The sequence below is a fragment of the Streptomyces sp. NPDC002076 genome, from assembly GCF_053593835.1.
The window spans coordinates 1-227594 of the sequence record NZ_JBSFDI010000005.1; the positions used below are offsets into that span (position 1 = coordinate 1).

The 227594-nt window shown below is 70.9% G+C and carries 206 protein-coding genes and 9 pseudogenes (1 of these 215 running past the window's edge); 103 read left to right on the forward strand and 112 right to left on the reverse strand.

Annotated elements, in window-relative coordinates; all coding sequences use genetic code 11:
- The first annotated feature begins 3 nt into the window (after positions 1–3).
- Positions 4–384: a tRNA (N6-threonylcarbamoyladenosine(37)-N6)-methyltransferase TrmO gene (gene tsaA / locus ACWCQS_RS12005; RefSeq protein WP_451004719.1), complete on the forward strand. Its 381-nt coding sequence runs from the start codon at positions 4–6 to the stop codon at positions 382–384.
- A gap of 53 nt (positions 385–437) precedes the next feature.
- Positions 438–758, forward strand: a complete 321-nt coding sequence (locus tag ACWCQS_RS12010) for a hypothetical protein (RefSeq protein ID WP_451004312.1) — start codon at positions 438–440, stop codon at positions 756–758.
- 12 nt (positions 759–770) lie between these two features.
- Here the strand turns inward: ACWCQS_RS12010 and ACWCQS_RS12015 are convergent, their stop codons facing one another.
- On the reverse strand, positions 771–1016 hold the full coding sequence (locus ACWCQS_RS12015; RefSeq protein ID WP_451004313.1) for a hypothetical protein: 246 nt from the start codon (positions 1014–1016) through the stop codon (positions 771–773).
- A 678-nt stretch (positions 1017–1694) separates the two neighbouring features.
- Here ACWCQS_RS12015 and ACWCQS_RS12020 point away from each other — a divergent pair.
- Entirely contained in the window at positions 1695–2246 is a 552-nt protein-coding gene (locus tag ACWCQS_RS12020; protein WP_451004314.1) for a hypothetical protein, read from the forward strand.
- Between the two features lie 80 nt (positions 2247–2326).
- Positions 2327–4231, forward strand: coding sequence for a hypothetical protein (locus tag ACWCQS_RS12025; RefSeq protein ID WP_451004315.1), 1905 nt, complete (start codon positions 2327–2329; stop codon positions 4229–4231).
- 948 nt (positions 4232–5179) lie between these two features.
- On the opposite strand, the pseudogene ACWCQS_RS12030 reads toward ACWCQS_RS12025, so the two are convergent.
- The 4 genes and pseudogenes from ACWCQS_RS12030 to ACWCQS_RS12045 form a co-directional block, all read right to left on the reverse strand.
- Positions 5180–5497 (reverse strand): annotated as a pseudogene (locus ACWCQS_RS12030) (DUF2231 domain-containing protein); the annotation flags it as partial.
- A 74-nt stretch (positions 5498–5571) separates the two neighbouring features.
- Entirely contained in the window at positions 5572–6006 is a 435-nt protein-coding gene (locus ACWCQS_RS12035) for a hypothetical protein (protein WP_451004316.1), read from the reverse strand.
- A 77-nt stretch (positions 6007–6083) separates the two neighbouring features.
- A complete protein-coding gene (locus ACWCQS_RS12040; protein WP_451004317.1) occupies positions 6084–6821 on the reverse strand; it encodes a helix-turn-helix transcriptional regulator in 738 nt (245 codons plus the stop codon).
- Positions 6822–6942: 121 nt separating this feature from the next.
- Positions 6943–7662 (reverse strand): FAD binding domain-containing protein, encoded by a 720-nt coding sequence (locus ACWCQS_RS12045; protein ID WP_451004318.1) that lies wholly within the window; start codon positions 7660–7662, stop codon positions 6943–6945.
- A 233-nt stretch (positions 7663–7895) separates the two neighbouring features.
- Here ACWCQS_RS12045 and ACWCQS_RS12050 point away from each other — a divergent pair, with 233 nt between their 5' ends.
- From ACWCQS_RS12050 to ACWCQS_RS12110, 13 genes are all read left to right on the forward strand, one after another.
- Complete coding sequence (locus ACWCQS_RS12050; RefSeq protein ID WP_451004319.1) at positions 7896–8843, forward strand: DMT family transporter; 948 nt, start codon at positions 7896–7898, stop codon at positions 8841–8843.
- A gap of 87 nt (positions 8844–8930) precedes the next feature.
- Positions 8931–9995: a glucose-1-phosphate thymidylyltransferase gene (locus ACWCQS_RS12055; RefSeq protein WP_451004320.1), complete on the forward strand. Its 1065-nt coding sequence runs from the start codon at positions 8931–8933 to the stop codon at positions 9993–9995.
- Positions 9992–10981, forward strand: a complete 990-nt coding sequence (rfbB, locus tag ACWCQS_RS12060) for a dTDP-glucose 4,6-dehydratase (protein WP_451004321.1) — start codon at positions 9992–9994, stop codon at positions 10979–10981. Before ACWCQS_RS12055 ends, rfbB begins: the two co-directional genes overlap by 4 nt.
- 40 nt (positions 10982–11021) lie before the next feature.
- On the forward strand, positions 11022–11915 hold the full coding sequence (rfbD, locus tag ACWCQS_RS12065) for a dTDP-4-dehydrorhamnose reductase (protein ID WP_451004322.1): 894 nt from the start codon (positions 11022–11024) through the stop codon (positions 11913–11915).
- Positions 11912–12511 carry an acyltransferase gene (locus tag ACWCQS_RS12070; protein ID WP_451004323.1) on the forward strand — a complete coding sequence of 200 codons (600 nt, stop codon included), beginning with the start codon at positions 11912–11914 and terminating at the stop codon, positions 12509–12511. Before rfbD ends, ACWCQS_RS12070 begins: the two co-directional genes overlap by 4 nt.
- Before the next feature lie 291 nt (positions 12512–12802).
- On the forward strand, positions 12803–13975 hold the full coding sequence (locus ACWCQS_RS12075; RefSeq protein WP_451004324.1) for a hypothetical protein: 1173 nt from the start codon (positions 12803–12805) through the stop codon (positions 13973–13975).
- Positions 13972–14742, forward strand: a complete 771-nt coding sequence (locus ACWCQS_RS12080; RefSeq protein ID WP_451004325.1) for a WecB/TagA/CpsF family glycosyltransferase — start codon at positions 13972–13974, stop codon at positions 14740–14742. Before ACWCQS_RS12075 ends, ACWCQS_RS12080 begins: the two co-directional genes overlap by 4 nt.
- Positions 14742–16001, forward strand: a complete 1260-nt coding sequence (locus ACWCQS_RS12085; protein ID WP_451004326.1) for a nucleotide sugar dehydrogenase — start codon at positions 14742–14744, stop codon at positions 15999–16001. The genes ACWCQS_RS12080 and ACWCQS_RS12085 overlap by 1 nt, the downstream gene beginning before the upstream one ends.
- A 3-nt stretch (positions 16002–16004) precedes the next feature.
- A complete protein-coding gene (gene wecB, locus ACWCQS_RS12090; protein ID WP_451004327.1) occupies positions 16005–17120 on the forward strand; it encodes a non-hydrolyzing UDP-N-acetylglucosamine 2-epimerase in 1116 nt (371 codons plus the stop codon).
- Between the two features lie 51 nt (positions 17121–17171).
- Entirely contained in the window at positions 17172–17999 is an 828-nt protein-coding gene (locus tag ACWCQS_RS12095; RefSeq protein WP_451004328.1) for a Wzz/FepE/Etk N-terminal domain-containing protein, read from the forward strand.
- Positions 17962–19452, forward strand: coding sequence for an oligosaccharide flippase family protein (locus ACWCQS_RS12100; RefSeq protein ID WP_451004329.1), 1491 nt, complete (start codon positions 17962–17964; stop codon positions 19450–19452). Before ACWCQS_RS12095 ends, ACWCQS_RS12100 begins: the two co-directional genes overlap by 38 nt.
- The gene (locus ACWCQS_RS12105; protein ID WP_451004330.1) at positions 19449–20396 is read left to right on the forward strand and encodes a hypothetical protein; all 948 of its coding nucleotides are present in this window, start codon (positions 19449–19451) and stop codon (positions 20394–20396) included. The genes ACWCQS_RS12100 and ACWCQS_RS12105 overlap by 4 nt, the downstream gene beginning before the upstream one ends.
- An 11-nt stretch (positions 20397–20407) precedes the next feature.
- Complete coding sequence (locus tag ACWCQS_RS12110; RefSeq protein WP_451004331.1) at positions 20408–21199, forward strand: glycosyltransferase family 2 protein; 792 nt, start codon at positions 20408–20410, stop codon at positions 21197–21199.
- 19 nt (positions 21200–21218) lie between these two features.
- Here the strand turns inward: ACWCQS_RS12110 and ACWCQS_RS12115 are convergent, their stop codons facing one another.
- Entirely contained in the window at positions 21219–22118 is a 900-nt protein-coding gene (locus ACWCQS_RS12115; RefSeq protein WP_451004332.1) for a glycosyltransferase family 2 protein, read from the reverse strand.
- On the reverse strand, positions 22115–24082 hold the full coding sequence (locus ACWCQS_RS12120; RefSeq protein ID WP_451004333.1) for an O-antigen ligase family protein: 1968 nt from the start codon (positions 24080–24082) through the stop codon (positions 22115–22117). The genes ACWCQS_RS12115 and ACWCQS_RS12120 overlap by 4 nt, the downstream gene beginning before the upstream one ends.
- Positions 24083–24200: 118 nt before the next feature.
- Here ACWCQS_RS12120 and ACWCQS_RS12125 point away from each other — a divergent pair, with 118 nt between their 5' ends.
- The gene (locus ACWCQS_RS12125; protein ID WP_451004334.1) at positions 24201–24857 is read left to right on the forward strand and encodes a hypothetical protein; all 657 of its coding nucleotides are present in this window, start codon (positions 24201–24203) and stop codon (positions 24855–24857) included.
- A gap of 17 nt (positions 24858–24874) precedes the next feature.
- On the opposite strand, the gene ACWCQS_RS12130 is transcribed toward ACWCQS_RS12125, so the two are convergent.
- From ACWCQS_RS12130 to ACWCQS_RS12165, 8 genes are all read right to left on the reverse strand, one after another.
- Positions 24875–25921, reverse strand: coding sequence for a glycosyltransferase family 2 protein (locus ACWCQS_RS12130; RefSeq protein ID WP_451004335.1), 1047 nt, complete (start codon positions 25919–25921; stop codon positions 24875–24877).
- A 71-nt stretch (positions 25922–25992) separates the two neighbouring features.
- The gene (locus ACWCQS_RS12135) at positions 25993–29595 is read right to left on the reverse strand and encodes a DUF4082 domain-containing protein (RefSeq protein WP_451004336.1); all 3603 of its coding nucleotides are present in this window, start codon (positions 29593–29595) and stop codon (positions 25993–25995) included.
- A gap of 71 nt (positions 29596–29666) precedes the next feature.
- Positions 29667–30785, reverse strand: coding sequence for a DegT/DnrJ/EryC1/StrS family aminotransferase (locus ACWCQS_RS12140; protein WP_451004337.1), 1119 nt, complete (start codon positions 30783–30785; stop codon positions 29667–29669).
- Entirely contained in the window at positions 30782–31471 is a 690-nt protein-coding gene (locus ACWCQS_RS12145) for an acetyltransferase (protein ID WP_451004338.1), read from the reverse strand. Before ACWCQS_RS12145 ends, ACWCQS_RS12140 begins: the two co-directional genes overlap by 4 nt.
- Positions 31468–32607, reverse strand: a complete 1140-nt coding sequence (locus ACWCQS_RS12150; RefSeq protein WP_451004339.1) for a DegT/DnrJ/EryC1/StrS family aminotransferase — start codon at positions 32605–32607, stop codon at positions 31468–31470. The genes ACWCQS_RS12145 and ACWCQS_RS12150 overlap by 4 nt, the downstream gene beginning before the upstream one ends.
- Entirely contained in the window at positions 32604–33578 is a 975-nt protein-coding gene (locus tag ACWCQS_RS12155; protein WP_451004340.1) for an SDR family NAD(P)-dependent oxidoreductase, read from the reverse strand. The genes ACWCQS_RS12150 and ACWCQS_RS12155 overlap by 4 nt, the downstream gene beginning before the upstream one ends.
- A gap of 31 nt (positions 33579–33609) precedes the next feature.
- Positions 33610–34665, reverse strand: coding sequence for a Gfo/Idh/MocA family protein (locus ACWCQS_RS12160; protein ID WP_451004341.1), 1056 nt, complete (start codon positions 34663–34665; stop codon positions 33610–33612).
- A 53-nt stretch (positions 34666–34718) separates the two neighbouring features.
- Entirely contained in the window at positions 34719–36158 is a 1440-nt protein-coding gene (locus tag ACWCQS_RS12165; protein ID WP_451004342.1) for a sugar transferase, read from the reverse strand.
- Between the two features lie 343 nt (positions 36159–36501).
- Here ACWCQS_RS12165 and ACWCQS_RS12170 point away from each other — a divergent pair, with 343 nt between their 5' ends.
- From ACWCQS_RS12170 to ACWCQS_RS12180, 3 genes are read left to right on the forward strand one after another with little or no spacing between them, the layout of a single operon-like run.
- Positions 36502–37350, forward strand: a complete 849-nt coding sequence (locus ACWCQS_RS12170) for a glycosyltransferase (RefSeq protein WP_451004343.1) — start codon at positions 36502–36504, stop codon at positions 37348–37350.
- 24 nt (positions 37351–37374) lie between these two features.
- Positions 37375–38634 carry an MFS transporter gene (locus ACWCQS_RS12175; RefSeq protein ID WP_451004344.1) on the forward strand — a complete coding sequence of 420 codons (1260 nt, stop codon included), beginning with the start codon at positions 37375–37377 and terminating at the stop codon, positions 38632–38634.
- A gap of 23 nt (positions 38635–38657) precedes the next feature.
- Positions 38658–39680, forward strand: a complete 1023-nt coding sequence (locus ACWCQS_RS12180) for a TolB-like translocation protein (protein WP_451004345.1) — start codon at positions 38658–38660, stop codon at positions 39678–39680.
- Positions 39681–39692: 12 nt separating this feature from the next.
- Here ACWCQS_RS12180 and ACWCQS_RS12185 read toward each other — a convergent pair whose 3' ends face one another.
- Positions 39693–39938, reverse strand: coding sequence for a Smr/MutS family protein (locus ACWCQS_RS12185; RefSeq protein WP_451004346.1), 246 nt, complete (start codon positions 39936–39938; stop codon positions 39693–39695).
- A 223-nt stretch (positions 39939–40161) separates the two neighbouring features.
- Between ACWCQS_RS12185 and ACWCQS_RS12190 the strand changes: the two are divergent.
- Positions 40162–41147, forward strand: a pseudogene (locus tag ACWCQS_RS12190) (urea transporter).
- 65 nt (positions 41148–41212) lie between these two features.
- On the opposite strand, the gene ACWCQS_RS12195 reads toward ACWCQS_RS12190, so the two are convergent.
- Entirely contained in the window at positions 41213–41959 is a 747-nt protein-coding gene (locus tag ACWCQS_RS12195) for a hypothetical protein (protein WP_451004347.1), read from the reverse strand.
- Between the two features lie 67 nt (positions 41960–42026).
- Here ACWCQS_RS12195 and ACWCQS_RS12200 point away from each other — a divergent pair, with 67 nt between their 5' ends.
- The 3 genes from ACWCQS_RS12200 (at position 42027) to ACWCQS_RS12210 (ending at position 44112) form a co-directional block, all read left to right on the forward strand.
- Positions 42027–43172: a baeRF2 domain-containing protein gene (locus ACWCQS_RS12200; protein WP_451004348.1), complete on the forward strand. Its 1146-nt coding sequence runs from the start codon at positions 42027–42029 to the stop codon at positions 43170–43172.
- 266 nt (positions 43173–43438) lie between these two features.
- Positions 43439–43825, forward strand: a complete 387-nt coding sequence (locus ACWCQS_RS12205; protein WP_451004349.1) for a DUF2267 domain-containing protein — start codon at positions 43439–43441, stop codon at positions 43823–43825.
- Positions 43826–43857: 32 nt separating this feature from the next.
- Positions 43858–44112, forward strand: coding sequence for a hypothetical protein (locus ACWCQS_RS12210; RefSeq protein WP_451004350.1), 255 nt, complete (start codon positions 43858–43860; stop codon positions 44110–44112).
- A gap of 23 nt (positions 44113–44135) precedes the next feature.
- Here the strand turns inward: ACWCQS_RS12210 and ACWCQS_RS12215 are convergent, their stop codons facing one another.
- Positions 44136–45467, reverse strand: coding sequence for an erythromycin esterase family protein (locus tag ACWCQS_RS12215; RefSeq protein ID WP_451004351.1), 1332 nt, complete (start codon positions 45465–45467; stop codon positions 44136–44138).
- Between the two features lie 198 nt (positions 45468–45665).
- On the opposite strand from ACWCQS_RS12215, the gene ACWCQS_RS12220 reads away from it, so the two are divergent.
- Complete coding sequence (locus ACWCQS_RS12220) at positions 45666–46685, forward strand: sigma-70 family RNA polymerase sigma factor (RefSeq protein WP_451004352.1); 1020 nt, start codon at positions 45666–45668, stop codon at positions 46683–46685.
- Positions 46686–46757: 72 nt separating this feature from the next.
- Here the strand turns inward: ACWCQS_RS12220 and ACWCQS_RS12225 are convergent, their stop codons facing one another.
- Positions 46758–47054 (reverse strand): hypothetical protein, encoded by a 297-nt coding sequence (locus ACWCQS_RS12225; RefSeq protein ID WP_451004353.1) that lies wholly within the window; start codon positions 47052–47054, stop codon positions 46758–46760.
- A gap of 112 nt (positions 47055–47166) precedes the next feature.
- Here ACWCQS_RS12225 and ACWCQS_RS12230 point away from each other — a divergent pair, with 112 nt between their 5' ends.
- On the forward strand, positions 47167–47619 hold the full coding sequence (locus ACWCQS_RS12230) for a YbhB/YbcL family Raf kinase inhibitor-like protein (protein ID WP_451004354.1): 453 nt from the start codon (positions 47167–47169) through the stop codon (positions 47617–47619).
- Positions 47620–48081: 462 nt separating this feature from the next.
- On the opposite strand, the gene ACWCQS_RS12235 is transcribed toward ACWCQS_RS12230, so the two are convergent.
- Positions 48082–48519 carry a DUF2267 domain-containing protein gene (locus ACWCQS_RS12235; RefSeq protein ID WP_451004355.1) on the reverse strand — a complete coding sequence of 146 codons (438 nt, stop codon included), beginning with the start codon at positions 48517–48519 and terminating at the stop codon, positions 48082–48084.
- Positions 48520–48865: 346 nt separating this feature from the next.
- Here ACWCQS_RS12235 and ACWCQS_RS12240 point away from each other — a divergent pair, with 346 nt between their 5' ends.
- Positions 48866–49492 carry a hypothetical protein gene (locus ACWCQS_RS12240; protein WP_451004356.1) on the forward strand — a complete coding sequence of 209 codons (627 nt, stop codon included), beginning with the start codon at positions 48866–48868 and terminating at the stop codon, positions 49490–49492.
- 449 nt (positions 49493–49941) lie between these two features.
- On the opposite strand, the gene ACWCQS_RS12245 is transcribed toward ACWCQS_RS12240, so the two are convergent.
- Both ACWCQS_RS12245 and ACWCQS_RS12250 read right to left on the reverse strand, forming a co-directional pair.
- Entirely contained in the window at positions 49942–50817 is an 876-nt protein-coding gene (locus tag ACWCQS_RS12245; protein ID WP_451004357.1) for an NmrA family NAD(P)-binding protein, read from the reverse strand.
- Positions 50818–50839: 22 nt separating this feature from the next.
- Positions 50840–52294, reverse strand: a complete 1455-nt coding sequence (locus ACWCQS_RS12250) for an MDR family MFS transporter (RefSeq protein ID WP_451004358.1) — start codon at positions 52292–52294, stop codon at positions 50840–50842.
- A 65-nt stretch (positions 52295–52359) separates the two neighbouring features.
- Between ACWCQS_RS12250 and ACWCQS_RS12255 the strand changes: the two genes are divergently transcribed.
- On the forward strand, positions 52360–53046 hold the full coding sequence (locus ACWCQS_RS12255; RefSeq protein WP_451004359.1) for a TetR/AcrR family transcriptional regulator: 687 nt from the start codon (positions 52360–52362) through the stop codon (positions 53044–53046).
- A 423-nt stretch (positions 53047–53469) separates the two neighbouring features.
- Here ACWCQS_RS12255 and ACWCQS_RS12260 read toward each other — a convergent pair whose 3' ends face one another.
- Positions 53470–54657 (reverse strand): acyl-CoA dehydrogenase family protein, encoded by a 1188-nt coding sequence (locus tag ACWCQS_RS12260; protein WP_451004360.1) that lies wholly within the window; start codon positions 54655–54657, stop codon positions 53470–53472.
- A 296-nt stretch (positions 54658–54953) separates the two neighbouring features.
- Between ACWCQS_RS12260 and ACWCQS_RS12265 the strand changes: the two genes are divergently transcribed.
- The 5 genes from ACWCQS_RS12265 to ACWCQS_RS12285 all read left to right on the forward strand — a co-directional run bounded on the left by ACWCQS_RS12265 (position 54954) and on the right by ACWCQS_RS12285 (position 59323).
- Positions 54954–56222, forward strand: coding sequence for a beta-ketoacyl-[acyl-carrier-protein] synthase family protein (locus tag ACWCQS_RS12265; RefSeq protein WP_451004361.1), 1269 nt, complete (start codon positions 54954–54956; stop codon positions 56220–56222).
- Positions 56219–57451 carry a ketosynthase chain-length factor gene (locus ACWCQS_RS12270; protein ID WP_451004362.1) on the forward strand — a complete coding sequence of 411 codons (1233 nt, stop codon included), beginning with the start codon at positions 56219–56221 and terminating at the stop codon, positions 57449–57451. Before ACWCQS_RS12265 ends, ACWCQS_RS12270 begins: the two co-directional genes overlap by 4 nt.
- Positions 57452–57534: 83 nt before the next feature.
- Positions 57535–57795, forward strand: coding sequence for an acyl carrier protein (locus ACWCQS_RS12275; protein WP_388630105.1), 261 nt, complete (start codon positions 57535–57537; stop codon positions 57793–57795).
- A 91-nt stretch (positions 57796–57886) separates the two neighbouring features.
- Positions 57887–58837, forward strand: coding sequence for an aromatase/cyclase (locus tag ACWCQS_RS12280; RefSeq protein WP_451004363.1), 951 nt, complete (start codon positions 57887–57889; stop codon positions 58835–58837).
- Between the two features lie 69 nt (positions 58838–58906).
- Positions 58907–59323: a PPOX class F420-dependent oxidoreductase gene (locus ACWCQS_RS12285; protein ID WP_451004364.1), complete on the forward strand. Its 417-nt coding sequence runs from the start codon at positions 58907–58909 to the stop codon at positions 59321–59323.
- Between the two features lie 77 nt (positions 59324–59400).
- Here ACWCQS_RS12285 and ACWCQS_RS12290 read toward each other — a convergent pair whose 3' ends face one another.
- From ACWCQS_RS12290 to ACWCQS_RS12310, 5 genes are all read right to left on the reverse strand, one after another.
- On the reverse strand, positions 59401–60438 hold the full coding sequence (locus ACWCQS_RS12290; protein ID WP_451004365.1) for an LLM class flavin-dependent oxidoreductase: 1038 nt from the start codon (positions 60436–60438) through the stop codon (positions 59401–59403).
- 100 nt (positions 60439–60538) lie between these two features.
- Positions 60539–61264, reverse strand: a complete 726-nt coding sequence (locus ACWCQS_RS12295; protein WP_451004366.1) for an SDR family NAD(P)-dependent oxidoreductase — start codon at positions 61262–61264, stop codon at positions 60539–60541.
- Positions 61265–61351: 87 nt separating this feature from the next.
- Positions 61352–62182 (reverse strand): TIGR03619 family F420-dependent LLM class oxidoreductase, encoded by an 831-nt coding sequence (locus tag ACWCQS_RS12300; protein ID WP_451004367.1) that lies wholly within the window; start codon positions 62180–62182, stop codon positions 61352–61354.
- A gap of 18 nt (positions 62183–62200) precedes the next feature.
- Positions 62201–63064, reverse strand: coding sequence for a DUF6081 family protein (locus tag ACWCQS_RS12305; protein ID WP_451004368.1), 864 nt, complete (start codon positions 63062–63064; stop codon positions 62201–62203).
- Positions 63065–63182: 118 nt separating this feature from the next.
- Entirely contained in the window at positions 63183–63968 is a 786-nt protein-coding gene (locus ACWCQS_RS12310) for a 3-oxoacyl-ACP reductase (RefSeq protein ID WP_451004369.1), read from the reverse strand.
- A gap of 208 nt (positions 63969–64176) precedes the next feature.
- Between ACWCQS_RS12310 and ACWCQS_RS12315 the strand changes: the two genes are divergently transcribed.
- Genes ACWCQS_RS12315 through ACWCQS_RS12325 form a run of 3 tightly spaced genes read left to right on the forward strand, consistent with a single transcriptional unit; the run spans position 64177 to position 66187 of the window.
- Positions 64177–64614: a nuclear transport factor 2 family protein gene (locus tag ACWCQS_RS12315; protein ID WP_451004370.1), complete on the forward strand. Its 438-nt coding sequence runs from the start codon at positions 64177–64179 to the stop codon at positions 64612–64614.
- On the forward strand, positions 64614–65453 hold the full coding sequence (locus ACWCQS_RS12320) for a hypothetical protein (RefSeq protein WP_451004371.1): 840 nt from the start codon (positions 64614–64616) through the stop codon (positions 65451–65453). The genes ACWCQS_RS12315 and ACWCQS_RS12320 overlap by 1 nt, the downstream gene beginning before the upstream one ends.
- An 11-nt stretch (positions 65454–65464) precedes the next feature.
- Entirely contained in the window at positions 65465–66187 is a 723-nt protein-coding gene (locus tag ACWCQS_RS12325) for a 4'-phosphopantetheinyl transferase family protein (protein ID WP_451004372.1), read from the forward strand.
- Between the two features lie 88 nt (positions 66188–66275).
- On the opposite strand, the gene ACWCQS_RS12330 is transcribed toward ACWCQS_RS12325, so the two are convergent.
- Both ACWCQS_RS12330 and ACWCQS_RS12335 read right to left on the reverse strand, forming a co-directional pair.
- Positions 66276–67100 carry an AfsR/SARP family transcriptional regulator gene (locus ACWCQS_RS12330; RefSeq protein ID WP_451004373.1) on the reverse strand — a complete coding sequence of 275 codons (825 nt, stop codon included), beginning with the start codon at positions 67098–67100 and terminating at the stop codon, positions 66276–66278.
- Positions 67101–67254: 154 nt separating this feature from the next.
- Positions 67255–67866, reverse strand: a complete 612-nt coding sequence (locus ACWCQS_RS12335) for a response regulator transcription factor (protein ID WP_451004720.1) — start codon at positions 67864–67866, stop codon at positions 67255–67257.
- 244 nt (positions 67867–68110) lie between these two features.
- On the opposite strand from ACWCQS_RS12335, the gene ACWCQS_RS12340 reads away from it, so the two are divergent.
- Positions 68111–69043 carry an MBL fold metallo-hydrolase gene (locus ACWCQS_RS12340; protein ID WP_451004374.1) on the forward strand — a complete coding sequence of 311 codons (933 nt, stop codon included), beginning with the start codon at positions 68111–68113 and terminating at the stop codon, positions 69041–69043.
- A 78-nt stretch (positions 69044–69121) separates the two neighbouring features.
- On the opposite strand, the gene ACWCQS_RS12345 is transcribed toward ACWCQS_RS12340, so the two are convergent.
- The 7 genes from ACWCQS_RS12345 to ACWCQS_RS12375 all read right to left on the reverse strand — a co-directional run bounded on the left by ACWCQS_RS12345 (position 69122) and on the right by ACWCQS_RS12375 (position 79730).
- Positions 69122–69634: a flavin reductase family protein gene (locus tag ACWCQS_RS12345; RefSeq protein ID WP_451004375.1), complete on the reverse strand. Its 513-nt coding sequence runs from the start codon at positions 69632–69634 to the stop codon at positions 69122–69124.
- Positions 69635–69709: 75 nt separating this feature from the next.
- Positions 69710–70852: a sensor histidine kinase gene (locus ACWCQS_RS12350; protein ID WP_451004376.1), complete on the reverse strand. Its 1143-nt coding sequence runs from the start codon at positions 70850–70852 to the stop codon at positions 69710–69712.
- Between the two features lie 597 nt (positions 70853–71449).
- Complete coding sequence (locus ACWCQS_RS12355) at positions 71450–73846, reverse strand: glycoside hydrolase family 65 protein (RefSeq protein ID WP_451004377.1); 2397 nt, start codon at positions 73844–73846, stop codon at positions 71450–71452.
- Positions 73843–74082, reverse strand: a complete 240-nt coding sequence (locus ACWCQS_RS12360; protein ID WP_451004378.1) for a hypothetical protein — start codon at positions 74080–74082, stop codon at positions 73843–73845. Before ACWCQS_RS12360 ends, ACWCQS_RS12355 begins: the two co-directional genes overlap by 4 nt.
- 207 nt (positions 74083–74289) lie before the next feature.
- The gene (locus ACWCQS_RS12365) at positions 74290–75429 is read right to left on the reverse strand and encodes an ABC transporter substrate-binding protein (RefSeq protein ID WP_451004379.1); all 1140 of its coding nucleotides are present in this window, start codon (positions 75427–75429) and stop codon (positions 74290–74292) included.
- Between the two features lie 409 nt (positions 75430–75838).
- On the reverse strand, positions 75839–78664 hold the full coding sequence (locus ACWCQS_RS12370; RefSeq protein WP_451004380.1) for a SpoIIE family protein phosphatase: 2826 nt from the start codon (positions 78662–78664) through the stop codon (positions 75839–75841).
- Positions 78665–78722: 58 nt separating this feature from the next.
- The gene (locus tag ACWCQS_RS12375; RefSeq protein WP_451004381.1) at positions 78723–79730 is read right to left on the reverse strand and encodes a LacI family DNA-binding transcriptional regulator; all 1008 of its coding nucleotides are present in this window, start codon (positions 79728–79730) and stop codon (positions 78723–78725) included.
- A gap of 110 nt (positions 79731–79840) precedes the next feature.
- Between ACWCQS_RS12375 and ACWCQS_RS12380 the strand changes: the two genes are divergently transcribed.
- From ACWCQS_RS12380 to ACWCQS_RS12390, 3 genes are all read left to right on the forward strand, one after another.
- The gene (locus ACWCQS_RS12380) at positions 79841–80995 is read left to right on the forward strand and encodes a Gfo/Idh/MocA family protein (RefSeq protein WP_451004382.1); all 1155 of its coding nucleotides are present in this window, start codon (positions 79841–79843) and stop codon (positions 80993–80995) included.
- A 186-nt stretch (positions 80996–81181) separates the two neighbouring features.
- Positions 81182–81424, forward strand: coding sequence for a hypothetical protein (locus tag ACWCQS_RS12385; protein ID WP_451004383.1), 243 nt, complete (start codon positions 81182–81184; stop codon positions 81422–81424).
- 117 nt (positions 81425–81541) lie between these two features.
- A complete protein-coding gene (locus ACWCQS_RS12390) occupies positions 81542–81757 on the forward strand; it encodes a hypothetical protein (RefSeq protein ID WP_451004384.1) in 216 nt (71 codons plus the stop codon).
- 541 nt (positions 81758–82298) lie between these two features.
- Here ACWCQS_RS12390 and ACWCQS_RS12395 read toward each other — a convergent pair.
- From ACWCQS_RS12395 to ACWCQS_RS12425, 7 genes and pseudogenes are all read right to left on the reverse strand, one after another.
- Positions 82299–83777 (reverse strand): dihydrolipoyl dehydrogenase family protein, encoded by a 1479-nt coding sequence (locus ACWCQS_RS12395; RefSeq protein ID WP_451004385.1) that lies wholly within the window; start codon positions 83775–83777, stop codon positions 82299–82301.
- Positions 83778–84020: 243 nt separating this feature from the next.
- On the reverse strand, positions 84021–84203 hold the full coding sequence (locus ACWCQS_RS12400; RefSeq protein ID WP_451004386.1) for a carboxymuconolactone decarboxylase family protein: 183 nt from the start codon (positions 84201–84203) through the stop codon (positions 84021–84023).
- A 610-nt stretch (positions 84204–84813) separates the two neighbouring features.
- Positions 84814–85292: pseudogene (locus ACWCQS_RS12405) on the reverse strand (SAM-dependent methyltransferase); the annotation flags it as partial.
- 153 nt (positions 85293–85445) lie between these two features.
- Positions 85446–85901: a MaoC family dehydratase gene (locus ACWCQS_RS12410; RefSeq protein WP_451004387.1), complete on the reverse strand. Its 456-nt coding sequence runs from the start codon at positions 85899–85901 to the stop codon at positions 85446–85448.
- Positions 85902–85917: 16 nt separating this feature from the next.
- Complete coding sequence (menE, locus tag ACWCQS_RS12415; RefSeq protein ID WP_451004388.1) at positions 85918–87426, reverse strand: o-succinylbenzoate--CoA ligase; 1509 nt, start codon at positions 87424–87426, stop codon at positions 85918–85920.
- A 10-nt stretch (positions 87427–87436) separates the two neighbouring features.
- Positions 87437–88312: an amidohydrolase family protein gene (locus tag ACWCQS_RS12420; protein WP_451004721.1), complete on the reverse strand. Its 876-nt coding sequence runs from the start codon at positions 88310–88312 to the stop codon at positions 87437–87439.
- An 11-nt stretch (positions 88313–88323) separates the two neighbouring features.
- The gene (locus tag ACWCQS_RS12425; RefSeq protein WP_451004389.1) at positions 88324–89241 is read right to left on the reverse strand and encodes an SDR family NAD(P)-dependent oxidoreductase; all 918 of its coding nucleotides are present in this window, start codon (positions 89239–89241) and stop codon (positions 88324–88326) included.
- Positions 89242–89469: 228 nt separating this feature from the next.
- Between ACWCQS_RS12425 and ACWCQS_RS12430 the strand changes: the two genes are divergently transcribed.
- From ACWCQS_RS12430 to ACWCQS_RS12460, 7 genes are all read left to right on the forward strand, one after another.
- On the forward strand, positions 89470–89895 hold the full coding sequence (locus ACWCQS_RS12430; RefSeq protein ID WP_451004390.1) for a MarR family winged helix-turn-helix transcriptional regulator: 426 nt from the start codon (positions 89470–89472) through the stop codon (positions 89893–89895).
- Between the two features lie 52 nt (positions 89896–89947).
- Positions 89948–90769: a PaaX family transcriptional regulator gene (locus tag ACWCQS_RS12435; RefSeq protein ID WP_451004391.1), complete on the forward strand. Its 822-nt coding sequence runs from the start codon at positions 89948–89950 to the stop codon at positions 90767–90769.
- A gap of 173 nt (positions 90770–90942) precedes the next feature.
- The gene (locus tag ACWCQS_RS12440; RefSeq protein WP_451004392.1) at positions 90943–92355 is read left to right on the forward strand and encodes an alpha/beta hydrolase; all 1413 of its coding nucleotides are present in this window, start codon (positions 90943–90945) and stop codon (positions 92353–92355) included.
- 15 nt (positions 92356–92370) lie between these two features.
- On the forward strand, positions 92371–93960 hold the full coding sequence (locus ACWCQS_RS12445; RefSeq protein WP_451004393.1) for an MFS transporter: 1590 nt from the start codon (positions 92371–92373) through the stop codon (positions 93958–93960).
- Between the two features lie 165 nt (positions 93961–94125).
- Positions 94126–94311, forward strand: a complete 186-nt coding sequence (locus ACWCQS_RS12450) for a hypothetical protein (protein ID WP_451004394.1) — start codon at positions 94126–94128, stop codon at positions 94309–94311.
- Positions 94304–94426: a hypothetical protein gene (locus ACWCQS_RS12455; RefSeq protein WP_451004395.1), complete on the forward strand. Its 123-nt coding sequence runs from the start codon at positions 94304–94306 to the stop codon at positions 94424–94426. Before ACWCQS_RS12450 ends, ACWCQS_RS12455 begins: the two co-directional genes overlap by 8 nt.
- Positions 94427–94874: 448 nt before the next feature.
- Positions 94875–95156, forward strand: coding sequence for a hypothetical protein (locus ACWCQS_RS12460; protein WP_451004396.1), 282 nt, complete (start codon positions 94875–94877; stop codon positions 95154–95156).
- Positions 95157–95234: 78 nt separating this feature from the next.
- Here the strand turns inward: ACWCQS_RS12460 and ACWCQS_RS12465 are convergent, their stop codons facing one another.
- Together ACWCQS_RS12465 and ACWCQS_RS12470 are read right to left on the reverse strand one after the other, a co-directional pair.
- A complete protein-coding gene (locus tag ACWCQS_RS12465; RefSeq protein WP_451004397.1) occupies positions 95235–96815 on the reverse strand; it encodes an alpha/beta hydrolase in 1581 nt (526 codons plus the stop codon).
- A 173-nt stretch (positions 96816–96988) separates the two neighbouring features.
- The gene (locus ACWCQS_RS12470; protein WP_451004398.1) at positions 96989–97627 is read right to left on the reverse strand and encodes a DUF6629 family protein; all 639 of its coding nucleotides are present in this window, start codon (positions 97625–97627) and stop codon (positions 96989–96991) included.
- A 152-nt stretch (positions 97628–97779) separates the two neighbouring features.
- Between ACWCQS_RS12470 and ACWCQS_RS12475 the strand changes: the two genes are divergently transcribed.
- The 6 genes from ACWCQS_RS12475 to ACWCQS_RS12500 all read left to right on the forward strand — a co-directional run bounded on the left by ACWCQS_RS12475 (position 97780) and on the right by ACWCQS_RS12500 (position 108427).
- Complete coding sequence (locus ACWCQS_RS12475; protein ID WP_055703870.1) at positions 97780–97995, forward strand: DUF4177 domain-containing protein; 216 nt, start codon at positions 97780–97782, stop codon at positions 97993–97995.
- A 132-nt stretch (positions 97996–98127) separates the two neighbouring features.
- Complete coding sequence (locus ACWCQS_RS12480) at positions 98128–100548, forward strand: SpoIIE family protein phosphatase (protein WP_451004399.1); 2421 nt, start codon at positions 98128–98130, stop codon at positions 100546–100548.
- Between the two features lie 628 nt (positions 100549–101176).
- On the forward strand, positions 101177–102349 hold the full coding sequence (locus ACWCQS_RS12485) for an ROK family protein (RefSeq protein WP_451004400.1): 1173 nt from the start codon (positions 101177–101179) through the stop codon (positions 102347–102349).
- 324 nt (positions 102350–102673) lie between these two features.
- On the forward strand, positions 102674–104545 hold the full coding sequence (locus ACWCQS_RS12490) for an alpha-galactosidase D (protein ID WP_451004401.1): 1872 nt from the start codon (positions 102674–102676) through the stop codon (positions 104543–104545).
- Positions 104546–104681: 136 nt separating this feature from the next.
- Positions 104682–107108, forward strand: a complete 2427-nt coding sequence (locus tag ACWCQS_RS12495) for a glycosyl hydrolase family 95 catalytic domain-containing protein (protein ID WP_451004402.1) — start codon at positions 104682–104684, stop codon at positions 107106–107108.
- 98 nt (positions 107109–107206) lie between these two features.
- Entirely contained in the window at positions 107207–108427 is a 1221-nt protein-coding gene (locus ACWCQS_RS12500; protein ID WP_451004403.1) for an SGNH/GDSL hydrolase family protein, read from the forward strand.
- Between the two features lie 31 nt (positions 108428–108458).
- Here the strand turns inward: ACWCQS_RS12500 and ACWCQS_RS12505 are convergent, their stop codons facing one another.
- The 4 genes from ACWCQS_RS12505 to denD all read right to left on the reverse strand — a co-directional run bounded on the left by ACWCQS_RS12505 (position 108459) and on the right by denD (position 111941).
- Positions 108459–109298, reverse strand: coding sequence for a class I SAM-dependent methyltransferase (locus tag ACWCQS_RS12505; RefSeq protein WP_451004404.1), 840 nt, complete (start codon positions 109296–109298; stop codon positions 108459–108461).
- A 42-nt stretch (positions 109299–109340) separates the two neighbouring features.
- Positions 109341–109808 (reverse strand): class I SAM-dependent methyltransferase, encoded by a 468-nt coding sequence (locus ACWCQS_RS12510; RefSeq protein WP_451004405.1) that lies wholly within the window; start codon positions 109806–109808, stop codon positions 109341–109343.
- A gap of 14 nt (positions 109809–109822) precedes the next feature.
- On the reverse strand, positions 109823–110815 hold the full coding sequence (locus ACWCQS_RS12515; protein WP_451004406.1) for an XdhC family protein: 993 nt from the start codon (positions 110813–110815) through the stop codon (positions 109823–109825).
- Between the two features lie 82 nt (positions 110816–110897).
- Entirely contained in the window at positions 110898–111941 is a 1044-nt protein-coding gene (denD, locus tag ACWCQS_RS12520; RefSeq protein ID WP_451004407.1) for a D-erythronate dehydrogenase, read from the reverse strand.
- A gap of 155 nt (positions 111942–112096) precedes the next feature.
- On the opposite strand from denD, the gene ACWCQS_RS12525 reads away from it, so the two are divergent.
- Together ACWCQS_RS12525 and ACWCQS_RS12530 are read left to right on the forward strand one after the other, a co-directional pair.
- Complete coding sequence (locus tag ACWCQS_RS12525; protein ID WP_451004408.1) at positions 112097–112420, forward strand: hypothetical protein; 324 nt, start codon at positions 112097–112099, stop codon at positions 112418–112420.
- 147 nt (positions 112421–112567) lie between these two features.
- Positions 112568–112831: a hypothetical protein gene (locus ACWCQS_RS12530; protein ID WP_451004409.1), complete on the forward strand. Its 264-nt coding sequence runs from the start codon at positions 112568–112570 to the stop codon at positions 112829–112831.
- A gap of 101 nt (positions 112832–112932) precedes the next feature.
- Here the strand turns inward: ACWCQS_RS12530 and ACWCQS_RS12535 are convergent, their stop codons facing one another.
- Positions 112933–113205, reverse strand: coding sequence for a hypothetical protein (locus ACWCQS_RS12535; RefSeq protein WP_451004410.1), 273 nt, complete (start codon positions 113203–113205; stop codon positions 112933–112935).
- A gap of 135 nt (positions 113206–113340) precedes the next feature.
- On the opposite strand from ACWCQS_RS12535, the gene ACWCQS_RS12540 reads away from it, so the two are divergent.
- The 8 genes from ACWCQS_RS12540 to ppk2 all read left to right on the forward strand — a co-directional run bounded on the left by ACWCQS_RS12540 (position 113341) and on the right by ppk2 (position 124749).
- Positions 113341–113622, forward strand: a complete 282-nt coding sequence (locus ACWCQS_RS12540) for a hypothetical protein (protein ID WP_451004411.1) — start codon at positions 113341–113343, stop codon at positions 113620–113622.
- A 184-nt stretch (positions 113623–113806) separates the two neighbouring features.
- The gene (gene hglS / locus ACWCQS_RS12545; protein ID WP_451004412.1) at positions 113807–115201 is read left to right on the forward strand and encodes a 2-oxoadipate dioxygenase/decarboxylase; all 1395 of its coding nucleotides are present in this window, start codon (positions 113807–113809) and stop codon (positions 115199–115201) included.
- Positions 115202–115977: 776 nt separating this feature from the next.
- Positions 115978–116946, forward strand: a complete 969-nt coding sequence (locus ACWCQS_RS12550; RefSeq protein ID WP_451004413.1) for a cyclase family protein — start codon at positions 115978–115980, stop codon at positions 116944–116946.
- A gap of 84 nt (positions 116947–117030) precedes the next feature.
- Entirely contained in the window at positions 117031–119871 is a 2841-nt protein-coding gene (locus tag ACWCQS_RS12555) for a SpoIIE family protein phosphatase (RefSeq protein WP_451004414.1), read from the forward strand.
- A gap of 126 nt (positions 119872–119997) precedes the next feature.
- A complete protein-coding gene (locus tag ACWCQS_RS12560) occupies positions 119998–121542 on the forward strand; it encodes a sugar ABC transporter ATP-binding protein (RefSeq protein WP_451004415.1) in 1545 nt (514 codons plus the stop codon).
- On the forward strand, positions 121539–122630 hold the full coding sequence (locus ACWCQS_RS12565; RefSeq protein WP_451004416.1) for an ABC transporter permease: 1092 nt from the start codon (positions 121539–121541) through the stop codon (positions 122628–122630). The genes ACWCQS_RS12560 and ACWCQS_RS12565 overlap by 4 nt, the downstream gene beginning before the upstream one ends.
- A gap of 66 nt (positions 122631–122696) precedes the next feature.
- Positions 122697–123860 carry a substrate-binding domain-containing protein gene (locus ACWCQS_RS12570; protein ID WP_451004417.1) on the forward strand — a complete coding sequence of 388 codons (1164 nt, stop codon included), beginning with the start codon at positions 122697–122699 and terminating at the stop codon, positions 123858–123860.
- A gap of 85 nt (positions 123861–123945) precedes the next feature.
- Positions 123946–124749, forward strand: coding sequence for a polyphosphate kinase 2 (ppk2, locus tag ACWCQS_RS12575; protein ID WP_388629977.1), 804 nt, complete (start codon positions 123946–123948; stop codon positions 124747–124749).
- Between the two features lie 50 nt (positions 124750–124799).
- Here ppk2 and ACWCQS_RS12580 read toward each other — a convergent pair whose 3' ends face one another.
- The 5 genes from ACWCQS_RS12580 to ACWCQS_RS12600 form a co-directional block, all read right to left on the reverse strand.
- The gene (locus ACWCQS_RS12580) at positions 124800–127184 is read right to left on the reverse strand and encodes a phosphoketolase family protein (RefSeq protein ID WP_451004418.1); all 2385 of its coding nucleotides are present in this window, start codon (positions 127182–127184) and stop codon (positions 124800–124802) included.
- Between the two features lie 293 nt (positions 127185–127477).
- Positions 127478–128425, reverse strand: coding sequence for a DNA-3-methyladenine glycosylase family protein (locus ACWCQS_RS12585; protein WP_451004419.1), 948 nt, complete (start codon positions 128423–128425; stop codon positions 127478–127480).
- Between the two features lie 106 nt (positions 128426–128531).
- Entirely contained in the window at positions 128532–128810 is a 279-nt protein-coding gene (locus ACWCQS_RS12590) for a hypothetical protein (protein WP_451004420.1), read from the reverse strand.
- 20 nt (positions 128811–128830) lie between these two features.
- Positions 128831–129178: a hypothetical protein gene (locus ACWCQS_RS12595; protein WP_451004421.1), complete on the reverse strand. Its 348-nt coding sequence runs from the start codon at positions 129176–129178 to the stop codon at positions 128831–128833.
- Positions 129175–129435, reverse strand: a complete 261-nt coding sequence (locus ACWCQS_RS12600) for an SHOCT domain-containing protein (protein ID WP_451004422.1) — start codon at positions 129433–129435, stop codon at positions 129175–129177. The genes ACWCQS_RS12595 and ACWCQS_RS12600 overlap by 4 nt, the downstream gene beginning before the upstream one ends.
- Positions 129436–129650: 215 nt before the next feature.
- Between ACWCQS_RS12600 and ACWCQS_RS12605 the strand changes: the two genes are divergently transcribed.
- The 3 genes from ACWCQS_RS12605 to ACWCQS_RS12615 are packed head-to-tail and all read left to right on the forward strand — an operon-like array spanning position 129651 to position 132203.
- Entirely contained in the window at positions 129651–131015 is a 1365-nt protein-coding gene (locus tag ACWCQS_RS12605) for a rhodanese-like domain-containing protein (RefSeq protein ID WP_451004423.1), read from the forward strand.
- Between the two features lie 52 nt (positions 131016–131067).
- Positions 131068–131457 carry a rhodanese-like domain-containing protein gene (locus ACWCQS_RS12610; protein WP_451004424.1) on the forward strand — a complete coding sequence of 130 codons (390 nt, stop codon included), beginning with the start codon at positions 131068–131070 and terminating at the stop codon, positions 131455–131457.
- Complete coding sequence (locus tag ACWCQS_RS12615; protein WP_451004425.1) at positions 131454–132203, forward strand: sulfite exporter TauE/SafE family protein; 750 nt, start codon at positions 131454–131456, stop codon at positions 132201–132203. The genes ACWCQS_RS12610 and ACWCQS_RS12615 overlap by 4 nt, the downstream gene beginning before the upstream one ends.
- An 18-nt stretch (positions 132204–132221) precedes the next feature.
- Here ACWCQS_RS12615 and ACWCQS_RS12620 read toward each other — a convergent pair whose 3' ends face one another.
- Positions 132222–132509 carry a metal-sensitive transcriptional regulator gene (locus ACWCQS_RS12620; protein ID WP_323376122.1) on the reverse strand — a complete coding sequence of 96 codons (288 nt, stop codon included), beginning with the start codon at positions 132507–132509 and terminating at the stop codon, positions 132222–132224.
- 83 nt (positions 132510–132592) lie between these two features.
- On the opposite strand from ACWCQS_RS12620, the gene ACWCQS_RS12625 reads away from it, so the two are divergent.
- Positions 132593–133174 (forward strand): rhodanese-like domain-containing protein, encoded by a 582-nt coding sequence (locus tag ACWCQS_RS12625; RefSeq protein ID WP_451004426.1) that lies wholly within the window; start codon positions 132593–132595, stop codon positions 133172–133174.
- 44 nt (positions 133175–133218) lie between these two features.
- Here the strand turns inward: ACWCQS_RS12625 and ACWCQS_RS12630 are convergent, their stop codons facing one another.
- Together ACWCQS_RS12630 and ACWCQS_RS12635 are read right to left on the reverse strand one after the other, a co-directional pair.
- A complete protein-coding gene (locus tag ACWCQS_RS12630; RefSeq protein WP_451004427.1) occupies positions 133219–133512 on the reverse strand; it encodes a hypothetical protein in 294 nt (97 codons plus the stop codon).
- 119 nt (positions 133513–133631) lie between these two features.
- Positions 133632–133820 (reverse strand): hypothetical protein, encoded by a 189-nt coding sequence (locus ACWCQS_RS12635; RefSeq protein ID WP_388629951.1) that lies wholly within the window; start codon positions 133818–133820, stop codon positions 133632–133634.
- Positions 133821–134078: 258 nt separating this feature from the next.
- On the opposite strand from ACWCQS_RS12635, the gene ACWCQS_RS12640 reads away from it, so the two are divergent.
- Positions 134079–134522 carry a universal stress protein gene (locus ACWCQS_RS12640; protein ID WP_451004428.1) on the forward strand — a complete coding sequence of 148 codons (444 nt, stop codon included), beginning with the start codon at positions 134079–134081 and terminating at the stop codon, positions 134520–134522.
- A gap of 101 nt (positions 134523–134623) precedes the next feature.
- Here the strand turns inward: ACWCQS_RS12640 and ACWCQS_RS12645 are convergent, their stop codons facing one another.
- A complete protein-coding gene (locus tag ACWCQS_RS12645; RefSeq protein ID WP_451004429.1) occupies positions 134624–135505 on the reverse strand; it encodes a universal stress protein in 882 nt (293 codons plus the stop codon).
- Between the two features lie 260 nt (positions 135506–135765).
- Here ACWCQS_RS12645 and ACWCQS_RS12650 point away from each other — a divergent pair, with 260 nt between their 5' ends.
- The gene (locus ACWCQS_RS12650; RefSeq protein ID WP_451004430.1) at positions 135766–136170 is read left to right on the forward strand and encodes an Hsp20/alpha crystallin family protein; all 405 of its coding nucleotides are present in this window, start codon (positions 135766–135768) and stop codon (positions 136168–136170) included.
- A 105-nt stretch (positions 136171–136275) separates the two neighbouring features.
- Here the strand turns inward: ACWCQS_RS12650 and ACWCQS_RS12655 are convergent, their stop codons facing one another.
- The gene (locus tag ACWCQS_RS12655) at positions 136276–136977 is read right to left on the reverse strand and encodes a response regulator (protein WP_451004431.1); all 702 of its coding nucleotides are present in this window, start codon (positions 136975–136977) and stop codon (positions 136276–136278) included.
- 79 nt (positions 136978–137056) lie between these two features.
- On the reverse strand, positions 137057–137731 hold the full coding sequence (locus ACWCQS_RS12660; protein ID WP_451004722.1) for a CBS domain-containing protein: 675 nt from the start codon (positions 137729–137731) through the stop codon (positions 137057–137059).
- A 247-nt stretch (positions 137732–137978) separates the two neighbouring features.
- Here ACWCQS_RS12660 and ACWCQS_RS12665 point away from each other — a divergent pair, with 247 nt between their 5' ends.
- Positions 137979–138884 carry a universal stress protein gene (locus ACWCQS_RS12665; RefSeq protein ID WP_451004432.1) on the forward strand — a complete coding sequence of 302 codons (906 nt, stop codon included), beginning with the start codon at positions 137979–137981 and terminating at the stop codon, positions 138882–138884.
- 24 nt (positions 138885–138908) lie between these two features.
- A complete protein-coding gene (locus ACWCQS_RS12670; protein ID WP_451004723.1) occupies positions 138909–139760 on the forward strand; it encodes a universal stress protein in 852 nt (283 codons plus the stop codon).
- Positions 139761–139875: 115 nt separating this feature from the next.
- Here ACWCQS_RS12670 and ACWCQS_RS12675 read toward each other — a convergent pair whose 3' ends face one another.
- Together ACWCQS_RS12675 and ACWCQS_RS12680 are read right to left on the reverse strand one after the other, a co-directional pair.
- Positions 139876–140448 (reverse strand): Rv1733c family protein, encoded by a 573-nt coding sequence (locus tag ACWCQS_RS12675; protein WP_451004433.1) that lies wholly within the window; start codon positions 140446–140448, stop codon positions 139876–139878.
- 8 nt (positions 140449–140456) lie between these two features.
- A complete protein-coding gene (locus ACWCQS_RS12680) occupies positions 140457–140846 on the reverse strand; it encodes an STAS domain-containing protein (RefSeq protein ID WP_451004434.1) in 390 nt (129 codons plus the stop codon).
- A 254-nt stretch (positions 140847–141100) separates the two neighbouring features.
- Between ACWCQS_RS12680 and ACWCQS_RS12685 the strand changes: the two genes are divergently transcribed.
- The 3 genes from ACWCQS_RS12685 (at position 141101) to ACWCQS_RS12695 (ending at position 144886) form a co-directional block, all read left to right on the forward strand.
- The gene (locus ACWCQS_RS12685) at positions 141101–142171 is read left to right on the forward strand and encodes a zinc-dependent alcohol dehydrogenase family protein (RefSeq protein WP_451004435.1); all 1071 of its coding nucleotides are present in this window, start codon (positions 141101–141103) and stop codon (positions 142169–142171) included.
- Between the two features lie 147 nt (positions 142172–142318).
- Entirely contained in the window at positions 142319–144037 is a 1719-nt protein-coding gene (locus ACWCQS_RS12690; protein ID WP_451004436.1) for a sensor histidine kinase, read from the forward strand.
- Between the two features lie 147 nt (positions 144038–144184).
- The gene (locus ACWCQS_RS12695; protein ID WP_451004437.1) at positions 144185–144886 is read left to right on the forward strand and encodes a CBS domain-containing protein; all 702 of its coding nucleotides are present in this window, start codon (positions 144185–144187) and stop codon (positions 144884–144886) included.
- 67 nt (positions 144887–144953) lie between these two features.
- Here the strand turns inward: ACWCQS_RS12695 and ACWCQS_RS12700 are convergent, their stop codons facing one another.
- From ACWCQS_RS12700 to ACWCQS_RS12730, 7 genes and pseudogenes are all read right to left on the reverse strand, one after another.
- Positions 144954–145607, reverse strand: a complete 654-nt coding sequence (locus ACWCQS_RS12700) for a CBS domain-containing protein (RefSeq protein ID WP_451004438.1) — start codon at positions 145605–145607, stop codon at positions 144954–144956.
- Between the two features lie 24 nt (positions 145608–145631).
- Positions 145632–146087, reverse strand: coding sequence for a Crp/Fnr family transcriptional regulator (locus ACWCQS_RS12705; protein WP_451004439.1), 456 nt, complete (start codon positions 146085–146087; stop codon positions 145632–145634).
- A gap of 133 nt (positions 146088–146220) precedes the next feature.
- Positions 146221–146736, reverse strand: coding sequence for a DUF2231 domain-containing protein (locus ACWCQS_RS12710; protein ID WP_451004440.1), 516 nt, complete (start codon positions 146734–146736; stop codon positions 146221–146223).
- Positions 146737–146831: 95 nt separating this feature from the next.
- Positions 146832–148149, reverse strand: a pseudogene (gene mshA / locus ACWCQS_RS12715) (D-inositol-3-phosphate glycosyltransferase).
- 22 nt (positions 148150–148171) lie between these two features.
- Positions 148172–149554, reverse strand: coding sequence for an L-serine ammonia-lyase (locus tag ACWCQS_RS12720; protein WP_451004441.1), 1383 nt, complete (start codon positions 149552–149554; stop codon positions 148172–148174).
- A gap of 92 nt (positions 149555–149646) precedes the next feature.
- Positions 149647–150828: an NAD(P)/FAD-dependent oxidoreductase gene (locus ACWCQS_RS12725; protein ID WP_451004442.1), complete on the reverse strand. Its 1182-nt coding sequence runs from the start codon at positions 150826–150828 to the stop codon at positions 149647–149649.
- Positions 150829–151008: 180 nt separating this feature from the next.
- A pseudogene (locus ACWCQS_RS12730) lies at positions 151009–151882 on the reverse strand (ATP-binding SpoIIE family protein phosphatase); the annotation flags it as partial.
- A 761-nt stretch (positions 151883–152643) separates the two neighbouring features.
- On the opposite strand from ACWCQS_RS12730, the gene ACWCQS_RS12735 reads away from it, so the two are divergent.
- From ACWCQS_RS12735 to ACWCQS_RS12765, 7 genes are all read left to right on the forward strand, one after another.
- Positions 152644–154248, forward strand: a complete 1605-nt coding sequence (locus ACWCQS_RS12735; RefSeq protein ID WP_451004443.1) for an amino acid permease — start codon at positions 152644–152646, stop codon at positions 154246–154248.
- Between the two features lie 62 nt (positions 154249–154310).
- On the forward strand, positions 154311–155222 hold the full coding sequence (locus ACWCQS_RS12740; protein WP_451004444.1) for an urea amidolyase associated protein UAAP1: 912 nt from the start codon (positions 154311–154313) through the stop codon (positions 155220–155222).
- 1 nt (position 155223) lies between these two features.
- The gene (locus ACWCQS_RS12745; protein ID WP_451004445.1) at positions 155224–156024 is read left to right on the forward strand and encodes an urea amidolyase associated protein UAAP2; all 801 of its coding nucleotides are present in this window, start codon (positions 155224–155226) and stop codon (positions 156022–156024) included.
- Entirely contained in the window at positions 156021–159614 is a 3594-nt protein-coding gene (uca, locus tag ACWCQS_RS12750) for an urea carboxylase (protein WP_451004446.1), read from the forward strand. The genes ACWCQS_RS12745 and uca overlap by 4 nt, the downstream gene beginning before the upstream one ends.
- Positions 159615–159619: 5 nt before the next feature.
- Positions 159620–161323 (forward strand): allophanate hydrolase, encoded by a 1704-nt coding sequence (locus tag ACWCQS_RS12755; RefSeq protein ID WP_451004724.1) that lies wholly within the window; start codon positions 159620–159622, stop codon positions 161321–161323.
- Between the two features lie 41 nt (positions 161324–161364).
- Positions 161365–162063 carry a TetR/AcrR family transcriptional regulator gene (locus ACWCQS_RS12760; protein WP_451004447.1) on the forward strand — a complete coding sequence of 233 codons (699 nt, stop codon included), beginning with the start codon at positions 161365–161367 and terminating at the stop codon, positions 162061–162063.
- 194 nt (positions 162064–162257) lie between these two features.
- Positions 162258–162419, forward strand: coding sequence for a hypothetical protein (locus ACWCQS_RS12765; protein ID WP_451004448.1), 162 nt, complete (start codon positions 162258–162260; stop codon positions 162417–162419).
- 168 nt (positions 162420–162587) lie between these two features.
- Here ACWCQS_RS12765 and ACWCQS_RS12770 read toward each other — a convergent pair whose 3' ends face one another.
- The 3 genes from ACWCQS_RS12770 to ACWCQS_RS12780 all read right to left on the reverse strand — a co-directional run bounded on the left by ACWCQS_RS12770 (position 162588) and on the right by ACWCQS_RS12780 (position 165999).
- Positions 162588–163547, reverse strand: a complete 960-nt coding sequence (locus ACWCQS_RS12770) for a 3-hydroxyacyl-CoA dehydrogenase NAD-binding domain-containing protein (protein WP_451004449.1) — start codon at positions 163545–163547, stop codon at positions 162588–162590.
- Between the two features lie 216 nt (positions 163548–163763).
- Entirely contained in the window at positions 163764–164330 is a 567-nt protein-coding gene (locus ACWCQS_RS12775) for a carboxymuconolactone decarboxylase family protein (protein WP_451004450.1), read from the reverse strand.
- A gap of 475 nt (positions 164331–164805) precedes the next feature.
- Positions 164806–165999 carry a PucR family transcriptional regulator gene (locus ACWCQS_RS12780; protein WP_451004451.1) on the reverse strand — a complete coding sequence of 398 codons (1194 nt, stop codon included), beginning with the start codon at positions 165997–165999 and terminating at the stop codon, positions 164806–164808.
- Between the two features lie 296 nt (positions 166000–166295).
- Between ACWCQS_RS12780 and ACWCQS_RS12785 the strand changes: the two genes are divergently transcribed.
- The 4 genes from ACWCQS_RS12785 (at position 166296) to ACWCQS_RS12800 (ending at position 170928) form a co-directional block, all read left to right on the forward strand.
- On the forward strand, positions 166296–167984 hold the full coding sequence (locus tag ACWCQS_RS12785) for an alpha-keto acid decarboxylase family protein (protein ID WP_451004452.1): 1689 nt from the start codon (positions 166296–166298) through the stop codon (positions 167982–167984).
- 55 nt (positions 167985–168039) lie between these two features.
- Positions 168040–169308, forward strand: a complete 1269-nt coding sequence (locus tag ACWCQS_RS12790; RefSeq protein WP_451004453.1) for an FUSC family protein — start codon at positions 168040–168042, stop codon at positions 169306–169308.
- A 130-nt stretch (positions 169309–169438) separates the two neighbouring features.
- Positions 169439–170239 carry an alpha/beta fold hydrolase gene (locus ACWCQS_RS12795; protein ID WP_451004454.1) on the forward strand — a complete coding sequence of 267 codons (801 nt, stop codon included), beginning with the start codon at positions 169439–169441 and terminating at the stop codon, positions 170237–170239.
- A 32-nt stretch (positions 170240–170271) separates the two neighbouring features.
- Positions 170272–170928, forward strand: coding sequence for a helix-turn-helix transcriptional regulator (locus tag ACWCQS_RS12800; protein WP_451004455.1), 657 nt, complete (start codon positions 170272–170274; stop codon positions 170926–170928).
- A gap of 73 nt (positions 170929–171001) precedes the next feature.
- Here ACWCQS_RS12800 and ACWCQS_RS12805 read toward each other — a convergent pair whose 3' ends face one another.
- Positions 171002–172741: a DUF3533 domain-containing protein gene (locus tag ACWCQS_RS12805; protein WP_451004456.1), complete on the reverse strand. Its 1740-nt coding sequence runs from the start codon at positions 172739–172741 to the stop codon at positions 171002–171004.
- 406 nt (positions 172742–173147) lie between these two features.
- Positions 173148–174197: an Lrp/AsnC family transcriptional regulator gene (locus ACWCQS_RS12810; RefSeq protein ID WP_451004457.1), complete on the reverse strand. Its 1050-nt coding sequence runs from the start codon at positions 174195–174197 to the stop codon at positions 173148–173150.
- Positions 174198–174292: 95 nt separating this feature from the next.
- On the opposite strand from ACWCQS_RS12810, the gene ACWCQS_RS12815 reads away from it, so the two are divergent.
- Entirely contained in the window at positions 174293–175453 is a 1161-nt protein-coding gene (locus ACWCQS_RS12815; protein WP_451004458.1) for a lactate 2-monooxygenase, read from the forward strand.
- Between the two features lie 557 nt (positions 175454–176010).
- A complete protein-coding gene (locus tag ACWCQS_RS12820; RefSeq protein WP_451004459.1) occupies positions 176011–178101 on the forward strand; it encodes a SpoIIE family protein phosphatase in 2091 nt (696 codons plus the stop codon).
- 309 nt (positions 178102–178410) lie between these two features.
- On the opposite strand, the gene ACWCQS_RS12825 is transcribed toward ACWCQS_RS12820, so the two are convergent.
- Positions 178411–178974: a thiamine pyrophosphate-dependent enzyme gene (locus ACWCQS_RS12825; protein ID WP_451004460.1), complete on the reverse strand. Its 564-nt coding sequence runs from the start codon at positions 178972–178974 to the stop codon at positions 178411–178413.
- 358 nt (positions 178975–179332) lie between these two features.
- The gene (locus ACWCQS_RS12830) at positions 179333–179779 is read right to left on the reverse strand and encodes a winged helix-turn-helix transcriptional regulator (protein WP_451004461.1); all 447 of its coding nucleotides are present in this window, start codon (positions 179777–179779) and stop codon (positions 179333–179335) included.
- 427 nt (positions 179780–180206) lie between these two features.
- Here ACWCQS_RS12830 and ACWCQS_RS12835 point away from each other — a divergent pair, with 427 nt between their 5' ends.
- The gene (locus tag ACWCQS_RS12835; RefSeq protein ID WP_451004462.1) at positions 180207–180614 is read left to right on the forward strand and encodes a hypothetical protein; all 408 of its coding nucleotides are present in this window, start codon (positions 180207–180209) and stop codon (positions 180612–180614) included.
- Positions 180615–180841: 227 nt separating this feature from the next.
- Positions 180842–181537 carry an SDR family oxidoreductase gene (locus ACWCQS_RS12840; protein WP_451004463.1) on the forward strand — a complete coding sequence of 232 codons (696 nt, stop codon included), beginning with the start codon at positions 180842–180844 and terminating at the stop codon, positions 181535–181537.
- A gap of 920 nt (positions 181538–182457) precedes the next feature.
- On the opposite strand, the pseudogene ACWCQS_RS12845 reads toward ACWCQS_RS12840, so the two are convergent.
- From ACWCQS_RS12845 to ACWCQS_RS12855, 3 genes and pseudogenes are all read right to left on the reverse strand, one after another.
- Positions 182458–182562, reverse strand: a pseudogene (locus tag ACWCQS_RS12845) (twin-arginine translocase TatA/TatE family subunit); the annotation flags it as partial.
- Positions 182563–182647: 85 nt separating this feature from the next.
- On the reverse strand, positions 182648–183742 hold the full coding sequence (locus ACWCQS_RS12850) for an alpha/beta fold hydrolase (RefSeq protein WP_451004464.1): 1095 nt from the start codon (positions 183740–183742) through the stop codon (positions 182648–182650).
- 216 nt (positions 183743–183958) lie between these two features.
- Positions 183959–184711, reverse strand: a complete 753-nt coding sequence (locus tag ACWCQS_RS12855; RefSeq protein ID WP_451004465.1) for a maleylpyruvate isomerase family mycothiol-dependent enzyme — start codon at positions 184709–184711, stop codon at positions 183959–183961.
- A gap of 451 nt (positions 184712–185162) precedes the next feature.
- On the opposite strand from ACWCQS_RS12855, the gene ACWCQS_RS12860 reads away from it, so the two are divergent.
- Positions 185163–185993 (forward strand): enoyl-CoA hydratase/isomerase family protein, encoded by an 831-nt coding sequence (locus tag ACWCQS_RS12860; RefSeq protein ID WP_451004466.1) that lies wholly within the window; start codon positions 185163–185165, stop codon positions 185991–185993.
- Between the two features lie 192 nt (positions 185994–186185).
- Here ACWCQS_RS12860 and ACWCQS_RS12865 read toward each other — a convergent pair whose 3' ends face one another.
- Positions 186186–187124, reverse strand: a complete 939-nt coding sequence (locus ACWCQS_RS12865) for a cupin domain-containing protein (protein ID WP_451004467.1) — start codon at positions 187122–187124, stop codon at positions 186186–186188.
- Positions 187125–187234: 110 nt separating this feature from the next.
- On the opposite strand from ACWCQS_RS12865, the gene ACWCQS_RS12870 reads away from it, so the two are divergent.
- The 4 genes from ACWCQS_RS12870 to ACWCQS_RS12885 all read left to right on the forward strand — a co-directional run bounded on the left by ACWCQS_RS12870 (position 187235) and on the right by ACWCQS_RS12885 (position 190120).
- Positions 187235–188083, forward strand: coding sequence for an NmrA family NAD(P)-binding protein (locus tag ACWCQS_RS12870; RefSeq protein ID WP_451004468.1), 849 nt, complete (start codon positions 187235–187237; stop codon positions 188081–188083).
- Positions 188080–188532, forward strand: a complete 453-nt coding sequence (locus ACWCQS_RS12875; protein WP_451004469.1) for a nuclear transport factor 2 family protein — start codon at positions 188080–188082, stop codon at positions 188530–188532. Before ACWCQS_RS12870 ends, ACWCQS_RS12875 begins: the two co-directional genes overlap by 4 nt.
- Before the next feature lie 720 nt (positions 188533–189252).
- Positions 189253–189378 (forward strand): hypothetical protein, encoded by a 126-nt coding sequence (locus ACWCQS_RS12880; RefSeq protein WP_451004470.1) that lies wholly within the window; start codon positions 189253–189255, stop codon positions 189376–189378.
- Between the two features lie 118 nt (positions 189379–189496).
- Positions 189497–190120 (forward strand): ABC transporter transmembrane domain-containing protein, encoded by a 624-nt coding sequence (locus ACWCQS_RS12885; RefSeq protein ID WP_451004471.1) that lies wholly within the window; start codon positions 189497–189499, stop codon positions 190118–190120.
- 88 nt (positions 190121–190208) lie between these two features.
- Here the strand turns inward: ACWCQS_RS12885 and ACWCQS_RS12890 are convergent, their stop codons facing one another.
- Complete coding sequence (locus tag ACWCQS_RS12890) at positions 190209–190679, reverse strand: hypothetical protein (RefSeq protein WP_451004472.1); 471 nt, start codon at positions 190677–190679, stop codon at positions 190209–190211.
- Positions 190680–190857: 178 nt separating this feature from the next.
- Positions 190858–191709: pseudogene (locus ACWCQS_RS12895) on the reverse strand (RHS repeat-associated core domain-containing protein); the annotation flags it as partial.
- A 12-nt stretch (positions 191710–191721) separates the two neighbouring features.
- Between ACWCQS_RS12895 and ACWCQS_RS12900 the strand changes: the two are divergent.
- The 3 genes from ACWCQS_RS12900 to ACWCQS_RS12910 all read left to right on the forward strand — a co-directional run bounded on the left by ACWCQS_RS12900 (position 191722) and on the right by ACWCQS_RS12910 (position 194013).
- Positions 191722–192084, forward strand: a complete 363-nt coding sequence (locus ACWCQS_RS12900; protein ID WP_451004473.1) for an IclR family transcriptional regulator — start codon at positions 191722–191724, stop codon at positions 192082–192084.
- 134 nt (positions 192085–192218) lie between these two features.
- Positions 192219–193091: a formyltetrahydrofolate deformylase gene (gene purU / locus ACWCQS_RS12905; RefSeq protein ID WP_450987591.1), complete on the forward strand. Its 873-nt coding sequence runs from the start codon at positions 192219–192221 to the stop codon at positions 193089–193091.
- Between the two features lie 124 nt (positions 193092–193215).
- Positions 193216–194013, forward strand: a complete 798-nt coding sequence (locus ACWCQS_RS12910) for an IclR family transcriptional regulator (protein WP_451004474.1) — start codon at positions 193216–193218, stop codon at positions 194011–194013.
- Between the two features lie 31 nt (positions 194014–194044).
- On the opposite strand, the gene folP is transcribed toward ACWCQS_RS12910, so the two are convergent.
- The 16 genes and pseudogenes from folP to betA all read right to left on the reverse strand — a co-directional run bounded on the left by folP (position 194045) and on the right by betA (position 214134).
- Positions 194045–194884 (reverse strand): dihydropteroate synthase, encoded by an 840-nt coding sequence (gene folP / locus ACWCQS_RS12915; RefSeq protein WP_451004475.1) that lies wholly within the window; start codon positions 194882–194884, stop codon positions 194045–194047.
- A 190-nt stretch (positions 194885–195074) separates the two neighbouring features.
- On the reverse strand, positions 195075–195452 hold the full coding sequence (locus ACWCQS_RS12920) for a bifunctional 3-phenylpropionate/cinnamic acid dioxygenase ferredoxin subunit (RefSeq protein ID WP_450987589.1): 378 nt from the start codon (positions 195450–195452) through the stop codon (positions 195075–195077).
- A gap of 20 nt (positions 195453–195472) precedes the next feature.
- The gene (locus ACWCQS_RS12925; RefSeq protein WP_451004725.1) at positions 195473–195766 is read right to left on the reverse strand and encodes a chorismate-binding protein; all 294 of its coding nucleotides are present in this window, start codon (positions 195764–195766) and stop codon (positions 195473–195475) included.
- Positions 195752–195863: pseudogene (locus ACWCQS_RS12930) on the reverse strand (chorismate-binding protein); the annotation flags it as partial. The pseudogene ACWCQS_RS12930 and the gene ACWCQS_RS12925, both read right to left, overlap by 15 nt.
- 153 nt (positions 195864–196016) lie before the next feature.
- Positions 196017–196619, reverse strand: a complete 603-nt coding sequence (locus tag ACWCQS_RS12935; RefSeq protein ID WP_451004476.1) for a sarcosine oxidase subunit gamma — start codon at positions 196617–196619, stop codon at positions 196017–196019.
- Positions 196612–199887, reverse strand: a complete 3276-nt coding sequence (locus ACWCQS_RS12940; protein ID WP_451004477.1) for a sarcosine oxidase subunit alpha family protein — start codon at positions 199885–199887, stop codon at positions 196612–196614. Before ACWCQS_RS12940 ends, ACWCQS_RS12935 begins: the two co-directional genes overlap by 8 nt.
- Before the next feature lie 11 nt (positions 199888–199898).
- On the reverse strand, positions 199899–201131 hold the full coding sequence (locus ACWCQS_RS12945) for a sarcosine oxidase subunit beta family protein (RefSeq protein WP_451004478.1): 1233 nt from the start codon (positions 201129–201131) through the stop codon (positions 199899–199901).
- On the reverse strand, positions 201128–202411 hold the full coding sequence (gene glyA / locus ACWCQS_RS12950) for a serine hydroxymethyltransferase (RefSeq protein WP_451004479.1): 1284 nt from the start codon (positions 202409–202411) through the stop codon (positions 201128–201130). The genes ACWCQS_RS12945 and glyA overlap by 4 nt, the downstream gene beginning before the upstream one ends.
- Positions 202408–203268 (reverse strand): bifunctional methylenetetrahydrofolate dehydrogenase/methenyltetrahydrofolate cyclohydrolase, encoded by an 861-nt coding sequence (locus tag ACWCQS_RS12955; RefSeq protein WP_451004480.1) that lies wholly within the window; start codon positions 203266–203268, stop codon positions 202408–202410. The genes glyA and ACWCQS_RS12955 overlap by 4 nt, the downstream gene beginning before the upstream one ends.
- Positions 203269–203290: 22 nt before the next feature.
- A complete protein-coding gene (locus tag ACWCQS_RS12960; RefSeq protein ID WP_451004481.1) occupies positions 203291–205729 on the reverse strand; it encodes a GcvT family protein in 2439 nt (812 codons plus the stop codon).
- A 207-nt stretch (positions 205730–205936) separates the two neighbouring features.
- Positions 205937–206902 carry an ABC transporter substrate-binding protein gene (locus tag ACWCQS_RS12965; RefSeq protein ID WP_451004482.1) on the reverse strand — a complete coding sequence of 322 codons (966 nt, stop codon included), beginning with the start codon at positions 206900–206902 and terminating at the stop codon, positions 205937–205939.
- Positions 206903–206915: 13 nt separating this feature from the next.
- Positions 206916–208892, reverse strand: a complete 1977-nt coding sequence (locus ACWCQS_RS12970) for an ABC transporter permease (protein ID WP_451004483.1) — start codon at positions 208890–208892, stop codon at positions 206916–206918.
- Positions 208892–209995 (reverse strand): quaternary amine ABC transporter ATP-binding protein, encoded by a 1104-nt coding sequence (locus ACWCQS_RS12975; protein WP_451004484.1) that lies wholly within the window; start codon positions 209993–209995, stop codon positions 208892–208894. Before ACWCQS_RS12975 ends, ACWCQS_RS12970 begins: the two co-directional genes overlap by 1 nt.
- A gap of 19 nt (positions 209996–210014) precedes the next feature.
- Entirely contained in the window at positions 210015–211484 is a 1470-nt protein-coding gene (locus tag ACWCQS_RS12980; protein WP_451004485.1) for an aldehyde dehydrogenase family protein, read from the reverse strand.
- A gap of 139 nt (positions 211485–211623) precedes the next feature.
- Positions 211624–212460, reverse strand: coding sequence for a 5,10-methylenetetrahydrofolate reductase (locus tag ACWCQS_RS12985; RefSeq protein WP_451004486.1), 837 nt, complete (start codon positions 212458–212460; stop codon positions 211624–211626).
- Positions 212461–212463: 3 nt separating this feature from the next.
- Positions 212464–214134 carry a choline dehydrogenase gene (gene betA / locus ACWCQS_RS12990; protein ID WP_451004487.1) on the reverse strand — a complete coding sequence of 557 codons (1671 nt, stop codon included), beginning with the start codon at positions 214132–214134 and terminating at the stop codon, positions 212464–212466.
- A gap of 151 nt (positions 214135–214285) precedes the next feature.
- Between betA and ACWCQS_RS12995 the strand changes: the two genes are divergently transcribed.
- Positions 214286–215083: an IclR family transcriptional regulator gene (locus ACWCQS_RS12995; RefSeq protein WP_388629864.1), complete on the forward strand. Its 798-nt coding sequence runs from the start codon at positions 214286–214288 to the stop codon at positions 215081–215083.
- A 62-nt stretch (positions 215084–215145) separates the two neighbouring features.
- On the opposite strand, the gene ACWCQS_RS13000 is transcribed toward ACWCQS_RS12995, so the two are convergent.
- The 8 genes from ACWCQS_RS13000 to ACWCQS_RS13035 all read right to left on the reverse strand — a co-directional run bounded on the left by ACWCQS_RS13000 (position 215146) and on the right by ACWCQS_RS13035 (position 222408).
- Positions 215146–216279 carry an aromatic ring-hydroxylating oxygenase subunit alpha gene (locus ACWCQS_RS13000; protein ID WP_451004488.1) on the reverse strand — a complete coding sequence of 378 codons (1134 nt, stop codon included), beginning with the start codon at positions 216277–216279 and terminating at the stop codon, positions 215146–215148.
- Positions 216280–216408: 129 nt separating this feature from the next.
- Positions 216409–217572, reverse strand: a complete 1164-nt coding sequence (locus tag ACWCQS_RS13005; protein WP_451004489.1) for an NAD(P)/FAD-dependent oxidoreductase — start codon at positions 217570–217572, stop codon at positions 216409–216411.
- Entirely contained in the window at positions 217569–217931 is a 363-nt protein-coding gene (locus tag ACWCQS_RS13010; protein ID WP_451004490.1) for a bifunctional 3-phenylpropionate/cinnamic acid dioxygenase ferredoxin subunit, read from the reverse strand. Before ACWCQS_RS13010 ends, ACWCQS_RS13005 begins: the two co-directional genes overlap by 4 nt.
- Positions 217932–218189: 258 nt before the next feature.
- A complete protein-coding gene (locus ACWCQS_RS13015; protein WP_451004491.1) occupies positions 218190–218822 on the reverse strand; it encodes an MBL fold metallo-hydrolase in 633 nt (210 codons plus the stop codon).
- Positions 218822–219907 (reverse strand): S-(hydroxymethyl)mycothiol dehydrogenase, encoded by a 1086-nt coding sequence (locus ACWCQS_RS13020; protein ID WP_451004492.1) that lies wholly within the window; start codon positions 219905–219907, stop codon positions 218822–218824. Before ACWCQS_RS13020 ends, ACWCQS_RS13015 begins: the two co-directional genes overlap by 1 nt.
- 210 nt (positions 219908–220117) lie before the next feature.
- Complete coding sequence (locus ACWCQS_RS13025; protein WP_388629849.1) at positions 220118–220543, reverse strand: CBS domain-containing protein; 426 nt, start codon at positions 220541–220543, stop codon at positions 220118–220120.
- A 35-nt stretch (positions 220544–220578) separates the two neighbouring features.
- Positions 220579–220881, reverse strand: coding sequence for a DUF5133 domain-containing protein (locus tag ACWCQS_RS13030; RefSeq protein ID WP_451004493.1), 303 nt, complete (start codon positions 220879–220881; stop codon positions 220579–220581).
- A gap of 405 nt (positions 220882–221286) precedes the next feature.
- A complete protein-coding gene (locus ACWCQS_RS13035; protein WP_451004494.1) occupies positions 221287–222408 on the reverse strand; it encodes a CapA family protein in 1122 nt (373 codons plus the stop codon).
- A gap of 256 nt (positions 222409–222664) precedes the next feature.
- Here ACWCQS_RS13035 and ACWCQS_RS13040 point away from each other — a divergent pair, with 256 nt between their 5' ends.
- The 3 genes and pseudogenes from ACWCQS_RS13040 to ACWCQS_RS13050 all read left to right on the forward strand — a co-directional run.
- Entirely contained in the window at positions 222665–223699 is a 1035-nt protein-coding gene (locus ACWCQS_RS13040; RefSeq protein WP_451004495.1) for a sphingomyelin phosphodiesterase, read from the forward strand.
- Positions 223700–223943: 244 nt separating this feature from the next.
- Positions 223944–224375 carry a hypothetical protein gene (locus ACWCQS_RS13045; RefSeq protein ID WP_451004496.1) on the forward strand — a complete coding sequence of 144 codons (432 nt, stop codon included), beginning with the start codon at positions 223944–223946 and terminating at the stop codon, positions 224373–224375.
- 129 nt (positions 224376–224504) lie between these two features.
- Positions 224505–224708, forward strand: a pseudogene (locus ACWCQS_RS13050) (SAM-dependent methyltransferase); the annotation flags it as partial.
- Here the strand turns inward: ACWCQS_RS13050 and ACWCQS_RS13055 are convergent.
- From ACWCQS_RS13055 to ACWCQS_RS13070, 4 genes are all read right to left on the reverse strand, one after another.
- Positions 224705–225568: an LLM class flavin-dependent oxidoreductase gene (locus ACWCQS_RS13055; protein WP_451004497.1), complete on the reverse strand. Its 864-nt coding sequence runs from the start codon at positions 225566–225568 to the stop codon at positions 224705–224707. The pseudogene ACWCQS_RS13050 and the gene ACWCQS_RS13055 sit on opposite strands and share 4 nt — an antisense overlap.
- A 51-nt stretch (positions 225569–225619) precedes the next feature.
- Positions 225620–225895 (reverse strand): hypothetical protein, encoded by a 276-nt coding sequence (locus tag ACWCQS_RS13060; protein ID WP_451004498.1) that lies wholly within the window; start codon positions 225893–225895, stop codon positions 225620–225622.
- Positions 225896–225941: 46 nt separating this feature from the next.
- A complete protein-coding gene (locus ACWCQS_RS13065) occupies positions 225942–226436 on the reverse strand; it encodes a CBS domain-containing protein (protein WP_451004499.1) in 495 nt (164 codons plus the stop codon).
- A 101-nt stretch (positions 226437–226537) separates the two neighbouring features.
- Positions 226538–227212 (reverse strand): hypothetical protein, encoded by a 675-nt coding sequence (locus ACWCQS_RS13070; RefSeq protein ID WP_451004500.1) that lies wholly within the window; start codon positions 227210–227212, stop codon positions 226538–226540.
- Between the two features lie 234 nt (positions 227213–227446).
- Here ACWCQS_RS13070 and ACWCQS_RS13075 point away from each other — a divergent pair, with 234 nt between their 5' ends.
- A protein-coding gene (locus ACWCQS_RS13075; RefSeq protein ID WP_451004501.1) for a DUF1876 domain-containing protein crosses the window boundary here: on the forward strand, positions 227447–227594 show its 5' portion. It continues 143 nt past the right edge of the window; only the first 148 of its 291 coding nucleotides appear in the window; its start codon is at positions 227447–227449; its stop codon lies beyond the right edge, outside the window.

Below are 227594 nucleotides of genomic sequence, written 5' to 3' on the forward strand. Positions count from 1 at the left end.
CCGTTGCCTAGTAATAGGCACGGCGGGTTCGGCGAGAGGTCCGGGGAAACGGACCGGGAGCAATCCCGGCACCGCGCCCCGGGCCTACTCAGCGATCGGTACGCCCCCGCCCTGGACGGACTGGCGCCGGGCACCGACGTGCTGCTGCTCACCTGGCTCGACCGCGCCGAGCGCGACACACTCAGCGTCCACCCGCGCGGCGACACCAAGCGCCCGCTCACCGGCGTCTTCGCGACCCGCGCCCCCGACCGCCCCAACCCGATCGGCCTGCATACGGTCCGCATCCTCGCCATCGTCGGAACGCGCGTCCACGTCCGCAACCTCGAAGCGCTCGACTCGACCCCGATCCTGGACGTCAAACCCCTCCTCACTCCGGACCGTTGACGGCCCGGCCCTGGCCTTCGTGGCACGGAGTCCCAGCGGTTAGCGTTCGTGACGTGGCAGACCACGCGGCAAGGCAGGTGTCCGTAGTCCACCGTCCCGGGGATCCGGCGGGACCGCCGCTGCAGGTGCGGGTGGGCGACGAGGTCGTCGTCACCTTGCACGGATCGGCCGCCTATGGGTGGACGCCGGTCGAGGTGGTCACCGGGCCCTTGAGAGTGATCGCGGCGGAAACGGCCGACGGTACCGTGCGGGCCACTGTCCGGGCGGTCGGGGCCGGTGCGGCGGAGTTGCAGTCGGCGTCGTCGTTCCGCGGAGACCGGTTCGGGCAGCAGACGCGGCTGTGGCGGCTGCTGGTGGATGTCGAACCGGCGTAGGTGTACGGACGGTTACGGGATCACGGACAGAGTCAGTCGCCAGACGCGCGAGCTCGGGCCGTGCGGATCGGGGGTGTAGGTGTCGGCCGAGTTGAGGGTGGCGGTGCCGGCAGTGGCGGCGCGTGCGGTGGCGGACCAGTTCCCGTCGGGTGCGGCATGGTCGTCCCGCAGCGACACCGTCCGCGGGTCCGAACTCGTGAGCGGCGCCCAGCCGTAGCGGGGCGGCGCCTTCAGGGTGATGTGGATCGTCGTACCCACGTGGACGCAGGCGGTGCGCAGGGGGTTGTCGGCGGGCGGCTAGCGGACCGTGACGGTGCCGCTGAGGCACCGGCGGGTCGAGCCGGCCGCGGACGAGCCGATGGGGGCCGGGCTCCCTGGGGACGACCGGGTCGAAACGGCGGGGGCGGAGGCGCCCGTCTTGGCAGGCAGTGCGACTCCGGCGCCACAGGCAGCGGCTGGGACCATGACGGCGACCACGGCCAGCGATCGGGCGCCCAAGTGGTGTCCCACGATGCCCCCAGGGGAAATCCCTTCAGCGGCACAGAGCAAACCCCTGTGTTTTTGCTGTGCGTTGGCTGTACTCCGTAAATTCTCGGTTGCCTCGCGCCGCCCTGGCGTCTCCCCTCTTGTGCGCTTGACATGTCCGGTGCAACCATGCCGGATTGCGAACACGCGCTCCATCGGCGTGAACGTCCTTCTTCTCCCCGCATGCCGGACGATCTCCGGCTGTTCGAAAGGATGTTCCGTGCCCCGATCCAGACGCAGACGCGGCCGCATATCCGCGCTCACCGCGAACCTGACCGCAGTTCCCGCTCTGTGGTTCTCCGCTCCGGCCGCTCAGGCCGATACCGCGCCGGACCCCCCGGCGCCGCACCGCTCGGCCGACACCGGCCCCGCCGTCCGGCGGTCACCGCGGGCGGCTCGGCCACGCTGACGGTGGCCACCTCGTCCTCGACTCCGGCAGGGACGTACAACGTCACGGTCACCGGCACGGGTGTCTCGGCCACGCATACGGCGACCTCCCCCCTGACGGTCACCTCGGGCAGCGGCGGCGGAATCGCCAACGGCGGCTTCGAGGCAGGCAGTCTGACCGGCTGGACTGTGGCCGGTACGACGGCGGTCGTGAGCTCGGGGGCGCACAGCGGCACGTACGCGGCCCGGCTCGGCAGTACGTCACCGACCAACGGTGGCTCCTCGATCGCGCAGACCTGCACGGCGCCGAGCGGAACCAGCACGCTCGGCTTCCACTACCACGTGACCTGCCCGCACACGCTCACCTACGACTGGGCCACGGCCACGCTCAAGGACAACACCACCGGCACGACCACCACCGTGCTGGCCAAGGCCTGTGTGTCGTCCTCCGGCTGGCTCCAGAAGACCGCCCCGGTCACGGCCGGGCACAGCTACACGCTCACCCTGATCAGCCATGACGACGACTGGACGGGTGACGCCACGTACACCCGCTACGACGACGTGACCCTGTCCTGATCCACCGCGTCGTCCCACGGGCCGCCGACCTCACGTCGGCGGCCCCGTCCGAACCTCCCTCCACGACAAGGGGTGTCCTCATGTCGCGCACTGCTGTCCGCAGATCCGTGGCGACCGCCACCACCGCTCTGCTCTCGTTAGGCGGTCTGCTCCTCGCCTCGCACCCGGCGCTGGCCGACGTCTCCAACGGGGGCTTCGAATCCGGCAGTCTGACCGGCTGGACCGCCGCGGGCACCACGGCCGTCGTCAACTCCGGTGCCCACAGCGGTACGTACGCCGCCCGGGTCGGCGGCACCTCGCCCACCAACGGCGACTCCTCCATCACCCAGACCTTCACCGCGCCCACGCGCGCCACCCAGCTGTCCTTCTGGTACGACGTCACCTGCCCGGACACGCTGACGTACGACTGGGCCACGGCCACCCTGACCGACACCACGACCGGCACCACGACGACCGCGCTGGCCAAGACCTGCACCAACGGTCAGGGCTGGAAGCAGGTCACGTCGTCCGTGACCGCCGGCCACAGCTACACCCTCAAGCTCCTCAGCCACGACGACAACTACGCGGGCGACGCCACCTACACCCTCTACGACGACGTCGCCTTCACCACCGCCACCCCGCCGCCCGGACTGACCCAGATCAGCACCGACCCGTTCACCAACACCTCCAGCCAGCACGCCACCGAGCTGGAACCGGACACCTTCGCTCACGGCAACACGATCGTCGCCTCCTCGCAGGTCGGCCGGTTCACCGACGGCGGCTCCTCCGACATCGGCTGGAACACCTCCACCGACGGCGGCACCACCTGGCAGCACGGCATGCTGCCCGGCATCACCACCTACCAGGGCGGCACCTGGGCCCGAGTCTCCGACCCGGCCGTGGCCTACGACGCCAAGCACGGCACCTGGATGATCGCCGGACTGGTCATCGACTCCAACGTCAACGGCGCCGGCGTCACCGTCAGCCGCTCCACGAACGGCACGAGCTGGCAGAACCCGGTGATCGCGGTCGGCAACGACGGCCAGGGCTACGACAAGGAGTGGATCGTCTGCGACAACTCCGCCTCCAGCCCCTACTACGGCACCTGCTACGTCGAGGTCGACATCACGTCCTCGGGCAACGCGGTGGTGATGAGCCGCTCCACCGACGGCGGCGCCACCTGGTCGACGCCGGTGGCCCCGTCCGGAGGCCCGAGCGGCCTGGGCGGCCAGCCCCTGGTCCAGCCCAACGGCACGGTCGTGGTCCCCTACTCGGCCAACGGCAGCGCCGTGCGTGCCTTCAACTCGACCAACGGTGGCGCCGGCTGGTCCTCCAGCACGCTGATCGCCAACGTCTCCAGCCATGGTGTGGCCGGCAATCTGCGCGACGGTGAGGGCCTGCCGTCCGCCGAGATCGACGGATCCGGCAAGATCTACGTCGCCTGGCAGGACTGCCGCTTCCGCTCCGGCTGCCCGGCCAACGACATCGTCTACGCCACCTCCACCAACGGCACCGGCTGGTCGGCCGTGACCCGGGTTCCCATCGACGCCACCACCAGCGGCGTCGACCACTTCATCCCGGGCATCGGCATCGACCCCGCCACCTCCGGCACGACGGCGAAGATCGGCCTCTACTACTACTTCTACCCGAACGCCAACTGCACTGCCTCCACCTGCCAGTTGGAGGTGGGCTACATCTCCTCCGCCAACGGCGGCAGCACCTGGAGCAGCCCGACCACGGTGGCCGGCCCCATGTCCCTGTCCCAGATAGCGAACACCACTCAGGGCAGCATGGTCGGCGACTACCTCTCCACCTCCGTCATCGCTGGCAAGGCGGTCTCCGTCTTCGCCGTCGGCAAGGCCCCGGCGGGCGGCCAGGCCTTCGACGAGGCGCTCTACACCGCCGGCCCGCTGGCCGTCACCGGCGGCAGCGCGGCCGCCACGACCCGAGGTGCCGCCCCCGTCGCCGCACCGCACACCACCCATCCCCTCCCGACCCGGCACTGACCCAGGACGGCAGGCGGGTGCGCCCCGGCAGGCAACCCAGGGGCGCACCCGTCAGCGCGCGCGAGACCGGCCATGGCGCGCACCTGGCTGGGGAGATGGTCCTCGGCCAGGTCGGCGGCGGCTGACCGGGCTCCTCGCCGCATCCGCTGCCCGTGTCAGCTGCCGCCCACTCCCAGTGCCGCCAGCAGCACCAGCACCAGGGTCGCGCGCCGAGGAGGCCATGGGCGGCGACGACGGGAACGGGCAGATGCCGTTCCGCGCGCGTCGATTCCTCGCCTGCGGCCGCCGGGGCGGAGCGGTACACGGGGATCCAGCGGGCGAACATCGTGAAACCGAGCAGCGCGACGGCGACCAGGATGCCGAAGGACGTCCAGGCCAGGGCCGACCGGTCGGCCGCGAGATGGACGATCCAGACGACCAGTCCGGCCGCCGCGAACAGGAAGTGGCCGAAGACGAGCGGGGCCGGGAAGCGGGTCGTCCCCGTCTGCTACTGGCGCAGGCCCCCGCGGGCGATCCAGCGGGCCAGCAGGACGAATCCGCCGAGGGCGGTGATCACCCAGGCGACAAGAGCGACGATGTCCATGTCGTACTCCGGTGGTTCCGAGGTGCGGACGGGGTGAGTGCCGGGCTGTCGGTCAGGGGCGGTGCCGGATGCGGTAGCCCTCGGCCTGCGCGGACTCCTCGGCGCCCCGGAGGCCGTAGCGGTAGGCGAGCTTGCCGCCGAGGTAGCCGGACACGCCGAGGACGGCGAGCGAGACGGTGGAGAGCGCCAGTTGGCCGTATCCGACGCCCTGCCCCGCCGGGTGCCCGCCGCCCTGCCGCCCTGCCGCCCTGCCGCCCTGCCGCCCTGCCGCCCTGCCGCCCTGCCGCCCTGCCGCCCTGCCGCCCTGCCGCCCTGCCGCCCTGCCGCCAGGCGAAACCGGCCGCGTACGCGGCGGTCACGGTCAGATTCAGCCCCATGTGCACCAGCCCCGTGCGGAAGGCCGGCGTGCCGGTGGGAATGGCGAACAGGTCCAGGAACCCCAGGCAGGCCGCCGCCAGCGCACCGAGCACGCCGATGGCGATCAGCCAGGTCGAGCCGTGGGCCAGAAAGGCAGGCCGGTGGACGATCCGCGAGGCGATGTCGAAGACCAGGCTGCACACCCAGGCCCCGATCGGCACGGTGACCAGGATCGGATGGAACGGATGCCCGTACGGCCCTGCCAGCGCTCCGCTGACCGGCTGCTTCGCCTGCCGCAGGCCCTTGAGATCACTGTCCACGGTCATACGGCACGCACTCGCCCTTGAGCCGGCCGTCGAGCTATTTCACCAACGATTGTTGGTCTTATTCTGGCCACGGGTCAAGACGCCGTCACTCTCCCGGTCCGCCGCGTAGGCGGTCTCGGTGCGGCACCGGTCGTCGGGCGTCCCAGCCAGGCGAGGAAGGCAAGGACGAACAGTCCTTCGACGATCAGGGACAGCAGGCCGTACGGCGGATCCCAGCTGGTTTCGTGGTAGCCCTCGGGCAGGCCGACGGTCCGCGACAGCAGAAATCCGGCGATCATGCCGAGGCTGACGAGGGCCCCGGTCAGCCAGGCGATCATGGGGCGCGCCAAGGCCACCAGTGCCGCCGCCACGAAGAGCATGACGACAGCGCCCACGGCGAACAGAACGCCGATGTAGAACTTCTCCTCGAGGTGATCGGGAATGAGGACGGTGTGCAGCACCACGTTGCCGATGGCGCAGCACGCTCCCAGTCCTCTGAGGGTGACTTCGGTCGCGGAGGTGGAGTTCATCGGTGACTCCAGCTGTTGTCATGGAGGGAGCAGCCCAGCCGGGGGCGGTGGCCGCCGGCGGTCGGTTCCGCCGGTGTTCACCGCTCGCAGGCGGTGCCCGCCTCCGGATTGCCTCCCGGCGTGCGGTCACCGCGCAGTTCCACGCAGCATGCGCCGGGTCGCGGGGCGAGCACCGCTGTGGTCCTGTCGCTTCCCAGGCCGTGCAGATAGCCGGCCAGGAACGCCTGATTGGCGGCGCACACCAGTTCCGGGGCCTTGGCCGCCAGGGGGTGGAAGGGGCAGTTGCGCAGCCGCAGCAAGGTGGGTGTGGTGCGCTCGGGCTCGAAGCCGAACTCCTCGAGCGTCTCGGCCGCCACGCCCAGTCCGCGCTCGGCACCGAGGCGTCCGGGACGCACCCGTTCGCGTTCGGTGCCGCCCAGGGCTTCCCCGCGCGCGTACGCGACGCGGAGCGCGGCATCGCGGGCGGATTCGTCGTCGGTCTCGGTGAGCACAGCCTCGGTGAGGACGTCGGCCAGCATTCCATAGCGACGCTCAGGGATGCTCACCGCGATGGCCTCGCCCGTCGGTTCATAGACCTTGGGCCTGCGTCCGACCTTGCGGATGCCCGTCGGAGGTTCGTAGCGGGCCTGGAGCAGACCGGCGGCCACCAGCTTGTCGAGATGGAAGGCCGCCAGCTTGCGGGAGATGCCGAGGCCGTCGGCCACCTCCTCACGCGTCATCGGCCGCCGCTCGTGCCGGATGAGCTCGAACATGCGGCGCCGTGTGGCGTCGCCGAAGGCGGCCAGGCTGGTCAGCGAGGCGTGGTCCAGTCCCACTCGTCCAGTGTATTCGCCCATAAGAATTGGCGAAACTCTTCAGTGGTGCTGTTGTCCGGGAGGTTTCTCTCCCATGGCGTCATACGAAAACGACCTTGGACGAGATTGCCCCGGCCGCAGGTCAGTCGATGCCGCGCCCACCCAGCAGGCCGGTGACCTGCGAACGTACGGCGTCCCACGCGGCGGTCGGCAGGTCTTCGAAGGCCGTCGCGCGCAGCGTCTGCAGCGCCTCCGCCGGGTCGGCGCCGCACGGGGCGCTGCCGCTGAGCACGTCGTAACCGTCGCGTACGGCGACCCGCAGCCTGTCGCCACCGTCGTCGACGTGCACCGCCGAGGCGACGACGACGGGCGGCGGTCCACCCGCCTCACCCGTGAGTTTCCGGTACGCACAGGCGATCGGTTCACGCCAGCGCAGGCTGAGCAGGACGGGGCGCTTGGCCACCAGCTCGGCCAGGTCCGTCTCCTGGACGCCGTCGGATTCCAGCACGGTCGCCCGGGCGTCCAGGGCGATCGCCGCGGGCAGCAGACAGCGCAGCGCACTGCCGACGAGATTGCCGCCGACCGTCGCCGTCCGCCGCACGGCCCCGGTGCCCACTGCGGCGGCCGCCAGGCGCAGCACATCCGGCACCCGGTCGTTCATCCGGTGCAGGACCACGGCGCCACCCACGGTCTCCCGCCCCAGCACGTTGGCCTCCGGCACATCGCGCAGGGACATGGCCAGCTCGGGAAAGCCGTCCCGCTGCCATGTGGCCCAAACAAGCGTGGCCCCGCCGATCGGCACGGCCCCCTCGGCCAGGCACTGCTGCGCTTCGGACACCGACGTGGGGAAACGCACCAACACAGCGACCGGCCTGCCTTCCTCAGGAGTTGACCGAAGGCGGCGAGCGATGCCTCGGCCCACCACCCTCACCGAGGCAGTCTTCTCGCCCGGGCGGGGGCGCGTACAGGGCTCACACGAGCACGCCGTGCCCTCGCCACACCGGTCCGACCGCCGCCGAGCATGGTTTTGGACCTTTGCACCGGTGACATTGTGGACCTGTCGCCGACGTCCACGGTGCGGGCAACGTGGGCGGTATGGACACGCCTTCCGCTTCGCTCGCCCAGCTCGTCCCCGGCATGGTCGGGATGGCGCTGGTCGGCAGCAGCGTCACCGTCTCGCGCACGCTCGTCGACGCGCCACTGTTCACCACCCAGGCGGTCCGCTACGCGGCCGCGACCGTGATCCTCTTGGTCATGGCACGGCTCGCCGGTGCTCGGCTGGTGTGGCCACGGGGCCGCGAGTGGCTGTGGCTGGCCGGGATCGCGGTGACCGGTCTGGTGCTGTTCAACGTGGCCGTGGTCCGGGGCGTCGATCATGCGGAGCCCGCGGTGGTCGCCGTCGCGGTCGCCTGTGTGCCGGTGGTTCTCGGGGTGGTGGGTCCGGTGCTGGAGCGGCGCAGGCCAAGCCGGCAGGTCCTGTGGGCCGCGCCGGTCGTCATGGCGGGCGCGGTGCTGGTGGAGGGAACGGGCCGCACCGATGCCGTCGGGGTGGCCTGGGCCGCGCTGGCCCTGGGCTGCGAGGCCGCGTTCACGCTGCTCGCGGTGCCGGTACTGCGGCGGCACTCGCCGTGGGGAGTGTCCGTGCACGCGATATGGCTGGCCGCCGTGCTGCTGGCCACGCTCGGCACGGCGACCGAAGGGCCGTCGGCCGTACGGGAGTTGTCCGGGTCCCAGTGGGCGGCCGCCGGATATCTGGCGTTGATGGTGACGGCGGTCGCCTTCGTGCTGTGGTACTCCACGGTCCGCGCCGCAGGGGCCGGGCGAGCGGGGCTGCTCACGGGCATCGCGCCGCTCGCCGCGGCGGTCGTCGGCGCCGTCTCGGGCAGCGGCGTGCCGAGGCCGTCGGTGTGGCTGGGCATCGCCGTACTGATCGCCGGCCTGGTCGCTGGTCTGCGGCCACGCGGCGTTCCCGGCGGAGGGGCCACGGATCCGCATCCCCCGGCCGCGGCGGACCCTTCCCCGGCCTCGGCCCGCTCCAGATAGCGGGCCACCGGGGTCGCGCCCGTTGCCGGAACCCCTCGCACGCGGAATCCCCCCGTCAGCAAGTCCGGCATAAGTAGGGTGATATGCATGAAGGCACTTTTGTTGTCTGGCGGCTCAGGTACCCGTTTGCGCCCCATAACCCATACATCGGCGAAGCAACTTGTACCGGTCGCGAACAAACCGGTGCTGTTCTACGGTCTGGAGGCGATCGCCGAGGCGGGCATCACCGAGGTCGGGATCATCGTCGGGGACACCGCCGAGGAGATCCGGGAGGCGGTCGGCGACGGTTCCGCGTTCGGCCTCGACGTCACCTACATCCCGCAGGCGGCGCCGCTGGGTCTGGCCCATGCGGTGCTGATCGCCCGTGAGTTCCTGGGTGACGACGACTTCGTGATGTACCTCGGCGACAACTTCGTCGTCGGAGGCATCACGGACCTCGTGGACGCCTTCCGCAGCGAGCGGCCGGAGGCGCAGATCCTGTTGACGAAGGTGCCGGACCCGACCGCGTTCGGGGTGGCCGAGCTGGACGCGGCGGGCCAGGTGATCGGCCTGGAGGAGAAGCCCCGGCATCCCAAGAGCGAGCTGGCTCTGGTGGGCGTCTATCTGTTCTCCCCGGCGATCCACGAGGCCGTCCGCTCCATCGAGCCGTCCTGGCGCGGCGAGTTGGAGATCACGCATGCCATCCAGTGGCTGATCGACGCCGGACGTGATGTGCGTTCCACGATCATCTCCGGGTACTGGAAGGACACCGGGAACGTCACCGACATGCTCGAGGTCAACCGCTCGGTCCTGGAGACCCTGGAGCGACGGATCGACGGGACGGTCGACGACAGCGAGATCATCGGCCGGGTGCGGATCGAGCCCGGGGCGAAGGTCACCGGCAGCCGGATCGTGGGACCGGTGGTCGTCGGTGCGAACACCGTGATCACCGACTCGTACGTCGGCCCCTTCACCTCGATAGCCGGCGACTGCCGGATCGACGACAGCGAGATCGAGTACTCGATCGTGCTGCGCGACTCCTCGGTGAGCGGGGTCCGGCGGGTGGAGGCCTCCCTCATCGGACGCAACGTCGAGGTGACTCCCGCGCCTCGCAAGCCTGCCGCCCACCGTCTCGTCCTCGGCGACCACAGCAAGGTGCAGATCTCCTCATGACCACCAGGATCTTGGTGACCGGCGGTGCCGGTTTCATCGGCTCGCACTACGTCCGCACGCTGCTCGGCCCGGCCGGCCCGGATGATGTGGCGGTCACGGTGCTGGACAGGCTCACCTACGCGGGCAACCCGGCCAATCTCGACGAGGTGCGCGATCACTCGGGATTCGCCTTCGTCCAGGGTGACATCTGTGATGCCGCGCTGGTCGACGAGTTGCTCGCCGAGCACGACCAGGTGGTCCACTTCGCCGCCGAGTCCCATGTGGACCGCTCGATCCTGGCTGCCACCGAGTTCGTCCGGACCAACGTCCTGGGCACGCAGACACTGCTGGACGCGGCGCTGCGCCACGGAGGTTCGAAGACCTTCGTGCACATCTCCACCGACGAGGTGTACGGCTCCATCGACTTCGGCTCCTGGCCGGAGACGGACCCGCTGCGCCCCAACTCCCCGTACGCCGCCTCCAAAGCGGCCGGCGACCTGATGGCCCTCGCCCACCACCGCACCCACGGCCTCGACGTGCGGGTGACCCGCTGCTCCAACAACTACGGGCACCACCACTTCCCCGAGAAACTCATCCCGCTGTTCATCACGAACCTGCTGGACGGCAGGAAGGTCCCGCTGTACGGCGACGGCGGCAACGTCCGCGACTGGCTGCACATCGACGACCACGTCCAGGGCATCGAGCTGGTGCGCACCAAGGGCCGCGCCGGTGAGGTCTACAACATCGGCGGCGGCACCGAGTTGACCAACAAGGAGCTGACCGCGCTGCTGCTGGAGGCCTGCGGCGCCGACTGGGACACCAGCGTCGAACACGTCGCCGACCGCAAGGGCCACGACCGCCGCTACTCCGTGGACTGCACGAAGATCCGCGAGGAGCTCGGCTACCGGCCCCGCAAGGACTTCGCCACCGGCCTTGCGGAGACGGTCGCTTGGTATCGCGAGAACCGCGCCTGGTGGGAGCCGCTGAAGGAGCGCGCGGCGTTGTAGTGCCGGCATCGACACCCCTTTGACCACGAACTAGGGAACCATGACCACCACTTGGCTGATCACCGGCTGCACCGGAATGCTCGGACAGGACGTCCTCGCGCGGCTGCGCCGGGACGGGGAGAACACCGTCGGCCTCGCCCGTGGCAGTCTCGACATCACGGACGCCGACGCGGTGGCCGATGTCGTCGACGCGCACCAGCCCCGCATCGTGGTCAACTGCGCCGCCTGGACGGGCGTCGATGACGCCGAGGCGCACGAGGCGGACGCCCTGCGGGTCAACGGCGACGGACCCCGGCACCTCGCCGAGGCGTGTGTGAAGACGGGCGCCCGGCTGATCCAGGTCTCGACGGACTATGTGTTCGGGGGCGACGGGACCGGCCCGTATCCCGAGGACGCCCCGACGGCACCGCGCAGCGCGTACGGACGTACCAAGCTGGCGGGGGAACAGGCGGTGCTGGCGACGCTCCCGGACGCGGGATACGTCGTGCGTACGGCGTGGCTGTACGGCGCTGGAGGCGGAAACTTCGTGGACACGATGATCGGACTGGAGTCGGTCAAGGACACCGTCGACGTGGTCGACGACCAGCGCGGACAGCCCACCTGGACGGTGGACCTCGCTGACCGGCTCGTACGGCTGGGGCGTGCCGCCCTCGCCGGTGCCGCGCCCGCCGGGGTCTACCACGGCACCAGCGGCGGAGAGACGACCTGGTTCGGCCTGGCCCAGGAGATCTTCCGGCTGCTGGGCGCGGACCCCGGACGGGTCCGGCCGACCACCGGCACGGCCTTCGCACGGCCCGCTTCCCGTCCCGCGTACAGCGTCCTGGGGCACGGCCGCTGGCGCCGGGCGGGGATCGAACCGATCCGTGACTGGCGCGAGGCGCTGCACACGGCTTTTCCGGCTCTGCTCGACGAGAAGAAGGGCTCATCCCGGTGAACTTCAGGATCCAGCCGACCGCCCAGGTCGACGAGACGGCCACGATCGGTGACGGGACGACGGTCTGGGACCTGGCCCAGATCCGGGAGGACGCCCGGCTGGGCAGCGGGTGCATCGTGGGCCGGGGAGCGTATGTCGGCCCGGGGGTGCGGATCGGCGACAACGTGAAGCTCCAGAACTACGCGCTGGTCTATGAACCCGCGGAACTCGGTGACGGGGCGTTCGTCGGTCCGGCGGCGGTGCTCACCAACGACTACTTCCCCCGATCGGTGGACCCACAGGGCCGGCTCAAGCGCGGTGGCGACTGGGAGGCCATGGCGGTGGTGGTGGGCGAGGGAGCGTCCCTGGGGGCCCGGTCGGTGTGCGTGGCGCCGGTGCGCGTCGGCCGTTGGGCGCTGGTCGCGGCGGGTGCCGTGGTGACGAAGGACGTGCCGGACTTCGCGCTCGTGGCGGGCGTTCCGGCGCGCCGCATCGGCTGGGTCGGCCGGGCCGGCGTACGACTGGTCGCGCGGGACGGCGAGCCGGGCGGATGGGAGTGCCCCGAGACAGCGGCGCTGTACGACGAGAAGGACGGCGAACTCGTCGAGCGCGCCTGACTTCTCGTCGAGCGCGGATGACTTCTGATTCTCCCAAAACACCAATACTCGAACACGTGCAGGCATAACATGTGTGCGAACTGTGCAGACCGGGCACAGTCAGCGCACAAACCAGTGCCCAGGGGGGGTTACCGGGTGGGACGCCTGTGTCCGAAACGCGGAGTGACGACCGCTCCGACGCCTGACGTCTGACGTTCCGACGTCTGCTGTCCGCCGCGTGGCCGTCCGCGACGCGGCGCTCACAAGCCTGCGCAAAAAGAGGACCCACAGGGGGGTTGGTGTGTCCAGAAGATGACCAACACACGTCTGGCGGCGCTCGGTCACGAGGAGCCGCCACTGCTCGCGCTCGCCCGGCGACTGCTGGCAGTCGCCGAGTCGGGACTTCCGTCGATGCTGCTTCCCGGTGGTGAGGCCTTCGCCTTCACCATGGCGGGGTGGAAGGCACCCGATGGTTCCTGGACCCTGGAGCGGCGTGGGACCAGTATCCGGTACGCGGCCATCACCGCGCTCGGGGCCCGGTTCCTGCCCGAGGACCGCCAGTGCGCGGTGCTCGGCGGGCGCACTGCCCAGGAGTTCACGGGTCTGCTGGTCGAGTCTCTGCCCGCGGTCACCAACCTCGGCGACGCGGCGCTCATCGCCTGGGCCGCCGCCGAGACCGCACACCCCAAACTCTCCGACGCCCTCGCACGGGTCGAAGCCCTGGACGAGGAGGGCCGCCCGCAGTACACCGTCGAGGCCGCATGGGTGCTGTCCGCCCTCGCGGCGGCTCGCGGCACGGTCGACGTGGAGAGCCGTTTCACCGCCGCCCGCGACCGCCTGCTGCGGGCCCGGATCGGGAGCAGCCCGCTGTTCCCGCACGCCACCGGGCCCGGACTGGTGCCCTGGTACCGGGCGCACGTGAGCTGCTTCGCCGACCAGACGTACCCGCTCCAGGCCCTGGCCCGCGCCCACGCCGGCGGCGACGGGGGCGGCGATTTGGAGGCGCTGGCCGCGGCCGAGGCGTGCGCGGCGCGCATCTGCGAGTTGCAGGGCGCGGGCGGGCAGTGGTGGTGGCACTACGACGCGCGCACCGGCGGTGTCGTGGAGGGCTACCCGGTCTACAGCGTCCACCAGCACGCGATGGCACCGACCGCGCTGTTCGATCTCGCCGACGCCGGCGGCACCGACTTCGGGGCGTCGGTCCGCAAGGGCCTGCGCTGGATGACGGACGTGCCCGAACTCGCCGAACGCCCGGAGCACCACGCGCCGTTGATCCTCGACGAGCTGGGCGTCACCTGGCGCAAGGTCTACCGGGGCGACCCGAAGAAGGCCGTACGCGCCGCCCGGGGACTCGGCACCCGCGTCGCTCCCGACCTCCGGCTGAAGTCCCTGGACCGGATGTACCGGCCCCTCTCCGTCGACCGCGAATGCCGGCCGTACGAATTCGGCTGGATGCTCTACGCCTGGCAGGGGGGCCGCATATGAACGAGCGTCAGTCCCTCTTCGGTGTCGAGCTGGACCCGCTGACGATGGACGAGACCGTACAGCGCTGCCTCGAAGCGGTCCAGGATGGCAGACAGCTGGAGATCGGGGTAGTCAACGCCGCGAAGCTGGTGAACATGCGGCGCGATCCGCGGCTCGCCCGGGCCGTGGCCGGCTGCGATCTCGTCCTCGCCGACGGACAGGCCGTGGTCTGGGCCGGCCGGGTGTTACGCGCCCCGCTGCCGGAACGGGTGGCCGGCATCGACCTCTTCCTGCGACTGCTGGCGGAGGCGGAAGCGGCCGGCATGTCGGTGTACTTCCTCGGCGCCAGAAAGGACGTGCTGGAGCGGATGCTGCACCGGGTGGCCGACCGCTTCCCCCGCCTGACGGTGGCCGGCAGCCGGAACGGCTACTTCGACGATTCCCAGCAGGAGGCCATAGCGGAGGAGATCGCCCGAAGCGGCGCGCAGATGCTGTTCCTCGGCATGACCTCGCCCAAGAAGGAGGTCTTCACCGCCGCCTACGGCGCCCGCACCGGCGCCCGAGTCGTCCACGGAGTCGGCGGCTCCTTCGACATCCTGGCCGGGGTCACCAAGCGGGCCCCCGAGTCCTGGCAGCGCTGGGGCCTGGAGTGGCTCTACCGCGCGCTGCAGGAGCCGCGCCGCCTGGGCCGACGCTATCTCACCACCAATGCTGCCTTCCTCCTCATGACGGCGCGAGAGTTCATCCGGCTCAACCCGTCGACCGCTCCCGCGAACAGGAGTCACTGATGCGCGTCGTCGTGGTTGGACAGGGATACGTCGGCCTGCCACTGGCCATCCGTGCCGCCGAGGTCGGACACGAGGTGATCGGCTACGACGTCGACGCCCGACGGGTCAAGAGCCTCTGCGCCGGTGAGTCCTTCGTCGAGGACGTCTCCTCCGAGCGGATCCGCGCGGCGCTGGACAACGGCACCTACCGTCCGAGCGATTCGGCCCGCGACTGCGGCGGTTTCGACGTCGCCGTGGTGACCGTCCCGACCCCGCTGCACGAGGGCACGCCCGACCTGCGCTACATCAAGGAGTCCGCGGTCACCCTCGCCCGCTATCTGCGCCCCGGATCCACCGTCGTCCTGGAGTCGACCACCTATCCCGGCACCACCGAGGAGCTGTTCGCCCCGATCCTGGAGGACGGCTCGGGCCTCACCGCCGGAAGCGACTTCCACCTCGGCTACAGCCCCGAGCGGATCGACCCGGGCAACTCCGTCTGGGGTTTCAAGGAGACCCCGAAAGTCGTCTCCGGCGTGGACGCGGCGTCGCTCAAGGCCGTTCAGGACTTCTACGCAGGGCTCGTCGACACCACCGTGCCGGTGCGCTCGCCCAAGGAGGCCGAACTCGCCAAGCTGCTGGAGAACACCTTCCGCCATGTGAACATCGCGCTGGTCAACGAGATCGCGATGTTCGCCCATCACCTGGACATCGACGTCTGGCAGGCCATCGACGCCGCCTCCAGCAAGCCCTTCGGCTTCATGAGGTTCACCCCCGGACCGGGCGTCGGCGGCCACTGCCTGCCGATCGACCCCTCGTACCTGTCCTGGCGGGTGCAGCGCGAACTCGGCCAGAGCTTCCGCTTCGTGGAGCTGGCCAACGACATCAACAACCACATGCCCGAGTACGTGGCGCGCCGCATCAGCGACCTGTTCAACGAAAGACGCCGCTCCGTGAACGGCTCGCGCATCCTGCTGCTCGGTCTGGCGTACAAGAAGAACACCGGCGACGCCCGCGAGTCGCCCGCCCTGCGCATATCCCAACTGCTGCTCGACATGGGGGCCCAGGTCAAGGCGGCGGACCCGCATGTCGTCGAGAGTCTGCCGGTGGACACCCGGCTGGTGCGGGTCGAACTGACGCAGGAGGAGCTGGCGTCCGCCGATGTGGTGGTGCTGCTCGCCGACCATGACAGCTTCGACTACGAACTCGTCGCCGAGCACGCCCCCTTCGTCCTCGACTGCCGTCGACGGCTGCCGTCCGGACCCACGATCGAGGTGCTCTGAACCATGCCGCGCATCGTCTGCGTCGCCGGGGCGCGCCCCAACTACATGAAGATCAAACCGGTGATGGACGCCTTGGAGCGCCGGGGCGCCGAGGTGGTCCTCGTCCACACCGGGCAGCACTACGACCCGGCCATGAACGACGTGTTCTTCGCCGACCTCGGCATCCGGCCGCCCGACCGTTTCCTCGGGGTCGGGTCCGGCACCCACGCCGAGCAGACCGGACGCGTGATGACCGCGTTCGAGCCGCTGCTCGGCGAGGTGTCCCCGGACATCGTCGTCGTGGTCGGCGACATCAACTCCACGCTGGCCTGTGCCCTCGTCACGGCCAAGGCCGGGCCCCTGCTGGCCCACGTCGAGGCGGGCCTGCGCAGTCGCGACTGGAGCATGCCGGAGGAGGTCAACCGTGTCGTCACCGACCGCCTCAGCGACTATCTGCTGGCGCCTTCGCCCGACGCCGGCGACAACCTGCGTGCGGAGGGGTACCGGAACGACCAGATCCACCTCGTGGGCAACGTCATGATCGACACGTTGCTGGCCAACCTGGAGCGGGCCAGGGCCTCGGACGTCCTGGGCCGCTACGGCCTGGCCAGGGGCGAGTACGGCCTGGTCACCCTGCACCGCCCCGCCAATGTGGACGACCCCGAGGTCCTCGCCGCGCTCCTGAAGGCCCTGGGCGAGATCGCCGGCCGCTGCCCGCTGCTGCTGCCCGTGCATCCCCGCGCGGCGCAGCGGCTGGCCGACGTCGGCGTCCCCGGAGGCGTCCGGCTCGTGCCGCCGGCCGGATACCTGGACTTCATCGCCCTGCAGGACGCCGCCCGGCTCGTGCTGACCGACTCGGGCGGCGTGCAGGAGGAGACCACCGCGCTGGGCGTGCCGTGCGTGACCCTGCGGGACAACACCGAGCGGCCCGTGACCGTCGAGCAGGGCACCAATGTGCTGGCCGGCCGGGATCCGGCACGCATCGTGGCCATCGTGGACCGGATGCTGGACGATCCGCCCGCGCCGCGTCGGCCCGGCCTGTGGGACGGCCGCGCGAGCGACCGCATCGCCGATGTGCTGTTGGAAGGAGGCACGGCGAGCACGCGGCCGAGGCCCACCGACCCAACGTTCTCCATATGATCCGCTTGCAACATATGCTCGTCGAACGTCGGGTCGCGAGGGGGGACCACCATGGATCTGGCTGAGATATTCCGTGTCATGCGCAGGCGCTGGTACGTCCTGCTGCCCGGACTGCTGCTGACCGCCGGCCTGACGGTCGCCGTGGCCCTGCTGGTTCCGGTCACCTACCAGTCGCAGAGCACGGTGGTTCTCCTGAACTCCCAGAAGGCCACGATGGCCTACGACGGCAACCCCTTCCTCAGTTCCCAGACCTCGCTCACCGGCATGGCCGACGGCCTGGCCCGCAACCTCAACTCCGACGGCTCGGTCCGGGAGCTGAAGTCCCGTGGTGCAACAGGGACGTTCGAGGCCAAGCTTGCCGACAACGCGCAGGGGCCGCTGATGTGGCTCACCGTCACCGGCCCCGACAAGACCGCGGTCCTGGCCTCGGACAAGATCCTCACGGCGTACGCCGAGGAGCGGCTGGACCAGTTCCAGAAACAGCAGTCGGTCGCCCCGAAGGCCATGATCCGTATGACGACCATCGTGCCCCCGCAGAACCCGGTGGCGCAGACCAAGACCCGGCTCGAGTACCTGGTCATGGGCGGGTGCCTGGGTCTGGTGCTGAGCCTGGTCGCCGTCTTCTACGTGGAGGCGCGCCGTCGGCCGCAGACGTCCGCCCGGCCGGAGGATCCCGCGCAGCCGGCGGCCGGGGAACCGGTCGCGGAACAGACCATCGCCCTCAGGCAGACGCCCAGTTGGTCGCGGTCCACCGAGAACAGGTCCGCCGCGGAGCCGAGGGCCGGGCGGCCCGTCGTGGCCGTGGTGCCCGCCGCCGAGCCGCTCGACGAGGAATCGACTCATGGACAGCGTTCGCACACCGGACAGCGAGACCGCTGAGCCGAGCGACACCCCCGCCCCCGCTCCCAACTCCCTCGGCCGTAAGGTCCGTTCGGCGGCCCGTTGGAGCCTGATCAACACCGTGGTGATGCGCCTCGGCAATTTCGCCACCGGCATCCTGCTGGCGCGCTTCGCCCTCGGACCGGCCCAGTGGGGCGTCTACGGCATCGCCCAGACCGTGCTCCTGGTCCTGCTCTCCGCGAACGAACTGGGCGTCAGCCTGGCCATCGTCCGCTGGGACGACCCCCGCCGCTTCGCGCCGACGGTACTGACCCTGGCCACCGCGTCCAGCGGCCTGCTGTACGCCGCCCTCTTCGTCTCGGCGCCGGCGGTGGCCCGGCTGCTCGACTCTCCCGACGCCTCGGGCGTACTGCGGGTCATGTGCCTGTGCCTGGTGATCGACGGGGTGGCCCAGGTCCCGGCCGGCTTCCTGACCCGGGAGTTCGCCCAGGGCAGGCGGATGCTCATCGACGCGCTCAACTTCGTCCTCAGCACCGCCGTGACGCTCGTGCTGGCCTTCGCCGGCCGGGGCGCGATGAGCTTCGCCTGGGGCGCGGTCGCGGGCAACATCGCCGCCCTCGCCGGCTGCGCCCTGGCCGCCCCCGGCACCCTGCGGTTCGGCTGGGATCCCCAACAGGCCCGGGCCCTGCTGAAGTTCGGTCTTCCGCTGGCCGGCGCGAGCCTCCTCGCCCTCGCCGTCGTCAACGTGGACACCATGGTCGTCGGCTCCACCCTCGGCGGAGTCTCCCTCGGCTTCTACGTCCTGGCGTTCAACATGTCCGGCTGGCCGGTGCGCGTCATCTCCGAGGCCGCCCGCCGTGTCTCCTTCGCCGGCTTCTCCCGTCTCGCCGCCTCCCCGCAGGCCCTCGCCCAGGGCTTCAGCCGCGCCCTGGCGGTGCTGGTCACCGGCACCGTGCCCCTGTGCGTCCTGCTCGGCGGCCTCGCCGCCCCGGTCGTCCGCCTGGTGTACGGCGGCAGGTGGGTGCCCGCCGCCGATGCGCTGCCCTGGCTGATGGCCCTGGGCCTGATCCGCATCGGCTGTGAACTCGCCTACGACTGCCTCGTCGCCACCGGGCAGCGCCGCTCCCTGATCCTCACCCAGGCTCTCTGGGTCGTCGCCCTCATCCCCGTCCTCGTCGTCGGCGCGCGCCTGGGCGGCATCGTCGGTGTCTCCCAGGGCCATGTGCTGGTCGCCACAGGACTCGTCGTCCCCGCCTTCCTGTACGCCCTCGGCCGGGCCGGGATCGGCCTCGCCCCCATCGCCAGGGCCTGCGCCTGGCCCTTCTTCGGAGGAGCCGTGATGACCCTGGTCGTCGTCGCGGCGAAGCGGCTGCTCGGCGACGGCACCCCCGCCCTGTTCGGCATCGGCGCAGCCGCGCTGGCCTGCTACGTGGTGTGCGTGCTGCCCGGCCGCCGTTTCCTGCTCGGTTCCCGGACGCCGGAGACCGTATGACGAGGCTCCGTCGTCTGCTCGCCGGCCTGGCCCTCCTGCTGTCCGCCGCCTGTTCTCCGGGCGCCTCGGGCACCGACTCCGCACCGCCCGCCCGGAGCCACTCCCCCGGCACGGCTCAGGCCACCCCCGCGGCGCCGGGCGAAGCCGGTTTCCCGGACGCCCGCACCACCGGTCCCCGCATCCCCCTGGCACCGCACTCCACGGGGAACATGAGCGTCAAGGCCGACGGGACCGTCATCAAGGGGTGGGACATCACCGGCTCACTCGACATCTATGCCGACGACGTGACCATCGTCGACAGCAGGATCACCTCCGCCAACTGGTGGGGGGTCAACCTGCGCCCCGGCCACCACGGCCTGAGGATCCTGCACACCACCATCACCGCCGTTCCCGGCAAAGGCCCCGACAACGGCGGAGTGGACTACGCCGTCTCCAACATGGGCACCAGCTCCGTCGAGGTCGGCTGGTGCGACATCGCCGTCTTCGGCAACGCCCTGTCCATGGGCCAGGGTTACCTGCACGACAACTACGTCCACGACCTCGTCCCCTTCCGCAACAACGGCGGCGAGTGGCAGCACACCGATGCGGTGATCAGCGGCGGCGGCACCAAGGGCCGGCTGATCATCCGTCACAACACACTGCTCAACCCCGTCGCCGTCGACCGGGGAGCGTCCGCCGCCCTGGGCCTGTTCGCCGACACCGGCCATGTGTCCAACACGGTCGTCGACGGCAATCTGCTGGCCGGCGGCGCGTACGCCCTCTACGGGGGTGGCCCGGGCGCCACCGGGATCAGGGTCACGAACAACGTCTTCTCGACCCGGTACCACCGCAACAGCGGCGTCTACGGGGCCGTCACCGCCTGGAACGCCGGCGGTCCCGGCAATGTCTGGCGCGACAACCGCTTCTCCGACGGCACCCCGGTCAGCCCCGAGCCGGCCGGCTGAGAAGGAGGATCATGCGACGCATCACCCGCGCCCCCTGGGAGCTCCTCAAGCGCACCTTCGGCTGGCTCGTCCTCTTCGAGCTTCGCAACAAGGTCCTGCTCCTCGCCTCCGCGCTGCGGCTGCGCCGCTTCGAGACCGCGGAGACCCGCCGCCTCGCGGCTGCCGCCGCTCCTCTGCCCACCGCCCTCGTCGCGACGGTCATCGCCACCCACCGCCGCCCGGACGAGTTGCGGGCGGCCGTCCGGTCGGCCCTCGCCCAGACCGTTCGCGATCAGGTCGTGGTCGTCGTGGACGACGGTGCCGGGCTTCCCGAACTGCCCGACGATCCACGGCTCTTCGCCGTTTCGCTGGCGCGCAACACCGGCGTGGCCGGCGTCGTGCGCAATGTCGGCATCCGCCTCACCCGCTCGCGGTACGTGGCGTTCCTGGATGACGACAACCTGTGGGAACCCGACCATCTGCAACGGGCCCTGGCGGTCCTGGAGTCCCCTGGCGGTCCGGACGGCGTCTACACGGCGCTGCGCCGTGTCCTGCCGGACGGGACCGAGCGGGACATCCTGTCCGTGCCGTTCGACCGCCGACGCGCCGCTCGGGAATCCTTTCTGGACACCAACGCGTTCGTCGCCCGACGCAACCGGGCCCTGCGCTTCAGCCGTCTGCGGCGTACCCCGGACGTGCTCCCGCGTGAGGACTGGGAGCTCGTGCACCGGTACAGCCGCAGCCACCGCGTGCGCCATGTGCCGTACGCCACCGTGCGGTATCTGGTGAACCCCGGGAGTTTCTACACGACTTGGTCCGGCTGAGCGTCCGTCGAACCGGGCCTCAGGGTCCCGGCGTGACCTGCAGCGCGCCCGGCCTGAGCAGTGCGGTCGCCGCGGCGCGGCTGGCCTTCCGGCCGAGAAGAGCCCGCGATGTCTCGCGCAGGAACACGGCACCTCTGAAGCACGCGGTCGCGACGGCTCCGTGCCGCCGCCCGTACAGCCGCACCCGGTTGAGCGTGAGGAGGGTCCACAGCCGGGGCGAGACCTGGGAGTCGCCCCCCAGATGCACGGCCTCGGCCTTCGGCTCCAGTTGCGTGACGTATCCCAGGTCGCGTGCTCGCAGGCAGTACTCGGTCTCCTCCGAATAGAGGAAGAACGACTCGTCCCACGGGCCGCAAGCGGCCAGGCAGTCGGCCGAGACGGCCATCAGCGCGCCGGTCGCCCAGTCGGCGCGCGTGGGCCGTCGATACGCGGCCGGGTCCGTGACGAGTTCGCCGAGGCGCGGGAATCGCCCGGCCCGGCGGTTGCCGATGACGGCCTCGCCCAGGGCCCTCAGCACGCTCGACTCGCGGCGCAGCGAGTAGTGGGGCGTGTCGCGGCCCTCTTCGTACAGCAGGGGCACGGCGATGCCCACTCCGTCGCCGAGGCTCTCGAGGAGCCGTTCTGCACAGCCCTGCCGCATACGGATGTCGGGGTTGCAGATGAGAGCGACCCGGTACTCACCGGCAGCACCCAGCGCGGCGTTGATCCCGGCGGCGTACCCGGCGTTGCGGCCGGTCTGGACGACGGTGGCGTCGGGGGCCAGGGCCTGCAGAACCTCGACGGTGTCGTCGGCCGAGTCGTTGTCGGCGACGACCAGCCGCCAGTCGAGGCCGGCCATGCCCTCGCCGAGCGCGGCGATGAATCCGGGGAGCACCGAGGCGCTGTTCCAGGTGACGACGATGACGGCGACGGTGCTCATCGGGACTCCACGAGTTGGGGGAGCTGGACTTCTGGGGTCTCAACGGGGCCCTGTGCGGCGGCGGCAGCTTCGCGCCGTACGAAGCCCAGACAGCTGCCCCCCGCCCCCAGGATCAGGAAGAACATGCCGGCGAACATGGGGAAGCTGAGCGAGTCGAACGTGGCGCTGATGACCAGGGCGACCAGCGACGAGGCGAAGAACGCCTGGCCCAGCTCGCGGTCGGACTCGGTCCGGGCCAGGCGCCGGATGGCACCGCCGTGATGGATTCCGGTGACGAACAGGACGAGCAGGGCGACGAGCCCGAGCACGCCCATCTCGGCCAGGCCCAGCATGTACTGGTTGTCGGTGAAGAAGTACAGGTCGGGAGTGAAGGTGCCGAAGCCTCTCCCGAACCATGGATGTTCCTTCAGATACGGCATGATCGCGCTGTACTTGACCGTGCGGGCCTGGGTGCTGCTGTCGGAGTTGGACAGGAACGAGGCGAACAGACCCGTGATCGTGCCGATCAGCCCTGGCACGAGGACCTTGAAGACGGCCACGGAGGCCGTCATCACGCCGATCGCGGCCCAGCGGCGGGCCGGTTTCCAGCGCGGCACCATCACCAGCGCCACCAGCAGCAGGCCGATGATCGAGGTCCGCGACACGGACAGGGGCAGCGCTCCGGCCATCAGCAGTACCGGACCCCAGCGGCGCAGCGCGTGGCGGTGGCGTCGTACCGGATCCAGGGCCTGCTGGATCGCGAAGGGCAGGAGGATCGCCAGCATGCCGGCGAACTCGAGCGGCTGGGCCGTGGTGGCCCGGGGCCGGGTGAAGGCGCCGCGGTCCATGACGCTCACCTGGGCCACGCTGGTCTGGAGGCCGGGGATGTGGATGGAGTCGGCGATGTTGGTTGCGGCGAAGAAGTCGTAGAACCCGATCGCGGCGACGACGGAGCCCATGACGACCATCCGGCGCATCAGCACGTCCAGCCGCCCGCGCTCCTGTACGGCCGCCGAGGTCAGGACGACGAGCGACACCCACACCAGGAATGCGATGAGCCCTCGGTCGGCCCCGAGGACCTCCTCGTGCGAGCTCTCGCGCATCGCGTCCGCGACGTAGGCCGTCAGGACCGCCAGCCCGAGCACGCACAGCGCGACCCGGGGGGTCCTGGTGCCCGGCGCGGGAAGGATACGGCCGCCGAGCCAGGTCGCGAGGTACCACAGCAGGCCCAGCAGGGCGAAGACGTTGGCCGGGGTGCCGACGCCGCCGAGCGCGGGCAGGGCCAGGTTCGACGGGATGAAGAAGGCCAGCACCAGGTAGACGGTGAGGATCGCCGTGGCGTCGACGCGTCGGCCGAGCAGTCCTCGCTCGGTGGTGCGGGCGTCCTGTGGTCGCGGGGCGGGGCCGTTCCCGGCGCGCCGCCTGCGACGGACCACCGCGACGCCCTCCAGCAGGATCGACAGCAGGAACGCGCTGACGACACCCAGGATGACGACCGCCGCGATGTCCTGGTAGCGACTCTTGGACTTCGACACCGGGGCCTGCGGCAGGACGACCGGCGCCGTCTGGACGAAGTAGGTGGGCGGGACCTTGGCGGCGGCCTGCAGGACCTTGAGTTGTTCGCCGGCGAAGGCCGTCAGGGTGTTGGTCTCCTTGAGCACCTTCGCCCGGTCGGTGCCGGTGACGCTGAGCGAGAGGAGCGGGCTCTCGCTCTCCGGCGCGAAGCCGGCCGTGTAGGGATCCGTGACGCCACGGCTGTTCAACTCCTTGGCGGCGTCTGCCGATTCAAGGGTTCTGATCAGCACGTCGGCCGTGACGATGAGCGAACCGCCCGCATTGGAGATCGGGTTGCCGAAGGTGGGGGCCAACCGGGCGACGGCCGAGGAGTCCAGCAGCGCGACCGAGCTCTGCGACTGGTAGGAGACGGGCACGGTCACGTACAGATACGCGCCGCCGAGCAGGCTGAGCAGGGTGAAGGGCACCATGAAGTACCAACGTCTGCGCAGAATGGCCCATATCTCACCAAGGCTCACGAACCAACCCCCATTCGGTGGCATCCAGCCGCGCGTCCTGCCAGTATCGGGGGTGACGGAAGGAACTCGTATGTCGCCCGGGAACGTCGCCGATGCGCTGCTCCGCCGCTGGTACGTCGTAGCGGTCGCGCTGCTGCTGACGGCCGCCGGTGCGTACCACGTGATGCGCCCGGCCCCCCAGTACGTCGGCTCCGCGGTGGTCGTCCTCAAGCCGCCGGTGACGCAGAACCAGCCCAACCAGCTCACCAATCTGCAGCCGCCGCTCGCCGTGGTCTCCTACGCGGTCGTCCAGCAGCTGCAATCCCCCGCCGGGGCGAGGGAGTTGAGCGCGGCGGGGGTCCACGGGACCTACCACCTCGTGCCCCGCAACAGCGGCACCAGCGCGACACCGCGCTATCTGATCCCTTCCCTGCAGGTGCAGTCGCAGGCGTCCGACCCCAACGCGGCCGTCACGGCGGTGCGCCGCATCATCGACGTCTACACCCGGCACGTCGAGGAGATGCAGACGGCTCAGGGAGTTCCCTCCGGGGCACGGATCACCGCCTCCGTACTGACCTCCCCGAGCGCCACCGAGGTGCAGGGCATCAAGAGCCGGGGTCTGGCCGGCACGGCCCTGCTGGGCCTCGCCGGCGGCATTCTCGGCGCATTGTGGCTCGACCGGTACGTGATGAGGCGCCGTCAGGCCGTGCCTGTCCGGCAGGCCGGTCCCGTTCCCGTGGCCGGCTGAGCCGTACTGGTCGCTCATCAGATTCCGCGGCGCTTCCACGACTCCCACCACAGCCACTCCCGGCCGCGCTCGGCCACGGCCGACCACACCAGCGGCTGCAGATACGGCATCGCCTTCGGACCGATCCGCCGCCTGAGCCGCAGTGCGCGGTACTCCGGCAGCGCCGCGTATCCCGGCAGGCACTCCTCGGCGAAGGCCACGCACTCATCGACCGGTACGACCCCCGTGCGTCCCCGGTCGTAGGCACGGTACGCGCGGCGCAGCGCGAAGCGGGCGAGCCGGGTGTGCACCTGATCGGCCAGGCGGTCGGCCTGGGGCAGTCGGTCGGCGCATTTGGCGAGCACCGAGTCGAAGGCCACGAGACGCTGGCGCAGGTCGTCGAGCTGACCACCGAAGTCCGTGGTGGACATGTTCTTGCCGTGGACGCGGTAGAAGGCCTGGTCGGCGCCGCGAATGTAGCCGACGTCGGCGTGTGCGGCGAGCCGCATCCACATCTCGATGTCGCCGGCGTGCGGAAGGGCGGGGTCGTACCCGCCGACCTTCCGCTGGAGGCTGGTGCGGACGACGACTTCCGGTGAGGTGATGCAGCCCGTGCCCTCGCGGAAGCGCCGCTCCAGCCACCACTGCCCGGGATAGACGACCGAGCCGGTGCTCTGCGTACGGGCCCGGGGCAGCGGGCCGCCGTGCTGGAAGCGCAGGGGACGCCCGTAGGCGAACCCCGCTTCGGGATGGGCGTCCAGGAGTGCGGCGGCCCGGACCAGCGCGCCCGGCACCAGTCGGTCGTCGGCGGAGAGGAGGGCGACGTAGTCCCCGTCGGCCCATTCCAGGAGGCCCTCGTTGTAGGTGGCGATGTGGCCCTTGTTGGTTTCGTGGACGCGGACCTCGATACGCGGATCGGCGGCGGCCAGTTTCTGCGCGATCTCCGCCGAATCGTCGGGCGAGGCGTCGTCGATGATGAGCACCCGGACGTCGACGCCGTTCTGCTCGTCCAGGACACTGCTGACGCAGTCGGCGAGGAAATGGCCGTAGTTGTAGCAGGGGATGACAACACTGACGGTGCTCATCGGTGGGCAAGCCAATCCCCGGTGGCGGCCTCCGCGTCGGGCGGAGACCACCACCGGTGCGTTCGGGTCGGTCAGTTCTTCTTCTTGCGGACGGTCTTGCTGGTCAGGGTCCAGCTGTGGGACTTCACCGGGTGGCCGTGTCTGTCCCGGGCCGTGACCGTGACGGTGAACCGGGTGCCGTCCGGCAGCGGGACGGACAGGTGGACGGACACCTTGTGGGTGGCCCGGTCGTAGGAGGCGACGGCCGTGACGTGGAGCTTCTTGGCGGCCTTGGATCCGCGCAGGATGGTCACGGTCGCCTGCACGGACGACACCGCGGCCTTGTCCGGCACCGACATCACGAGGGCGCTCGACGCGTCGGCGGTGTGCGCCACCGAGGACGCGGTCACCTCCGAGGCGGTGGCCGTCGTCAGGGAGGCGCTGGGGTTGTCGGCGGTGAAGACCGGCCCGACCCAGTAGTTCGCGGATCCGTAGGAGCTGGTGGGGAAGGCCGCGTCGGCGCCGTACCGGTAGAGCCCGTTGTGGTGCGCGGTGGTGTCGGCGGTGGCGGTCAGCGGATACGACAGGTGGGCTGCCGTGAAGTAGCCGCCGTCCACCGCGTAGTTGCCGTTCGGGGCGTGGTAGGACACGACGTACGGGGTGCCGGCGGTGATGGCGACCGGGGTGGCGAAAGTCAGCGTCTGCCAGCCGGAGGCCGTCTCGTTGGTGAAGGTGCCGGTGGCGAGCAGCGTGCCGGTGTCGGACCACAGGCTGCCGGTGTGCGTGCCCGTGTTGCCGGTGCCCTTGTAGAAGGTGACACCGCTGACCCAGCCGTCCGTCGAGGAGGTGAACCGGGTGCCGAGCTCGACGGAGTTGGCGTCACCGGTCATGTCGGTCGTGGCCGGCGTGGCGGAGGAACTCCACAGCGTGCAGGGGCAGGTGACCGCGGGTGGCGTGGAGCTGGTGGTGAAGGACCAGGTCACCGGGTCCGCCATGGCATTGCCCCACACGTCGGAGGCCTGGACGGACGCGGTGTACGTGGTGTGCAGCTCCAGCTCCGTCGACGGAGTGAAAGTCGCCTTGTTCGACGCGGGGTAGGTGACGGCCCCGGGCACGGTGTTGCCGTTCGGGTCCTTCACGGTGAAGGTCACGCTGTCGGGGTCGACAGCCGAGCTGAACGTGGCCGACACGGGTGCCGTGATCGACGCGTCGGTCGCCCCGGAGGTCGGGGAGGTGGAGGTGACGGTGGGCGGGGTCGTGCTGGCCGTCGAGGTGTCCAGCACCACGTCGACCCAGTAGTTGCTGCCGGAGGACTGAGAGGACGGGAAGGCGCTGGTCGAGCCGTAGTGGTAGACGCCGTTGCCGCCGTCGGTGCCGGACTTCAGTGCCGTGAGCGGGGCGAGGCCCGCGTCGCTGCCGGAGAAGTAGCCGCCGTCGTAGGAGTATCCGCCGTTGGGGGCGAAGTACGAGGCGACATAGGTGGTGTTGGCCTTGACGGTCACCGGGGTGGCGAAGTTCAGCTGCTGCCAGCCGGAGGCCGTCTCATTGGTGAAGGTGCCGGTGGCCAGGCGGGAACCGGAGGCGCTCCAGAGGCTGCCGGAGTGGGTCCCGGTGTTGGCGGGTGATTTGTAGAAGCGGACGGCGGTGACGGAACCGGCCACCGTGGTACGGAACTTGACGCCGAGCTCCACCGAGCTGCCGTCGCCCGCGTTGACGGTGCCGGGCACGGCCGAGGCCGCGAAGACGCTGCACGGACAGGTCTGGGGGCCGACGGTCACCGGGACGGTGGTGACGGCGCCGATGTTGACGCTGTCGTCGACCGCGCGGACCTCGATGGTCGCCGAACCCGGGGTGGTCGGGGTCCAGCTGTAGCTCCAGGACGCGAGGCCCTTGGCGGCCTGCCAGGTCGTTCCGCCGTCCGTGGAGACCTCCACGCGGGCCACCACGCCACCGCCGGAGTCGGCGGCGGTGCCGGTGATGGTGACCGGCTTCAGCGCCGGGACGGTGATGTTGGAGGCGGGGCTCGACACGGTGACCGTCGGGCCGGTGGTGTCGGTGGAGGTCCCGGCCGCGATGAGATTGCTCTGCCGGGTCAGCGGCTGGACGCCCATGTCGGCGAGGATGTTCACCGTCGCCTGCTGCATACGGGCGTCCTCGGTGACCACCGTGTCGGCGGGGTTGTACGTCGGCACGTTGGTCAGACCCCACGACCACTGCACGGTCCCCGACCCGAACACCAGGGCCCCGGAGTCCCGGTCGCGGAACTCGACGAGATTGTGGGTCGCCGTGCCGTTGCCGTAGACATTGCCCCAGTCCATGCGGAGCTTGCCGTCGTTGATGTCCACCGTCGTGGACGACACATCGATGGCTCCGGGAGGTCTGGTGCTGTTGTCGATGTCGCTGTCCCACTCGTAGCCGAGGGTGCCCGTCGGGAAGGTGGCGGTCTGGCCGGCGGTGAGGCTCGCGATGGAGGTGTTGCGCCAGATCCGGTTCCTGCCGTACGAGCCGGGGACCGTGATGGCGTCACTGCGGTAGCCGTTCACCTGGAACATGGAGCCGGTGAGGATGTTCGGCGGCTGGTAGCTCTGCCCGTACCGGGTGCTGGTCGGGTCCATCCAGGTGCCGGTCCAGATGCCGCTGGGGTCGGCGATGCCGTTGTTCTGCGCCATCTTGGTCATCTTGTAGCAGACCAGGGTCCGGTCCGCCGTGTACGTGCCGTCGATGCTCGGCGCGAGCCGGGTCTTCCAGAAGACCTCGTTGCCGCTGAAGAAGGCCTCCCGGACGCCGGCCTTCCGGGCCGCCAGGACGTTGGAGTACTGGCTCTGTGTCCAGTACTCGTCATGGCCGGAGGACATGTACACCTTGTGCTGCTTCAGCAAGGTGGCACCACTGGCCGACGACACGTCCACGCCGGACAGATAGCTGACGTCGTAGCCGTTGCGCTCCAGCCAGGACAGCATCATGTACTCGGAGCCGTAGATGCCGTTGTCGCCGCCGATGTCCAGCGGCCGGTTGTAGCTGACCTCGTAGGCGCGGCCGTCCGGCGCGGGCCCGGTGCCGCCGTAGAGGTCCTGGCCGCCGTAGTCGTTGTAGGCCTGCCAGGTCTGGTCGCTGGTCTGCACGACGACGTCGGAGGTGCTGGAGTCCTTGCGGACGACGAACGGGTACGGCATCAGGCCGTTGCCGTCCGTCTGCGTCAGGTTCGCGATGTACAGGCCGGACACTGCGTCGCTGGGCACCGTCCAGCTGGCGGTCACCGGCCAGTTGCCGCAGTCGACCAGGCCGGTGCTGCTCTTGGTGGTACAACTAGCCGGTTTGATGGCGTAGTTGGCAGGATAGGTCACGGCCGCCTGGGCCGCGGTGGACATCTCTCGCGCGCCGTCGCCGCCGTACCAGCCCAGGCGGTAGATCTCGATGTGGTAGGGGACCTTCGACTGGACCTTGAACTGGACGGTGTCGCCGGCCTGGACGCTCTCCTTGGTGGAGAAGCCCTGGATGTCGCCGTACGCGTTGGGCGAGAACCAGTCGGTCTTGGGGCTGCCCGGCTTGGAGTTCTCGCAGACGACCGGGTTCGAGCCCGCTCCGCACGGGTCGGCTGCCGCCTGGGCGGTCGCGGCCTGCGGGAGCACCGCCCATATCAGTGCTGCTACGACGGCGAGGCGGCCGCCCCGGAGCCGTCTGCTCCATCTGTTCATGTGTACCTCTCAGCGGTGCTGTGCAGGACCGGCCCGTACGGCCGGGGTGGAGCGGGAAAACCGGGGGTCGATCAGCTTCCGAGCGCGTCGGCGAGCGCGTCCACGACGCGCTGCTGCTGGTCGGGGGTGACCTGCGGGTAGAGCGGCAGTGACAGGATCCGGTCCGCCGCCTTCTCGGCGTTCGGGAAGTCGCCGCGGGAATGGCCGAGATGGCGGTACGCCGGCGTGAGGTGGACCGGCGCGGGGTAGTGCACCCCCGCGCCGATGCCCTCAGCGTTGAGCTTGCCGACGACGGCGTCGCGGTCCGCGCCGGTGACCTGGACGACGTACAGGTGCCATACGTGGACGTTGCCGGGCGCTGTCGTCGGCAGTACGACCCGGCCGGCGGCCGCCAGGTCGGCGAGCAGGGCGTGGTAGCGGGCCGCGGCCGCGCGCCGGGCCGCGTTGCCGTCCGCGAGCCGGGCCAGCTTGGCGCGCAGGACGACGGCCTGGAGCCCGTCCAGACGGCTGTTGAACCCTGGCACGTCGTGGCGGTACTTGGCGACGCCGCCGTGGTTGGCGATCGCGCGTACCTGGCCTGCGAGTTCCTCGTCGTCGGTCAGCACCGCGCCCGCGTCGCCGTACGCGCCGAGGTTCTTGCCCGGGTAGAAGCTGGTGGCCGCGATCCCGCCGCTGCCGGGCGTGTGGCCGTCGCGGGTGGCGCCCTGGCACTGGGCGGCGTCCTCGACCACCCGTATCCGGTCGGGCAGTCGGCCGGACAGCGCCGTCACGTCGGCCATCTGCCCGTACAGGTGCACGGGTACGACCGCGCGGGTGGCCGGGCCGACCGCGTCCAGTGCGGCCTGGGGGTCGAGCAGGTGGGTGTCGGGCAGGCAGTCCGCGAGGACCGGTCGGGCGCCGGTTCTGGCCACGGCGCCCGCGGTGGCGATGAAGGTGTTGGCGGGTATCACGACCTCGTCGCCGGGCCCCACTCCGCTTGCCCGGAGGGCGAGTTCGACGGCGTCGGTGCCGTTGGCGACGCCCACGCAGTGCGCCACATCGCCGAAGTCCGCGTATTCACGCTCGAACTGGCGGACCTCGTCGCCTCCGATGAACGCGGTGCCGTCCAGGATCCGTTCGAACCCGGCCCGTACCTCGTCGGCGACTTCCTCGTGGGCCGCCTTGAGGTCCACGAGCGGAATCCGGTTCATGTCAGCGGTCCCCCCACTGTTGGCGTCGCAAGTTCGTCCAGCGCGGGCGCTTCGGCCGCGCGCAGCCGCCGGGCCGGGCTCCCCACCCAGACCTCGCCCGGCGGAACGTCGCCGAGCACGCTGCTCCCCATCCCGATCAGCGACCAGGCGCCGACCGTCGTACCCTCCCGGACCAGCGCCCCGGAGCCCACATAGGCACCGCGCTCCAGCCGTGCGCCCCCGCCCAGGCGGACGCCGGACGCGAGCGTGGCGAAGTCCTCGACCACGTCGTCGTGGGTGAGGACGACCTGCGGCATCACCGCGACGTGTGCGCCCACCCGCACGGCTGCGGTCAGGACGCAGTGTGCGAGCAGCACCGAACCGGGGCCGATTCCGGAGGTCGCCGACACCGCCGCCGTCGGGTGGATCACGGTGGCGTAGCGGTCCGCGGGCAGGCCGAGCCTGCGGACCAGCCGGGCGCGGGCCGCGTAGTCCCGGGGGTTGCCCACGCAGATCACCACTCGGGCCTCGGGCAGGTCGTGGACCAGGTCGCAACCGCCGAGGACGGACACGCCGTCCACCTCGGTGCCGTGCAGGGCGGGGTTGTCGTCCAGGTGCCCGAGCAGCTCGAACTGGCCCGCGTCCCGCACGGCCTGCGCGGTCTCCCGGGCGAAGCCGCCCGCGCCGACGATCAGCAGCCCGCTCATCTTCGCGCCTGTTCGTGCAGCGCTGCCACGACGCGGTCCTGCTGGGCCTCGGTCATCGTGTGGAACAGCGGCAGGATCAGCGAGTCGTGGGTGATCCGCTCGGTGACCGGGAGGGGCGCGCGGGGATGGTCCGCGTAGGCGGGTTCGAGGTGGGCGGCCATGATCCCGCGCCGGGCGGAGATGCCGGCCTCGGCGAGCGCGGTGAGCAGGTCGTCCCGGCCGACGGGGAAGTCCTCGTCCAGCAGCACCCAGTAGGACTGGAAGTTGCTCTGCCCGTGGGCGGGGTCGCGTACGGGGGTGAGGCCGGGGACGTCGTGCAGCAGCGTGTCGTAGCGGGCGGCCAGTTCGCGGCGGCGGCTGATCATCGCGTCGAGTCTGCCGAGCTGGGCCAGGCCGATCGCGGCCTGGACGTCCGTCATCCGGTAGTTGTAGCCGACCTCCAGGTAGCTCTCCAGGACCGGCTTGTTGCTCGCATGGCGCTCGGCCGCCGAGGCGTTCATCCCGTGCTCGCGCAGCCGCCGCAGGCGGGCCGCCCACTCGGCGTCGTCGGTGGTGATCATGCCGCCCTCGCCGGTGGTGACGAGCTTGCGAGGGTGGAAGGACCAGGCGGCGACCAGCGCGCCGTGCCCGACGGGCTTGCCCCCGGCGGACGAGCCGATGGCGCAGGCCGCGTCCTCGACCAGGGGCAGGTCCCAGTCGGCGCAGGCGGCGCGCAGGGCGTGCACATCGGCCGGTACGCCGCCCTGGTGGACGGCGAGGACGGCCCTGGTGCGGGCGGTGCGGACCGCGTCCACGGTGGCCACGGTCAGGTTGCCGGTGGCGAGGTCGACATCGGCGAACACCGGCTCGGCGCCGACGTACCGTACGGCGTTGGCGGTGGCGATGAACGACAGCGAGGGCACCACGACCTCGTCGCCGGGGCCGAGGCCGAGCGCGACCAGCGACAGGTGCAGGGCGGTGGTGCAGGAGCTGACGGCGACGCCGTGCTCGGCCCCCACCCGCTCGGCGAAGGCCCGCTCGAAGGCGGCGACCCGGGGGCCCTGGGCGACCCACCCGGACAGCACCGCCTCGGAGGCGGCCCGGGCCTCCTCCTCGCCGAGCCAGGGGATCATCACCGGGATGCGGTCGGTGCTCACTTGGCCGCCTCCCGCTCCGCGCGCCACCACTCGACCAGGTCCCGCAGCCCGGTGCGCAGGTCGATCCGCGCCGTGAACCCGAGCCGCTCTGCGGCCTGTGAGGTGTCCGCGAGCCGCCGTACCACCGAGTTGACGCTGCGGGCGGGCCCGTGCACCGGCTCCAGCCCGGTCGCCCCCATCGCCTCCAGCAGGCCCTCGGCGAGCTCCTTCAGCGAAGTCTCCGTGCCGCTGGCGATGTTGAACACCTCGTCGGTGAGATCCGACTCGGCGGCCAGCACATTGGCCCGGGCGATGTCGCGGACGTCGACGAAGTCCATGGTCTGCGTGCCGTCGCCGAGGACCAGCGGCGGCTCGCCCGCCTCGATGCGCTCCATCCAACGGATGAGCACCTCGGTGTAGAGGCCGTGGATGTCCATCCGGGGGCCGTAGACGTTGAAGTAGCGCAGCGCCACGTAGTCCAGTCCGTACATGGCGTGGAAGCTGCGCAGCATGCCTTCGTTGAAGGCCTTCGCCGCGCCGTAGAAGGTGTCGTTGTTGTACGGGTGGTGGCGCTCGGTCGTCGGGAAGGTCTCGGCCATGCCGTAGACGGACGCCGAGGAGGAGGCGATCACCTTGGTGACCCCCGTCTCGGCCGCCGCCTCCAGGACGTTGAAGGTGCCGTCGACCAGGACCTCGTTGGCGAGCCGGGGTTCCTCCGCGCACTGGGTGATGCGGATGGCGGCGAGGTGGAACACGAGGTCGGCGCCTTCGGTGACCTTCCGCACCGTGGCGGCATCACGGACGTCGCCCTCGACGATCTCCACGACGCCGCTGGGCAGGGCCTGGGCGAGGTTGGCCCGCCGCCCGCGCACGAAGTTGTCCAACACCACGATCTCGCGGGCGCCGCCCTCGGCCAGGAGGTCGACGAGGTTGGAGCCGATGGTGCCCGCTCCCCCGGTGACCAGGATCTTCTTGCCTCGTACGCTGCTCAACTGCCATGCCCTCTCAGTGAGTTCGATCCGCTCAACGCCCGGCGCGCAGGCCGACGACCGCGCCCTTGAATTGGAGGCTCCGGGACGCGGCCTCGAGGATGTCCAGCACGCGCAGGCCCGCCCGGCCGTCGGTCAGCGGAGCCCGCTCGTTCCCGATCGCGTCGGCGAACTCGTCGACCATGCTGCGCAGCGCCTCCTTCTCCCCGATGGCGGGCGCGACCATGTCTCCGGAGCGGTACGAGACAAGCATGTCCCGGCGCTCGTCGTCGCCGATCTCCTGGGGGGAGGCCAGGTCCACGCCCCGGTCGTAGACGGCCACCCGCTGCAGGGGGTTGAGGTCGTCCCAGACCAGGGTGCGTTTGGCGCCGCCCACCATGGTGGTCCGCACCTTCGTCGGGGACAGCCAGTTGACGTGCACGTGGGCGATGGCTCCGGTGCTGAGCGTGAGCGTCAGATAGGCCACGCAGGCCTGTCCGGCGCCGATCGGGTCGGCCCCGTGGGCGGCGACGGCGACCGGCTCCACGTTGTCGGGGAGGATGAAGTCCAGGATCGACAGGTCATGGGGGGCGAGGTCCCAGAGGACGTCGATGTCCTTCTGGACGAGCCCGAGGTTGATCCGGACCGAGTCGACGAAGTGGATCTCGCCGAGTTCGCCGGAGCGGACCAGCTCCCGGATGCGGCCCACGGCCGGCGTGTAGCAGTAGGTGTGGTCGCACATCAGGGTGAGCCCGCGCTCTTCCGCCTCGGTCACCAGGCGCATCCCGTCGGCGTAGGTCGCCGCGAGCGGCTTCTCCACGAGGACGTGCTTGCCGGCGCGCAGCGCGGCCAGGGCGATGTCGAGGTGGGTGCCGGCGGGCGTGGCCACGGCGACGGCGTCCACGGAGGGGTCGGCGAGGACGGCCGCGTAGTCCGCGGTGGCCTCGACCGTCGAGTAGCCGCCGAGGACCCGTCGGGCCCGGCCCACGTCGAGGTCGCACAGCCAGCGCAGCCGGAACCGCTCGCTGGCCTGGAAGTTGCGGACGAGGTTGGGGCCCCAGTAGCCGGCCCCGACGACCGCGACCCCCAACGGCTGCGTGGTCTGCGTCACTTGGTTCCTCTCCCCTTGGTCCATCGGTAGGCGGTCCGTCCGCGGGCGGTCCATCAGTAGGCCCCCGTTCCCCGCACCACGGCGGACCCGGTGCGCAGCAGGATCGACAGGTCCAGGCTCATCGACCAGTTGTCGACGTATCCGAGATCGAGCCGGACCGCTTCCTCCCAGGGCAGGTCGGAGCGGCCGCTGACCTGCCAGAGTCCGGTGAGGCCGGGCTTGACGAGCAGCCGGCGCTTGATGTCCGGCGGGTACGCCTCCACCTCTTCGGGCAGCGGCGGGCGGGGGCCGACGAGCGACATGTGGCCCCTGACGACGTTGAGCAGCTGTGGCAGTTCATCGAGCGAACTGCGGCGCAGGAACGAGCCGACGCGGGTGATCCGCGGGTCTTCCTTGACCTTGAACAGCAGGCCGTCGCTGTTCTGGTTGAGGTGCTCCAGTTCCGCCCGCAGGGCCTCCGAGTCCGGGCGCATCGTGCGGAACTTCAGCATGGTGAAGTGGTCGCCGTACCGGCCCACCCGCTGCTGTCTGAACAGGGCGGGTCCGGAGCTGTCCAGCCGGACGATCAGGGCGATCAGCAGCATGGGCAGCGCGAGGAACAGCAGGAGCGCCGCGGCGAGCGACCGGTCCAGCAGTTCCTTGGGCAGCCGGGAGGTCCGGGAGAGGTTCGGCGGCCGGATCCGCAGCAGCGGCACTCCGTTGGTGGGCCGTACCGCCAGCCGGGAGGCGGAGACGTCGGCCAGCACGGGGGCCAGCAGGAAGTCGACGCCCTGGGCGGCCGCCGTCCAGGCCGTCCGGCGCAGGACGGAGGTGTCGGTCCCGGGTACCGGCAGTGCCACCACGGTGGTGATGCCCAGGGCCCGGACGACGTCGTTCATGTCACCTACGCCGCCGAGGACGGGGAGCCCCAACTTGCGGATCTCCGCGGCGTTCTGCGGATCGCTCAGGCACACTCCGGCGGCCTGCAGTTCCTGTACGCCGCCGCGCCGCAGCACGGCGAGCAGTTCCACGATGCCGCGTGCCGGGCCGATCAGCAGTGTCGTGCTGCGGTCCCGGCCCCGTGCCCACCGCCTGTGCAATCGGCGGCGCAGCGTGTAGCGGACCGGCAGGGCGATGGCGGCGGCCGGTGCCGCGGCCATGGTCATGTCATGAAGGAGGTCTGAATCGCGCGTGAACAACCAGTACGCGAGGGTGGCCAGCGCCGGCAGTGCGACGGCTCCGCGCAGCACCCGACGGTATTCCTCGCTCCCCAGGCCGAAGGCACTGCGATCGTAGGAGCGGTGGGCCAGCATCGCGATGATCCATGTCGGGGGCAGCGCCAGGGCCACCGCCCAGCGGCCGTACGCCCCGTGGATCACTAAGCCCGCGGCAACGGCTGCGAGGCCGTCCGCGACCAGCAGGACTGTCCGGTACTTCCGTTCCCAGCGTCTTCGGCGAGCTTCTGGACGTGTATGTTCCACGGCCAGTTGCTCATGCGTGACCTCAATGGTCATGCGCCCCCCACCACATGCGCGGCTCCCCCTGACCACACGCAACTGCACACGTGATCGCAAGTGCGCAGCCAGGGCTGAATCAGCACCGCATGTGTCTCCTCAGCACAGCGGCACTGGAAAACGAGAGAGCCTTCAGCGGTTCCCCAACCGCCTCATGCCCCCAGCATGTTGGTTACTGCCTGTGTCGTATCCGGTTCATGACGCCGTACATTGACATGCCGTCAAGGACAAGTCACCCTCCCAAACCGGTCCGGCGGAGCTCAATCTAGACCACTGGACGCAGTCACGGGAACAGTTGGACGAAACACGCGCGCAATGGCGACTTCGAGGCCATACTGCCCGGGTGACGAGCATCGTGATCCCGGCCCACAACGAGGCACGCGTCATCGGCCGGCTCCTCGATTCGCTGCTGGCCGACTCCTCCGCGGACGAGACCGACATCGTGGTCGTGTGCAATGGCTGTACGGATGACACCGCGGGGATCGCGGCCGCTCGCGGTCCGCGCGTCCGGGTGGTCGAGATCCCCGTCCCTTCCAAGCACGCGGCCCTGCGGACGGGGGACGATCACGCGCGCGGCTTCCCCCGGCTCTACGTGGACGCCGACGTCGTGATCACGGGCGCCGACGTACGGGCGCTGACCGAACCGCTGACCGATGGCACCTCGGGCATCCTCGCCACGGCCCCGGAACGGCGGATCACGCTGGCCGCGTGCGCATGGCGGGTGCGCGCCTACTACCACGTGTGGCAGCGCCTCCCAGCCGTACGCGAGGGGCTGTTCGGCCGGGGGGTCATCGCGGTGTCCAAGGCCGGGCAGGCCCGGATCGCCGCGCTGCCGCCGCTGATGGCGGACGACCTGGCCGCGTCCCTGGCGTTCGCCCCCGAGGAGCGGCTCGTGGTCGGCGCGGCCGGCGTCGTGATCCAACCGCCGCGCACCTGGCCGGACTTGATCAAACGGCGGATCCGGGCCGCGGTGTCCACCGCCCAGGTCGAACGGCATCAGGGACCGGAGCAAACCTCGGCACGCACGAGCAAGGCGGATCTGAAAGCCCTGCTGCGCGGGGAGCCGCGCCTCTTCCCGGGTGTCGTGGTCTTCGTCGCGGCGGCGGTCGTCGCCCGACGGGGTGCCCGAAAAGCCATCAGGGCGCAGGACTTCGGCACCTGGCTGCGGGACGAGAGCAGCCGGCAGAACTGATCGCCTCGCGTCTGGAGCCTTGTCTTGTATCTCACCGATCGCTCCGCGCCCGCCGGGGCGGACACCGACCGGGGCCGAAGACGCGGTCCGGGGGCCAAGGTCGCCCCGGTCGTGCTCGTGCTGGGCACGGTCAGCCTGATCACGGACATCTCCTCGGAGATGGTCACCGCCGTCCTGCCGCTCTACCTCGTCACCACGCTCGGCTTCAGCCCGCTGGGCTTCGGCACCCTCGACGGCGTCTACAACGGCGTCAGCGCGCTGGTCCAGCTCACCGGCGGCCACCTCGCCGACCGGGTGCGGGGCCACAAGCTGCTGGCCGGGCTCGGCTACGGCCTGTCCGCGCTGTGCAAGCCGCTGCTCCTGATCGCCGGCAGCCTCGGCACGCTCGGCACGGTCCTGGCTCTGGAACGGACCGGCAAGGGCCTGCGCACCGCCCCGCGTGACGCGATGATCTCCCTGGCCACTCCGGCCCAGAACCAGGGCCGGGCCTTCGGCGTGCACCGGGCGATGGACACCACCGGGGCGATGCTCGGCCCGCTGACCGCCTTCCTCATCCTGCGCGCGGCGGCCGACGGTTACGACGCCGTGTTCGGGGTGAGCGCGTGCGTCGCCGCCCTCGGGGTGGTCGTGCTGGTGCTGTTCGTACCGGGCGGGCGTCGAAGCGAGCAGGGTGCCCTCGAGGGCAAACGGCCCGTCCACGTACGCGAGGCACTGGCGCTGCTGCGCCTGCCGCGGCTGCGGGCGCTCGCCGGCTGTGCCGCGTTGCTCGGCCTGACCACCGTCAGCGACGCCTTCGTGTATCTGCTCCTCCAGCGGCGCGCGGGCGTCGGCGAGGAGTGGTTCACGCTGCTGCCGCTGGGCACGGCCGCCGTGTTCCTGCTGCTGGCCGTGCCCGTCGGGGCGCTGGCCGACCGGGCCGGGCGGCGCACGGTGTTCCTCGCCGGGCACGTGGGCCTGCTCACCGCCTACGCCCTCCTGCTGTGGGCCCCGGACACACCGGTCCTCGCCCCTGGCGTCCTCGCCCTGCACGGCATGTTCTACGCGGCCACCGACGGCGTGCTCCCGGCCGCCCTCGCCGGCCTCGTGCCCGAGCATCTGCGCGCCAGCGGTCTGGCCATCGTCGGCACCAGCCAGGCGCTGGCCCGGTTCTGCTGCTCCCTGGCCTTCGGCGCCGCCTGGACGGCGTGGGGAGACGGCCCGGCGCTGGCCGGCTCGGCGGTCGGGCTGCTGTGCTGCGCGGCCGTCGCGAGCGTGGTGCTGCGACCGACCGGCAGGACCCGATGACCACCACAGCCACAAGGATCCGGATGACATCGCTGCGCCGCCGTCTGCTGATACTCGTCGCGGCGGTCCTGCTGCTCGCGGGCCTGGGCACCGGCGTGGTCCTGCACGCCGCCGCCCGCGCGGACCGGGCGAACCAGCCGCAGTCGGGCGATCCCGCTGTCCGTGCGGGCAAGCTGACCCTCGACCAGAAGGGCCGCCTGGCCTTCCTCAACGCGGCCCCTGGTCCGCACCGCACCGCGGTCGCCTCGGTGCCGTCCACGGACCCGAAGGGCGGGCGGACCGCCTCGGGACTGAAGTGCGCGCGCTTCTACGCGGCCGCCGACACGGGCATCTGCCTCCAGTCCAATCCCGGTGTCCTCAAGCAGAGCAACCGCGCACTGCTCCTGGACGCCGACCTGGGCACCGAGCGCACCTTCCCGCTCGCGGGCACCCCCAGCCGGGCCCGGGTCTCGCCCAGCGGCCGTTTCGTCGCCTGGACCGTCTTCGTCTCCGGCGAGTCCTATTCGTCCGCGTTCTTCTCCACCCGGACCTCGATCCTGGACACCCGGACCATGCGGCTGACTCCCAGCCTGGAGACGTTCTCCGTCATCAAGGACGGCAAGCCCTACCACGCCTCGGACACCAACTTCTGGGGCGTCACCTTCGCCTCCGACGACGACACCTTCTACGCCACCCTCAACACCGCCAACAAGACCTATCTGATCAGGGGTTCGATCTCCCGGCGTACGGTCACCACCCTGGTCGAGAACGTGGAGTGCCCGTCGCTCTCCCCCGACGGGACCCGCGTCGCCTTCAAGAAGCGGGTGTTGTCCCGGACCGACCTCTGGCACGAGTACGTCCTCGACCTGCGCACCCTGCACGAGACGGCGCTGGCCGAGCGCCACAGCGTCGACGACCAGGCCACCTGGCTCGACGACCACACCGTCGTCTATGCGCTCCCCACGAACGGCGAGGTCGGCAGCAGTGACCTGTGGAGCGTGCCCGCAGACGGCTCGGGAACCCCGCACCTGCTGATCCCGGGGGCCTCTTCCCCCGCGCCGCTGTAGAGCCCCGCGCGATCACTGGAAGTAGACGAGAATGCGTCCGCTGTTGCCCGTGTCGACCTCGCGCCGGACGTACAGCCTCCTGATGTGCTTCTGGTCCAGGAACGCGAGCACGCGAGCCCTGAGTCGCCCGGAACCCTTGCCCGGAATGATCTCCGCAACGGGCTCGCCCGAATGGTTCGCCTTGAAGAGGAACTGACGCAGCGCCAGTTCGATGTCGCGGTTGTTGCGGAAGATCGGGTGGAGATCGAGCGACAGCATGGGGAACCTCCCGGTGATGCGGCACGGCTGTCCGAGCACGATCCATCATCGACTCTCTCCCACATGCCAGCTCCGACCGTACAGTATGCCGCTATGCGGAAATACAATGCCACCAAGTGGAAAAAGTGGGGTGGGATTGAGTATGCGGCGCCATACGACGATGAAGTCGCTCGGCCGGGGTCCGAGGTTCGCGATCCGCGTGCTGCGCGGCCTCGCGCAGGTCATGTTCCTGGACAGCGCTCGGGCAGGCGCTGTCTTCGCCGTCGCACTGTCGACGGCGGACTGGCGGTACGGCGCCTACGCACTGGGGGGTGCCGCCTCGGAACCAGCGCCGCACGTCTGCTGGGTGCCCCCCGTGACCGGGTGCGGGCGGGACTGGAGGGCTTCAACTCCTGCCTGACCGCGCTCTGCTTCGCCGTGTTCCTCGGCCCTGGCCGGCCGGCCACGGTGGTGCTCGCCGCCGCGGCCTGCCTCGTGGTCACCGTCGTCACGGCGGCCGTGATCCGGCTGCTGCACGTCTGGGATCTGCCGACCCTGACCGTGCCCTATTGCCTGCTGGCCGGCGCGGTCACCCTGGCCACGCCCGCCCTCCGGCGGATCCGGCCCGATGGCCGGAGCGTGGCCGCGCTGCCCCGCGCCGCCTCCGGACCCACGGTCCTGCGCCGGCACGACGTGGGAGGAGCGTTCTTCCGCAATGTGTCCCAGGTCTTCTTCCTGGAGCAGTGGTACGCGGGGGCCCTGCTGCTGGCCGGTCTCTTCCTGGCGAGCCGGGTCGGCGGGTGGGTGGCCTGCGCCGGCAGCGCGACGGGCATCCTGACGGCCTGGGCGCTGGGCGCGCCGACCGCCCGGATCGCCGACGGCTCGATGGGCTACAACGCGGTCCTCGTCGCGCTGGCACTGTGCGGGGTGTTCCTGACCGCCACCCGGACGACACTGCTGTACGCGCTGCTGGGCGCCGCGACCGCGACCATGCTCACCCCGGCCGTCGCCGCTCTCCTCGCCCCGTCCGGCGGGCACCCGTTCACATGGCCGTTCGTGCTGACGACCCTGGGCTTCCTGGCGGCCGCCTGTTCCTTCCCCGACATCACCGACCCGGCCACGTCCCGTACCGCGATCCGGCCCACCGTGTCGATGTGCGCGTGCAAGGCGCGCGCCGCCTCCTCGGCATCGCCCGCGCGGATCGCCTCGGCGACCTGCCGGTGCAGTTGATGGCCTCCATCCTGATGTACGCGGTCTTCACTGCGCCGGCCGGCATCGCCTCCTGCTTCTGGGCGCTAACGCCACTCCCCCTTGGTGAGCGGTTCCATGGGGTGCTTCTCGCGCGGCAGATGGAGGCGACGGAAGATCTCAGCCGACTCGGGGTTCTCGGCCTCCGTGTCGAGTTGGACGTCCAGCTCCTCCTCGACGTCGTCGGCGGCGCCGATCAGTACGAAATCGGTGCCCTCCTGGTCGAGCAGCTCGGGCTCGGCGCTGGTGAACCGCCGTCCCTCGAATCGTTCCTGATCCCGTCTCGGCAGGTCGGCCCGCTGCCGTGCGGGGAGCCCGGCCCCGGCCGGCGAGCCCGCCTGAGGATTCTTCACCGCGAGGATGTAACTCGCCTCGGGCTCGATGCTCAGCTCCTTCTGGACGGCGCCCGGCTCGGCGGGCATTTCGAGCTCGTACGTCAGATGCGTGTGACTGCCGTGCCGGACGATCGCATAGCGGCCTTCTCCCGCCGGCCTCGCCTCGGGTTGTGTCCGCCTGCCCCGCGTCCGTGTCTCGTACGTCCGCCGCTCCAAGTCCTCCGCGACGGGTTCCGGCCGGGTGGCCACCTCGTCGACGAAGCCCCAGAACCGCTCGTGTTCCTCCGGCCGGGGCAAGTGCTTGCGCCCGATGACGAGGCGCCGGCTGCGGTCGCTGTCGGAGGGCTGGAGGATCACGAAGAGGCGCTGGACGTCCTCGATGTCGTGAGCCTGGTCCTGTTCGACTCTGGGCCGGTACACGAAATAGATGTCGCCTCGTTCGAGGATGTCGTTCGCCATGGCCACTCACCGCCCCGCGCAGGCTATGACCAGCGAGTACCCCGTGTGCCGGGGGTACCCGGGGCCTGTGAAGCTCGCGTTTCTCGGTCCGCTCTTCGCCGAATCCGGGCCTTGGGCCAGTGTCTATATCGACACCTCACGGGACATCGACGATCCCGACCGGGCGATCGATCTCCGCTGGCGGCATCAGCGGGACGCCCTGCTGGCCCAGGGAGCGGACCATGCCACTGTTTCCGCTCTTGCGGTGGCCGTGGGCACGGATCGGGTCCAGCCGGGACGGCACGGTCAGGCGCTGTTCGCGACGCACGGGCACCTTGCCCTGGTGGAGGAGCTGCCCGAGCCGCCCGTGCGGGACACGGCCCGGCTCGACGCACTCCCCGACGCGGCGCCGCTGGCCGTACAGCATGCGCCGGACATTCCGTACCTGGCCCTGGCCCTCACCTGCGGCGGCGAGTGGGCCCTGGACGATGGCACCGGAGACCATGTCCCGGGCCACTACGTGCTGGTCGTCTCGGGAGCCGGGCGGTGGCCCACCGGCAGGGTCAGGCCGGAACACCGGCTGAGTCACCGGATTCCGGCCGGCGAATGGCGGCGCGCCGCCCCCGAAGTCGCCCGGGAACTCGGCGATCTCGCACAGCGGCACCGTGCCGAGTCGATCGTGGTGTGCCGGGCCCGGGAGGACGCCTGGGCGTCGGGGATGCTCGTGAACCGCTGGCCCGACTCGCTGCGGAACCGGGTGGTGGTCGTGGAGGACGACTGCGTCACCGGTCCGGAGGCGGCCGCCGGCCCGACCCTGCTGGAGGAGCACACCGCTCGGGTGCTGGAAGGGCGCCTGAACGCGGCGGATCAGCGGCAGCTGGACACGTTTCTGGCGCAACGCGCCCGCCGCCCCGGGCAATCGGAGGGCGTCGCAGCGGCCGTTGGCGCTCTGCAACAGGGTCAGGCTCGAGCTCTCCTCCTCGACCGCCGCGCCCAGCTCTCCGAGCGGCTGTGGCTGGGCAGGGAGCCGCCGCAGATCGCGCCGTCCGCCGCGGACCTGGAGACCTTCGGAGCGACGGCCGTCGAGGAGGAACCGGCCCTTACGGCCTTGCTGTACGCCGCCGTCCGCACCGGGGCCGAACTGATCGTGCTGCCGCCGGACCGCATCGATGTGACCGACGGACTGGGTGTCCTGCTGCGCTATCCGGCTGTGCCCGGCGAGGATCCGCAGTAGGCCGTGTCGATCCACCAGGCCGGCAGAGGACCGCCGCGCCCTGTCGGCGTCGCCGCTGCCGGAGGGCGGTTGGTGCCATACGGCGCGGGTACCCGGGCGCGCATGGAGTGGCAGCGGGTGCAGGACTCACCGGGAGCGTCCCGGGTGACCTCCCTCGGGTCGGAGGGTCCCATTGCGCACCTGCATTCGTTGGCCGAGACCCACCGCCCCGATCTCGGCCCGGCGCTGATCAACCTGCCGCAGGGAGCACCACCGGGGAGCGAATCATGACGTCCACCGAATTCCTCGCCACCGTGCGGGAGCACGGAGAATACAGCGACCTCGACGAGGCAACCCGCGTCACCGAAGCCGTCCTCTGCACGCTCGGCGACCGGCTGCAGCCCAGCGCCGCGGATCATCTCGCGGATCAGCTGCCGCTGGAGATCGGCGATTTCGTCACCGGCGTGGGCAACACCGGACGGACCTGGGGTGTGGAGGAATTCGTCCGGCAGGTGGCCCGGGCCGCCGCCGAGGACGAGACGACCGCCCGCAGGGACGCGGAAGTGGTCCTCACCGCCGTGGGCGACACCGTGTCGGGCGGTGAGCTGCACAAACTGCTCAGCCTGCTGCCGAGCGGATACGCCGCGCTGTTCGGCCATCCCGAGCTGACCTGACCGGGCTTCGATCACCTCTCGCCGGGCAGAGCGTGCTGCGGCTCGTCGAGCAGGACAGGGCCCAGCTCGTCGAGGTACTGCCGCGTAGGCCGTACGAGGTCGTCGACGACGGACCGGCCACCGGCTCCACCGCGCGTGCGGCGCTGCGCCGGGTCCGGCACCACTCGCCCGAGCGTGTGGCAGTTCCGGTGCGCACGCCTCAGGCGGCCGGCCTGCTGCGCGAGGAGGCCGGCGAACTGGTCCGCGTGCACCGGCCGGGCACCTTCATGGCCGTGGGCCAGTGGTAGACACCCGGTCGCCGCCGCGGGCGTCACACGCCCGCGGGCCAGGTCTGTTCCTCCCGGCTCTCCACGGCCATGGGGTGCAGCGGGGTGAGCGCGTGGGTGCGGTCGAGGTAGCAGAACGCGTCGTAGCGCTGGCCCAGGACCGTGGGGACGTAGTTGCCTACGGGGTCGTACTGCGGCCGGTACACGACGCCGATCGCTCGGTGACCGTGCTCCTCGTGGAACCACTCGCCCCGGCCGGAGGAGGGCGGACGCTGGAGCTGCACATGCGGGAAGACGAACAGCGCCCGCTCGCCGGGCAGCGCCCGGTGCAGCAGATCCTCCACGCTGCCGGTGCGCGCGGGCGGCACGCTCATGATCCTGGGAACGTCGCCCCAGGCGTCCGCGGCGATCGCGGTGCCGGAGTGCGAGCCGAACCCGACCAGCACCACACCCCGTCCCATGTGGCGCTCGCGCACCAGTTGGCCGACGTTGACCTCGCCGACGTCGACCATGTCCGTGGCACGCGCATCGCCGATGTGGGTGTTGTGCTCCCACACCACCGCCTTGGCGTCGGGGCCGTAATGCTCCATCAGCCGGTCCAGGGTGTCGGCCATGTGGCGGTCCCGGATGTTCCACGACTCGGGCCCACTGTCGAGCATGACCCGGTAATAGGCCTCGGCCCCGGCCAGCACCTCGGCGTTCTGTCTGGCTGCGAACTCCGCGAGCGAGCCGTCCACGGCCGCCGTCTGCGCGGCCCGCCGCCGCAGCTCGGTGAGCAGAGACACCACCTGGGGTGCGCAGCCCTCCGGCACATAACGGGTGGCCAGCGGGTACGCCTGCGGATCCTCCGCATAGGGCTCGAAGCAGCGGAACGTCTCCAGGGCGCGCTCCACCTGGCCGGGATCGTGCTCGCGCAGATGGCCCAGCACCGCGTGCAGCGACTCCCACAGGCTGTATACGTCCAGCCCGAAGAAGCCCACGCGCCGCTCGGGCGGCAGAGCCTCATTGTGCCGGCGCAGCCACCGGGTGAAGGCGGCCACATCGGTGTTTCCCCACATCCATGTCGGCCAGCGCCTGAAGCCCTCCAGTACCTCGCCGGGGTCCTCGGGCGCGCCCGGCGCCGCGACGACGGAGCAGTGCACGGCCTGGCAGTCCGGCCAGTCGCCCTCCACCGCGACGAAGGAGAAGCCCTTCTCCTCGATCAGCCGGCGCGTCATCGCGTCGCGCAGCTGGTAGTACTCCGAGGTGCCGTGGGAGGCCTCGCCGAGCAGCACGTAGCGGGCGTCGCCGACGCGCTCCATCAGCGGGTCCAGCGACGCCGGGTCGGTCAGCGGCAGGGCCTGGTTGTGGATGCGGTCCAGGTCGGTGTCGGGCACGGATGCTCCCCTTTCCGCGGATGCCGCACCGGGTTCCCGCAGCGCAGCGCCCGAAACGGCGTGCGCAGAGCGTCGCCCCGCACCAGGGAACGGCCGCGCGCGGAGCGAGCGTGTCCTGACGCTCCGGCCGGGTACCCGCGCTCGGGAAGCGCCTCTGGAAGCACAGAGTCGAAGCGACAGAAGTCGGAGGCCGGAACGATGCCTGCCCCGGCACAGAACGCTGTGGCGGACCCCCGAGAGCGCCGCCGTGCCGCCGCCCGCTCCGCACGCCCGCGCAGCCGCGTCCCGGAGACCGGCGACGAGCCGGATCTGCTCGGCCAGTACCTGGCCCGGATCGCCGCGACCCCGCTGCTCGACGCCGCGGACGAGGTACGGCTGGCCCAGCGCATGCAGGCCGGTGTGCACGCCGCCGAGGAACTGGAGCGGGCGGAGGGCGGCGGGCACGCCCTCTCACCGGTGCGGCGCCGTGAACTGGAGGCAGCCGTACGGGAGGGAACGCGGGCGAAGGACCAGATGATCCGGGCCAATCTGCGGCTCGTGGTGTCGATCGCGAAACGGCACGCCCACCGGGGCGCTCCCCTGCTCGACCTCATTCAGGAGGGCAACCTGGGGCTGATGCGGGCGGTGGAGAAGTGCGACCACACCAAGGGCTTCAAGTTCTCGACCTACGCCACCTGGTGGATCCGGCAGGCCATCGAACGAGGACTGGCCCAGCACGCCCGTACCGTGCGGCTGCCGATGCACGTCGTGGAGCAGGTGCAGAAGCTCGCGAAGGTCGAACGGCAACTCCAGCTGCGTCTCGATCACGAGCCGACGGACGGCGAGGTGGCCCGGGAGAGCGGGTTGGACGAGGAGCGGGTCGCCTGGCTGCGCCGGGTCGGGCGGCAGACGCTGAGTCTGGACACACCGGTGGACGAGACCGGCGAGACCGTGGTCGGCGACCTCATCCCGGCCACCGACGTACTCCAGGCTCCGCAGGTCGCCGAGTACCGGGCGCTTGCCGAGGAGCTCAGGGACGCCCTGGGCGTGCTGGCACCCCGCGAAGCCATGATCCTCAGCCTGCGCTACGGGCTGCACGACGGGCATCCGCGGACGCTGCAGCAGGTCGCCGATCAGGTGGGGCTGACCCGGGAACGCGTGCGCCAGCTGGAGAAGCAGTCGCTCACCCGGCTGCAGGCGCCCGAGACGGGCGAACGCCTGCTGGACTGGGCGAGCTGACGGCACACCGCTCCGGCTGCCCACTCCGGGCGCTGTTCAGGTCCGGTTCGAGCTGCCGGCTGCGGACGGTGTTCACGCCCGGGTGTCGGGCCCCGCCGTCCCACCGAACGTCGTGTGCCGCATCCGGCGCGGCCCGGATCCCCGGTGCCGACCGGTGTGTGTGGCACCGCTCACCATGATCGCCAGGCCGATGCAGAAGATGAGCGCCAGCGCGAGTCCGGAGCTGAACAGGGCGAGGCCGCTCATGGTGGCGACGTCGTGATCGAGAACGGACACCGTGTACTCGGGCCCGCCGGACAGGTTGCCCGCGATCGCGAGGGCCGTGAAGGCGCCCGCGCCCGCGAGAAGGAACAGTCCGATGAACCGCATACCAGTCATCTCCTCGCACGGGGGTGTGTCAGTCTGCGGGTACCCCGCGCCTCCCCGGTCATCCCGTGCGGTTCGGCCGTATGTCCCTGCCCGCGCCGGGTACTCCGGTCGCATGGCCGATATCGAACTCAGAAGCGCAGCCTTCAGTGATCACACCATGATCCCGCGTCACCATGCCCATGACGCGGACAACGTCTCGCCGCCGCTCGCCTGGTCCGGAGTACCGGACGACGCGGCGGAGCTGGCCCTGCTGTGCGAAGACCCGGACGCGCCGTCCGGAACCTTCGTGCACTGGCTCGTCACCGGCATCGACCCCCATGTCGGGGGCCTGGACGCCGGCGAGACACCACAGGGCAGCCAGCCGCATCGCAATGGCTTCGGGGAGCGGGGCTGGGGTGGCCCGCAGCCCCCGGTCGGCGACGACGCCCACCGTTACTTCTTCCGGATCTACGCCCTCCCCGCCCCGGTCTCGCTGCCCGACCGGGCCAGCGCCGACGACGTCCACGCCGTCCTCGACCGGGAGCAGCTGGCCAGCGGCACGATCGTCGGGCTCTATCAGCGCTGACGTCGGCGGCGGCATGCCCGTCACCCCCGTCTGCGCTGGGCCGTGCCCGGCGCCTCCCGCCGCACCCCCGGGCCCAGGTCCGGCGATTCGGTCAGGGCCCAGGCACGGCATGAACACGCGGCACCCGCGGACACCGTCCCCCGGCAGCGCCCCCGCTTCCCCGGCAGGGCCGGGAGGAGTTCCTCTCCTCGACCGGATCGCTGCCCGTGGCGTGAAGTGCCGTGACTCCCCCGGACCCGGCCGGCCCGCCCTTCCCCAAGGACGTCGACATCTCCTCCCATCGACGGGGGGTTGGGTCGTATGCGCAGCCGTGCCGTCGGGCGACCGCGGCCGCAGATGCCCGAGGTCGTCCTGGTGCAGGGCATGGGCGTGGCCGACTGCCTGCTGCCCGGTCTGGCCACGCTCAGCCGGCGGACCCGCACCCACCTGCTGAAGCTGCCGGGTTTCGCGGCGATCTCCTCGTCACTGAGCGGGGCCGGGTGCGTCCGTGGCACGGCTGGGCCGCTCGGGCATCGGGTCGGGCTCCGCGAACAGCGTGCCGAACTCGTCCGGCAGGGCGCCACGCAGGTCCGCCGCCAGGTCCGTGTCCTCCGCCGAGAGACGGGAGACCACCGTCTGCGCCAGGAACAGCGCCTGCTCCGGAGTGGCACCAACCGGCCGGGCGACATCGGCCAGCAGTTCGTCGAGCCGCATGGCGGACTCGTCCGCCTCGGCGGCGCCGTACACCAGAGCCCCGCGTTCATGGGCTGGTACGGCCTGGCGCAGATGTTCACGGTGCGGTGCGTCCAGACGGCGGCTCAGCGCTGCGAGGACCAGGTGCACGGCTGCGTCGGCGGCCTCCGTGTCGCCGAGCCGGGCCCGCGACGCCACCTCTTCCACCAGATGCCGATGGGTGATCATGCTGCCTCCCACTGGTGAGGACGGGGTCATGCCCGAGGGGGCCGAGCGGCACCCCTGAGGGCCGCGTTGCCACGGGTGCCCGTGAGGCCGACACATACACGGGCACGGCGGCGCCGAGGCTCACGCCGCCCGGCCTCGGTGCTGCTGCCGTGCTCGTCGTTCCGCATCACGGGGTAGGCATGGATCCTGCAACGGATCACGCGTCGACTGCACACTGCGCTGGCCCACGACCAGGATCGACGACCGGTACCTGTTCCCGTTCGGCGCCCTCGGCGACGCCACGCCCGAGGAATACCGCCACGGCGGTCCCCGCGTCGCCGGCCTGCTCGCCCGCTACGGCGCCCCGGTGCGCCGCTGGGACCCGCCCGCCGCCGACGGCGAGAGCCCGGAGGCGGAATGGGGCCTTGATGCCACGCTGCTCGACGACATCCGCGCCTACGCCGGACGGCACCGGCCCGATGCCCATCTGCTGCGCTTCGGCACGCCACAACGGCTCAGTCCCGCCGTGGCCGACCTCTATCGATCCTGGTACGCCGACCGCGGCCTGCCCACCGGGCGACTCCTCGTCGAGTCGTTCCTCCTGCTCGAACCCTGGTGGACGCTGCGCACCGGGTCGGTACCGTACTGGACCGTCTTCGGCACGGAGGCTTCCCGCGCGGGCCTCGAGTCCTACCTGGACGCCTCCGCCCCGTTCGACGAGATCCGGATCCTGCTGTTCAGCCACGGCACCGACTCCATCGGGCCGGCCGACGCACAGGCCTGGCAGCGTACGGCCGCCCGCGCAGGCAAGATCGGACTTCTGACCGGCGTGGACGCCGCCGCATACCCACGCGACTTCGCCGGCTTGGTCCGCTCGCACCGGGAACTGAGCCAGATCCGCAGGCGCTGTCCGATGCCGCTGCCTATCGACGTCGCCGACGCGGTCGCGGCACTCTCCGCCCGGGACGACATCGTCTGGCGTCCGGTGACCTGAAGGACCCGCGCTGTACGCCGGGTGCCCATCGCTGACAGGAACGGTCCACCGACGGTTCAGTGTCGCTCGAGGCCTGGCTGGAACGCTGCCGGTGACGGGCCGGGCACGGACCGGCGTCCGGACCAGCAGGATGGTGGTGCGTCAGCATGCAGGACAAAGCCGCTCTCTCGACAACCGCGTTCGACCTCGGTGTCGTTCGTCGACGTCCCGACGCGCCTCGCGCTCCTCGGGAACCGAGGTCCGACCCCCTCGCCTTCACGACTCAGGCCGTGCTCTTCGGCCACATCCTGGATCTGTCGCTCACGGGTGCGCGTTCCCGGAGGGAGGCGGAGGTGGAGGCATACGGCAAGTACCGGTTTCCGTAGGCGGGCTGAGCTCGCGTGGGAACTCGTGGCGGCGCCGCCGTCCCGGACCGTCCGGGACGGCGGCGCCGCCATCGGGTTGCGCCCTTACGCCTGCAGCAACTGCTCCCAGTCCACGGTGCGGGCCCACTGCTCGAAGGTGTGCCAGGACACCTCCGGATAGGCGGCACGCAGCGCCGTCCGGTCCACGAAGTGGGTGTTCTCCTCGAAGCGCTGGAACATTGCGGCGACCTCGTCGCCGGCCCACTGCCGCACCTGCTCGATCGGCATCTGGTGGTAGGGGATCTCCTTGCCGAGCACAGCGCCGAGCGCAGCCGCGGCCTCCGTCCCGGTGACGCTGTCGGAGGCGAGGTCGATCCGCTTGCCGGCGAGGTCCTCCGGGTTCTCGATGGCGTGCACGGCCAGGCCCGCGATGTCCAGCACTGTCACCTGGTCCAGCTTCTTGCCGGGCGACAGCGGCATGGCGAGCCGGCCGCCCGCCAGTCCGTTGAACCTGACGTTGAGCATGTTCTCCATGAAGTAGACGGGGCCGAGGACGGTCGCGCGCAGCCCGTCCTTCTCCCGCAGATACGCCTCGATCTGCTGCTTGCTGCCGGCATGGGCGACCTGGCTGTCGACGATGCGGTCGGCTCCGCGCAGCGAGGAGTACACCAGGTGCGCGCCCGCCTGCGCGGCGGTGTCGACCAACAGCCGTCCCTGGGCGACCTCCTGCTCCTTGCCTCCGGGGCCGAACGGCAGTGAGAGACCGAACACCGCGTCCACGCCGGCGACGGCCTTGGACAGTGCCTCCGCGTCCGCGGGGCTGCCGGCGACCGGGCGGGCGCCCAGGTCGGCCAGCGCGCGGGCCGCGGGGGAACCGGTGTCGCGGGTCAGGGCGAGAACGTCATGGCCTCGCCGCAGCAGCAGTTCGGTGACCGCCCTGCCCTGCTTGCCCGTGGCGCCGATGACGAGAACCGTGGTCATGCGTACTCCTTGTGCAACGTGGTCAAGAGTGCTTGTCGTGTGCGGTGGAGGCCTCACGCTGTGCCCGCTCGGTGACGAAGAGCAGGACCGTGGGGACGATCGCCATGACGGCGGCGACGATGACCCAGCCGAAGGTGTCCCCGAAGGCCTGGGCCCGGCCGGAAGGGCGTACCCGGCCGGCGAGTTGGTGGGAGAGGACGATGGTGAGGACGGCGGTGCCGATCGAACCGCCCACCCGCTGCAGGACGTTGAGCTGAGGTGTCGCGTCCTTGATCTTCTGCGGCGGCAGTGTGCGGTAGGCGGAGGTCATCACCGGGGTGAGGGACAGACCGATGCCGGCTCCTCGCGTGGCCATGGCGATGGCGAGCAACGGATAGGAGGTGTCGGCGGTGAGGAAGAGGAAGGGGATCGTGCAGACCGCGGCGATGACGCCGCCGAGCAGTGCGGTAGTTCCCCCGCCCAGCTTGTCCGTCAGTGGCGCCGCCAGCCGGTTGGCGGCCAGGGCGCCGACTCCGCTCGGCACCAGCAGCAGCCCGGTGCTGACGACGTCCTCGCCGCGGACGATCTGGAAGTACAGCGGCAGCAGGATCATGCCGCCGAACAGGGCGACACCGAGGCTGAACATGGTCAGTGCCGCGGCGCTGAACAGCCGGTTGGCGTACAGCCGCATGTCCAGCAGCGGATGGGGCACGCGCAGCGAGCGCACGACGAACAATGCGAGGAACACGACCGCGGCCACGAGCACGGCGATCGAGCGGGCGGTGAGCTCGGCCCGGGTGCCGATGTCGGCCAGGCCGTAGGTCAGTCCGACCAGTCCTCCGGCGGCGAGCCCCAGGCCCGGGATGTCCAGCGGCCCGGCGTCCGAGCCACGGTCACGGGGCAGCAGCCGCCGGGCGAGTACGGCGCCCACCAGGCCCAGGGGGATGTTGATCCAGAAGATGGACTGCCAGCCCGCCCCCTTGACCAGCAGTCCCCCGATGAGCGGGCCGATCATCGGGGCGAGCACGATCGGAATGCCGACCATGCTCATCACGCGGGCCATCTGCGACCGGTCGGCCATGCGGGTCCAGATGATCGTGCCGACCGGCATGATCGCCCCGCCGCCGAGGCCCTGCAGGGCCCGGCTCGCCACCAGTTGGCCGATGCTGCCCGACAGCGCGCAGCATGCGGAACCGACGGTGAACACCAGCAGCGACACGAGGTAGAGCCGCGCGGCACCCAGCCGTTGGGCGGCCCAGGCGGTCACCGGGATGACCGCGCCGAAGGCCAGCAGATACGCGGTGACCGTCCACTGCACATCGGTGAGCGGTACGGCCAGGTCGGAGGAGACGGTGTCCAGCGCCACGTTGACGACGGTGGAGTCGAGGAACGAGAGCGACGCGCCGATCATGATCACGCCTATGGCGCGTCGTAACGCGGGTGAGAAGGGCACCGGTGCGGTGGCCTGTGCGGTGCCTTGCGTGGGGACAGCGCTCATGCCGCCCATTGTTAGACAACTGTCGAGCGATGTCAAACGTCTGTCTAAGTCGTAATCTTGGCCCCATGACGACCGCCGATTCCCGCTCCGCCGCCTCGCCCCGTCGCACGCCACGGCGTGCCCGGACCCCCGAGGACCGGCAAGTCGACGCCGAGCGCACCCGCACGGCCCTGCTCGATGCCGCCCTGGAGGAGTTCGCCGCCCGTGGCTTCACGGGGGCCCGCGTACGCGACATCGCCGCACGCGCGGGTGTCAGCAAGGACCTCGTCAACTACCACTTCGACAGCAAGGAGGGGCTGTACCTGGCGGTGCAGCGCGCCTGGCTGCAACGCGAGGCGGCCTTCGCCGACCAGTCGCTGCCGCTCGCCGAACTCGCCGCCAGGTACCTGGACGACGCGCTCCGCGATCCGCGCCCCATGCGGCTGCTCGCCTGGCGCGGGCTCTCCGAGCCACAGGACTCCGCCGCCGCCCGGCCTCCCGCCGAGCCCGAGGACCTGTCCGGCGTACGCCGCCGTCAGGAGGAAGGCGAGGTGGCTCCCGGTCTCGACCCGGCTTCACTCCGCCTGGTGCTGCTCGGCGCGGTGGCGGCTCCCGTGGTGTTCCCCGACATGGCACGCCGGCTGTTCGGCACCGACATCGACGACCCGGACTTCCGCGCACGCTACGAACGAGGCCTTCGCGACCTCGTCCGCCAACTGGCCCCGGGCGGAGCAGGAACGGACGGTGCCGGGGAGGACGGCGGCGCGGAGTAGGACACGCCGCGGGAAGTAGCGCCGTAGCAAGGGCACCGCGGGAAGAACTCGTACGAAGGCGCGCTCCGAGCACACCGTGGGACTCCGCACCGGGCCGGCGAGCGCGCCGCCGGACCACGCGGCGCGAACGCCCTCCGCTCAGGGTCTCGTTGGAGCACACCCGGAGGAACGCCCCGCCGACCGGCGCGCCGCAGACGGACCACGGCGAGCAGCGGCCGCACCCCGCCCCACCTCCACCGCCCGCGCCGCCTCCAGCCGCACCTCCCAGCCGGCCTCCGCCCTCTCCGGCCGGGGCAGGTCCGGAGCCGCCTCCGCCGCCCGCCCGGTCGCACCCGGACCCGCCTCCACCGCACGAGCCCGGCATGCGCCCCGACCCACCTCCACCGCCCGCGCCGCCTCCAGCCGCACCTGGAGCGGCCCCTGTCACCCCTCCCGGCCCCGGATGTCAGCCCCCTGCCCCATGCCCGCGTCGGCCAAGGCCAGTTCCGCGTAGGCACGGGCGGCCGGCTCGAACTGCAGGATCGCGTGGGCCGCGCCGGTGTTGGCATCCCGCCAGAAGCGGGCCAGGGAGCCCGTCTCGCTCGCGCCGCTGGTTCCGGCGTTGCGGAACAGCTCGTTGACCGCGGTCACCACGATGTCGGCCGCCAGGGTCTGGTCCCGATGGGCGCGGGCGGCCGCCAGCGGGGTGATCCCGCCTCGGTCCGCTTCCTTCGCCGCGCGTTCCAGAAGGAGTTGGGCCGCGTCGATCTGCCCGGCCGTGCGGGCCAGCACGGCGTCGGTGGCGGCCTCACTGACGCCGAGCAGCCGGTTGGTGGACGGCGCCGCCCGCTTCTGGGCGACCTTGGCCGTCCACTGGGCCAGCGCACCGCGGGCGGCGCCCAGCACCGGGGCGGCGAAGGAGAGTCCGCTCACCGCCTTCAGCGGCACCGCGTGGCAGGCGGGCGACGAACCCGGAGCCCGGCCGGAGATCACATCGTGCCGCGCCACGGAGTGCTCGACGGGTACGAAGGTGGGCTCCAGCACCAGCGTGTCGCTGCCGGTGGCCCGCATACCCGTCATGAACCAGCTCTCCTCGACGGTGTAGGCCGCCCGCGGCACCAGCAGGAAACGCACCTCGTTGCCACCGCGGGCCAGGGGCACGGGGCAGCACAGCATGGCGTGGTCCGAGAAGTGGACCCCGCTCATGTACGGCCAGCGGCCACTGAGCAGCCAGCCGCCTGCCACGGGCTCCGCGGTGCCCGCGGGCAGCAGCGCCCCGACGAGGAAGACGTCCGGACCCTCACCCCAGATGACACGCTGCGCCTCCTCGGGCAGGAATCCCGCCATCCGGCCGATGGTGGCCGCGATGGAGGCGCACCAGGCGGCCGAGGGGTCCCCCTCGGCGACCGCGGCCACATCGCGCACATGGTCGTCGAAGGTTCCCTCGCTGCCACCCCAGCGGGCGGGCACGAAGTGCCGGGCGAAACCGGCGCCCCGGATCGCCTCGTACGTCTCGGGGGACAGCCGGCGGTCGAGCTCCGCCTTCGCGGCGTGCGCGGCGGCGAGTTCGGCCAGCGCGGCGACGGCGCCGTCGGCCGGCCGTGACGCCTCCTCGTTCGTTCGGCGTTCCATCAGGAATCCCTCCTCGTGACGGCGGCGGGGACGCGCCGTAGAGCCCGCTCCTGTGGGACGACGGTCGTCCGGTCCGCTCGAGACTGCCTCGCCGACCGCTGGAATCCCTCGGCGGGCCGCCGGAATGCGGGGCGCTACCACCCGGTTTCGAGCCGGGCTCGAGCCGCGCGGCACAGGCTGCTCGACGCGGGCGGCGTTGCCCTACCGCCGACGGTGGAGGACCCCGTCGGGCACAGGCGAAAGGAACGCACTGCGATGGTCTGCTCGAAAGAACCCCGTCGTGCCGGAGGTGTGCGGTGACCCGGCGCGTCGTGATCACAGGTATCGGTGTCCGTGCGCCCGGTGGGACCGGAACGAAGGAGTTCTGGGATCTGCTGACCGCGGGCCGTACGGCCACCCGGCGGATCGACTTCTTCGACCCCGGCCCCTTCCGCTCCCAGGTCGCCGGCCAGGTGGTGTTCGACGCCGGGGCGGAAGGTCTGAGCCCGCGGCAGATCCGCCGGATGGACCGCGCCACCCAGTTCGCCGTCGCTTGTACGCGGGAGGCCGTGGTGGACAGCGGGCTGGAGACACGGGCGGGCGATCCGCAGCGGATCGGTGTCGCCCTGGGCAGCGCGGTGGCGTCCGCGACCAGCCTGGAGAACGAGTATCTGGTGATGTCGGACGCCGGCCGGGAGTGGCTGGTGGACCACGCCTATCTCTCGTCCCACATGTTCGACTACCTCAGCCCGGGCGTGATGCCCGCCGAGGTGGCCTGGGAGGTGGGCGCGGAGGGGCCGGTGACCATGGTCTCCGACGGCTGCACCTCGGGTCTGGACGCGGTCGGCTACGCCGTCCAGCTGATCCGTGAGGGCTCGGCCGACGTGATGGTCGCCGGTGCCACGGACACGCCCATCTCACCGATCGTGGTGGCCTGCTTCGACGCCATCAAGGCGACCACCACCCGCAACGACGATCCCGAGCACGCCTCCCGGCCGTTCGACGGCTCCCGCAACGGGTTCGTACTGGCCGAGGGCGCCGCGATGTTCGTGCTGGAGGAGTACGAGGCGGCCCGGGCCCGCGGCGCCCGGATCTACGCCGAGGTGACCGGATACGCGACGCGCTGCAACGCGTACCACATGACAGGGCTGAAGAAGGACGGCCGCGAGATGGCCGAGGCCATCCGGACGGCGCTGGACGAGTCGCGCCTGGACCCCACCGCGGTGGACTACATCAACGCGCACGGCTCGGGCACCAAGCAGAACGACCGCCACGAGACCGCCGCGTTCAAGCGGAGCCTCGGCGAGCACGCCTACGACATTCCGGTCAGCTCCATCAAGTCCATGGTGGGTCACTCGCTCGGCGCCATCGGCTCCATCGAGATCGCGGCCTGCGCCCTGGCCATCGAGCACGGTGTCATCCCGCCCACGGCCAATCTGCACCAGCCCGACCCGGAGTGCGACCTGGACTATGTCCCGCTGACCGCGCGCGAACAGCGGGTGGACACCGTGCTGACGGTGGGCAGCGGATTCGGCGGGTTCCAGAGCGCCATGGTGCTCCGGCGTCCGGAAGGAGCCCGCGCATGAGCGGCGCAGCGGTGGTCACGGGGATCGGGGTGACCGCGCCCAACGGCCTCGGGACGCAGGAGTACTGGAAGGCCGTGCTCGACGGCCGCAACGGGATCGGCGAGCTCACCCGGTTCGACACGTCGCGCTATCCGGCACGGCTCGCCGGGCTGATCACCGGTTTCCGGCCCGAGGAGCATCTGCCGGGCCGGCTGCTGCCGCAGACCGACATCTCCACGCGCCTCGCCCTGGTGGCCGCCGACTGGGCGCTCGCCGACGCGGGTGTCGGCCCCGAGACCCTGGCGGACTACGACATGGGCGTGGTCATGTCCAACGCCCTGGGCGGCTTCGACTTCACCCATCACGAGTTCCGCAAACTCTGGAGCCAGGGGCCGGAGTTCGTGAGCGTCTACGAGTCGTTCGCCTGGTTCTACGCGGTGAACACCGGTCAGATCTCCATCCGCAACGGGATGCGCGGGCCGAGCGCGGCCCTGGTCGGGGAGCAGGCGGGCGGTCTCGACGCGCTCGGTCATGCCCGCCGTACCGTCCGGCGCGGCACCCGGCTCGTCGTCACCGGTGGTGTCGACTCCGCGTTCGACCCCTGGGGGTACGTCTCCCAGTTGGCCGGCGGACGGGTGAGCACCGTGCCCGACCCGGACGGCGCGTATCTGCCCTTCGACGCTCGCGCGTGCGGCCATGTCCCGGGAGAAGGCGGTGCCCTGCTCGTGGTGGAGGACGCGGACTCGGCGCGCGAGCGGGGCGTCACGGGCGCCGATGTGTACGGCGAGATCGCCGGGTATGCCGCGACCTTCGACCCCCGGCCCGGTTCCGGCCGTCCGCCGGGGCTGCGCAGGGCGGCGGAGGCGGCCCTGGCCGACGCCGGTGTCGCGTCGGCCGACGTGGACGTGGTCTTCGCGGACGCGGCGGGCAGCGCGGAGCTGGACCGGGCGGAAGCCGCGGCGATCCGCGAGCTCTTCGGTCCGGGCGGCGTCCCGGTCACCGCGCCCAAGTCGCTGACCGGACGGCTGCACGCGGGCGGTGGCCCGCTGGATGTGGCGACCGCTCTGCTGTCCATCCGCGACGGTGTGATCCCGCCGACGGGCAACACCTCGGACGTGCCGCAGGAGTACGGACTGGACCTCGTCCTGGAGGAACCGCGGGAACGGCCCGTGCGCAGCGCGCTGGTGCTGGCGCGAGGCCACCGCGGCTTCAACGCGGCCGTGCTCGTCCGCGCCGTTCCCCGATCTTGAGCGGTACCACGGCCCGGCCGCTCCCCGCGGATCGCGTCCCGCACGCCTGACAACCGGTCACCCGAATACCCAGGAGACATCTCATGACCACCATGACCCTTGACGACCTGCGGCGCATCCTCGTCGAGTGCGCCGGCGCCGAGGACGGCCTCGGCGCCCCCGAGGGGGACGTGCTCGACGCGTCCTTCGAGGAGCTGGGCTACGACTCGCTGGCCCTGATGGAGACCGCGGCCCGGATCAACCAGGAATTCGGCGTGAGCATCCCCGACGACGAGATCACCGACGTGGAGACGCCCCGGGCGCTGCTCACCCTGGTGAACGAGGGGATCACGGCCGCGGCGTGATCCCGTCCCGCCCCGCAGACCCACCGGTGCCGCCGTCCCGAGACGGCGGCACCGGTCCACTTCCCGCATGGATCAGCCGAGGAGACCCACCATGGCAGAGGGCAGGCAGCACAGCACCGAGCACACCGTCGTCGTCGCGGCTCCCCCGCACGTCCTCTACGAGCTGGTCGCCGATGTGACGTGCTGGCCGGCCGTCTTCGGCCCCAGCGTGCACGTGCACCACCTGGAGCGCGAGGAGCGTGCGGAGCGGTTCCGGATCTGGGCTCTCGTGAGCGGGCAGGTCACCAGCTGGGTGTCGCGCCGCACCTTCGACCCGGAAGGGCTGCGCATCACCTTCCGGCAGGAGCACAGCAGGCCGCCGATCGCCTCCATGGGCGGCGAGTGGCTGTTCCGCTCGCTGCACGGCGACCGTACCGAGATCGTGCTCCGGCACGACTTCACCGCGGTCGACGACGCGCCGGAGACGGTGCGGTGGATCAGCGAGGCACTGGACCGCAACAGTCCCGAGGAGCTCCAGGCGCTCGCGCGCACGGCGGAGTCCGGCCACCCGGTGGGCGACGTCGTCTTCTCCTTCACGGACACCGTGCGGCTCGCCACCGACGTCAAGTCCGCCTACGACTTCGTGTACCGGGCGGACCGCTGGGCCGACCTGCTTCCGCACGTGTCCCGGGTACGGCTCACCGAGGCCGAGCCGGGCGTCCAGGAGCTGGAGATGGACACGGTGACCTCGGACGGCGCCGCGCACACCACCAGCTCGGTGCGCATCTGCGAGAGCGGGCAGTGGATCGCGTACAAGCAACGCCGGACGCCGAAGCTGTTGTTGGGGCACAGTGGCCTGTGGACGTTCGCGTACGGGCCGGACGGCAGCTCGGTCACGGCACGGCACACGGTCGTGCTGAACCCCGCGGCCGTGGAGGAGGTGCTGGGTGCGGGCACCACCCTCGCCGAGGCCCGGGCCCATGTACGTGACGCCCTCGGCCGCAACAGCCGTACCACGCTGGCCTCCGCGGCCGGGAACGCCGATGCACCGGCCGGCCGCTGACGGCGCCGGCGAAGAACCGCAGCAGGACCGCAGCAGGACCGCAGTGAACCAGGAAGGGAAGCCATCGCCGTGTCGCTGACCGAGGCCGAACTGGCCTATGTGAACGGCCAGTACCTGGGCCGCCTGTCGACGGTCGACAGCAAGGGCGCACCGCAGAACAACCCCGTTTCGTTCCGGTACAACACCGAGCTGGGTACCTTCGACATCGGCGGCCGCAATCTCGCGGAGAGCCGTAAGTTCAAGAACATCCTCGGCAATCCGCAGGTGGCCTTCGTCATCGACGACCTGGTCTCCGCCCGTCCGTGGACGGTACGCGGCATCGAGATCCGCGGCCGGGCCGAGGCCATCTCCGGGCACACGCCCGCCCAGGCGCACTTCAGCCAGGAGCTCATCAGGGTGTACCCGCGCCGCATCCTGAGCTGGGGCATCGATCCGGACCACCCGGGCATGCAGAAGCGCAACGTGCCCGCGCGGCCGTCCGCCTGACGCCATCCGGCGAACCGGCATACGGCGAAGGGTGCCGACCGCACGATGTGGTCGGCACCCTTCGCCGTATGCGCGCGCTAGTCCCCTACGCCCGAGCGCTCCAGCGCCTCGGCCGCCTGTCGCAGCAGACGCAGCCGGCCGGCCGGCGAGGTGGCCGCGGCCGACACCATGATGCCGAGGGTGGTCACCCCGGCCTCCCGATAGGCCACCATCCGCTCGGCCAGCCGTGCCACGGGGCCGAGCAGCGCCGTGCGGTCGATGAACTCCAGCGGCACGGCGGCGCCCGCGCCGGCCCGGTCTCCGGCGGCCAGGCGCTCGCGCAGGTACGTGATCTCCCGCTCGAAGCCCATGTGCCGGGCCATAGCACAGTAGAAGTTCCGGTCGGGATCGCCGATGCCGAGCATGTAGACGTAGTGGGAGCGCAGGGCGTCCGCGGCGGAGCCCACGTCGTCGGCCACGGCCGTCGGCAGACTCGGCAGCACGTCGAAGCCCGCCATGTCCGCGCCGGCCCGCTCGCGTCCGGCGCGGATCTCGGTGACCGACTTGGCCACCGCCTCCGGGGAGGTGAACACGCCGATCCAGCCGTCCGCGATCTCGCCGGCCAGCCGCAGGTTCTTCGGCCCGACCGCGGCCAGGTAGACGGGGATGCGCGGACGGGGCGACTCGGTGAGGATGTGGAGCGGTGCCCCGCCGCCCGGCCCGGAGGCGGGGAGCCGGAAGTGGTGGCCCTGGTACTCCACCGGGCCTCCGGCCACCGCCCTGCGGACGATCTCCACGTACTCGCGGGTGCGGGCGAGGGGCTGGTCGAACCGGGCTCCGTACCAGCCGTCGGAGACATCGGGGTTGGACACGCCTAGCCCGAGCCGGAACCGGCCACCGCTGAGCGCGTCCAGCGTCGCCGCGGTCAGCGCGGCCAGGCCCGGCGGCCGCGCGGGGATCTGCATGACACCGGAGGCCAGCCCGATCCGCTCGGTCCGTCCCGCGATCAGTCCCAGCACGCTGGCGGCGTCCGAGCGGTAGCCCTCGGGCGCCAGCACCACGTCGTACCCGAGGTGTTCCGCGGCGCGGGCCAGCTCGCCGGCGCCCTGGTACACCAGATTCGCTCCCAGCTTCATGACGGTGTCTCCTCGGACCTGGGGAGGGCAAAGACCCTGTGCAAGAGGACGAACCGGCCGCGGGAGGTGTCCCGCGGCCGGTGGCACGGCCCGCAGGCCGTCAGATCAGGTGGGCGCCGCCGTCCACCAGCTGCACCGTTCCGGTGGTGTAGGTGGCACCGGCCATGGCGAGCACCGCCTCGGCGACGTCGTCGGGGAGCCCGACGCGGCGCAGCGGGGTGGTCTCCCGTACGTGCTGGGCGATGTCGGTGAAGTCCCTGGTCCAGGGTGTCTCGATGAGCCCGGGAGCCACCGCGTTCACCCGGACGCGGGGGCCGAGCACGCCGGCCAGCAGGCGCGTCAGATGCTCGATGGCCGCCTTGCTCACGGCATAGGGGATGGAGCTGCCCGCGGGCCTGCTGCCCGCGATCGAGGAGATGTTGACCACGGTGCCCGCCGACTCCGTCAGGTGGGGTACGGCGGCCACCGTGGTCTGCCAGGTGCCGATCAGATTGACGTCGAGGATCTCGCGCCAGATCTCCGGGGTGGCGGCGGTCAGATCGGCGTGCGGGATACGGCGGGTGGTGCCCGCGTTGTTCACCAGGACGTCCAGCCGGCCGAAGTGCTCCACCGCGGTGGCGACCAGCCGCCGGGCGTCGGACTCCGCGGAGATGTCGGCCTGTACGTACAGCGCGTCGGGCAGAGACTCCGCGAGTTTTCGCCCGGCCTCGGCCGACCGGGCGGAGTTGACGACCACGCGCATCCCGGCGGTGGACAGCCTGCGGACGACGGCCTCACCGATGCCGGAGGAGGACCCGGTCACGAGGGCGACGGGCTTGTCGGTCATGTGCACCTCCGTTGTGGGACAGGAACGCCTGTGTCGGGGGCATGTGCGCCTCCGTCGTGGGGCGGGCGGGCCCGGTCCACGGTGTGGTCAGGCGTCCTGCGTCTTGGCCAGGGCCTCGGCGAACATGGTCATGCGGTCCACATAGCCGTCGGGGGCGCCGAACCAGACGACCAGGTCGTCGGTGCCGGCTGCCTTCCACGCCTCGATCTCCTCGACGGCCCGCTCGAAGGAGGCTTCGGCGGCGGAGAACTGGATCCGGGCGCCCGCCAGGACCTTGCGGTCCGTGAGGTCGCGCATCCGGGTGAGGTTGGCGGCGAAGACGTCGGGCTCGGTCATCGCGCACAGCCAGGCGTCGCCGGTGCGCGCGGCCCGCTTCCAGGCGGCCTCGGTGCGGCCGCCGATCCAGATGGGCACCTCCGGCTGGACCGGCTTGGGGGCGAAGACGGCTTCCTCGCCCAGCGGGTAGTGCGTCCCGTCGAAGGGGCCCCGGCCTTCCGTGAACAGATGGCGGATCAGCCGGATGATCTCGTCGGTGCGCGCGCCACGGGTGTGGAAGTCGGCGCCCATGTTCTGGAACTCCTTGAGCACGATGCCGACGCCGATGCCAAGGTCGAGCCGTCCGTGGGAGAGCCGGTCGATGGTCGCGGCCTGCTTGGCCACGGCGAAGGGATTGCGCATCGCCGCGACCAGGACGCCGCTGCCGAGCCGTACGGTGGTGGTGCGGGCGGCGATGTTCGCGAGCATGACCAGCGGTTCCCAGACACCGCCGTAGAAGTCCCGGTACTCGTAGTAGGGCAGGGGATGGTCCGGGAGCCAGACGCCGTGGTAGCCCAGGCGTTCGGCGTGCACGGCGACGTCCGCCGCCTCGACGGCGTCCTGTCCGGGGGTCTCGCTGGGGATGTAGGTGTGCAACCGCATGATGGTCGATCTCTCCTGTCAGTCGCTTGTGCGCGGGCCGGGCACCGAGGCGATGGTCAGCCGGCGTGCGGCGAGTCGGACTCCCTGGCCCCAGACCTTGCCGGTGAAGGTGGAGAGCCCGAAGTTGAGCTGGCGAGGGGTGGCGGTGCGCTCCTCACCCTCGCTCTGCCAGATCAGCCGGGAGGCGTCGAGCACCTTGTGACCGATCTTGTCGACGGTGAGCACTTCCTCGCCGTCGAGGATCCAGCGCACCACGCCCGCGTCTGCGTCCAGCTCCACCGAGCAGGTGTGGAAGCGGTCGGGCTCGCGGGTGCCGACTGGCACGGCGTACGAGAACGTGGCGTGTTCGGCGTCGGGCCTCGGCAGGCGTTCGTAGAGGGCGAGCACGGCGGTGTTGGTGAGCACGAAGTCGAAGACCATGCCCGTGGCGCGGTCTATGCAGATCAGGGCGCCGGCGCCGAGCCGCATGTCGGCGTCGTGGTCGGTGACCGCGTCGCCGAGGGGGTGGGCGGCGGTGCCGTAGGTGCGGACCGCGAACTCCGTGGTGGCGGTGAGTACTTCGCCGGGGCGGGTGGCGAATCCGAAGCCGCCGTCCTCCGTGCTGCGGTCGACGAACGCGGCCCAGCGCAGGAACTCGGTGGTCGCCCCGGGGTCCTCGGGCCGGGCGAACGCGGGCTCCCCGGTGGTCTCGTTGCGCCCGGTGGGGAGCACCACGAGTCCCTCGGCGGAGGTGCTGATCAGCCCGTCTCCTGCGGGCATGTCCTCCACCGCACGCAGCTGCCAGCGCGCCTCAGGGCCGTCGTGGCGCAGGCCCTCGCGGAAGTCGTCGTGGAACAGCAGCCCGGGTGGGGCGGACGGCGTCGCCTCGTGCTGCGTGGTCATGATGCCTCCAGAACTGAGCGTCGGGATACGGGAGGGAGCCGGCCGACGAGGCCGCTGACGTGACCGGTGCGGCCCCGGCCGGCGACGTGGCCGACGCGGTCGCGACCGCTCGGCGGTCTCAGTAGTTGCCCAGACCGCCGCACACGTTCAGGGCCTGGGCGGTGACGGCCGCGGCGTCGTCGCTGACCAGGTACTCGACCATGGCCGCGACCTCGCGGGTCTCCACGTACCGGCCCATCGGCACCCGTGTGGTGATGCGGTCGTGCGCCTCCTGCTCGGAAACTCCCCAGATCCCCGCGTAGTGCTCGCGCACCCGTTCGGCCATGGGGGTCTCGACGAAGCCCGGGCACACCGCGTTGACCGTGATCCCCGTCCGGGCGAGCTCCAGACCGAGCGCCTTGGTGAAACCGACCACTCCGTGCTTGGACGCCGAGTACGGCGCGGCGTGCACCACGCCCTGCTTGCCTCCGGTGGAGGCGATGTTGATGATCCGTCCCCGGTCCTTGGCCAGCATTCCGCCGGCGTTGAGGACTTCCTTCGTCATCAGGAACACGCTGTTCAGATTGGTGTTGATCACGTCGAACCAGAGGTCGTCGGCAATCTCAGCGGTCGCCCCGCCGCCGCTCCGGCCGGCGTTGTTGACCAGGATGTCCACCGGGCCGAAGCGGTCCACGGCGGCCCGGACATAGGCGCGGATCTGCTCCGGTTCCGCCACGTCGCAGGCGCTGCCGTCGACGTCGAGCCCCTCGTCCTGCAGGGACTTCACGGTGGCCGCCAGCTCCTCGCCGCGGCGGGCGCACAGATAGACCCGGGCACCGAGCCCGGCCAGCCGCCTGGCCACCTCGAGACCGATCCCGCTCGTGGCACCGGTGACCAGCGACACCGGCTTGACTGCCTCCGCCATGCTTCCTCCCTCACCGAACCTGGCCTGTCGCGCGACGGCAGCGCCGAGACTTCCGACTGTCTCTAGAGGCTCGGTGGAACGACGCTGGACAGCCCCGCCAGCTGGAACATCCGCAGGTCGAGTCCTTCTCGAGCGGGCTCGGTCACTGTGCCCGTGCGCCGGGGCACCACCGGGCCCCGGCCGTCCATCGCCCGTGCCGGAGGAAGCCATGACCACGACCGTGACCGCCCGCACCCTGACCGACCTGTACGCGCAGGTGCAGCACTTCTACGCCCATCAGATGCAGGCGCTGGACGGCCTCCGTTTCGAGGACTACGCGGCGACCTTCACCGAGGACGGCACCTTCCAGCACTCCCCCGGCGCGGAACCCGCGAGGACCCGGCCCGGGATCGTGCGCGAGCTGATGGAGTTCCACAAGCGTTTCGAGAACGATCCGGTGCGACGCCGGCACTGGTTCAACCACATCGCTCTGGAACCGCAGTCCGACGGGTCCATACGCTCCACCGTGTACGCGCTGGTCGTCACCGTCCGCCCCGGCGGCAAGCCGGAGATCGCCCCGAGCTGCGTCGTGCACGACGTGCTGGAGGTCGCCGGTGACCAGGTGCTCACCCGGTCCCGGCTGGTGACGCACGACCAGATGTTCTGATGCGGCCGGACGTTCTGGTACGGCCGCCGGCGCCGGCCACTCGGATACGGCCACTGACGGCAGCCCTCGGGAGGCTGGAGACCGCGCTGCGCTGTGCGGTGGCGACCGCGGCGGTACGGCGGACCGGCGTCCGGCCGCTCGGCAGCCGCTCCGCACGCCGGACGCTGGGCGGTGTCTTCCTCGACGTGCTGTGCTGTCACTGCCTGCTCAACGCCCCACAGCCCGCAGCGGCGGCCTGCCTGGTGCCGCTGCTGCTGCGGCAGAGCGCGGAGGAACTGGGCCTCTACTTCGGACCACACGTACCCACCGGCCCCGGCGGGCACACGACTGTCGGCCGTGAGCAACTGCGCGCTCTCGACAGCGAGTTGGCGCTGGTCCCGTCGGAAGAGCGGCCCGACCGCCTCGACGGGGACCGTCTCGGTGCCGCTCTCGCCGGGCTGCGCTCGGTCACGGGCCGTGAACCGGGCACGGCCTGGCTGCGGTCGGCGGCGGGAGTGTTCCTGGAGGAACTCGCCTCGATCCACGGCGAGGTATTCGAGCGGTCCCGTCCCGCAGTGGTCGTCCGGCGGACACCGCAGCGGGCTCTCGCCGAGCGCCGCGCGCTGCTCGCGGCGGCGGCGGTGTGCGCGGAGGTGTGGCTGGCGGCCCGCGCGGAGGAGCCCTCGGCGTTCCTCGCCGACCCGGCCTGGCTGAGCGGGGTCCTGCTGCGGACCTCGGCACGGCTCGGTGCCGCCCCGGTACGGGCGACGGCTCCGGAAGTCGCCGGGGCGGCGACGGCGGAGGTGCTGGAGCGGTGTGCCCAGGGCCGCCGATTCGACCCGCACGGGACACCGCTGTGACCGTGCCGGCCGTGGCCGTGGCCTCCGGCAGCGGCTGGGGGCAGGAGCTCCGGGAGTCCCTGGAGACCACCGGCTGGGCCGTGGTCCGGGCATACGTGGCGGACTGGCACCCCGAACCGGCCGCCGGTCCGGTCCCGGAGTGCATGCCCGGGAGCGGACCGGCCGGCCACCGCGGGCTGTCGGGACGGGCAGCACGCCGTTCCTTCGCGGCAAGGACCCTGCTCAGACGCGCGGTCGCGGTGGCCACGGGGACGGACGAGGACGTGCTGGAGGTGGCCCGGACGCCGAGCGGCCGTCCGTATCTGCGGGGTGCCGAGCGGATGTCCGTCAGCCTCAGTCACACCGGTGATCTGCTCGTCGTCGGCATCAGCCGAGTGGGGCCGATCGGGGTGGACGCGGAACTCGACAGCCGCACCGTCCATGCCGACGCGCTGGCACGGGAGTTCTGCACCGCGCACGAACGCACCGCCCTGGCACGGCTGCCGGACGAGGAGCGCCGTGCCGCACTGATCCGGCTGTGGACGCTCAAGGAGGCGTACAGCAAGGCCATGGGCCTCGGACTGCGGCTGCCGTTCCGGGAGTTCGGCTTCGCGCCGGTGCCGGCGCGGGACGGCGTGCCGCCGACGCTGCGGCACGCCGACGGCACGCCGGCCGCCGCAGAGGGCTGGTGGTTCGGCACGCATGCGCTGCCGCACCACGCCGTCCTCGCCGTGGCCGTCTGCCGCGCTGCCTAGGAGCACACCGGCTGATCGGCCGCGCAGCAGGCTTCCACCCGCAGGACCGTCCGGCGAAGGCGGGGCACGAGCCGTAGGAATTCCTCGTTCACCAGGAGGAAGCCAGGACGAAGCTCTCCACGAGGGGCGCCGGTTCGGGGGTCAGCGCCGGATCGCCCGTCAGCATCGCCTGGTGCAGGCGCTGCAGCTGCCGGGACGGCTCGATGCCCAGTTCCTCGGCGAGTGTCCGGCGCAGGTGCTGGTAGGCCCCCAGGGCGCGCCAGGCGCTGCCCGACCGGTACAGGGCGAGCATGAACTGCCCGCACAGGGTCTCGTGCAGCGGATGCTGGGCGACGAGCACGCGCAGCTCGCGCAGGAGCACGGCATGGCGGCCGAGCCTGAGGTCCGCCTCTATGCGCTGGCTCAGCACCTGCATGCGCGCCTCCTCCAGACCCTGCACCTCCAGGCCGAGGACATGCCCGGCCTGGACGTCGACCAGCGCCGGACCGCGCCACAGCCCGAGGGCCCTGGCCAGCAGCGTCGAGGCCTGGCGGGCGTCACCGCTCTCCAGTGCGTTCGTACCGCGGGCCGCGAGCTGCTCGAACTCGACGACGTCGGAGCCGGCGCCGTCGGGTGACAGCAGGTAACCGCCGTAGCTGGTGGCGAGTATGTCCTTGCTGGAGCGGTCACCACCGGTGCTCTCGTGTGCGGCGGACAGCTTGCGCCGCAACTGCAGGATGTACGTCTGCAGTGTGGTGACGGCACTCTGCGGAATGCGCTCGCCCCAGATCTCCTCCATGAGCGTGGGTACCGGCACCACGCGGCCTGCGCGCAGAGCGAGCAGTGCGAGCACCTGGCGCGGCTTGCATGCGCTGGGTGCCACCGATACGCCGTTCTCCAGGACCTCCAGCGGACCGAGAACCTTGATCTCCACCCTGAATCCCCCTGCCTGGTGTGCCCCTGCACGAGGCTCGCCCAGGGGCTCGAATTCACCGAGCAACAGAGTTTCACTCGCAGGGCGATCGGGCCCAGTGCAGTCGTCATCAGAACCGACGTGAAGAATCCACATGACGAACATCACCCGCGGGTTACAGAATCCAGCCGGATTCCCGTGCTATGCGAATGGCGTCCACGCGATTGCGCGCACTCATCTTGGTCACCGCCGACGTCAGATAATTGCGGACCGTGCCGGCCGACAGATGCAACCGGGAAGCGATTTCTGCCACATCCGCGCCCTCCGCGGCGACGCTCAGCACTTCCCGTTCGCGTTCGGTGAGCGGGCGATCCTTGGCGTCCCAGGCCGACAGTGCCAGTTGCGGATCGATCACGCGCTGGCCGTCCGCCACCCGCCGGATCGCCTCGGCGAGCTCCTCGGGCGGTGCCTCCTTGAGGAGGTAGCCGGGCACCTGCAGCGCCAGCGCCCTGCGCAGCAGGCCGACGTGATCGATGCCCGTGAGGATCAGCGGCCGGCAACTCGGCAGCCGCCTGCGCAGATCCTCGACCGCGGACAACCCGTCCTGACCCGGCAGATTGACGTCGATGACCGCCACGTCCACGCGGTGTTCCACCGCCGCGGGCACGATCTGGTCGCCCCGCTCGACCGTGACGACCACATCGAGGTCGCTCTCGAGACTGAGTAACGCCTCAAGCGCATCGCGAAGCATGCGCATGTCCTCGGCAAGCAAAATCCTGATCAATATTCCCCCCCGTTGCACTGCTCCTCAAGTCCCCACAGGATCAAGCCAGTTGACCGAACTTGGGTACAGCCAAACGTTAACAAATCAACGCCCGGCCGGACCTGTGTTCCCGATACCGGACAAGGCGTCAGATCCCTTTGCCACACCGCTGTTCCGGTCCCCCTCGACCCGGCCTCGATCGGCGATCTGCACGGTGAATCCAGCGCCGCGGCCGGTCCGCGGCCGGACGACAGCGTCGGGAGGCCTGGTGAGCAGCACGAATACCGCGCACGGACCCATCGCACCGCCCCGGACCGAGGAGGTCGCCGACGGCGTCTTCGCCCATGTCCAGCCGGACGGCGGCTGGTGCCTGAACAACGCCGGGATCATCGTCGCGGACGGCAGCACCGCGCTGGTGGACACGGCCGCCACACAAGCCCGCGCGCTGCTGCTGCGGGATGCCGCGACGGCGCTGACGCCGCATGCCCCGCGCGTCGTGGTCAACACCCATTTCCACGGCGATCACGCCTTCGGGAACTTCGTCTTCACCCCGGAGGCGGTCGTCGTGGGGCATGCGTTGTGCCGCACCGAGATGGCGACGGCCGGGCTGCATCTGACCACGCTGTGGCCGGACGTCCGCTGGGGCGAGTTGATCCTCGAACCGCCGTCCGTCACCTACCGGGAGGCACTCACCGTTCATATCGGTGACATCGAGGCGCAGCTGGTGCATGTGGGTCCTGCCCACACCACGAACGACACCGTGGTCTGGCTGCCGCGACAGCGGGTGCTGTTCACCGGGGACCTCGTGATGTCCGGTGTCACCCCGTTCTTCCCGATGGGCTCGCTGTCCGGCTCGCTCGCCGGGATCGCCCGGCTGCGGGAGTTCGGCGCGCGGGTCCTGGTGACCGGGCACGGCCCGGTGGCCGGGCCAGAGGTCCTCGACATCGCCGAGGGCTATCTGCTGTGGGTGCGGCGCCTGGCACGGGAGGGGATCGCAGCCGGACTCACACCGCTGGAGGTGGCCAGGGAGACCGATCTGGGCGAGTACGCCGCACTGCTCGACTCCGAGCGGCTGGTGCCCAACCTGCATCGCGCGTACGCGGAGGAGCGAGGTCTGCCCCCCGGGGCCCCGATGGACATCGGGGCGCTCTTCGGGGAGATGATCGAGCACCACGGCGGACTGCCGGTCTGCCGGGCCTGAGGGGATGGCCGGCGAGGCTCGCACGCGGCCCGGCAAACCTCGGGGACGGCCGGCCCGTCGCCCGTCCCCGAGCGCCGCTCAGCGGACGGCGGCGGTGAGCCGCCCGACCGGTGACCAGACGCTGTAGTGCCGCTGGTGATACAGCAGAGGCCGACGCGGGAAGGCCTCCGCGCCCTCCACCCGTGCGATGTAGATCCAGTGGTCACCCGCCTCGACCCGCTGTACCACGGTGCACTCGGCGTACGCCAGCGCGATGTCCGCCAGCACCGGGGCGCCCTGTGCCACGGACGACGGCCTCCAACTGCGTCCGGCGAACTTGCCCTCGGACTTCCCCGCGAACACCTCCGAGGCTTCCTGGGCGCCTTCGGCGAGCACATGCACCACAAACGCTCCGGAATGGGCGAGTGCCGGCAGCGTCTGAGAGCGCTTGTCCACACAAACCGACAGCAACGGCGGTTCCGCCGACACCGCTGTCAGCGCGTTGCAGGTGAAACCGCGCGGCTCACTTCTCTCGTCCAAAGCCGTGACAATCGCAACCGAAGTCGGAAACGATCCGAAGAATTCCCGGAAACGGTTTGTGTCTACCGCCATTCCCTCTCACCGCCACTGTCGGTCGGGCCCTCAGCTGAATCACCGAAACGTGCTTCGCGGAGCGCGCGAAACGGATCAGGCTTCGTTCGGCTTCAGAGTCGTCCGGCGGGCTGGAGGTCCGGTGGAACCGGGGTCGAGGGATGTGCGCGTCGGCCGGGGCACGACCACCCGCAGGCAGAACCAGGAACCGTTATGGACACCTGCGGTGAGCGTGCCGCCCACGGCGCTGACCCGCTGGACCAGGCTGCCCAGCCCGCCTCTGCCGTCGTGGCCGGTCCCGTGCCTGCCGGGCTCCACGCCGTCGTTCGCCACGCACAATTCGACCGCGCCGTCGCACTCGGCCCCATGGATGACGCACTGACGGGCGTCGCTGTGCCGCAGCATGTTGGCCACGCCCTCGCGCAGCACCGTAGCCAGGGCCGTGTCCACCGCGTCCGGCAGCTCACCCAGTTCGATGTCGACCGTGACCTTCACATCGGCCGCGGCGAGCAGGGACGCCACCGAGTCGGCCTCGTGCCGGAGCCGCATCTCCGGGTATCCCCGCGCCACCGCCCGCATATCGGCGATCGACTGCCGCGAGATCGTGACGATCGAGGAGACCTCCTGCGACGCGCGCTCGGGGTCTCCCTGCATGATCCGGCGGATCAGTTCTCCCTTCACGGTGATGGCGCACAGGCTGTACCCGAGCAGATCGTGCAGATCGTGGGCGAAGCGCATGCGTTCGTTCGCCACCTCGAAAGCCGCCAGCTGCTCGCGTGCGGCGTGGATCCTGGCGACCAGCTGGGCGAGCCACGACAGCCCGTACACGACCAGTCCGGTGAGCATGGTCGAACCACCCAAGTACACGGCGGTGTCCAGCCCCAGACCGCCCGTCAGCGCACAGACCACCATGCTCGCCCCGATCACGGCGAAGACGGCCCACGCGAACACCGCGGGCAGGAGCAGCAGAACGGAGCCGCTGAGAAAGCCGGCCATGGCACCCCACTCGGCGTGCCAGGCGAGGAGCGGCATATAGGTCAGGACCGCCTGCGCACCCAGCGACAGGCCCTTGCGCCAGGCGGGAGCCCGCTGTGTTGCCGGAGTGCTGTGGACCAGCTGCACGAGGAAGACCGCGCACAGGTCGAGGAACCCGCAGAGTTCGACGGGCGCACCGCGCAGGTCGCGGAGCATGTTCAGCGTGGTGATCAGCAGATGGGCGAACAGGGTCAGCCGCAGCACGATGCGCGCCGTCCGCGGGGTGGGCAGGGCGCCCGGCGTGTCACTCCCCCCGAACTCCGCCGCTCCCCCGTCCTCATGGCCTCTCCCAGGCCCGAAATACCGCTCCAGCCACAGCGGTTGCGCGCCCCGAGAGTCGGACGGGTTGTGTGGGATGTCGATACGACGTGGTGGGCTGGCAGTGGAGCGGCCGTCCATACGGAATACGCCTCCCCCGTTGCTCGGCAGTCTTCCTGTGCGTTGCCTGTGCAGACGGCGGCAACCTTAGACAAGGAGAGTTACGGCCACGCGTTGGACGTGTATCGCCATGCCGACGTTGCCCTCGCGGGCCGGTCACATGGTCCCGCCGAGCAGGGCCGTACCGGTTCTCGCGCACCGCTGCCGAACCCCCGGTGGCCAGCGCGAAGGCGCGGTCGGCCCAGGCGTCCGGTGGGCGTCCGGAGCGAGTTCTGAACCCGGGGCGGCGATCGCAACCATGCCCGGGGTGAGACTTGTCACTCCCGCGCCGAAGCCGACCACGAGCCCCGCAGGGCTGCTCCCGGCCAATGCCCGTCCTGCACAGCGAGCGCGGCCCGACAGGCCGGTCGCCTCTTGTGCGCTCTACTCCTGTGTCGCCGCCCGGTCCTCCTCCTCGACGGGCAGGCCCACCGGGCGGCGGCTGGGCGGTTGTTGTGGTTCGGGGCGCACGGGTGCGGGCGGTACCCGGCGGTCCACCGGGGCGCCGGCGGTCAGGGTGATCGGCTCTCCGTGATGCAGCACGACCAGCGATTCGCCGTCCACCAGGCGGTACCGCACTTGGGACGGACCGATGTCCACCTTCAGCCTGCATCCTCGTACCAGCAGCGTGAACGCCACCCTGGACAGCTCCTCCGGCAGGCGCGGTGAGAACGCCAGCAGTTCCTGGCTGCCGTCGTCGCCGGCGTACCGGCGCAGGCCGCCGAACCCGCCGACCAGCGCGATCCATGTCCCGGCGAGGGAGGCGATGTGGAGCCCGTCACGGGTGTTGTGCTCCAGATCGTCCAGGTCCATCAGCGCGGCCTCGCCGAGGTAGGCGTAGGCCAGGCGCAGATGCCCGGTCTCGGCGGCGAGCACCGCCTGGAAGCACGCCGACAGGGAGGAGTCACGAACGGTCAGCGCCTCGTAGTAGGCGAAGTTGCGTGCCTTCTGCTCATCGGAGAAGGCATGCGGGCACTCCACCATCGCCAGCACCACGTCGGCCTGCTTCACCACCTGCTTGCGATACAGGTCGAAGTACGGATAGTGCAGCAGGAGCGGGTAGTTCTCGGGCGGGGTCGCGTCGAAGTCCCAGCGCTGGAAACTCGTGAAACCGGCCGACTGCTCGTGCACACCGAGCGAGTCGTTGTACGGCACCGCCATGCGGGCCGCGGCGTCCCGCCACGCCGCGGTCTCCTCGTCGTCGACACCGAGTTCCGCGGCGCGTTCCGGATGGCGCCCTGCGGCATTCGCGGCCGAGACCAGGTTCTGCCGGGCCATCAGGTTGGTGTACAGGTTGTCGCGGACGATCGCGCTGTACTCGTCGGGTCCCGTGACCCCGTCGATGTGGAAGACGCCTTCCACGTCGTGGTGTCCGAGCGAGCGCCACAACCGGGCGGTGTCCACGAGGATCTCGATTCCCTCATCGCGTTCGAAGTCCTCGTCGCCGGTCACCATGACGTACCGGTCGGCGGCCATCGCGACGGCGGCGTTGACGTGGAAGGCGGCCGTCCCGGCCGGCCAGTAGGCGGAACACTCGGCACCGTCGATCGTGCGCCAGGGGAACGCCGCTCCCGCGAGCCCCAGCTGACGCGCGCGTTCCCGCGCCGCCGGCAGCATCCGGTGCCGCGCCCTCAGCGCCGATGCCACGGCCTCCGGAGCGCTGTAGGTCAGCACGGGCAGCACATAGGACTCGGTGTCCCAGAAACAGTGTCCGTCGTACCCGGTTCCGGTCAGGCCCTTGGCGGGAATCGCGCGGTTCTCACCGCGGGCCGCCGCCTGGAGCACATGGAAGAGGGCGAACCGCACCGCCTGCTGGATGCGCTGGCTGCCCTCGACCTCGACGTCCGCGCCGGCCCAGAAGCGGTCCAGGTACGCCCGCTGTGCCGCGGCCAGCCCGTCCCAGCCGGTGCTGACCGCGGCCGCCACCGCCGCGTCCACCTGATCGTGCACGGCCGGCAGCGATCGTTCGCCCGACCAGCCGTAGGCCACGAACTTGACCAGCCGGAGCGGTTGCCCGGGCACCAGATCCGCGGTCACCGTCAGACGGCTGACGTCGGGCTCGCACTGCGCCGTCCAGCGGGTGGTCTCCGGCCCTTCGACGAGGTGGTCGGCTGCTGCCCCCACCCGCAGCGCGCTGCGGTCGGTGCAGTGCACCAGCCGCAGCCGGGTGTCCTGCGCGAAGGACTCCTCGGCCACCAGGGGTGACCCGATCGCCGCGGCCACGCGCGGATCGCCTTCGAAGCGCGGCAGCTGCGCGTTGGCGACGAGCTCGGACTGCACGGCGACCGTGGTCGGCCCGTCGACCGGCTCGACCTCGTACACCACTGCGGCCACCGCCCGCTGGGTGAAGGACACCAGCCGTCGCGAGGAGATCCGCACCGTGCGACCGCCGGGTGATGTCCACCGTGCCGTGCGGCTGAGAATGCCCGAGCGGAAGTCCAGGACGCGCTCGTGGGCGACCAGCCGGCCGTAGCGCAGATCGTACGGGTGGTCGTCGACCAGCAGCCGGAAGATCTTGCCGTCGGTGACGTTGATCATGGTCTGGCCGGACTCGGGGTATCCGTAGCCCGCTTCGGCGTAGGGCAGCGGATGCCGTTCGTGGACGCCGTTGAGGTAGGCGCCGGGCAGTCCGTGCGGCTCTCCCTCCTCCAGGTTTCCGCGCCACCCGATGTGCCCGTTGGAGAGGGCGAAGACCGATTCGCTCTGCGCGAGCACATCGAGATTCAGCTCGGTCTCGCGCAGCGACCACGGCTCGACCGTGAAGCTGGGATGGGTGATCATCGTTCCTCCAGAAGGTCGGCCAGGTCACGCGCCCTGTCCCGGATCCGTTCCCAGCCTCGGGCCGCTTCCGGGGCCACGCGGCGCAGGCCCGCTGCCCGCGCCGCGTGCACGAACCGGCCCGAGCCGTCGTAGGGTTCCACCCCCTCCTCGCGGATCCGCCGCTGCACCAGCTCGCTCTCGCGGTTGCCCAGGCCGTTCATCATGTCCGCCTCCGGCGCGTCCTCGGGCAGGTGCACCTCGCGTGCGCCAGGCGGCCGCGTGGACCTTCGCGGTCCGGGTGAGCACCCCGTCCAGGTCGAGCAGGCAGGCGCGGACGTGCGCAGGAAGCCCCAGCATGCCGCCGAGGCTAGAAGCCACGTGCGGACGGGCACGGCAGGTCACCGTCCGGCACGCCGGAAGGCACCCGCTCGGCCGCGTTCGAGACGCGCGCGGCGGTGGCGCGCCTAGCCGGACATGGCCTTCGCCCAGCCCTGGTCGACCGTCTTCCGCGCCTTTTCCAGTTGCGCGTCCGTCGGGAACTCGGGCGTTCCCTCGACCGTCGGCAAGCGGGCGGCGGCGGCCTTGTCGAGGGTCCCGTCCTGCCTCATGGCGTCCATGAGCACCGGGCGGGCGAAGCCGAGCAGCCGGAGGTTCTGGCCCTCTGGGCTGAACAGGTACTCCTGCCACAGGCGGGCAGCCGCCGGGTGCGGGGCGTTCTTGTTGACCGCCATCGCGAAGTACTGGGCGAAGCTGCCGTCGAAGGGGATCGCGACCTGCCAGTTGACACCCTTGTGGCGGAGCTGGTCGGCGTACTGGAGGTTGATGTAGTCCCAGTTGATGCTGATGGGGGTACGGCCGTCCTCGACCGTCGCCGTGGTGGAGTTGAGGGGGTTGAAGTTGCCGGTCTTGTTGAGCTTGGCGAAGAAGTCGAGGCCGGGCTGGATGTTGTCGAACGATCCGTTGTTCGCCAGCGCGGCGGCGTAGACGCTGTCGAAGGCGGTGGCCGACCGGGGCGGGTCGCCTTCGAGCGCGACCTTGCCCTTGTACGCGGGCTTCAGCAGATCGGCGAAGGTCTCCGGACAGCTCTTGACCCGGTTGGCGTCGCAGCCGATGGAGATGTAGCCCCCGTAGTTGTTGGACCAGCGGGCCTTCGAATCCTTCTGGTTGTCGGGGATCGAGTCGTAGGCGGCGACCTTGTACGGCGCGAGCAGATTCTGGTCCGCCGCGTTGCGCGCGAACGTATCGCCCACGTCGATCACGTCGGGGGCGGTCGGCCGCTTCCCGCTCTTCTTCAGGGCGTCGACCTCGTCCTCGCTGTGGCCGTGCGGATTCTTGACCGTGACCTTGATCCCGTACTTCTTCTCGAACCCGTTGATCAGGCCGCCGTAGTTGGCCCAGTCACGCGGCAGTGCGATCGCTCTGAGCGTGCCCTCCCGTTTCGCCGCGGCGATCAGTGCGCGCATGCCGCCCGCGTTCTCGGCGGAGGTGGCCTTCGACGGCTTCTCGATCGTGGTGGTCGGTGCGTGCTCGCAGGCGCTCAGCCCCAGTGCCACGACAGAGAAGCAGCCGAGGACGACCGCTGCTCGGGCACGGAGTGTGGTCACGACTGCTCCTGGGGTGGGGAACGCGGTTGTCGCCGAGGGAGCCGGGCTTGTCACAGGGGGTGTCGAACCGCCAGGGAACGCCCGGTGCCGCCGCGGCGCGCTCGTGGAGTCCGGAAAGCCGTGGAAGGGCGGGAGTCGCAGTACTCCGGTGCGCCGAGACCTCTCCGGCTTCCTTGGGTCTACTGCGTCGACGAACGGGGCATCGAGGCCAGGGTACCCGGCCCTCCCGACGGCGGAATCCCGCCCGGTAAGCCTGCGATCAGCGTGGTTCCCCGGCCGGACGCGGCCTCCGTACCCCTTGGGCCCCAGTCGCGCAGTGCCGGCACGTGGCGTGCCCGGCATCGGAGGAACGGGCGGGACGTACACGCTCTCCTCACTCTGCCGTGTCGTCCCACTCCGCCGTGTCGTCTCACAGCTCCAGATCGTCCCACTGGCCGAGCAGGATGTCGCCTAGTCCCTCCGCCTCCGGCGTGGCGCCGCCGTGGAGGGACTGTTCGGCCCAGATGACCTTGCCGGTGGGCGTATAGCGGGTCCCCCAGCGTTCGGCGAACTGGGCGACCAGGAAGAGGCCGCGGCCGCCTTCGTCGGTGGCCTTCGCCCGGCGCAGCCGGGGTGAGGTGCTGCTGCCGTCGGAGACCTCGAAGATCAGGGTGCCCGCGGCGGGGCGGCTGACCGGCGCCGTTCGCAGCAGCCGGACGGTGATGGGCTCGCTGCCGTAGCGGACGGCATTGGTGATCAGCTCGCTGAGGATGAGTTCGGCGGTGAAGACGACCTCTTCCAGGCCCCACTCCGTCAGCCGGCGAGCGCAGGCGGTGCGCACCGGAGCCACCGCCGCGGGGTCACGGGGCACGTCCCACTCGGCGACCTGCTCCGACCCGAGCCGGCACGTGCGGGCCACCAGGAGCGCGATGTCGTCCCTGGGCCGGTCGGACAGCATGGCCTCCATCACCGCCGCGCACGTGGCCTCCGGCGTGCGCTCGGGCCCTGACAGGGCATCGCGCAGGGCCTCCAGACCGTCGTCGAGGTCCCGGCCGCGGTCCTCGATCAGTCCGTCGGTGAAGAGCACCAGCCGGGACCCCTCCGGCACGGTGAACTCGGCGGTCTCGACCGGCAGGCCCGCGCTGAGCCCCAGGGGCGGGGAGACGGGCGGCTGGGGGAAGTCTACGGTCCCGTCGGGCCGGACCACCGCGGGTCCCGGATGGCCGGCGGTGGCGAGGACCAGCCGCCCGGAGGTGGGGTCGTAGACGGCGTACTGGCAGGTCGCCCCGGTGATCATCGCCTGTCCGCCCTCCGTCGCGGCGATCTCCTCGGCGTCGATCTGGGCCACCAGCTCGTCCAGCCGGCTCAGCAGCTCCTCCGCGGGCAGGTCCAGGCTGGAGAAGTTGTGCACGGCGGTGCGCAGCCGGCCCATGGTCGCCGCGGCATGCAGACCGTGGCCGACGACATCGCCCACGACCAGTGCCACCCGGGTGCCGGACAGCGGGATGACGTCGAACCAGTCCCCGCCCACCCCGGCCTGGGCCGGCAGGTAGCGGTAGGCCACGTCGAGGGCCGACTGTTCGGGCAGCCCGCGTGGCAGCAGGCTGTGCTGCAGGGTGACGGCCATGGTGTGTTCGCGGGTGTAGCGGCGGGCGTTGTCGATGCTCAGCGCCGCCCGGGCGGCCAGCTCCTCGGCGAAGGACATGTCGTCGTCCTCGAACGACGGGGATCCCTCGGCACGCCAGAAGTCCACCACGCCCAGCACCACGCCGCGGGCTCGCAACGGAACCACGAGCATGGAGTGGATGCCGTGGTCGAGGATCTGCCGGGCACGTTCGGGGTGCTGGTCCACCCAGCCTTGGGCGGCGCTCAGGTCCCCGACCAGCACTGTTCGCCCGTCGGCCAGCGCCGTGGAGATCGGGTGGTCCGGGACGAAACGGATCAGCTCGCCGACGGGGTGGAGGAGCTGCCCGTCGTCCGGACCGGCGACGGCGGTGCGGCGCAGTTCGGTGATCCGGGCGGTCGCGTCGGAGGACTCCTCGCCGTGCAGGATGGGGTCCAGCAGTTCGACGGTGACGATGTCGGCGAACCGGGGCACCGCCACCTCGGCCAGCTCCTCGGCTGTGCGCCTGACATCGAGCGTGGTGCCGATCTGCAGCCCGGCTTCGTAGAGCAGCTTCAACCGCTCGCGGGCCACCTCCGCCCGGCCGGCGAGAGCCTGCAGTTCTGTGGTGTCCCGGAGCGTCACCACGCTGGCGACCGGACCGTGAGGCGCGGTGAGCCGCTTGTTGACCGCGAGCAGCCGGTCGCCCGCCAGGTACACCTCGTCGGTCGCGGGGCGGTCGGAGGCCAGCAGCGCGGCGAGATCCTCCTCCAGCCCCAGCTCGGTGATGTGCCGCTGCTCCGCGTCCGTCGGCAGGTCCAGCAGCCGACGCGCCTCGTCGTTGGCCAGCAGCAGCCGGCCGTCACCGCCGACGATCAGCACCCCTTCACGCACGGCGTGCAGGACCGCGTCGTGGTGCTCGTACATCCGGGTCATCTCCACCGGCCCCAGGCCATGGGTCTGCCGCCGCAACCGGCGGCTCACCAGGGCCGACCCGCCCGCAGCGACCGCGAGGGCCACGGCGGCGCCGCCGACGAGTACCGGCAGCTGCCGGTTCACCCTGTGCTGCACCTTCTCGACCGTGACGGGCACGGAGACGATGGCGATGACCGAGCCGTCGGGCCCCTTGACGGGGACCGCCGAGACCACGGAGAGCCCCAGGGACCCGTGGAAGGTGCTGGTGAACGGCTTGCCGTTCGCCGCCTGCGCATAAGGCCCGATGACGCGTTTCCCGATGCGGTGAGGGTCGCTGTGAGTGAGGGTGACGCCGTTGAGCCCGTACACGATGATGGCGTCGACGCCCGCGGCCTTCCGGGCCGCCTCGGCATACGGCTGCAGCTCCGCGGACGGGTGCGCGCTCTGCAGCGCCGCCGCGATCCCCGGGGAGTTGGCGAACGTCTGCGCGGTGGCGAGCGTCCGGGTCCGGGCGTCCGCCATGTTGTCGCGTTGAGCCTGCACCACGAGGGCCAACAGGGTGGCGGCGACGAGGAGCACCACGACCGCCAGTTGCAGCAGGAAGACCTGGCCGGCGACGCTGCGCACGCTCAGCAGCGACCGCCACGCCTCTCCCCGCCCACGGGGCCGATCGGGCACATGGGTGCTCGTGGACGCGTCAGGCGCACCACGCCCGGATCGACCCGAAGTTTCACCCATGTCACCTTTCTATCGTTTCTGGGCGCACAACAACGAGGCGACTTCACGGCGATGGCCGTCAGACGCCGGCGAGCGGTGGCGCCGTCGTGCCCCTCACTTCGAGGACCGGGACGGCGAGGTCGACCTCGCTCGGGCGGTGCGGCTCGTCGATCCGGTCGAGCAGCCGCTGGGCGGCGCGCCGGCCCACCTCATGGCCGGCGTTGTCCACGGTGGTCAGCCACAGATGGCGCAGCCGGGAGAGGTATGTGTTGTCGTAGCCGACCAGGGAGAGGTCCCGTGGTACCCGCAGACCGGTCTCCTCGGCGGCGGAGAGCGCGCCGACGCAGGTCATGTCGTTGACCGCGAAGACGGCGGTCGGGCGCCGCGGGCCGCTCAGGAGCCGGACGGTCGCCCGGTAGCCGCCCTCTTCGGTGAGGTCGCCCTGTTCCACGACCGCCGTGTCGGCCAGGCCGTGCTCACGCATGGTGGCTTCGAAGCTGCGCCGGCGCAGGTCGCCGACCGCGCCCTGACCGGCGATGTGGGCGATGTGCCGGTGGCCTAGGCCGATGAGGTGCTCGGTGGCCAGGCGGGCTCCGTGCTCGTCGTCGTTGGCGACGATGTCCACGCCGGTCAGCACCGGTTCCCGGGCGCCGGCGACGACCGTGGGGACCAGTCCGGCGGCGGTGCGCAGGGCCTGTGGGTCCTGGAGCGTGCCGACGGCGATCAGGCCGTCCACGCGGAGTTCGGTGAAGGTCCGGGTGAGATCCTCGCCGAGGCGCCGGTTGAGGTGGCCGTCGGCGAGCAGCATGTGCAGGCCGTCGTCGTACAGCCGTGCGTTCAACCCGTCGAGCAGCTCCACGAACCAGGGGTTGCGCATGTCGTTGAGCAGCACCCCCACCGTGCGGGTGCGCCGCTCGCTCAGGCTGCGCGCGGCCGCGTTGGGCCGGTAGCCGAGCGCTTCGACCGCCGCGAGGACGGCCTCCCGCTTCTCCGGCCGGACTCCCTCCGAGCCGCGCAGCACGAGCGAGACCAGGGACTTGGACACGCCGGCCCGTTCGGCGACGTCACGGATGGTCGGAGTGCTCATGACTGGACCGTTCCACAATCCACCCGCTCCCGTAAAGGCCCTTGACACCAGGCAGAAGCCGGACCCATGGTGATCGCCCTGGCTATGGAACGGTCCAAAGAAGGGCGCTCATGGTGAATACGCTCGGCGTCGCCGTCGTGGGATTCGGCTGGATGGGGCGGGTGCACACCCAGGCCTACGCCCGCCTGCCGCACCACTTCCCCCAGCTGTCCGTGCGGCCGGAGCTGCTCGCCGTCGCGGACGAGGTACCGGGCCGGGCGGAGGAGGCGGCCGCGCTGTACGGCTTCGCCGCCGCGACCCGCGACTGGCGGGAGGTGGCCGCCGATCCGCTCATCCATGCGGTCAGCATCACCGCCCCGAACTTCCTGCACCGCGAGATCGGCGTCGCGATGGCCGAGGCCGGCAAGCACATCTGGATCGAGAAGCCGGTGGGACTCACCGCCGACGACGCCCGGGCGGTCGCCGACGCGGTCGCCAAGGCCGGCGTGCAGGGCACCGTCGGCTTCAACTACCGCAACGCGCCCGCCGTCGAGGCTGCCCGCGATCTGATCGCCTCCGGCGAGATCGGCGCGGTCACCCATGCCCGCTTCCGCCTCTTCAGCGACTACGCCGCGCACCCGGACGGCGCCCTGACCTGGCGCTACGAACGGGCACGCGGCGGCAGCGGGGTGCTCGGCGACCTCGCCTCGCACGGCGTCGACCTGGCCCGGTACCTGCTCGGCGACATCGCCTCGCTCACCGCCGACACCGCGGTCTTCCTCCCGGAACGCGCTCGGCCGACCGGCGCCACCGCCGGGCACACCCTGGCCACCGGCGGCGAACTCGGGCCGGTCGAGAACGAGGACTACGTCAACTGTCTGCTGCGCTTCGCCTCCGGCGCCCGCGGCGTCCTGGAGGCCTGTCGCGTCTCGGTCGGCGAGCAGAACAACTACGGCTTCGAAGTGCACGGCACGAAGGGCGCCGTCTCCTGGGACTTCCGCCGCATGGGCGAACTCGCCGTCAGCCGCGGCACGACCTACCAGGACCAGCCGGTCAGCACGGTGTACGTCGGCCCGGGCGCCGGCGAGTTCGCCGCGTTCCAGCCGGGCGCGGCCAATGCGATGGGCTACGACGACCTGAAGGTCATCGAGGCTTACCGCTTCCTCCGCTCCATCGCCGAGGGAACCGCGGTCGGCACCACGCTCGGCGATGCCGTGGCCAGTGCAGTGGCACTGGACGCGATGGAGCGCTCGGCCCGGCAGGGGGCGTGGGTGAGCCTGGCGTGAGCACCGTACGGGTCGGGGTCATCGGCGCCGGCGGCATGGGCTCCCGTGACCACGGCCGAGGAAGCCATGCCGGTCGGACTGGCGCGGGAGCGGATCGGCCGTCCGGCAGATGACGGGGGCGGCTCCACCCGATCGGGCGGTAAGCGAGGCAGGGGAGGCGTCGGACTCGCCGTCTAGGATCCGACCGTGGCAGAGGTCCCCGATGAGTTGATCAGGCTGGAACGCACCGCCGAGGAGGAGCGCGCGAAACTCGCGGGCCTCACCGGTGACGAGTACGACGCTCAGCTGCGCCGCTGGCGCGAGGCGTCCGACGCCGTACAGGCGGCCATCACCGCGCACGCCGCAGCCACCGGGGCCGGCCCGCACGAGGTTGAGCAGGCCGTGCAGAAGGCCGTGCAGCGCAGCCAGGAGGACCCGGCCGTCGAGTAGCGGGCGGCGGGTTCCACCGCTGGGCGGGCGGGTGCCGGGCACGTCGAGCGGACAACGCGGGCTCGTTCAGCGATGCTGGACAGGGGTGGCACCCCTCCATGCGACAAGGAGCACGGCATGCTCACAGATCCGGTCGTACGATTCCTGGCGGCCCTGGACCCCGAGCACAGGGACGCAGTCGGCGCCAAACCGCGCCAGGAACAGGAACAGCTCGCAGCCGCCTGGGAACGGGAACTGGAGTCCGATGACGAGCTCGACACCCTCGACGAGCTGTCCCCGCCCGCCGCGGAGGCCGAGGCCGCCCGCCGCGTCATGGACCGCGGCACCGGCTGACCACGGCAGCGGCTGGATGCAGGCGACGCCAGCGTCGTGAGCCGGCCTCGAGCGCAGGCACGGGTTTCCCCCGGGCGTCAATCACGTACGGCCTGCCGACCACGACGATCAGACCACGGCTCGCATGCTGGCCGAAGTGGCCCTCGCTCCCGGTGGCTGATGTTCTGCTGCAGTTTCTGGAGTTGCTGGAGACATCGTTGATGCGGTTCATCGCCGACGGCGAACCGGGACACCTCTAGGCCCGGGCTGCTAGGCCCGGGCTGCGCTCACCCGAACTGCGCGATCAGCAAAACGCTTCACGGCATAGGGCCGTGGGCGGGGTCGGCCGCTCTGGCGGCCCACTCGATCATCGCGTACTTGGTCTCCCACGGTTCGCGTGTCTCGTGCTCGGTGGCCCAGTGTTCTTCCTTCCAGGCGGCCTCATCGTTCCACCGGGGCACAATGTCGGGGGAAGGGCCGGCCGAAGATCTCGCCGAAGTACCTCGCGTCCGAGAACGCCATGTGCTTGACCAGGCCGAGGAGGGTGCGGCAGGCGACGGCATCATGCCGAGCCGGTCTTTGACGTCTCCTGGTCGCGTTGGTAGGCGGCGAGGAGGAAGAGCCAGATCTCGCTGACGGTCGGGAAGCAGGCGATCGCGTGCCTGAGCCGCTTGAGCGGGACCTCGCCGGCGACCGCGATGGTGGCCGAGTGCAGGAGCTCGCTGACGCCCGGGCCGACGAAGGTCGCGCCGAGCAGAATCTCCCGGTCGACGTCGACGACCAGCCGGGCGTGGCCCCGGTAGCCGTCGGCGTAGAGGTTGGCGCCCTGCGCGGCGTTGAAGTCGAGGTCGACGGTCTTGACGCGGTGGCCGGCATGTTCGGCCTGCTCGGCGGTCAGGCCCACCGCGGCCGCTTCGGGGTCGGTGAAGAAGACCTGAGGTACGGCGTGCTGGTCGGCGGTGGTGGCGTGGTCGCCCCACGGGGCGTCGTCCAACGGTCGGCCTGTGGCGCGGGCGGCGATCGCGTCGCCTGCGGTCCTGGCCTGGTACTTGCCCTGGTGGGTGAGCAGGGCGCGGTGGTTGACGTCGCCGAGCGCGTAGAGCCAGTCGCCGTCGACACCCTTGACCAGGCAGGTGGTGTCCACGTCCAGCCAGGAGCCGGGGGTGAGGCCGACGGTGTCCAGGCCGATGTCGCCGGTGGCAGGTGTGCGGCCGGTGGCGAACAGCACCTCGTCGGCCTCCAGTTCGCTCCCGTCGTCGAGGGTGAGGGTGACCGGGCCCTCGGAGTCCGGTCGGCGCAGAGCGGTCACCTGCACGCCGATCCGCACGTCCGTGCCCGCCTCGCCCAGACTCTGGGCGACCAGCTCGCCGGCGAAGGGCTCCAGGCGGGGAATCAGACGCCGCCGGGCGAGCAGGGTGACCTGCGCACCGAGACCCTGCCAGAGGGTGGCCATCTCGACGCCGACTCCGCCGCCCCCGACGACGGCGAGCCGGGCGGGCACGGTGCTGGAATCGGTGCCGTCCCGGTTGGTCCAGGGCCGGGCTTCCTCGATGCCCGGAATGTCGGGGAAACTCGGTCGGCTGCCGGTGGCGATGGCCACCGCGTGCCTGGCCGCGAGGGTCTGGCGTGTGCCGTCGTCACGGGTGACGGTGACCTGGCGTGGGCCGTCGAGGCGGCCGTGGCCGCGGAAGAGATCGGCGCCGATGGATTTGACCGACCGCGCCTGTCCGGAGTCGTCCCAGTCGGTGACGTAGCGGTTGCGGCGGGCGAAGACGCCGTCGGTGTCGAGAGCGCCGGTGACGGCCTGCCGGGCGCCGTCCACGCGCCGCGCGTCGGCGACCGCGATGACCGGTCGCAGCAACGCCTTGCTGGGTACGCAGGCCCAGTAGGAGCATTCGCCGCCGACGAGTTCGCGTTCCACGACGGCCACGGACAGGCCGGCGGCACGGGCGCGGTCGGCGACGTTCTGGCCGACCGGACCGGCGCCCACCACGACCACGTCGTAAGCGCTGACTTCCTGGGCTTCGGGCGATTCGCTCATAAGTTTCCTCACATCACGATCGTTGCTGAGGTGTCGGTGTCGGCGAGAACGTTGAAGTAGCTGGTGAGAATGTTCAGCGCGGGATGGCCCACGTCCTCGGCGATCTCGGCATTGGTGACGCCGACGGCTCTGGCCGCTTTCAGCTGCGTCTCGTCGATGGTCCCGCGGCTGCGCGCGATGGCGCTGGAGAGGGCCGGCAGTGCGCCGGTGTGCGGGTCGGAGGACTCGGCGTCGCCGGCACGCTCAGTTCCTGGGCGTCGACCTTGGCGACGTGCGCCCTATGGAGGTGTGCGCGGACGCGCAGTACTCGCAATTGTTGTACTGGCCGGTGGCGATCGCCAGCCGTTCACGAACGGGAACGGGGATCACACCCTCGCTGAGCGCGCCGGACAGCGCCGGCCAGAGCCATGACACAGGGGACTCCATGGGGTGGGGCGCCCGTGCCGCCGGGTGCAGGGACCGTCGCGGCCATCGAGGCCGCTGATGGCGAGGCAGGGTTCGTCGCCGCAGACCTGAGCGATCTGGATTCGGTCCGGAGCCTGGCCGTCGCAGCCGGTGAGGTGGACGTCCTGGTCAACAATGGGTTCCGGCAGCGCCGTGAGTATCACCACGGTCGCCGGCCTGACCGGCATCGCCGACCAGGAGGACTGCGAGGCACTGGGAGGGACGGTCCCGCTGGGACGCCTTCGCGCGGCAGGTGAGATCGCTTGAGCCATCGTTGCCGGTGAAGCTGCTGGTGCGCAGCAGCACTGGGGTGCGGCCCCCGGATGCGGGCGTCGCCCTGCTCAGGGAGGCTGAGGTCGGTCCTTTCCGGCTGGACGGGCCTCCTTCCGCATCAAGTTCCGCACGCGGGCGTACGGTTGACGGCTTCAGGACTGACCGTGGCCTCCAGCGGCGATGGGCTGCCCGCGCGGGAGCAGAGCGTCCGTTGCTCACGCTCAAGGGCAGCGTCCGGCAAGAAGCGATCATCGACTTCGCGGCAACACCGGGGGTGACCGGCGGGTACGTGACGGCGGGCTGCAGTCCCCCAACTCGGTCAGCGGCGCATCAGCGCGAAGACACCCCACCCCAGACACTCGCGCTCATAACGTGCGTAGCGAACGGGATCGGTGCTGAGTTCCTCCCGGAGCGCGGGGGCGAGGTCGTCCTCGGGGTTGCTGTCGAGCCAGCGGCGGATGTTGAGCCACTGGGCGGCGCGGTAGCGGTCCCAGCTGTCCTGGTTTGCGAGGACCATCTCGACCACGTCGTAGCCGAGTGCGCCGAACTGTTCGATCAGTCCGGCCAGCGGGAGGAAGTCTTCGCGACTGCGGGCATGGCAGGCTTCGACGGCCTCCTGGGTCGGGGGCTCGCGCCGCCAGAACGGCTCGCCGATCAGAATCGTCCCGCCCGGGCGGAGGCTGCCCTGCAGCAGGCGGACCGTACCGGGGACGCCACCGCCGATCCAGGTGGCGCCGACGCAGGCCGCGACATCGACGGGTTCCTCGGCGACACATGACCGGAGGCATCGCCGTGAATGCGGTGGCTGCTCTCACGGATGGTGAAACTATGCGGAAGATCCACTTCGAGGATTCCTTCGATCGGAAGAGGTCGGGGAATGTGCTCGCGGCTTGCGGAAGTTCACCGCATCGACCTGGACCTCATCCATCGCATTTCCGGGCCTGACTTGGGTCAGGCATAGAACCGGGACAGACTCTGGAGAACCGCGGCGGGCTTGGTGCCGCCTTCCACCTCGATCGTGCCGTCGACGGTGATCTGCACACCGCCGGGCACGTCCTCGACCGAGGTGAGCCGGGCGGCGAGCCGGATGCGGGAGCCGACCTTCACCGGCGCGGGGAAACGCACCTTGTTCAGGCCGTAGTTGACCTTGGTGGTCACGCCCTGCACGTCCAGCAGTTCGGTGAAGAGAGGAATGAACAGGGACAGGGTGAGGTAGCCGTGCGCGATCGGCGCGCCGAAAGGGCCTTGGGCCGCCCGTTCCGGGTCGGTGTGGATCCACTGGTGGTCGCCGGTGGCGTCGGCGAAGGTGTCGATGCGTTCCTGCGTGACCTCGATCCACTCGCTGGTGCCGAGGTCGCCGCCGGCGAGCTTCTTCAGTTCGTCCAGGCCGTTGACGGTGATACTCATGAATCGCCTTTTCATCTCAGGGAGTTGGGGTGCCGTAGCGGTGGCGCACCCGGGACTTGAGGAGTTTTCCGGAGGCGGTGCGCGGCAGTTCGTCCGTGACCACCACCGACTTGGGGATCTTGTACTTGGCGAGCCGCCCGGACAGTGAGGCCAGTACCTCGTCCGGGTCGAGTTCGGCTCCAGGGGCCGGGACGACGACCGCGCGGGGGACCTCGCCCCACTTGTCGTCCGGCACACCGATCACCGCGCACTCGGCGATACCGGGGTGGGCCAGGAGCAGGTCCTCGATCTCGGCGGGGTAGATGTTCTCGCCGCCGGAGATGATCATGTCCTTGATCCGGTCGACGATGTGCACGTAACCGTCCTCGTCGACCCGGGCCGCGTCCCCGCTGCGGAACCAGCCGTCCGCGAAGGCGGCCTCGGTCTCCTCCGGCAGTCCCCAGTAGCCGGCCATGACATGCGGTCCGCGCACCACGACCTCGCCGGTCTCGCCGACGTCGACCGGGCTGAGGTCGGGCCGTACGACCCGTACGTCGCTGAAGAAGTGCGGTACGCCCGCCGAGCCCGCCTTGGCGACCGCGTGCTCCGCGTCCAGGAAGAGCGTGCCGGGCGCGGCCTCGGTCATGCCGTAGCCCTGCAGGAAGGTGAGCCCGCGCTGCTGGTAGGCGGCGATGAGCGGGGTCGGCACTGGTGATCCACCGCAGGTCAGGATGCGGAGGGACGACAGGTCGGCGTCCGCCCAGCGCGGGTGCCGGGCGACCTGGTCGAACATCGTCGGTACCCCGAACATGAAGGTGATCCGGTGCCGTTCGATCAGGTCGAGGGTGGTCCCCGGGTCGAAGGCCTCGACCAGGACGCAGGTGCCGCCCTTGAGCAGCACCGGCAGGGTCAGCATGTTCAGGCCGGCGGTGTGGAACAGCGGGGCGGAGACCAGGGCGCGTTCGTCGGCGATCAGGTCGTGGTCGACGAGGACGTTGACGGCGTTCCAGGTGAGGTTGCCATGGGTGAGCATCGCACCCTTGGGGCGGCCGGTCGTCCCCGAGGTGTACATGATGATGCAGGTGTCCTCGGGTGCGACCGGTTCGTCGATCGGCTCGTCCGACGCGGCTGCCAGGGCCTGTTCGTATGCGTCGCCGATCTCGATGCAGGTCCGTACGTCCGTCTCGCCCGGCAGTCCCGCGACGAGCCCGGCGTGCGCGGGGCCGTGGATGAGGACCTTGGCGCCGGAGTCGGCGAGTTGGTAGGCGATCTCCGGGCCGGTGAGTCGGGTGTTGAGGGGGACGAAGACGGCGCCGAGGGTGCCGGTGGCGAACAGGGTCTCCAGGTAGGCGGGGTGGTTGGGGCCGAGGTGGGCGACGCGGTCGCCGCGCCTGACGCCCCGGGCGCGCAGGGCGTGGGCGAGGCGGGTGACTCGCGTGTACAGGGTGCGGTAGTCGGTCGACTGCTCGCCGTGGATCAGGGCCGTGCGGTGCGGGGTCTTGCGCGCCCGGCGTGCGGGCCACGACCCCAGTCCCTCGTTGCGCATCTGGCACCCCTTACGGTTTCGTCAGCCCGAGCAGACGGGCCGCGTTCTCCTTGAGGATCTTCGGCTTGACCTCGTCCTTGATGGGCAGCTTCGCGAAGTCGGCCAGCCACCGGTCCGGGGTGAGCACCGGGAAGTCGGAGCCGAACAGCACCTTGTCCTTCAGCAGTGTGTTGGCGTACTGCACCAGCTGCGGCGGGAAGTACTTCGGTGACCATCCCGAGAGGTCGATGTGCACTCCGGGTTTGTGGGTCGCCACCGCCAGGGCCTCGTCCTGCCAGGGGAACGACGGATGCGCCAGGATGATCTGCAGATGGGGGAAGTCGGCTGCCACGTCGTCCACGTGGAGCGGGTTGGAGTACTTCAGGCGGATGCCGCCCCCGCCGGGGACCCCGGCGCCGATGCCGGTCTGGCCGGTGTGGAACAGCGCGATGGTGCCGGTCTCCTCGATCGCCTCGTACAGGCCGTACGCCACGGAGCGGTCGTTGGGGAAGAAGCCCTGGATGCTGGGGTGGAACTTGAAGCCCTTCACCCCGTACTCCTCGACGAGCCGTCGGGCCTGCCGCACGCCCGCCTTCCCGCGGAAGGGATCGATGGAGGCGAACGGGATCAGCACGTCGGGGTGTGCGGCCGCGGCCTCGGCGACCTCCTCGTTGGGGACGGGCGCGGTGCCGGTCGCGGACTCGGCGTCCACCGTGAAGATGACGGCTGCCATCCGCCGCTCGCGGTAGTAGGCCGCGGTCTCCTCCAGGGTGGGTTTCCGTTTGCCCTCGACCTTGAAGTAGGCGGAGGAGGCGTCGTGGAGGTCGTCGTCCAGGGAGGAGTGACCCTTGGCGGACACCTCCGCGTGGGTGTGGACGTCGATCGCGACCAGTTCGTCCAGCCTCAGTGCGGATGCCATCACGCCTCCGGGATCTTCGGTGTGGGGATGCCGACGGTCTGCGGCTCGGCACCGACCGAGGTGGGCCAGGCGTCTGCCAGGGAGTCGGGCGTCCAGCCGCCGTCGGCGTAGGCGGTCCTGATCTCCTGCGGATGCGACCACAGTGCCACCTTGTCACCGCCGATGCCGATGCACTGGCCGGTGATGCCGCGGGCGGCCGCGGAGGCCAGGAAGGGGACGAGGGCCGCGCAGTCCTCGGGGGTGCCGAAGCCCTCCCCCTTGCGCAGGAACGCGGGCAGCGGTTCCCCGTGTCGCATGGCCTCGACGTACGGGGCGAAGGCGGGGATGGTCTCGGTCATCGCGGTCGCGGCGACCGGCACGATCGCGTTGACGGTGATATCGGCGCGGGCCAGTTCCATGGACCAGGTGCGGGCCATCGCGGCGATCCCCGCCTTGGCGGCGGCGTAGTTGGTCTGGCCGAAGTTGCCGCGCTGCCCGGCCGGGGAGCCGACGAGGACGAGCGTGCCGCCTTCGCCCTGCTCGCGCATGCGGACGGCGGCGGCGCGGGCGCAGGTGAAGGTCCCCCTGAGGTGGGTGGTGAGCACCGCGTCGAAGTCGTCGTCGGTCATCTTCCACAGCACCTTGTCGCGCAGGATGCCCGCGTTGGTGACCAGGATGTCGAGCCGGCCGAACTCGTCGACGGCACGGTTCACCAGTCGGTCGGCGGCCTCGGCCGTGCCGACCGGGACCACCTCGGCGACGGCGGTGCCGCCGGCCTCGGTGAGGGACTTGACGGCCTGTTCGGCCACGGCTTCGTCGATGTCGTTGACGACCACGGACGCGCCGTGGGCCGCGAGGGCGTGCGCATAGGCGAGGCCGAGGCCCCGGCCGCTTCCGGTGACGACGGCGGCCTTGCCGGTCAGATCGATGGTGGGCACGAGCGGTCCCTTCGCATGGGGTGTGGTCGGGGAGATCGAAGCTAAGAGCAATAATTGTTGTCGTCAATAGTTGTTGCCCACCTTCCGAGTGCGTCATGCTGGACTCCGCACGCCAGAAGCCACCCCCGGGAAGCCGAGACCGGCGCCCAGGGGACCGAGACCAGGGAGCCCGCCATAGCCGGCCAGCACACCGACAACCCGACCCCCATCGACGCCGACGAGCCGTGGATGCGGGGGCTGCACGCAGACACGGGTTACCTGCTGTACCGCCTGGGCCTGCGCTCCGGTCAGTTGTTCAACACGTTCCTGCAGGAGTCCGGGCTACGACTGCGGCACTACGCCGTGCTGCGCTTCCTCGCCACCTGCGAGGGCGCTCTGCAGCGCGAGCTCAGCGCCCGGCTCGGCTACGACCCGAGCGCGATCGTCGGCCTCGTGGACGACCTCGAGAAGCTGGGCTTCGCCGAGCGCCGCCCCGCCCCGGAGGACCGCCGCAGTCGCATCGTCGTCCTCACCGAGGGCGGTCGGGCATTCCTCCGCGACACGGACCAGGCGGGCCGACGCGTGACCGACGAACTGCTCACCCCGCTCGACCCCGCCGAACGGGAGACGCTGCACACCCTTCTGCTGCGTGTCGCCGGCAACGAGCTCACCTGACGCTTCGGTCGCCGCGTGCATGCGAGCGGAGGCGGCCTCGTAAGGTAGCCGCGTGACCGGTCCTGTCCCCCGCCCCCAGTCCCTCCTGCTCAGCTTCCTCGGTGACGAGGTGCTGGGCCGCGGGGTGTGCGTGTACACGGGGAGCGTCATCGAGGTGTTCCGGCGCGCCGGCGTCGGGGAGCAGGCCACCCGGTCCACCCTCACCCGTATGGTCGGCCGCGGTCTGCTGAGCCGCCGGCGCGAGGGCCGGCGGACCTATGTCGGTCTCACCGGCCGCTCTGAGGCGATCCTGCGCGACGGCGAGCGGCGCATCTGGAAGACGGGCGCGGTCAACCGGGACTGGGACGGCACCTGGACAATGCTCGGCTTCTCGCTCCCGGAATCATGGCAGCGCCAACGGCACGATCTGCGTTCCCAGTTGACCTGGGCGGGCTTCGGTGCGCTGTTCAGCGGGCTGTGGATCGCGCCCGGCGAGGTCGATGTCTCCGGGATCGTCGCCGAGTTGGGCCTGGAAGCACATGTGAAGGTCTTCCGGGCACATGCGGACGCCGGCATGGACATCGCCGAGATGATCGACGACACCTGGGACCTGGGCGAACTGGCCGCGCATTACCGGGACTTCGAGGCGTCCTGGCGGCCGTACGCGTCGGGTGACGCGAACCTGGCCGCCGAGGACGCCCTCGCGTTGCGCCTCCGGCTGACCGCCGAGTGGCTCCAAGTCATCCGCGGTGACCCCCGGTTGCCCGTACGGCACCTGCCGGCGGACTGGCCGGCGGCCACGGCGGAGACGACGTTCCGCGTGGTCCACTCCCTGCTGGAAGCGCCCGCCCGGGACGCGGCGCGCCGGCTGATCGAGACGATTCCGACGGCGTAGCCCCGTACACACCCGCCACACCTCCGCACGTCTTCGCCCGAGCGATGTTGTGCATTGTCTTGACCGCCGCAAGAATTCGGCCCTACATTCCTCCACACCTTCGTTCAGTGCACTGAGCATCTGCCGATCTCCCAGGGCCTCCGCTCCGCAGCCGCCCACAAGGAGCCACCTCCATGCCTGCCAGCACCCGCCCCCGAACTCCCCGTACCCGTCTGCGCATCGCCCTGGCCGCCCTGGCCACGCTGGCGTCCGCGGCCCTCACCACCGTCCCGGCGCCGGCCGCCCAGGCGGACACGCCGGCCACCGGCCACCTCACCGGCGCCCTCTCCGACGGCGCGACCTGGATCGCGGACGTCCCCGCCCACTGGAACGGCACCCTGCTGCTGTTCAGCCACGGCTTCGGCCCCACCGTCGCCAAGGACGCCCCCTCCGACGCCGTACGCACCGCGTTGCTCGCCGAGGGCTATGCGATGGCCGGGTCGTCGTACGACCCCCATGGCTCGATGTGGGCTCTGGACAGCGCGGAACGCGACCAGTTCGCCACGCTCGGCGCCGTCACCGCCAAGATGGGCACCCCGCGGCGCACCCTGACCGTCGGCCAGTCCATGGGCGGGCTCGTCAACGCGCAGATCGCCCGCGACGGCTCCGGCCGCGTCGACGGCGCGCTCGGCCTGTGCGGCCTGGTCGCGGGCGGCACCGACCTGGACAACTACCAGCTCGACGCCGAGTACACCCTCGCCCGGCTGCTCCTGCCCGGGCAGGACGTCGACCTGGTCCGCTTCGGCTCCGCCGACGCCGCGGCCGCCACCGCCAAGAAGCTCACCGACGCCGTCACCGCCGCCCAGACCAGCCCAGCGGGCCGCGCCCGCATCGCGCTCGCCGCGGCCTTCCTCAACCTGCCCGCCTGGGCGCCCGGACAGGGCCGGCCGGCACCGACGGACTGGGCGGGCCAGGAGGAGCAGCAGTACGCGTGGTTCGCGCAGGGCATCCTGTCGTTCGTCGAGGGCGGCCGGTACGCCGTCGAGCAGTCCGCCGGCGGCAACAACTCCTGGAACGCGGGCGTGGACTACGCCCGACTCCTCGCCGGATCCGTCCACGCGCCGCAGGTCCGCGCCCTGTACCGGGCGGCCGGCCTCCACCTTCGCGCCGATCTGGCGTCCCTGACCCGGGGCGCCGCGATCACCGCCGACCCCGCCGCGGTCCGTACCGCGCAGCGCACCTCCTCCGCCGGTCAGGGCCTCGGCGTACCGCTGCTGGACGTGCACACGATCGCCGACAACCTGGTCCCGGTCGAACAGGAGCGGCGGTTCGGCGACCGGGTGCGTGCGGCCGGGGACGGAGCGCTCCTGCGGCAGGGCTACGTCGAGCGGCAGGGCCACTGCGCGTTCACCACCGCCGAGACGGTGGCCGCCCTGCACGCGCTCGAACACCGCGTCTCGTCCGGCCACTGGGACGACGCGGCGACCCCGGCGGCACTCCAGCGGTCCGCCACCGCACTCGGTCTGGACGGGGCGGCGTACGTCCCCTACCGCCCGGCACGCCTGACCGTCGGCCGGGACCGCCCGGCGCACCCCACCCACCACTGAGATCGGGACCCGCTCATGTCCGACGCATCCGCCACTCCGCGCACATCCCTCCCCCTCGGCACGCTCATCGCCGGCTGCCTCGCCGTCTGCCTCGCCCAGATCGGCCTCGCGATACCGGCCACCCTCAACGGCCTGTTCCAGGAACACCTCCACCCCGTCGGCTCCCAACTCACCTGGATCTCCGACGCGTTCCTGCTGCCGGTCGCCGTGCTCGAACTCTCCTTCGGCGTGCTCGGCGACCTCTTCGGCCGCAAGCAGCTCCTCGTCGGCGGCGCCGCCGTGCTGTGCGCGGGCGAGGTCGTCGCCGCGAGCGCCTCCGGCATCCATCTGCTGTGGGTGGGGCAGGCCCTGGCCGGGCTCGGCGCCGCCGCGCTCTTCCCCACCTCGCTCGCCATGATCGCGGCCGGCACGCACACCGGCCCGCAGCGCGCCCGCGCCATCGCCGTATGGGCCTCCAGCCTGTCCGCGGGCGGTTTCCTCGCCCCGCTGCTCGGCGGTGTCACCGGCACCTACGGCTCCTGGCGCTCGGCGTTCGTGGTGGTCGCCGTGGTGGCCGCGGTCAGCGCCCTGGTGAGCCTGTGGCTCGCCACCAACTCCCGCGCGCCGGAGGGCCGTTCACTCGACGTCGGCGGCCAGATCACCATCGGTGTCGGTCTGTTCGCCCTGCTGTACGCCGTCATCCAGGGGCCGACGGACGGCTGGGGATCGGCTCCGGTGGTCGTGGCGTTCGTGATCGCCGCGGTGTTCGTGGGCCTGTTCGTGGCCGCCGAGAGCCGGGCCCGCTCCCCGCTGCTGCGCCTGGACCTGTTCCGCAACCGTTCCTTCGCGATCGCGTCGGTCGTCGCGGTCGTGGGCATGTTCAGCTTCCTGGGCACGGCGTATGCGGCGAGCATCCGGCTCGGCCCCATCCAGCATCAGAGCCCGATGCGCACCGCCTTCGCGTTCCTGCTGCTGAACGGCATCACCCCGGTCCTCACCCCGCTGACCTCCCGGCTGCTGCACCGGTTGCCCGCGCGGGCGCTGCTCACCGCCGGGCTGGCGCTGATCGCCGCGGGCGACTTCCTGGCCGCCGGGCTCGACGTCGGCGACCGGAACCTGGCCTCGCTGATCCTGCCGCTCGGGCTGGTCGGCATCGGCTTCGCCTTCACGGTGTCGTCCATCACCGCGACCGCCGTCAATACGGTGCCGCTGCCGCTGGCCGGCATGGCGAGCGCGGCGACCAATCTGCTGCGGGACTTCGGCTTCACCCTCGGCCCCGCGGTCATCGGCGCGGTCGCGCTGAGCCAGGCGGCTTCCCGGGTGACCTCCGCACTGGCAGGCTCGTCGTCCCTGAACACCGAGTCGAAGGCCGCGGCGCACGAAGTGCTGCGGGAGGGCGGCCCCCTCGCCCTCAACTCCGTTCCCGTCACCTCCCCGCCGGGCGCGGCCCGCGCATACGCTCTGGACTCCCTCGGCCACGGCTACGCGATCGGATTCGTGGTGTGCGGCTCGGCCGCGCTGTTCTCGGCGCTCCTGGTGGTGACGGCACTGCGCGGCCGTACAGGGCAGGAGAGCGCGTCGTCGGCGGAGAACGGTGCGGAGCGGACCGCCCTGGCCACGGGATGACACCCGCTGGGCGCGCCCCGGGGCTCCTCGGCGCCCCGGGGCGCGGCGCGCCGTCGGTCCGGGTGTCAGCCACGGCGGGACGGTCGACGCATACCGGCGTCCAGCGGCCGGAAGGCGACGGGGCCTGCTGGCACCGGCCGATGACGGTACGTCAGCATGGGGAGCGTGTCCGAGAGGCCGAGCACACCCCACCGGATCGCCGACGACCACGTCGCGCAGGTCGCCGCTCTCGACCCCATGACCTCGGTCCGCCTCGGTGTGCGGTCCGGGGACGGTCGGCAGCCGGATCTGTCTCCGGAGGGCTTCGAGGCGCTCGCCGAACTTGCCCCGGCGCACGCTGGCCGTGCTTGACGCCACCGAGTGGGACGCCGAGAAGTACGGCGTGGTGTTCGAGGACGCCGAGCGCAACTGCGCCCGCCTGCTGCGGGAGAGGCTGCGCGGAACTCGCCCTGCACGAGGCCGGTGACCGGTTCCGCGAGCTGAGCAACGTCAACTCGCCCCTGCACAGGGTGCGGAGCATCTTCACCCTGATGGCCATCCTGACCGAGGGCATCTCTCGCAGGCTGCTGTGCGCGCCCCATCTGGCGCAGGCCGTCATCAGGCAACTCGCCGCCGGGACCGGCTAGGACATTCGCCACGTTCGTGGCCGCGGGGCCCGATCGGCTCAGGTACGAACTGGACGCGGCCGCCGAGCGGGCGACGACCGCGGTGGCCGGCCTCCGCGACTGGCTGCGGCACACCTGCCTGGCCGCCGCGGACGGCACCCCCGATGCGGTCGGCCGCCGGCGCTACCTGCTCTCGCGAGCTGTACGCCGACCAGCGCCGTGCCGAGGACGGCCTGGCTCACCTCGACGCCCGCAAGGCCCGACACGGTGGCGAGGAGATCGAGTTCTTCCGACTGTGCACCATGCTCCTTGCCGCCTGCGGCCGCACAGAGCAGGCGATCAAGGAAGCACGGGCTCGCCTCGACGCGGACAACTGGTACGGGGGCACAGAATCTCGCGGCGCTCCTGGGCGGCGCCGGCCGCCCGGAGGAGGCCGTCGCGCTCCTGGACCCGGCCGTCCCGGCCAACCGGAGTGTGCTTGCCGCACACCTCGTGGAACTCGGCCGCATCAAGGACGCCGTGGCCCTGCTCCAGCAGTCCGAGCGGGCGGTCCGGCCCCTCCCCTGGAACGGCGACGATCTCCCCTTCTGAGCGGCATCCCGACACCGGCCTCTTCGGACTGTTTCGCCGACCGTGCAAGGCCGGTGAGGGGCCGCTCAGGGAACCGGGTCAGAAGCGGGGCGCCTGCGGTGTGTGCTGCGGCGCTTGGGCGATCCGCGGGTTCACTCCGGGGCTGTGACGGCGGGACGGCTTGCAGGTGACGTCGTGTGCCGGAAGCCTTCCGCTGTTCAGGTAGGCGTTGACGGCACGGTTGGCGCAGGCGCGCGGGTCGTCGGAGTAGACGCCGTGGCCCTCGCCGCCCTTGACGTACACCATGCGTGAGCCCTTCAGGGCGTGGTGCATGCCGAGTCCGCTGACCAGGGGCGTCTGGGAGTCCCACTGGTTCTGGACGGTGAGCACGGCGACGTTGCCGGCCACCGTGGTGACGGGCTCGGCCGGCTTGTCCCAGAACGCGCAGGGTGTGATGTTGGAGCCGAAGTCGCCGTAGAGAGGGTACTCGGCCTTGTCCCGGACCGCGTCACGCCGGTACTGCTCGGGGTCGCGTGGCCAGGCCGCGGTGTCGCCGCAGACCACGGCCCAGAAGACGGCGGAGCCGTTGTCGTCCGGCGGCTGTGCGGAGGGAGACCCGGGTCGGCGTGGTCCCTGCTGTTCGTCCGGTGCGAGGGAACGGCCGGAGGGCGCATGGCCGTCGGCAGCCTTCTTGAGGTTGACGACCGCCTCGGCCGCCACCTTGGGGCTGAAGAACTCGGCCCGCAGGGCGGCACGGATGTCGTCCCCGGTCAGCTTCTCGGCGCCGTCGTAGATGGGGGTGCGGTCGGCTCGGGCGATCAGGTCCCAGAACGTCTTCCTCACCTCGGCCGGGGTGGTGCCGAGCCGATAGGTGCGGTCGTGTTTCGCTGTCCACCTCGTCCAGCGGGCGAAGGCGGGCTCGGAGCCCTCCGCCCAGACCTGGATCATGCCGCGCCAGACCCGCGCGGGGTCGACCGCGCTGTCCAGCACGATGCGATCGGCACGCTGGGGGAACATCTGCGCGAACACGGCCCCGAGGTAGGTGCCGTAGGAGTAGCCCAGATAGGAGATCTTCCGCTCGCCCAGAACGGCGCGGATGACGTCCATGTCGCGGGCGGTGTTGCGGGTGGTGTAGTACCTGAGATCGTCGCCGTTCCTGGCACGGCACTTGTCGGCGACGGTCCGGGCCCACTTGACGTCACGGCTGAACGTCTCTGGCTTGTACGGGTGTTCAAAGGCCTGCTCCGTGGCCGTGAGACCGCAGCTGAGCGGGCTGCTCCGGCCCACGCCGCGCGGGTCGAACCCGATGAGGTCGTACCGCTCGCGCACCTCCTTGGGCATCGTGTCCTTCATCATGACCGGCATGTCCAGGCCCTCGCCGCCCGGTCCGCCGGGGTTGAAGAGGATCGCGCCGTGCCGCTTGCCGGGGGCACCGGTCTTGATGCGGGAGATGGCCAGCTTGATCGTCCGGGCGTCGGGCCGGCTGTAGTCGAGCGGGACGTCGATCGTCGCGCACTGGAACACGGCGGGCTGCGACGCGTCGCATCTGTGCCACGCGGGCGTCTGGTCCGTGAATCTCTTCAGCGGTTCCGCCGCGGATGCCTGCGCCGGGGCGAGGGCGGGGACCAGCGTTGCCGTGACCCCCATGGCGAGCAAGGGCGCCATGCGTCCTATCCGCACGATGGCCGTTCCTTTCGATCAACTTCCAGGACGGAACGACCATTTCGTGTCGGTGCAGGTGCGCGAATCCCTCTACAGGCGGGTCTTGTTACGACTCCCGGCGGACACAGAAAGAGACGTACGGAGGAGAACCCAAAGCGGCTGATGACCGTCCGCGCCGAGCGCGGGCACGGCTACGCCATGGCACGCATGCGCTGTGCGGACGTCCGGCGTGCGCGCATCCAGCAGAGCAGCACCACCGAGCACAGGGCGGCGCAGGCGCACCAGGTGGAGACGAACTCCAGCCGCCACAGCGCCCAGCACACCGTCGCGCCCGCGGCGACCAGCACGCCCAGCACGAGCAGCCGCCGGTCACCGGACAGCAGCAGAGACCCCACCGTGGCCAGCAAGTAGCCCATGACGAGCAGGGGTACGGGCGAAACGTGCAGGGCGTACCCGACGGTGCGGCCGCGGATCTCGGCCGTCACCGGTTCGGTGGCAAGGCTGTGGGCGAGCGACGCGGCGGTCACCACTCCTGCGGTGAGTGGGAGGACCAGCCGAAGCCGGGCGTGGGGCGGGGCCACACACATCACTCCCGCCGGGACCCACACCGCCAGCAACGGCAGCGCCATGACGGCCCATGCGACGGTAGCGGGTCCGCCGCCCCCGCCCGAGTGCCACACCACCGACTCGACGATCTGGTGGGCGCCCAGCAGCAACGGCACTGCAGCCAGCGGGAGTTCCCGGCCGCTGCGCACGAGCGTCACGCAAGCCACGCCCACCGCCGCGACAGCACTGCCTGCCACGAGATCCGCCGTCGCACTCCAGCACATCACGCCACCAAAGGGTTCGCCGCCGAGCGGTCACCACAGGCCTCCGCTGCCGCCGACCACGCTACGTCCTTATGCTGCGGGGCCCGATGATGATTAGCTTGCCCCGGCCTTCGCGCCACCACCCGCCCCGCCAGTCAGGAGGACTCCGCACCATGAGCAGCGGCTACGCGTACGAGTACAAGGTCGTCACCTTCCGGGAGTCGCTGATCGGCGACGCGCTGGACAGCGACAAGCTGGAGAAGGTCCTGAACAAGCACGCCGAGGACGGCTGGGGCCTGAAGGCCATCACCTCCGCCGACGTCAAGGGCCGGATAGGGCCCGGAGCCGTGGAAGGACTGCTGCTCACCTTCGAGCGCCCGCGACAGTAACGCGCGCGGAGCCGCTCGGCGGCATGATCCTCCGCGGCCCGCACGCATGCCCGGCCGGTCGGCTCGAAGACACACCCTGGTCCGTGTGAGACTGTGGTGTCAGCACCCCCCTCTGCGGATGCGGCCGACACGATGGATCTCAAGGATCTGGCCGACGAGCACGGGGGCGATCCGTTCGGCATCACCTCTGCCGCCGTCGCCCTCGTGGACGCCCACGGCCTGATCCGCTACTGGAGCCGCAGGGCCGAAGACCTCCTCGGGTATCCGGCGCCCAGCGTGCTGGGCCGGCCCGCGACCTCCCTCCTCACCAGCGACCGCTCCCCGGCCTCGCTGCTCGCCGCGGCGCAGCAGGCCGGGGAGGGCTGGGAGGGGCTGATCACCGCGCATCACCGGGCGGGCCACCCGGTCGAGCTGGCCCTGCGAGTGTGTCCGCTGCACGCGGAGCAGGGCTCCGGCTGGCTCGCCGCGGCCTGTGCGGTGTCCGACTCGCGCCGATGGGAACTCGATCAGGCCGTGGTGCGCGGCCTCCTGGAGGAGTCACCCATCGGCATCGCCGTCCTCGACAGCGAGCTGCGCTGCCAGTGGCTGAACCAGGCGCTGGCCGCCATGGAGGGCCTGCCGGCCGACCTCGCGGCCCCGCGCACGGCTGCGTCCGCCGGACTGGATCAGGTGCCCTCCGCCGTGGACTGGCAGGCGCGCCAGGCGCTGGTCTCGGGCCGGGTCACGCCGGCGGTGGAGCATGTGGCGCCACGGCACGGCATGTCCCGCCGGAACTCGCAGGGCCGGCTCAGGCTCCGCTCGTCGTTCCCGCTGAAGGACGTCGACGGCAAGACGCTGGGGGTGTGTCACACCGCCGTCGACTTCACCGCCGAGGACCGGGCACGCGTGCGGCTCGCCCTGGTCAACGAGGCTGCCCAGCGCATAGGCACCACCCTGGACCTCGACCGCACGGTGCAGGAACTGGCCGAGGTCCTCGTGCCGCAGCTCGCCGACTTCGTGGCGATCGACCTCTTCCAGGGAGTCCTCGCGGCCAGGGACCTCAATCCCGGGCCGATCACCGGCGGCACGCTCCAGCGGGCGGTGCACCTGTCGATCCACGAGGAGGTGCCGGAGGCGATCGTCCCGATCGGGGAGTCCACCGGGTACCCGCCGAAGTCCCCGCAACGACGTTGTCTGGCCACGAGCCGGCCGATCCTCGATCCGGTGCTGGCCCCGACGACATGGTGGCTGGCCGAAGACCCGCAGCGCCTGGCCAAGATCGTCAGCCTCGGTGTGCACACCCATCTGGTGGTGCCGCTCCGGGCGCGGGGCACGACCATGGGGGTGGTCACCCTGCTGCGCTGGGAGAACCCCAGCCCGTTCGACGAGGACGACCTGCTGCTCGTGGAGGAACTGGTGGCACGGGCCGCAGTGTGCGTGGACAACGCCCGGCGGTTCGTCCGCGAGCACAACGCGGCCCTCGCCCTCCAGACCAGTCTGCTGCCCCCGGACCTGCCCGATCACTGCGCCGTCGAGGTCGCCTACCGCTATCTGCCGGCCGACGCCGAGGCCGGCGTGGGCGGCGACTGGTTCGACGTCATCCCGCTCTCCGGCGCCCGGATCGCCCTGGTCGTGGGGGACGTGGTGGGCCACGGGATCCACGCCGCGGCCAGCATGGGCCGGTTGCGTGCGGCGGTACAGACACTGGCCGACATGGATCTGCCCCCCGAGGAGCTTCTCGCCCATGTCGACGATCTCGTCCTGCGCCTGGCCGATGAGGCGGAAGCGGCCGAGCACGGGCCGATGGTGATCGGCGCGACCTGCGTCTACGCGGTCTACGACCCGATCTCGCGGAAACTCAACGTGGCGCGCGCCGGACACCCCACCCCTGCCATCGCCCACCTCAGCGAGCCGGTCGAACTGCCCGACATCCCGGCCGGCCCCCCGCTGGGACTGGGCGGTCTGCCCTTCGAGTCGGCAGAGATCGAACTGGAGGAGGGCAGCGTCGTCGCCCTGTACACCGATGGGCTGATCGAGGCCTCTGACCGCGATGTCGACGTCGGCTTCGAGCGACTTTGCTTCGCCCTCGCCCACCCCGACCGGCCGCTGGAGGAGATCTGCGACACGATGGTCCGCATTCTTCTGCCGGACCGTCCGCAGGACGACGTCGCCTTCCTCATCGCCCGCACGCGCGCCCTCCCCTCCGACCGGGTGGCCTCCTGGGAGGTGCCCGCCCATCCCCGGGCGGTGCACGAGGCGCGCGACAACACCGACCGCTGCCTGGCGGAGTGGGGTCTGGAGGACCTCGCCTTCAGCACCGAGCTGATCGTGAGCGAGCTGATCACCAACGCCATCACGCATGCCTACGGGCCGATCAACCTGCGTCTGATCCACGAACGGAACCTCATCATCGAGGTGTCGGACGCCAGCAACACCTCCCCCCGTCTGCGCCGCGCCCGCACCACCGACGAGGGAGGGCGAGGCCTGTTCCTCGTCGCGCAGGTCGCCCAGCGCTGGGGCACGCGGTACACCGCCACGGGCAAGACCATCTGGGCGGAGCAGCAGCTGCCGTAGGACGTGCCCTGCTGAGGGTGGTTCGGGCAGCCCGTTCGAGTCGCGCACGCACCCCGGGAACCATCCCGCGTGTCGGGTCGGCGCCCTGGCACTACCGCGACCGCTTCGCCTGTACGTAGGACAGCCACGGCCGCAGGTCGCCCCGCCCGATCAGTTCGAAGCCCGCGTCCGTGCCGAGGGTGTCCAGCAGATCACCCGGTTGTGCGCCATGGCACGGCCGGTTCCGCCGTGCACCAGGTGCCGGCCGATACGGCTCTTCGGCGGACGGAACTCCGCGACCAGCAGCCGCCCGCCGGGCCTGGCCGCAGCACGCGGTACATCTCGCGGGCGGACGACTGGAGCGCGCCATTAGCGCGCTCCAGTTCACCCGCACCATGAAACGCCCCCGAGGTCGTGTCAATAGGTTTGTCAGGACGTTCCAACAAAGACGAGTGGCCCCCTCACGGCACTGACGGCACACCGGCCCACCGCAGCCATTGACAGACGCCCATCGCTCGCGGCTTGCAAAGAGCATCAACTCGCGCCATATACCTTCGTTTCATTCCTCAACTGCCGCTAACTCCCACCTATACAAAGACATCTGCTTTTTTCATTGACAGAGAAAAAGAACCTCTCTAAGTTTCCGGCCATGCGCTCGGCCCCCTCCCATCAGGCGGCCCCGGACATGACGCCGGCCGCTTCACTCGTGTTCACCACGCTGCTCTCCCACGGTCCGCTCACTCGGGCCGAGGTGGGACGGCGGACCCAGCTCTCTCCGGCCGCCGTGACCAAGGCGGTGCGTCCGCTGATGGAACTCGGCTATCTGGTCGAGGGCGTGGACGAAGAGGCGCCTCCGGCGGTGGGGCGTCCGGCCAACCTGGTGTGGGTGGACGGGGGAAGGGCGCTGTTCATCGGGATCAAGGTGACAGGCGACGAGATCATCGCCGTACTGGCCGACCTGTGTTGCCGTGTCCGGCTGTCCCGGCACGTCCGGCTCACGGGCCGTGAGCCGGAGGCGGTGCTCCCCGTCATCACCGCGCTGGTACAGGAGTTGCTCACGGAGGCCGACGGATTCGGTGTGCAGGTGCGGGGCCTGGGCATCGCGATCTCGGGGGACGTGGACCGCGCGGACGGTGTGGTCCGCTACTCGCCCTTCCTGGAGTGGCGGGACGTACCGCTCGCCGAGATCGCCGGGACCGCGACCGGGCTACCGGTCACGGTCGACAACGACGTGCGGGCGCTCACGGTCGCCGAGCACTGGTTCGGGGCCGGAGTCGGTCTCTCGGACTTCGCCCTGGTGACCGTGGGCGCCGGCATCGGATGCGGTCTGGTGGTCCATGGGCAGGTGGTGTCGGGCGCGCACGGCGTGGCCGGTGAGATCGGGCATCTGGCGCTCGATCCGATGGGCCCGCTCTGCCACTGCGGCAACCGAGGGTGTGTGGAGGCCATCGCGGCGGATCCGGCGATACTCCGCGCAGTCCGCGCGGCCACGGGCGAGCAAGTGACCGATGCGACCGAGGCACTGGAGCTGGCCCACGGCGGGGACCCCGGTGTCAGAGCGGTCTATGCGCGAGCCGGTGAAGCCATCGGCAAGGCCATCGGCTTTCTGGTGAACATCCTCGGCCCCGAGCGGGTGGTCATCTCCGGAGAGGGCCTGGCCGCCTACGACCTGGTCGCCGAGGGCATCCGGGACGCGTTCGCCGCGTCCGCCTTCGGCACCGCTGCACAGTGCGACCTGGTGACACGACCCCTGCCCTTCGAGGAGTGGGCGCGAGGGGCCGCGGCCACCGCCATCCAGTCCTTCATGGGATCGGGCATGTGAGAAGGAGTAGCGATGACGCTGCAGAGCCGCAGCCGCCCGCACCATCCGACCTCTTCGCGGCAGGGGTTTTCATGACCGCGATCCCCGCGCCCCTGATGTGCTGCACCGTGCAGCGCCGGTTCATCAGCGGGTTCCCCATCGGCTCGGGCGAGGGCTGAGCCGCCGGCCCGGCACGTCGGGCGGCCGCCCACCGCGGTCCGGCCATCCGACCTCTTCGCTCAGGCGTCGGGCCTCCTACCGCGCCCCTCCCCCGCCCGGAACTACGCCCGTCCCCCACCGGGTGCCACCGCACGTTCCCCCTCACCTCACCTCAGGAGGCGACCCATGCGGTCATCCCCGTACAGAGTCCTGCGCGGAGCCCTCCCCGGCCTCCCGCGCCGCACCGTCCGAGCAACGCTGGTCCTGGCCGTCACGGCCGGACTCGCCACGGTGGTCCCGGCCACCGCCACCAGCGCCACGGCCTCCGACTCCACGAGCTCGGCCGTGGCCTCGGCCGCGACCACGGACGACGCTTCCTCCGGCCTTGCGGCCAAGCCGTACATGGGCTGGTCCAGCTGGAGCATGCAGTCCTCCCAGTACCCGGGCCTGAACCCGGACGGCAACTACAGCTACCTCACCGAGGCGAACGTCCTGAAGCAGACGGACGCCCTCGCCGCCACCCTGAAGAAGTACGGCTACGACCATGTCAACATCGACGCCGGCTGGTGGATGGACAAGAACTGGACGTCCGAGTTCGACCAGTACGGCCGTCAGACACCCGACCCGGTCAGGTTCCCGAGCGGCATGAAGGCGGTCGCCGACCACATCCACTCCAAGGGTCTCAAGGCCGGCATCTATCTGCCCGTGGGCCTGGAGAAGGGGGCGTACGGCGACGGCAAGGTGCCAATCCGGAACGCGCCCGGCTGCACCACGACGGACATCGTCTACCCGGATCTGCGCACCACCAACGGCTGGGACAGCGCCTACAAACTGGACTTCGACAACCCGTGCGCGCAGAAGTACATCGATTCGCAGGCGCAGATGCTCGCGGACTGGGGCTACGACTTCCTCAAACTGGACGGGGTGGGCCCCGGCTCGTTCAAGTCCGGTGACAACTACAACAACGTCCCGGACGTGGCCGCCTGGCACCAGGCCATCGCCGGCACCGGGCGCCCGATCCATCTGGAGCTGTCCTGGTCGCTCGACATCGGGCACGCCGCCGACTGGAAGAAGTACTCCAACGGCTGGCGCATCGACACCGATGTGGAGTGCTACTGCAACACCCTTGTCACCTGGGAGAACTCGGTCAACGACCGGTGGAACGACGCTCCCGCGTGGAGCCACGAGGCAGGCCCGGGCGGCTGGAACGACCTCGACGCGATCGACGTCGGCAACGGCGCGATGGACGGTCTCACCAACGCCGAGCGGCAGAGCTACATGACGCTCTGGGCCATCAACAAGTCGCCCCTGTTCACCGGTGACGACCTCACCAAGCTGGACAGCTACGGCCTCTCCCTGCTGACCAACCAGGAGGTCATCGGCGTCGACCAGAACGACTCGCCCGTCGCACGCCCGGTCACACCGCTCGGCGATCAGCAGGTCTGGGACACCAGGAACGCCGACGGCACATACACCGTCGCCCTGTTCAACCTCGGCGGTTCGTCGGCCTCGGTCACCGCCGACTGGGCGTCCTTCGGCTTCACCGGCGCGGCCTCCGTGCGCGATCTGTGGAACCACCAGAACCTCGGCACGTACCGGAACAGGATCACCGCGACGCTGCCCGCGCACGGCTCACGGCTGTTCACCGTCAAGCCCGGCGGCACCCCACTGGCCACCACCCGCTACGAGGCCGAGTCCGCGGACAACACCCTCACCGGCAACGCCTCCGTCGCCGGATGCGACTCCTGTTCCGGCGGCAAGAAGGTCGGCAATCTCTATCTCGACAGCAAGCTGCAGTTCAACGACATCACGGTGAAGAAGGACGGCATCTACACCGTCAACGTCGCCTACGTCAGCGGCGATCCCCGCTCGGTCACCGTCTACTCCAACAGCGGCCACGGCACCAGCCTGAGGTTCCCCTCCACGGGCGACTGGAACACGGTCGACACCGTCAGCGTCCAGTTGGCGCTGAAGGCGGGCTCCAACACCATCACGTTCGACAGCGGCTGGGACTACTCCCCTGACATCGACAGGATCGACGTACCCAAGTCCGCCTGACCGTCCCCGCGGGGCCCGGGGCGGCACGTCCCCCACGCCCCGCCCCGCCGCCATCCGGTTCCGCGGCGACCAGGCATGCCCAACTGCCCGTATCCGTCCCCCGCATGCGCCGTTCCCCCGACATGGAGTGCACCACGTGGACACCGAACACACCGAGCACACCGAATCGCGCGACAACCACCCGAGCCGCAGAGGCTTTCTCGCTCTCGCCGCCACCGCCGGCGCGGCCGCCGCCCTCGGCGGTCTGCCCGCCTTCACCGCCTCGGCGGCCCCCCTCCGTCCCACCTCATCGCCCCTGCTGTCCACGGCCGCCGCCGCGAGGAACCAGCTGTGGTGGCAGGCTCCCGGCTCCGCCAACTCGATGATCCAGCAGGGCCTGCCGGTGGGAAACGGGCGTCTCGGAGCACTCGTGAGCAACGACCCCGCCACCGAACTGCTGACGATCAGCGACGCCACCTTGTGGACCGGCGGCCTCAACGACACCCTGCAGAGCGACGGCCAGTTCCCCTACGGCCGGGACGACTTCGGGTCCCTGACCCTGCTGGCCGAGCTCACCGTCGACATCCTCGGGCACGACCTGGGCTCGGTCGACAACTACCGCCGCTCCCTCGACCTGGCCCAGGGCCTCGTCAGCGCCTCCTACGACCTGTCCGGCGTCACCTACCAGCGGCAGATCTTCGCCAGCCGCCCCGACGACGTGATCGTCCTGTACTTCTCCCAGCAGGGCGGCGGCACCTACACCGGTACCGTGACCCTCGCCGGCACTCACGGCGAGACGACCACCGCCCACAGCGCCGGGCACCACGCCTCGTTCGGCGGTTCCTTCGCCAACGGGCTGAAGTACGGCGCCGCCGTCACGGCCCGCAGCGGCAGCGGCACGATCGCCGTCGACGGTACGTCGATCTCCTTCAGCGGCTGCAAGGACCTCACCGTCGTGGTCAGCGGCGGCACCAACTACGCGCCGGACGCGGCCGCGAAGTTCCGTGACCCTGCCCTGGTTCCGGAGCTCCTGGCACGGGCCAAGGTCCTGAACGCGGCCGGCAACTCCGCGAGCACACTGCTGCACACCCATGTCGCCGACTTCCGCCCAGTGTTCGAGCAGTTGGACATCGACCTCGGCACATCGTCCGCCGCACAGCGCAGGCTGGACACCTGGCAACGGGTGCAGGCCCGCTACCGGGACGACGTCCCCGACCCCGAACTCGAGGCCGCCTACCTGCAGTTCGGCCGCTACCTGATGATCTCCGGCTCGCGCGGCACGCTGCCGATGGGCCTGCAGGGTCCGTGGCTGGACGGCAACGACCCCGACTGGATGGGCGACTACCACACCGACATAAACGTCCAGATGAACTACTGGATTGCCGACCGCGCGGGCCTGTCGGGCTGCTTCGACGCCTTCGCGGACTACTGCCTGGCGCAGCTGCCCTCCTGGACGGACTCCACACAGCGGCTGTTCAACAGCCCGACCAACAGATACCGCAACTCCAACGGAAAGCTCGCCGGTTGGACCGTCGCCATATCCACGAACCCGTACGGCGGTGGCGGCTGGTGGTGGCATCCGGCCGGCAACGCCTGGCTCTGCCAGAGCCTGTTCGAGCACTACGAGTACACCCAGGACCTCGCCTACCTCGAGAAGATCTACCCCCTCATCAAGGGTGCCGTGGAGTTCTGGGAGGCCCGCCTCATCACCACGACCGTCACCGACGCATCCGGAGCCTCGCGCGAGGTCCTGATCGCCGACAGCGACTGGTCGCCCGAGCAGGGGCCGTTGGACGCCAAGGGCATAACCTACGCGCAGGAACTGGTGTGGAACCTCTTCGGCAACTACCACACCGCGACCCAGGTGCTCGGCAGGGACGCCTCCTACAGCGCGACCATCGACGGTCTGCGCGGGCGCCTGTACCTGCCCGTGGTCAGCCCCAGGACCGGCTGGCTGGAGGAGTGGATGTCGCCCGAGAACCTCGGCGAGACCACCCACCGCCACCTGTCCCCGCTCATCGGCCTCTTCCCCGGCGACCGGATCCGCCCGGACGACTCCACGCCGAAGGACATCCTCGCCGGCGCGACGGCCCTCCTGACCGCGCGCGGCATGAACAGCTACGGCTGGTCCAACGCCTGGCGCAGCCTGTGCTGGTCGCGGCTGAAGAACGCGGAGAACGCCTACCAGCTCGTCGTCAACAACCTCAAGCCGTCGGTGAACGGCAGCAACGGCACCGCGCCGAACCTCTTCGACATCATGGACATGGGACAAGGCCGCGGCATCTTCCAGATCGACGCGAACTTCGGCACCCCCTCCGCGATCATCGAGATGCTGCTCTACTCACGGCCGGGTCACGTCGAGTTGCTGCCCGCCCTGCCGTCCGCGTGGGCGGCATCCGGCTCGGTGTCCGGGGTCGGAGTCCGCGGCGGCTTCGTGGCCGACCTCAGATGGAAGAACGGCAAGGTCACGCAGGCGACGCTGAGGAGCGTCGGCGGCCGTGCCACGACCGTCTTCGCGGGCGGCACATCGCGAAGGATCAGCCTCAAGCCCGGTGAGTCCGTCACGCTGGGCACCTTCGGCTGACGGTGCGGACCACGAGAAGAGCGGAGAGAACGACCATGTCCCCGAAGAAGAGAAGCTCAGCGGTGGCTCGCCGACGGCATCGTAGAACCCTGCTGTCCGTGTTCGGAGCGCTGACCGGCCTGGCCCTGACGGCAGTTCCGCTGAGCACCGCGCAGACGGCGAAGGCCGCCACGTCCGCGTCACAGGCCAAGGGCACACGGGTCAGCGCCTGGTCGCCCAGCATGACGACCGGCGGCCCGTCCTTCACCGACCAGACCATCCGGATGGTGGTGCACAGCAGCGTCTCGGGCTCGGGCGCCCGCATCACCCTGTCCAACCGGTACAGCACCACCCCGCTCGACGTCAGCGCTGTCGACCTGGCCGTCCAGGCGAGCGGCGGCGAGGCGACGCGCGGCACCACGCGGAACATCACCTTTGGCGGATCCCGCCACATCACGATCCCTGCCGGCGAAGAGGCGGTCAGCGACGTCGTACCGATCTCGGTCGGCGCCGGGGAGAACCTGCTCGTCAGCCTCTACGTGCCCGGTACGACCGGGATGTCGACCTGGCACTCCGACGCGTTCGACACCACCTACCTCACCTCCGGCAACCACGCCGGTGACGACAGCGCCGCCGCGTTCGGCACCACCACGACCTCCTGGTACTACCTGGCAGGGCTGGACGTCGTGGCATCGACCGCGCGGGGCACCGTCGTCGCCTTCGGGGACTCCATCACCGACGGCTACCACTCCTCGACCGGCACCTACAGCCGGTGGCCCGACTTCCTCGGGCGCCGCTTGGGCGCCGGACCGGGTCCGCAGAGGCTGAGCGTCGTCGACGCCGGCATCGGCGGCAACCGGGTCCTCACGGACGTCCCGAACCTGTGGCAGGGCGTCAGCGCCCTCAAGCGGTTCGGGCATGACGCCCTGGGCCAACCGGGCGTCAAGGACGTGATCCTCTTCGAGGGCATCAACGACATCGGCAACAACGCCGGGCCCGATGGCCGGCCGCTGACCGCCCAGGACCTCATCGACGGCTATCGCACCCTGATCGACGAGGCGCACGCCGCCCACGTCGGCGTCATCGGCGCGACCCTCATGCCGGACGAGGGCAACGGGTACTACACGCCTGCCGCCGAGGCGATCCGCCAGAGCGTCAACCAGTGGATCCGCACCGGCGGCGCCTTCGACGGCGTCATCGACTTCGACCGGACGATGCGTGACCCCGCTAACCCGGCCGCACTCAACCCGGCGTACGACTCGGGCGACCACATCCACCCCGACGACGAGGGCATGAAGGCCATGGCCGACGCGATAGACCTACGACTCCTGCGCACCTGACACCCACCACCGGGCGCGCCGTCGAGGACGGTCACCGACGCCGCGACACGCCCAGATCGATGAGGTAACGCTTGGTCACCCGGCCGCCGTACCGCTGGTCGATCAGAGCCGCGACGCAGTCCAGCAGTCCGGTCCTGGCGGCCTCCGGAAGAGCGCGGTGGCCGGAGTAGGTGCGCAGCAGTTCGAGGTAGTCCCCCGTGGTGCAGGTGAGCTCGCGCTCGTAGCGGCGGAACACGGTGGGGCCGAAGCGGCCGCTGCGCACCACCTCCTCCACATGGTCCGAGCCGTCGATGTCGGCGGCTTCGGGAGGCCGCAGCCCGGGCGGCGTCCCGGGGTCGAACCGCTCGTAACAGCGCTGGACCTCCACGAAGAACTCCTCGCTTCCGCCCCGCACATGCTGGGTGCGCACCACAGCGAGCGCGCCACCGGGACGCAGCGCGTCGGCGGCCTTGGCCATCCGGACCGCCGGGTCGATCCAGTGGAACGCCGTCGCCGAGACGACCGCGTCGAACGGCTCGTCAGGCAGCGGCCATTTCTCGAACTCGGCCGTCACCACCTCTACCGCCCCGGCCCCGGCCAGGTTGCGGCGGGCGAGCGCGGCCATGCTCGGCCCCGCCTCGACGGCTGTGATCCGACACCCCCGCCGTGCCAGGGGCACCGTCGCCTGGCCGGTCCCGCAGCCCACCTCCAGTACACGGCTGCCGGGGCGGGCACCGGCGAGGTCCGCCAAGTCGTCATACAGCTCCTGCGGGTATCCCGGCCTGGCCCGGTCGTACAGCTCCGCCTCTTCGTCGAATGTCCGGCTCAGGCGCACCCGCCGGGATTCCTCGGGCCTGTCGTCACGTCGCGCTTGTGTGATGTCGTCGGACACGCCGAGCAGACTAGCGAGTCCGCCGATCGTGAGCGGCACAGCTCATCCGTCGACACGGACCGCGAACGCCAGGGAGTGGCGGGGCGCGTCCTCGTAGCAGGCGAGGTCCCAGCCCGCCGCCTCCAGAGCGGGCCGGAGGTTCTCCTCGGCCAGTGGGGCGGCCGGGTCGAGTGGACGTCCATGGCGGGCGGCGCGTTCGGCAGGGCCGGAGGGGTGGTAGAGGAGCAGTACAGCGCCGGGAGCGGTCACCCTGACCCACTCGCGCAGCGCCGCCGCGGGGTCGGGGACGTGATTGATCAGGCCCGCACTGAACACGCCGTCCACCGCGCCTGCCGGCAGCGGCAGCCGGCAGGCGTCGGCCAGCAGCAGGGCGCCGTCCGCCGTACGGCCTTCGCGCCTCGCGGCCGTGAGCATCGCCGGGGTGAGATCGATCCCGACGACAACGCCCCGGCGCCGACTTGAGCGCGCAACGCGGGCAGTACGCGAGCAGGACCCGTCGCGCAGATGCATGGATGGAGGTCCGGTCAGGCGTCGCTCGGCCCGGCGCCCTCGCGCACCACGCGGACCTCGCTGCCGTCGAGGGCGGCGAGCACCTCGGCGCAGATGGCCAGTGCCGTCTCGGCCGGGGTGCGCGCGCCCAGGTCGAGGCCGATGGGGCCGTGGATGCGCCCGAGGAGTTCCTCGTCGAGTCCGGACTTGGTGAGATCCGCGGCACGGCGGGCCTGGGTATGGCGTGAGCCCAGCGCACCGACGTAGCGGATGCCGGTGGTCAGCGCGGCGGACAGCACGGGGACGTCGACGTCCGGTTCATGGCTGAGGACGACCAAGCAGGCGGCGGCCGGACGCTGGGCGAGCAGCCGGACGCAGTCCTCTGCGGCGGACTCCACCGTGGCGTGCCAGTCCAGCAGGCGGGCCTGCGCGGCGAGCAGCTCGGCGAGTTCGCCGCCTCCCACGATGACCAGATGGGGTACGGCCGGGTACGTCTCGATCAGGACGAGTCCATCGTCCGCGGAGCGCAGGTCCCGGCCGACGCGGCGGCGGCTGAGCAGCTCCCGAGCGCGTTCGACGGCCTCGGCGGGCCCGCCGCCACCTTCCGGCGCGGGTGACGCCACGGTGCTGGTCACCCGGGTCCGCGCCGCGTCCAGACGGGTGATCAGCGCGGCGTCGGCTCCCTCCGCCAGCAGGTCCCACCAGCGGGCGGGAACCGTGTGCAGGGACTGCAGCAGCACTTCGGCCTGACCACCACAGGTCAGGCCCGCCCGCTCCACCTGGTCGTCGTGGACGGACACCTCGCGTACGCCCGCGGTGTGGTCCGCGGGCAGGGCAGCGGCCTCCGCCGCGAGATACGCGTCGAACGCACCGCGGTAGAGCGTGCCGTGGCAGCGCCCGTCCTGGTCGATCAGGACGGCGTCAGCAGGGCGCCGGGGGCCGAAGCCCCGCTCGGTGAGGGGGCGGGCGAGGACGCCGGTACGTCCCTGAGCCGCCCACTGCCGTGCCGTCTCGGCCAGTTCACGCATGATCGCGACCCTCCTCGTGGTGGGGTCGGCACCGGGGACCGTCTGGTTCAGCGTCGGCACCGTGACCGGAATTCTCGCATGATCACGAATCTCGGCGCTCTGCCTGCCGCGAGGGAAGGTCGTTGCGGACCGCGTCGGCGTGCTCGGCGATGTAGTCCTCGACGACCGACCGGAAGCCGGCCTCGGGCTCAAGGCCGAGTGCGGCGGCGCGTGTGTTGTCGAAAACGGCGGGCCATGAGGCCACGATCGCTTCGACGGCCGGGTCGGGTGTGATGCTCACGAGGTCGGCGACGGCGTCGCCGGCCACCTGCCGCAGGGTGGCGAGCATCTCGGCGACCGAGACCGTGAGCGCGGGAAGGTTGACCGGCGCCGTGCCGTCGAGCCGGCCGGGCCCGGTGCCACGCTCGGCCTCGGCGATGCGGAGCAGTCCGTGGACCGTGCGGCGTGGTGAGGACAGGGCCACCCGGAGGCCGGGGCGCACCGGGCAGGTCGCCGGCAGCCCCGCCAGCGGTTCGCGGATGATGCCGGACAGGAAACCGGATGCGGCGGCGTTCGGTTTCCCGGGCCGTACCGAGACGGTCATCAGGCGGGCGATGCGTCCGTCGAGGAAGCCGTGGCGGGTGTAGTCGGCGATCAGATGCTCGCAGATGAGCTTCTGCGTTCCGTAACTCGACTGCGGCAGGGGCAGAGTCGATTCATCGACCACCGGGGGCAGGGGCAGCCCGGGGCCGCCGCCGTACACGGCGAGGCTGCTGGAGAACACCATCCTCGGCGACGGCCCTCCGGTGGCCGTCTGTGCCCGGGCGGCGTCGAGCAGGGCGCGGGTGGTGTCCACGTTGGCGCGCATGCCGAGGTCCACGTCGGCCTCGCACTCGGCCGACACCGCGGCGGCGAGATGGAAGAGCACATCCACCGGCCGCGCGAACACCTCGTCCAGCCGGTCGATGAGGTCGCCGTGTACGACGTCCACGAGGGGGTCGGTCACCGGTGGTGAGCCGGGCTCCACGGTGCGGTCGGCGAGCACCAGTCCTTCGATCGGTGCGCCACCGAACGTCCGCGTCCGCAGCAACGCGGTGGCGAGCCCGCGTCCCAGGAAACCGAACCCGCCGGTGATGACGACCCTCACGTGACGACTCCTCGGTAGTGGCCCGGGCGGCCCAGCCCCTCACGGTGATCTGCCGGGCCGGACAGCCGCAGGGTGCGCGCCAGGCGCAGGCACGGCGCCCAAGTACTGTCTGCCGGTCCGCGCCCAGCCGCAAGGGCGTCCGGTCGACCGGACGGGTGGCCACCACCGAGGCGGGAGTCGCCCAAGGCCTGCTGCACCGGCACTTCGCGGCCGACGCCGACATCGACATGCTCGCACCGGCGCCTGCAGACGTCGAGAAGGTCGTCACGTGGCGGATCCCGTTCCTCAGGCGGCGGGTCTCCCGGTGGATCCGGTGGTCGTACTGCCAGGCCATCTTCTCGGGAGTGGCGAGGCGGGCGAACAGCGGCAGGAGGGCGTCCCGGAACACCCGGCCGGCCGGTCCGGCGGTTTTCCCGCTGTTGGTGCGGGCGGCCTGGGCGATCACCCGCTCGACCCGGGCGCGGCGGGCGTGCTCGTAGTCGGCGAAGGCTCGCGGGTGCGGCAGGTCCCGCAGGGCACGGGCGAGTTCCACGGCACTCTCCGCGGCGAGTGAGGCACCCTGGCCGGAGCTGGGCGAGGCGGCGTGGGCGGACTACCCGGAGTTCCCCGCCGCGCTCTCCTTCACCATGATCCTGCTGCCGTGGGAAGCGGAGGCCGATCTGTCCGCTCGCGCCGCCCAAGTACGCGCGCAGCTCGCCGAGTTGAAGGCCGCTGCCGAGGGAGCGCGGCGACTGGCACTGCCGCGCGTCACCATGCTGGAGGACGAGTACCGCCGTGCCGTACTGACCGCGGAGCTCGCATGGCTCGACGCTGTCACCTCCGACCTCCGCTCCGGCGCGCTCACCTGGGACTACGAATCCCTGACGGCGCTGGCCCGGGCCACGTCCTGAGGCCGCCGCCGACGCGACGCGTAAGTCCTCGGCGGCGCCGGTCCACCGGGCGCGGGACGTTCACCCCGCCGAGCGGTGCCGCCGTGACCGGCCCACAGTCGTCACGGTGCGTCTCCGTCCCAGTCGAAGTGGCGGGGGTCGCCGGGGCGTGGGGCGTACATCGCCCGGCCGCCGGCGCCGAACTGCCCCAGCTCGGTGGGGAGGGCCGCACGGGCGCCGAGCTCGGCCCGCGTCCAGCCGGTTATGTCGAGCAGCAGCCCGTCCAACGGCCCGCCGACCAGTTCGGCGTACCGGCGTCCCGGCCGCGGGCCCGGCTGGTCGTGGTCCTGACCGTAGACCCGGCCGCGAAGCAGTTGCTCATCGTTCCTGTCCATGTGGCCAGCCTTGCAGTCACCACTGACATCGCCACGGGCCGGACTCGCTGGGGGACGGACGCCGACGCGATGCCGGTGGCACTTCTCCAGCGCGGCGATCTGCTGTGAAACGCCGCCGGGGAAGCGCCGACGGTCTTGTCCGCCGCGCACTCCCTCGCCGCCGGGCACGCCCGACCCGGGCCGGTCGTCCAGGGATACGCACAGGGCGCGACCCGGGCCTGTGTCACCATCGCCACCCACACGGGCAGTTGGCCTTCACCGTGCCGCTCGCGCCGCCCGCCCCTGCGCGTCCCGTTCACCATCGACTTCTCCTCGACCGCCCGCTTCCACAACAGCGACGACAAACTGCCGTTCGGGCCGGCCGACCCCGGCCGGCAGGACGGGCCTGCACGAGGTCACCGGACCACAACGCGCTGATCGGCCGCTCCGGTGAGCTGCCCGGCTTCCTGCAGGCGCCCATGGTCGGCGAGGTCATGCGCGACGCCCCGAAGCGCACGTGGTGTGACCAACGATGCCTCAGGTGATGTGATCGACGATGCCTCACGTGGCACACGCATACCGACGGCTCACGTGGTGTGAATCCCGATCGAAAGGCCGAACCATGTCGACGATCAGTCAGTGGCAGCTGCGGGCCGCGTTCGCCGCGCGGCTGTCGCAGATGTACGGGCGGGAGGTGCCCGCCTACACCACGCTGGTGGACGTCTCGCGCGAGGTCAACGAGGACGTCCTGCGCGCGCGGGGAGCCGACGCCGAACGCCTCGGATCCATCGGCCGGGTGACCGCCGAGCGCCACGGCGCCATCCGGGTCGGCACACCGCGGGAACTGCAACAGGTCGCCCGCGTCTTCGCCGCCCTCGGCATGCACCCGGTCGGCTTCTACGACCTGCGGGAGGCCGCCGCCAGCGCCGTCCCCGTCGTCTCCACCGCGTTCCGGCCCATCGACGACGAGGAACTGGCACGCAACCCCTTCCGGGTGTTCACCTCGATGCTCACCCCCGCCGACCCCCGCTTCTTCGACGCCGACCTGCGCTCGCGCCTGGAAAACTTCCTCGCAGGCCGCGAACTCTTTCCCCCCGAGCTGCTGACCCTGGCCGACCGGGCCGCCGCCGAGCGGGAACTGCCCGAGGACGAGGCCGAACGCTTCCTCCACCTGGCCGTGCGGGCATTCGAGTTGTCCCCCGAGCCGGTCGACAAGGCCTGGTACGAGACGCTGGAGCGGATCTCCGCCGTCGCCGCGGACATCGGGGGCGTACGCAGCACGCACATCAACCACCTCACCCCGCGCGTCCTCGACATCGACGAGCTGTACCGCCGTATGACCGAGCGCGGCATCGAGATGATCGACACCATCCAGGGCCCGCCGGCCTGGAAGGGCCCCGATGTGCTGCTGCGGCAGACCTCCTTCCGGGCCCTGGCCGAACCCCGCGCGATGCGCACCCCGGACGGCAGCATCATCCGCGGCGCGCTGCGGGTCCGCTTCGGCGAGGTCGAGGCCCGCGGCATCGCCCTCACGCGCAAAGGCCGAGCCCTGTACGACGAACTCCTCGGCCGCGTCGACGAACAGGCGTCCCAGCACCCCTCGGAGCCCCGAGGCGACATCGCGCGCGCCGTGTGGGAGCGCTACATGCCCGGAAGCGAACGGGAACTCGCCATCGAGGGGCTGGCCTACTTCACGTACCGGCTCAGCCTCGACCACCCTCGCGACGGCAGCCCGCCCGCGGATCTCGACGATCTCGTGCGCGAAGGGTGGGTGCGCGCGGAGCCCATCGTCTACGAGGACTTCCTGCCCCGCTCCGCCGCGGGCATCTTCCAGTCCGACCTCAGCGGCGAGGGCACTCGCGACAACGACCGGCAGGGCACCGCCTACGACGCCGCCTGGCTCTCCGGCGCCATCGGCCGCGACGTCCTCGACCCCTTCGACCTCTACACGCGCCAGCAGGACCGCTCCCTCGCTCAGGTCGCCCACGACCTCGGCCTCACCGGCACCCTCCACTGACAACGCCACGGTGCGCCCGGGCACGTCGGCGCCGATGTTCCGAGGGCGGCACGCGCGGGCGCGCAGGTCGTCCGTGGTGGGCAGTGCGGCGCCGCCGCCGAGATCGGGGCACCCCGTGCTGTGCGCCGCGAGGCGCCCTGAGCCGGGTCCAGGCCCAGGGCGGCAAGATGTTGGCCGGCGGAAACCGGCGCCTTGCCGACGAGGGCCCGGAGGGCAACGGGGAGATACGGATCCCGGGCGAGCCCGGCAGCGCCTATGCCGCCCCGTTCTGATCACCTCGCCTCAGGACGTCTCGGCCTGCGGAACGCACTGGGGTGACTCTCCGGCCGAGCACGCCCGTCCCGGAACGCCACGCGCCGCTATCGCCGCCGGTGCCTCGCACGTCGTCGTGGGGCGGACAGTCACACGTGCCGCGGACCCAGCGGCCGCGTACCGCCAGGTCCGCAGCAGCCTCGCCTAGTCAGCAACAGGCCGCCGGGCAGGGCCTTCTGCTGTGGGCCGAGGTTGTCGCATCTCGGACGGCGTGCGGGGCAGCGTCGTCACAGGCAGCCGGTCTTCGTTCTCGTGCACGGTCCGTCCGTGGGCCCCCGTGACCAGGCACCGCGTGGCCGAACACCTCTCGCTCGGGTCTCGGCCGACGGAGTTGTGAACCGGCGATTCGGTGCGGGTCGTGCCAAGCTGGGAATCCGGTCGACGGGCGCGCGTGGCGGTATCCCGGCCGTCGGACCGGTGCCCCGTCGCCGGGGGCGCGTCGACGCTGGGAACGGTGAGCACGAATGAGCCCGAGCTCCGCGAATGGCCCGGATCCGGGGCCGACCGGTGCCGGCCACGGGCCTGCCGTCTCCCGTCGGGAGTTCGACGCGCTCTTCGAGGCGGTCCGCACATGGGGCCGCTGGAGCCCGGCCGACCGCGGTGCCTGGAACCGGGTGACCGCGGAGCATGTACGGCGGGCCACGGCCACGGTGCGGTCCGGGCAGGTCGTCCCGCTGGCGCTGCCCTGGAACACCCTGCCCGGCCCCGACAACCCCAGGCCCGCTCTGCACCACATGACCGATCTCGGTGACGTCCAGAGCCCGGAACCCTCCACCCACAAGGACTTCATCGCCGCCGACTACCACGGCAAGGCCGTCTCCCATCTCGACGCCCTGTGCCACGTGGCCTATCGGGGGCGGCTCTACGACGGGCGGACGGCAAAGGACGTCGTCGGCGCGGCAGGTGCCCGGTTCGGAGCGGTGTCGGCGCTCGGTCCCCTGGTCACGAGGGGAGTTCTCCTCGACCTCCCCGCCGTACTGGGGATCCGCTGGCTGGAGCCGGGGCAGGCGGCACATGCGCAGGACGTCATCACTGCGGAGAAGGCGCTCGGCGTGAGGATCGGCGAGGGCGACGCGGTGCTGTTGCGCTCCGGGCACGTCCGCCGCCGCAGGGACCTCGGCGCCTGGGACCCGGACACGGCGAGCGCGGGCTTCCACGTGGACGCCGTACCGCTGCTGGCAGAACGTGGCATCGCGCTGCTCGGCGGCGACGGCGACAGTGACGTACGGCCCTCACCCGTCGACGGCGTGCACTCGCCCGTCCATGCCCTGGTCGTCGCCGCGATGGGCGTGCCGCTGCTGGACAACCTGGATCTGGAGGCGCTGTCGGCCGCGACGGCGGAGGCGGGACGGCATGAGTTCCTGCTCGTCGTGGCGCCGCTGAACGTCCCGGGCGGGACGGGTTCGCCCGTCAATCCGGTCGCCGTCCTGTGACTGCACGCACCTAATGTCCGTATTCTCATCTATGTCATATGGTTTTGGAAAAACGGACTCTTGCAGTCGCGAGTGAGGCGAAGCATGGTTCGGGCCGGTGGGAAAGCAAAACCGATGGCGCGTGCGACAGACGGCACGGGGCTCGCCCGTTCTCGTGAGCATTTCCTGGAGGGGGAGCCGGTCGAGGCCTGCGTGCGCACCGCCATCTCGAACTCGTGGCAGCGCTGCCGGGCCCTGGGGCTCTCGCCCGACCAGTCCAGTCCTCCCTTCCGGGCCGACGTCGAGTGTGATGCCCGTATCGTCCGAGCGGCCGTGCCGGTGCTCGACCGGCTGCAGGCCTGGTTCGCCGGCAGCAAGATGAACATCTCCGTCGCCGATGCGACCGGGACGGTCCTCCTGCGCCGCTTCGGAGAGGCGTCGCTGGCCAGAAGCCTCCCGGCGTTCCAGCGCGAGCCCGGATTCGTCTTCGCCGAGCAGTACGCCGGCACCAACGGAATCGGTCTCGCCCTGGCGGAGCGGCAGCTCATCCATGTCTACGGCGCGGAGCACTTCGCGGAGCGCTCCCAGGGAAACGCCTGCCGCGCGCTGCCCGTCCGCGACCCGGTCAGCGGCCGCATCGAAGGCGTCCTGTGCTTCGGCTATCCACGCAGCGCCGAGGACCCGGCGCTGGCCACCGTGATACGCAGGGCGGCCCACGCCATCGAGAGGCGGCTGCTGGCACAGAGTTCCGAACGTGAGCGCGCCCTGCTGCGGGCCTATCTGGGCACCACGGCCGAAACCGCCGCCGGCCCTCATCACAGCGTCGTGGTCGGCGACCTGGCGCTCGAGCTGCGCACTCATGACCAGGCGATCCTCATGGAAGAGGCCGCCGAGCTGATCTCCTGCGCGCAGCTTGCCGCTGTCCGCGTTCCCCTGTCCGACGGCAGGTGCGTCACACTGGTGAGCCGTCCGGTGAAGAGTGCCACCGGGGTGGAGGGCTTCGCCATCGAGGCCGTCCTGCCCGGCCCCGCACCGCACGAGCCCCTCATCGTCCCGCGGTCGGCCGAGGAGCCACAGCGCCTCCCCGCCCAAGCCGCCGCCTCCGCCGTCCCGCCGCCCGGGGCCGCTCCCCGCGTCGCGGCGCCCGGCCTCGTGCCCGGTCGGCCCGACACGCCCGGCAGAGGCGGAACAGGGGGCCGGCCCGGCGACACGGCGGGCGGTCCCGGCTCCACGCCCCAGGCGAGAGGGCTCGTACTGGTGGGCGAGCCGCACGTGGGGCGGTACGCCCTCGCCGCGCGCCGCCGCCTGGAGTTGCTGACCGACGCGAGCACGCGCATAGGCACCACCCTGGACGTACGCCGTACCGCCCAGGAGCTCGCCGACACAGCCGTGCCGCGCCTGGCCGACTACGTCACGATCGACCTGCCCGAGGCCGTACTGCGCGGTGAAGAGGCCGCCGACCCCCTCACCGACCTGTGCCGAACGGTGGTCCACGGCATCCGCGACGACTGTCCGTTCCACCCGGTCGGCAAAAGCGTCGACTACGGCCCGACCACTCCGCAACTGCGCTGTCTGAGCAGCGGCCAGGCGGTGCTGGAACCGGACCTGAAGACCGCCGCGGGCTGGCTCGCCCACGACCCCGAGCACACCGAGGAGCTGCTGACCCACGTCCACTCCCTCATCGCGGTCCCCCTGGTCGCCCGCGGCGTCATCCTGGGCGTGGCCGCCTTCTACCGCGGGCAGGATCCCGCGCCCTTCGGTGACGACGACCGTTCCCTCGCCCATGACCTCGCCACCCGCGCCGCCCTGTCCATCGACAACGCCCGGCGTTACACGCGCGAGCGCACCATGGTGCTGGCCCTGCAGCGCAGCCTGCTCCCGCACGGTCAGCCCGACCAGGACGCCGTCGAGGTGGCGCACCGCTATCTGCCCGCGGAGTCCGACGTGGGCGGGGACTGGTACGACGTCATCCCCCTCTCCGGCACCCGTGTCGGCCTCCTGGTCGGCGATGTCGTCGGCCACGGCATGCTCTCCGCCGCCACCATGGGCCGGCTGCGCACCGCCGCACGCAGCTTCGCCGAACTCGACTTCCCGCCGGACGAAGTCCTCGTCCACCTCGACAACCTGGTGGGACGCCTCGACCGGGAGGACCCCGCCGCAGCAGACTCGGGCATCATCGGCGCAACCTGCCTGTACGCCGTGTACGACCCGACCACACAGCAGTGCACCATGGCCCGGGCCGGTCATCCTCCCCCGGCCCTGGTCGGCCCCGACGGCACGGTGTCCTTCCCCGACCTGCCCGCCGGGCCCCCGCTGGGCCTGGGTGGCTTGCCGTTCGAAGCGGCCGAGATCGACCTCCCCGAGGGCAGCGGGCTGGTGCTCTACACCGACGGACTCATCGAGGACCGGAACCGCGACGTCGACTTGGTCCTCGACCGGCTGCGCGACGCCCTGGCCCATCCGGGACGTACACCCGAGGAGATCTGCGAGGTGGTCCTGAACACGGTGGCGCCGGCCCACCCCCATGACGACATCGCCCTGCTCGTGGCCCGTACCCACGCTGTGGACCCTCATCGGATCGCCACCCGGGACCTGCCCGCCGACCCTTCCCTCGTCAGCGAGGTCCGCGCCTGGGCCCTGCGGCAGCTGGCCGACTGGGGGCTCGAGGAGGCCTCCTTCGCCGCGGAACTGGTGCTGAGCGAATTGGTCACCAACGCCATCCGCCATGGCTCCGGGCCCATCCGCGTACGTCTGCTGCGCGACCGTACCCTGATCTGCGAGGTCTCCGACACCAGCAACACCGCTCCGCACCTGCGTCGGGCGGCCACCACCGATGAGGGCGGCCGGGGACTGTTCCTCGTGGCCCAGGTGGCACAGAGCTGGGGTACGCGCTACATCCGGCAGGGCAAGGCCATCTGGGCCGAATGGGAACTCGACGGCGCCTGAGGCCACCGGCGCGGCTGACCCGTTGGTGTCACGGCAGGCGGCAAATCCGGAATACCGCGATGTGCTCGACTAGCATCACTGGCGAAAGTCGGGACGCAATCGCCATGCCGACCCCCGGAGATGTCCGTGCACGACCCTCCCGACACCTCTGCGAACGCCGTCAGGACGTTCGGGGCCGACCCCCTGGTCCGCATCCGCGGGCTGGCCAAGCGGTTCGGCGGGACCCGCGCACTGGACGGGGTGGACCTCGACGTCCGGGCCGGCAGCGTCCTCGCGCTGCTCGGCCCCAACGGTGCCGGGAAATCCACGCTCATCAAGGTGCTGGCGGGCGTCCACCACGCCGATGCGGGGCGGATCACGGTGGACGGGCATCCGCTCGGCAGTCACGCCGCCTCCCGCAGCATGTCCTTCATCCACCAGGACCTCGGGCTCGTGGAGTGGATGACGATCGCCGAGAACTTCGCCCTGACCGTGGGATATGCGCGCCGCGCGGGACTGATCTCCTGGCAGCGGACCCGGGAGCAGTGCGCCGACGCGCTGGGCACCGTCGCCGGACACCTCGATCCCGACACGCCGATCGCCCGGCTCGGGCCCGCGGAACGCTCACTGGTCGCCATCGGCCGCGCCCTGGCGGCCCGCGCGAAGCTCGTCGTCCTCGACGAGCCGACCGCCCGTCTTCCCGCCGCGGACTGTGCCCGGCTCTTCCGTGTCCTGCACGCCCTGCGCGACCGGGGGCACGGCATCCTCTACGTCACCCATCGCCTGGAGGAGGTGTACCAGGTCGCGGACGCCTTCGCCGTCCTGCGCGACGGCCGGCTCGTCAGCCACGGCCCGCTCGCGGGCCACAGCCGCGCCCGGCTGATGCACGACATCCTCGGCGCGGAACTGACCCGCCACCACCCCGCTGCCGGCCCCGCGGGCGGCCCCGCCGTCCTCGTCCTGGACGGCGCACGGACCGTCGGCACGGGAGCGGTCACCCTGGAACTGAGGGCCGGGGAGGTCCTGGGCCTGGTCGGCCTCTCGGGCGCCGGGCACATGGACCTGGGCCGCGCTCTCGCGGGCGCCCGGCCCTTCCTCGGCGGGCGGGTACTCCTCGACGGCCGGCCCTACAGCCCTCGCACGGTCGCCCACGCCGTCGCTCGCGGCGTCGGGTTCGTGCCCGGTGACAGACAGCGGGAGGGCTGCGCCGCGGGGCTGACCGTACGCGAGAACCTCATGGCCAATCCCCGTGCGGGAGGGCTGCCCACACCGCGCTGGATCGGTCCCCGCCGTGAACGCGCCCGGGCCGCACAGCTGATCGAACGGTTCGCGGTGCAACCCCGCGACAGCGAGGCCCCCCTCGCCACTCTGTCCGGCGGAAACCAGCAGAAGGTCCTGATCGGCCGGTGGCTGCGGGTGGGCCTGCGTCTGCTGATCCTGGAGGAGCCGACCGCGAGCGTGGACGTCGGAGCCAAGGCCGCGGTCCACCGCCTGCTCGCCGAGGCGCTGGCCTCAGGCCTCGCGGTCCTGCTCGTCTCGACCGACTTCGAGGAGGTGGCCGACGTGTGCCGCCGCGCCCTGGTGTTCGTCCGCGGATCCGTGACGGCCGAGCTCAGCGGTGCGGGCCTCACGGTCGCGGGGCTCACCCGGGCGGCCTCGGCCATGCCGGCCTCCGGAACCGCCAACTCATGACCTCCCCGCCCTCGCCCCTCTCGCCCCACTCCCGGCCGCGCCGACGGGGCCCGGCCTGGCACCTGGTGAACGCCTACGGCCTTCTGGTCCTCACCGCCCTGCTCTTCCTCCTCTTCTCACTCACGCTGCCGCGTACCTTTCCCACACGTGAAACCGTTGACTCGATCCTGTCCAACCAGTCGATCCCGGCCGTCCTCGCGCTCGCCGCCATGGTCCCCATCGTGACCGGCTCGTTCGACCTCTCCCTCGGCTACGGCCTCGGCCTGGCGCACGTCATGGTGCTGCAACTCGTCGTCAACGACGGATGGCCCTGGCCCTGGGCCTGCCTCGTGGTGCTCGCCGGAGGGGCGGTCGTGGGCGTGGTCAACGGTGTCGTCGTCGAGTTCGGCCGGATCGACTCCTTCATCGCCACCCTCGGAACCGGCAGCATGCTGTACGCCGTGACCGGCTGGGTCACGGGCGGCGGCCGGATCGTCCCGGGCCCGCACGGTCTGCCGGCCGCCTTCACCGGCATCTACGACTCCAGGGTCCTCGGCCTCCCGCTGCCCGCCCTGTACGTGCTCGCCCTCGCTGTCGCCCTCTGGGTGGTGCTGGAGCGACTGCCGCTCGGCCGGTGCCTGTACGTCATCGGTTCCAATCCACGCGCTGCCGATCTGGCCGGCATCCCGACCCGCAGGTACACCGTCTACGCGTTCGCCGCGTCGGGGCTGATCGTCGGCTGCGCGGGCGTACTGCTCGCGGCTCAGCAGGAGATCGGCAATCCCAGCGTCGGCCTCGACTATCTCCTGCCCGCCTTCGTGGGCGCCCTCCTCGGCTCGACCGCGATCAAACCCGGCCGTCCGAACGCCCTGGGCACGGTCGTCGCCGTCGCCGTGCTCGCCGTCGGCCTCACCGGCATCGGCCAGATGGGTGCCGACTTCTGGACGATCCCCCTGTTCTACGGCGGCACCCTGCTGCTCGCCGTCGGCCTGGCCGGCTACTCCGCCCGCCGACTGCGCACCGGGGCCGACGCGGCCCGCGACGCACCGCCCGCAGCGCAGCCGCCGCCGTCGGCGCCCGGAGACGGAACCGCCGGCATCGCTCCATGACCTGCACCAGGGCCGGACTCCGAGCCCCGGCCGCGCCCTGACGCTCGCCCTCCGCGAGGAGCTCCCGTGCACCGAATCCGCAAGTCCACCCCCCGCGCCGTCACGGGCCGGTCCGTCGCGATCGCACTGCTGGCCGCGGCAACCGCCGTCACCGGCTGCCGGGGCGGCTCGTCGAACGGCCCCACGGCGTCCACCAACGGCCCGGGCGGCTGCCCCACGGCCCAGACCGGGGCCCGGGCCGCCGTCGCACGAGCGGAGCAGACAGACACCGCCTGGAACGGGCCGACCAGCGGCCCGGCGGCGGTGTCCGGCAAGTCGATCGTCTACGTTGCCCAGACCATGACCAACCCCGGAGTCGCGGGCGTCGCGAACGGCGTGCGGGACGCCGCGAGAGTCATCGGCTGGCACGTCCGGGTGATCGACGGTGGCGGCAGCCCCGCCGGCATCCAGGCGGCCATGAGCGAGGCCGTGGCTCTCAGACCCTCGGGCATCGTCATCGGCGGCTTCGACCCCGGTTCGACCTCGCAGCAGGTCGCTCAGGCCAAGGCGGCCGGCATCCCTCTCATCGGCTGGCACGCGGTCGCTTCCCCCGGCCCCAGCAGGCGGCCCGAGCTCTTCACCAACGTCACCACCCGGGTCGAGGACGTGGCCCGCATCAGCGCGCAGTGGATCATTTCGCTCTCCAACGGCCGGGCCGGGGTCGTGCTCATCACCGACGCCTCGATCCCCTTCGCGAGGCAGAAGTCCGAGCTGATCAGGAAGGAACTCGCCACCTGTTCCGGGGTGCGGCTGCTCGCGTACGAGAACATCCCCATCCCGGACGCGAGCAGCCGCACCCCGCATGAGATCTCCACCCTCCTCTCCCGATTCCAGAGCAGCTGGACGTACTCCGTGGCCATCAACGACCTGTACTTCGCCGACGCCGCCCCCGCCTTCCGGGCAGCCGGCAGACAGGGGGCAGGCCCGCCTTTCAACATCGGCGCCGGCGACGGTGACCCGTCCGCCTTCCAGCGCATCAACAACAGGCAGTACCAGGCCGCCACCGTTCCCGAGCCGCTGTCGCAGCAGGGCTGGCAGATCGTGGACGAGTTCAACCGCGCCTTCTCCGCTCGTCCCGCCAGCGGCTACGTCGCCCCCGTCCACGTCTCGACCGCCGCCAACAGCGCTGGTGCCACGACCTGGGACCCGCCTGGCTACCGGGAGGCGTACCGCAGGATCTGGGGCAGATGAACGGGTCCGAGTGTTGGTCGTGGCGATGCCCTCGCCATGGCCCCGTGGTGCCGCAGAGGCCAGGTGGCCGGGAGAGAATGGCCGCATGACGGACAAGCAGGCGGCGACGCTGTCACGCAAGACCTATGAGGCAGAACTGCTGCGGCTGCAGACCGAGTTGGTCAAGCTGCAGGAGTGGGTGCGAGCCGAGGGCGCCCGGCTGGTCGTCGTCTTCGAGGGGCGGGACGCGGCCGGAAAGGGCGGCGCCATCCAGCGCGTCACCCAGTATCTCAACCCCCGTGTCGCCCGGATCGTGGCGCTGCCGAAGCCGACGGAGCGCGAGCGCACCCAGTGGTACTTCCAGCGGTACGTCGAGCACCTCCCGGCCGCCGGGGAGATCGTGCTCTTCGACCGGTCCTGGTACAACCGGGCCGGTGTCGAGCGTGTGATGGGCTTCTGCACCAGGGAAGAGCACCAGCTGTTCCTGCGCCAGTGCCCGATCTTCGAGCGGATGCTGGTCGAGGACGGGATCCTGTTGCGCAAGTACTGGTTCTCGGTGAGCGACGCCGTACAGCAGGAGCGCTTCCAGCGCCGCCTGCAGGATCCGCTGCGGCGCTGGAAGCTGTCGCCGATGGACCTGGAGTCGATCACCCGTTGGGAGGCGTACTCCCGGGCGAAGGACGAGATGATGGTGCACACCGACATCGCCGAGGCGCCCTGGTACATCGTCGAGAGCGACGACAAGCGGCGCGCCCGGCTGAACATGATGGCGCACCTGCTGTCGTCCGTCCCGTACCACGAGGTGCCGCCACCGGTGCTGGAGCTGCCGGAGCGGCCGCCGTCCAGCGGCTACGAACGGCCGCCGCGTGCTCTGCAGACCTACGTCCCCGACCACGCGGCGCACCTGTGAACCCGCCCCCGCCACGGTCCGGGCGGGGAATGCGGTAGTCCCGGCCCTGTTCAGCCGTCCCACGACCAGTCCGCCACCTCCGGCAGGTCCGTGCCGTGTTCCCGGATCCAGACGTGGTGCCGCTGCCGGGCGTCCGCCATCCGCTGGCGTACGGCGGCCGCCCGCACCGCCAGACCGGGGACGCGGTCGATGACGTCCATCACGAGGCGGTACCGGTCGAGATCGTTGCGGACCACCATGTCGAACGGCGTCGTGGTGGTGCCGATCTCCTTGTACCCGCGCACGTGCAGGTGCTTGTGGCCCGTGCGCCGGTAGGCGAGGCGGTGGATCAGCCACGGGTAGCCGTGGTAGGCGAAGATGACCGGCTTGTCGGCGGTGAAGAGGCCGTCGTACTCGAAGTCGCTCATCCCGTGCGGGTGTTCCTCGCTCGGCAACATCCTGGCGATGTCGACGACGTTCACCACCCGCACCATCAGCTCGGGCAGCTCGTGGCGCAGCAACTGGGCCGCCGCCAGCACCTCCTGGGTGGGCACGTCGCCCGCGCAGCCCAGCACCACATCCGGCTCGCGGGTACCGTCCTCGGTGCCCGCCCACTCCCAGATGCCGGCGCCGCGCGCGCAGTGGATCTGCGCCTCTTCCATCGACAGCCAGTCGAAGCAGGGCTGCTTGCCGGCCACGACGACGTTGACGTAGTCGCGGCTGCGCAACACGTGGTCCGCCACCGACAGCAGGGTGTTGGCGTCCGGCGGCAGATAGACCCGCACCGCCTCCGGGCTCTTGTTCAGGATGTGGTCGACGAACCCGGGATCCTGGTGGGAGAAGCCGTTGTGGTCCTGTCGCCACACATGGGAGGTGAGCAGGTAGTTGAGGGAGGCGATGGGGGCACGCCAGGACAGGTGGCGCGTGGTGCGCAGCCATTTGATGTGCTGGTTGACCATCGAGTCGACGATGTGCACGAACGCCTCGTAGCAGGAGAACAGCCCGTGCCGCCCGGTCAGGAGGTAGCCCTCCAGCCAGCCCTGGCAGGTGTGTTCGGAGAGGATCTCCATGACCCGTCCGTGCCGGTCGAGGTGTTCGTCGACAGGAAGGGTCGCGGCCTGCCAGGCCTTGCCGCTGGCGCCGTAGACGGCCTGCAGCCGGTTGGAGGCCGTCTCGTCGGGGCCGACCAGGCGGAAGTCACGGCGGTCGGCGGTGGCCGCCATGACGTCCTGGAGCAGGTCGCCGAGGACACGGGTCGGTTCGTGCAGGGTGGCGCCGGGCTTGTCGACCGCCACGGCGTACCGCTCCAGCGGCGGCAGGGGCAGCTCGCGCACCAGGAGCCCGCCGTTGGCGTACAGGGTGGACCCGAGCCTGCGGGTTCCCTCGGGGATGCAGGCGAGTACGTCCGGGCGCGGGGCACCGTGCTCGTCGAAGAGTTCTTGGGGGCGGTACGACCGCAGCCATCGCTCCAGCTGCCGCAGGTGCTCGGGGTTGTCCCGGACCCCGGCGAGCGGCACCTGGTGGGCGCGCCAGGTGCCCTCAACCGGCAGCCCGTCGACCACGGCCGGGCCGGTCCAGCCCTTCGGGGTGCGCAGCACGATCACCGGCCAGCGGGGCCGGTCCGTGGCCCCGTCGTCGCGGGCGGCCCGCTGCAGGGCGGTGATGCGGTCCACGGCGGTGTCCATGGCGGCGGCCATCGCGCGGTGTACGGCCGCAGGGTCGTCGCCGGTGACGTGGATCGGGTCGTGGCCGTAGCCCCTGAGCAGGTCGTCGAGTTCGGTCTCGGGGAGCCGGGCCAGCACGGTCGGGTTGGCGATCTTGTAGCCGTTGAGGTGCAGGATCGGCAGGACGGCGCCGTCGTCGACCGGGTCGAGGAACTTGTTGGAGTGCCAGGAGGCGGCCAGCGGTCCGGTCTCCGCCTCGCCGTCGCCGATCACGCAGGCGACCAGGAGGTCCGGATTGTCGAGGGCGGCGCCGTAGGCGTGTGCGAGGGAGTATCCCAGCTCGCCTCCTTCGTGGATCGAGCCCGGGGTCTCCGGGGCGACATGGCTGGGCACCCCGCCGGGGAAGGAGAACTGCTTGAACAGCCGGGCCATGCCCGGCGCGTCCCGGGTGATGTCCGGATAGGTCTCGGTGTACGACCCCTCCAGCCAGGAGTTGGCCAGCACGGCGGGGCCCCCGTGGCCCGGTCCCCAGATGCACAGGGCGTTCAGGCCGCGGGCCTTGATGAGGCGGTTGAGGTGGGTGTGCACGAGGTTGAGGCCGGGTGAGGTGCCCCAGTGGCCCAGCAGGCGCGGCTTGACGTGCTCCGGCCGCAGCGGTTCGGTCAGCAAGGGGTTGGCCATGAGGTAGATCTGGCCGACGGAGAGGTAGTTCGCGGCGCGCCAGTGGGCGTTCAGCGTGGCGAGCTCCTCGTCCGTGAGCCCGGCGGGCGCCTGCTGCGTGTCGACGGACATCGGGATTCCTTCCGGATCGGACGGCGATCGGGGCGTGACGCATGCCCGGGCGGGCACGGCACCACCCTCCGGCGGACCGCCGGGTGCCCGACAGGGCCGTTCGGTCCACGGCCGCCGGCAAGCCGGTCCCTTCGGACCGGCTCTGGGCTGAGGTCCACCCCTGCGGTCCACCCCGTACAGCGTCCGTCCGCCGGTGAGCGCCGGCCTGGTGGCCGGCTCCGACTGGAGGTGCGCGAACACTCTTGGGGGGACGGCGTCCAAAACACGGACCGATACCTGACGGCCTCGACTTCTCAGTGCAGCGGCCCGCGCAGGGGTGCGCGGGGTGCCCGGCGGAAAGCCGGCCAGGCGTTGAGTTCGAGCAGCCGGACGACCCGGTAGCGGTGTGGCCTGAACGGCTCGTAGAACTCCTCGATCTCGTCGTCCGCCAGCGGCCGGCCGAGCAGGGCCATCCCCGTCATCCGGCCGAGGTGGTAGTCACCCAGCGGCAGCGCATCGGCGTCGCCGAGCGCGCGGTGACCGACCTGGGCGGCCGTCCAGGTGCCGATGCCGGGCAGCCTCGCCATCAGCTCGTAGGCCCGGGCCGGGTCTCCGGCGGCCTGGTCGAGCCGTACGGCGTGGCGGGCGGTCAGGATGACGGTGCGGGAGCGCTGCAGGTCGACGCCGGCCCGGCGCCATTCCCAGCTCGGGAGGGTCCGCCAGACCTCCGGCGAGGGCGGAACCCGCATGCCCACGGGCGCGGGACCGGGCGCCGGCTCCCCATGTGCCCGGACCAGACGGCCGAAGGACGCGGTGGCGTCCAGGCCGATCACCCGCTGCTCGATGACCGCCGGGACGATCGCTTCGAAGAGACGGCCGGTGCACGGCACACGCAGGCCGGGCATCCGCCGGCAGGCGGCCCGGAGGACCGGATGCCCGGGCCGGAACAGGTCGGGCCGGTCACCCGCGCCCAACTCGGTGCGGATGCGGTCGACGAGCTCGGCGGCCCCGGCTCCCCAGGCATCGATCTGCAGGTCGTCCAGGCGCTGCTGCCGGATGCGGTATGTCACCGGTCCGGATGCCGTCAGCGCCGAGCGCCACAGCGTGCCGTCCGCCTCCACGCGGTGGGTGGGGTCGTCGCGTCCACGGCGGAGACTCTCCAGGGTCAGCCGCGCGTCCACGGCGAAGCGGGGCTGCCAGTGCAGGGACCGATCGGGCGCCGGTGCGTGTCGTGCCTGCGTGCGTGAGCGTGAGCCGGTCACGAAGACCATCGTGACGCTACCGCCGCCACCGCTCGAATCGGGATCCCAGCACAGGTCGCAGGGGCGGCCTGGCGGGTGCTGATGGGCAACCGCGAACTACGTCGGTTCACCGGGCCCTCGGCGCCGTGCGATCGGGGGACTCCCGCATGTGGAGGAAGCGGCCGTGCCATGAGTGGTACCAGACCGCGCCGGTGGTCGCGTCGACGGAGAGCATGCCGACGATGTGGTGATCGCGCAGGGTGTGCAGGGTGTAGTAGCCGGGGAACCGATCGGCTTCGGCGGCGTGCAGTCCGGTGTGGTGCTCGCTCAGCCACTGGTCCGCGATCCGTACCGCCTGGCCGGGCCCGACCGCCGGTGCGCCGGTACTGCGGGATGCGGGCATCATTCCGCAGACCGTGTTCCACATCATGGCCGGGCCAAACTCCAAGTGCACGGTGCCGCCCCGGGGGCGACGAGGACTTCGGTGGCGGGGCGGCCGTCGGGGGCGACGAGTTCGGCGTAGAAGCCGTTGCTGAACCGCATGACCTCCCCGACCCGCAGGCCCCACCGGTCGGCGAAGCGCCCGGCGGCACGGTCCGCATCGGCGATGCCGCGGACGGGGCCCGCGAGGGAAACGGCGCCCGTCATCACCCCAGGGCCCGGACGCCATGGCCCGGAACCGACGCCCATGAACCACACGAGCGAGGCGATGAGCGCGGCCACGGCCGCGACCAGCACCGCCAGGAAGAGCGATCGGCGCGTCAGCCCGGTCACCGGGGCGCCGGCTTGTGGGCGGCGAGGCGCCGGCGCGCCTCGGTGTAGGTGTCCGCGTCGATCTCGCCGGTGGCGAAGCGCCGGTCGAGGATCTCCTCCGGCGTCTCTCTCGGCTGCGGAGCGCCGTGGGTGCCCTCGCCACGCGTTGTCGGGTGTTGGGCGAAGCGGATTCCCGCCCACACGGCCACAGCGATCAGCGCGATCCACAGCAACGGCATGAAGGCCATCCACGCCCAGCCGCCATCCCAGTACATCATCGCAGCTCACCTGCCCAGGGGGTCCTGCTCACCACTCTTGCCGGGAGCAGCGAACGGCGGCAGGGGCCCTTCGGCCTCATCGCAGGACCTGTGGGGCACCTCTCCGCCAGGTGCAGGGGATGACGCGGTTCACGCCGCCTCGAAAATACCCCCCGGGGTAATCTGCTACCGTCGACATATACCCCGGGGGGTAATTTCACCGGAAGGGAGTCCCTGTGTTCTTCGTCGACACGATCGAGGTGGCCGGGCTCGGCAACCGCAGCTATCTGGCGGGTGGCGAGCGGACGGCCGTGGTGGTCGATCCGCCCCGTGACATCGACCGGATGATCGGCGCCGCCGCACGGCGCGGGGTGCGGATATCCCACGTCGTCGAGACGCACCTGCACAACGACTACGTCACCGGCGGGCCGGAGCTGGCCCGGGTCACGGGCGCCGCCTACCTCGTCCCCGCCGCCGCCCGGGTCTCGTACGAGCGCGTACCGGTGCACGACGGCGACCACCACGAGATCGACGCCGGCGCCGCACTGGTGCTGCGCGCGATGGCAACGCCCGGCCACACCCCGCACCACACGTCGTACGCGCTGGAGGAGGACGGCACGGCCGTCGCCGTGTTCACCGGCGGCTCACTGCTGATCGGCAGCGTCGGCCGGCCCGACCTGGTCGAACCGCGGCTGACGGAAGACCTCGCCCGGGCCCAGCACGCCTCCGCGCACCGTCTGGCCGCCGAACTGCCGGACGACGCCGCCGTGCTGCCCACGCACGGCTTCGGCAGCTTCTGCTCGGCCGGCCGGGCGGAGGGCACGTCGACCACGATCGGCAAGGAGAAGGCGTCCAACACGGCCCTGATCCGGGATGTGGACAGCTTCGTCGCCGACCTGCTCGCCGGTCTGGACGACGTTCCCGCGTACTACGCCCACATGGGCCCGGCGAACGCCGTGGGACCGGCGCCCCTCGACCTCACCACGCCCTCCCTCGCGGACGCCGACGAGATCGCCGGCCGGCTCGCCGCCGGGGAGTGGGTGGTCGATCTCCGCAACCGGGTCGCCTTCGCCGAAGGGCATGTCGCCGGCTCGTTCAACTTCGAGGCCGAGGGACAGCTCGCCACCTACCTGGCCTGGCTGATCCCCTGGGGCAAGCCGGTGACCCTGCTCGCCGAGTCTGCCGACCAACTCTCCGCGGCACAGAGGGAGTTGGCCCGCGTCGGCATCGACCGCCCGGCAGCCGCGGCCACCGGAGACCCGACGCGCTGGGCACGGAAGGGCGAAGCTCTCGCCTCCTTCCCCCGGGCCACGTTCGCCGACCTCGCGCGGCACTCCGGGGACGGGATCGTCGTACTGGACGTCCGCCGGGACTCGGAACGGGCGTCGGGCCATGTGGCGGGATCGGTCCACATCCCCGTCCACGCCCTGCACCGCCGTCTCGACGAGGTCCCCGGCGGGCAGGTGTGGGTGCACTGCGCGGGCGGCATGCGCGCCGCCATCGCCGCCTCCCTGCTGGACGCCGTGGGCCGTGACGTCGTCGCGGTCGACGACCGCTTCGACTCGGCCGAGAAGGCCGGGCTCACCGTCCACACCCCCTGACGGCGTCCGCCGCAGAGCATCGCAGCCGAGAAGAACAGGAGCGAGAACCACGATGAGCCTCTTCGGACGTGGCCGGGGCGGCCCGGCGCGGGTGACCGCGCAGGAGGCCGCCGCACGCACGGACTCCGCGCGGGCGGCCGCAAGCAGCGGGGCCTGCGTGCTGCTCGACGTACGGGAAGCCGACGAATGGCAGGCCGGCCACGCCCCCGGCGCGGTACACCTGCCCCTCACGGCGCTGGCCGCCGGTGCCCGGCTGCCCGCCGAGGCGCAGGCGCGGCCGGTCGTCGTGATCTGCCGTTCGGGCCGGCGCTCCCGGCGGGCCGCCGAACTGCTGCGGGCCAGGGGCGTCGAGGCCGTCGACGTCATCGGCGGCATGCAGCAATGGGCCGGGGCGGGGCTGCCGGTCGTGGACGCGCGGGGCGGGAACGGGACCGTCGCGTGAGCGCTGTGATACTCGCGCTGATCGCCGGCGCCGTCATCGGCCTGGCGCTCGGCGCCCTGGGCGGCGGCGGCAGTGTGCTGGCCGTGCCCGCCCTGATCTACCTGCTCGGATTCACCCCGGTCGCGGCCACCACGGCCAGTCTGGTCATCGTCACCGTCACCTCCGCCACCGCCCTGACCGCGCACGCCCGCGACGGGCAGGTCCGCTGGCGTACGGGGCTGCTGTTCGCGGCGGCCGGGATCGGCCCGGCCATGCTGGGCGGCGCGCTCGCCGGACGCCTGCCGGCGGCCGCGCTGACCGTGGCCTTCGCCGTGGTCGCGGCCGTGGCCGCGGTACGCATGCTCAGGCCCCGCTCGGACCCGGACGGCACCGTCCACGTACGGCCGGGGCGGGCGGCGGCCGCCGGCGCCGGACTGGGCGCCGTCACCGGCGTGCTCGGTGTGGGCGGCGGCTTCCTCGCGGTCCCCGCCCTGGTCAACGTCCTCGGCATACGAATGCGGGCCGCCGTGGGCACCAGTCTGCTCGTCATCACCGTCAACTCACTGGCGGCGCTGGCGATGCGCACCGGTAGGGCCGACGGCCTGGACTGGTCGGTCATCGGACCGTTCGCCGGAGCGGCGATCCTGGGCGCCTGGGACGGCAAACGCCTGTCGGCGAAGCTGTCCGGGCGAACCCTGCAGCGGGTCTTCGCTCTCGTGCTGCTGGCGGTGGCGGGCCTCATGCTGGTCGATGCGGCGGTGGGATGACCGCGCAACCGCGTTTCCCTACGCCAGCGACAGGAACAGCTTCTCCAGCCGCGCGCGCATCGCCTCGGTGTCCTCACCGTTCTTGCGGCCCGACTCGATGTCGGCCACGCACTGCTGCAGTCCGGTGGCGATGATCGCGAAACCGGCCCGGTCGAGTGCCCGCGAGGCGGCGGCCAGCTGCGTGATGACGTCCTCGCAGTCCCGCCCCTCCTCGATCATCCGGATCACGCCGGAGATCTGGCCCTGCGCACGCCGCAGCCGGTTCAGCACGGCCCTCAGGGACGCGCCCTCAAGCTCCAGTTCCACGCTCACACTCCTCGAAAAATACCCCTAGGGGTACTGTACGTCCCGGCTCGGGGCGGCGGCGAACATCAAGGATCACATCTGCCATGACCACCACTCCCCTCACCCTCGACACCGACCAGGCCCGCGCCCGGCTGGACGAAATCACCGTCATCGACGTGCGCACCCCGGGCGAGTACGCCTCCGGCCACCTCCCCGGCGCCCTCAACATCCCCCTGGACCGCATCCGGGGCGCGCTGCCCGAGATACGCCACGCCGCCGGTCGCGGCGACGTCCTCGTGGTGTGTGCCTCCGGCGCCCGCTCGGAGAGGGCGTGCGGGCTGCTGGCCGAAGAGGGCATTGCGGCGGCCACCCTCACCGGCGGCACCAGCGCCTGGGCCGCCGACGGACACGACCTGCACCGGCCGGCCGGCTGCGACACGCGGGCCGGCTGGAGCATGGAGCGTCAAGTGCGCTTCACCGCGGGCACGGTCGTACTTCTGGGCCTGCTCCTCGGCCTGCTGGTGCATCCGGCCTTCCAGCTCCTCTCGGCCGGTATCGCGGGCGGTCTCGTCTTCTCCGCGCTCACCGACACCTGCGGCATGGCCGTCGTACTGGGCAAGCTGCCGCTCAACCGCCCCCGCCCGGCGGACCTCGCCGCGACGCTCGCGGCACTGCGCCGGGGCTGAGCGCCGCCGCCCTTCGAGGAGTCGCGGCCCGGCCGACTCTCTTGTCAGGCAGTACCGTTGCGCGGCCGGGCGTCGGCGGGCTGCTCGGCCACGCCGACCCGCTGAAGAAGCAGGCGGGCCAGACCGCGTGCCTCGTCCGGGGTGAGTGCCGCCCAGACTCCCGGTTCGCCACCCCGGTCCTCCCCCACGTCCAGGGCTATCCGGCTGACGGGCCGGTCCGGGTGTCCCAGCAGCAGGCGGTGTACTTCGATCCTGCGTCCGCACCTGGTCACCAGAAGCGTCTCTTCGGCTCCGCTCTCGTCGTTCGTGCAGAGCCGGTCCTCCGCTGCCGTCGCCATCGGCCTCACGTCCCTCCGCCGTTCGGTTCCTCCACCGGCGGCCTCTATACCCGTCGGGGTATCAGCAACAGCGCTTCCAGAGGGCGAGTTGTTCCCTCGTGCCCCTCAGCGCGGCTCTGTCAGCCGAACAGGCTGCGCACCCTGATCGTCTCGACGTGCCGCCACGAGCCGCCGGGCAGCAGCAGCCAGTCGCCCTTCGTCGACGAGGCCCTGCGTACGACGGCGGTCCGCTCCGCCCTGCGCGTCGGCAGCCGGGAGCCACAGCTCTGCGCCTTGGCCCGCGGTCGGGCCCGCGCCCCCTTGCTCATGGCTCCTCCCGCGACATGAGGTGCGGCAGGTCGTCCGCGTTCGTCTGCATGAGCACCCACTTCCCGAACATCATCGTCCTTTTCTCGGAGAATCGCCCTCGGACGGCACGCCGTGATCAAGCCCCGCAACTGTCGACAACGCTCGTGATCGGTACACCCGGGAACGCGTTGCCCTGGCGAGAACGCGGGACCACGTGCAGCGTGGAGACGAAGGTGGCCGATCGACGGGGCGGGAAAGCCGCAGGAGAGGTGGGACGCATGGACAGGGATACCTCCGAGCCCCGGGTGGTCGTCGGTGTCGACGGATCGCCGTCCTCGTACGAGGCCCTGCGCTGGGCCGTCCGGTACGCGGGCCTCGTCGGCGCCACCGTGGACGCGGTCGCGGTGTGGGAGCTGCCAGGGCTCCACGGCTGGTCGGCGCCCGCGGTGGACACGGATGTCGACGAGGAGGAGACCCGGCAGCAGATGCGGAAGGAACTGACCGAGGCGCTCGGCGCGGACGCGGCCGGCTCGGTCCACAGCCATGTGGTGCACGGCAACGCCGCCGACGTGCTGCTGCGGGCCGCCGAGGGAGCCGAACTCCTGGTCGTCGGCAGTCGCGGCCGGGGCGGGTTCGCCGCCGCCCTGCTCGGCTCGGTCAGCCAGCACGTGTCGCAGCACGCGAGCTGCCCGGTCGTGATCGTGCGCGCTCAGGACCAGTGACCCGTCTCCGGATCGGTTCGTGGCAGGGCGCGCGACACACATACCGGACTTCCCATGACGGCCCTGGAACCCTGCTCGGGTGCGTGGACGCTCTCGGATGCTCAGGTCCGTGTCGGTGGGACGACGAGGACCGGGCAGCGGGCGTAGTGCAGCACTCCCTGGCTGACCGAGCCCAGCAGCATCCCTGTGAAGCCGCCGTGCCCTCGTGTGCCCACGACCAGGCCCAGGGCGCCGGCGGAGGCGTCGGTGAGGGCCTGTACCGGATGTCCGACGGCCACCTCGTGCCGCAGGTCCACGTCGGGATAGCGGGCATGGCGGCCGGCCACGGTCTCCGAGAGCAGCCGCCGGCACTGCTGCTGGACTCCGTACTCGTCGAAGATCCGCAGCGGTCCGGGCTCCCAGACATACAGTGCCCGCACCTGGGCACCGCGCAGCGAAGCCTCCTCGAACGCCAGGTCCACGGCGGCCGTCGAGTGCTCGCTGCCGTCGACGCCGACGACGTAGAACCCGGGCTCCCCGGTGGCGTGCTCCGCTTCCGGGACGACCACCACGGGGCAGTGCGCCCTGGCCATCAGGGGCAGGGCGACCGCGGCGGAGCCGAACACCTCCTGCGCCCGGCTGAGGTGCTGCGAGCCCAGTACGACGGCGGTGGCGGTGCGGCTCTCCTCGCCCAGCACCCACACGGGGTCGCCTTCGGCGAGTACGGCGTCCACCTCGACCTCGGGATGCCGGTCCGCGACGAAGTCCACGGCCTCGGCGAGAACCTGTTTTCCGCTCCGGTGGAGCTCTTCGTTCCACCCCGCCCAGGACGGCGGGACCTCCGGCCTCCGTTGCCCCCTGGTCGGCACACCCTCGGCGCGGACCGGCCGCAGCGGCACGTGGCGGCGGGCCGCCTCGTCGGCCGCCCAGGCCAGCGCCGCCTGTCTGACGGGGTCCGTCTCCACACCGACCACGATCGGCCGGCGCTCACTCGACCCGGACATGATCGCCTCCAGCCGGGAAGTCGCTTCGCCGCGGTGGCGCGGACCTGCTGCGGTTCCTGCCTCCGCCGTCCGATCCCATGCAAGGCGCGCGCCGTACGAGGTGCCAGGGGCCGTTGGTCCCTGCTTCGGGCAGGTCGGCCCGCCCGTTCGCAAGTCTGCAAAAGGGGCCTTGAGGACCCATGTCATGGGCTGTTCGGCCTCAGCACGGGAACGTCGGGCGCGCTGCACTGAAAGCAGGCGAAGACCGAGGAGGTACGGCCATGGGCACACTCACCCGCAGGCAGCGGATCCCCTTCCCGGACATGCCGGAATGGTTCGAGACCATTCCGAGCAAGTTCGCGATGTCCTCCGTCCGGATCGAGGACTACACGGAGAACGACCGTTACGTCGTGCGTGCCGAGCTTCCGGGCATGTCCCCCGAGGACATCGACGTCGTCATCGGCGACGGGGTGCTCACGGTGAAGGCCGAGCGGACCGAACGGGACGTGGACAAGAACCACAGCGAGATCCGGTACGGCGCGCTGAGCCGCAGCGTGACGCTGCCGACCGGCGCCGACGAGGACGACGTGACTGCCGACTACACCGACGGCATGCTGACCGTCAGCGTGGGCCTCAGCACCGAGAAGGCGGAGGCCAGGCACGTCGAGATCCGGCACGGCAGCTGACGCACCCGTTCACTCACCGGCGGGCTCGATGCGGGCACGCCGGTGCGTCGCACTCCGCGGGCGGCATGCCGAGCCGTCGGCCGTCCCCACAGGCTCATGCGCCTCTCAGTGGCCCGGGCGTTCCCCGTTGCCCTGCGGCTCCAGGTGGGAGGCGAGGACCGCCGCCTGGACCCGGCGCTGGACTCCCAGCTTCGCCAGCATCCGCGAGATGTGGTTCTTGACGGTCTTCTCCGACAGGTACAGCCGCTTGCCGATCTCCCGGTTGGTGAGACCGTCGCCGATCAGGGCGAGGATGTCCCGTTCGCGGGGGGACAGACTCGCCAGCTCGGACGGCAGCGACGGGGCCTGCGCCGGGTCGGTGCGCAGGGAGCGCATCAGGCGGGCCGTGGTCGCCGGGTCGAGCATCGACTGTCCCGAGGCGACGGTACGCACGGCGGAGACCAGGTCCGAACCCTTGATCTGCTTCAGCACATAGCCGGAGGCTCCGGCCATGATGGCGTCCAGCAGGGCGTCCTCGTCGTCGAATGAAGTCAGCATCAGACAGGCCAGCTCCGGCATCCGGCTGCGCAGCTCCCGGCAGACCGAGATGCCGTCGCCGTCCGGGAGCCGCACGTCGAGCACGGCGACATGCGGGTGCAGCGCGGGCCCGCGAGCGAGCGCGTGCTCGGCGGTGTCCGCGTCACCGACCACGGAGATGTCCGGTTCGGCGTCGAGCAGGTCGGCCAGGCCGCGTCGTACGACCTCATGGTCGTCCAGCAGGAACACCCGGATCGGGTTCTGCTCCGTGAAGGTACGTGTCTCGGTCATGACGACCTCTTGTTCCCCGGGAAGGACGGGCCGCGGGCTGCCCACGTGGCCGATCGTCCGTCCGGCAGTGCCGTACGGGCTAGGGCCGATCGGCCCTGCTCACTCCCTGGTCGTCGCGCGCGAGGTCGAACTGCACGTCCACCACGCCTTCCACGGCCCGCACCAGGCGCGCGGCCACCGGGACCAGGGCGGTGTCGCGGATCCGTCCCGTCAGCGTGACGACTCCGTCGTGCACGTCCACCTGGATCGCCGAGGCCGGCGGAGGGAGGAGGTACGCGACGGTCTCGCGCCGGACCTCCTCGGCGATGGCGTCGTCGTCGCGCAGGAAGACCTTGAGCAGGTCGGCGCGGCTGACGATGCCCGCCAGCAGTCCGGCCTCGTCCACCACCGGCAGCCTCTTGACCCCCTCGCGCGCCATGGTGCGCGCGGCTTCGGCGAGGGTGGCGTTCGCCCGGACCGTGACGGCGGGCGACGACATGAGGTCTGCTGCGGTGAGGGCGCCTGCCTTCGCCATGTCGACCGGCCGGCGAAGCCGGAGGTAGCCGGTCTCCGGGTTGTCCCGCAGTTCCTCCGTGGGCAGCAGGTCGGCCTCGGAGACCACGCCGACCACCCGGCCCTCGCCCTCGATCACGGGCAGGGCGCTGACCTGCCAGTCCTGCATCAGCCGGACGATCTCCTTGAAGGGGGCATGCGGCCCCACGGCGGCGACCGTGAGGGTCATGACATCGCTGACGATGTGCGGGGTGCCGTACATGGTGACCTCCGTGAGCCGTGCCGGCCGGTCCGTTCTCAGCATGTGCCGGTGCCCGGGACCCGGCCAGGGGCCACCGGTCCCCCGGGTGGGCCGTTCGGCTCCGCGGATGTACTCGAGGAAGTACACAGGGATGGTGTGCCGGTCCTCGGGGCCGGACGGCCCCCTGCAGGGACGTGCGGCCTCTCACCCCGCCGGCGTGGCGGCGTCACGCTGGAAACCGGATCCTCGTCCCAGGAGGTGTTGCGCGATGCCGGGAACGGTCACGGTAGGTCTCGACGGGTCGCCCGAGAGCAGGGCCGCTGCTGAATGGGCGGCGCGCGAAGCAGCGCTGCGCGGTCTGCCGCTGAAGATCGTCCATGTCTGGGAGTCGGCGCCCGAACCCATGGCCCAGGCCCCGCTGCTCGGCGACGAGACCCAGCAACAGTGGACCGAGGAGGTTCCCCGTGAGGCCGCCGAGGGGCTGCGGCTGCGCCATCCGGGTGTCGAGGTGATCACCGACCGGTTCACCGGGAATCCGGCCCATGCCCTCACCGAGGCGGCGGATGCCGCCGAGCTGATGGTGCTGGGCTCGCGTGGCCTCGGCGGGCTCGCCGGTTTCATGGTCGGCTCGGTCAGCCTGGCCGTTCTCGCCCACGCCGAACGTCCTGTGGTGCTGGTCCGGGCCGGAGAGCAGGCCGCCGACGAGCACAAGCCGGACCCCGCGGGCGTACCGTCCGCCGCGGCTCCCTTCCGGCCCGTCGTCCTCGGCCTCGACATCGCCACCCCCGACGAGACGCTGCTCGGGTTCGCCTTCGACGCCGCCGCCCGCCGAGGCGCGTCCCTCCGGGTCGTGCACGGCTGGAGCGAGCCGCCCACCTCCTTCTACCGCTTCTACGGTGACGCCGAGCTCTACGACGAGCTCGCCCGTGGGCAGGCCAAGGCCCTGACCGAGGTGCTGCGGTCCTGGCGGCGGAAGTTCCCGGACGTGGAAGTGATCGAGGCGAGCCGGTGCGGCGGTGCGGCGCAGGTTCTCGTCGACGCGTCCCGCGAGGCCTCCCTGGTCGTCGTGGGCCGGCGCGTCCGCACCAGCCCGCTGGGCGCCCATATCGGGCATGTCGCGCATGCCGTGCTGCATCACATCGTGGCCCCGGTCGCCGTGGTTCCGCACGACTGATCCTCCGAGAGAGCGGTGAGCACGTTGGACCTTCCGATCGTCGTCGGCGTCGACGGTTCCGAACCGAGCCTGCGGGGCGTCGACTGGGCGGCCGACGAGGCCGCCCTGCGCGGGGCCCCGCTCCGGCTGGTGTACGCCTCCCTGTGGGACCGCTACGAAGGCGCCCTGCTCGCGCAGGAACTCGACAAGCCGCTGGAGGAGGTGATGGCCCGGGATGTCGTCGGTGCCGCGGAGGAGCGCGCCCGACGCCGCAGGCCGCAGTTGAAGATCGCCACCGATGTGCTGCCCGAGGAGCCGGAGCACGGACTCGTACGGGAGAGCGACACCGCCCTCGCCGTGGTGGTGGGGTGTCGTGGCCGCAGCGGCATGGCCGAGGCACTGCTGGGTTCCGTCAGCCTCGCGGTCGCCGCGCACGCGCGGTGCCCGGTGATCGTCCTGCGCGGCAGCCCCGACGATCAGGCTCGCGCCGGCATCCGGGGACGGATCGTGCTCGGGGTGAGCGAGAGGGCGGCCGGCTCGGCCGCCGTTCGGTTCGCCGTCGAGGAGGCGTCCCTACGCGGGGTTTCCCTGGAAGCCGTGCGGGCCTGGCGGCGCCCCGCGCACGCGAACACCGGCCCGGCGCACCTCACGGAGCAGCAGGCCGTCGAGTCGCTGAAGGAGGCCCTTCGCGACGCGCCCGCCGAGCTGCAGGTGGACCGCCGCACCGTCGAGGGCCACGCCCGCGACGCCCTGATCGCCGTCTCCCGTGAGGCCGACCTGCTCGTCGTCGGCGCCCGGCGCAGGCACGGCCCCTTCGGCCTCCAGCTCGGCCGCGTCGCCCACGGGGTGCTCCACCACGCGGCCTGCCCGGTGGCCGTCGTACCGGAACCCGCCTGACATTCCCGGGCCGTACACCGCCGCCGGTGCCGCTTGCGGCCGGTCACCGCTGCGGTGGCGCAGGCGGGCCCTCAGCAGCCGTCCGAGGTCCTCGCTTCCGGCCCGTCCGTCCGGCTCACCCCGTCCTGTGCCCCCAGCGGGGCTCCACCAGATTCCACTCCTGGTCCCAGCGGGCCATGCGCCGCCGGTCGAGCCACACCCGTCCGAGCGCTCCGGCCCCGTACACCGGGGCGGCGACGGCCAGTGCGGCCGCCGTGCCGAAGAGAGCGGCCTCGATCGCGCCCTCGGTGGGGTTCGCCGGCCTCGAGGGGGTGAGGCCGCCCTGGTCGTCCTGCCAGGCCACCACTCCGGCACCGGCCTTCAGACCGCTGTCGACCAGCGTGTCACCGGTACGGGGAGTGCCGTCCGGGGCGGTCCAGCGCACCGGCGCCCGGACCAGGCCGGCCGCCGGCCAGGCGGCCGTGCCGCCGTACGGTGCGTCGGCGAGCAGCACGGCGCGCACGGGATGCCGGTGGGCGCGCTGCGCAGCGAACACATCCCCGGCCGCGCGCGCCGTCAGCACCCCGGCGACCGCCCCGCCGACCACGACCACGATCCAGACGGCCAGGACGAGCCAGGCCTCCACGACGTCCTCGTGTCGCCGCAGCGGATTGCTCCGCCAACGCCACAGCCCGGACTTCGCGTTCATCACGCCGCTCAGCCCTGGGGTCCCGGCAGCGACTGAGGGGGTCGTGTGTGCACCTCGAAGACGCCCCCCAGCCCGGTGACCCGCAGGATCCGGCGGAGGCTCGCGCTCTCCGTGATCAGCCGCAGTCGGCCCTGCCGGGCCAGCATCCGGTTGCGTGCGCGGCACAGGACCCCGAGTCCGGCGCAGTCGATGAACGTGACCGGTCGCAGGTCGAGCACCAGGTCGAGCTCGGGGCCGGTGGTGAGCGCGTCGAGCCGTAGCGAGAGCGCGGGGGCGGTCAGCACATCGATGACGCCGTGCAGGGACACGACGGTCGCTCCGCCGGCCACGCGATGGGCCACGTGCACTTCAGGTGCGGTGTGCTGCCCAGCGACGTGAGCCGTGTCGTTCTCGGACATGACACGAGCGAACCGGGCGGGCCGCACGGGGCGGTAGGGCCATCCGGCCCTGACTGCGGTCCGTACGGGACACTGCAGGACCTCGTGGCGGCAGCGGACCCCGGTGGGCACCGCCCGGCCGCGGGGCGAGGGCCGGACGGCCCAAGCGGCATCGCTCCCCCACTCGCGAAGCTGAAGGTGCGCGCGGCCGTTCCGCCGTCGTGCCGGAAACACGATCCCGCGGCGGACGGACGAAGAGGCGACGAGGAGCTGCCATGAAGGGCTTCGTGTTCCACGGTCCGGGGCAGGCGTCCTGGCAGGACGCCCCGGACCCCGCCATCAAGGAACCCACCGACGCCATCGTGCAGGTCGGCGCCGTGACCATCTGCGGGACGGACCTGCACATCCTCAAGGGCGACCTCCCCGAGGTCCGCACCGGCACGGTGCTCGGGCACGAGGCGGTCGGCGAGATCGTCGAGGTCGGCAGCGACGTGCGCACCGTACGGCCGGGGGACCGGGTGCTGGTGTCCTGCATCACCTCGTGCGGCCGGTGCCGGTTCTGCCGGGACGGCTCCTACGGCCAGTGCCGGGGCGGCGGAGGATGGATCCTCGGCCATCTGGTCGACGGCACCCAGGCCGAGTACGTCCGCGTGCCCTGCGCCGACCTGTCCGTGCATGCGCTGCCCGCCACCGTGCCCAGCGAGGACGCCGTCCTGCTCGCGGACATCTTCCCGACCTCCTACGAGGTCGGTGTCCTCAACGGGCACGTGCGCCCCGGCGACACCGTCGCCATCGTCGGCGCCGGACCCGTCGGACTCGCGGCCGTCGCCACGGCGCGCCTGTTCTCCCCGGAACGGATCATCTCGGTCGACATGGCTCCGGCCCGGCTGGAGGCGGCCCGGCGGCTCGGTGCCGACGCCGTCGCCGACGCCCGCGAGGAACCCGGCCAGCTGGTCGCCGATCTGACCGACGGGCTCGGCGCGGACGTGGTCATGGAGGCGGTGGGTGTCCCCGAGAGCTTCGAGCTGTGCACCCGCATGGTCCGTCCCGGCGGGCACGTGGCCAACATCGGGGTGCACGGCAAGCCCGCGACGCTGCACCTGGAAGACCTCTGGATCAAGAACGTGACCATCACGACCGGCCTGGTGGACACCTACTCCACACCCACCCTGCTGCGAATGGCCGCCGCGGGCCGGCTGCCGACCGGGCAACTGGTGACCCACACCTTCCCGCTCGACCATATGGAGGAGGCCTACGACGTCTTCGCCCAGGCTGCCGAGACCGGTGCACTCAAGATCGTGCTCGGCGGGGAGCAGCACGCGGAAGTGGCCGTTCCGGCGGCATGACGCAGAAGGGACGTGACGGTCGCGTGCCGGCCCGTCCACGCGCGGCGATCGGTTGCCGGATCGCGCCTCCACCCGGCCCGAGAGGGGATACCGTGTGGAGAAACCCATCGGTTCAGCGCCAGGTGCCGATGGGAACTGGAGGACCTGGTGGACGGTTCGGAGGAGCCCCGCGTCAGACTGCCGCAGCTGAAGCTCGACGAGCTGCTCGAGGAGCTGCAGGCCCGGATCAACGCGGCGCGTGGCACGCAGAACCGGGTGCACAGTCTGCTGGAGGCCGTCCTCTCCGTCGGCCGGGAACTGGACGTGGAGCAGGTCCTGTACTCCATCGTGGAGGCGGCCGCGGCGCTCGTGGACGCCGAGTACGCCGCCCTCGGCGTCATCGGACCCGACGGCACCAGGTTGTCCGCCTTCCACACGGTGGGCGTCACCGAGGACCAGATCGCCGCGATCGGCCCCTTTCCGGAGGGGCACGGCATCCTGGGCGAGCTGATCCGGCACCCGCATTCGCTGCGGATCCCGGAGATCTCCCGGCACCACGCCTCGTACGGCTTTCCGCCGGGCCATCCGCCGATGAAGAGCTTCCTCGGTGTCCCGATCCGGGTCCGCGACCAGGTCTTCGGAAACCTCTACCTGACCGAGAAGCGCGGCGGCGTGGAGTTCGACGAGGAGGACGAGTCGGTGCTGTCCACGCTGGCCGTGGCCGCCGGGGTGGCCATCGACAACGCGCGCCTGTACGAGGACGCCCGGCTGCGCGAGCGATGGCAGCGGGCGAACGCGGAGATCGGCCACAGCCTGATGTCCGGCACCGACCGGGCCGAGTCGCTGGGGCTGATCGCCGAGCGTGCCCGGGAGATCTCGGGCTCGGCCCTGGCGGCTGTCGCCATGCCCATGGAGGGCACGAAGTCGCTCACCGTGGAGATCGCCGTCGGAGTGGACGCGGAGGCGCACCGGGGACTGGTGCTGCCCATGGACTCGAGCCTCATGGGGCTGGCGTACACCGCGACCGCCCCGGTCACCAGCGGCGATGTCATCCACGATGCACGGATCACCCCCGAGCCGCCGCGCTTCGAGGGGCTCGGCCCCGCCGTGGCCGTCCCGATCGGCACGGGTGAGCGCGGGGTACGTGGCGTGGTGCTGGTGGCCCGCGAAACCGGCCGGCCGGTCTTCCTGCAGAAGGAGACCGAGTTGCTGCAGGGGTTCGCCGCCCAGGCCGCGATCGCGATGGAGCTGGCCGACCGCAGGCAGGACGCCCAGCAGATCGCGCTGCTGGAGGACCGCGACCGCATCGCCCGGGACCTGCACGACCTCGCCATCCAGCGGCTGTTCGCCACCGGGATGACCCTGCAGAGCGCGGGCCGTTTCATCGAACACCCCGAGGCCTCCGAACGGGTACTGCGGGCCGTGGACGACCTCGACGAAACCATCAAGATCATCAGGTCGACGATCTTCGGGCTGCGGGCCCGTACGGGCACCGCCGACAGCGGGCTGCGGGCGAGGGTCGTCCGCGCGGTCGGCGAGGCGGCCCCCGTCCTGGGCTTCGCCCCCAGCGTGCGCATGGAAGGCCTGGTCGACACCGATGTGCCGCCCGAGACCGCCGACCACGTCGTGGCCGTGCTGACCGAGGCCCTCACCAACATCGCCCGGCACGCCCACGCCGACCGGGCCCAGGTGGCACTGGCGACCGACGGCCGCGAGGTGCGTCTGAGGGTCTCGGACAACGGCGTGGGCATCCCCTCCGGTGGCCGGCGCAGTGGGCTGCTCAACATGGCCGAACGGGCGGAGAACCTCGGCGGACGGCTCGACGTGACCAGCCCCGAGGAAGGCGGCACCGCACTCGACTGGCACGTCCCGCTGCCCGCCGAGTAGGCCGCGCCACTCCTCGGTTCCCTCGCCGCGGAGCGCGCGGGGCCGACGGGGCCTGGGATCGGGACCACTCGGCCCATGCCGCGAACGGATCCGCCGCCGCAGTCTGAAGGTGTCCGCGACGGCATCCACCCCTCTGGAGGACGCGCCATGAACGGCACTCCGGTCCTCGTGGCCGACGTGATGACGCCCCGGGTCGTCGCCCTGCGTACGGGGGCGGCCTTCAAGGACATCGTGAAGGTCATGCGGGAGTGGCAGGTCAGCGCCCTGCCGGTGCTGGACGACGCCGGCCGTGTCGTCGGCGTCGTCTCCGAGGGCGATCTGCTGGCCAAGGAGGAGTACCGGGGCGGTGACATCGGCCGGTACGGGGAGGTTCGGTACCCCGCCGAGGTCCGTAAGGCGGACGCCGTGACCGCGGGCGATCTGATGACCGCCCCGGCCGTCACCGTGGCGGCCGACGCGACGCTCGCCCACGCCGCGCGCCTCATGGCGCGCACCAGGGTCAAGCGGCTGCCGGTCGTCGGCCGCGACGGCACCCTGCGTGGCATCGTCAGCCGCTCCGACCTGCTGAAGGTGTTTCTGCGGGACGACGAGGAGATCGCCGAGGAGGTCGGGCGCGAGGTCGTCGTACGCCTCTTCGGCCCGCGCGCCGCCACCGTCCGGGTGGAGGTGCGTGACGGTGTCGTCACGCTGGCCGGCCGGGTCCGTGAAACGGCCCTGATCCCGGTCGCGGCGCGGCTCGCACGGGCCGTGGCGGGCGTGGTGGACGTGCACTGCGCACTGGCCGGACCGCCTCGCCGTCCGAACCTCGACCCCGACCTCCCCGAGACCGACAGGGTGCGCACGCCCTGACGGACGGCGCCGGCCGCGCCACACGCGCCACAGAAGACGGCGACGCTGACACGGACGGCCGCATTCCTCAGTCGGCACCGGCCGCGGTGAGCCTGCAGTCCACGCCCACGACCCCCTCCACGCCGTGCGTCAGGCGTGCGGCGAGCGGAATCCGCGCGCCGTCCTGCACCCGCCCGGTCAGGGTCACGACGCCTTCGGTGACCATGACGTGGACCGGCTCGACCGGGGCCGGGAAGAGCGGGTCGACGACATCGCGCCGGATCTCGTCGGCCAGGTCGTTGTCCGGCCGCAGGAACACTTTCAGCAGGTCCCCTCGGCTGACCACACCTTCCAGCACGCCCTCCGCGTTCACGACGGGCAGCCGCTTGACATGCCGCAGCGCCATGATGCGTGCGGCCTCGGCCAGCGTGGCGTCGGCGTGCACGGTGACGGCCGGGGTGCTCATCACCTCGTCGGCGCACACGGCCCCCGCCTTGGCGAGGTCCGACAGCCGGCGCAGCTGTGTGAACCGGTCCGGATCGCTGTTCCGGAACTCCTCCTTGAGCAGCAGATCCGCCTCGGACACCACGCCGACCACCCGGCCGTCGCCCTCCAGCACCGGCAGGGCACTGACCCGCCACTGGTCCATGCGCTCGACGATGTCCTTGAACGGAGCCTTGCGGCCCACGGCGACGACGGCTCGCGTCATCACATCGCTCACCCGGTGCGGGCTGCTGTCCATGGCGCTCTCCTCACCGGACCGGGGTCACGTCGGATCACCGCTGCCATAAGGGGCGTAGAGGTCGAGCAGCCGGACCCGGGAGGCATGCAGCCGTTGGGCGACCACCCGCCCCACCCAGACGGCGACCGCCCGGCCGAACTCGGGCTCTTCGGCGCAGACCGCCCGCACGGCCCCGGCGTCGAACTCCCAGGCGCGCACCGGGCTCAGGGCCTCGGCGCCCAGGTGCCACAGGTACGGCGGGAAGTGCCAGGACCAGCCGACCAGTTCGCCCGGTCCGAGGGTCTCGATGAGGGCGGGCCGGCGGCCCGGTACATGCAGGTCGAGGGCGACGGTGCCGGTACGCACGATCCAGAACCGGTCGGCGCGCCGGCCCTCCTCGAACAGGCGGGACCCGGCCTCGAAGGTGACCTCGTGCGGCAGGCGCATCAGCCGTTCGCGGTGGACGGGTTCCAGAGCCGCGCTCATGGTGGTGGTGGTCATCGCACCGGCTCCCTTCGTGGCCTCTGCTTCCAGCGTGGTCGCGTCCGGTCGAGGGCGCCACGGGCCACTCGGGCCGGGCCTGGGGTCCTTCGGCCCCGAGCCGGACGTCCGCGCCGAGCGGGTGTGCGCCGGATCAGTCGCCGGAGTCCTTCGACCCCGTCGCCGTCTTCGAGTAGGCGTCGTGCCAGGCGGCCTTCGCTCCGGAGTCGCCGATCCGGTAGACGTCCACGACCGCTCCCACCGCGACGGCCAGCGAGAGCACGCCGACGACGATCCGTACCGGAAGGGCGGACCAGCGCGTGCCGCTGCCCCGTCCGGGCTCCGCGGAAGCACGCCGCCCCGCCCACCACACGGCCGCCGCCAGCACGAAGAGGCCCAGGGCCCACGGCAGCAGTCCGTCGCCCAGCTCGGTGTGCCGGCGTACCAGGGCGTCGTCGTCCACGTGCCGTTCCAGCCACTCGCCGGCCTGCGTGGTCAACGGCACGCTGACCAGGGCCACGAAGGCGAGGACCGGGAGCAGGACGCCCAGCCGCCGGGCGGCGCGCGGCCAGAGCGCGGCCGTGACGAGGGCCAGCGCGGTGAGGGGTATCAGCACGACGACCACGTGCACGAAGAGGACATGGGCGGGCAGACCGTTGATCAGAGTCATCGAGGGGCTCCTGAGCGGGGTGCGGGCGCGCGCCAGCCTGCCACAGCCACCTCTCAGCCAGCTCTCAGTCAGTTGAGCCACTTGAGTCGCTTGAGTCACCTGTGGAGGCGGTGCGTGTGCAGTGCCGCCGCGTACACGTCTGCCGTCGTCGCCGCGGCCGTGTCCCAGCCGAAGCGACGGGCATGCCGGGCCGCGCCCGCGCCCATCCGGGCGGAGAGTGCCGGGTCGTCGGCGAAGGCGCACAGCGCCCGCGCGTAGTCCACCGGATCGTGCCCTCGTACGAGAACGCCGCTCACGCCGTTTCTCACCGCCACCGGAAGACCCGCCCACCTCGGCGGCGATCACCGGTGTGCCGCAGGCCTGTGCCTCGATGGCGACGAGGCCGAAGGACTCGCTGTAGGACGGCATGACCAGAACGGACGCCGCCCGGTACCAGTCGGCGAGCTGGTCCTGGCCGACCGGCGGGCGGAACAGGACGACGTCGGAGATGCCGAGCCCGGCCGCCAGCTTCTGCAGTCCTTCCGGCTTGGCCCGACCGCTGCCGCTCGGCCCGCCCACCACGGGGACCGTGATGCGCTCGCGGAGCCACGGCCGGTCCGCGAGCAGTCCGGCCACCGAGCGCAGCAGGATGTCGGGCGCCTTCAGCGGCTGTATGCGGCCGGCGAAGAGCGGGATCAGGGCGTCCTGCGGAAGGCCGAGGCGGGCGCGGGCGGCGGCCCGGCCGGCCGCGATGCCGGACGTGTCGGGCCGGAACCGCTCCAGGTCGACCCCCGGGTGGACGACGGCGACCCGGTCGGCGTCGGCGTCGTAATGACGCAGGAGTTCCGCCGCCTCCCTCTCGGTGTTCGCTATCAACCGGTCAGCCGCCCGTACGACTTGTGTCTCGCCGGTCACCCGGTTCGCGGGCTCGGGGGTGTCTCCCGCGGCGAGGGAGGCGTTCTTGACCTTGGCCATGGTGTGCATGGCGTGCACCAGCGGGACGCCCCAGCGTTCGGCGGCCAGGCGGCCGACGTGACCGGAGAGCCAGTAGTGCGAGTGCAGCAGGTCGTAGTGACCGGGGCGGTGGTCGGCCCAGGCCTGCGTCATGCCGTGGGTGAAGGCGCAGAGCTGCGCGGGAAGGTCCTCCTTGGCCAGACCTTCATAGGGTCCGGCGGTCACGTGTCGTACCAGGACTCCTGGTGCCAGTTCGACGCTGGGCGGGAGTGCGGCGGAGGTGGCCCGCGTGAAGATCTCCACCTCGATGCCGATGGCGGCGAGGCGCTTGGCGAGTTCGACGACGTAGACGTTCATTCCGCCGGCGTCGCCGGTGCCCGGCTGGTGCAGCGGTGAAGTGTGCACGCTGAGCATCGCGATGCGCCGGGGTCGGCTGTGCGCGCCGGACGACCGCGGCCTCGGGGGGCGCCTGCGCAGCACGCTTCCTCGCCCGGTGACCACCTCAGCACTCGATGACGTTGACGGCGAGTCCGCCGCGGGCGGTCTCCTTGTACTTGACCTTCATGTCGGCGCCGGTCTCCTTCATGGTCTTGATGACCTTGTCGAGGGAGACGTGGTGGCGGCCGTCGCCACGCATGGCCATCCGGGCGGCGGTCACGGCCTTGACCGCGGCCATGCCGTTGCGCTCGATGCACGGGATCTGCACCAGGCCGCCGACCGGGTCGCAGGTCAGGCCGAGGTTGTGCTCCATGCCGATCTCGGCGGCGTTCTCCACTTGTTCCGGGCTGCCGCCCAGCACCTCGGCGAGGCCGCCCGCCGCCATCGAGCAGGCGGAGCCGACCTCGCCCTGGCAGCCGACCTCGGCGCCGGAGATGGAGGCGTTCTCCTTGAAGAGCATGCCGATCGCGCCCGCGGCGAGGAGGAAGCGGACGATGCCGTCCTCGTCGGCGCCGGGGACGAAGTTGATGTAGTAGTGCAGGACCGCCGGGATGATGCCGGCCGCGCCGTTCGTGGGGGCGGTCACGACCCGGCCGCCGGCGGCGTTCTCCTCGTTCACCGCCATGGCGTAGAGCGTCACCCACTCCATCGCCCGGCTCGCCGGGTCTCCCTCGCTGCGCAGCGCCCGGGCCGCGGCGGCGGCCCGGCGGCGGACCTTCAGACCGCCGGGGAGGATGCCCTCGCGGGACAGGCCGCGGGAGACGCAGGCGGCCATGACCCGCCAGATCTCCAGCAGTTCCGCGCGGATCTCGTCCTCGGTGCGCCAGGCCTTCTCGTTCTCCAGCATCAGCGCGGAGATGGACAGGCCGGTCTCGCGGGCGAGTCGCAGCAGTTCGTCGCCGGTGCGGAACGGGTGGGCCAAGTCGGTGTCGTCGGGCTTGATCCGGTCGGCCCCTACGGCGTCCTCGTCGACCACGAAGCCGCCGCCGACCGAGTAGTACGTCTTCTCCAGCAGCGGGAGACCGTCGGCGTCGTACGCGAAGAGGGTCATTCCGTTGGCGTGGTACGGCAGCGCGCGCCGGCGGTGCAGGATCAGCTGGGTCGAGGCGTCGAAGTCGATCTCGTGGGCGGTGCCGATCTCGGCACCGAGAAGGCGGATGCGCCCGGTGCTGCGGATCCGCTCCACGTCCTGCTCGGCCTGGGTGACGTCGACCGTGTGCGGTTCGTTGCCCTCCAGGCCGAGCAGGACGGCCTTGGGGGTGCCGTGGCCGTGGCCGGTGGCACCGAGGGAGCCGAACAGCTCCGCGCGCACCGCGGCGGTCTGGGCCAGTACGCCGTCCTTCTTCAGCCGGGCGGCGAACATCGCGGCGGCGCGCATCGGGCCGACGGTGTGCGAGCTGGACGGGCCGATGCCGATGGAGAACAGGTCGAAGACGCTGATTGCCACGCCATACTCCGTGGGGTGGGCGGAGCGTGCCGGGCATGTCCTGGTACGCCCCTGGGGGCGGGGTCATGGGTTGGGAAGTCGGCCCACGGAACTCATGAGGTGGCGGGCACGGCGGCGGGGGCGAGGGTGCGGCGGAGCCGGTTGAACAGTTTCGGCTGGTTCAGGGAGAGCACCGCGACCGGCGTGTCCTCGCGCCGGTAGACGGCGGTGAAGGAACGGCTGTCCAGGTCGCCGTCGACGACCTGGGGCTCTGCGCCGGGAGCGACGTGGCCGGCGAGCTGGATGCGCACCTGGTACTGGTCGGACCAGAAGTACGGCGCGGTGACCGGGGCGGGGGCCGACACGCCGGAGAGCAGCGTGCGGGCGGCGGTAGTGGCCTGCTCCGTGGCGTTGCTCCAGTGCTCGATGCGGGCGTGCCGCCCCGTGAACGGGTTGGGGCAGCGGGCGACGTCTCCGACGGCGACCACGCCCGGGACGCCGGTGGCGCAGCCGGCGTCGCACACCACGCCGTCGTCCACCTGGACGCCGCAGCCGGCGAGCCAGTCGGTGGCGGGCCGTACGCCCACCCCGACCACGACGATGTCGGCGGGCAGCACGCGCCCGTCCGTCAGCCGGACGCCGGTCACCCGGCCGTTGCCGGTGAGTCCAGCGACACCGGTTCCGCACAGCAGGCCGACCCCGTGGTCGCTGTGGAGCGAGGAGCACACCAGCCCCATCTCGCGGCCCAGTTGGCGTTCCAGCGGCACGTTCAGCGCCTCGACGACGGTGACGTGGAGCCCGAGCCGGTGGGCGGTGGAGGCCACCTCGGCGCCGATGAAGCCGGCGCCGATGACGACGACGCGGGGCAGGCCGTTCAGCAACTCGGTGCGCAGGGCCTGGGCGTCGTCCAGGGTGCGCAGCGTGTGGACGCCGCCCAGTCCGTCCGCGCCGGGGAGCGTCCGGGGAGCGGCGCCGGTGGCGATGACGACGCCTTCGGTGCGCACATCCCGCCCTCCGGCCAGAGTGACGGTCCGGGCGGCGGGGTCGAGTCGCACCGCGCGCTCGCCGAGCAGCCACTGCACATCGAGGTCCTCGTATTCGTCCGCGTCGCCGAGCGCGAGCGCGTCGGCGTCGAGGTCGCCCTTGAGGAAGTCCTTGGACAGCGGCGGGCGGTCGTAGGGGGCGTGCCGCTCCTCCCCGACGACGACGATCTCGCCGTCGTAGCCCTGTGCGCGCAGCGCGCGGACCGTGCTCAGGCCTGCCAGCGACGCGCCGACGACGGTGATGCTCCTCATGCGGGCTCCCCGAGGAAAGTGCCAAGCGTCTCGGATGACACAACGGCAATCGCTATACGCAACATGCTTTCTGCGGCTTCGGGGCACTGTCAAGGGGACGGGACACACCGGTCGCCCATGGCGAAGAAAATTGCGCAATGCGCAACAGTGCGGCCTGCCCAAAACGGGCGAGGGCCCGGTTCAGAGGGCAGAGTCGTCCCACTGGTCCAGCAGGGCGTCGCCCATGGCTTCCTCAGGCCCGCCCCCGGCGGTTTCCAGTGCCTGTTCACACCAGATGACCTTGCCGCGAGCGGCGTACCGGACCCCCCCAGCGGCGGGCGAACTGGGCCACGAGGAACAGCCCTCGGCCGCCCTCGTCGGGGGTGGCCGCGCGGCGCATGTCAGAGTAGGAGATCTCGTCCAGCCCCCAGGACTCCAGGCGGCGAGCGCAGGCGGCGCGCAGGGGAGCGATGGCGGCGGGATCGGCGGGTACGTCCCAGTCGGCGACGCGATCCGGATCCGTGAGCCGGGTGCGGGCGACCAGGAGGGCGATGTCGTCGCTGGGACGGTCGGGCAGCAGCGCGTCGAGCACGGCCTGGCAGTCCCCTTCCGGTGTCCGGTCGGGTCCGGCCAGCGCGCCGGCGAGGAGCCGGAGGCCGGTGTCGAGGTCGCGGTCGCGGTTCTCGACGAGTCCGTCGGTGTAGAGAGCGAGCCGGGTGCCCTCGGCCACGTGCAGTTCGGCGGTCTCGACGGGGAGACCGGCACAGAGGCCGAGCGGCGGTGCGACGGGAACGTCGGGGAACGTGACCGTGCCGTCCGGGCTGACGAGGGCGGGTCCCGGATGACCGGCCGGGGCGATGCAGCAGCGGCCGGAGACGCGATCGTAGATCGCGAACAGGCAGGTGGCACCGGTGATGCCGGCGCCCTGGTCCTCGGCGGTCTCGGTCTCGTCGATCTGTGCGACCAGTTCGCCCAGATGGCTCAGGAGTTCGTCGGGGCATTCCGGCAAGCACCGCACCCCTGCACTGACCTCGTGGCCATACGAGTCGGCGTTCCGGACAGACGCCGACAAATGCGACGAAGGCCTGCGGGTGCCGGCAGAGGCTGCCTTCGTCCCCATCATGCGGCCGTGCCAGGGGACGGACAACCGGCGGCTCGCCCGCGCCGCACTCAGGAGCAAGGCCCCGAACGGCAATGGCCGGGACCCAGCCGCATCCGGCCAGCCTAGCGTGCCTGTCCCGCGTGAAAACCCGAGTTCGGGCCCCTGATCAGGACGTTTCTCTGCGGGACGGTGATGGACCGGGGCGTGATCGAGATCCATGCGGTGGTCATGGATCTGTCCGCTGACGCGCGGGTCGCTGGAGCCGGCGGGCCTGCGGCTGCCGGGCAACGCGGCCAGGGACGTCGAACTGCTGGGCTGCGACAGCAGCTCGCTGTGCTCCAACGCCTGCTCGGTGAACCGAGGTTGGAACCGGCGGACCGGGCCCTGCCGGCGGCCCTGTCACGTCCGCTGCCCAGACAGAGCTGGAGCAGCCTCTTCGTCACCCCCGGCGACGCTGCTGCGCCGGCACCGAGAGCTGATCGCCGGCAAGTGCCCCCACACACAAGAGCCCCGGTCGGCCGCCGAGATCGGAGGAGACGCGGGAGCCGATCCCGCGTCTCGCGCGGGAGGGTCCGACGTGGGGACACCGCAGAGTGCTGGCACGCAGTCATCTCCGAGGCAGGCCCGCCGACACACGAAGTTAACGCCCCGGACTCGGGTGTGAGACCGGTCCGGCCGACGATCGCAATACCTATCAAGCGACAGGTATCTGTCGACCGATCGGAGGTGCGGCGATGAGCCGGCCCGAACTCCCCCTTGTGCAGAACCCTGGCGGCGGTGGCACGACCGGCCACGCCCTCTTCGGCTACCAGCAGGAACTCCGCCGCGGCGTAGGCAGCTTCGCGTCATTCGCCGCGGGGTTCTCCTTCGTGTCGATCCTCACCACCGTCTTTCAGCTGTTCGGGCTGGGCTTCGGTCTCGGCGGCGCCGCGTTCTTCTGGACCTGGCCGCTGGTCTTCGCGGGCCAACTGCTCGTCGCACTGTGTTTCGCCGAACTGGCCGCGCGCTGGCCCATATCCGGGGCGATCTACCAGTGGTCGAGCCGGCTGGCCGGCACCACGACGGGCTGGTTCGTCGGCTGGATCATGATCATCGGGCAGATACTCACGGTCGCGGCGGCCGCGATCGCGGCACAGGCGGTGCTGCCGGGCATCTGGTCCGGGTTCCAGATCGTCGGCGGTCCGGGCGCCGATCCGTCGGTCGGCTCACCGACCGGCGCACAGAACGCGGTCCTGCTGGGATGCGTCCTGCTGGTCATCACCACGGTGGTGAACATCCTGGGCATCCGCCAGATGGCCGCCGCCACCAGCTTCGGCGTCACGGTCGAGATCATCGGCGTGCTCGCACTGGTGCTGATCCTGTTCTTCCTGCCCGAACGGGGTCCGCAGGTGGTGGCCCACCCCACCGGCTGGGCCGGTCACGGCGGCTACTTCGGGGCCTTCCTCGCGTCCTCACTGATGGCGGCGTACGTGATGGTCGGCTTCGACTCGGCGGGCGAGCTGGCGGAGGAGACCCACAGCCCGCGCCGGACCACTCCCCGGACCATCCTGCGGGCCCTGATCACCTCGGGTGTCGGCGGCGCGTTGCTGATCCTGTCGGGGCTGATGGCGGCGCGAAGTCTGACCGACGGAAAACTGGCAGCCGGTGGTCTGTCCTGGGTGCTCACCGACCGGCTCGGCGGGGTTCTGGGCCGCCTGCTGCTGTGTTGCGTGGCGGTCGCGGTATTCGCCTGCACCCTGGCCGTGCAGACCTCCGGGGCGCGGATGATGTACTCCATGGCCCGCGAAGGCGCCCTGCCCTTCCACCGGCACCTCGGCAAGGTATCGGCCCGCACCGGTACGCCGATCACCACGTCGATCGTGGTGGGCGTCGGCGCCGCGATCGCGCTCGTGGTCAACATCCGCCAGTCGGCGATCTTCACCGCCCTGTCCAGCCTCTGCATCGCCCTGCTGTACCTGGCCTATCTGGGCGTGACGGTGCCGCTGCTGGTCACCCGGATCCGGCAGCGGGGCAGCGGCGGGCTGCCGACGGGCGTCGACGAGACCGGCCGGCCCCTGTTCGCGCTGGGCCGATGGGGAGTGGCGGTCAACACGCTCGCCGTGCTCTACCAGGCCGGCATGACGGTCAATCTGATCTGGCCCCGTGCGGAGATCTACGACCTCACCGGCGGCACGTGGTGGCTGCGGTGGAGCGCCCCGCTGTTCATCGGGCTCAGCCTCGCCGCCGGCGCCGGCTACTTCCTCGCCCGTCGGCTGCACCGCCATATCGAGCTGAGGCACGTACCGCACACGCACACCGAGCCGACCCTGAACGCGCAGGCCGTCGCCGAGCCCGCCTGAGGGCCCGTGTGACACGAGCGGACGCACCGATGGCGTACCGACGAAGGGACGACGGGACATCCATGACCACCACCGAGAGCTCGACGGCCGTAGCGCAGCACGGCCGCTACCCGACCGGGCAGGCTCCCGCCCGCACCCGTGATCTGCACCTGACCGACAGCGTCCGAAGCGCCCGCGACGACGCCCGCGCCCAGGGCGGGCAGGCCGGCGCGTGGATGCCGTACCTTCCGGCGTCGGACAGCCCGTACTGCCCGCCGGGGGTGAACGCGGCCGCCCTGGTGTGGGCGGAGACGGTGGCACCCGGCGGCTACACGCACAAGGTCCTCGCCCGCGGTACGCGGCTGCGCTTCGACGACCCGAGCGGTGACGCCTGCGCCCACCTGCTGCTCTTCAACGCCCTGGAGCCGGTGGAGCGGCTCAACGTCGCCGACACCCAGAAGGTGCCCTGGCAGGCCTATCCGGGCCAGGACCACCCGCTGCTCTCCGGCGACGGCCGGATCCTGGCGGTGGTCAGCGCCGACTCCTCCGGTCGGCACGACGCCTTCTGCGGCACCACCACCGACGCCTGGAACGAGAGCAAGTACGGTGACGCCCGCCCCGAGGGGCCGTCGCCGTCCGGCCGGGGGCTCTTCCTCAAAGCGGCCGCCAAGCACGGTCTGAGCCGGCGCGACCTGCCACCCAGCCTGTCCTTCTTCCAGGGCGTGCGCGTCGAAGCGGACGGCACCCTGGCCTGGCAGGGCAGCGCGGGGGCGGGCACGCATGTCGAACTCGTCGCGGAGATGCCCCTGTTGGTGCTGGTCGCCAATGTCGCCCATCCGCTCGACCCTCGTCCCGGCTATGTGGTCGGCCCACTGCGGGTGCACGCCTGGCGCGGTGCCCCGACCGGCCGGGACGAGCCGCGGTTCACGGCGACTCCGGAACTGCACCGGGCGTACCTCAACACCGTCGACTACTGCGAAGCCCGGGGGTTGTGACATGGCGACCACACGGACCGAGACCACGCCCGTCAGCTGCCCGACCGCCGCCGGCGGCACGGTCGCCTCCACCGTCCCGGTCGGCGCCGTTCACGCGGAGGGCTCCACCCTGGACTGGGGTGCGAGCCTGGTCGAAGGCGAAGTCGTCCTGGACGAGACGGTGGCCCCCAACGCGCCCTGGTCGGCGGTGGTGCGGACGGGGCACGTCCTGACGATCGTCGACGTCGGCGGCAACCAGTCGGCCGACTGTCTGCTCTACAACGCCGACGATCCCGAGGAGCGCTACAGCGTCCCCGACACCCTGGCCTGGCAGGGCAACGCCTATGTACGCACCGGCACCGTGCTGCGCAGCAGCGAGGGCCGCCCGTTGATGACCGTCGTCGCCAACGAGGTCGACCGCCAGGACACCATCGGCGGCGCGTGCGGCAAGGAGTCCAACACCCTGCGCTACGGCCATCATGTGATGTTCCAGCACGGCTGCCGGGAGAACTTCCTCGCCGAGGCCGGGCGGCGGGGCCTCGGGGTGCGGGACATCGTCTCCAACCTCAACTGGTTCATGAACGTGCCCGTCGAGGCGGACGGCGCGCTGGGCATCGTGGACGGCATGTCGGCGCCGGGCCGCCGGGTCGCGGTGCGCGCCGAGACGGACGTGCTGGTGATGGTGTCCAACTGCCCGCAGATGAACAACCCGTGCAACGACTTCAACCCCACTCCGCTGCGGATGATCGTCGTGGAGCCGGCACCGGTCGACGTCGACGCACGGTCCACGGAAGCCGCTCGCACCGCGAAGGAGGGCGCGTGATCCGCCCCACCGCCGTTCTCGTCGCCAACCGCGGTGAGATAGCCCGCCGTGTGATCCGCACCGCCAGGAGGATGGGCCTGGGCACCGTCGCCGTCTTCTCCGACGCCGACCGGTCCGCCCCGCACGTCCGCGAGGCCGATCACGCGGTCCGCCTCGGTCCGGCGCCCGCCCGCGCGTCGTATCTGCGCGGGGAGGCGATCATCGAGGCCGCGCTCGCCCATGGCGCGGGCATCATCCACCCCGGCTACGGCTTCCTCTCCGAGAACACCGTCTTCGCCCGTGCCGTGGAGGACGCCGGTCTGCGTTTCGCGGGACCGACCGCCGACCAGATCACCGCCTTCGGCGAGAAGCACACCGCGCGCGCCCTGGCCAAGGCCGCCGGAGTGCCGCTGCTGGCCGGGACGGAACTGCTGGCAAGCGCCGAGGAGGCCGTCACCGCGGCCTCCTCGATCGGGCTGCCCGTGATGGTCAAGGCCACCGGCGGTGGCGGCGGCATCGGCATGCAGGCCTGCGCCACCGCCGACGAGGTACGCGAGGCCTTCGCCCGCGTCGCGGCGCTCGCGGAGTCCAACTTCGGGTCCGCCGGGGTGTTCCTGGAGCGCCTCGTGCGCCCCGCCCGCCATGTCGAGGTGCAGGTCTTCGGCGACGGCACCGGCCGGATCGCCGTCTTCGGCGACCGGGACTGCTCGTTGCAGCGCCGCAACCAGAAGGTGATCGAGGAGGCCCCGGCCCCGGCCCTGCCTCCTCGTGTGCGGGCACTGCTGCACGACTCCTCGCGCCGGCTGCTCGCCTCGGTCGGCTACCGGGGCGCGGGGACCGTGGAGTTCGTCTACGACCCCGTGCGCGAGGAGGCCGCCTTCCTGGAGGTCAACACCCGTCTCCAGGTCGAGCACCCGGTGACCGAGGAGACGTACGGCGTCGACCTCGTCGAACTGATGCTCGCCCTGGCCCGCGACGGCTGGGTCGAGGACGCGGTGTTCGAGCGGGAGTGGACGCCCGCCCGGCATGCCGTGGAGGCCCGCGTCTACGCCGAGGACCCCGGCAAGGACTCGCTGCCGTCCTCGGGCCTCATCACCCGGTTGGCCTTCCCCGGCCAGGGCGCCGACAACATGCCCGGCGTGCGTGTCGACGGCTTTGCCGAAACCGGTCTGGAGGTCTCGCCGTACTACGACCCCATGCTCGCCAAGGTGATCGCGAAGGGCCCCACCCGGGAGGCCGCGTTCGACGTGCTCGGCCAGGCTCTGGCCGCGAGCCGGGTCGACGGCATCGTCACCAACCTGGGCCTGCTGCGCGAGCTGACCTCGCGGGGCGAGGTGCGCGAGGCCGTGCACAGTACCAGCACGCTCGCCACCACGGCCGACCCCGAGCCGCGCATCGACGTCCTGGTGCCGGGCGCGATGACCACCGTCCAGGACCTTCCGGGCCGGCTCGGCTACTGGAACGTGGGCGTACCGCCGAGCGGCCCCTTCGACACCGTCTCCTTCGCCGAGGCGAATCTGGCCGTCGGCAACCCGGCCCAGGCGCCTGGCCTGGAGGTCACCGCGGGCGGGCTGACCCTGCGCTTCTCGGCCACCACCGTGGTCGCCGTCACCGGCGCTCCCGTCCCGGTCACGGTGGACGGCAGCGCGGCAGCCCTGTGGGAGCCGGTCACGGTCCCGGCCGGCGCCACCCTGGTGCTGGGCGCCTGCCAGGGGCCGGGTCTGCGCACCTACGTGGCCGTCCGGGGCGGCATCGACGTACCCGAATACCTGGGCAGCGCCTCGACGTTCACCCTCGGCGGCTTCGGCGGGCACGGCGGTCGGGCGCTGCGCGCTGGGGATGTGCTGCGACCCGGAGCTTCGGCGACGGCCGGTGGCGGCCCGACCCCGCCCGAGCGCCGGCCGGCGATCACCTCGCACTGGCGAATCGGTGTCACCGAAGGGCCGCACGCGGCGCCCGAGTTCTTCACCCGCGAGGACATCGACACCCTCTATGCCACGGACTACAAGGTCCACCACAACTCGGCCCGCACCGGCGTCCGCCTGATCGGGCCCAAGCCGCGGTGGGCGCGCCAGGACGGCGGAGAGGCGGGCCTGCACCCCTCCAACATCCACGACACGCCGTACGCGGTGGGTGCCCTCGACTTCACCGGCGACACGCCGATCATCCTGGGCCCCGACGGGCCGTCCCTCGGCGGGTTCGTCTGCCCCGCGGTGGTCGCCAGCGGCGAACTGTGGAAGCTCGGCCAGCTCCGCCCCGGTGACACCGTCCGCTTCGTACCGGTCAGGGAAGCCGAGGCGGCCGCCCTCGATGCCCGCCGCTCCTCCCCCACGCTGATCAGCACGGGCGGAGACGGCGACGACGGCGTACTCGGCCGCCTGGAGGCCACCGATGCCCGCCCCGCCGTCACCTACCGCCGGGACGGCGACGACAACGTCCTGGTCGAGTACGGCCCCATGGTCCTCGACCTCGGCCTGAGGATGCGGGTCCACGCCCTGCAGGAGACTCTCGCCGGCCACGCGCCCGAAGGCATCCTCGACGTCACCCCGGGCATCCGCTCCCTCCAGATCCACACCGACGCCCACCGACTCAAGGCCCGTGACCTCACCGCCCTGCTGCGCGAGCTGGAGGACGAAGTCCCGCCCAGCGACGAACTGGTGGTCCCCTCCCGCACGGTGCGGCTGCCGCTCAGCTGGGACGACCCGGCCACCCGGCTCGCCATCGAGCGGTACATGGCCGGGGTGCGCGACGACGCCCCGTGGTGCCCGTGGAACATCGAGTTCATCCGCCGTGTCAACGGCCTTCGGACCGCCGACGACGTCTACCGCACCGTCTTCGACGCCTCCTACCTGGTGCTCGGCCTCGGCGACGTCTATCTCGGCGCCCCCGTCGCCACCCCGCTCGACCCACGGCACCGCCTGGTGACCACCAAGTACAACCCGGCCCGCACCTGGACCGCGGAGAACTCCGTCGGCATCGGCGGCGCCTACCTGTGCATCTACGGCATGGAAGGCCCCGGCGGCTACCAGTTCGTCGGCCGCACCGTGCAGATCTGGAACCGGTTCCGTAAGGGTGGCCTGTTCCAGGACTCGCCGTGGGCGCTGCGCTTCTTCGACCGCATCGAGTGGTATCCCGTCACCGCGGAGGAGCTGCTCGAACTGCGGGCCGAGACCGACGCCGGGCGCGGTGACTTCGCGACCGAGGAGGGCACCTTCTCGATCGCCGAGTACAACGCCTTCCTCGCCGCGGAGGCCGACTCGATCGCCGCGTTCCGCCGGCGGCAGAGCACCGCCTTCGACGCCGAGAAGCAACGCTGGCGAGCCGCCGGAGAGTTCGACCGCGACGACGATCCCGAACCCGTGACCGCCACTGCTGCCGTCACCCTGCCGGACGGGGCGGTCCCGGTCACCGCGCCGTACACCGCCACCGTCTGGCAGATCGCCGCCGAGCCGGGCGCCACCATCGCGAGCGGCGATGCGATCCTCTCCCTGGAGGCGATGAAAATGGAGTCCAAGGTGAACGCCCCCACCGCCGGGACACTGCTGGAGATCTACGTCAAGCCCGGGGAACAGGTCGCCCCCGGCCAGATCCTCGCGGCGGTGCGGGCATGAACGCCATGACACCGTCCGCACGCGTCCAGGCCGCCTACGACCGGATCGAGGACGTCGGCCGGCCCGAAATCTGGATCCACCTCAGGCCGCGCGAGGAGGTGCTCGCCGAGGCGGCCGGTATCGACCCGGCGCTGCCGCTGGCCGGCCTGGTGGTGGCCGTCAAGGACAACATCGACGTCGCCGGGCTCCCCACCACCGCGGGCGCCCCGTCGTACGCCTACGAACCGCAGGCCGACGCGCCGGCGGTGGCGCGGCTGCGCGCGGCCGGCGCGGTGGTGCTCGGCAAGACCAACCTGGACCAGTTCGCCACCGGCCTGGTCGGCACCCGCAGCCCCTACGGTGCGGTGCGCAACGCCTGGGACGCGGCCCGCATCTCCGGCGGGTCGTCCTCCGGATCCGCCGTCGCGGTGGCGCTGGGCATCGCCGACATCGCGCTCGGCACCGACACGGCCGGCTCCGGGCGAGTGCCCGCCGCCCTCAACGGCATCGTCGGCGTCAAGCCCACCAAGGGTCTGGTGCCCGTGACCGGGGTGGTCCCCGCCTGCTACACGCTCGACTGCGTGACCGTCTTCGCCCGCGATCTGCAACTCGCCCGCACCGCCGCGGAGTTCGTCGAGGGCCCCGACCCGGCCGATCCGCTCTCCCGCACCGGCACCCAGCTTCCGCCGCCCCCCGCGCGCCCGCGGATCGCCGTACCGGCCGGGGAGCATCTGAAGGGCATGGCCGGTGGCTGGCACGAGGCCTTCGACGCCGCCGTCGCCCGCCTGGCGGGCACCGGGGCGGAGATCGTCGAAACCGACATCACCCCGCTGCTTCAGGCTGCGGAACTGCTGTACGGCGGCGCGTTCGTCGCCGAGCGGTACGCCGCCGTGGGCGCGCATCTGGAGAAGCACCGCGATCTGATCGGGGCGGACCTCGATCCGACCGTCGCCGCCATCGTGCTGGCAGGCCGGGAGAAGACCGCCGCCGACTGGGCCGCCGACGTCGCCAGGCTCGCCGCGCTCGGTGCCGCCGGGCGCGCGGTGCTCGACGGCTGTACAGCTCTCCTGACGCCGACCACCACCTGGCATCCCACCCTCGAGGAGGTGGCGGCCGACCCGCTCGGCGCCAACGCCCGGTTGGGACGGTTCACCAACTTCGCCAACCTGCTGGACTGCGCCTCGCTCGCCGTTCCCGCCGGGTTCGTGGACGGCCTTCCGTTCGGCGTGATGTTCACCGGACCGGCCTTCTCCGACCGCGCCCTGGCCGCGCTGGCCGAGCGGTTCGCCAACCCCGGGCTCGACCTGTTCGTGGTCGGCGCCCACCTCACCGGTCAGCCCCTCAATGCCCAGTTGGTGCAGGCCGGCGGCACCCTCACCGGCCCGGCCCGCACCGCGGGCGGCTACCGGCTGTACGCCCTGGCCACCGAGCCGCCCAAGCCCGGCCTGCTCCGGGTCACCGAGGGCGGGCGGGACGCCGGCGCCGGGGCGGGTCACGCCACGGCGTCAGGCGGCGACGCGCGGACGGGCGTCGAGGGCGAGATCTGGCGGCTGCCCGCTGCCGGGTTCGGGGCGTTCACCGCCGCCGTGCCCGCGCCGATGACCATCGGGACCGTCGAACTGGCCGACGGGCGGCAGGTCTGCGGCTTCCTCGTCGAGCCGTACGCCGTCGAGGGCGCGCCCGACATCACCCGCTTCGGTGGCTGGCGGGCGTACACGGCGTCCGCGTGACCGGAGGCGGCAGGGCGGACGCCTGGTGGCAGGATGGGGTCATGACGACGACGCGTCCCCGTCAAGGTAGGCCCCGGCACACGCCGCCGTCCGACCCCGGCACCTCCGCCCGGGAAGAGATCCTCGACGCCGCCGGGGCGCTCTTCGTCGACCATGGGGTCAGCAGCACCAGCACCCGCATGATCGCCGAGCGGGTCGGCATCAGGCAGGCCTCCCTCTACTACCACTTCGCCACCAAGGAGGAGATCCTCGCCGAGCTGCTGGCGACGTCTGTCCGGCCCAGTCTGCAGATGGTGGACCGGATCCGGGCGCTGGTGCCCGAGCGGGCGAATCCGGCCGCCGCGCTGTACGCCGTTGCCGCGATGGACGTACGCACCCTCTCCCGCACTCCGTACAACATCGGCACGCTCTATCTGCTGCCGGAAGTGCAGGCCGAGCGGTTCGACGCCTTCCGGGCCGAACGGGGCCGTCTGCAGTCGAGCTACGGCACGCTGGGCGCCCTGGCGGCGACCGAGGACGTCGCGCGCGGCCTGCCGGCCGAGCGGCTCGGTGAACTGCTGATCCAGCTGGTGGAGGTCGTCATCCAGATACGGCGCTCCCGTGAGCCGGATGCGGCTGACACCGAGGCCATCGCGTCGTCGTGCCTGCGCCTGTGCGGGCTCGGAGAGCCGGCGGTTGCCGCCGCCCGGGAGGAGGGCCGAACGCTGCTGAGCAGCCTGGACCGACCGCCGGCCCTGTAGGTGCCAGTAACCTCACCCGTGCTGGTCAGAACGCGCGTGAGCCCTGTCGTGAGTCCCTGCGCTCAGGGGTGACGATGGGGGGCCTCGCTCGGTGATTGCCCACTGGCTCCGGGCGACGCCCGGATGGTCCGGTGCTGCTGCGACTGCCTTACGTGGCCCTGACGAGCGTGTTCACCTTGATACGCCTCCTGCCGATGGGCGACCGAGACAAGGACGCCGAGAACCTGGCACTGCGCCACCAACTGGCCGTGCTGCAGCGGCAGATCGACAAGCCCAACCTCACCTGGCCCGACCGCGCGCTGCTCGCCGCGCTCCGGCACCGCCCCCCGAGCACGACTTGGTACGACTCCAATTGATCGTCTCCCCCGACACGCTGCTGCGCCGGCACCGCGACTTGCGGCGCCGCCGCCACGCCAAGGCCTCACGCCCCAAGCGTCCCGGTCGACCACGCACCGTGCGCTCCGTCCGCGCTGTGGTGCTCAGGCTCGCCAGCGAGAACCCGAGCCGGTGCAGGTCATCGGTCCTCACCGGGTGGGAGCGGGCGGAAGCTCACCCAGCGCACGCATGAGGGCGATCTGCGCCTGGTCCCGCTGAGATGCGAGTTCCTCGATGGGTCGGTCGCCGAGGTAGGCCTCGGCCTGCTCGCTCAGGAGTTTGACGGTGGCTTCGTCGAAGGTCGGGCTTCCCAGGAACTTCCAACTCTGTTCCATCGCGGGAGCGAAATGCGAGAGGAAGTGAGCAAATCCGCCGGAACCGCCGCCGAGATGGAAACTCTGAAAGGGCCCGGCAACCGCCCAACGCGGGCCGATCGAAGAAGTGACGAGTTCGTCGAGTTCCCGCTCGGTCACCACTCCCTCGGCCACCAGATGGACGCACTCGCGGAAGAAGGCCGCCTGCAGGCGGTTCGCGACAAACCCCGGAACTTCCTTGTGCAGGACCTGGGGCTTCTTGCCCAGGGCGCTGTAGAAGGCGCGCGCCTGCTCAACGGTCTCCTCCGAGGTGAGCCTGCCCGGAACGATCTCGACAAGAGGCACCAGGTGCGGCGGGTTGAAGGGGTGCCCGACGATCAGGCGCTGGGGCTGCTTGAGGACCGTGGCGATCTCGCTGGCCGGAAGACCCGAGGTCGAGGTGGCGAAGAGCGCATGGGCAGGAGCGTTCTCCTCGATGGTGGCCCACATCCGGTGCTTGATCTCCAGGCGCTCCGGGCCGTTTTCCTGCACCACGTCGGCGTGGGCCACCGCGGCGGCCAGATCGGCCTCGAAACGCAGCCGGGCAGTCAGGTCGTCCGTCCGCATGCCCAGCTCTTCCAGCGTGGGGGCGATGTCTGCCAGACCTGCGCGGACCTGGCTCTCCGTCGTGGGAGCCGGGTCGCTGATGGTGACCTCACAGCCGTGGGCGAGGCACAGGGCTGCCCACGACATGCCGATGACGCCGGCGCCGACGATGGTGACGTTACGGAACGATTCCGCGTTCGCAGTGTTCATGGTGTGCGATTCCTTACGGGTGGTGAGCGTCGCACCGCGACATTGCATGAAGTGTTTGAGGGCTGCCGCGGGCCTGCCATGCTGACGGATGGCGTGCTTGATCTCTGTTGCCGAGAAATCGCAGGCAAAGTACGCATGGCGAATTTTCCGAGTTCCACGCCTGCCCCTCTCGCGCTTCTCGACGGTGTCGGCCCCGTACGAGCCGACACCCCCACGTCACTGCGCCGGCACCTGCATGCGCCGGCTCGCGTCGATCACGGCATCACCATGGTCTTTCTCGACCTCGACATCGAGAACGGTGCAGACCCGTCCGAAGGACCAGTAGAACCCGGTCACCTGCATGATCTCGAGGATCTCGCGTGGAGTGAGGCGCTCCTTCACCGCGGAGAAGATCTCGTCGGAAACGGTCGGGGCGGCGACGACCGCGGCCACGAAGCGGATGATTGCGCGGTCGTCGCCGGGGAGCTCCGGGGCGTTGAAGTCCTTGCGCTCGATCGCGTCCCGTACGGCGTCCGACACACCGACGGACGCTGAGATCGGCACGTGCTGGGTGAACTCATATGCGCAGTCCGTGGCGCTGGCCGTGGTCAGAATGGTCAGTTCACGGTCTCGCGGGGAGAGCGCCAGCTGGGTGAACTGCGCCTGGCCCTGCCGGAGGAAGATCTCGACGGTGGCCTGCGAGTGCGACAGCATGTCGAATGCCGCGTGCTGCGGCAGCTGGTCGAGGAACTCACGCAGTTCCTTGGGAAAGTCCTGCCGGTCGGGGTAGGTAAGACGGGACACAACGGCTCCTTCTGGGAATGCGACGGTGAAGTGCTGCTCTGCGACGGCAGTGGATGGGCCACTCGGTATGCCGGGCCGTTAGGCCGCATGCCATATCGTCTCCGCGTCTTCGAGGTCCACACCATTTCGAATGGTTGGCCACCCTCGCCGGACTGCGGGGCGATTGCCTGCATTTGCCAATCTAGGCTTGCGTGACCGTGACGCACCGAAGCTCGACTACAAATTCTCGTAGTGCTTACGCCAATCGGCATGGAGTCGCATTCCGGTCAGAGTGCTACCGCGGGCGCGGGCGAGGCTGTTCGGCTCGATGGAACATTCGTGCCGACCCGCCGTCGACCCTCGCCGTGATTGTCGTGAGCGTTCCCCGCAGGCATGCCCTGCTCTCAAGTCGGCACCCATGCGCTCGGTCCGCCCGCATGCCTCGGTCCACGTGCGGCGCACACTCCACGGCACACAAGGATGACGGAATCCCCCATCACGTCTGATAGAGACGGAGCGCGACCAGGGACGCGACGAGTCCGTCGCCGCTACGCGGATCGAGTCCGGTGAGTTCGTGCCACCGGCCGAGCCGGTAAGCCAGCGAGTTGGGGTGCAGGTGCAGCCCGCGGGCCGCGGCGGCCACCGACAGGCCGTGGTCTGCGAATGCGACCACGGCCTGGGCCAGGTGGGGGTCCGTGCGCGCCGTGGCCACGGCCTTGGTGAACAGCGGAGCCAAGCGGGTGGCCTGCCCGCCGAGGCCGGCGGCGAGCCAGGCGTCGGCGAAGTACACGACACGGCACTGTTCGCCCGTCCGGGACAGCGCCTGGGTCGCGTCGGTGATGCTGTCCGCCGCCCCGGCCAGGCCGGGGCGGGACAGGCCGACGCCGATCGCGGTGGCGTCCCGCCGCGGCGGGATGGCCGCGGCGGCTGCGGCCACGGCGTCCGGGTCGTGCCGCTGCCCCAGGACCAGGAGCCGGGTGCCGGCGGTGGCGCAGTGGAGTTCGCCGGTCAGGGCGGTCAGCCGAAGGCGCAGCTGTTCGGTGCGGTCGTCCTGCCAGTCCTCGGCGGGCAGGCACAGCGCCTGGAACTCGCCGTCGATTCGGTAGCCGAGCGCCTGGGCCAGGGGGGCCGACGCCTCCACCTGGACGGGTTCGGCGGTGAGTGCGGCGAACAGCCGGTGGGCGAGCGTGACCCGGGTGACCTGAGCGCGCCGGAGTTCCTCGCCGTAGGCCTCGGATGCGTTGCCGGTGAGGACCCGGATCCAGGTCCAGATGAGCGTGACCAGATGCGTCAGGTCGCCGACGTGCTCGGGGTGGTCGGCCGTGGCCCGCTGCAGGATCAAGTTCCACGCCTCGCGAAAGGTGACGTGATAGGCCCCGAGCATGAGTTCGATGGGCAGGCCCTGCTCGGCGCGCCGCCGCCCCAGCTCCCGGGCGTGCGCAATCTGCTCCTCCCCCGGCGGCCGCTGCTCGGCGATGCCGGCGAACAGCATGCGGCCCTGGTACAGCACGAAGTCTCGGTGTTCCTCCGTAGGCACGACGGCGTAGTCGGGGATCTCGGCCCGGATTCGCCGGACGACCTCGAGACTGATCACCGGCAGGTCGTCGGTGATGTGTGCGCAGATCTGAGCAACGGCGTTCCGGGCCGCGCCCGTGAGGGGCGTCGACAGTGCCGGGTTCTCGGATTCCACGAACCTGACCCTAGCATTTCCGGATTTTCACCGTAGATCCAGAGCGCCGAGTGGTGAAAATCTCAAATCTCGGACAGAAGATCGGTCCGCGGGGAGGTGCCGACACGGGGAACCGTGAGGTCGAAGGGTGAGCGGCGAACGGTTGGCCCGACAGCGCCGGGGCTCGTGGATTCCACAAATCCTGGCTCAGCATCTCCAGGTTTTCGCCGTAGTTTTGTCCGTTATGTAGTGAAATGCTCGAACCGTTAGCGGAAATCCCGTGGAACAGGCGCATCTGCCGGAAACCGAGGTCAGACATGACAGGCGACTACACCGTTGGCGACCACCTTCTTGCCAGGCTCGACGAGATCGGTGTCCAGCACGTGTTCGGCGTGCCGGGCGACTACAACATGGCCTTCCTCGATCGCATCGTCGAGCACGACCGGATCAGCTGGGTCGGCAACGCCAACGAGCTCAACGCCGCCTACGCAGCCGACGGCTACGCCCGCGTCAACGGGGCCGGCGCCCTGCTGACCACCTACGGTGTGGGCGAGCTCAGCGCGATCAACGGGATCGCCGGCGCCTACGCCGAATACGGCCCGGTCATCCACATCGTGGGCGCACCGTCCACGGCGGCGCAACAGGCCGGCGCGCTGCTCCACCACACCCTCGGTGACGGCGACTACCGGCACTTCGCCCGGGCACACGCCGAGGTCACCGTGGCCCAGGCCTACCTGAGCGCGGGCAACGCGATCGCCGAGATCGACCGGGTGCTGGCCACCAGCCAACGGGAACGGCGTCCCGGTTACCTCGTACTGCCCACCGACGTGGCCGCGAGCCCGGCTGAGCCGCCGTCGCAGCCGCTTCTCGTACCCGCGCCAGAGGCATCGGCCCGGGTGCTGGCGGAGTTCACCGACGCCGCACGCACCATGCTGGCCGAGGCCGACACACTGGGTCTTCTCGCCGACTTCCTGGCCGACCGGTTCGGTGTCCGGGCCGAGGTGGCCGAGCTGGTCGCTGCCGGCCGGATCCCGAACGCGACGCTGTCCATGGGCAAAGGCGTGCTCGACGAGAGCGCCCCCTCTTTCACCGGCACCTACAGCGGCGCCGCCAGCCACAAGCGTGTGCTCGCCGCCATCGAGCAGGCCGACGTACTGCTGTCGGTCGGTGTGCGGTTCAGCGACAGCACCACTGCGTTCAGCCACCGAATCGACGCGGAGCGGACCATCGACATACAGCCCTGCGCCACCCACATCGGCGACCGGGTGTTCGCTCCCCTGCCGATGCGCGACGCCGTGCGTGCGCTGATCGGGGTGCTGGCCGAGTCGGGCCGGTCGTGGGCGCGCCCGGATCTTCCGCCGGCCTCAGCCGATGACCTGGCCGACGAGACGCCCTCCGACAGCGCGGAAGCCTTGCGTCACGCGACGTTCTGGCCGGCGATCCAGAGCTTCCTGAGGCCGGGCGACATAGTGGTCGCCGAGCTGGGCACCTCGCTCTTCGGAGCGCAGGCGATGCGGCTGCCGGCTGGGGCGACTTTCATCGGCCAGCCGTTGTGGGCCTCCATCGGGTACACCCTCCCGGCGACCCTCGGCGCACAGCTCGCGGCGCCCGGGCGGCGCACGATCCTGCTCATCGGGGACGGCTCCGCACAGGTGACCGCTCAGGAGCTCGGCACCCATCTGCGGGAAGGCTGCACGCCGATCGTGCTGCTGATCAACAACGGCCGCTACACCATCGAGAACGTACTCCACGGTGGGGAGCGTCGCTACAACGACATTCCCCGATGGAACTGGAGCCTGCTCCCGGCGGCCATGGGAGGCAAGTCGGCGGCCACCATGCGGGCGAGTACACCGGCCGAGCTGAGCGCGGCACTGGCCAGCGCCGCCGATCCGGCCGACCTGGTGCTGCTGGAGGCCGTACTGCCCCCGTCGGACGTTCCGGAGGTGCTCATGCGGGCCACGGAGCAGTTGCTCGCCGCTGCCCACGATGCCGGCGCGGGCCGCTGAACACCGATGACACCCGGACCGACCATCGAGACACCCCATCGGCGGAAACAGCACTATGGATCATTTTCTCCCCGGCACGCGGCATGGAAGCACGGCGGTAATGCCGCGGGCCTGGACGGCCGCGCTGCGAATGATCAGTACGGTCCGTGCGAGAGAGAGTGAGTACGTCCTGCGCCATGGCGTGAAGAGCCTGGCCGCAGCGGTGCTCGCGTGGCAGCTCATCGCCTTGTGGCTACCGGGGCAGCAACAGTTCCTCGGCGTCGGCACGGCGTTGGTCATGGCCAATGCGTCCACGGTGTACAGCTCGGTGGTCCATGCCGCGCGCCGGGTGGCGATCCAGGTGTCAGGTGTCTCCCTGGCTGTCGCCGCCGCCTGGTTGCTGGGGGCCACCGCCGGAGCCATCGTGGCCGTCCTGATCGTGGTGCTGTTCACCGGTGGACGTCGTAACGGTGAGGACCGGCTTCAAGTCGCTTCGACTGCGGTGATCAGCCTGACGGCCGCCGCAGCGGCTCCGGTCGGGCATGTGGTCGTCCCCGCGGTCTCCACCCTTGCAGGCGCCACGGTGGGAGTCGCGGTCAATGCCTTGGTCTTCCCACCGACGTATCTCAGCCAGTCCGACGCCGCCGTGCGCGGCCTGGCCCGCTGCACGGGCACGTTGCTGCGGGACATGGGCCGTGACGTGAGGGAAGGACGGTCTGCGAGTCACGCGCACCTCTGGCTGGAGAGGGCACGAGAGCTGGAGCGGCAGGTCTCGGACGCTCGCGACGAGGTGCAGAAGGCTGCTGAGAGCCTGCGCTGGAACGCCCGCGCAGCCGCGCACCGACAGCACATGTCCGCAGTCTGCGAATACACCTTCGAAGCTCTCCACGGGGCGTCGTTCCAGGTGCGAGGTATCGCCAGGACTCTGGCCGACAGCCTCGGCCAGGACAGCACCGACCACGGCCTGAAGCAGGGATTCGCAGTGCGATACGGGGAGGCCCTCGAGTTGGCAGGGCAGGTCTTCCTCACATATGCCGCTCTCGGTGTGGCGGCCGACGCACGTCAGGACGATGCCCGGAGGCAGTTGCGGACAGTGATCGATCGCATGCTGACCTGGCATGCGACGGTGACCGATCTGCTCGAGCGCGGCGCACTGACCGATCTGAACGCGTGGCAGGTCTACGGTTCGCTCGTCGCCGACGTGGAGCGACTCCTCACTGATCTGGACGGCATCGAGCCACCCGAAGAAGCAGATACGGCTGAACTTGTCAGCGTTCGTGGCGTACTGAGTCGACGATCGGATCGAGCATCTGTCTCGAACGTCTGTCGTGAACATCTGTCGTGAGACACGGAGAGTAGACATGTCACGTGAGCCGAGAGCGAGGCGCGCAATGTCAGCTGGGTCAACCGATGCCGTCGAAGCCTGGTGGTCAGGGGGCGAGTACGTCTCTCTCCGCCTGCGCGGCGTCGAGCACATGATCTTCGTACGCCGGATGGGCAGCGGGTCCCCGCTCACACTCCTGCACGGATACCCGGCGTCGTCCCACCAGTGGGCCAAGATCGCACCCGAGCTGGCCCGCAACCACACCCTGGTGATGCCGGACTTCCTCGGCTTCGGCGCGTCCGCCAAGCCGCGCGAGCACGACTACTCCCTGATGGAGCAGGCCGATCTGGTGGAGGCACTGTGGGCGCACGACGGCTTGAGTGCCACCCGGGTCGTCGCTCACGACTACGGCAGCTCGGTCGGGCAGGAGTTGCTCGCACGACGTTCGGAGGGCTCGCTGTCTGTGGCTCTGGTCGACATGACTCTGATGAACGGCGGCATCTACCCCGAACTGCACCGGCGTACCGACGCGCAAAGCCGGCTCCTGGACCCCCAGCTCGGCCCCGTGCTGAGCGCGCAGGTCGACCTGGACCGATTCGTCACCGCCCTCGCCGTCACGTTCGCACCCGCCTACGACGCGTTGACCGACAGCCTGGAGATGTGGCGGACGTACAGCCGTGACGACGGACATCTGAACTCCCATCTGCTGCTGCGCTATGTCCGCGATCGGGAGATGTACCGCGATCGCTGGGTCGACGCGCTCGAGGGGACAGACCTTCCGCTTCAGTTCGTGTGGGGTCTTCAGGACCCGGTCTCCGGCGCGCACATCGCCGAGCGGATCCGCCAACGGCTGCCCGGGGCACGGCTGCTCGAGCTGCCGGACGTGGGCCATTGGCCGTCGCTGGAGGTGCCGGAGCGAGTGATCTCGGCACATGAAGACAAGCGCTATTGATTGCGCATCGCGTTATGGGAGGCGACTGGTCCATGATCAATGAACCCGAAGAATGGACCGACCTCCGACAGGAGATGGCGGTCTGGCGGAACCGGTTCCTGCGGCTGCTCGACCGGTCGCCGGCGCCCACTGCGATCAGCCAGTCCGATGGATTGCTGGTGATCACCAATCCCGCATTTTCTGCCCTGTGGGGCCTGACGCCGGGACATATGCGTGATCTCAACCTGCTCGATCTGCTGGTCTCTCCGGACGAGGAGTCACTGCTCAAGATCTCGGAGGGGCTTCGAATCGGGCGTCGTTTCCGCTACCCGATTCGAGTCGAGTGGGACGCCGTGGGCGTGACGAGAACCGGCCAACTCACCGTGGAACCGGTCAGCGACGAAGTCATCACTCCGACGCTGCTCATGGTGTTCCTGCACGTCGACCCGATGGCGCACGGGGCAGAACCAAATCTGGCGCAGGAGTTGTCACCGAAAGAAGAACGCATCCTGGCGTTGGTCGCGTCCGGAGCCACCTCCGCGTTGATCGCCCGGTCGGTCGGCCTCACGGCGGACGGCGTCAACTACCATCTCTCCCGGATGTGCCGCCTGCTCAAAGTGCCGAACAGAACCGCACTGGTCGCCAAGGCGTATATCCTCGGCCTTCTGAACCCCACGTCCTGGCCCCCCGACTCGGAAGAAGGCCAGTGACGTCTGGCGGTGCCGCCAACTCTGACCGGGCGAAACGGCGGGCGAAACGGCGGAGGCGCCGGACGACCGCTCATCACACCGGAACCGTCCCGCTCGGTCCACTCAGTACGACGTCGTGGCATCGCGACCTGTCGCCTATCTGGACGATGGCGGCGTGAGGCTGGTGGTCGTTCGCCGTTGCAAGAAGCAGGCAGGGTCCGGATGCCGGCGAATCAATTTCGTAAGAGCCATCGGATTGCGTGGCGATCCGGCGCAGTTGGCTCCCATGCAGCGAGAGAAGGGTGATGGCGGCCAGGGACACAACGTCTCCGTAAGAGTTCCGTACCCGGCCGAAGACGCGGGGTGCTGCCTGCGAGGGAGGGGTTGGCTCGGTGGCGTTGCGCCGGTCGGGCGCCGCAGTTCGGGGAGCAGGCCTTCCACCGGATTCGTGCTGTGTACCGCCGGCTGGGGCCGCGAGGGAGACCGTGGAGCGGAAGTGTGCATGTGCGGCAGTGATCTGGTGGCTCGTGAGCCGCTGGTGACCGCCGCTATCACGGATCCACGCGACGATCAGGCCCAGGGCCAGGCCGACGAAACATCCCAAGGCGATCATGATCCAGCCACGCGTCAGGCCGGCATCGCCTCGAGCGTCGAAGTAGAGGATTGCGCGAACGCCGTCGTCGATCTGCCGCATGGGTTCGAACCCGGCGAGCCACCGGTAGGGGCTGGGAACGGTCTGGAGGGGGAAGCTCCCCCCGGACGAGGGCACCGCCAAGGCGACGAAGAAAAGCATGCCCACCAGCGACCCGAGTCCTCCGACCAGCGAAATGATGGTCTGCGCGGTCACCCCGACGGCTATCGAGGCGCACACGGAATAGATCCATAGCAGACCGAAGTGGGGTGTATCCATATGAAGGGTGAATTCACACGTGAGCAAAGTTGCTGTCGCGGTGACCGGTGACAGGACGGCCGACATGGCGGTCTTGGCCACCAGTGTTTGGGTGCGGGTGATCGGGACCGGCAGCTTGCTGGACCAGCGACGTCCGCGCTCGGCTGACTGATATCCGAGAGCGAAATCGACCGAGCTGCTGACGACACCCGCACCCAGATAGGCGCCAAGAGTGAGGACGAGGCTAATGTAAAAAGCGCTGAGGCCGAATCCGGAATGGTTGCCGAGAGGGCGATGCTCGCTCGTGTGCAACGTGACGGGGTCGGCCAGCAATATCTTCTCGGCGGTCGGGATCGCCTGGCGGTTCGTGTGGTGCGCGGGCCCCACGTGTGCCACGTGCGCAGCCAGCGTCGCGGCGATACGACTCGATACGGTGTGGGTCGTTCGCTCTCCGACGGCTTGAACCGAGGAGGTGGCCACACTGCCGGAACGGGGGTTTGTGAGCAGGTGGACACTCGGCTGCCGCGGAGCCGTCCCATGGGGCGCGACGGGGCCGGTCAAGGACAGGACGCCGCTGCTGAAATCAGCTGGAATGATCAAGGCGCCGTAGACTGCGTCTTTGTCCATCTCGGCTTCTGCCTCGCGCAGACTCAGCGTCTGCCATTCCACGCGTTGACCGGAATCCGACGCGGTCGTGATGCCTCGGACGATCTGCGGACCGAGGTGCACCTTCCGGCCGTCGACGTGCACCGCCTGGTCCTCGTCGACGATGGCGATCGGGAGGTGGTGGAGGTTGCCCGTGGGGTTGATGATGCCTCCGATGTAGGACAGCGACACCACCACGCTGACCGCGATCATGACGAGCGTCGGGAAGAACCAGAGGTTCGGTCGGCGCAGCAGATGTCGGGCGGTGGCCTTCGGCACGCCGGGAACATTGATCCTCATGGGTGTCGGATGCCTTTCGGGTTCCAGGTGGAGCTGCGGGACGAGACCTGAATGACGGTCTGCGGCTCGGTTTACGCCGCGGCCTGAGCGATGTCCGTGCGAGCCGATGCCTGTGCGGAAGTGCCGCGTGCGGTGCGCACGCCTTCCGATGCGATGCGGTCCGTCTCCGCGAATTGCCGCGCAGCGACTCGATGCGGATCAGGACCGGATTTCGATGATGACGTGCGAAGCGGCTCGATTCGCCGGCACGGCCTACAGGAATTCGTAGTCGAGGGCGCGGAGCGGTCCGCCGCCGCGTTCCCCGGCAGCTGCTCCTCGGGGGGACGGCAGGCGCCGCGTCCGGTCGGAGAGGACGCGGAACGGGAGCGTGGAGTCCGGTGTGGTGGACCTCTGCGACGACGTGGCGTCAGTTCTGTGGTTCGGCCCAGATGTCGGGCGTGACGACGCCCGTGGAGCGGCCGTAGGGGTCGAGCAGGCGGCCGAGGAGCTTGTCGTGGCGCAGGGTGATCACACGGTCGACGATGTCGAGGCCGGGGTGGGTGGTGGCGAGCTGGGTCTCCAGGCGCAGGGCGTCGTCCACGGAGTGCAGGCTGGCCTGCACGATGAGGTTGTGGGGGCCGGTGACGGCGGCGCAGTTGCGTGTTTCGGGCAGGCGGATCAGGGCGTGTCCGACGGCGGGCAGGTCGGCGGGCGGCACCTTGGCCCAGAAGGTGATGGCGACGGGCCAGCCCCCGAGGGGGCGGGCGAAGTCACAACGGAAACGCAGGACGTCGAGCCGGGTCAGTTGCTCGACGCGGCGCTTGGCGGTCGACAGGCTCACGCCCAGGTCGGTGGACAGGGCCTGGTACGAGGCGCGGCCATCGTGTGCCAGGCGGGCGAGAAGAGCGCGGTCGAAGGCGGTGATGTCTCCGCCGCCGTGCCGGGCCGGCTGGGGCGCGGCCGGTGCGGTGAGCTGCGCGCGTTGGTCGGGAGCGAGGGCCGCGATGCGCCATCGGCCGCCCTCGGTGAACATGTGGGTGACAATCCGGACGTCGACGGCGGTGATGCCGGGAACGTGCGGGAGCAGGTCGAGGGTGTAGCGGGACAGCGCGAGAAGGTCGCTGGTGGCGACGGTGGCGAGGATGTCGTGGCCACCGGCGGAGCGTTCGATGGTGAGCATGTGCGGATGACCGCTGAGGGCCTGGACGACGGAGGCGGTCGCGCCGGGGGCACAGTCGATCTGGGCGAAGGAGAGGCACATCTGGTCGAACATGCGCGGGCCTGGTGACAGGCCGACCCAGGCCATGCCGTGCTCAGCGAGGCGGTTGAAGCGACGGGCGACGGTGACCGGATCCACCCCGAGGACCCGGCCGAGCTCGGACCACGAGGCTCTCGGCCGGAGTTGCAGCGCGTGGATCAGCGCGAGGTCGTCCTCGCTCAGCCGCTTGCCATCTTCCTGCATCAGCACTGGCCTCATGGCGAGAATCCTGCGTTCTCCCGCTTCCTGCTGACCAGTCTCGCACTGTGGGTCGATGAGCTCGCATCTGCGGGCGGGAGCGGGAGGACCAGATCATGGCGTTCGCCGACTATCAGAACGAGATCTACTTCGCTGGTCTGCACGGGGTGGTGCCACGCCTGCCGATGACCCACGCCGACCTTGAACCGCCGGCTCAAGCCGCGATGACCCCGTCGGTGCGGTCCTACGTCGCCGGCGGCGCAGGGGACGAGCATACCCAGCGGGCCAATGTCACCGCTTTCGAGCAATGGGGTCTGGTCCCGCGCATGCTGGTCGGAGCGAAGGAACGGGACCTGTCGGTCGACCTGTTCGGCATGCGCCTGCCCTCGCCGCTCTTCATGGCCCCGATCGGCGTGATCGGGCTGTGCGCCCAGGACGGCCACGGCGATCTCGCCACCGCCCGCGCCGCTGCCCGCACCGGCGTGCCGATGATCGCTTCCACCCTGACCGTAGACCCGATGGAACAGGTGACCGCGGAGTTCGGCGGCACCCCCGGCTTCTTCCAGCTCTACACCCCCACCGACCGGGATCTGGCGGAGAGCCTGGTCCACCGTGCCGAGAAGGCCGGGTTCAAGGGCATCGTGGTCACCCTGGACACCTGGATCACCGGCTGGCGTCCCCGCGACCTGGCCATCAGCAATTTCCCTCAGCTGCGCGGAAATTGCCTGGCCAATTACACCAGTGACCCGGTCTTCCGCTCCCGGCTCGCCCACAGCCCGGAGGACGACCCGCAGGCCGCAGTCGCCGAGTGGGTGCGGATCTTCGGCAACCCCCTCACCTGGGACGACCTGCCCTGGCTGCGCTCGATCACTGATCTGCCACTGATCCTCAAGGGCATCTGCCACCCCGATGACGCCCGCCGCGCCAGGGACGCGGGTGTGGACGGCATCTACTGCTCCAACCACGGCGGACGCCAAGCCAACGGCGGCCTGCCGGCCCTCGATGCCCTGCCAGAGGTGGTCGAGGCCGCCGACGACATGCCCGTTCTGTTCGACTCGGGCATCCGCACGGGAGCCGACGTCATCAAGGCCATCGCCCTGGGCGCCACAGCCGTAGGCGTCGGCCGGCCCTACGCATACGGCCTGGCCCTGGACGGCGCCGACGGCATCGTCCACGTGCTGCGTTCCCTGCTTGCCGAAGCCGATCTCGTCATGGCCGTCGACGGCTACCCCACCCTCGCCGACCTCACGCCCGGCACACTCCGCCGCATCCGCTGACAGGATTTCCGGGGACGGCCCGCCACGGTCGTGCAGGGCCGCCCGCGGCGGATGACGCCGTCAGTCGTCACGACACTATGACGACATCACGCTCAGGCCAGGGCACAAAGCTGGTGGGCCAGGTCGCGTACCGGCTTCGCACCGAGGGCCACCACGAACCGCACCCGACCGGTACCCCGCGCCAGAACGTCTGCTGTCGGCTGTGCACCCGCGTGGTGCAGCGTCGCCACCCCGTGGGCTCACAGGGCACTGCCTCGCCATAAGTACCACGGAGGGTGGGAGGCGGGCCGCCCCGCGCTGGCTGTGCGTCCGGTGTGCGACCCCAACTCGGCAGTCCGTGTCGAAACCATCCGCCGTCATCTGATCGTGGGCCTTCTGCGGCTGGGTGATGTCGCGCCTGACCGGCAATGCCCCGCCTCCCTTCACTCTGGTGAGCCAGAGCGCTCGACAACAGCGGGCCGAGGCCGCAACGGCGGCAGCACGTCCGCCAACTCTCGCAATGTGCGGGAGCGCCACACAGGCGCCAGGAGCAGGCTGGATGGTGGAGGTGGGTTGCCATGGCGCAAGACGAAGCCATTTCGCCCGTCGCGGGTGCCGCGGTACTGGAAGCGCTGTTCCACCAGTCCCCTACAGGGCTGCTGATCCTGGACACGGAGCTGCGAATCCTACGGATCAACCTCACGAGGCCGGTTCTGCACGCCGCGCCCCCTGAACAGATCATGGGCCGACACGTCACCGAGGTGTATGACCTTTCCGCGCCCGGTGAGGTGGAGGCGATGCTGCACGGCGTGCTGGAGGACGGCACACCCGCGCGGGGGCGACTCGTGGGGGTGCGTCCGAAGGGCGGCGCGCCGGGGCCGGAGTACCTGTTCTCCGTCTCGGCATCTCGCCTGGAGGACTCGCAGGGGCGGATCTTGGGGCTGCTGACGGAGATGCTCGACGTCACCGAACGCGAAAAGGTGGACGCCCGTCTGCGTGTCCTCGACTCCGTACGCGAGCACGTGGGACAGACCCTCGACGTGGTGGCCACTTGTGAGGAACTGGTGCAGGCAGTGGTGCCGGACCTCGCCGACATCGCCGTGGTGGAAGTCGTGGACGCAGTGGTACGTGGCGAGGAACCTCCGCTGAGCCCCCTGGGACCGGTACCCCTGCGCCGTGCCGCCTACGGCCACCGCGGCGGCGGCGAGCAGATTCAGGCACATCCCGTGGGCGACGTGCGCGCTCTGCCCTTTCCGACGCCTTACGCACAGACGCTGACCGACCTCAAGCCCCGCCTCGTCGCCCTGAGCCCCGACGCGCCATGGCTGGCAGCCGACCCGCCCCGCGCCGAGGCGATCCGTGTATCCGGTGCCCGCTTTCTCATCACAGCACCCTTGACACTGCGGGGAACCGTGCTCGGGCTGCTGAGCCTGTACCGCACCGACCAGTCCGACGTCTACGACGAGGACGATGTCACCCTGGCCCTCGCAGTGGCCGCTCACACCGCGCTGTGCATCGACAACGCCCGCCGCTACACCCGCGAACACGCCATCGCCTCGACCGTCCAGCGCCACCTACTGCCTCCACACCCTGCGCCCCGGACCACCGTTGAAACAGGGCACGTGCACGTGCCGTCCGAGGTGGGGGGAGGCGGTGGGTTCGACACCTTCGCCCTGCCCGGCGCCCGCACCGCACTGGTGGTCGGCGAAGTCGCCGGCCAAGGCATCCATGCGGCCACCACCATGGGACAGATACGGACCGCCGCCCACTCCCTGGCCGCACTCGACCTGGAGCCCGACGAACTACTCGCCCGCCTCAACGACACCGCCATCAGCCTGGCCCAGGAACGCGCAGCCCTGCCGCCCGACGACCCCATGCCGCTCACGGGGAGCTGCGCGTACGCGGTCTACGACCCGCTCCCCCAGACCTGCACCATCGCCCTGGCCGGCCATCCTCCACCCGTCATCGCCCATCCCGACGGGACCACCGAGATCCCCGACCTGCCCGCCGGACCTCCTCTGGGCACCGCGGAGGGACCCCCCTTCGCCGCCACCACCGTCTCTGTCGCCGACGGCAGCGTCCTCGCCTTCTACACCGCGTCCCTGCTGCACACCTCACCGTCTCCGGACACCCTCCAACGGGTGCTGGCCCACTCTGAGCGGCCACTTCAGGATCTGTGCGATGACGTGCTCTACCGGCTGCGGAACGACATCCGCCACGGCGACGTGATCCTCCTCCTCGCCCGCACCCACCCGTTCCCCGCCGACCAGGTCGCCACGTGGCATCTCGACCACGACCCCAAAACCGTCGCCACGGCCCGCACCCGCGCCCGCCACCAGCTCATCCGTTGGGGAGTCGATGAGGAGACGGCGTACACAACCGAAATGATCGTCAGCGAACTGGTCACCAACGCCGTCCGCTACGGCACCCCGCCTGTCCGGTTGCAGCTCATCAAGGACGGCACACTCACCTGCGAGGTCCACGACAGCAATTCCCTCGCGCCACGGCTGCGCCACGCGAAGACCATCGACGAAGGCGGGCGCGGCTTGTTCATCATCGCCCAACTCGCACAGAGCTGGGGTGTCCGCTACACGCCCGACGGCAAGACGGTCTGGGCCGAGCAGACTCTCCCGCCCGCAACCACAGCCCGCCCCCAACAGCGGGCATAGGTATGTCACGACACGCATCACTCCGCGCCCGCCCGGAGTTCCCGCCGGACCGCGCCATTGAGATGCCGGGCTACCCGCACCCCCCAAGCCCACCTGCCAACGGCTACTCCAGCCTGGGGCCGGGCCTATTACGAGCTGTGGAGCCTGGCGAACGGCATGTGGCTGAGGAACGACACGAGCAACGGTCCGTTCGGTCCCCCGCACAGTCAGATTCATCTACGGCCTGCGCGCAGAGCTTGCCAAGGTCGTCACCGAACTCCTCGACGCCTTCTGAACTACTGGCCTCCGCGGTTTCGCGTCGTTGGAAAATCACGCCGGCCTGAGCTGTGCGTTGTCGCGGTGCTGCGGGCCGCGAGGCCCGTAGTCGATGTCCGCGCCGGTGTTGCTGCTGGTCATGACCGCGGCGGGAGCATCGTAGGGATCCATGACCGCTTCGATGAAGATCAGCGTGTCGTTGGGGGCGCTGAGGGCCTCCGTCAGGTCCGCAGTGGTCTTGACGACGAACGATCGCGCCGTGGTGTCCGGGCGGAGCACTCTCGGGAGATCCGCGTAGGCCCAGGTCGCGATGTCGTTGTACTGCTCGGTCTTGCCGAGGCAACCGCGTTCGATGGTGTATCCGCCGTTGTTGATCAGGAAGATCACCGGCTTGTGGTCGTGCCGCAGGATGGTCGACAGCTCCTGCGCGGTCAGCTGGAACGAGCCGTCGCCCAGGAACAGCAGGTGGCGACGGTGTGGTGCTGCGGTCAGCGTGCCGAGCAGGGCTGCGACCGAGTAGCCGATCGAGCCCCAGTTGATCGATCCGACGAAGGTGCAGCCCGGTGGCAGTCGCAGGCCGAGGAGGGCGTACGACGTGCCGTTGTCGAGGAGGAGCACGTCCCCGGCCCGGAGGTAGCCCTGGACCCCCCAGCTACTCGCAGAGGTCGCTCAAAAGCGATCGCCGAACTGCCCGGCCGACCTCACGGTAGGTGCCGACGGCTCACGCCCGACGGCTTGTGGCCCGCCCGGGACAACATGCGATGATCGACCGGGGCGGTCCGAGGAGGGTGCGCATCGCTGGACCGCGCCCGCGCCAGCTGGCACGTAGAAAACTCCGCGCCGTGCTCCACCGGGCGCGGAATCACGATCCCAAGCGCTTCCAGGCCGTACCCGACACCGCACAGCAAATCGAGAGAGAAGCCCCCTGGCGCGCGGCCGCCCAGCAGCGCGCCCAGCAAACCGCAGGCCTACGCCATCAGGCCCCGGGCCCCGTATTCATCACGAACGTCACACCTTCGGCGGGCAACTCGTGTCCGTCGTCGTCGAGGAACCCCACCCGCACGGCCTGACCGGTGGAACGCAATCGCCGCAGGGAAGAGGGTCCCGACGGGCGAGGGCGGTGCTGGTCACCCCACTGCTGGAGAGCCGCCAGCACGAGTTGCAGCTCCTGCCCGGCCGGAGTCAGGTGGTAGCTCTGCCGATGCCGACTGCCCGGCTCCTGGTACGTCCGCGTGCGCAACACACCGGCCTCGCTGAGAAGCTTGAGCCTGTCGCTGAGCAGGTTCGGCGCGATGCCGAGGGACGACTGGATTTCGGCGAACCTGTGCTTGCCCGCGAATATGTCGCGCAGTACCAGCAGAGTCCAACGCTCGCCAAGCACTTGCAGGCTGCGCTCGATGGAGCAGGCTGGCGAATCGTCCATGGGACCGGACACTTTCCTCGTCGATGGCACTGACACCCCGCCTTCCACATCTCTGCCGGCTTCCCACGTATGCCACGCGACTGCACGGCATGACCGAATTGTATACCTGCGTATCGGATCACTATCCAGTGTGCCGCTTGGACCGTGTCCCACATGACGGGTTTGAGGAGTCGTACGTCTGCTGACGTCCCTGCCGCCGTCTCATCGTCCGGCATGCCTCCCTGTGCCTGTCCCCACTCCTCGGCGCGGCGGGCTTCGCGGCCTTCTCCTTGTTCTGGGCCACGCTGGCCTTCCACCTGGCCCAAAAGCCCCTCGGCTCGGACCGGCCGCGGCCGGCCTATTCGGTCTCGGCAGCGTGCCCGGCGCCCTGGCAGCCCGCTACTCCGGCCGACTCACCGACCACTACGGCCCCGACACCGTCAACGCCATGACCCTGACGTCCGCCGGCACCGCCTTCGTCGTCTTGCTGCTCGCCGACGGGTCCGTGGTGGCGCTCCTGATCGGCTGCAACCCGCCGGGCTACGGCATCACCGGTGCACAGATAGCCAACCAGACCCGGATCTTCACCGGGCCCGTCGCCCTACGAACCAGGCTCAACACCGTCTACATCTTCGCCTTGTTCACCAGCGGCGCGATCGGCTCCGGCGTCGGCATCGCGCCCCTCCAAGCACATGGCTGGACAGCGATGGTCTGCGAGGGGATGGGCTTCCTCGCCGTCGGAGCGCTGTCCGTACCGGTTCATATCGTCAGGAAGCGACGCACACCCGGGGTGCAGAACTCCGCAGCAACCATCGACGTGATGCGTCGCACACACTCAGCCATTCGGAGACGGTAGGCAGTGGCGCGCACACCAACCCAGTGAAGCGCCTGTGTGTCGCCTCGCCCGCCTCGTCGGCGAAGGTGACTGAAGCCCGCGGCGAAGGATGCCGGCCTACTGGACAACCACCTCGCCGGGCCACGGGAAAGCCCATACTTGACTTTAAGAAGAAAAGTCAGGTGAGATTGCTACCGCCGATGCCAGTGCTCGGACCGCGTGCGACACCGAACGGATGGGACATAGACATGCAGATTCACGGCAAGACCGCCTTGGTGACGGGCGCCAACCGGGGGATCGGCCAGGCGTTCGCCCGAGAGCTTGCCGAGCACGGCGCCACGGTCTACGCCGCCGCACGCCGCCCCGAACTGATCACCGACCGCGGGGTGGTGCCGATCCAATTGGACGTCACGGACCCGGCCACCATCGCCACGGCGGTCGAGGCGATCGGGGACCTCTCGATCCTGGTCAACAACGCCGGAACCGCCCTCGCGGCGCCGGTGCTCACCGCGTCACTGGCCGACGCCAGGCGCGAGATGGAGGTCAACTACCTCGGCACCTGGGCTGTGACCCAGGCCTTCGCTCCGGCGTTGTCCCACAACGGCGGCGGTGCCGTCATCAACATGCTGTCCGCTGCATCCTGGCTGGCCCTGGAGCAGGCGCCCGGATATGCAGCGAGCAAGGCAGCGCAGTGGTCGCTGTCCAACGCCATGCGGCTGGCCCTGCGTGCGCAGGGCACCCGCGTGATCGGTGTGCACGTCGGGTATGTCGACACCGACCTGTCCGCCGGTGTCGACCAGCCCAAGATCAGTCCCGAGGAGGTCGCGCGGACCGCGATCAAGGGACTCCTCACCGGCGAGGAGGAAGTGCTCGTAGACGAGTTCAGCCGCCAGATCAAGTCCGCGCTGCCGAACGACATCGCCGAGCTGTACTCGGCCCAGTGATGGACAGCGGACTCATGAGCGACCCGTGACACATACTGCGCGGCAGTTCTGCCTGTCGATCCCTGCAACGAGGCGTCATCAGCAGCGCCCGGCCACGTGCCACTCGACACACACACACACCGAGCATGGCCTCTAGTGGGGTGCAGGGGCGCTGATCCATGCCGACGTACGCGAGGTGGTCGCCCGGCCCGGCACAGCCTTCTGTTTGTCGAACAGCTGCGGTTCGGCGACTCAGGGGCGGGTTAGGTGTTCAACGACTGCCGGGTCTCGCCTCGATCATTTACGTGCGTGCGAGAAACTCCGCGTCCACGACGAGCAGGCCCGGGACAACGGCGCCCGCATCGTCGTGAACAACAGACGAGTACTGTGAACGGCCATACACCGTCGAAGACCTTGCGAGTCACGTCTCTCCGACCACGACGACGTCCGTCAGATCCCTGACCAGCGCCCAGGAGGTTGCGATTGACCGGCCCGAGGTACGGCCGACCCGGGCGGTCATTGGGACACGTCATAGTCCTGGCCAGTCGCCGCTGCGCTACGGGTTTTACGGGCGACGCAGAGGATGTGATCCAGCGGACACCGAGCAATACGGCTCGATCCGCCACCGACTGAGCGGGGGTTGACTGTGTAAAGCCGGAACACCATGGACAGCACTGCGGCGGCACCTCGCGCAAGGTTCAGCACGTTGCCCGAGCGTGTCCGTATCGGCGTGGGCGGCTCGCAGCGCCGGTGTGGCAGCGAGCGCGTCCTTCGTGAGGCCGTCGCTCAGTTCCCGTATCTCTGAGAGGCCGAGTTCGTCGCCGTGGCTGGACAGTTGCTTTCGGACAAACGCCTTGGGGTCCAAGTCCTGAGACTCGAAGTTCTGGAATTCGGTGCCCAGTTCGTCCCGGATCTCACGCTTGGTGCTGTCGGAGAACTCCCGACTTGAAGATGCGAAGGGACTTGCCCAGTCCTCGCGCGGCGTCAGGGAGGCGCTTGGCTCCGAAGAGCAGCAGCGCGACAGCCGCGAGGATGATGGTTTCCATGGTGCGGCCGGTGGGGCCGAGTGGGTTGGGGCTGAGCCACTCGGCCCCACCGAGCGGGCCATGTGCAGAGGTCCGAACCGGTCATCTACCGGGGCGACGCGGCAGTGTGCGCCGCGCGTCCCTGGTCGCGGTACGGGGCCAGGAACGCCGTCAGCGCCGCCAGCATCTCCTCGGGCGCCTCTTCGGCGACCCAGTGACCGCAGTCGGGGATGACCACGGTCTGGACGTCGTGCGCGGCAGCCTTCATGGAGACCCCGGCTGCGCTACCGATGCTCAGCGCTCCACCGATCGCCAGGACGGGCATGGTCAGCAGGCCGGCCTTCTGGCGTTGCGCGTTCTGCGCCACCATGGTGTCGAACGCGCGGTAGAAGCCGAAGCTGCCCCGCAGTGCGTCGCGGTGGGAGGCAAGGGTGCGGATGTAGTACTCGGTGGCGTAATCGGGCAGCTTCTTCGCGGCCTGGATGTCGAACTCGTAGCCGAAGTAGATGTCTTCCCGTCCCCTGACGAGCAGCTCGTTCAGCTCCGCGAGCCGGTTGAAACCGATATGCCACGCCCGGTTGTTGAGCCCTTCGGGGCCGAAGAGCGGCGGCGAGACGCTGATGCCCGGGAGGGGTGCCTCGGCGACGGCCAGGCGGTCGACCCGCTCCGGGTGGTCGGCGGCGAGGGCGTAGGCGATCGGCATTCCGGTGTCGTGGCCGACCACGGCGAACCGTTGGTGACCGAGTGCGTCCATCAACGCGACCAGGTCATTGGCGAGGGTGGCGGTGTCGTACCCGTCCTGCGGCTTGTCGGTCAGGCCGATGCCGCGCTGGTCGACGGCGATGACCGTGAAGTCCTTGGCCAGCGCGGGCATCAGAAGGCGCCAGGCGTACCAGGTCTCGGGCCAGCCGTGCACCAGCAGAAGCGCTGGGCCGCTGCCTCCGACGACCACGTGCTGGCGCAGTCCGCCGGCTTCGATGAACCGGCTGGTGAACGTCTTGGTGAACCCTGCCGGGAGACTTGGCGCCTGTGAGACGGAGCCGAAGCCTTCCGCACTCCCGCCCGCCGGCCATCCGCGGCCCGTTCCCCCTTCGGCTGCTAGAGCCGACTGTGCAGGGAGCACGAGGGATCCGGCAGTCACTGCGATCGCCGCTGCGGCCGAGGTGGAGAGGAACTTCCGCCGAGAGTGCGGCAGGATCATTTCAGACATGGTAGGCCTCTTGGGTTGTTTGGCTTGTATGTATGGGCGAGACGCGAGGGGTGAGAGCGCCGGCGGCTCATCGGAGCGATGAGTGCTCATCGTTGCGACTTCGAACGCACTCACTTTTGAGCAGTGAAGGTGCTATCCGACCCCGATGAGGTCCGTCGCCCGGTGCGCAGTGCACCCCATCGGCGGCCTTGGCTGGATACCGGGGAATCAGAGCGTCAACGTGGCCGACAGCAGGGCGACTGCCGCGGCGATGTCACCGCTGATCCATTCCGGTCGGGCGGGCTGCCGCTTCCACAGGGCGAGCAGCAGCTCGGCGGCGGTGGCCTCCACCGTGGCCGCCGCGGGCCCGGAGTCCGCCGGCCGAGCCCGCGGCATGTCGCCCGGCTGGATCAGCCAGCTGTGACCCGTGTCAGTGGTACGCAGCGCCACGGGCGCCGGCAGCGGCTTCTGCTCGCTGCTGCCCCAGACCCTGGGAACCATCACGGCGAACACCTCGTCCACGCCGTCGGCTGCGATCAGAGGATCGACGTGCACCTCGGCCCCGGTGGCCAGCTGGGCATCGACCAGGTGGACCGCCGTGTCCTGGGCCACGCGCCGGAACCAGAGCGCCGCCACTGCGTCCTCCAAGCCAAATGCCCAGGTCGGAGCCATAGGGTCGGTCTTCTCCAGGGTGGCGAGCACGCCGGCCGCGCCCTCGGCGTACCAGTCGGCGATCTGCTGTCCGGCGGGCGGTGCGAACTGGTCGCGGGGCAACTCCCCGGTCTCCAGCACGGCTGCCGCGAAGCGGGACGCCTGGCCCAGATGGGTACCCAGGTCGTGCATGCTCCAGCTGCCGCAGGTGGCCACCGGGACGCTCGGGTCCGCGGTGCGCAGCAGCCGCTCGAGTGCCATCGCCTCCTCATGCAGTGTGGCCAGATAGGTGCCGGTGGCGAGAGGAAGCGGAGCGGGGGGCTGATTCACAGTGACCTCCGGAAAGGCGGGGACTGATGGCGGCGGTTTGCCGCGGCGGCCTGGGAACGTGACATGCGTTCAGGAGGCGATCGTGTGAGCGCCGCCCCCTAGGGCCGAAGGAAGCATGCACGGCAGGCTAGTCTTTTACAAGTCAGACTCCCCCGGCTTCGCGCACACGGAAGGCCACTCGGCGCCCCCGATCGACCCGACCCAGGCTTGCAATCTGACGCTTCGTCACCAGTTGGCCGTGTCCGCACAGCACAACCGGCGCCACCGGCACCCTGCCGCAAAAACCGCCGGACCGCACCCTGGCAGCGCAATCCGCCAGCCGACGACAACGGCGGCGGATGTATCGCGGGCAGGTGCGCCGTGTGCACCGCGTCGACGGCGACCAGCACTTGGACGCCTGCCCCTCACTGCATGTTGACTTTTGATTTTCTAGTTAGCTAGCGTGCGGCGCATGACAAGCACACAGCAGTTCCACGTGACCGAAGTGTCGCCGTCCTACTGGAAGGTGACCTTTTCCAACGGCCCGATCAACCTGATGGACGTGGACACCATCGAGCAGCTCGCCGCGCTGGTGGAGCGCATCGAGCAGGCACCTGACCTGACGGTGGTCGTCTTCGACACCGACAACCCCGACTTCTTCATGGCGCACTTCGACTTCCTGGCGGATAAATCGCGCATAGCCGCCATGAAGCCCGGCCCCACAGGGCTCCACCCCTACTCGGACAACTTCATCCGCCTCGGCAAGGTCCCGGCCGTCACGATCTCCGCGCTCAAGGGGCGCACCCGCGGAGCGGGAAGTGAGTTCGCGCTGGCAACAGACATCCGTTTCGCCGGACACCGCGCGATCCTGGGGCAGTTCGAGGTCGGCATCGGGGCGGTGCCCGGCGGCAACGCAACGGGGCACCTGGGCAGGCTGGTGGGCCGGGGCCGCGCGATGGAGATCCTGCTCGGGGCCGATGACTTCCCTGCGGAGCTGGCGGCAGAGTACGGCTACGTCAACCGCGTCCTCCCCGAGGACGAGCTGGACGATTTCGTCGACGCCTTCGCCCGCCGTATCGCAGGGTTCGACAAGGTCGCCGTGGCCGGAACCAAGGCCCTCATCGACGAGAGCACCCGGATTGCGGACGAAGAGTTCGGATCCGCCCTGTCCACCTACTTCCAAACGGTAGGACGGCCCGTGAACGAACACCGCGTCCGGCGCCTCTTCGAGGCAGGCCTGCAGAAGCCGGACGGCGTCGAACTCGACCTCGGCAAGCAGGTCGCAGAGGGGAACCGGAACTGACGCCTGCGACACAGCGCCCAGAGCGGGACCTGGCCCTCATCAAAGCCGGCGAAGTCCGGCTCGGGTGAGCACGCCAGGCGACTTGGAATCCACAGCGAGGACAGCACCTCTCCGAGATCGCCGTAACCAGTCCTGGCCGGACCCCGGGCAGCCTGTCTTGATCGAGACGCTTGAGCCGGGGCATGGCGCTGTTCAAGAGCCGTGGTGCGTGGTCAGCAGTCGCGTCTCTGCGGCCGCTCGTTCCCTCTGCCGCCAGGTTCCGGGCGGTTCTCCGTGGTGGCGGCGGAAGGCGGCGGCGAAGGCGAAGGGCGAGCCGTAGCCGACGGCGTCGGCGATCTGGGGCAGGGTGAGATCGTCGGCGCGCAGGTGGTCGCGGGCTATGGTCATGCGCCATTCGGTCAGGTACTGCATGGGGGCCTGGCCGAGTGCCTCCCGGAACACACGCGCGAAGGCGGCCCGGGACAGGCCGCTGATCGCGGCGAGTTCGGGGACCGTCCACGGGTGGGCCGCGTTCTCGTGCATGGCTTGTAGCGCGGCGCCCAGCCGCGGGTCCGCGGATGCCCGGTACCAGCGCGGTGCGGTCGTACTGCGGCGGAATTCGCTGCGGATGGCCAGGACGATGAGCAGGTCCAGGAGGCGATCCAGGACGATCTGCTGGGCGAGTTCGGTCCGGACCAGTTCGCGGGACAGCAAAGTGATCACGTCCCGCAGGGGATCGTCGTCGGCCGCCGAGAGGGTCATGACCTGGGGCAGCGCGTCCAGCAGCCCGCTGCCGACATCGCCGGAGAACTGGTAGGCGCCGCACAGGAACACCGTGGCCTGCGGGTTGTCCCCGGGCTCCAGCTGGGCGTGGTGTGCCCGGAACTCCTCCGGCTCCAGGCATTCGGCGCCCGGCTCATGCCCGATGTAGTGGTTCGGCCCGCCGCGTACCAGCGTGACGCTTCCCGGTATGAGCTCCACGGCGCTGCCGGGGGTGTCCAGCCAGAGGTAGCCCCGACCGCGGACGACCGTGTGCACCGACAGCTGTGTCGAACCGCTCAGCCGCAGTCCCCACGGCGGTTCGGCGACCGTCCGCGCGAATACCGCGCCGGTGGCGCGCGCCCGCAGCAGGTGGTCTGACAGCAGGTCCATGGGATCAGCTTGACCAGCACGAGTATCAGGGTCAAGGCCTGAGAGTTTCACGTAAAAACTCGAGCGGAGCACGCATGGATTGTCTCGCCCAGAGCTTCGAGCATGGACTCATGAACAACGAAGCACCCACCGCACTGATCCTGGGCGGCACCGGCCGGACCGGTTCGCTGCTGGCCGACGGGCTCGCCCAGCGAGGAATCACCCCCCGTACCGCGGCGCGCAGCGGAGCGGACGTCCGGTTCGACTGGGACGACCCGGCCACCCACGCGGACGCCGTGGCCGGCGTTGACCGCCTCTATCTGGTGACACCCACCATGCGCGTCAGCTACGCCGGCCAGGTCGGCGTCTTCCTGGACCTCGCCGAGGCGGCCGGCGTGCGCCACGTCACCTACCTGAGCGTCTACAACGCCGACCAGGCGCCGGCGGGGATCGATATCGCGGCCGTCGAGGCCGACCTGGCCTCCCGGCACGGCATCACGCACTCGGTCCTGCGCCCCGCGTGGGTGATGCAGAACTTCGCCGACGACCACCTCCCGGTCATCGACGGAGTGATCACGGCCCCGAGCGCCGGCGGCAGGGAGGCCTTCGTCGATGCGGCCGACATCGCGGCGGTCGCGACCGAGACACTGCTGGCACCCGAAACCCACGCCGGCGCAACCTACTCGCTCACCGGCCCGCAGGCCCTCACCTTCCAGGACATCGCGGACACCATCGCCTTCGTGAGCGGCCGCCCCGTCACCTACAGCGACATCGACCAGGAAGCGTGGATCAACGGCGCGCTCGCCGCGGGCGTCCCCGCCGACTTCGCGGTGATGATGCGCTGGCTCACCGGCGCCATCGTCGCCGGCAACGGCGCCACGCCCACCGGCGACATCGAGAAGGTCACCGGCCGGCCGGCCACCACCTTCCGCGAGTTCGCCGAGCGCACCGCCCACGCCTGGACCTCGGAGACGAAGTGAGCAAGACCGTCGACGACAACACTCCCCTGGTCGGGGCGAACAGCCCGTTCTTCCGCATCATCAAGGAAGGGCTGGACGGCCTGGTCGACGGGGAGGACTACTACGACTTGCTGGCCGAGGACGTGGTCTTCGAGTACGTGATCACCGTGCCGGGGTACCCCCGGCGGGTCGAGGGACGCCAGGGGATCATCGACCTGTACAGCGGCTACGGCGACTACGTGGAGCTGCACAGCGCGGACAATCTCCGCGTCCACCGGGACCCCGAGACCTCGGTGGTCGTCCTGGAGTACGAAGTACACGGCACGTCGGTCCAGACGGGGCGGCCGTACGACAACCGCTTCGTCTCCGTCGTGACCATCAAGGACCGCAAGGTGACTCACTGGCGCGACTACCTGGACCCCATCGCCGTCTTCGACGCACAGGGATGGCCGCAAGAGCGGCGCTCGTAACAGCCGGCACACCCGTCGAGGCCGCCGGCGCCCAGGCGATCGGCTCCCTCACCAAGGCACTCAACGCCTGAGCCCCGTCGCACGCCCGCGTCTGCCGCAAGCCGACGCGGGCGTGCGGCCTTCAAGCGACACCGAGTCACGCACCGGCGCACATCATCTCCCCAACGGCCCGGAGATATCCGTGAGGCACATATGCTTCCGGTCACTTTCCCTCACGTACCTGCAGTGCATCCGGCGACCCCCAGACGACTGCCGAGGAGCCCCCTGGTAGGCGAGTATCCGCCCCGTGACTTGCTGAGCGTGCGGTCCGGATGTGCCGGACCTCCGATCCGAAATCCCAGATCGAGCGTCGGGTCACCCGCGGCCTCATCTTCTTCCGCGGCTCCGGCAGAGCCGAGACGACGGCGCGACATCACTCTCACACGGAACGAGGCGTTCGCACTGCTGAGCAATAGCCGTTCGCGAAGCCCACCTACAAAGCCACCCAGTCCTGCGGCGCGGCCGCATTCGCACCGTGCGGCGGCGCAGCCTACGGCAGCGATCACTCCGCCTCCGGTAGCACAAGTACGGCAGTTTCCTGGACGAATTGCGACACAGGCCGAACTTCCCCGGCAACGGGCAGGCGATCTGGCAAGTGCATCGGCCGCATTGGCAGGCGTGGATCTGGTAAGGGAACGTAGGCCAACGCCGGTTGACGACCTGTCAGGAAGGGATATCGGCATGTCCTTCGCCAAGATCATGCTGGCCAAGAAGGCCAAGAAGAAGGAGTGCGGCGCTGCCGGCGACGCCCAGCACCACAAGAAGAAGCACCACCACCGCAAGCACAAGAAGGCCGCTGCCAAGTAGCACGGCGCCGCGGAACGGAATCACACAGGCAGACCGCGCCGGGATCTGATCGTGCAGCACAGGTGCGCGACGGATCCCGGCACGCCGTCGGATCGGGTAGTGCCCAGGAAGCGCCGCCATGCACACTGCAGCACCCGCCACCGTGCCCGTGGCCGAATCCGGGGCGGGCCCCGCGGCCGGCGCCTCGTCCCGGATCCGGCACGCCCGTATCTCGCCTTTGGCCGCGTTCCGGACGTTCTGGCCGCTGGTCAGCGTCAACCGCGCGGCCGTGCTGGCGTCCGCCGTGCTGCTGCTGGTGTCCGCCGGGTGCGACGCGGGCGCGATCGGGATCGTCGGTGTTCTCACCGACGACGTGCTCACTCCCGGCGACCTCGCCGACTTCTGGGAGCCTGCCGCCCTCTGGCTGGGGCTCGCAGTGGCCGGCGCGGTCGCCTCCGCGGCGGGCGGCTATCTCGCCGGCTGGACCAGCGAGCACTTCCTGCTCGGCCTGCGCGACCGGGTCTTCCAGCATCTCCAGCGGGTCCCGCCGGACGCCCTGGACCGCTTCGGCACCGGCGACCTGGTCTCCCGGCTGACCGGAGACATCGAGTCCCTCGGTCCGGTCAACCTCCAGAAGATCCACGTGGCGCTCCCTGAGGGGCCACCCGCCATGACCGACCCCGTCGCTACTGCCCTCCTCCGACTCCTTCGGGTGGCAATCACCGATCCCGACCAGCCACACGCCGACCCCGGAGATGCCTAGCAGGGGCACGCCCAGCTGGCCGCGGACGATCGCCCCCGGGAGTGCCGGGGGCGATCGTCTTTCACATGCGGCTGGACTCAGCTGCCGATCAGTCGATGCGGTCGCTCAGGCCCACCACCTGCGGGTGGTCGCCGGGGAAGTCCCCGGGCATACCCCCTACGTGGATGGTGCGCCTGTACACGCCGGCCAGGAACTCGACGGCACCGACCGGGAACTCCGACCAGTCGCCGTTGTCTCCGCGGACGACCACCGGCCATGCGTCCGGGTTCGCGGGGCTCGTCCTCCAGTAGACGGCGTCCCCCGCATTGGACTCCGCCCAGGGGATCAGGCCACCGGGCTGCGGGTAGGGAACGTAGTCCTCGGTGTCGCCCATCTCGTACAGATCCTGAAGGATCTCGTCCTCCCTGGCCTCGGCCGCCCATGACGCCTCGGTGCCGGGCACGGGAACGGACACGCTCAGGAAGTGGTCGATGACCAGCACCGGGTACGCCTCCGCCAGGGAACGGAAGTCGGAGGGCAGCGCTGTCCCGAGGTCCGCCTCGAGGGCAGCCCAGTCCACGCTACGCCCGCCGGGCACACGCCACCGTGTCATCGAGGGAAGCACCGCTTCCAGCTCTTCGATCCTCAGCATGTCGTCTGCCAATCCGGGCTGTTCTGGACCACGACGTCGTCGAGCAATACTCCGTCCTCCGTGTAGGCGGACATTGTGATGCTGTCCGCGCAGCCCGTGGTGTGGCTATGTCGGCCAGCGCCCCGGTGTACATGTACCGCGTAGTGAAGCGGTTGAGGCCCGGGTCGTAGTCGCGGAAGCCCATGTCGTAGGTGCCGGACTGGGCGTCCCAGCGCTTGCCGTTGTAGCGGTAGGGGTTGTAGTCCTCCTTGGTGGGGTCCTGGGCGTCGGGCTTGTCGATGCCGGTGAACTCGGAGGTGTCGTCGCTTCCGTAGGCGGTGTAGCCGTGCGTGGCCTTGGTGTCACCGTTCTTGTCGGTCAGCGCGTCAACGTCGGTGTGGCCGTTGTAGCTGTAGTACGTGTCCTCGGTCGTGCCGTCGGTGTTGTGCTTGACCTGGGACAGGCGCTCGCCCCACGGGCTGTACTGGTAGGACTTAGACAGCTGGCCGGCGACCGTCTCGTCCAGGACCTCGCTGGACAGTCCCAGGTAATCGAAGTCCGTGGTCTTGCCGTCAGCGGTCTTGGACAGGGTGCGGTCGAGCGGGTCGAAGGTGCACGTCGTGGACTTCATCGCACCCGTCGAGTCCATCTGCTGGGACTCGATGACGTGGTCGAAGCCGTCGTACACATTGCGCCCGACGATCTTGCCGTTGCTGGTGACCGAGTCCTGGCGGCCGAAGGGGTCGTAGTCGTACTGGAACGCCGTACCGCCGACGGACGTGCTCTGCAGTCGGTTGCGGTCGTAGGTGAAGGTCGTGGACGTGCCCTGGACCGTCTGGCTGATGACGTTGGCGTTGTCGTCGTGGATGTAGGTGTCGGTCGACGCGCCGTTGCCGGTCTTGACCGACTGGGCGAGCCGGTCGACCGGGTCGTAGGTGTAATCAGTGGTGGAGTCGAGGTACGTCGAGTGGTTGTCGGCCTGGGCCGGCGTATGCCGCTGCACCCCACCTCCAGCGGCAAGGTGCTGCTGGCGCATCTGCCTGAGCCCGAGCGCGGGAGACGGCTCGCGGCCCCCCTGGAGCGCTACACGCCGCACACCGTCACCGACCCCTGCTTCCTTCGGGCGCAGCTGACGAGCGTTCTCGCGGCCGGCTGCGCCTACAGCCTGGAGGAGCTCGAAAGGGGGCTGAACGCGGTGGCGGCGCCGGTCGTCGCGTTCGACGGGCAGGTGGTGGCCGCGCTCAGCGCGTCGGGGCCGTCCTTCCGGCTGAGCGTGCGGCGACTGCGTGAGGTCGCCGCTCTGGTGCGGACCGCTGCCCAGGGCATCTCCGGCCGGCTCGGCCACCTCGGCTGACCCTGAGGCCGGTTGTTGCGCATGGCGCATCTTCAGGCGCCTTTGGGAACCAGCCTCTTGACCGGCCGCCGTCCACACCGGACGATGTTGCGTATCACTCTCATCGTTGCGTATTGCGCACTACGGAGGATGCCATGTCCCCTCGCCCGCAGCCCGGCCGCGAGTTCGTCCTCACCCTCTCGTGCCCCGACCGGGCCGGCCTCGTCCACGCGGTGACCAGCTTTCTCGTGAGCCACTCAGGCAACATCCTGGAAAGCCAGCAGTTCGACGACCGCCTGCAGGACCGCTTCTTCATGCGGGTGCACTTCGAGGTCTCGCATCCGGCCACGTCCCTGGAGCAACTGCGCACCGACTTCGGCCCGGTCGCCGAGGCGTACCGGATCACCTGGCAGCTGCACGACGCCTCGACGCCGACCCGCACGCTGATCATGGTGTCGAAGTTCGGCCACTGCCTGAACGACCTGCTCTTCCGCCAGTCCACGGGCTCGCTCAACATCGAGATCCCGGCGATCGTCTCCAACCACCGCGACTTCGAGCCGCTGGCCCACAACTACGGCATCCCCTTCCACCACATCCCGGTGACCCGGGAGACCAAGGCCGAGGCCGAGGCCCGGCTGCTGGAGCTCGTCGGCGAGCTCGGCATCGACCTGGTGGTGCTCGCCCGCTACATGCAGATCCTCTCCGACGACCTGTGCAAGCGGCTCGACGGCCGGGCCATCAACATCCACCACTCCTTCCTGCCGAGCTTCAAGGGCGCCCGGCCGTACGTGCAGGCGCACCAGCGCGGGGTCAAGCTCGTCGGAGCCACCGCGCACTACGTCACCCCCGACCTCGACGAGGGCCCGATCATCGAGCAGGACGTCGTCCGGGTGAACCACTCCCACACCCCGGACGAGCTGGTCACCATGGGCCGCGATGTCGAGGCCCGGGTCCTGTCGCGCGCCGTGCAGTGGCACAGCGAGAGCCGTGTGCTGACCAACGGCAACTGCACGGTCGTCTTCCGCTGACACCCCCGGCCGCACGACCCGCCGGACCCACCGACGACGACGGCTCCCCGGCCCGGGGAGCCGTCGTATACCCTCCCTCTGCGAACCACGGGACCCGGTGGCCGGCAGTGCGTATAGTTGCGCTATGAGCAACTACACCGCAGATGGCGAAACATCAGCTCCGGCGGTGAGCGGGGTGCAGTCCGTCGACCGTGCCGTCAGCGTTCTGGAGATCCTCGCCCAGCGCGGAGAGGCGGGGGTCAGCGAGGTCGCCGCCGAGATCGACGTCCACAAGTCGACCGCGTTCCGCCTGCTCGGGGCGCTGGAGGCGCGCGGTCTCGTGGAGCAGGCGGGCGAGCGCGGCAAGTACCGGCTCGGCTTCGGGATCGTGCGCCTGGCCGGCGCGGTCACGGGGCGCCTCGACATCACCCAGCAGGGCCGGGAAGTGTGCGAGCGGCTCAGCGAGGAGATCGGCGAGACCGTCAACATCGCCGTCCTGCAGGAGCACTACGCCGTCAACCTGTACCAGGTGCGCGGCCCGGGCGCCGTCGGCACCCACAACTGGGTCGGGCAGCTCACCCCGGTGCACGCCACGTCCAGCGGCAAGATCCTGCTCGCACACCTGTCGGCGAACGAGCGCGCCGAGGTACTCGCCGCCTCAGGGCTGCAGAAGCTCACCCCGCACACCCTGACCGCCAGGGCGAAGCTGGAGAAGAACCTCACCGAGGCCCGGGAACGCGGGTACGCGGTGACGCTGGAGGAGCTGGAGGTCGGGCTGCACGCCATGGCGGCCCCGATCCGTTCCCACCACGGCGAGGTCGTCGCCGCCCTCAGCGCCTCCGGTCCCGCGTACCGCTTCACCGAGGAGCGCATGCACGAGCTGGCACCGCTGCTGCTCAAGGGCGCGGAGGAGATCAGCCACCGGATGGGGTACGTGGGCTGAGTCGCAACCTCGACGTGCCGAGGAACCGCCCTCACACGCCCAGGCGTTGCAGGGGCAGCGGCGCTCTGGCCGACACCTCGGCGCCCCAGCGGGCCGTCACCCGTACCGCGTCGAGGGTGGCGCCCACGTCGTGCACACGCAGGCACCAGACGCCCTGCGCGGCGGCGAGCACGGACACCGCGGTGGTCGCGGCGTCCCGCAACGGCGCCGGGCGCGGCCGTCCCGTCGTCGGATCGGCCAGCACCTGCCCCAGGAACGACTTGCGGGAGGCGCCCACGAGCACGGGACGGCCCAGCGCGCGGACCTCCCCCAGCCGGGCCAGCAGCTCCCAGTTGTGCCCGGGCTCCTTGGCGAAGCCCAGCCCAGGATCGATGATCAGGCAGCTGGGCGGGACTCCCGCTTCCAGCGCGGCGTCGATCCTCAGGCGCAGCTCGTCGACCACGTCGGTGACGACGTCGTCGTAGCGTGCGTTCGCCTGCATGCCGGCGGAGTGGCCGCGCCAGTGCATCAGCACGTACGGCGTGTTCGCCCGGGCCATCAGCGGCAGCATCGCCGGGTCGGCGAGTCCGCCCGAGACGTCGTTGACCATCCGCGCACCGGCGTCGAGGGCCTGTGCGGCGACCTCGGCCCGCATGGTGTCGACGCTGACGGTGGCGCCCGCCGCCGCGAGTTCTCGCACGACGGGCAGGACGCGCCGCAGCTCCTCCTCGACCGGCGGGCGAGCTGCGCCGGGGCGTGTCGACTCGCCGCCCACGTCCACGATGTCGGCCCCCTGGTCCAGCAGGGCGAGCCCGTGCGCGACGGCAGCCTCCGGGGCGAACGAGCGCCCGCCGTCGGAGAACGAGTCCGGCGTGACGTTCACGACGCCCATGACCAGCGTACGGCCGGGCCGCGGCAGTCCGTGCGGATGAACTTCCGGCGTTCCGACACGGGTTGGGGCGGTGCCGCAGTCGGCCGCGTTCACGGTGCCGCCCGCTGTGCCGCCGCCACGGCCGGCCGCCGACGGCCGCACATGAACGGCCGCCCCCGGTCCACGCCGGGCACGGCCACCGCCACGTCCCTCACGCACCGCCTCCGCTGATCGCGACGCCTCCGAGCCGGGCGGCGACGCAGGAGGGCGGAAGGTTCGGCGGGGCGTCGGAGAGCTTGACGTAGATCATGCCGTCCTCCACGAGGACCTGGTGGGTGCGTACGGGCAGCCGGGCCGGCGGAGCGTCGACGCCGCCGGTGCGCAGATCGAACTTCGAAGCGTGCAGCGGGCATTCGACCTCGCACCCCTCCAGCCAGCCGTCGGCCAGCGAGGCGTCCTGGTGGGTGCAGGTGTCGTCGATCGCATAGACCTCGCCGTCCTCGGTGTGGAACACGGCGACGGGCGGGTCGTTCTCGAGCCGGAACGCCTCGCCTCGGGGCAGATCGGCGATGGGGCACACGGGAATCATCGGGACCACCTCGGTGCGCATTACGAAACATGATGCGTTAAACGCAACGTCAGTCTGAGGTGGGCCCCAACCGTTGTCAAGAAGTCGCCCAGGCTTCCATGTGAGTTCGCCGCCCCGCCGGTGCCGAAGCGCAGCACACCCTCGGCGCGGTCGATGCCGCCGCAGTACGACCCGCGCGGCGCCGTCTCCAGCTCCTCGATGATGTGCAGGGCACGGGACTTGGGCACGGCGGTGACCGAGCCGGGCGGGAAGGCGGCGGCCGGCAGCTCGGGCCTCCGGTGCGCCGAGCACACGGCAGACACCGGGGCGGGCACCGGCGCCTCGCGTACGTCCGCGAAGCGGGCGCAGGTCAGCCGCCCCTCGAAGTCCCGCGCAGACGGCCCAGAAGCCGGTGGAGCCCAGGGCGGCGGGGGGACGATGTCGCGCACGGCTGGGAGCCCTTCTCGTGCTCGTTCCTTCGGGCAGGCTGCCGGCCGGGGCGGTGCGTACGGAACGGCGGTGCCGGGCCGACCGTCCGCGTCGGCCCGGCACCGCCGGGTCATCTCAGCCGCCCTCCCGGGCCGCTCACCGGTATTCGACGGCCGCGTCCAGCAGCCAGTCCACCAGGTAGCCGGCGAACGAGGAGCGCACCAGCACCCAGAAGCCGGCCCGGGGTTCGTCGCGGGCCACCAGGACGACCTGGGTGCGGGCCACCGTCGTCTGGGCGCAGCGGCCGGGGCCGAAGGCACGCGGGTGCAGGTCCAGCGAGCAGCCGTGGGCCAGCAGGTCGCGCGCGCGGGGTCCGCCGACCAGCAGGGTGGTGCGCTGGGCGGAGACGTCGGTGACGGAGACCGGCTCGTCTCCCGCCGCCGCGCGGATCCGGCTCTCCAGGTCCCGCTCGGTGCCGCGCAGGCCCACCACGAGCCATTCGTCGGGGCCGAGCCACACCACGGTCACGTCCCCCGCGTGCACGACGGTGTTGGGTTCCAGGGGCAGTTGGAGGTCCAGGGCGAGTCCGACGGCGTCCGCGGCCGGGCCCTTGGCGTCGAGGCGGACGTTCACCTGGGCCAGGAAGGGGAGTTCGGCCAGCCGGATCGCGCCCCGGGAGGCGCGGGTCGCGGCGGCCAGGCGGTGGGCGGCGTCGGCCAGGGGGCTGCGCTGCCGTGCGGTCAGGGCGGTGTCAGCCATCGCGGCGGGCTCCCTCGGGGTCGTAGAGGACGGGGCTTGCGACGGTCACCGGGACCAACCGGTCGCCGACGGGTGCGTAGAGACGTTCACCGATCCGGTCCCGGCCGCCCTTGATCAGAGCCAGCGCGAAGGTCCGGCCGAGCGCCGCGCTGCGGTAGCTGGAGGTGACATGACCGAGCATCGGCACGGGCGGCGCGGGCAGTTCGCCGTCGGCGACCAGGTGCGTGCCCTCCGGCAGGAAGGCGGTCGGGTCCTCGGTGAGGAGCCCGACGAGGTGCTTGCGGTCGGGGCGGACGGTGTCCGCGCGGGCGTAGGAGCGCTTGCCGATGAAGTCGGGCTTCTTCTTGGAGACCGCCCACCCCATGCCGAGGTCCTGCGGGGTGACCGTGCCGTCGGTGTCCTGGCCGACGATCGGGTAGCCCTTCTCGGCACGCAGCACGTGCATGGTCTCGGTGCCGTAGGGGGTGATGCCGTACGGGGCGCCGGCCTCGTACAGTGCCTCCCACAGGGCGAGGGCGTCCCAAGGCGACACGTTGATCTCGTAGGCGAGTTCACCGGAGAAGCTGATCCGGCACACGCGCGCCTCGATGCCGGCGACGGTCGTCTCCCGCCACGCCATGAACGGGAAGTCGTCGTTGCCGACGGCGAGTCGGGGCGCGAGCGAGCCGAGGACCTCGCGGGACTTCGGGCCGACCAGGGCCACCGTGGCCCACTGCTCGGTGACCGAGGTGCAGTGGACCCGCAGTTCGGGCCACTCGGTCTGCAGCCACTCCTCCATCCAGTCCAGGACGGCCGCCGCGTTGCCGGTCGTGGTGGTGACCAGGAAGCGGTCCTGGGCGAGCCGGATGACCGTGCCGTCGTCGAAGACCATCCCGTCCAGGCGGCACATCACGCCGTAGCGGATCATCCCGACCTTCAGGGTGCTCATCATGTTGGTGTAGAGCCGGTCGAGGAAGAGCGCCGCGTCCGGGCCCTGCACATCGATCTTCCCGAGGGTGGAGGCGTCCATGAAGGCCACGCCCTCGCGGGCGGCCCGGCACTCGCGCAGCACGGCGGTCTCCATGTCCTCGCCGCCTCGCGGGTAGTACCAGGGCCGCTTCCACTGGCCGACGTTCTCGAACAGCGCCCCGTGCGCCGCATGCCACGCGTGCAGGGCCGTCGTGCGGACCGGGTCGCTGAGCGCGCCGCGATCGCGCCCGGCGAGGGCGGCGAAGGAGACGGGGGTGTACGGCGGCCGGAAGGTCGGCAGGCCGAGCGCGGAGATGTCCACGCCGAGGAGTTCGGCCACGACCCCGCTCGCCAGGACGCCGGCCGTCCTGCCCTGGTCGCCCCCGGTGCCGGCGGTGGTGTAGCGCTTGGTGTGCTCCACCGAGCGCAGGCCCGCCCCCGTCGCCCGCGCCAGGTCCTCGACCGTGACGTCACGCTGGAGGTCGACGAACCGGGGGGCGCCGGTGCCGGTGGGGACGGTGAAGACCTGCATGGGCGGGGTGTACGGCTGTGCGGCCACGGCCGGGAGAGCGGGCGCCTCGGCGGTGTAGCCCTCCGCCTCGACCGCGCGGGCGCCGGCCGCCGCGCCCTGTGCGAGGACCGTGGCGAGATCGAAGGCGCCGTTCGCGCTGCCCACGACCTCCACTGCCTGCCGGCCGGTGTCGGGCACGAACGCGCCGAGTGCGTCGTCGTGGCGGAGCCTGCCGCCCGCCTGGCTGAACAGGTGCGCGACCGGGTTCCAGCCGCCGGAGACCAGGAGCAGGTCGACGGCGAACTCCCGCTGCCCGGCGGACTGCCGGTCTTCGGCGGACTCCCCGTACGGGGCGACCGTCACCGCGGTGAGCCGGGCTTCGCCCTCCGTGCCGGTGACCGCGTGCCCGGCGAGCACCTCGATCCCGGCGGACCGGGCGCGCTCGGCCCATTCCCCCGGCTCGGGCCGGGTGTCGACGATCGCCGCGATGTCCACGCCCGCGGCCGCCAGGTCGAGTGCGGCGGCGTAGGCGCTGTCGTTGGTGGTGAACACGGCCGCGTGCCGGCCGGGCAGCACGGCGTACCGGTGGAGGTACGTCCGGGCCGAGGCCGCCAGCATCACGCCGGGGCGGTCGTTGTCGCCGAACGCCAGCGAGCGCTCGTGGGCGCCGGTGGCGAGCACGACGTGCCGGGCGCGGATCCGCCAGACGCGTTCGCGGGAGACGTTCGCCGGGGCCTCGGCGCCGAGGTGGTTGGTGCGGCGCTCGACGGCGAGGAGGTGGTTGTCGTCGTAGTGGCCGAAGACGGTGGTGCGGCGCAGGACGCGCACCTCGGGGGCCGCTTCGAGGCGCGCGCGGGTCGCTTCGACCCAGTCGAGGTGCCGGCCGGTGCCGAGCAGGCTGCCGCCGAGTTCGGGCTGGTCGTCGGCGAGGACGACGCGGGCGCCGGTGCTCGCCGCCGCCGCTGCCGCCGCGAGCCCGGCCGGGCCCGCGCCGACGACCAGCAGGTCGCAGTGGGCGTGTACGGCGTCGTAGCGGGCGGGGTCCGGTGCGGTGGCGAGGCGGCCCTGGCCAGGGAGGCTGCTCGCGACCAGGCCGTCGTAGAGCTCGACCGTGGTCGCGGGGAGCATCGGCTCCGGGAAGGGGGCCTCGATCTGGACGACCGCGTTGGGTTCCTCCACGCCGGCCGAGAAGATGCCTCGGGGGCGGCCCAGCTTGATGCTGGTGGCGGCCTGGATGACGCCGTTGGCGAGGAGGGCGGAGGCGAGGGTGTCGCCCCGGTAGCCCTGGTATTCGGTGCCGTCGAAGGTGAAGGTGAGGGGGCTGTCGCGGTCGATTCGGCCGCCGGTGCGGGTGCGGAGCGTTTCGTCCCCACCGCCCCTGCCCGTCCCATCCTGAGGGGGCTCCGCCCCTTCGGCCCCGTCAGGGAGCTCCGCCCCCTGGACCCCCGCCGGCCCTGAACGGGCCTTGTCCTCAAACTCCCCCAGAGGGGGTACCCCCAGACGGGCTGACACAGCCGAAGCCGCAGGTCGCTCCACCGTCTCCGGACGCGACTCCCCCACCTTGTACACGGCGAGGATCTCGTTCGTCGCCGTGTTCCGCACGGCGTTGAACCACTTGCGGCAGCCCGCAGCATGGCTCCACCGCTCGGCGAAGGGGCCCTTGGGGTTGTCGCGGAAGAACAGGTACCGTGCCCACTCCTCGTCGGTGAGGGAGGCGGGGTCCTCGGGATAGGGGACGTGGGCCTGGCCGCCGTAGTGGAACTCGGCCTCGTCGCGGGGCCCGCACCACGGGCAGGTGATGAGCAGCATGGTTCGGCTCCCTAGTGGGCCACCGCGGCCGCGCCGTGCTCGTCGACGAGCGCGCCGGTGGTGAAACGGTCGAGCGAGAAGGGGGCGTTCAGGGCGTGGGGGGTGTCGTGGGCGATGGTGTGGGCGTAGACCCAGCCGACACCCGGTGTGGCCTTGAAACCGCCCGTCCCCCAGCCGCAGTTGAGGTAGAGGTTGCCGACCGGGCTGAGGCCGACGATGGGCGAGGCGTCGGGGCTGACGTCGACGATGCCGCCCCAGGTGCGCAGCACGTGGGCCCGGGCGAAGACCGGGAAGAGTTCCAGGGCCGCCGACATCTGCTCCTCGATGATGTGGAACGCGCCGCGCTGGGTGTAGGAGTTGTAGGCGTCGATGCCCGCGCCCATCACCAGTTCGCCCTTGTGCGCCTGGCTGACGTACACATGCACCGCGTTGGACATGACGACCGTCGGGTGCACCGGCTCCAGGAGTTCCGACACGAGTGCCTGCAACGGGTGGCTCTGGATGGGCAGTTCGATGCCGGCCATGGCGGCGAGGACCGAGGTGTGGCCGGCCGAGCACAGGGCCACCTTGCCCGCGGCGATCGGCCCGAGCGTGGTCTGTACGCCGACCACCCGGCCGCCCACCACGTCCAGTCCGGTGACCTCGCAGTTCTGGATGATGTCGATGCCGGCGGCGTCCGCGGAGCGGGCGAAGCCCCAGGCCACGTAGTCGTGCTTGGCGATGCCGGCGCGCGGCTGGTAGGTGCCACCGAGGACCGGATAGCGCACGTCGGGTGAGGTGTTGACGATCGGGCAGACCTCTTTGACCTGCTCGGCGTCGAGCCATTCGGCGTCGACGCCGTTGAGCCGGTTGGCCTCGACCCGCCGGACGCTGTCGCGCACGTCCTGCAGGCTGTGGGCGAGGTTCAGCACGCCGCGCTGGGAGAAGAGGATCGGGTAGTCGAGCTCCTCCTCCAGGCCCTCCCAGAGCTTGAGCGCGTGCTCGTAGATGCCGGCGCTCTCGTCCCAGAGGTAGTTGGAGCGGATGATCGTGGTGTTGCGGGCCATGTTGCCGCCCGCGAGCCAGCCCTTCTCCAGGACCGCGACGTTGGTGATGCCGTGGTTCTTCGCCAGGTAGTGGGCGGTCGCGAGGCCGTGACCGCCGCCGCCCACGATCACCACGTCGTACGACGGCTTGGGCTCGGGGGTGCGCCAGAGCCAGTCCGGGTGGTCGGGCAGGTCTGCGCCGGGGGTGCGGGGGCTCATCGGGCGTCTCCGTCGTGCGAGAGGTGCGGGTAGAGCGGGTGCCTGGCGGCCAGCGCCTCGGTGCGGGCACGCAGGGCGGCCACGTCCGGCTCGGGCTGCAGGGCCAGCGCGATCACGTCGGCGACCTCGGCGAAGTCCTCCTCGGTGAAGCCCCGGGTGGCAAGGGCCGGGGTGCCGATGCGCAGGCCGGAGGTGACCATGGGCGGGCGCGGGTCGAAGGGGACGGCGTTGCGGTTGACGGTGATGCCGATCTCGTGCAGCAGGTCCTCTGCGCGCTTTCCGTCGAGTTCGGAGTCCCGCAGGTCGACGAGGACGAGGTGGACGTCCGTGCCGCCCGTCAGCACCTTCACTCCGGCCGCGGCCGCGTCGGGCCGGGTGAGGCGTTCGGCGAGGATGCGGGCGCCGGCCAGGGTGCGGGCCTGGCGTTCGGCGAACTCGGGCGACGCCGCGACCTTGAAGGAGACCGCCTTGGCCGCGATGACGTGCTCCAGCGGGCCGCCCTGCATGCCGGGGAAGACCGCCGAGTTGATCTTCTTGGCGAGGTCGGCGTCATTGGTGAGGATCACGCCGCCGCGGGGACCGCCGAGCGTCTTGTGCGTGGTGGTGGTGACCACGTGTGCGTGCGGGAGGGGGCTGGGGTGCAGTCCGGCGGCGACCAGGCCCGCGAAGTGCGCCATGTCGACCATGAGGAGGGCACCGACCTCGTCGGCTATCCGGCGGAAGGCCGCGAAGTCCAGCTGCCTGGGGTACGCCGACCAGCCCGCGATGATCAACTTGGGCCGGTGCTCCTTGGCGAGCCGCTCCACCTCGTCCATGTCGACGAGGTTGTCCGCCTCGGAGACGTGGTACGGCACGACGTTGAGCATCTTGCCGCTGTAGTTGAGGCGCATGCCGTGGGTGAGGTGACCGCCGTGCGCGAGGTCGAGGCCGAGGACGGTGTCGCCGGGCTGGAGCAGGGCGAAGAACACGGCGGTGTTCGCCTGCGCGCCCGAGTGCGGCTGGACGTTGGCGAAGCCCGCCCCGAACAGGGACTTGACGCGCTCGGTCGCCAACCGCTCGGTGACATCGACGTGTTCGCAGCCGCCGTAGTAGCGGCGGCCGGGGTAGCCCTCGGCGTACTTGTTCGTCGCGACCGAGCCCTGCGCCTCCATCACGGCGGTGGGCGCGAAGTTCTCGGAGGCGATCATCTCCAGGGTGGACTGCTGGCGGTGCAGCTCGGCGCGGAGGGCCTCGTGGACCTCGGGGTCCAGCTCCGCCAAGGGCGTGTTCAGCGCGTTCATACGGTGGTCGCGTTCCTCTCGGCGGCCTCGACGACGTTGGCGAGCAGCATGGCTCGGGTCATGGGTCCCACTCCCCCGGGCATCGGCGCGAGCCATCCGGCGACCTCGGCGGCCTCCGGGTGGACATCGCCGACGAGCCCGTGCTCGGTGCGGGTGATGCCGACGTCCAGGACGGCCGCGCCGGGGCGCAGCATGTCCTTGGTGATCAGTCCGGGCGAGCCGGCCGCCGCGACGACGATGTCCGCCTCGCGTATGTGCCAGGCCAGGCCCCTGGTTCCGGTGTGGCACAGGGTGACGGTGGCGTTCTCGGACCTGCGGGTGAGCAGGAGTCCGATGGGCCGTCCGACCGTGATGCCCCGGCCGACCACGCACACCCGCGCTCCGGCGAGCGGCACGTCGTGGCGGCGGAGCAGTTCGACGATGCCGCGCGGGGTGCACGGCAGGGGCGCCTCGACGCCGAGGGTGAGCCGGCCGAGGTTGACCGGGTGCAGTCCGTCGGCGTCCTTGGCGGGGTCCATGCGCTCCAGGACGGCGTTGGCGTCCAGGTGGCGGGGCAGCGGCAGCTGCACGATGTAGCCGGTGCAGGCCGGGTCGGCGTTGAGTTCGTCGATGACGTCCTCGACCTGCCGCTGGGTGGCGTCGGCGGGCAGCTCGCGGCGCAGGGAGGCGATGCCGGCCTGCGCGCAGTCGCGGTGCTTGCCGGAGACGTAGGCGTGACTGCCCGGGTCGTCGCCGACGAGGACGGTACCCAGGCCGGGCGGGCGGCCGGTCAAGGCCGTCAACTTAGCGACATGCTCGGCGAGTTCACGCCGGATGGCGGCGGCGGCGGCCTTGCCGTCAAGGAGTTGTGCGGTCACGTGCGGTACTCCCCTGGAACGCTCAGCCGCGAAGGCGGGACATGGTCGGGTCGAACAGCGGCTCCTCGGCGACGACCGCCTCGATCCGCTGGTCGAAGTAGCCGATCTGCACGGTCGTACCGGGATCGGCCAGCTCCGCAGGCAGCCACGCGTAGGCGATCCCCTTGCCTACGGTGTAGCCGTACGCGGCGCTGGTGACATAGCCGACGGCGCGGTCGCCGTCGTACACCGGCTCCTTGCCCATGACGACCGCCCGCGGGTCGTCGATGGTGAGGCAGCTCAGCCTGCGCCGCACGTCGGTCTTGCGCCGCTCCAGCGCGGGCTTGCCGAGGAAGTCGCCCTTGTCGAGCTTGACCGCAAAGCCGACGCCGGCCTCGTAGGGGTCGTGCTCGTAGGTCATGTCGGTGCCGAAGGAGCGGTAGCCCTTCTCCAGACGCAGGCTGTTGAAGGCGCCCCGGCCGGCGATGATGCCGCCCAGCGGCTCGGCCGCGGCCCACAGGGTGTCCCACAGCTTCAGGCCCTGGTCGGCGGTGGTGTACAGCTCCCAGCCCAGCTCGCCGACGTACGACAGCCGCATCGCGGTGACCGGGACACTGCCGACGTAGGCGTGCTTGGCGCGGAAGTACTTCAGGCCGTCGCCCGAGAAGTCCGAGTCGGTGAGCGGCTGCAGCACCTCGCGGGCGAGCGGGCCCCACAGGCCGATGCAGCAGGTGCCGGCGGTGATGTCGCGGACCTGGACGCGGCCGTCGGCGGGCAGGTGGCGGGTGAACCAGTCGAGGTCCAGGTTGCCGTTGGCGCCGACCTGGAAGAGGTCGCGGGCGAGGCGGGCGACGGTGATGTCGCTGCGGATGCCGCCGTTGTGGTCCAGGAGCAGCGTGTACGTCACCGAGCCGACGGACTTGGCGACCTTGCCGGTGACCAGGCCCTCCAGGAAGTCGGCGGCTCCGGGGCCGCTGACCTCCAGGCGCTTGAGGGCGGTCATGTCGTACAGGGCGACCTTTTCGCGGGTGACCTGGGCCTCGGCGCCGACGATGGGCGACCAGTAGCGGGCGGCCCAGTCGTTGGGGGTGGGGATGTCTCGGCCCTCGACCAGCGCGGCGTTGGCCTCGTACCACTGGGGGCGCTCCCAGCCGATCGCCTCCAGGAAGAACGCGCCGTGTTCCTGCTGGCGGACGTAGAAGGGGCTGGTGCGGATCGGGCGCGGCTTCCCGGCCGGCTGGAGGGGGTGAAGGATGTCGTAGACCTCGACGAAGTTCTGGCAGTCGCGCGCCAGGACGTACTCCGGGGAGAGCTGGTGCGGCTCGAAGCGGTTGACGTCGCACTCGTGCAGGTCGAAGGAGGAGCAGTAACCGTCGACCAGCCATTCGGCGACGGCCCGGCCGACGCCCGCGGAGTGGGTGACCCACACGGCCTCGGCGACCCAGAAGCCCTTGACGTCCGGGGACTCGCCGAGCAGCGGATAGCCGTCGGTGGTGAAGGAGAACAGGCCGTTGATGCCCTCCTGGACCTTGGCCTCCTTGGTGGCCGGGAGCAGGGACTGGGTCTCGGTCCAGGCGTCCTCGAAGTCCTCCTCGGTGAACTTCAGCACCGAGGGCATCTCCTCGGCCTCGTCCACGGAGAGGATGTCGTCGGCGGAGACCGGCATGGGGCGGTGGCCGTAGTAGCCGATGCCGAGGCCGTCGTAGCGGTCGCGGTAGTAGAGGTCGGCGTCCTGGTGGCGCAGGATCGGGCGGACCGCCTCCTCGGTCTGGCCGGCGAGGGCGGGGACCGGGCCGGTCCAGGCGAGCTGGTGGGCGAGCGGGGTGAGCGGCAGGTTCATCCCGACCATGCGGGCGATCTTCGGGCCCCAGATGCCGGCGCAGCACACGACGATGTCGGCTTCGATCTCGCCCTGGTCGGTCACCACCGCGGTGACGCGGCCCTGGCTCTGCGTCACGTCGAGGACTTCGTGCCGGGCGAGGAAGCGCACGCCGCGCTCGGTGGCCCGGCGGATCTGCGCCTCGACGGCCAGGACGGCCTTGGCGAGGCCGTCGGTGGGGACCAGGAGGCCGCCGAGGACCTTGTCGCGGTCGACCAGCGGGTGCTTCTCCACGCACTCGTCCGGGGTCAGCAGGCGCGCCTCGATGCCCCAGGCGGTGATCCAGCCGTGGCGCCGCCGGAGTTCGGCGAGCCGCTCGGGGCTGGTCGCCACCTCGAGGCCGCCGACCTGGAGGAAGCACGGCTTGCCGTCCACCTCGAGGGAGCAGAACTTCTCGACCGTGTACCGGGCCAGCTCCGTCATGGTCTTCGAGGCGTTCGTCTGGAAGACCAGGCCCGGGGCGTGCGAGCTGGAGCCCCCGGTGGCCGGGAGGGGGCCCTGGTCGACCACGGTCACCTCGGTCCAGCCGCGCGCGGAGATCTCGTCCGCAAGGGCGGCTCCCACGACGCCCGCTCCGATGATGACCACTCGGGGTCCCGCCATCGCCCAACCTCCGAACTTGAGACCGGTTCAGTTGCTTGTTGCGCAACGTGATTCAGGCTGCGCAACTCAATGTGCCTGTCGCCATGGAGGGTGTCAAGGGGTCGGTGACGTCGGAAAACGGCCTGGAACACGGCAATGCCCGGCGGGCGGTGCGCACAGGTGCACACCGCCCGCCGGGCGTCCTCAGCCGGCCTTTCCGACCCCGTGCTACTTCAGCCAGGCGTCGACCTTGTCGCGGTTGGCGTCGACCCACTTCTTGGCCGCCGCGTCGTCCGACATCTTGTCCACGGCGATGTACTTGGCCACGGTGTTCTGGTCGTCGTTCGTCCAGTGGAAGTTCTTCACCAACTGGTACGCCGGGCCGCCCGACTTGGCGAACTGCGCACTGACGATCTTGTCCAGGTCGTACACGGGATAGTCACAGGCCACCTTCGCCGCGTCGGCGTCGCAGCCCTTCGTGTACGCGGGCAGGTTGACCTTCACCAGCGGCACTTCCGACATGAACCACTGCGGTTCGTAGAAGTAGCCGACCATCCATTGCTTGTTCTTCTCGGCGGTGCGGTAGGCCTGGATGAGCGCGGTCTCGCTGCCCGCGTACACCACCTTGAAGTTCAGCTTCAGGTTCTTGACCAGAGCGGCGTCGTTGGTGACGTACGACGGGTCCCCGTCGAGCAGTTGGCCCTTGCCGCCCGACTCGGAGGTCTTGAAGTTGGCGGCGTACTTGTTCAGGTTCTTCCAGTCGGTGATGTCCGGGTGGGCCTTGGCCAGCCACGGCGGCACGAACCAGCCGATGACGCCCTTGTTGCCGGTCGAACCCGCCTCCACGGCGGTCTTCTGCTCGGTGATGTACTTCTTCTTCAGATCGTCGTGGCCCCAGTTCTCCAGGACGGCGTCGACCTCGCCGGTCCCGAAGCCCTGCCAGGCGATCTCCTCCTTCAGGTCCTTCTTGTTGACCGTACAGCCGAGGTCGTGCTGCGCCACGTACGCGACGACCGCCGCGTCCGCCTCGTAGCCGACCCACGGGTTGACGGCCAGGTTGAAGGCGCCGCACTTGCCGCCCGAGGACTTCGCGCCGGCGGAGGTGCTGTCGCCGACCTTCGCTCCCGAGCAGGCCGTGAGGGTGAGGCCGAGGACGGCCAGGCCGGCCGCTCCAGCTCGCCAGTGTCTTGCCATGGTGTCGTGCTCCTTATGCCCTGGTGCGTCGCGCCGCAGCCTGCGTGATCCGGTCGAACATGACTCCCAGCAGTACGATGGCGAGCCCTGCCGCCAGCCCCTTGCCGTACAGCTGTCCCTGCGAGAATCCGGCCACGACGTCGTAGCCGAGGGCGCCTGCCCCTACCAGGCCGCCCACCACAACCATCGACAGCACATAGATCAGACCCTGGTTGGTCGCCAGGGTCAGGGCACTGCGTGCCATCGGCAGCTGGACCTTGGTGATGATCTGCCAGGTGTTGCACCCGGCGGAGGTGGCCGCCTCCACGGTGGACTCGGACACGTTCCGCACACCGTCCGCGATGATCTTGATCGCGACGGGCGCCGCGTAGACGACGGCCGCGACGATCGCGGTGAACCGGGTGGCGCCGAAGAGGGCCAGGAACGGCACGAGATAGACGAACGGCGGCATGACCTGTGCGGCGTCCAGGCTGGGCCGCACGATCCGGTCCACCAGTTGACTGCGCCCCATCCACACGCCGAAGACGACGCCGAACAGCATCACCAGCACCGTGGCCACGGCGGTCGAGGCGAGGGTCGTCATGCTGTCCGACCACAGCCCGGTGCCGACGAGCAGCCCGACGCACACGGCGGCCGTCACCGCGGCGAGCCGGCCTCCGAGCACCGCGCCGAGCGCGACCAGGGTGATGCCGACGAGCCACCACGGGGAGTCCGTGAGCAGTGTCTGGAACGGGTTCAGCAGACCGTTGGTGATGATGTCCCGGACGCCGTTGGTCAGTCCCGAGAGGTGGTCCTGCAGCCAGGTGGTCGTCGTGTCGGCCGCGCTCGCGATGTGGCTGCCGGTGCTGCCGTTGCCGGGGAACTCCGCCGCCCAGACGTAGGTGTGCGACAGGTAGACCAGGACGACGGCCGCGATCCCGCCCGCCACCAGCAGCGGACGGCGCCACTTCCGCAGCCGGTCACCGCTGCGCCGGGCCGTGTCGGCGCGTGCGGCCGCCGCGGTGGTGACCCGGTCCAGCACGATGGCCATGACGACGATGGCGAGGCCCGCGTTGAAGGCCGTGCCGACGTCGAGCGACTGCAGGGCCTGTACGACGGTCTTGCCGAGGCCGGGCGCGTCGATCAGGGCGGCGATGGTCACCATGGCCAGGGCGGCCATGATGGTCTGGTTGACGCCCATGACCACGGTGCGCTTCGACATCGGCAGCAGCACTTTCAGCAGTTGCTGCGACCGTGTGGTGCCGAGCGAGTCCGCAGCCTCGACGGTGGTCTCGGGCACCGAGCGGATGGCGTGTGCGGTGATCCGGATGGCGGGCGGTGCCGCGTAGATCACCGTGGTGATCACGGCGGAAGCCCCGCCGATGAGGAAGATCAGGGTCAGCGGGGCGAGGTAGACGAAGGTCGGCATCGTCTGCATGAAGTCCAGGAAGGGCGTCATGATCCGGTTGAACCGGTCGGAGAGCCCGGCCCACACGCCCAGCGGGATGCCGATGAGCAGCGCCACGAGGACCGCCGACAGGGTCAGCGCCAGCGTGTCCATGCTCTCCTGCCACAGGCCCTGCAGCCCGAAGAAGGTGAACCCCGCGACCGCCAGCAGCGCGACCCGCCAGTTGCCCACGGCCCAGGAGACATAGCCGGTGAGTCCGACGACGCCGAGCCAGCCGATCTGCGGGACCGGGCGGGTGCCGGTGGGCTGGGAGATCAGCGACTGGACGAAGGTCACCAGGTTGTCGATGGCCAGCCGGATCTCGTTGAAGAAGTACAGGAAGAGCGGGTTGGAGTTGCGGTTGGCCCCGATGCTGTCGTTGACGTCGTTCAGCCAGCGGTGCAGGCCGGTGAGGTCGGCCGCGGCGAGGGCCAGCGTCTGCCGGCCGCGCAGCACGGCGAAGAGCACCAGCCAGGCCAGCAGGATCGCCGCCACCACCATGGGACGGCTGACCCGCTCACGTATCGTCGCGACCGGCGCGGTCGCGTCGGCGGCGACGGCCATCACGCACCGCCTTCCTGACCGGCTGCCTGTCCCGCGACGACGGAGAGAATCTCCTCGTCGCCGACGATGCCGAGCAGCTTGCCGTTCTCGACGACCTTGACCGGCTTGTGGGCGGCCAGCACGGTACGGGTGGCCTCGCGCACCACGACGTCCGGTCCCAACTCGGGTCCGTCCAGGGCGTCTTCGGGCTCCACCGGGCGCATGATCCAGCGCAGGGTGAGGACGTCGCCGCGCGGCACGTCCTTCACGAAGTCGCGTACGTAGTCGTCCGCCGGGGCGCCGACCAGTTCGTCACCGGTGCCGCACTGGACGGTCTTGCCGTCGCGCATGATCAGGATGCGGTCGCCGAGCTTCAGGGCCTCGGAGAGGTCGTGGGTGATGAACACCATGGTCTTGCCGACCTCGTGGTGCAGGCGGATGACCTCGCTCTGCATGTCGCGGCGGATCAGCGGGTCGAGCGCGGAGAACGGCTCGTCGAAGAAGAGGACGTCGGGGTCGCCGGCCAGGGCGCGGGCGAGACCGACGCGCTGCTGCATACCGCCGGAGAGCTGGTCGGGGTAGGAGTTCTCGTATCCGGCCAGGCCCACCAGTTCGACGGTCTCCAGCGCGCGCTTGGTGCGCTCGGCCTTGCTCATGCCGCGTATCTCCAGCCCGAACGCCACGTTGTCGACGACCTTGCGGTGCGGCAGCAGGCCGAAGTGCTGGAAGACCATGGAGAACTTGCTGCGGCGCAGTTCGCGCAGCCGGCGGGCGTCGGCGCCGCGGATGTCCTCGCCCTCGAAGACGACTTCTCCGGCGGTGGGTTCGATCAGCCGGGTCAGACATCGCACCAGGGTGGACTTGCCGGAGCCGGACAGGCCCATGACGACGAAGACCTCGCCGGGCGACACCTCGAAGTCGACGTCCCGTACGGCGGCGGTACAGCCGGTGCGGTCCATGAGCTCGCGGCGGGTGAGTCCGCACAACTCCGCGGAGCCCGGCACCTCGTCGGCCTTCGGCCCGAACACCTTCCACAGCCGGCGCACGGAGATGACCGGGGTGCGGTCCTTGGGATGCTGGGACGTGTCGCGCCGCTGCGACACCTCGGTCTGTGCTGGGGTCATGATCGACCTCTTTCGGCGTTCAGCCGCGGAACCAGTGCTGCGGCCGGGGTTGGATGTTCTGCCAGACGTGCTTGGGCTCTCGGTACTCGTCCAGGCCGGTCGGTCCCAGCTCACGGCCCACGCCCGAGTGCCCGAAGCCACCCCATTCCGCCTGCGGCACATAGGGGTGGTAGTCGTTGATCCACACGGTGCCGTGGCGCAGCCTGCGGGCGACCCGCTGGGCCCTGCCCGCGTCCTGTGTCCAGACGGCTCCGGCGAGGCCGTACTCCGTGTCGTTGGCGATGCGGACGGCGTCGTCCTCGTCGTGGAAGCGTTCGACGGTGAGCACGGGTCCGAAGGACTCCTCGTGCACCACGCGCATGTCCTGCCGGCACTCGTCGAGGACGGTGGGCGGGTAGTAGAAGCCGTCCGCGAGCGCGGGGTCGTCGGGGCGCGCGCCGCCGCAGCGCAGTACGGCGCCCTCGGCCAGGCCTGCGGCGACGTACGCCTCGACCTTCTCGCGGTGCTGCGCGGAGATCAGCGGCCCGGTCTCGGCCTCGGGGTCGAAGGGCCCGCCCAGGCGGATGCGCCGGGCGCGGCGTACGACCTCGTCGACGAAGGCGTCGTGGATCGAGTCCTCGACGATCAGACGGGCGCCGGCCGAGCAGACCTGCCCGGAGTGCAGGAAGACGGCGGTGAGCGCGAAGTCGACGGCGGTGGCGAAGTCGGCGTCGGCGAAGACCACGTTCGGATTCTTGCCGCCGAGTTCCAGCGCGACCTTCTTCACCGTCGCGGCGGCCGTGGCCATGATGTGCCGTCCGGTCTGCAGGCCTCCGGTGAACGACACCATGTCCACGGCCGGGTGCTCGGCGAGCGGCGCGCCCGCCTCGGTTCCGGCGCCGAGCACCAGGTTGGCGGCGCCGGCCGGGAGGCCCGCCTCCTCGAGCGCCTTCATCAGCAGGACGGAGGTGGAGGGCGTCAGCTCGCTGGGCTTGAGGACGACGGTGTTGCCCGCGAGAAGAGCGGGGGCGACCTTCCAACTGGCCTGCAGCAGCGGGTAGTTCCAGGGCGTGATCAGTCCGCACACACCGACGGGCTCGTAGGTGACCCGGCTGAGGGCGTCGTCGCGTCCGGTGTCGACCACTCGTCCCGCGCTGGTGCCGGCGATGCCGCCGTAGTAGCGGAAGCAGGAGACGACGTCGGCGATGTCGTACTCGCTCTCGACCAGGCGCTTGCCGGTGTCGAGGGACTCGGCGCGGGCGAACTCCTTGGCGTCGCGCTCGATGATGTCGGCGGTGCGCAGCAGCAGCGCGCCGCGCTCACGCTCGGGGGTACGGGGCCAGGGGCCCTCGTCGAAGGCGCGCCGGGCGGCGGCGATCGCCGCCTCGGTGTCGGGGCGGGTCGCCTCGGGAACCGTCGCGACCAGCGTGCCGTCCGCGGGGCAGCGGATCTCCCGGTGGCCGCCGGCCACCGCGGCGCGCCATTCTCCGTCCACGTACAGATCTGTCACGGCCGCGCCCTTCGAAGAATTCGTTGCGCATTGTGCATTGAATTGCTTGTGGTGGAACACCCTGGCCGAATCGGCCGAGACCCGTCAAGGGGTCGGTGTATCTCGATTTGGCCGCCGCCGCGTCGCCCGCCCGCGTGCGTCAGCCGCCCAGCCGGTCCAGTGCCGCACGGCGCCAGCGCTCCGTCTCGGCGATCTGGTTGAAGGTGAAGAGGTGGAGGCCGGCCACGGCGGCCGCGGCCCCGGTGAACGCCTCGGCGCCGCGACCGAGCAGCCGCTCGGGAGCGTATCCGCCCGGTGCCGCGAACCGCAGGAACCAGGAGGGGTGCCGGGTGAGGAAGCGGGTCGACTCCCCCACGCCGATCTTCGTCGCCATCGACAGCAGCTTCGCCCGCTGGACGGGCCCGGCGACGCCCACGTACACGGGCAGGGTGATGGCACGGCGCCGGATCCGGGTGATCCAGTCGCCGAGCGCACGCGGGTCGAAGCACAGGTTGCTGACGATGTACGTGGCGTGCGTCCGCTTGTCCCACATCGACTGGATGGTGATGTCGTCGTGGATGAGCGGATGGCTCTCCGGATAGCCGGTGATGCCCAGCTCGGCGAAGGGTCTGCCCAGGTCGCTCAGGGCGCGCAGCACCGCCAGCGCTCCGTCGTACGGCCCGGCCGGCGGATCGGCGTCACCGGCCGGCACGAAGACGTCGTCGACACCCGCCGCACGCAGCCGCTCGGCGATGTCCTTCAGGTGTGCGTCGTCCCGCAGCAGCCGTGCGGGCACATGCGGGACCACGCGGTATCCGTGCGCCGCCAGCCGCTCGGTGAGGCCGAGCGTCGGCTCCAGCCCCTTGACCGGCGACGCCGTGACCGTGACCACGACGTCTCGCGGCACATGGGCGAGGACCTTCTCCTCGGTCGTCTTCGCCGGCAGCACCTCGTAGCGGACACGGGTGAGCAGCTCCCGCACGGCGTCGGCGCCCATGGCTCACCCGGCCTGCTTCTGGGCGTCGCGGTGGCGGTAGTACGCGGCCTTCGACGGCTCCAGCGGCTCCTTGCCGAGGATGAGGTCGGCCGCCTTCTCGGCGATCATCATCACCGGCGCGTAGATGTTGCCGTTGGTGACGTACGGCATCACCGACGCGTCCACCACGCGCAGCCCGTCCAGTCCGTGCACCCGCATGCTCAGCGGGTCGACGACGGACATCTCGTCGGTGCCCATCTTGCAGGTGCACGAGGGATGCAGCGCGGTCTCGCCCTCCTTGGCGACCCAGGCGAGGATCTCCTCGTCGGTCTCGACGGAGGTTCCGGGCGAGATCTCGCCGGCGTTGTAGGGGGCGAGGGCGGGCTGGTTGAGGATCCTGCGGGCGACGCGGATCGCCTCGACCCACTCCCGGCGGTCCTGCTCGGTGGAGAGGTAGTTGAAGCGCAGCGCCGGCTTGACCCGCGGGTCCCTGCTCTTGATCTTCACCGATCCGATGGCGTCCGAGTACATGGGCCCGACGTGCACCTGGTACCCGTGGCCGCCGGCAGGCGAGGAGCCGTCGTAGCGGACGGCGACCGGCAGGAAGTGGAACATCAGGTTGGGGTAGTCCACGTCCTCGTTGCTGCGGGCGAAGCCGCCCGCCTCGAAGTGGTTGGTGGCCGCGGGGCCCTTGCGGAACAGCCACTGCAGTCCGATGAAGGGGGCGCGCCACTTCGCCATGTACGGCTGCATGGAGACGGGCTGCTTGCAGCCGTACTGGACGTACACCTCCAGGTGGTCCTGCATGTTCTCGCCGACGCCCGGCAGGTCGTGGACGACGTCGATACCGAGGGCGGACAGTTCGGCGGCGTTGCCGACACCGGAGAGCTGCAGCAGCTGCGGGGAGTTGATCGCGCCGCCGCACAGGATGACCTCGCCGGCGCGGACCTGCTGGGGCGCGCCCCGGCCGCGCCGGTACTCGACGCCTACGGCCCGCTTGCCCTCGAAGAGCACCCGGGTGACGAGGGCACGTGTCTTCACCGTGAGGTTCGGCCGCTTCATCGCGGGCTTGAGGTAGGCCTTGGAGGCCGACAGCCGGCGACCGCGGTGGACGTTGCGGTCGAACTTGGCGAACCCTTCCTGCCGGTAGCCGTTGACGTCGTCCGTCGGGGCGTAGCCCGCCTCCTCGGTGGCCTTGAGGAAGGCGGAGAAGAGCGGGTTGGTCGCGGGGCCGCGCTCGAGGACGAGCGGTCCGTCATGGCCGCGGAACTCGTCGTCCGGGTCGGCCGCCAGACAGTTCTCCATCCGGCGGAAGTACGGCAGACAGTGGGCGTAGTCCCAGGTCTCCATGCCGGCATCGGCCGCCCAGCGCTCGTAGTCCATGGGGTTGCCGCGCTGGAAGATCATGCCGTTGATGCTGCTGGAGCCGCCGAGCACCTTGCCGCGCGCGTGGTAGATGCGCCGGCCGCCCATGTGGGGCTCGGGCTCGGACTCGTACTTCCAGTCGTAGAAGCGGCTGCCTATGGGGTAGGTCAGCGCCGCGGGCATGTGGATGAAGACGTCCCAGGGGTAGTCGGAGCGGCCGGCCTCCAGGACGAGCACCCGGTTGCCGGGGTCGGCCGAGAGCCGGTTCGCCAGGGCGCTGCCGGCCGACCCACCGCCGACGATGACGAAGTCGTACTGCAAGGGAGCCATGGTGCCTCGTCTCGCTCGCGTCGTTGATGTGCCGCGCATGCTAGTACGGGTATCGCTATGCGCACTAGGTTGCGAACGGCGCAACTTGTAAGAAGTTTGTTCACAGCGCGTTACTTGCCTGCGTGTTGTTTACTGCGCGTATAGTTCCGCTATGAGCAACTACAGTCCGGATACCGAAACGAACGGTTCACCGCCCGGCGGGGTGCAGTCCGTCGACCGCGCCATCAGCGTCCTGGAGATCCTCGCCCAGCGTGGCGAGGCAGGCGTGAGCGAGGTGGCCGCCGAGATCGATGTGCACAAGTCGACAGCGTTCCGGCTGCTCGGCGCCCTGGAGGCGCGCGGCCTCGTGGAGCAGTCGGGCGAGCGCGGCAAGTACCGGCTGGGCTTCGGCATCGTACGCCTGGCGGGCGCAGTCACGGGACGCATCGACATCACCCAGCAGGGCCGGCCGGTATGCGAGCGCCTGGCCGAGGAGATCGGCGAGACGGTCAACATCGCCGTGATGCAGGAGCGCTACGCGATCAACCTCTACCAGGTGCGCGGCCAGTCCGCGGTCACCGCCCACAACTGGGTCGGCCAGCTGACCCCGCTGCACGCCACCTCCAGCGGCAAGATCATGCTGGCCCACCTGCCCGCCAAGGAACGCGCCGCCCTGCTGACCGAGACGGGCCTGAAGAAGCTGACCCCGCACACGATCTCCGCGAAGGCGAAGCTGGAGAAGAACCTCGCCGAGGCCCGGGAGCGCGGTTACGCCTGGACGCTGGAGGAGCTGGAGATCGGGCTGCACGCCATGGCCGCCCCGATCCGTGACCGGGAGGGCCGGGTCATCGCGTCGATCAGCGCCTCCGGGCCCTCTTACCGGTTCACCGAGGAGCGCATGCACGAGCTGGCTCCGGTGCTGGTCAAGGGTGCGGAGGAAATCAGCCACCGGATGGGATACCTCGGCTGAGCGCACGGAGCACCACCGCCGTACGGCCCGCGTACGCCCCCCGCGCGGGCCACGGGCGCTCCTCACTCCGGGTTGTGCGTGCCGAGACGCTCGTTCACCCAGTCGTGGAAGGCACCGATGTGGTGCTCACTGGGCACGAGCACGCCGCCCTTGGCGTACAGCCGTGAGCTCATTCCGGGCTGGGTGCGTTCGCAGGCGTCGAAGTCCTGGCGGTTGACCCGGTCGAAGAGCTCCACGGACCGGCTGACGTCCTTGCCGGTCTCCACCACGTGCGGGAGGTAGAGCCAGTCGCACTCGACGATCGTGCGGTCGACGGCCACCGGGTACATCCGGTGGAAAATCACATGATCGGGCACGAGGTTGATGAACACCTGCGGCTTGACGGTGATCGCGTAGTACCGGCGGTCCTGGTCCTCGGACACCCCCGGAATGCGGTCCAGGCCCGCGGAGCCGTCGACGGTGAAACCCTGGATCTCCGCGCCGAACTCGGCGCCGTGCCCGACGTAGTACTGCGCGGCGTAGCCGTCGGCGAACTCGGGCAGCACCTCGGTGAGTTCGGGGTGGATCGTGGCGCAGTGGTAGCACTCCATGAAGTTCTCGATGATGAGCTTCCAGTTCGCCTTGACGTCGTAGACGATCCGCTTGCCCACCGAGAGGTTCGCGATGTCGTAGTGGTCGATCGACGCGGTGTCGCCCAGCCGCTCGACCACGGCCCCCATCACGTCCTCCTCGAAGGAGGGCGGGTTCTCCGCCAGGCAGACCCAGACATAGCCGAGCCATTCGCGGACGGCCACGCTCACCAGCCCGTACTCGGTGCGGCCGACGTCAGGCATCTTGGTCAGGTTGGGCGCCGCGACGAGCTTGCCGTTCAGGTCGTAGGTCCAGGCGTGGTACGGGCACTGGAAGGCCCGCTTGACCTCGCCCGTCTCCTCGGTGCAGAGCTTGGCCCCACGGTGCCGGCAGACGTTGAAGTAGGCGCGGATCGCGTTGTCCCGGGCCCGGGTGACGAGGATGCTCTCGCGGCCCACGTCCACGGTGCGGAAGGCACCGGGCTTGGCCAGGTCGGACGAGCGCGCGACGCAGAACCACATCGTCTCGAAGATGCGCTCCTGTTCCTGGGCGAAGATGCCGGGGTCCGTGTAGGCGGAGCCGGGGAGAGTGGCGATCAGGCTGTCCGGCAGGCTGGTCGAGGTCACGGTGCACTCCTCGGGAAACGTCGTGGATCGATAGGTCACGCGCCGGGAAGAGCGACTTCGGGCGGCGTTGTGTATGAAGCAACACTGCGTTTCATGTGCAACGCAGAATGGGTGGCCACAGGGGCGGTGTCAAGACGCGGCGGCGGCCAACTGCTTGCGCCATCGGGTGAACAGGCGCGGCTGGTTCATGCCGAGCACGGCGACCGGCCGATCGGCCCTGCGGTACACGGCCAGAAAACTGCGGTCGTCGGTCGAGCCCTCCTCGACCGTCACGCTGTCGGCCCCGGCGGCATGGCCGACGAACTGGATCTTCACGCCGTACTGATCGGACCAGAAGTACGGCGGCCGGGGCACACCCGGCTCCGTCGCACCGTGGGCGAGCAGCACGGCGACGGCGGCGTCCGGCCGCTCCAGCGCGCCGGTCCAGTGCTCGACCCTCCGGTGGACCCCGGTGTGCGGGTCGTACCAGTTGGCGCAGTCGCCCACGGCGACCACCTGGGCGACACTCGTGCGGCCGTCGGCGCCGCACTTCACGCCGTTGTCGAGGGCGACGCCGGAGCCCTCCAGCCACTCGACACAGGGGCGCGCCCCCACACCGACGACGACGGTGTCGGCCCGGATGCTGCGGCCGTCCTCCAGCAGCACCGCGTCGACCTGGCGCTCCCCGCTCAGCCCCTTGACCCCCACGCCGCACAGCAGCCGTACACCGTGATCGGCGTGGAGGGCGGAGACGATCTGGCCCATGGCCTCGCCGAGCGGTCCGGCCAGCGGTGTCGGAGCCGCCTCGACCACGGTCACGTCGAGACCGAGGGCGTATGCCGTGGAGGCGACCTCGGCGCCGACAAAGCCGCCTCCGATCACCACCAGCCGTCCGCCCCGGGCCAGGTCGTCCCGCAGGGCGCGGGCGTCGTCGAGCGTGCGCAGCACGTGGACGCCGGCGAGACCTTCGGTGCCGGGCAGGGTGCGGGCGGCGGCGCCGGTCGCGATGACCACGCCGTCGGCGCGTATCTCCCGGCCGTCGGCGAGCCGGATCGCCCGCCCGCTGCGGTCGAGGCCGGTGGCGCGGGCGCCGAGCACCCACTCCGCCCGGAGCTCCTCGTCGTCCCTCTCCAGTGCCAGTTCCGCTTCGCCGATGGCACCGGCAAGGAACTCCTTGGACAACGGCGGCCTGTCGTACGGGCGGTGGAGCTCGTCTCCGACGACGACCAGCCGGCCGTCGTACCCCTGCTTCCGCAGCGAGCGCGCGGCCGACAGACCGGCCAGCGAGGCGCCCACCACGGCGACGGTCCTCACGCGGGGCCTCCGGCCAGGCGGGCGGCGACGCACGGCGGCAGGTTCGGTGCCTCGGTGGACAGCCGCACGTGGACCATGCCGTCCTTGACGACGACCTCGTGAGTGCGGACCGGGAGCTTGGCCGGCGGTGCGTCCACGGCTCCGGTCCTCAGGTCGAACTTGGAGGCGTGCAGGGGACATTCCACCTCACAGCCCTCCAGCCAGCCGTCGGCGAGCGACGCGTCCTGGTGGGTGCAGGTGTCGTCGATGGCGAAGAGCTCGCCGTCGTCGGTGTGGAACACCGAGACCGGCGGGTCGATGTCGAGCCGGTGGGCCTCGCCTCGCGGTAGATCCGCGAGTCGGCACGCGGGAATCATCATGACACCTCGGTGCGTATAGCGAAACGGATTGCGATTAGCGCAACGTCAGTGTGCTGGCCGCTCTGAAGCGTTGTCAAGGCATCCACAGGGCCCTTTGCGCGGTGTCCGGCGACCGGTTTCCGGGCATGCCGCAGCGACCTCGAAAGCGCAGGTCAGCAAAGAGATCAGGGGGTGGTGGCACAGGTGCGACGACGGCCCTGCCGCCGGTGTGGTCCAGGTCGGTCCGTCACCGGGGCAGGGCCGCTTGTCGCCGGGCGGTCAGAAGCCGCGTTCGATCCACTCCTGAAGATGCGGCGCCTCGGCGCCGATGGTGGTGGTGTCGCCGTGGCCGGTGTGCACGACGGTGTCGTCCGGCAGGGCGAGGAGGCGTTCCCTGAGGGAACGGATGATGGTCGGGAAGTCGCTGTACGACCGTCCCGTGGCCCCGGGGCCGCCGGCGAACAGCGTGTCGCCGCTGAACAGCGCGGACAGGTGCGGGGCGTACAGACAGACGGCCCCCGGAGCATGTCCCGGGGTGTGCAGGACGGTCAGCTCCACTCCGCCGACGGTGAGGCGCTGCCCGTCGGTCAGCTCGCCGTCGGGCGCCCGGTCGGGATGGGTCTGTTTCCACAGCGGCAGATCGTCGGCGTGCAGCAGGACCGGGGCGCCGGTGCGGGCGGCGAGGTCGGGTGCGGCGTCGATGTGGTCGTTGTGCGCGTGGGTGCACACGATCGCCCGCAGAGTGCGATCGCCGAGGGCCCGGGCGATGGCCTCGGCGTCATGGGCGGCGTCGATCACGACTGCCTCGCTGTCGTCGCCCACGATCCATACGTTGTTGTCGACGTCCCAGGTGCCGCCGTCCAGCGAGAACGTTCCCGAGGTGACGAGCCGTTCGATGCGGGCGCCCGCCATCAGAGGACCACCACCGAGCGCAGCACGTCGCCGCCGTGCATCCGCTCGAAGGCCTTCTCCACCTCGTCCAGCGCGATGGTCTCGGTGACGAAGGCGTCCAGGTCGAGACGGCCCTGCAGATAGAGGTCGATGAGCATCGGGAAGTCACGGGAGGGCAGACAGTCGCCGTACCAGGACGACTTGAGGGCGCCGCCCCGGCCGAACACGTCCAGCAGGGGCAGTTCGAGCTTCATCTCGGGGGTGGGGACGCCCACGAGGACGACGGTGCCGGCGAGGTCGCGGGCGTAGAAGGCCTGCTTGTACGTCTCCGGGCGGCCGACGGCCTCGATGACGACGTCGGCGCCGAAGCCACCGGTCAGCTCGCGCACCGCGTCGACGGCGTCGGCCTGCTTGGAGTTGACCGTGTGGGTCGCGCCCAGCTTCTTCGCGGTGTCCAGCTTGCGGTCGTCGATGTCCACGGCGATGATCCTCGACGCACCCGCCAGCCTCGATCCGACGACCGCCGCGGCTCCGACCCCGCCGCACCCGATCACGGCGACGGTGTCCCCGCGGCCGACGTTCCCGGTGTTGATCGCGGCGCCGAGGCCGGCCATCACTCCGCAGCCGAGCAGCCCGGCGGCAGCGGGCGAGGCGGCCGGGTCGACCTTGGTGCACTGGCCGGCGGCGACGAGCGTCTTCTCGGCGAAGGCGCCGATGCCCAGCGCGGGCGAGAGCTCCGTACCGTCGGTCAGGGTCATCTTCTGCTTGGCGTTGTGCGTGTTGAAGCAGTACCAGGGCCGCCCGCGCAGACAGGCCCGGCACTGGCCGCACACGGCACGCCAGTTGAGGATCACGAAGTCTCCGGGCGCCACCTCGGTGACCCCCTCGCCGACCGCCTCGACCACGCCCGCGGCCTCATGCCCCAGCAGGAAGGGGAAGTCGTCGCTGATACCGCCCTCGCGGTAGTGCAGATCGGTGTGGCAGACGCCGCAGGCCTCGATCTTGACCAGCGCCTCGCCCGGGCCGGGGTCGGGCACGACGATCGTTTCCAGACTGACAGGGGCGCCCTTGCTCCGCGCGACGACACCACGGACCTGCTGAGACATGGCCACTCCTCGGCTCACAGCGGGATCGAGACGTTGCCCATTACGGCACACCTCTCACGTTTCGCAACACAGCATCGCGGAGGCCGAAGCAGCGGTCAAGGATCAGTCAGCCGCCAAAGGTTTCGCCGACGGCTCGGCCGGCCGACTCCGGTGACCGGAGTCGGCGTTCGGCCGAACCGTCGGCGACGGGGTGTCGAGTCTCTTACATGATCAGGCAGGGGCGTACACCCGATGGACGAACTCCACGAGCTGGTCGTCGCCGAGGTGCCGGGCGATGTCGGTCTCGCTGATCATCCCGATCATGCGCTTGTTCTCGACCACCGGGAGGCGCTTGATCTGGTGGCCTTCCATCTCCCGCAGGGCGTCCGAGATGTCGGCAGCGGCATCGATCCAGCGCGGCGTGCCCTCGCACAGGTCACCGCACGTCATCCGCGCGGGGTCGCGACCCGAGGCGATGCACTTCACCACGATGTCGCGGTCGGTGATGATGCCGCACATGCGGTCACCGTTGTCGGGGTCGCTGACCGGAAGTGCGCCCACCTCGTGGTCCCGCATCATCTGCGCGGCCCGGTCCAGCGTCTCGTGCCGGGGTATCCACTGGGCGCCCGGGCTCATGATGTCCTTCGCAGTCGTCATCGCTCGTCCCTTCACGACTGTGCCGGTGCGAGCAGTCAGCCCGCCCGGGAATCCTGGGTCGTCGGAGCGGACCGACGCGAGCGCCGGCCGACGGAGGCAGCACGCACCCGCCCTGTCCGCTCCTTGAGATAAGTGACCAGGTCGGTGCGCAGATAGCGCCGGGCGGCGGCGGCCGCCTCCCGCGGGTTGCGCTCGCCCATCAGCACGCACAGCGTGTAGCCCGAGTCCTCGAAGGCGGCACGCGACGCGAGATCGGCGGGTGCCGCGACGGTGGCGCGTTCGCACACCCGGTAATGTCGCAGCAGGCGGCGGACTTCGGATTTCGCCGGTAGCAGCATGGTGAGTTCACCACCCCAGGTGACTCGGCGGACTTCCGGTGGTGGCGCCGATGCCGCGGCGCACGAACACATCCATCGGCCGAACAAGGCCTGCAGCCATGGTGCCCCGAGGTGCGCGGCGCTGTCTTGTTGGCCTTTCAATCGGCGTTCAGGACCGTGCTCCCGGCCCTGTGATCCCGCCGAGCCCGGTCGTGTCCTGCGTCCTGCGCCACCTGGGAACGCGGTGGCGGCGGTCGCGGTGGCGGGTGCCGCCCACGGCCGTCATCGCCAGGCTCAGGGGGGAAGATGAGCGCCGGCGCGAGGCCCGAGCCGAACAGCGCGAGGCCGTTCCGTCCGCCGACCCCGGGTACCCGCAACTCTCCGGCTCACCCTCGCTGCACCACGTGACGTCCGGCGCCCTGGGGATCAACGGTCTCCGGCAAACCCCGCCGTGACACTCAGCGTGCCGTCGGTCTCCATGCCGATGTGCAGACCGTGGCAGATCCGGTCGAGGGTCGAGCGCAGCCACGCGCGGTCCGGGTCCCCGGCGGGCTCCAGCCGCATCCGCCGCGCCTGCCAGGGGACCATCCGCATACCGGTCGGGCGTCCCGTGTCCGCCTCCACCGAGACGAGGTAGCCGAGCCGGAGGTCGTCGCGGTACTCCTCGTAGCCCGAGATGCCCTCGTAGTCGTCGATGAAGTCGCCGCAGCCGTAGAGGATCAACCGGTCCCGGTACACCTCGACGGGGCGGGGGTGGTGCGAGGAGTGCCCGTGGACGATGTCGACGCCGCCGTCGACCAGGGCGCGCGCGAAGCGCGTCTGCTCGCGGGGGACGAGATAGCCCCAGTTGGTGCCCCAGTGCACCGACACGACCACGATGTCACCCGGCCGCTTGTCCCGCCGCACCCGCTGGACGGCCGCCTCGGCCGCCGACGCCGACAGTTCGCGGACGTAGGCGACACCGGAGCGGTCCGTGGTCGCGGCCCAGTCGGGCGGGATGCCGCTGGACAGCGCTCCGAGGGCGAAGACCAGGATGCGGCGGCCGGGACCGACGGGGACCGTCGCGGGCGCGTAGGCCTCGTCGGCGTCGCGCCCCGCGCCCACCGCTCGCAGGCCCGCGCCGGCGAGTGAGTCCAGGGTTTCCTCCAGGCCCGGCCGGCCGAAGTCCAGCACATGGTTGTTGGACAGGACGCACACGTCGGGCCGGGCCACCGTGAGGGCGGGCAGGTTGGCCGGGTGCATCCGGTAGTGCACCGCCTTGCCCGGCATGAAGGCGTCGCTGCGCGTGACGGCCGTCTCCAGATTCACGATCCGGGCCTCCGGCGCGACCTCGTCCAACAGCCCCAGCACCTCGCCCCACGGCCAGGCGGGGTGGACCGGCGCGGGGATCGGACCGCTGACCGCCTCGGCCAGTTCCACGTACGTCCGGGCATCCGTGACGTAGCCCTCGCGCAGCACCGGGCTTCCGGGGTGCGGAAGGATCTGGTCGACGCCGCGCCCGAGCATCACGTCCCCGCACAGGAACAGCGTCACCACGCCGCCGCCCATAGACCCACCCTAGGCGGCGTCCTCCCGGCTCGGTCCAGCCCGGGGAATGTGTGAACAGGCGCGACCCGAACAGAAGGCTCTGGCCGGTCGGATTCACTCCGCCCGGGGGCGAACTTGTCCAGACACCTCTTCTCCATGAGTCGCTCGGGAGAAGTTCCCTCAGCCGTACCTGCGAGCACCCTAGAGTCGCAGTGTCATGTACGCGACCGATCAATCGGTCGCGGCCCGGGGACTTCCCACCTCACCAGGAGAGCGCATGGTCTCGCGTCGTACAGCTACCGCCCTCACCTCCGCAGCGGCAGCCCTGCTGCTCGGCTTCAGCGGCTACGCGGCCCCCACCGCGAGCGCGGGCACCGGCACCGGCCTCTCGGTGTTCGCGTGGAACGTCGATCTCGGCACCGCGATCGTCGACAGCACCCAGAACGAGAAGGCGGCACAGCGCACCCCGACCGTCGAGTCGATCATCCGCAAGCACAGCGCCGACGTGGTGGTGCTGGACGAGGACTTCAACAACAGCTCGACGGCCGACATCACCAGCAAGCTCGCCGACCTCTACCCGTACCACACCCCCGTCGTCGGCCAGACCTGTTCCGGTGGCGGCTGGACGGGCATCAGCGGTGACTGCTCCAACTCGTGGTTCGTCATCAACGGCGGCACCATGATCCTCTCCAAGTATCCGATCACCGCCCAGTACGCCCACGTCTTCAGCAACTCCACCTACGGCACCTGGGACTACCACGCCAACAAGGGGGCGGCGCTGGTGCAGATCGCGAAGGACGGGGTGAAGAGCTGGGTGGTCGGCACCCATCTGCAGGCCGACGAGTCCGACACCTCCACGGACACCACACAGTCCACCCGGCTCGCCCAGCTCGGCGAGATCCGCACCTGGGTGGACGGCATCGCCGGCTCGAACGCACCGGTCCTGATCGGCGGAGACCTGAACGTGGAGTACTACGGCGGCCAGTCGCGCGGTGACTACGCCGACGCCCAGGCCGCGGTGAACGGTGTGCTCGGCACCCCGGCCACCGACTCCGGTCAGACCCTGAGGACCATGGACTGCCCGGTCTCCGCCTGGTGCCAGTACATGTCCGGCATCGAGTCCTTCCCCAAGGACTACCGGGACGACCTCGACTACCTCGGTTATCTCAACGCGCCGGGACGCCCGACGCCGGCCGCGATGTCCACCGTCAAGGTGGACTTCGACCCCCAGTCCGGCTGGACGACGGGCCAGACCGACACCAACGCTCCCAGCGACCACTACCCGGTCGAGGCGACGTTCCAGCTCGGCTGACACCGCCCGAGCCCGACCGGCCGGACAGCGGACAACCCCTGGGACACCATGCCCCGGGGGTTCCCTCCGGCACAGCCGAGCAGGAGGCCCAGGAGCACGCATCCCCGGACCGGGTGGTGCGTGACGCCCGCGACGGCGCCGGGCGGGGTGATGCTGCCGCTGGGCAGGGCACGCTGGTCGAAGGGGGTCGCCGACGGCCTGGGCATCTCCCGCAGACTCGCCGGCTTCCGCCTGGAGCAAGCTGGTGACAGCGGGGCTTCCGCGGACCGGCGTCGAATCGTCCGCGGGTATCCGCAAGGTGGGCCGTCGGCCCAAGGTGTACGAACCGGTGGCCGAGGCGATCACCGTGCACATCCCCGAGCGCCGATACGAGATGCCGGCGGACGCCCGCACGGAAGCCGTACTGCCCCGGACGCAGGGGGAGTCGGCCCGCGATGCCGCACTGCGAGTCGCCCACCGGCGAGGGGAGACGCTGGGCGGTGCTGCACGCGAGCGCGTGCGCCCCGCCGGCTGTCTGCATGGCCTGGGAAGCGACAGGACCGCGGCGGTGTCGACCCACGGCCCGACTGGTGCTGTGTCGAACCGCGCGGGGGAGGCTACGGCCGCGGACACACCGGCGACGGAGTCCGGCCAGGAGCAGCCGGGCGACCCCACGTCACCGTCCGGCGGGGAGTAGGCCGAACTCATGGTCGAAAGCCGGTCGTGCGAACGTAGGTTGTGCGGTGAGCGATCCATGCCTTGACACGCCCTCACCGAAAGACGGACACGACGCAGGACCGACCCCGCGACCACGCCCGAGACGGCGATGGGTCAGAAGATCGACACGTCGGTGGCGCACTCCGCCCGTATCTGGAACTACTGGCTCGGCGGCAAGGACAACTACCCGGTCGACGAGGAGGCCGGCGACGCGTACACCGCGGTCTTCCCCGGCATCGTCACCATCGCCCGCAGCAGCCGTGCGTTCCTGCGCCGCAACATCACCTATCTGGTCCGTGAGGCGGGCATTCAGATCAGCGGCGGGCCCGCCTCGATGCGGCGCAGCACAGGTGCCAGCCGGTCCAGGTCGGGGCCGGTCTGGACCTGTCGCTCGTCCCACCAGGTGGCGCCGGCGTCGTACAGCGGACCGATCACGTCCCTGGCCTTGGCCGGGTCCAGGGGCGTGGCACCGCCGAGCACGAACTCGAAGGGGCGCTCGGCTGTGGCCGTACGCTGCTCGCGCACATAGCCGATCAGCTCCCGTACCTCCGCCGCATCCGGCACATGCCCGTGCCTGGCCGTCTCGAAGAGCGGCACCGCGCCGTCCCACCGCGCCGCTCGGCGCATGGGCGGACGGCGCGGCCAGAACCCGCCGATCCACACCGGCGGACCGGGTCGCTGCACCGTGGCGGGCAGCAGCGTGACGTCCCGCACCCCGTAGTGCCGGCCGTGGTGGTTCACCGGCTCGCCGGACCAGAACCGCCGCAGCAGCTCCAGTCCCTCGTCCAGCCGCTCGGCGAGGAGGCGCGGATCGGTGGCGTCGCCGAAGCTGCCGTACTCGTCCTCGATCGGGCCTCCCAGTCCCGCGGCGAAGATCACCCGGCCGCCGCTGAGCTGGTCCAAGGTGGCCACTTGGCGGGCGAGTTGCTGCGGACGGTAACGCGGGACCGGCGTCAGCAGGGTGCCCAGCCGGATCCGGGAGGTCGCCAGCGCGGCGGCGGTGAGCAGCATCCAGGGGTCCCCGAAGGGACGGCCCTGGTGCTGTCGGTGCAGGACGTGATCCCAGACGAACAGCCCGTCCCAGCCCGCCTCTTCGGCGGCAGCCGCCGCGGTGGCGACGTTACGGGGATGGGCGAAGTCGCCGAAGTTGGGGATGTTGATGGAAAACCGCATCCCAGCAGCATGCGCATCCGGCGGCGCGGGGGCAATCGGATATTCGATTCCTCAGAGTTCGGGAACGGTGGAGCCACCACCTGCCTTGACCGCTTCCACGGCTGCCTGGTGCAGTTGCCGGCTGTGCACCTCGGATCGGCAGGGCACGGGGCTGCCCGTGAGGGTGAACCATTCGGAGGTGCCCGTGTACTGGACCGCCACGTCGGCCTCTTTGCCGTCCCAGGTGGTGTGGACGGTCAGGTCGCCGGCGACGATCCCCGCTTCGTCGGTTCGTGCGCCACCCTGGCCGGTGAAGACCCCGGGAGTCGTCCATGATGCCCAGACCATGACGTCAGCCTTCCTCTCCGAGTGAAGGGACGAATGAACTGATCCACTACGGGATGGGGATTCCGCGTTCCTGTGGTGCGCGGTGCGGCGGCAAGCCGTCGAGGGTGGCCCGTGCGGGACTCCGGCTGACAGCCTCGGCGCGGGTGTGCAGGCCCGCGGCGGCGGCCACGTAGTCCCGGGCCGTGAGCAGACCGACCAGCCGTCCGCGCGGATCCGTGACCGGCAGGGCGTCGAGACGTTCCTCGGTCATCACGGCTGCCGCGCGCAGAGCCGATTCCTCGGGGTGGACCGTGACGGTCCGGCGGGCGTGCACGAGCTCGCGCACCCTGCGGTGGGACAGCGTCGCCGCCGCGGCGGCGCAGGCCACGGCGAGTTCGGCGCGGTCCAGGACTCCGGCGCAGCAGCCGTCCCCACGGACCACCGGGAGCTGGCGCTGCTCGGACCTCTCCATGACCTCCCAGGCCATCAGCACGCTCTCGTCCTCACCGATCGCGTACGGGGCGGCATCCATCAGACTCCGCACCGCGACTCGCTCGTTCACCGTTGCCTCCTCGCGCCGGGCGTCCGGTCCCGGTGTTCCCCCCGGACGGCACCAGTGTCGCGCCCCACGCGCTTTCACGCTCGCCGGGCAGGCGGCGCCTGTCATGGGGCCGTACGGCCCCTCCGCGGGCCATTGGCCCCACGCTCGGCGCCGGGGTCCGGGGCGGACCGGAGGACGTACGTACGGCCCTCTCGGCCCCACTCCCCGTACTCGGGGATCAGACCGGCGTCCATCGCCCGGAGGCAGGGGCGGCCGATGTGCGCGTAGACCACGCGACCGACCCGGTTCCGGGCCGCTTCCGGGCCGACGTCCCGCACGGGTGCGTGCCCGCCCACTCCGCCGCGGAAGCGGATGGGGCGGTCCCAGCACGAGGCTTCCGCGAACATCAGGTCCGCGTCCGCCGCCCAGGCCGGGAAGGTCCGGAACTCCGGCGCCCACACCACCGCCCCCGGCTCTCCCTCGATGCGGTAACCGCAGGTGGGATGGGAGGTGTGGGCGACCGGCAGCGCGCGGATGCGCAGCTCTCCGAGGTCCAGGTCCGTCATGCGCGGCACCAGCCCGCGCTCGGCGGCGAGACGCCGCAGGGCCGAGCGCAGCTCGGCGTGCTCGTCGGTCACGAGCCAGGCGTCCAGCGGGCCCTGCGGCGGCTGTGCGCCGGGCCCGCCGTCGAACGCGACGCGCCGGCGGCCGTAGGCGACCAGCAGGCCGGCCGGGGCGAAACGCGGGGACGCCATGGCGCCCACGCCCAGCAGCGTGAGCCGGAACCGAGGCGGCATACCCGTCACCTCCCGGGAACGTGGCCCGTCCATCGTCTCAGGCGGGCGGCAGCCATGAACCCGAGCGGTCCGGCGACGTACGGGGCCGGACGTCGACCTCTCGGGGACGTTCGGCCCCGTGACCGAAGGCCTTCGCCGTTCGATGGTGGGGTGGAGGGGGAACCGACCAGCGGCTCGCCGGAGGCCGGGCGATGTGACGGTCGTCGGACCGGGACGAGGGCGAGGAGGAACATCATGTCGCACACGGCACAGTGGAACGTCCGCCTCCACCTCTTCGAGGACGACGACGGAACGACGAAGGCACATGTCGTGCTGGACACCGGCACCTCCGCGCTCTCCGCTCAGGGAAGCGCGCGCTGCCATCCGGCGGACGCGAACGTGC

Excerpts from the sequence above, each read along its gene's own strand:
- ACWCQS_RS12025 (WP_451004315.1), top strand. The coding sequence starts at position 2,327 with ATGTCGCGCACTGCTGTCCGCAGATCCGTGGCGACCGCCACCACCGCT.
- ACWCQS_RS12035 (WP_451004316.1), bottom strand. The coding sequence starts at position 6,006 with ATGAACTCCACCTCCGCGACCGAAGTCACCCTCAGAGGACTGGGAGCG.
- ACWCQS_RS12050 (WP_451004319.1), top strand. The coding sequence starts at position 7,896 with ATGGACACGCCTTCCGCTTCGCTCGCCCAGCTCGTCCCCGGCATGGTC.
- ACWCQS_RS12055 (WP_451004320.1), top strand. The coding sequence starts at position 8,931 with ATGAAGGCACTTTTGTTGTCTGGCGGCTCAGGTACCCGTTTGCGCCCC.
- rfbB (WP_451004321.1), top strand. The coding sequence starts at position 9,992 with ATGACCACCAGGATCTTGGTGACCGGCGGTGCCGGTTTCATCGGCTCG.
- rfbD (WP_451004322.1), top strand. The coding sequence starts at position 11,022 with ATGACCACCACTTGGCTGATCACCGGCTGCACCGGAATGCTCGGACAG.
- ACWCQS_RS12075 (WP_451004324.1), top strand. The coding sequence starts at position 12,803 with ATGACCAACACACGTCTGGCGGCGCTCGGTCACGAGGAGCCGCCACTG.
- ACWCQS_RS12080 (WP_451004325.1), top strand. The coding sequence starts at position 13,972 with ATGAACGAGCGTCAGTCCCTCTTCGGTGTCGAGCTGGACCCGCTGACG.
- ACWCQS_RS12085 (WP_451004326.1), top strand. The coding sequence starts at position 14,742 with ATGCGCGTCGTCGTGGTTGGACAGGGATACGTCGGCCTGCCACTGGCC.
- wecB (WP_451004327.1), top strand. The coding sequence starts at position 16,005 with ATGCCGCGCATCGTCTGCGTCGCCGGGGCGCGCCCCAACTACATGAAG.
- ACWCQS_RS12095 (WP_451004328.1), top strand. The coding sequence starts at position 17,172 with ATGGATCTGGCTGAGATATTCCGTGTCATGCGCAGGCGCTGGTACGTC.
- ACWCQS_RS12100 (WP_451004329.1), top strand. The coding sequence starts at position 17,962 with ATGGACAGCGTTCGCACACCGGACAGCGAGACCGCTGAGCCGAGCGAC.
- ACWCQS_RS12105 (WP_451004330.1), top strand. The coding sequence starts at position 19,449 with ATGACGAGGCTCCGTCGTCTGCTCGCCGGCCTGGCCCTCCTGCTGTCC.
- ACWCQS_RS12110 (WP_451004331.1), top strand. The coding sequence starts at position 20,408 with ATGCGACGCATCACCCGCGCCCCCTGGGAGCTCCTCAAGCGCACCTTC.
- ACWCQS_RS12115 (WP_451004332.1), bottom strand. The coding sequence starts at position 22,118 with ATGAGCACCGTCGCCGTCATCGTCGTCACCTGGAACAGCGCCTCGGTG.
- ACWCQS_RS12120 (WP_451004333.1), bottom strand. The coding sequence starts at position 24,082 with ATGGTGCCCTTCACCCTGCTCAGCCTGCTCGGCGGCGCGTATCTGTAC.
- ACWCQS_RS12125 (WP_451004334.1), top strand. The coding sequence starts at position 24,201 with ATGTCGCCCGGGAACGTCGCCGATGCGCTGCTCCGCCGCTGGTACGTC.
- ACWCQS_RS12130 (WP_451004335.1), bottom strand. The coding sequence starts at position 25,921 with ATGAGCACCGTCAGTGTTGTCATCCCCTGCTACAACTACGGCCATTTC.
- ACWCQS_RS12135 (WP_451004336.1), bottom strand. The coding sequence starts at position 29,595 with ATGAACAGATGGAGCAGACGGCTCCGGGGCGGCCGCCTCGCCGTCGTA.
- ACWCQS_RS12140 (WP_451004337.1), bottom strand. The coding sequence starts at position 30,785 with ATGAACCGGATTCCGCTCGTGGACCTCAAGGCGGCCCACGAGGAAGTC.
- ACWCQS_RS12145 (WP_451004338.1), bottom strand. The coding sequence starts at position 31,471 with ATGAGCGGGCTGCTGATCGTCGGCGCGGGCGGCTTCGCCCGGGAGACC.
- ACWCQS_RS12165 (WP_451004342.1), bottom strand. The coding sequence starts at position 36,158 with ATGACCATTGAGGTCACGCATGAGCAACTGGCCGTGGAACATACACGT.
- ACWCQS_RS12180 (WP_451004345.1), top strand. The coding sequence starts at position 38,658 with ATGACATCGCTGCGCCGCCGTCTGCTGATACTCGTCGCGGCGGTCCTG.
- ACWCQS_RS12185 (WP_451004346.1), bottom strand. The coding sequence starts at position 39,938 with ATGCTGTCGCTCGATCTCCACCCGATCTTCCGCAACAACCGCGACATC.
- ACWCQS_RS12195 (WP_451004347.1), bottom strand. The coding sequence starts at position 41,959 with ATGGCGAACGACATCCTCGAACGAGGCGACATCTATTTCGTGTACCGG.
- ACWCQS_RS12205 (WP_451004349.1), top strand. The coding sequence starts at position 43,439 with ATGACGTCCACCGAATTCCTCGCCACCGTGCGGGAGCACGGAGAATAC.
- ACWCQS_RS12220 (WP_451004352.1), top strand. The coding sequence starts at position 45,666 with ATGCCTGCCCCGGCACAGAACGCTGTGGCGGACCCCCGAGAGCGCCGC.
- ACWCQS_RS12225 (WP_451004353.1), bottom strand. The coding sequence starts at position 47,054 with ATGCGGTTCATCGGACTGTTCCTTCTCGCGGGCGCGGGCGCCTTCACG.
- ACWCQS_RS12230 (WP_451004354.1), top strand. The coding sequence starts at position 47,167 with ATGGCCGATATCGAACTCAGAAGCGCAGCCTTCAGTGATCACACCATG.
- ACWCQS_RS12235 (WP_451004355.1), bottom strand. The coding sequence starts at position 48,519 with ATGATCACCCATCGGCATCTGGTGGAAGAGGTGGCGTCGCGGGCCCGG.
- ACWCQS_RS12245 (WP_451004357.1), bottom strand. The coding sequence starts at position 50,817 with ATGACCACGGTTCTCGTCATCGGCGCCACGGGCAAGCAGGGCAGGGCG.
- ACWCQS_RS12250 (WP_451004358.1), bottom strand. The coding sequence starts at position 52,294 with ATGAGCGCTGTCCCCACGCAAGGCACCGCACAGGCCACCGCACCGGTG.
- ACWCQS_RS12255 (WP_451004359.1), top strand. The coding sequence starts at position 52,360 with ATGACGACCGCCGATTCCCGCTCCGCCGCCTCGCCCCGTCGCACGCCA.
- ACWCQS_RS12260 (WP_451004360.1), bottom strand. The coding sequence starts at position 54,657 with ATGGAACGCCGAACGAACGAGGAGGCGTCACGGCCGGCCGACGGCGCC.
- ACWCQS_RS12270 (WP_451004362.1), top strand. The coding sequence starts at position 56,219 with ATGAGCGGCGCAGCGGTGGTCACGGGGATCGGGGTGACCGCGCCCAAC.
- ACWCQS_RS12275 (WP_388630105.1), top strand. The coding sequence starts at position 57,535 with ATGACCACCATGACCCTTGACGACCTGCGGCGCATCCTCGTCGAGTGC.
- ACWCQS_RS12280 (WP_451004363.1), top strand. The coding sequence starts at position 57,887 with ATGGCAGAGGGCAGGCAGCACAGCACCGAGCACACCGTCGTCGTCGCG.
- ACWCQS_RS12290 (WP_451004365.1), bottom strand. The coding sequence starts at position 60,438 with ATGAAGCTGGGAGCGAATCTGGTGTACCAGGGCGCCGGCGAGCTGGCC.
- ACWCQS_RS12295 (WP_451004366.1), bottom strand. The coding sequence starts at position 61,264 with ATGACCGACAAGCCCGTCGCCCTCGTGACCGGGTCCTCCTCCGGCATC.
- ACWCQS_RS12300 (WP_451004367.1), bottom strand. The coding sequence starts at position 62,182 with ATGCGGTTGCACACCTACATCCCCAGCGAGACCCCCGGACAGGACGCC.
- ACWCQS_RS12305 (WP_451004368.1), bottom strand. The coding sequence starts at position 63,064 with ATGACCACGCAGCACGAGGCGACGCCGTCCGCCCCACCCGGGCTGCTG.
- ACWCQS_RS12310 (WP_451004369.1), bottom strand. The coding sequence starts at position 63,968 with ATGGCGGAGGCAGTCAAGCCGGTGTCGCTGGTCACCGGTGCCACGAGC.
- ACWCQS_RS12315 (WP_451004370.1), top strand. The coding sequence starts at position 64,177 with ATGACCACGACCGTGACCGCCCGCACCCTGACCGACCTGTACGCGCAG.
- ACWCQS_RS12320 (WP_451004371.1), top strand. The coding sequence starts at position 64,614 with ATGCGGCCGGACGTTCTGGTACGGCCGCCGGCGCCGGCCACTCGGATA.
- ACWCQS_RS12345 (WP_451004375.1), bottom strand. The coding sequence starts at position 69,634 with ATGGCGGTAGACACAAACCGTTTCCGGGAATTCTTCGGATCGTTTCCG.
- ACWCQS_RS12355 (WP_451004377.1), bottom strand. The coding sequence starts at position 73,846 with ATGATCACCCATCCCAGCTTCACGGTCGAGCCGTGGTCGCTGCGCGAG.
- ACWCQS_RS12370 (WP_451004380.1), bottom strand. The coding sequence starts at position 78,664 with ATGGGTGAAACTTCGGGTCGATCCGGGCGTGGTGCGCCTGACGCGTCC.
- ACWCQS_RS12375 (WP_451004381.1), bottom strand. The coding sequence starts at position 79,730 with ATGAGCACTCCGACCATCCGTGACGTCGCCGAACGGGCCGGCGTGTCC.
- ACWCQS_RS12380 (WP_451004382.1), top strand. The coding sequence starts at position 79,841 with ATGGTGAATACGCTCGGCGTCGCCGTCGTGGGATTCGGCTGGATGGGG.
- ACWCQS_RS12390 (WP_451004384.1), top strand. The coding sequence starts at position 81,542 with ATGCTCACAGATCCGGTCGTACGATTCCTGGCGGCCCTGGACCCCGAG.
- ACWCQS_RS12395 (WP_451004385.1), bottom strand. The coding sequence starts at position 83,777 with ATGAGCGAATCGCCCGAAGCCCAGGAAGTCAGCGCTTACGACGTGGTC.
- ACWCQS_RS12400 (WP_451004386.1), bottom strand. The coding sequence starts at position 84,203 with ATGGAGTCCCCTGTGTCATGGCTCTGGCCGGCGCTGTCCGGCGCGCTC.
- ACWCQS_RS12410 (WP_451004387.1), bottom strand. The coding sequence starts at position 85,901 with ATGAGTATCACCGTCAACGGCCTGGACGAACTGAAGAAGCTCGCCGGC.
- menE (WP_451004388.1), bottom strand. The coding sequence starts at position 87,426 with ATGCGCAACGAGGGACTGGGGTCGTGGCCCGCACGCCGGGCGCGCAAG.
- ACWCQS_RS12430 (WP_451004390.1), top strand. The coding sequence starts at position 89,470 with ATGCGGGGGCTGCACGCAGACACGGGTTACCTGCTGTACCGCCTGGGC.
- ACWCQS_RS12440 (WP_451004392.1), top strand. The coding sequence starts at position 90,943 with ATGCCTGCCAGCACCCGCCCCCGAACTCCCCGTACCCGTCTGCGCATC.
- ACWCQS_RS12445 (WP_451004393.1), top strand. The coding sequence starts at position 92,371 with ATGTCCGACGCATCCGCCACTCCGCGCACATCCCTCCCCCTCGGCACG.
- ACWCQS_RS12470 (WP_451004398.1), bottom strand. The coding sequence starts at position 97,627 with ATGTGCTGGAGTGCGACGGCGGATCTCGTGGCAGGCAGTGCTGTCGCG.
- ACWCQS_RS12475 (WP_055703870.1), top strand. The coding sequence starts at position 97,780 with ATGAGCAGCGGCTACGCGTACGAGTACAAGGTCGTCACCTTCCGGGAG.
- ACWCQS_RS12480 (WP_451004399.1), top strand. The coding sequence starts at position 98,128 with ATGGATCTCAAGGATCTGGCCGACGAGCACGGGGGCGATCCGTTCGGC.
- ACWCQS_RS12485 (WP_451004400.1), top strand. The coding sequence starts at position 101,177 with ATGCGCTCGGCCCCCTCCCATCAGGCGGCCCCGGACATGACGCCGGCC.
- ACWCQS_RS12490 (WP_451004401.1), top strand. The coding sequence starts at position 102,674 with ATGCGGTCATCCCCGTACAGAGTCCTGCGCGGAGCCCTCCCCGGCCTC.
- ACWCQS_RS12510 (WP_451004405.1), bottom strand. The coding sequence starts at position 109,808 with ATGCATCTGCGCGACGGGTCCTGCTCGCGTACTGCCCGCGTTGCGCGC.
- ACWCQS_RS12515 (WP_451004406.1), bottom strand. The coding sequence starts at position 110,815 with ATGCGTGAACTGGCCGAGACGGCACGGCAGTGGGCGGCTCAGGGACGT.
- ACWCQS_RS12530 (WP_451004409.1), top strand. The coding sequence starts at position 112,568 with ATGATCCTGCTGCCGTGGGAAGCGGAGGCCGATCTGTCCGCTCGCGCC.
- ACWCQS_RS12535 (WP_451004410.1), bottom strand. The coding sequence starts at position 113,205 with ATGGACAGGAACGATGAGCAACTGCTTCGCGGCCGGGTCTACGGTCAG.
- hglS (WP_451004412.1), top strand. The coding sequence starts at position 113,807 with ATGTCGACGATCAGTCAGTGGCAGCTGCGGGCCGCGTTCGCCGCGCGG.
- ACWCQS_RS12550 (WP_451004413.1), top strand. The coding sequence starts at position 115,978 with ATGAGCCCGAGCTCCGCGAATGGCCCGGATCCGGGGCCGACCGGTGCC.
- ACWCQS_RS12555 (WP_451004414.1), top strand. The coding sequence starts at position 117,031 with ATGGTTCGGGCCGGTGGGAAAGCAAAACCGATGGCGCGTGCGACAGAC.
- ACWCQS_RS12565 (WP_451004416.1), top strand. The coding sequence starts at position 121,539 with ATGACCTCCCCGCCCTCGCCCCTCTCGCCCCACTCCCGGCCGCGCCGA.
- ppk2 (WP_388629977.1), top strand. The coding sequence starts at position 123,946 with ATGACGGACAAGCAGGCGGCGACGCTGTCACGCAAGACCTATGAGGCA.
- ACWCQS_RS12580 (WP_451004418.1), bottom strand. The coding sequence starts at position 127,184 with ATGTCCGTCGACACGCAGCAGGCGCCCGCCGGGCTCACGGACGAGGAG.
- ACWCQS_RS12590 (WP_451004420.1), bottom strand. The coding sequence starts at position 128,810 with ATGATGCCCGCATCCCGCAGTACCGGCGCACCGGCGGTCGGGCCCGGC.
- ACWCQS_RS12600 (WP_451004422.1), bottom strand. The coding sequence starts at position 129,435 with ATGATGTACTGGGATGGCGGCTGGGCGTGGATGGCCTTCATGCCGTTG.
- ACWCQS_RS12610 (WP_451004424.1), top strand. The coding sequence starts at position 131,068 with ATGAGCCTCTTCGGACGTGGCCGGGGCGGCCCGGCGCGGGTGACCGCG.
- ACWCQS_RS12625 (WP_451004426.1), top strand. The coding sequence starts at position 132,593 with ATGACCACCACTCCCCTCACCCTCGACACCGACCAGGCCCGCGCCCGG.
- ACWCQS_RS12630 (WP_451004427.1), bottom strand. The coding sequence starts at position 133,512 with ATGGCGACGGCAGCGGAGGACCGGCTCTGCACGAACGACGAGAGCGGA.
- ACWCQS_RS12635 (WP_388629951.1), bottom strand. The coding sequence starts at position 133,820 with ATGAGCAAGGGGGCGCGGGCCCGACCGCGGGCCAAGGCGCAGAGCTGT.
- ACWCQS_RS12640 (WP_451004428.1), top strand. The coding sequence starts at position 134,079 with ATGGACAGGGATACCTCCGAGCCCCGGGTGGTCGTCGGTGTCGACGGA.
- ACWCQS_RS12645 (WP_451004429.1), bottom strand. The coding sequence starts at position 135,505 with ATGTCCGGGTCGAGTGAGCGCCGGCCGATCGTGGTCGGTGTGGAGACG.
- ACWCQS_RS12650 (WP_451004430.1), top strand. The coding sequence starts at position 135,766 with ATGGGCACACTCACCCGCAGGCAGCGGATCCCCTTCCCGGACATGCCG.
- ACWCQS_RS12655 (WP_451004431.1), bottom strand. The coding sequence starts at position 136,977 with ATGACCGAGACACGTACCTTCACGGAGCAGAACCCGATCCGGGTGTTC.
- ACWCQS_RS12660 (WP_451004722.1), bottom strand. The coding sequence starts at position 137,731 with ATGTACGGCACCCCGCACATCGTCAGCGATGTCATGACCCTCACGGTC.
- ACWCQS_RS12665 (WP_451004432.1), top strand. The coding sequence starts at position 137,979 with ATGCCGGGAACGGTCACGGTAGGTCTCGACGGGTCGCCCGAGAGCAGG.
- ACWCQS_RS12675 (WP_451004433.1), bottom strand. The coding sequence starts at position 140,448 with ATGAACGCGAAGTCCGGGCTGTGGCGTTGGCGGAGCAATCCGCTGCGG.
- ACWCQS_RS12680 (WP_451004434.1), bottom strand. The coding sequence starts at position 140,846 with ATGTCCGAGAACGACACGGCTCACGTCGCTGGGCAGCACACCGCACCT.
- ACWCQS_RS12685 (WP_451004435.1), top strand. The coding sequence starts at position 141,101 with ATGAAGGGCTTCGTGTTCCACGGTCCGGGGCAGGCGTCCTGGCAGGAC.
- ACWCQS_RS12695 (WP_451004437.1), top strand. The coding sequence starts at position 144,185 with ATGAACGGCACTCCGGTCCTCGTGGCCGACGTGATGACGCCCCGGGTC.
- ACWCQS_RS12700 (WP_451004438.1), bottom strand. The coding sequence starts at position 145,607 with ATGGACAGCAGCCCGCACCGGGTGAGCGATGTGATGACGCGAGCCGTC.
- ACWCQS_RS12705 (WP_451004439.1), bottom strand. The coding sequence starts at position 146,087 with ATGACCACCACCACCATGAGCGCGGCTCTGGAACCCGTCCACCGCGAA.
- ACWCQS_RS12710 (WP_451004440.1), bottom strand. The coding sequence starts at position 146,736 with ATGACTCTGATCAACGGTCTGCCCGCCCATGTCCTCTTCGTGCACGTG.
- ACWCQS_RS12725 (WP_451004442.1), bottom strand. The coding sequence starts at position 150,828 with ATGAGGAGCATCACCGTCGTCGGCGCGTCGCTGGCAGGCCTGAGCACG.
- ACWCQS_RS12735 (WP_451004443.1), top strand. The coding sequence starts at position 152,644 with ATGAGCCGGCCCGAACTCCCCCTTGTGCAGAACCCTGGCGGCGGTGGC.
- ACWCQS_RS12740 (WP_451004444.1), top strand. The coding sequence starts at position 154,311 with ATGACCACCACCGAGAGCTCGACGGCCGTAGCGCAGCACGGCCGCTAC.
- ACWCQS_RS12745 (WP_451004445.1), top strand. The coding sequence starts at position 155,224 with ATGGCGACCACACGGACCGAGACCACGCCCGTCAGCTGCCCGACCGCC.
- ACWCQS_RS12755 (WP_451004724.1), top strand. The coding sequence starts at position 159,620 with ATGACACCGTCCGCACGCGTCCAGGCCGCCTACGACCGGATCGAGGAC.
- ACWCQS_RS12760 (WP_451004447.1), top strand. The coding sequence starts at position 161,365 with ATGACGACGACGCGTCCCCGTCAAGGTAGGCCCCGGCACACGCCGCCG.
- ACWCQS_RS12765 (WP_451004448.1), top strand. The coding sequence starts at position 162,258 with ATGGGCGACCGAGACAAGGACGCCGAGAACCTGGCACTGCGCCACCAA.
- ACWCQS_RS12770 (WP_451004449.1), bottom strand. The coding sequence starts at position 163,547 with ATGAACACTGCGAACGCGGAATCGTTCCGTAACGTCACCATCGTCGGC.
- ACWCQS_RS12785 (WP_451004452.1), top strand. The coding sequence starts at position 166,296 with ATGACAGGCGACTACACCGTTGGCGACCACCTTCTTGCCAGGCTCGAC.
- ACWCQS_RS12790 (WP_451004453.1), top strand. The coding sequence starts at position 168,040 with ATGGATCATTTTCTCCCCGGCACGCGGCATGGAAGCACGGCGGTAATG.
- ACWCQS_RS12795 (WP_451004454.1), top strand. The coding sequence starts at position 169,439 with ATGATCTTCGTACGCCGGATGGGCAGCGGGTCCCCGCTCACACTCCTG.
- ACWCQS_RS12800 (WP_451004455.1), top strand. The coding sequence starts at position 170,272 with ATGATCAATGAACCCGAAGAATGGACCGACCTCCGACAGGAGATGGCG.
- ACWCQS_RS12805 (WP_451004456.1), bottom strand. The coding sequence starts at position 172,741 with ATGAGGATCAATGTTCCCGGCGTGCCGAAGGCCACCGCCCGACATCTG.
- ACWCQS_RS12810 (WP_451004457.1), bottom strand. The coding sequence starts at position 174,197 with ATGAGGCCAGTGCTGATGCAGGAAGATGGCAAGCGGCTGAGCGAGGAC.
- ACWCQS_RS12815 (WP_451004458.1), top strand. The coding sequence starts at position 174,293 with ATGGCGTTCGCCGACTATCAGAACGAGATCTACTTCGCTGGTCTGCAC.
- ACWCQS_RS12820 (WP_451004459.1), top strand. The coding sequence starts at position 176,011 with ATGGCGCAAGACGAAGCCATTTCGCCCGTCGCGGGTGCCGCGGTACTG.
- ACWCQS_RS12830 (WP_451004461.1), bottom strand. The coding sequence starts at position 179,779 with ATGGACGATTCGCCAGCCTGCTCCATCGAGCGCAGCCTGCAAGTGCTT.
- ACWCQS_RS12835 (WP_451004462.1), top strand. The coding sequence starts at position 180,207 with ATGACCCTGACGTCCGCCGGCACCGCCTTCGTCGTCTTGCTGCTCGCC.
- ACWCQS_RS12840 (WP_451004463.1), top strand. The coding sequence starts at position 180,842 with ATGCAGATTCACGGCAAGACCGCCTTGGTGACGGGCGCCAACCGGGGG.
- ACWCQS_RS12850 (WP_451004464.1), bottom strand. The coding sequence starts at position 183,742 with ATGATCCTGCCGCACTCTCGGCGGAAGTTCCTCTCCACCTCGGCCGCA.
- ACWCQS_RS12860 (WP_451004466.1), top strand. The coding sequence starts at position 185,163 with ATGACAAGCACACAGCAGTTCCACGTGACCGAAGTGTCGCCGTCCTAC.
- ACWCQS_RS12865 (WP_451004467.1), bottom strand. The coding sequence starts at position 187,124 with ATGGACCTGCTGTCAGACCACCTGCTGCGGGCGCGCGCCACCGGCGCG.
- ACWCQS_RS12870 (WP_451004468.1), top strand. The coding sequence starts at position 187,235 with ATGAACAACGAAGCACCCACCGCACTGATCCTGGGCGGCACCGGCCGG.
- ACWCQS_RS12880 (WP_451004470.1), top strand. The coding sequence starts at position 189,253 with ATGTCCTTCGCCAAGATCATGCTGGCCAAGAAGGCCAAGAAGAAGGAG.
- ACWCQS_RS12885 (WP_451004471.1), top strand. The coding sequence starts at position 189,497 with ATGCACACTGCAGCACCCGCCACCGTGCCCGTGGCCGAATCCGGGGCG.
- ACWCQS_RS12900 (WP_451004473.1), top strand. The coding sequence starts at position 191,722 with ATGCCGCTGCACCCCACCTCCAGCGGCAAGGTGCTGCTGGCGCATCTG.
- purU (WP_450987591.1), top strand. The coding sequence starts at position 192,219 with ATGTCCCCTCGCCCGCAGCCCGGCCGCGAGTTCGTCCTCACCCTCTCG.
- ACWCQS_RS12910 (WP_451004474.1), top strand. The coding sequence starts at position 193,216 with ATGAGCAACTACACCGCAGATGGCGAAACATCAGCTCCGGCGGTGAGC.
- folP (WP_451004475.1), bottom strand. The coding sequence starts at position 194,884 with ATGGGCGTCGTGAACGTCACGCCGGACTCGTTCTCCGACGGCGGGCGC.
- ACWCQS_RS12920 (WP_450987589.1), bottom strand. The coding sequence starts at position 195,452 with ATGATTCCCGTGTGCCCCATCGCCGATCTGCCCCGAGGCGAGGCGTTC.
- ACWCQS_RS12935 (WP_451004476.1), bottom strand. The coding sequence starts at position 196,619 with ATGGCTGACACCGCCCTGACCGCACGGCAGCGCAGCCCCCTGGCCGAC.
- ACWCQS_RS12940 (WP_451004477.1), bottom strand. The coding sequence starts at position 199,887 with ATGCTGCTCATCACCTGCCCGTGGTGCGGGCCCCGCGACGAGGCCGAG.
- ACWCQS_RS12945 (WP_451004478.1), bottom strand. The coding sequence starts at position 201,131 with ATGAGCCCCCGCACCCCCGGCGCAGACCTGCCCGACCACCCGGACTGG.
- glyA (WP_451004479.1), bottom strand. The coding sequence starts at position 202,411 with ATGAACGCGCTGAACACGCCCTTGGCGGAGCTGGACCCCGAGGTCCAC.
- ACWCQS_RS12960 (WP_451004481.1), bottom strand. The coding sequence starts at position 205,729 with ATGGCGGGACCCCGAGTGGTCATCATCGGAGCGGGCGTCGTGGGAGCC.
- ACWCQS_RS12965 (WP_451004482.1), bottom strand. The coding sequence starts at position 206,902 with ATGGCAAGACACTGGCGAGCTGGAGCGGCCGGCCTGGCCGTCCTCGGC.
- ACWCQS_RS12970 (WP_451004483.1), bottom strand. The coding sequence starts at position 208,892 with ATGGCCGTCGCCGCCGACGCGACCGCGCCGGTCGCGACGATACGTGAG.
- ACWCQS_RS12975 (WP_451004484.1), bottom strand. The coding sequence starts at position 209,995 with ATGACCCCAGCACAGACCGAGGTGTCGCAGCGGCGCGACACGTCCCAG.
- ACWCQS_RS12985 (WP_451004486.1), bottom strand. The coding sequence starts at position 212,460 with ATGGGCGCCGACGCCGTGCGGGAGCTGCTCACCCGTGTCCGCTACGAG.
- betA (WP_451004487.1), bottom strand. The coding sequence starts at position 214,134 with ATGGCTCCCTTGCAGTACGACTTCGTCATCGTCGGCGGTGGGTCGGCC.
- ACWCQS_RS12995 (WP_388629864.1), top strand. The coding sequence starts at position 214,286 with ATGAGCAACTACAGTCCGGATACCGAAACGAACGGTTCACCGCCCGGC.
- ACWCQS_RS13010 (WP_451004490.1), bottom strand. The coding sequence starts at position 217,931 with ATGATGATTCCCGCGTGCCGACTCGCGGATCTACCGCGAGGCGAGGCC.
- ACWCQS_RS13015 (WP_451004491.1), bottom strand. The coding sequence starts at position 218,822 with ATGGCGGGCGCCCGCATCGAACGGCTCGTCACCTCGGGAACGTTCTCG.
- ACWCQS_RS13020 (WP_451004492.1), bottom strand. The coding sequence starts at position 219,907 with ATGTCTCAGCAGGTCCGTGGTGTCGTCGCGCGGAGCAAGGGCGCCCCT.
- ACWCQS_RS13025 (WP_388629849.1), bottom strand. The coding sequence starts at position 220,543 with ATGACGACTGCGAAGGACATCATGAGCCCGGGCGCCCAGTGGATACCC.
- ACWCQS_RS13030 (WP_451004493.1), bottom strand. The coding sequence starts at position 220,881 with ATGCTGCTACCGGCGAAATCCGAAGTCCGCCGCCTGCTGCGACATTAC.
- ACWCQS_RS13035 (WP_451004494.1), bottom strand. The coding sequence starts at position 222,408 with ATGGGCGGCGGCGTGGTGACGCTGTTCCTGTGCGGGGACGTGATGCTC.
- ACWCQS_RS13040 (WP_451004495.1), top strand. The coding sequence starts at position 222,665 with ATGGTCTCGCGTCGTACAGCTACCGCCCTCACCTCCGCAGCGGCAGCC.
- ACWCQS_RS13055 (WP_451004497.1), bottom strand. The coding sequence starts at position 225,568 with ATGCGGTTTTCCATCAACATCCCCAACTTCGGCGACTTCGCCCATCCC.
- ACWCQS_RS13060 (WP_451004498.1), bottom strand. The coding sequence starts at position 225,895 with ATGGTCTGGGCATCATGGACGACTCCCGGGGTCTTCACCGGCCAGGGT.
- ACWCQS_RS13070 (WP_451004500.1), bottom strand. The coding sequence starts at position 227,212 with ATGCCGCCTCGGTTCCGGCTCACGCTGCTGGGCGTGGGCGCCATGGCG.